Below are 224,171 nucleotides of genomic sequence, written 5' to 3'. Positions count from 1 at the left end.
CGGGGGCTCGCCCAGGAACACCGGGTGCGCCCGCGACTTCCAGTCGACGGGGTTGATGCCGGCGGCGTGCACGCGCACCAGCACCTCGGTCGGGCCCGGCGCCGGGCGGTCGGTCTCGGTCACCCGCAGCACCTCCGGGCCGCCGAACTCCCGCTGGGTCACCACGCGCATTTCGGATCTCTCCTTCCGGTTGGTTGCCCCCTATGGTGGGTGAGGTGGTCACTTTTCGCCAGAAGGCACTTTCCGGTAAAGTAGGTACCTGATGGAAACCACCTGTGACCAGCACGGACCATGGGACGTCTACCTGAAGAGCTGCCCTTGCCGCGATGTGCTCGACCTGCTAGCGAACAAGTGGACCGCGCTCGTGCTCGGCGTACTTGAGCAGGGGCCGCACCGCTTCGGCGAGCTGCGCCGCGCCGTCGGTGGCATCAGCCAGAAGATGCTCACGCAGAACCTGCGAAACCTCGAACGCGACGGTTTCGTCAGCCGCAAGGTTTTCCCGACCACGCCGCCGACGGTGGAGTACGCGCTCACGCCGATGGGCGCCGAGGTCAGCGCCCACCTGGTGGCGCTGAGCACGTGGTCGCAGTCGAACTTCGACCGGATCCGCGACGCGCGCAGCACCTACGACACGCGCTCACTCGGCCCGGTGAACTGATTCCGTGCGGTCCGGGGGTTTTCCTCCCGTACCGCACGGAACGTCCAGTTCGGACTCAGGTGAAGCGCGGCGGTGGCTTCAGCACGCTTTTCCGGTAGTCGGTCACGGCCCTGCTCTCGGCGATGCCCGGTTTGGGGTCCAGGCCCCATTTCCGGATCACCTTCAGGGCCGCGGCCGGTTTGTTGGCCGAGACCAGCTGGTCGACCTCGAACTTCAGGTCCAAAGGCATTTGGGCCCACAAAGCGCGGGCGGCGGCGTCGTCGGTCACGGGTCCAGTGTGGCCGTTCAGTCGGCCAGCCGCCAGAACGGGGACACCGGCCCCACCCCGGCGCCGAGCGGGTAGGCCTCGGCGACGCAGCGTGCGATGAACTGCTTCGCCTCGGTCACGGCCGTCGGCACGTCGGCGCCCTTGGCGAGCGACGACGTGATGGCCGAGGCCATCGTGTCGCCGCCGCCGTGGGTGTTGTCGGTGTCGATGCGCACGCCGCTGAGCTCCAGCACGTCCGTGCCGTCGGTGAGCAGGTCCACGCAGTCCTCGGCCTCGTACAGGTGCCCGCCCTTCACCAGCACCCACCGGGATCCGAACTCCAGCAACGCGTCCGCCGCCGCGCGCTGGGTTTGCGCGCCGGTGACCGTGATGCCGGTGAGCAGCCGCACCTCGTCGAGGTTCGGCGTGATCAGCGTGGCGCGCGGGAAGAGCTCCGTGCGGATGGCCTCCAGCGCCTCCTCACGCAGGAGCGCGTGACCGGTCATCGACGCGGCCACCGGGTCGACGACGAACGGGGTGTCCGTGTCGCGTCCGATGTGGACCTCGTCGAGCGTTTTCGCCACGGCCTGGATGATGTCGGCCGTGGCGAGCATGCCGGTCTTCGCCGCGTTCACGCCCATGTCGCCGGCCACGGCCTTGATCTGCGCCGTGACGACGTCGGCCGGGATCTCGGTGAAGCCCTGCACGCCGAGCGAGTTCTGCACCGTGACGGCCGTGAGCGCGACGAGCCCGTGGACGCCGTGGGCGAAGAACGTGCGCAGGTCGGCCTGCACGCCCGCACCACCGCCGGAGTCGGATCCGGCGATGGTGAGGGCGGTGCGGGGGGTTTCGGTCATGACTACTGCCTCTGATTGCTGGTGGAGCTACTGCCCGACGACCGGGAGGTAGACCTTGTTGCCCTGCTCGCCGAACTCGGCCGACTTCTCCGCCATGCCGGCCTCGATGGCCTCCACAGTGGACAGCCCGTGCTCCTCGGCGTACTTGCGCACGTCGTGGGTGATCCGCATCGAGCAAAACTTCGGGCCGCACATCGAGCAGAAGTGCGCGGTCTTCGCCGGCTCCGCGGGCAGCGTCTCGTCGTGGTACGAGCGCGCGGTGTCGGGGTCGAGTGCCAGGTTGAACTGGTCGTTCCAGCGGAACTCGAAGCGGGCCTTGGACAGCTCGTCGTCCCACTCGTGCGCGTGGGGGTGGCCCTTGGCGAGGTCGGCGGAGTGCGCGGCGATCTTGTAGGTGATCACGCCGGTCTTCACGTCGTCGCGGTTGGGCAGGCCGAGGTGCTCCTTCGGCGTGACGTAGCAGAGCATCGCGGTGCCGTACCAGCCGATCTGCGCCGCGCCGATGGCGGAGGTGATGTGGTCGTACGCCGGCGCGATGTCCGTCGCGAGTGGACCGAGGGTGTAGAACGGTGCCTCGCCGGTGAGCTGTTCCTCCAGCTCGACGTTCTCCTTGATCTTGTGCATCGGCACGTGGCCGGGGCCCTCGATCATCACCTGCACGTCGTGCTCGCGCGCGATGTGCGTGAGCTCACCGAGGGTTTCGAGCTCGGCGAACTGCGCGCGGTCGTTGGCGTCGGCGATCGAGCCGGGACGCAGGCCGTCGCCGAGGGAGAACGTGACGTCGTACTTGCGCAGGATCTCGCAGAGTTCCTCGAAGTTGGTGTAGAGGAACGATTCCTTGTGGTGCGCGAGGCACCACGCGGCCATGATCGAGCCGCCGCGGCTCACGATGCCGGTCACACGACGGGCGGTGAGCGGGATGTAGCGCAGCAGCACTCCCGCGTGGACGGTGACGTAGTCCACACCCTGTTCGCACTGCTCGATGATCGTGTCGCGGTAGACCTCCCACGACAGCTTCTCCGGCTCCCCGTTGACCTTCTCCAGTGCCTGGTAGATCGGCACGGTGCCCACGGGCACGGGGGAGTTGCGGACGATCCACTCGCGCGTCTCGTGGATGCGCTTGCCGGTGGACAGGTCCATGATCGTGTCGGCGCCCCAGCGGGTGGCCCACACCATCTTGTCGACCTCTTCCTCCACTGAGGACCAGACGGCCGAGTTGCCCATGTTGGCGTTGATCTTCACCAGGAACTTCTTGCCGATGATCATCGGCTCGCTCTCCGGGTGCTTGCGGTTGGCGGGAATCACCGCCCGCCCGCGCGCGACCTCGTCGCGCACGAACTCGGGTGAGCACCGCTCGCGCGCGGCGATGAACTCCATCTCACGCGTGATCACGCCGGCTTTGGCCCAGCCGAGCTGGGTGTTGTGCGCGCGGCCGTCGGCCCAGCCCGCGCGCAGCGGGTGAAGTCCATTGTGGACGTCGATCTTCGCGTCCGGGTTGGTGTACGGCCCGGACGTGTCGTACACGTCGAAGTGCTCACCGTTCGACAGGTCGATGCGCCGCGCCGGAACCCGCAGGCCCGACTCGGTGCGGTGGTAGACCTTGTGCGAACCGGTGATCGGCCCCGTGGTCACGGAAGGCGTGATGGCAGGCTCGTTCTCCAGCGTCGTCAACGACGTTCACTCCCTACGCCGGCATTACCCGGTCAGGTTCATGCGGTCGGCGGCACCGGGTGTCCACAGACAGACACCAGCCGCCCTCTCAGCCCGCCAAGGCGCGAGCTCCCGCGTTGGTTATGAGGTTGTCCCTCGACCATGCCACGGCGGATCACGCGAGCACAAGGCGACTTGTCGACCGGTGTGTTCTTCACCGGATCGGAGCATGCGACCGCCAGGAGTTCACGTGACGATCACCTTTGACGACTTTGGGGGTATCCCGTTGCGGAAAGGCCTGCTCACCGGGTTTGGTGGCGGTCTTGGCGATGGGCGCGGTCCCGGCCGCTTCGACGGCTCAGGGTGACGCGCCAGGTGGGCCTGGTACCCGTCCGAGCTGGCTGCCGGCGGACAAAACGGGCTTCGGCACGGCCCGCGACCGCGCCAGCGACGTGTGGTTCACGCTGCAGGGCGGGCGCATGTCGGAGGTCTGCTACCTCGATTTGTCGACTCCGAGCGTGCGGTTGCTGGACGTCGCTGACCGGGCGGCCGCTCTCGCTCTACGCCGTGGCCGACCCGGACCTGACCAACGACGGCAGTAACGATTCGGCGTCCGCTGCCGCCGCGGTGGCGTCGGCTTCCGACGGTGCCACGGCGGCCGCTCCGGCGTTTTCGCGGACGTCCTTCGGATACGCCGGCGTTTCGGATGGCTCGACGCATTTGCTGGCGTCGAAGAAACTGGTTTCGTATTCTCGTGCCGCCACCGGAAACGTCATCCTCACCGAACAGACGGCAGCCGACGGTATGCGTTCCCGGAACGTGACTTTGGCGCTGGGCATGGGTTCTTCCGCCGCTGCGGCGACGAATAATCCCCAGGATTCCGCCCGCCTCAGTTTCCGCGCGATTTCCGCCGACTACCCCCGCGGCTGGCGCGATTACCTTTCCACGGTCCGCGCCGCCCCGTCTTCATTGCCGATCACGGCGTTCCGCGATCTGTACCACTCCGGCGCGACCAACCGCGTGTGCCCCCAGTAACTCACCTCTGGAAGCCCCACCCATCCTCGGGCTCACCCGGCCACACCCCCGGCACCCCGACGGCTTCGGCCACACCACCGGCCTGGACCCACGCAGTACATCCGCCTGGCCAGGTCGGTCGCGCAGAACCACCCGGTCGAGCAGCCTGCCGCCGAAGCAGCGAGCACTTCCTGGGGCGATGAACCGCTGAAACGACGAGTCTCCCGGCCCCAACCCAGGACCGGGAGACTCATCGACAAAACGACTCAAGCCTCAGCCGGCTCGTCCTTCGGGGGCAGCCAGCTCAGGCCCGGGACGCCCCATTTGTTCTTCTTCAGCATCTTCTTCGCCGCGCGCGCGTGGCGGCCCACCAGGCGGTCGAGGTAGAGGTGCCCGTCGAGGTGGTCGGTCTCGTGCTGCAGGCAGCGGGCGAAGTAGCCGGTGCCTTCGACGGAGATGGGAGAGCCGGTCGCGTCGAAACCGGTCACGCGCGCCCACGAGGCGCGGCCGGTGGGGTAAGACTCGCCGGGGACCGAGAGGCAGCCTTCCCAGTCGTCGTCCGGGTCGGGCATGGTTTCGGGGATCTCGGAGGTCTCCAGCTGGGGGTTCACCACCAGGCCGCGGTGTTCGACGCCCTCGTCGTCGGGGCAGTCGTAGACGAACAGGCGCAGGTCGAGGCCGATCTGGTTGGCCGCGAGGCCCACGCCTTCGGCGGCGTACATCGTCTCGAACATGTCCTCGGTCAGCGTGCGCAGCTGCTCGTCGAACTCCGTGACCTCACGGGTCGGCTGGTGCAGCACGGGATCGCCGGCGATGCGGATGGGGTGGACGGTCACGAGCAGCGAGTTTAGTCGGACCCGTCTGATACACCTGGATCGGACCGTGACGCGCCGCGCCGGATGCCCATGTCGGGCGTGGGTTCCGTGGTTCAATGGCGCCCGCGGAAGGACAGCCGAAACCGATTGCGAGGACCGCATGGACGCCGCGGAGTCGATGGCTGGGGAGCAGCCGTCGCCGCCGGAGAATGTGGGCGGCCTGACCGAGCGTGAGGTGGAGATCCTCGCGTTCGAACGTCAGTGGTGGCGGCACGCCGGTGCCAAGGAGAACGCCATCCGGGAACGGTTCTCGCTGTCCTCGACCCGTTACTACCAGCTGCTGAACACACTGCTGGAAAAGCCTGAGGCCATGGCGGCCGACCCGATGCTGGTGAAGCGGCTGCGCAAGACGCGGGCCGCCCGGCAGCGCAAGCGCGGCGCCAGGCGGCTGGGGATCGAACTGTCATGAGCTTCTTCTCGGGACTGTCCCGGCCCATGCGGGCCGCGGGCGTCGCGCTCATCGGCGTCGCCGTGATCGCCGCGATCGTGGGCGGCGTGACCGCGCTGTCGGGCAACGGATCGAGCGACAACAACGCCGGGTCCACCAGCTCGAGCGGGTCGCCTTCTTCACAACAGTCGACAGCAGGCTCGTCGTCTTCGGCGACGCCGCCTTCGTCGTCGGCCCCGTCTTCGCCCGCTTCGTCGGCGCCCTCGTCGCCACCGGCCGGCCAGTCGGGACAGCCTGGGCAGCCGGGCCAGCCTGGTCAGCCCAGCGGACAGCCGGGGCAGCCCGGCCAGCCCGGTGGCCAGCCGGGACAACCGGGTCAGCCGGGCGGCGACCAGCAGGCGTCCAACAAGTGGGTGACCGTGCGGGTCTACAACAACTCCACGATCTCGCACCTCGCCGAGCAGGCCGCCCAGGACTTCCGCGCGTCGGGCTGGAACGTGCCCGAGGTCGGCAACTACCCGCAGGGCGTCATCGCGCACACCACGGCCTACTACCGCCCGGGCACCGACGAGGAGGCCGCCGCGAAGCAGCTGGCCGCCGAGTTCGGGTTCCAGGCCCAGCCGCGGTTCGACGGCATCCAGAACTCGAGCCCGGGCGTGATCGTGATCATCACCAAGGACTACCAGAGCGGCCACAAGGGCAGCTGACCAGCGAAAACGACGGGGCCCCACCGCGAAGGTGGGGCCCCGTTGTCGTCAGCGTTCCTGCTGGGCCTGCGCGTACGCCTCCAGCGTCGCCAGCTGCGCCGGGTCCAGCGACGGCCGCACGACCTCCCGCGCCTTCGCCAGGTGGGCGGCGGTCACCACGTGCGCTTCCAGTGACTCGCGCATCGCCGTGAGCGCGGCCTCGCGGATGAGCGCGGCGCAGTCGGCGGCGGAGTAACCGTCCAGGGTGGACGCGATGGCCGCCAGATCCACATCGGACGCCAGCGGCGTGTTCTTCGACGTCGCCTTGAGGATCGCGGTGCGCGACTCGGCGTCGGGCGGCGGCACGTAGATGCGCCGCTCCAGCCGGCCCGGCCGCAGCAGCGCCGGGTCCACGAGCTCGGGCCGGTTCGTGGCGCCCAGCACCACGACCTCGCGCATCGGCTCCACGCCGTCGAGCTCCGTGAGCAGCGCGGCGACCACGCGGTCGGCCACGCCGGAGTCGGAAGATTGCCCGCGCCGCGGCGCCAGTGCGTCGATCTCGTCGAGGAAGATCAGCGACGGCGCGGCGTCGGCGGCCCGCCGGAACAGGTCGCGCACGGCCCGCTCCGACTCGCCGACCCACTTGTCCAGCAGCTCGGCGCCCTTGATCGCGAACACGTTGAGCGCGCCCGTGCCCGCCAGCGCGCGCACGAGGAACGTCTTGCCGCCGCCGGGCGGGCCGTAGAGCAGCACGCCGCGTGGCGGGTCGATGCCCAGGCGGGCGAAGGAATCCGGGTAGCGCAGCGGCCACAGCACCGTCTCGGTGAGGGCCTGCTTGACGTCGACCATGTTGCCCACGTCTTCGAGCGTCAGCCCACCCGTGGCCAGGTTGTCCGAAGTGGACAGCGAGATCGGCCGGACGGTGGCGAGCGCGTCGAGCAGGTCGTGCTCCGAGATCCGCGGCTCGGCGACGTCACGCTGGCGCAGCGCGGCCCGCAGAGCCGCGTCACGGCGCAGGGCGATGAGGTCGGCGGCGACGAACCCGGGCGTCTTCTCGGCGAGCACGCCCAGGTCGGCGCCCGGTTCCACCGGCACGTCACGCAGCAGGATCCGCAGCAGCTCGATGCGCGTCTTCGCATCGGGCAGCGGCAGGCCGAGCTCGCGGTCGAGCAGGTCGGCGGTGCGCAGCCGCGGGTCCACGGACTCTGCGCGCTGCGTCGTCGCCACCACGGCCAGGCCCTCGCGGCGCATGGCCGCCCGCAGCTCCTCCAGCACGACGGTGGCCACCGGCGGCGGCTGCGTGGCCGGCAACAGCGCGTCGACGTCGTTGATCAGCAGCACCCCGGGCCCGTCGCCGTCGGCGGCGCGGGTCACGGCCTCCCGCAGGCGGGCGTGGGCCGCGTTCGGCTCCAGCACGGCGATGTTGGGCGCGACCAGCGACACCACGCGCACCTTCTCGGCCTGCGCGACCGAGCGCACCAGCGTCGCCTTGCCGACGCCCTCCGGCCCCGACAGCAGCACCCCCAGGTGCGCCGACGTGCCCAGCCGCATCAGCAGCTCCGGCCGGTGGAACGCCAGATCGAACCACTCGGCGAGCTTGCGCGCGGCCCCTTCCGCGCCCACCAGGTCGGCGACGGGTGGGATCGGTTCCGCGAGCTCCTCCGGCCTGGTCTCCTCGACGACCTCGGCCTCGAGGTAGTCCTCGGCCGCCGTCACGGCGGTGCTGCGGACGAGCGCCGTCGCGCTGCGCGTGGGCACGGTGTCGGTCGGCGTCTCGCCCGTGCGGGCGCCGTCGCGCCAGCTGACCACAGTGGACGGTCCCACCACGACCACCCCCGCGGGCTCCGTGGCGGTGACGGTGAGCAGCTCGTTGGTCCACGTCGCGCCGATCGCGCGCGAGAGCTGCCCGCGCACGGCCGCGACGTCCGAACCCGGCGCGGGCGCGAGGTCCTGGGGGAGCAGTGAAACGGCGTCGCCGCGCGTGAGCACCTTGCCGGTGAGCGCGAGCCGCAGCGTCTGCGGCGGCACGGACACGCTGGCCAGCCGCGATCCGGAGACCGTGACCGTCTTGGCCGCCGCGACGTCGGCCGGCGTCACCACGATCTCGGACCCCTCGGACACGCCGAGGTTCGACATCGTGACGTCGTCGGTCAGCACCACGCCCGGCGTGCCCTCCTCGGCCGGCGCGGCGAGCGCGGCGCTGCGGCGAGCGCCGGTGAGGTGCACGGCGTCCCAGGCTCGCAGGCCCAGCGCGTCGAGCACCTCCGGGTGCATCCGCACGACTCCGCGCCGGGAATCCAGCGCGGACGGCGTGTGCCTGACGGTCAACGTGATCTGCGGGTCGCTCACGTCGTTCACCCTAGCGACGCGGACCCCGCCCAGGCGTCGAACGACAGGATCTCGCCCACCGGTGGCCGCGCGGCGGGGGAGAACTCACGCTGGGTCGAGTGCGCCACGGCGATGAGGCCGACCTGCGTGACGTCGGCCGGGATCCCCAGCAGGCGCGCGACGTCCGGCTCGTGGCCGGCGAGGTGGTAACTGCACAGCGAGCTGGCCAGGTCGCGCGTGCGCAGCGCGAGCTGGAAGCTCCAGATCGCCGGGTAGACCGAGCCGTAGAACGACGACTGCTCAGCGGCCGACGCCGGCGGCCGGCCCGGCATGCACGGCAGCACCAGCGCCGGCACGCGGTGGAGGTGGTCCACGAGGTGGCGGGCGGAGGCGAACATGCTCGGGTCGGCCAGGTGCGCGTAGTGCTGCCACACCTCGTGCGCGGCCTTCCTGGTGATCGCCGCGATCTCGGCGCGCAGCTCGGGGTCCAGCACGGCGACCCAGCGTTGCGCCTTCAGCAGCCCACCGGCGGCGGGTGCCTGCTGGGCAATGCGCAGGCAGTCCTCGATCACCGCCGGGTCGACCGGCCGGTCGAGATCCAGCTTGCGGCGGACGGACCGGGTGGTGGTGAGCAGCGTTTCGGCGTCCATGGTGTCCCTCCAGTTCGATACTTACACCGTAAGTGTACACCGTAAGTACTTACGCCGTAAGCTAAGATTCGACGGTGGTGCGCGAAACCCTGACGCGGGAAAAAGTCCTCGACGAAGCGCTGGCCCTGGTGGACGCCGACGGCATGGGCGCGCTGTCGATGCGCAAGCTCGCGGCCCGTCTCGGCGTCGAGGCGATGTCGCTCTACAACCACGTGAAGAACAAGGGCGACCTGCTCGACGGGCTCACCGCGCGCGTCTTCGAGTCCGTGCCGCTGCCGGTGCCGTCGTGGAGCTGGGAAACCCGCGTCCGCCGGCTCGCCGAAGGCCTCTACACGGCGTTCACGCGGCACCCGGCCGTGGTGCGCGCGCTGGCGGCGGAGGAGGCGAACCCGCGCTCGCCCGGTGCGTTGCGCGTGATCGACGCCCTGCTGGGCGCGCTGCTCGACGCCGGGCTCGACGAGGCGGCCGCGGCCCGCGGCTACCGGTCGTTGATGGGACTCACGTTCGGCGCGGCGCTCGCCGACTCCGTTGCCGGGGGCGTGGCGCAGCGCGACGAGCCCGTTGGCGACTGGTTCAGCCGCATGGTCACGCCGGAGGAGCTGCCGAACCTGTACCGCGTGCTGCCGTCACTGGCCGACGTCGACTGCGTGCAGGACTTCCACGACCAGCTCGACCTGCTGCTCACGGGCCTGCGCGCGGCGGCGCGCTAGGCCGAGAACGTCAGCGGCGCCGGATCCCGATCCGCCGCCAGCTGCGGCGACGCTGGTTCGGGCCCGAAGTCGCGTTCGAGTTGCCCGTGCCCGAGTGGTCCCGGTCCCGCAACGCGCGCGTCGCCCGCACGAAGTCCGAGCCGTTGCGCGGCAGCCGCACGGCGCGCATGGCCGCGCCCGCGACCCGGCGAGACGCCGGCCGCAGCCGCAGGCGCCGCTGCGAACGCGCACGGCGGATGGCCCGGCGCTCGCGCGGCGGGACCGTCCACGCCTCGGGGTGCGCGGCGAGCCAACGGTTGCGATACACCGCGTACGGGATGTGCAGCAGGTACAGCACCAGCGCGATGGCCAGCGCCACCAGGGGGAACTGGATGATCGCGGCGGCCAGCAGGCCGACGCCCACCAGCAGTGGTGCGATGGCCCGGGCGGGCACCTTGACCGTCTTCAGCGACAGCGTCGGGATGCGGCTGATCAGCAGCGCGGCGACGGCGATCGTCCAGGCGATCACCACGTACTGCTGGGACCACCAGCCCTGGCCCCACTGCAGCGTCGCGATGAGCGGCAGCATGGCGACCAGGCCACCGGCCGGCGCGGGCACGCCGACGAAGAACTCCGCGGAGTAGGGCGGCTTGTCGGTGACGTCGAGCAGGGTGTTGAAGCGCGCGAGGCGCAGGATCATGCAGACGGCGAAGATCAGCGAAGCCACCCAGCCGATGCGGTCGCCGTGCGACTGCCACACGTACAGCACCAGCGCCGGCGCCACGCCGAACGAGATGCCGTCGGACAGCGAGTCGAGCTCGGCGCCCATCTTCGACGTCGCGTCGAGCAGGCGCGCGATGCGCCCGTCGAGGCTGTCGAGCACCGCCGCGATGCCGATGGCCGCGATGGCCATGGCGTAGTTGCCCGTGAGCGCGAACTGCACGGACGACAGCCCGGCGCACAGCGCCAGCACCGTGATGGCGTTCGGCAGCAGCCGAATGCTCGGGGTGGTCACGCGGACCATGAGATCAGCCTTCTCCCAGTGCCGGGAGTTCGGCGATCACCGTCTCGCCGCCGACCGTGCGCTGGCCCTTCGCGACGAGCACGCGGCTGCCGGGCGGCAGGTAGAGGTCGACACGGGAGCCGAACCGGATGATGCCGTAGGTGGCACCCGCGGCCACCTTGTCGCCCTCGTGGATCTCGCACAGGATGCGGCGCGCGACGAGGCCGGCGATCTGCACGACGACGAGCTCGTGGCCGTCGACGGTGCGCATGAGCACGGAGTTGCGCTCGTTGTCCTCGCTCGCCTTGTCCAGGTCCGCGGAGAGGAACTTGCCCGGCCGGTAGGCCACCTTCTCGATGACGCCGGGGGCCGGGATCCGCTGGACGTGCACGTCGAACACCGACAGGAACACGCTCACGCGCATCCGCGGCTCGGCAGGCAGCCCCAGCTCGGGCGGCGGCACGGCCTCCTCGATGAGGGACACCAGGCCGTCGGCCGAGGCCACGGCGATGTTGTCCCGCTCCGGCGCGACGCGCTTCGGCTCGCGGAAGAACGCGGCGGTGGCCGCGGTCGCGAGCGCACCGACCACACCGAGGCGCTTGGAGAACCGGCGCAGCACCAGCGTCGCCGCCAGCCCGCCGAAGACGAACGGGCGTCCGGCGGGGTGCATCGGCGGGATCGTCTCCCGCGCGAGCTGCACTGCGTGTGTGAGGGGATTGCCGGTGGGCTTGCCGCTCATGGATCGGTTCCCCGCTGTTCGTTGCGTTCGGAGGGAGAGGACGGGTTTCACGTCCGATTTGGGAATCACCACGCTACCGCCCGTCGGCGGGCGGACACGTCCAGGGCCGGTGGCGGCTCCCCCGTCAGGGTTTCCCCGGCGCGGGTGGGCGTGCCCACAAACCGGTAACGACTGATCGAATTCCTCGACAACTCTCAGTAGTACCCGCCGTTCGGGAGCCGTGTCCCGGGCCTGAGTCCGCCGAGGAAGCGATGTCCGTACCCGATCCGCTCGCCGAGCTGCTGTGTGCCTGGCGACGGGAGATCTCCGCCGCGCCCATGCCCGTGCTCGTGGACACGGCGCACGCCGTGCGCGTGGTCCGGGAGGCGATCCGGGCGGGCCGGGTGCATGCGTCCCCCGACGACGCATGCACCCGGACGCGGAACTAGCCAGTTTAGGCGGATTCCGGGGGTTACTGACGGTTCGTGTGGAAACCGTTACCGGTAGTTGTCCCGCCGGTAGTTGTCGTGCGGGTAGTCGTCACGCCGGGACCGCCTGCCGATCGAGCTGACCAGCCGCAGCACCGCCAGCAGGACGATCGCGCCCAGGATCGCGACGCCGAAGCTCGGAAAATCGAACTCGAAGCGCTGCTGCTCACCCGTCGCCAGCCGGTAGATGAAGCCGCCGAGCGCCGCCCCGAGCACCCCGACGAGCACGCTGACCAGACACCCCTGGCGGCGCCGGTCCGGCCCGCCGACGATCAGGTTCGCGAGCCAGCCGACCAGCGCGCCGAAGACGATCCAGGTGAAGAAGCCCATGGGGGCGAGGATACCTGCGCGGTGATTACACAAGAGTAGTTGTGCAATATGTGTTGTACAACTACTCTTGTCGATCGTGACCGACGACGTGCGGCAGATCCGCGACTCCCGTGTCCTGGCGGCGATGTCCCACCCGCTCCGCCTGCGCCTGCTCGACCTGCTGAAGCTCGACGGCCCCGCCACGGCTTCGGTCCTTGCCGACCGCACCGCGTCGGCCGTCGGCAACATCTCGCACCACCTGAAGGTCCTCTCGGCCGCCGGCTTGGTCGAAGAGGCCCCCGAACTCGCCCGCGACCGCCGCGAACGCTGGTGGCGCCGCCCTTCGCGCGCCCTGTCCTGGTCCACTTCGGACTTCGTCGGCGACCCGGTGGGCGACGCCGCGGAGGTCCTCTCACTCGACCGTCAGGCTTCGCTGTCCCGCTCTTGGCTCTCGGCCCTGGAGACGGAACCCGCCGAGTGGCGCGACGCCTGGTTCACGAACGAAACGTGGGCGCGGTTGTCAGCCGCTGAGGTGATGGAGCTGAGCACACGGGTCTTGGCGTTGTTCGCGGAGTACACCGACCGCCCTGCCCCTGACGACTCTGTCGAGCGGCGCCCGGTCTTTCTTTTCGCGCGGGGCTTTCCTGCGGAGCCGTGATCGGTGTTGCGCTTTTCGTTGCGGCGGCGGGCTTTCTCGTTTTGTCCACAACTCGGCTTCGCTGTGGACAACTCGGCCTTGGAGATCATTTTGTCGGTGGGGGGCGGTAGACTGGACAAGGGCCGTTCCCCCGAGGATGGGTGGGGGCTTCCTGAGGTGAGTTGCTGGGGGCAGCAGCATTTCGGCGCTGGTTTTGGGGCTGCGGGGAGTTCTTGCTCGGGCGCCTATCCCCGGCTTCCGGGGGAGCGGTGCGGGGGCCGGTTCGGTCTCGGCGGGGGTGAAATCCTTGGTTGCCAAGGGAAGTGGCGTGGGGGCCGGTTCGGTCTCGGCGGGGGTGAAATCCTTGGTTGCCAAGGGAAGTGGCGTGAGAGTGCTCCGTCATCCGCCGAGGCCTGCGCGGTGAGCCCGTGAGTGAGCCGGGCGTGACCGACAACCTGTGGCGAGACCGAAACTTCCGCCTGATCTGGACCGGCGAGACCATCAGCACCCTCGGCAGCGCGGTGGCCGGCACGTCGTTGCCGTTGGTCGCGTTGTTGGTCCTGGGTGCGTCGACGTTCGAGGTGGCGTTGCTGACCGCCGTCGCGTGGGTGCCGTGGTTGGTGGTGGGGCTGCCGGCCGGGGCGTGGGTGGACCGGTGGCGCAAGCGGCGCGTGATGGTGACCTGCAATGTGGTGTCGATGGTGGTGTTCGCGGCCGTCCCGGTGGGGTATGTGGCCGGGTGGCTCACGGTGCCGTACCTGCTTTGCGCGGCGTTGCTCGGTGGGTTCGCGAAGGTGTTCTTCTCGTTGGCCTACCGCAGTTACGTGCCGGTGATCGTGAGCCAATCGCAGCTGCTCGAGGCGAACGTGAAGCTCCAGGGCAGCGAGTCCGCCGCACAGGTGGGCGGGCCCGGGCTGGCCGGGTTGCTCGCGGCCGTCGCGGGACCGGTCACCGGGGTGCTCGCCGATGCGGTGAGTTTCGGTATTTCCGTGCTGTGCCTGCGTTTCATCCGGGCGAAGGAAATCCCGAAGCCCCGGGGCAACAGGCGGCTGCGCACCGAAATCGCCGAGGGAATCGGCTTTATCGCACAGGATCGGTACCTGCGGTACCTCATCGCGGCCGCCGCGGTGGCGAATCTCGCGCTCGACGGGTACGCCGCCATCCAGGTCGTGTTCCTCGTTCGCGACCTGGGCACCGGACCGGGCGCGGTGGGGGTGGTCCTGGCCATCGCGGAGGTCGGTGGCATCGCCGGCGCGCCGTTGGCCGCGCGGCTGGGCAAGCGCGTCGGTGCGGCGCGGGCGTTCCTGCTGTGCGAAGCGTTGGCCGCGCCAGCGATGCTGCTCGGTCCGTTCGCCGGCCCGGGAGCCGGGCTCACGGTGTTCGTGCTGTCGGGGATGGGTGTCGCCGCCGGGATTGTCGGGTCCAACGTGCTCGTCGGCACCTTCCGCCAGACCTACTGCCCACCCGAGCTCTTCGGCCGCATCACCGCGAGCTCCGCCGTCGTCAACTACGGCACCATCCCGCTCGGCGCGTTCCTCGGCGGTGTCCTCGGCGAAGCGCTGGGCGTGCGCGAGACGATGCTGATCATGGCCGGCGTCCAGCTCGCCTCGCTGGGGATCCTCCTCAAGAGCCCGCTGCGCCGCGACAGGGACTTCCCTACAGCAGCAGCACGTCCACTTCAGTCCCTTCAGCCACCTCGCCAACCCCCTCCGGCAGCACGATCAGGCAGTTCGCCTGGGTGAACGCCGCCAGCAGGTGCGAGCCCGGCCCGCCGCGGGGCCCGACCACGCCGGTCACCTCGCCCTCGGTGGGGGTGTAGAAGCCGCGCCGGAACTGGCGTCGTGAGCTGGGCGAGGTCATGGCCTCGGAAAGCCGCGCGCGCACCCGGCGGCGGTCGACGTCCGTGTGGCCCATGGCAGACAGCAGAGCCGGCCGCAGGAAGGCCTCGAACGACACCAGCACGCTCACCGGGTTGCCCGGCAGCGTCACCACGGGCACGCCGTTCCAGTGGCCGCAGCCCTGCGGCCCGCCGGGCTGGATGGCGATCTTCTGGAACTGCACGCCCTGGCCCGTCAGCGCGTCCTTGACCACCTCGTACGCGCCGGCGCTGACGCCGCCCGAAGTGATCAGCAGGTCGGCGTCCGCGAGCTTCGGCTCGATGATCTTGCGGAACTCCTCGACGTCGTCCACCACGCTGCGCACCACGGACACGCGGCAGCCCAGCTCGCGCAGCGCGGCGGCGAGCATCACGCTGTTGGACTCGTAGATCTGCCCGTGCCGCAACGGGTTCGGGGCCTCGACGAGCTCCGTGCCGGTCGACACCACGAGCACGGACAACGGCCGGTGCACCGACAGCTCGGCCAGGCCGACGGCCGCCGCGAGGCCCAGCTGCGAGTGGCCCAGCACGGTGCCGGCGCGCAGGGCCACCACACCGTGCTCCACGTCCTCGCCGGTGCGCCGCACGTGGTCGCCCGAGGACGCGGCCTTGGAGATCCGCACCGACTCGGTGCCGCGGTCGGTGTCCTCCACCATCACGATCGCGTCGGCACCCGGCGGCAGCGGCGCGCCCGTCATGATCCGGTGCGCGGTGCCCGGCTCCAGCGGCGCGACGTCCACGCGCCCGGCCGGGATGTCGTCGGCCACGGGCAGCGTCACGGGCGAGCCGGCCGCGGCGCCGGCGACGTCGGCCGCGCGCACGGCGTAGCCGTCCATCGCGGAGTTGTCGAACGGCGGCAGCGACACCCCCGCGGGCACGTCCTCGGCCAGGACGAACCCGGCGGCTTCGGCGAGGGGCAGGGTCGTCGCGGGCGTGCGGCCGAGCAGCTCGGTCACGGTCTCGCGGTAGGCGTCGACGGAGATCACGCGGACCATCCTCCCCCTCGCGCGCGGGCGTGCAACACTCTCCCGCGGCAAGAGTCGGGGATCAGGGGAGTTTCGATGCAGGTACGAGTCCGCCACCAACCGTCATTCGCGGTTGCGCGGCTGGGGCCGGCGCCGGGTGAACCCGTGCAGGTCGAGTCGGGTGCGATGACGGCGACGAGCCACGGCGTGACCGTCCGGTCGCGGGCCCGGAGCGGGATCATGAAGGGCCTCGGCCGGGCGTTTCCGGGCGACGAGTCCTTTTTCATCTCCGCCTGCACTGCGCCCCGGAACGGTGGCTGGGTCGACGTCGCGGCCGGCACGCGCGGCTCGTCGCACGGCGTGCAGCCGCAGACGCGCAACCCCTCGGCGCTGATCAGCCGGATCCCGTCGCCCGTCCCCTCCCGCTGACATGCGCGTCCACACGAGGCACACCCCCAACTTCGGCGTCGCGCGCGTGCTGCTGGCGCCCGGCGAGGCCGTGCAGTCGGCGTCGGACACGATGCTGGCCACCAGCTTCGGCGTGCGCGAAGGCGCTCCGCCGTCGGCGCGCGGTGGCGCGCGCAAGCCCGGCGTCTCCGTGTTCACCGCACCCGCCGAGGGCGGCTGGGTCGACCTCGCCCCGCTCGGGCCGGGCGACGTCTACCCGCTGGAGCTGACGGGCAACACCGGCTGGTCGGTGCACCGCGACGCCGTGCTCGCGCGGCCGTCCTCCGTGCGCCTCGACCAGACGTGGGCGCCGTTGCAGCAGCTCTTCGGCGCGGACGCCGGGTTCCTCGACCACTACAGCGGCACCGGTCCGCTCGTGCTCACCGCGCCGGGACCCGTCGACTCGTTCGAGCTGTCGGCCGGTGAACTGGTCACCGTGCGGCCGGACTACGTGCTGGCCTACCCGGACACGCTGCAGTGCCGGCTGCGCGCCGTGGACCCGAGCGGGCCGCAGTCGCTGCGCACCGGCGAAGGTCTGGTCCTCGATTTCGCCGGACCGGGCACCGTTCTCGTGCAAGCGCGGAACAGGCGGGTTTCCCGGGGCTGACGAATTTGCGAATCAACCATTGCCGAAGGGCGTAGTTCCGGTAGCGTGAACTGCACTTCCAGCCGCTACCGGACAGCGGATCTTGTCCCGAGGGAGGGCGCCGTGGCTGTCGGCACCGTCAAATGGTTCAACTCGGAAAAAGGCTACGGGTTCATCGAATCCGCCGAAGGGCCTGATGTGTTCGTCCACTATTCGGCGATCCAGGCCGAAGGATTCCGGACGCTCGACGAAGGGGACCGGGTCGAGTTCGAGGTCCAGTCCGGCCGCGACGGCCGCAGTCAGGCCGCGGACGTCCGCAAGGTCTCCTGATTCCGGGGTCGCCGACCGGTTGGGCGAACCGCCCATCGCTGCGGAATGCAGGGCGTTAAGCTGCGCAGCGTGACAGGCGATGTGTCGGGGGACCTCACCGGTCGCCGGCTGGGCAACTACCGCATCGACTCGGTGCTCGGCAAGGGCGGCATGAGCGTGACCTACCAGGCCACCGACGTGCGGCTCGGCCGGAAGGTGGCGCTGAAGGTCATCGGCGACCACCTGGGCACCGACGCCGAGTTCCGCGAACGGTTCGTGGACGAAGCCCGCAACACGTCCGCGATCGACCACGCCAACATCGTCCCGTTGTACGACTTCGGCGAGCTCGAAGGCATGCTCTACATCGCCATGCGCATGGTCGACGGCGGCGACCTCGCCGGCCTGATCTCCTCGGGCCCGATCGCGCCCGCGCGCGCCCTGGCGCTGCTCGACCAGGTCGCCGACGCGCTGGACACCCTGCACAACCGCGGCCTCGTCCACCTCGACGTGAAACCCGCCAACGTGCTGGTCACCAGCAAGGAAACTTCCCGCGAGCACGTTTACGTCGCCGATTTCGGCCTCACCCGCCGCGGCGCCACCGGCCACCGCACCCGCGGCGGCGACTTCCTGGGCTCCCCGACGTACGCCGCGCCCGAGCACCTGCGCGGCGAGCCCCTCGACGGGCGCACCGACCAGTACGCCCTCACGTGCGTGCTCTACGCGTGCCTCACCGGCACCCCGCCGTTCAAGGGCGACGTGCCGACGGTGATCAAGGGCCACCTCAACGGCGAGCCGCCCTCGGTGTCGCGCGTGGTCGCGCTGCCGGCGGCCGTCGACGACGTGATCCGCAAGGGCATGGCGAAGAACCCCGCCGACCGGTACCCGAACTGCGTGGCGATGATCGCCGCCGCCCGCGTGGCGCTGGGACCGCTCGCGACGTCGGACACACCGCCCGGGCCGCCGGGTCCGGGTGGGCTGCCGAACAGTCCGGCCGGGCTGGGCGGTCTCGCTGCTCCGGGCGCGGCGGGCGGCCAGGGTGCGCACGGTGCTCAGGGGGAGGGCGCCGGCGTGCAGCCCTTCGGACAGCAGCCGGGATACGGCCAGGGTGGGCAGCAAGGTCCCGGTGGTCCGGGCGGGAACGATCCGGCGCACAGCGCCCAGTGGTCGGGGCAAGGCGGCCAGGGCGGGCTGCAAGGTCCCGGCGGCGCGGCGAGCCCTGGCAGTCAGGGAAACGACCCGGCGCACGCCGCCCAGTGGTCGGGACCTGGTGTCCCAGGTGGACCCGGCGCTCCCGGACAAGGCGCACCCGGCCAGCCCACGCCCGGTGACGGAAACCCGTGGGCCGGCCCCGGCGGCTGGTCCGGCGCACCACAGATTCCCGGCCAGAATCCCGGCCAGCCCCACGGCGTCCCCCCGCAAGGCCCGCCCCCCGGCTACGGCTACCCCGGTATGCCGCCGCAAGGACCTCAAGCACCGCAGGGATATCCGGGCCAGCACGGGCACCCGGGACAACCGGGCCAGCAACCCGGTTACGGCACCTACCCCAACCAGCAACAGGGTTATCCCGGCATGCACCCGGGTTACGGCCCGCCCGGCGACCCGATGCGGCTGCGTCCGCCGTCACCGGCCGGTGGCGCCGGTGCGTTCCAGCAGTCGCGCGGTGGCGGTGGCCGGAAGTGGCTGTGGATCGGTCTGGGGATCGTCGTGCTGGCCGGCTTGATCGTCGGCGCGATCTTCCTCTTCGGCGGCGACAGCAGCGGCGGCACGACCACTCCCACGACGACCGCGCCGAACATCCCCGTCGGCCCGGGCGGCCCCAGTGGTTCGCAGTCCGGCTCGCCGTCGCTCAAGCCGCCGCCCGCGTCGATCCCCATCCAGCCGAGCCACTGACCCGCGATCTCACCTCCGGCAGGTGACCACCTCGGATCCCGGCCGTGTTCGACTCCCGGAACACGCCGGACGTCGAGGGGGCTCGTCATGGATTTCGGTGACCGGCAGGACTTTGAGGACGCCGCCCGCGGGTTCGTCGCGACGCTCGACCCCGTCACCATCACCGGCGCCGACGGCCGCGCGGTGTTCGACCTGCGCCCGTACGCCTACCTCGACGGCGACTGCCCGGACACGGTGAACCCCAGCCTGTGGCGGCAGGCGCAGCTGTGCCGCACCAACGGGCTGTACGAGGTGACCACCGGCATCTACCAGGTGCGCGGCTTCGACATCTCCAACATGACGCTCGTCGAGGGCGGTCGCGGCGTGATCGTGATCGACCCGCTGATCTCCGAGGAGTGCGCGGCGGCCGCGATCGCCCTCTACCGAGCCCATCGCGGTGCCCGGCCGGTCACCGCCGTCGTCTACACCCACTCGCACGCCGACCACTTCGGCGGCGTGCTCGGCGTGCTGCCCGACGGCGCGGGCGACGTCCCGATCCTCGCCCCGGCGGGCTTCCTCGAGAACGCCGTGGCGGAGAACGTGTACGCGGGCACAGCGATGAGCCGCCGGGCCACCTACATGTACGGCATCACCCTCGACGTGAGCACCACCGGCCAGGTCAGCGGTGGGCTCGGCATCGCGACGTCGACGGGCCGGCTCGGGCTGCTCGCGCCCACCGTCGACATCACCGCGACCGGGCAGGAAGAGGTGCTCGACGGCGTCCGCGTCGTCTTCCAGCTCACGCCGGGCACCGAAGCGCCGGCCGAGATGAACTTCCACTTCCCGGACCGCCGCGCCCTGTGCCTGGCCGAGAACGCCACGCACAACCTGCACAACCTCCTCACCCTGCGCGGCGCGCTCGTCCGCGACCCGCGCGCCTGGGCGCACTACCTCGACGAGGCGATCGAGCTCTTCGGCGCCGGCACCGACGTGGCGTTCGCCTCGCACCACTGGCCCACCTGGGGCACCGCCCGCGTGGCGAAGTTCCTTTCGCAGCAACGAGATCTCTACGCGTACCTGCACGACCAGACCCTGCGCCGGCTGAACCAGGGCGCCACCGGCATCGAGATCGCCGAGGACTTCACACTGCCGCCGGAGCTGGAGAACGCGTGGCACGCGCGGGGTTACTACGGCTCGGTCAGCCACAACGTCAAGGCGATCTACCAGCGTTACCTCGGCTGGTTCGACGGCCACCCCAGCTCGCTGTGGCAGCACCCGCCGCAGGCGCTGGCCACGCGCTACGTGGACGTCCTCGGCGGGGTGCCCGCCGTCCTCGACAAGGCGCAGGAGTACGCGGACGCCGGTGACCTCCGCTTCGCCGCCGAGCTGCTCAAGCACGCCGTGTTCGCCGACCCGGACAGTGCCGTCGCCAAGAACGCGCTGGCCGACGTCTACCAGCGCCTCGGCTACGGCGCCGAGAACCCGACCTGGCGCAACTTCTACCTCGTCGGCGCGCTCGAGCTCCGCAGGGGCATCACCCCGCCGCCCCTCGACATCGGCGGCGGCATGACGTCGGCCCTCACGGTCGAGCAGCTCTTCGACTCCCTCGCGATCCGTGTGGACGGTCCGCGCGCGGCCGCCGACCCGCTCACCATCGAGTGGCGCTTCACCGACCTCGCCACCACGATCCGCACCACCCTGTCCAACGGCGCGCTGATCCAGACCGCGAACCCGAAGTCCGCCGCCGACGTCGACCTGACCCTCACGTTGACCAAGGAACAGCTGCTCGGCCTCCTGTCCGGCGGCAGCCAGGACGACCTCGACCACACGGGAGACCTCGCCGTTCTCGGACGTCTGCTCGCGCTCGTGGACCCGGACGACCCGGCCTTCGCCATCGTCACACCGTGACATGCGTGGATCACTGACCTGCGGTTCTTGCACTCTCACCGTGGGAGTGCTAAACACGGCATTGGCACTCGACGCCGTTGAGTGCCAGGCGCGCGGTCACCGACTGCGCGCTTGAAGGTCGGGACGGTGAGGCTGGCCAAGGTCAGTCGTCCGTCGCGGGCACCGAGCCTGGCCGAGGACGTGTCCTGCTGCCGCCGCTGACAGTCGTACGACGAACAGTTGTTCGACGAGACAGCGCGGCGGTGGCGCCCAATACCGGAGGACCACACCGCAATGGCCAAACTGATCGCGTTCGACGAGGACGCCCGCCGCGGTCTCGAGCGCGGCCTGAACACCCTCGCCGAAGCCGTCAAGGTGACGCTCGGCCCGCGTGGCCGCAACGTCGTGCTCGAAAAGAAGTGGGGCGCGCCGACGATCACCAACGACGGTGTCTCCATCGCCAAGGAGATCGAGCTCGAGGACCCGTGGGAGAAGATCGGGGCCGAGCTCGTCAAGGAAGTTGCCAAGAAGACCGACGACGTCGCGGGTGACGGCACCACCACCGCCACCGTGCTCGCCCAGGCGCTCGTGCGCGAGGGCCTGCGCAACGTCGCCGCGGGTGCCGACCCGATCAGCCTGAAGCGCGGCATCGAGGCGGCCGTCGAGGCCATCACCGAGCAGCTGCACAAGATGGCCGTCCAGATCGAGACCAAGGAGCAGATCGCTGCTACCGCCTCGATCTCGGCCGCTGACCGCACCATCGGCGAGCTGATCGCCGAGGCGCTGGACAAGGTCGGCAAGGAAGGCGTCGTCACCGTCGAGGAGAGCAACACCTTCGGTCTCGAGCTCGAGCTCACCGAGGGCATGCGCTTCGACAAGGGCTACGTGTCGGGCTACTTCGTGACCGACCCGGAGCGCCAGGAAGCCGAGCTGGAGGACCCCTACATCCTTCTGTTCGGTTCCAAGATCTCGAACGTCAAGGACGTTCTGCCGCTGCTGGAGAAGGTCATCCAGTCCGGCAAGCCGCTGCTGATCATCGCCGAGGACGTCGAGGGCGAAGCCCTGGCCACCCTGGTCGTCAACAAGATCCGCGGCACCTTCAAGTCCGTCGCCGTCAAGGCCCCGGGCTTCGGTGACCGCCGCAAGGCCATCCTGCAGGACATCGCGATCCTGTCCGGTGGCCAGGTGATCTCGGAGGACGTCGGCCTCAAGCTGGAGAACGCGGACCTGTCGCTGCTGGGCCGCGCCCGCAAGGCCGTGATCACGCGCGACGAGACCACGATCGTCGAGGGTGCGGGCGACGCCGACCAGATCCAGGGTCGCGTCAACCAGATCCGCGCGGAGATCGAGAACTCGGACTCCGACTACGACCGTGAGAAGCTGCAGGAGCGCCTCGCGAAGCTGGCCGGCGGCGTCGCCGTCATCAAGGCCGGTGCCGCGACGGAGGTCGAGCTCAAGGAGCGCAAGCACCGCATCGAGGACGCGGTGCGCAACGCCAAGGCCGCCGTGGAAGAGGGCATCGTCGCCGGTGGTGGCGTGGCTCTGATCCAGGCCGCCGAGGCTGCCTTCGCGGGCCTGAAGCTCGAGGGCGACGAGGCCACTGGTGCCAACATCGTCAAGGTCGCCGTCGAGGCGCCGCTCAAGCAGATCGCCATCAACGCCGGCCTCGAGGGCGGCGTCGTGGCGGAGAAGGTCAAGTCCCTCCCGCAGGGCCACGGCCTCAACGCCGCCACCGGTGTCTACGAGGACCTGCTCGCCGCCGGCGTGCCGGACCCCACGAAGGTCACCCGCTCCGCGCTCCAGAACGCCGCCTCCATCGCGGCGCTGTTCCTGACCACCGAGGCCGTCGTCGCGGACAAGCCGGAGAAGGCTGCCGCCGCTCCGGCCGACCCGTCCGGCGGCATGGGCGGCATGGACTTCTGAGTTCGGCTGCTCTTTGACGCTAGATCCGGAAAAGCCCGGTCCACTTCGGTGGGCCGGGCTTTTCCCTTTGTGGGCCACGGTTTCTTGCCGTCGGGTCGGTTCGGGTCTCGGGTGCGGTGTCGCTACAGAGGCGCGGTGTCGTCGGCTGGCGCGCTCGTGGGGCGTCGGCCTCAGTCCGTGCCAGTGGTCCGTTTCGCACGCGGTTTCGACCGGTGTCGGTCGGTGCGGCGACACGGTGTGACAAGTCGGCGGCGTGCTCCCGTACGGCGGCTGCAGTTCGCGCCGGCGGTCGGGTAGTGGATGCCGTTTTGACCGGTGTTGGTGTGAACGCGGTGTGGTAGCTCGGCCGGCGTGCTTGTGTGAGCGTGGGTCGGTTTGTGCCTGTGGCCGATTCGGCGGCGCGGTGTCGTAAGTCGGCTGGCGTGCTCGTGCGGTGTGTCGGCGGGTGTGGTTTGGCCGGCGTCGCTCGGTTGTCGGCGGTGCCGATGTGCGCGCCGGCCGGCGTGATTGTGTTGCGTGCGGCGCGGGATCGACAGGCGCCGGTGGCAGCGGCGTGCAGGCGGCGAAGCGGGTCGGATCGTGCTGTCTGCTGTTGGGCCGTCGGTCCGTGGCCGCCGGATGTCCGGGTAGTCCGATGTGGACACAGCGAACGGCCCAGGCGCTCCCCACGCCCGGGCCGTTCGGTCCCCCTTGGTTGTGCCACCCCTTCTCCCAGTGCCGCGGCCCTCCCCGGCCGCGGTGGGTCAGGCGGCTTGGGTGGCTTCGGGTGTCAGCACGGCGGCGGCCACGTAAACCGGCAACATGATCCCGGCCGACAGCACCGTCGCGGCCACGACCGCGATGCGGACCATCGTCGGGTCGACGCCGAGGTAGTCGGCCCAGCCGCCGCACACGCCGGTCAGCATGCGGTCGGTGCGGCTGCGGTAGAGCTTCTTGGTTTCCGGGGTGTACACGCTGTTCGTCATGCCATGAATACTCTGCCGCGCGGCTCCTCGGCACATCGGGGAACGGCCCGGAGACCGACCCTGGACTCCGACCCTGAGGCGAGGTCAGGGAAATTCGGATGTCATCGTCGGACGCCGCCGGTACAACTTCCGGCATGAACAACGACAGCCCCGAATTCGCCACCCTCGCCGAGCGCGGCACGATCCTGCGCTGCCAGGTGGGTTCCGGGCTGCACGGCACGGCCGTCGACGGCCAGGAGGACCGCGACGAGATGGGCCTGTGCCTCGAGCCGGCCGAGTACGTCGTCGGCATGCGCCGCTTCGAGCAGTACACCTTCCGCACCCAGCGCGAAGGCGCGCGCTCGGGCCCGGGCGACCTCGACCTGATCGTCTACTCGGTGCGCAAGTGGATGCGCCTCGCGCTCGCCGGCAATCCGACGATGGTGCTGCCGCTCTTCGCCCCGGACGCGGAGATCGTGCACCTCACCGACCTGGGCCGCGAGCTGCGCGCCAACGCCCACCGCATCGTGTCCCGCCGCGCGGGCGTGCGCTTCGCCGGCTACCTCGGCGACCAGCGCCGCCGCCTGCTCGAAGCCGGCAACCGCCCGGAGCTCATCGAGAAGTACGGCTTCGACACCAAGTACGCGATGCACATGGTCCGCCTCGGCGTCCAGGGCGTCGAGCTGCTCCGCACGGGCCGGCTGACGCTCCCCATCGCCGACCCGTGGCTCACCTGGCTCCGCGACCTCCGCCGCGGCCGTCACTCGCAGGCCGAGGCGTTGGCGGCGGCCGAGGAGCTGGAGCGTGAGCTGGAGTCGTTGGTGGCCGGTGGGTCTCCGCTGCCCGAGGAGCCGGACCAGGCGTGGGCGGATGCCTGGCTGGTCCGCGCCCACCTTTCGTGGTGGCGCTGAGGTTCAGCGCAGCGTGCGCACCCGCTCCAGCCGTGCCAGCCAGGACTTTGTGACGTCGGGCGCGGCGGCGAACTCGCCGAACCGATCAGGCGCGGGCGCCTGCGGCAGGACCGGAAGGTAACCGTCTACAGGGGACAGTGAGGTGGTGCTGACGTCGCCGGTCAGCAGGGACATCGTGCCCAGGCCGCAGGCGAAGTCGAGCTGCGGAAGGGCGCCGGCGAGGGCCAGGCCGGCGGCGAGGCCCACGCTGGTCTCCACGGCGGACGACACGACGCACGGCAGCCCGCACGCCTCGGCCACCTCCAGCGCGCGCCGCACGCCGCCGAGGGGGGCGACCTTCAGCACGGCGATGTCGGCGGCCCCGGCGACGGCGACCTTCAGCGGGTCCTCGGCGCGGCGGATCGACTCGTCGGCGGCGATGCGCACCGACACGCGGCGCCGGACGGCGGCCAGCTCGTCGATGGTCCGGCACGGCTGTTCGGCGTACTCCAAGCCGCCGGCCGCCTTGTCGAGTGCGGCGAGCGCGGTGACGGCGGTGTCGACGTCCCAGGCCATGTTGGCGTCGACGCGGACGGCGCCGGCCGGGCCGAGGGCGTCGCGCACGGCTTCGAGGCGGGCGCAGTCGTCGGCGAGCGTGGAGCGCTTGTCGGCGACCTTCACCTTCGCCGTGCGGCAGCCGGACTCGCGGACCAGCGCGTGGGCGCGGTCCGGCGGCACGACGGGGACGGTCGTGTTGACCTCGACACGTTCGCGCACCGCCGCGGGCCAGCCCTGCTCGCTCGCCTCCAGGGCGCTCGCCAGCCACGGCACGCTCTCGGCGTCCGAATAGTCCGCGAACGGGCAGAATTCGCCCCACCCGGCGGGCCCTTCGAGCAGGACGCCTTCACGGACGGTGATGTCCCGGAACCGGTTGTGCAGGGGCAGCGCGTAGACCTTCATCACCGCAGATCATGCCACTGGCGAAGGCACGTGCCGATCGGGCGGCGACCGGCCAGAATGAGACGGGTGGACGGCCTCGACTTCCGGGTGCTCGGCCCGGCCGAGGTCGTGGCCGGGGGCCGCGCCGTGCCGCTCGGCGGGAGCCGCCCGCTGATCGTGCTCGCCGGGCTGCTCCTGCGCGCGAACCGCGTGGTGTCCGTGGACGAGCTCGGCGGCTGGCTGTGGGACGACGACCAGCGCCGCTCCAAGGGCGCGCTCCAGACGTACGTGCTGCGGCTTCGGCGTGCGCTGCCGGGTGTTGCGATTCGCACAGAACGTGGTGGTTATCTGCTGGAGCTTGATCCGTTGCTCACGGATCTTGGTCGTTTTCGCACACTCGCGGCACGGGGGAGGACAGCTTTCGAACAAGGCGAACATCGTCGGGCCGCGGGGTTGTTCGCGGACGCACTTGCGGAGTGGCGTGGGCCGGCGCTGCAGAACGTGGAGTCCGACGCCCTGCACCGCGACGAGGCCGGCCAGCTCGCCGAGGAACGCACCCGCGTACGCGAGCTGTGGGCAGACGCGCTGATCGCCGTCGGCGAGTTCGGCACCGTCGTGCCCGAGCTGACGCGGCTGACCCGGGAACACCCGTTGCGGGAACGGCTGCACGAGCAGCTCGTGCTCGCGTTGTTCCATTCCGGGCGGCAGGCCGAGGCGCTGGAGGTGTACCGGCGGATCAGCGCGGTGCTCGCCGAGGAGCTGGGTCTCGATCCCGGCGCCGGCCTGCAGCGCGTGCACCGGCTCGTGCTGGGTGGGGCGCCTTATCAGCCGGCGGTCGAGCCACAGGTGCCGCACCAGCTGCCGGCCGACCTCGGCACGTTCGCCGGGCGTGAAGCGGACTTGAAAGCTTTGCACGCGTTGCTTCCGGCCGAGGACAGCACGTCGACCCCCATCGCCTCCGTGGAAGGCATGGGTGGCATGGGGAAAACGACGTTGTCCGTCCACTTCGCACACGAGATCGCGGACCGGTTCCTGGGCGGACAGGTGTTCCTGAACCTGCGTGGGTACGGTCCGGGCGAGCCGGTGGAACCGTTGGCGGCGCTGGAGACGCTGCTGTCGTCGCTGGGTGTCCCTTGTGACCAGATCCCGGCCGATGCGGACGGTCGTGCCGCGACCTGGCGCACGCACACGGCCGGACGGCGGCTGCTCGTGGTGCTGGACAACGCCAACAGCACCGAGCAGGTACGGCCGCTCCTGCCGGGACCCGGCTGCCTGGTCGTGGTCACGAGCCGCTGGCAGCTGCGCGGCCTCGTCGCGACGCACGGCGCGCGCCGGATCGCGCTGGATGAACTGGACGAGGCGGGCGCCGTCGAGCTGCTGGCGTCGGCGATCGGGGTCGATCGCGTCAACGCGGATCCTGGTGCCACGGCACGCTTTGTGGAGTACTGCGGCGGCCTTCCGCTGGCGATCCGGATCCTGGCCGTTCGGGCGGCGCAGTTCCCGGACCACCCACTGGGGTCCTTTGTGGATGCGCTGGATGCGGAGCCGGACCGGCTCGGGTTGTTCGATCTCGGTGATGGCGAGGAGACGAACATCCGGTCGGTGTTTTCGTACTCGTATCGGGCGTTGCCGCCGGATGCGGCGCGATTGTTGCGGTTGCTCGGTCTGCCTTCGGGGCCGGACGTGACGCCGGCTGTCGCCGAGGTGCTGTTGGGGTCGCCGCCAGGGCCGGCTTTGGACGCTCTCGTGTCCGCGCACTTGCTCACTCAGCCGCAGCCCGGGCGGTACCAGTTCCACGATCTGATCCGGGCGTATGCGGCAGAGCTCGCGTACCATGTGGACAGTACGGAGGAGACGGCGGCGGCGCGCTCGCGGCTGTTGGATTTCTACCTTTCTTCGGCGTTCAACGCTTCGCGGGCGATGCGGCCCGAGCGGATCTACGGCTCGCTGGAGTTGCGTGTGGACGGTGGCCTCGAGTTCGCCGACTACCACGCGGGGTTGACGTGGTTCGCCGCGGAGTACGGGAATCTCGTCGCCGCCGTGCACCTGGCGTTCCGGCTGCGGGAGTACGCGCATTGCTGGAAGCTCACTTGGCTGATGTTCACGTACTTCGCCGGCCGCGCCCGCGTCGACGACTGGCGGGCGCTCAACGAGCTGGCTCTGCGCGGCACGAGGTTGTCCGGTGACCGGGGCGGTGAGGCTGGGATCCTGAACTGCCTCGGGGTGATCGAAGGCGTCGTGCGCGATTACGCATCGGCGCGGCGGTACCTCGAGCAAGCGCTGGTGCTGCAACGCGAACTCGGCTCGCGTGAGGGCGAGGCGCGGGCGCTGTACAACCTGGCGATGGCGGCCGATTCGTCGTCCGACTTCCCCGCCGCGCTCGCCCACGGCACACGGGCCCTGGAGATCGTGCGGGACCTGCGGATGACCGGCTTCGAGGCCAACGTGCTGCGTGCGCTGGGGGATTTGTGCTGCCGCGTCGGGGATTTCCCGCGTGCCTTGGCCCTGGCGGACGAGGCTTTGGCCTTGGCGCCGTCTTCGCTGGACGGCCGCTTTTCCCTGACCACCCGCGCCAAAGCTCTCCTCGGCTTGGGCCGGGCGGCTGAGGGCATCGAGTGCATGTCGGACGCCGTGGACATGTTCTTCGCGATGGACGAACACTACGAAGCCGCCGACGTCCTCGCACAGCTCGGCACAGCCCACCTGCGCCTCGGCCACCCCGCCGCCGCTCGCGACTGCTGGCTCCGCTCCGCCCGCCTGCTCACCGACCTCGCTCATCCGGATGCGGCCGACGTCCGCGCCAAGCTGGCGGCGTTGGTTTCGGGGTGAGTTGCCGGCCGCGGTCGGCTTGCCCTTCGGTGTGGGGCCATCGGTTCCCGTGCCGCCGCGCGGTGTTCATGTGAAGTTGGCCGAGACGTTTCGCCGCTCGAGGCCGGCATGCCATTCGGTTCGGCAGTAGGCCGGTCGCGGTGGCGATGTGCCGGTCAGCGGGGAATGTTGCGGCGGGGTTTGGCAAGGTGCCGGTCGACTTGGCGACTGCCACTCGTTTGGCACGCTGGGGAAGTTGCCGAGACGGCTGGCATGGTGCCGGGCGGCGTGGCGGATTGCCAGGTCGTGCTGTGGGTTGCCTATTCGGACTGAGAGTTGCCAGGCCACCGCGGGGATTGCCGTGTGGTGTGGCAAGTTGCCAGAGGCACGTGGTGCGGGTGGTCTGCGTGCCGACCCCCAGAGACAGCAGGCAGACCACCTGCACCCGTACGCCTCAGCCAACCGGATGGCGCTCACTGTGCGCTCACTGTGCCGGCGGCGGGTTGGGGTGCAGGAGGTTCGAGAGGGTGATGGCGTTGCGGGGTGCTTCGACTTTGACGTCGTTGTCGAAGTAGACGTGGACGTCGCGCTGGCCGTCGGCGTGCCAGGCGGTGATCTTGGTGGCCCAGGTGCGCAGGGCGGATTCGGTGTAGCCGCTGGTGTAGAGCTCGACGTCGCCGTGGAGGCGGACGTAGGTGAAGTCCGCGGTCTGGTCCTCGCGGTACGGCCAGCGGCCGGCGGTGTCGGCGACGACGAGGGCGACGTCGTGCTTGCGCAGCAGGTCGAGGGCTTCCGGGGTGACGAAGCTGGGGTGGCGGACTTCGAGCGCGTGCCGGAGGGGGCGGTTCTTGCCGGCTTCGAGGTGGGGCGGTGTCTTCAGCTTGTCGTCGTGCTTCGCGCCGAGGGCGGCGGCTTCGGTGGTGGTGCGGGGCAGCAGGCCGAGGAACGTCTCGACGCGGTCGGGGTCGAACTCGAGCCGCGCGGGCAGCTGCCACAGCACCGGGCCCAGTTTTTCGCCGAGCGCGAGCACGCCGGACGCGAAGAAGTTGGCGACGGCCGGCTCGACGTCACGCAGCTGCTTGAGGTGCGTGATGAAGCGCCCGCCCTTCACGGCGAACACGAAGTCGGCCGGCGTCTGGTCGGCCCAGGCCCGGTAGCGGTCGGGGGTCTGCAGTGAGTAGAACGACCCGTTGAGCTCTACGGAGTTCAACCGCCGCGACAGGTACTCCAGCTCGCGGCGCTGCGCCAGCCCCTCGGGGTAGAACTCGCGACGCCACGGCGGATACCGCCACCCCGACGTCCCGATCCGAATCCCGGCGATCTCCCTCACCCCCTTCCTCCGCGGCGTGATTCCCCTCGGCAGATTCCGGTAAACCCGCCCGCGCACCCGCCGCCCGGACACCCGCACCGAACTTCGGGACAGCCGACCCAACCGGGAGGACATCTGTCTCACGTCCTGTCTCACTCAGCGTGATGGCGATTCGGCAGACGACCTAGCCCCGCCGCCCAACGACGGCGACGGGGGTGCGCCGGCCGGACTCGGGGTCCGGGAGCCGACCGGCGCGGCTCGTGGTGGGCGGTGGATTGCCCGGGGTTGGTCGTCGGTTGGGATAGGTGTATCGGCTGGCTCGGGTCGGCAGAGCCGACGTGGGCTGGTGATGGAGCCGGCGGGCGTCGGCCGGGGTTTGGGTGCGCAGCTCGTGCTCGCGGTGTGAAAGGTCGGCTGGCGCAGCCGCGATGGGGCGGCGGATTTTCCGCGCCGATCGTCCCGTGAGGTGTGGGCGCGTCGGCCGGACTCGGGGACCGGGAGGCCAGCCAACGCGGGCAGGCGAAACCAATGGCGCCGCAGGGCGGCTCGCCCGACGGCGTTGAGTGTGCCGACTGGACTTGAGGTCCCCGAGGACAGTCGGCGGGGCGGGTGGCAGCCGGCAGGCGGCTCATCGGCTTGGGTTGAGTGCGCCGGCCAGGCTCGGGTCTGGGAGGCCGGCGCGGGTGGCGGTGGGGCGTGGATTGCCTTGAGCGGACGGGCGGCTGGGCTCGGGCCCGGGAGCTGGCCGGCCGACGCGGCTGATGGAGGGGCGCTGGATTTTCCGCGCGGGTCGGCCGCGGACAGTCGGTGCGCCGGCCGGACTCCGGGGCTCCGGCTGGCGCGGCTGGTGATGGGCAGTGGCCCGCCCCGGGCGAGTCGTCGGTTGAGCGTGGGCGCGCCGGCCGGGCTCGAGGGCTGGGAGACAGGCCAGGGGTCGGTGCGCCGGCCGGGCTGCAGGGTTCGGGAGGCCGGCCAGCGGCAGGCGCGCCGGCCGGGCTCCGGGGGAGGCCGGCCAGCGTTGGATCGGCGGCCCCGATCCAGTTCGGATGCCCGCCGGCGTGGGTGGGGGTCGTCAGGCCCACGAGAAGGTCCACAGGCGGGTCTGCACGAGGCCGCTCGCGTATTCGCGGAGGGTGCCGGGCTGGGAGAGGTACGTGGGGAGGCTGAAGGCGCGGTGCTCGGCCGCCACGGTGAGGGCGCGGGCCTGGGTGCGGGGTGGGGCGGAGACGGAGAGAGTGAGGGTGTCGAAGCCCAGGGAGAGGAGGGTGGCGCCGAAGCGGTCTTCCCAGCTGCGGAGGACGGCGGAGAGCTCCGCGACCTGGTCGGTGGACTTGATCATGCCCGTCCAGCCGAGGTGGGCGGGGATGTCGGCCGGGCGGTCGGTCTGGACGAGGCCGAGGCGGTGGGCGCTGCGGTTGGCCAGGATGGAGCCGGTGTTGCCGGCCTCGGCGAGGGGGTCGGCGCGGCGGTGGGAGCGGCGCGCGAGGCCGGGGAAGCGGGTGCCGAAGGGGCGCAGGCATGCGCCGTCGCAGCAGGAGGTGTCCCACCAGCGCGCGAGGGCGGCGGCGGGGTCCGCGGAGTCGACGCGGTGGCCGGCCGGGGCGAGGCGGCCGCGGTCGTCGAGCCAGTCCTCGCCGCGCGCGGCGAAGCGCTGGTCGTGCGGGATGAGCAAGGGCCAGAGCCCGGAGCGCTCGAACTCCGCGACGCACTCCAGGTACCGGTGCGGCCGCGCGAGCGGCTCGTCGGACACCCAGATGCGGCCGTGCCACCGCCCGGGCGGCAACGTCTGGACCGGCGGTGCCCCGAGGCCGGGGCGGAACGGTGCGATCGTCATGAGCTTCCCCTCGAACTGGTGTTCGGTCCTGCACGTCGAACAGTAGTTCGAGGGACCGACAATTTCCAGGAAAAGTTTCGCTCATCCGTTCGAGTGAATGTGGAAAACGGCAGGTCAACGACCACCGAGCGAGGCTGCTGTGACAGGTGAGGTCACTGCGACAGATGGGTGAGGCGAAGTCCACTCGTCGGCGACCGGGGAACACCGCGACCGCGAAACCGGTACTTTTCCGTCCGGTCGATGTCGGGAACCGCCGACCGGCAGCGTCCCAGGGCCGAACGAGAGACCAAGCACCGGAAAGGACCACCACCATGGCCATCGCCGAGGACATCGACCGCGCCACCGACTCGAAGTGGGACTGGGTCGCCGAGCAGACCCGCAAGTACGTGAGCTCGGGCGGCCGGGAGGGCCACGAGCAGAACGGCCTCTACACCCTCATCCTCGCCAGCACCGGCCGCAAGACCGGCGAGCCCCGCCGCACCTGCCTGATCTACGGCACCGAGGGCGACGACTTCGTCGTGGTCGCCTCCAAGGGCGGCGAAGACGACCACCCCGACTGGTTCAAGAACATCGAAGCCGAGCCCGGCGTCGGCGTGCAGGTCGGCGCCCAGCGGTTCGACGCACGCGCCCGCGTGGCGACCGACGAAGAGCGCGAGAAGCTCTGGCCGAAGATGGCCGAGATCTTCCCGCTCTACAACGAATACGCGCAGAAGACCGAGCGCGTCATCCCGATCGTCCTGCTGACCCCGAAACAGTGACTACGTGAACGAGTGACTACAGCGGCCGGCGCAGGTCCTCCGCGTCGACGATGTGGTACGCGTACCCCTGCTCCGCCAGGAACCGCTGCCGGTGCGCCGCGTACTCGGTGTCGACCGTGTCCCGCGACACGATCGAATAGAAGTGCGCCTGCCGCCCGTCGCCCTTGGGGCGCAGCAGCCGCCCGAGCCGCTGCGCCTCTTCCTGGCGGGAGCCGAACGTGCCCGAGATCTGGATGGCCACCGACGCTTCCGGCAGGTCGATGGAGAAGTTCGCCACCTTCGACACCACCAGCGTCCGCAGCTCGCCGCGGCGGAAGCGGTCGAACAGCTCCTCGCGCTCCTTGTTGCGCGTCGACCCCTGGATCACGGGCGCGTCCAGCTCCGCGCCCAGCATTTCCAGCTGGTCGAGGTACGCCCCGATCACCAGGGTGGGCTCGCCGGCGTGACGCTCCACAATGGACTTGATCACGGGCATCTTCGTCATCGCCGTCGCCGCGAGCTTGTAGCGCTCGTCCGGCTCCGAAGTCGCGTACGCGAGGCGCTCGGCGTCCGTCAGGGTCACGCGGACCTCGGTGCACTCGGCGGGCGCGATCCAGCCCTGTGCCTCGATGTCGCGCCAGGGAACGTCGTACCGCTTGGGCCCGATCAGGGAGAACACGTCACCCTCGCGGCCGTCCTCGCGCACTAGGGTCGCCGTCAGGCCCAGGCGGCGCCGGGACTGCAGATCCGCCGTCATGCGGAACACCGGCGCCGGCAGCAGGTGCACCTCGTCGTAAACGACCAGGCCCCAGTCACGCGAGTCGAACAGCTCCAGGTGCCGGTACTCGCCCTTGGTCTTGCGCGTCACGACCTGGTACGTCGCGATCGTGACCGGGCGGATCTCCTTCTTCTCGCCGGAGTACTCGCCGATCTCGTCCTCGGTCAGCGACGTGCGCGCCACCAGCTCGCGCTTCCACTGCCGGCCGGCGACGGTGTTGGTCACCAGGATCAGCGTGGTCGCCTTGGCGTGTGCCATGGCGGCGGCGCCCACCAGCGTTTTGCCCGCGCCACAAGGCAGAACGACGACGCCCGAGCCGCCGGCCCAGAACGCTTCCGCCGCCTGGCGCTGGTAGTCGCGCAGGTGCCAGTCCTGCTCGTCGAGGTCGATGGGGTGCGCTTCGCCGTCGACGTAACCCGCGAGGTCCTCCGCCGGCCAGCCGACCTTCAGCAGCGCCTGCTTGAGCCGCCCGCGTTCGGACGGGTGCACGAGCACCGTGTCCTCGTCGATGCGCGCGCCCAGCATCGGGCTGATCTTCTTGTGCCGCGACACCTCTTCCAGCACCGCGCGGTCCGTGGTCGACATCACCAGGCCGTGGGCGGGGTGGTTGGTGATCTGCAGCCGCCCGAAGCGGCCCATCACGTCGACCACGTCGATCAGCAGCGGCTGCGGCACGGGGAAGCGCGAGTACGTGGTGAGCGCGTCCACCACCTGCTCGGCGTCGTGCCCGGCGGCGCGCGCGTTCCACAACGCCAGCGGCGTGATGCGGTACGTGTGCACGTGCTCGGGCGCGCGTTCCAGCTCGGCGAACGGCGCGATCGCGATCCGCGCGTCGTCGGCCTGAGGGTTGTCGACCTCGAGCAGCACGGTCTTGTCGGACTGGACGATCAGGGGGCCATCAGTCACCCGTCCTTTATACGTTCCCCCGAGCCGTCCCCTCCCGTCGCGGCCGTCCGGGTGCCAAGATGATCGGCAGGAAAAGCTGGAGGGGACCTTTGACCACACCACCGTTCGGCGTGCCGTCGGCCGCCAACCCGTTCCAGCCGCCGGGCGCCGTGCCGCCCCGGCCGGGCGCATCCCGGCCGCTCTCGAGCACCGCGAAGGTGCTGGTAGCAGCCGGAATCGTGGTGGCGCTCGGCGTCGGCGTGCTCGCCGCGTTCGGCGTGGCCGCGATCGCCCGCTCGTCGGGCACACCGGTGGCGGGCAGCTGCCTGTACCTGTCCGACGAAAGTGTCGGCACGCAGAGTTACCACGGTGTGAGCTGCTCCGAGCAGCGCGCCACCTACCGCGTCGACGACGTCGAAAACGGCACCGCGAGCTGCCGCGGCGGCGACTACGTGCGCTTCCAGCTCTTCCGGAGCACCAGCAGCTCCAGTCGCACCAGCACGCCGCGCGAGACGCTGTGCCTGGCGCTCAACGTGTCGTCCGGCGACTGCCTGCGCGACGTCGACGACGAGGCCGCGATCAGCAAGGTCACCTGCAGCGACCCCGACGCCGAGGCCCGCGCGGTCGTCCACCAGGGCAGCAGCGACGAGAGCTCCTGCGGCGCCGCCGACACCGCCCTCGTCTACGCCGGCCCGCCCGAGCGCACGGTCTGCCTGCAGCCCGCGGGCGAGAACATCTAGTACTGCAACGACACTTCGTTATGAATCGACCGGCGTGTCGGTTAGGCTCGGGTTCGACGGTCGTGTAGTTGATCTTGTGTGCTGGAGATGGTGACGGACTGGTCGGCGCGTTTCGCTGCGTTCGCGGGGCGGTTCGCGGAGCGGTTTTCGCGGGTGGAGCCGCGGCGGCAAATGGTTTCCTACCTGCGGGGGCTGCTGGCGGAAGCCGAGCGCAAGAACGGCTGGACCCTGGCAGAGATGGCCGGTGAGACGGGTCCGCAGGGCATGCAGCGGCTGCTGAACTTCTACGCCTGGGACGCCGAGGGCATGCGTGATGATGTGCGCACTGCGGTGGTCGACGTGCTCGGGGACGCCGAACGTGGCGTGTTGATCGCCGACGAGACCGGATTCGTGAAGAAGGGCACGAAATCCGCCGGCGTGGCGCGCCAGTATTCGGGCACGGCTGGGCGGATCGAGAATTCGCAGATCGGCGTGTTCTTGGCGTACGCCTCGGATCGGGGGCGGGCTTTGATCGATCGCGAGTTGTACCTGCCGAAAGAGTGGATCGCGGATCGGGGAAGGTGCGCTGCAGCCGGTATTCCCGACGACGTCGGATTCGCGACCAAGCCCGAACTGGCACAACTGATGGTGGAACGCGCGCTCGCCGCGAGAATCCCGTTTGCATGGTTCACCGTCGATGAAGCCTATGGGCAGGTCGGGCGGCTACGGCTCTGGCTGGAAGAACACGACATCGCGCATGTGCTCGCAGTGCCCAAGTCCCAGATGGTGATTTCCATGGATCTGCGGCAGCGGCGTGTCCACGCCGTCATCGCGGACGTCGACCCGGCCACCTGGCAACGTCTGTCCTGCGGCGATGGCGCCCACGGGCAACGGATCTACGATTGGGCCGCCGTCGACATCCGCCCCCTGCGCCGACCAGAGGTCGGCCACTGGCTGCTGGCCCGCCGCTCAGTCAGCGACCCCACCGAGATCGCCTACTACATTTGCTTCGGCCCCGCCGCAACCGACCTCCAAGAACTGGTGCGCGTCGCCGGAACCCGCTGGGCAATCGAAGAAAGTTTTCAAACCGCGAAGAACGAAACAGGGCTCGACCACTACCAGGTCCGCCGATACCAAGCATGGTATCGGCACATCACCCTCTCCATGGCGGCGGCGGCATTCCTCGTCATCACCCGAGACGCCGCGAAAAAAGGGGATCCGCACCCGGTCTGATACCGCTCACGTCCAACGAAATCCGCAAACTGCTCAACCGCGTCACCGCACCGATCCGCCACACAATCCAGCATGCGATGCACTGGTCACGATGGCGACGCTCCAGCCAAGCCCGAGCACGTACTAGCCACTACCGACGACGCGGCCATCACGAAGTGTCGTTGCAGTACTAGGGCTGGTCCTCGGCCGGCAGCATCGCCTGCACGTCGAGCCGGCTCGTGATCAGGCCCGACGTGTGCATGAGGTCGGCCACGCGCTGCAGCCGGATGCCCGACAGCGTGGTCGGGTAGGTGCCCAGCGAGATCAGCGCCGCCGTGGTCGGGTCGATGTCGGAGAACGTCGGCAGCGCGTCGCGGACGATCGCCGGATCGGCGGCCGTCTGCTGCGCCTGCATGAGCACGCGGCGGAACGCGGCCAGCGTGCGCGGGTTGTCGCGCGCGAACGCGCCGGTCGTCGCGTAGCCCGAAGCGGGGAAGTCGAGGGTGGCGCCACTGGACCCGTCGGCGAGGATCTGCGCGCCGAGCTCCTTCTCCGCTCGCGTGATGTACGGCTCCACCATCAGCGCCGCGTCGGCTTCGCCGGCCTGCAACGCGTCGGGCATCCGGGCGAACGGCTTGGCCACGAAGTGGATCTTCGCCGCGTCGACGCCGGCGGTCGCGAGCACGGAACGGGCGGTCAGCGCGCCGATGTCGTCGAGGTCGTCCACCGCGATCTTCGGCGACTTCTTCGCCGTCGGCTCGGTGTAGTCGGAGTTCGGCAGCGTCACGAGGGCGATCGTGTTGTTGCCCGACGTGTACGCCTCGCCTTGAAGCTGCAACGCGGTCCCGGCGTTGGCGGCGCGGAAAAGGGACACGTCGCTGGCGAACGTCACGTCCAGCTGTCCCGAGCCGAGTTTCGCCAAGCCGTCCTCGGTCCCGAGGTCCACGAGCGTCACGTTCAGCCCGGCTTCGCGGAACTTCCCGGCCGCCGCAGCGATGCGCAGGGGGGCGGTGTCGATCGGCCCGCCGACGCCCACGCGCAGGGTGGTCCGCTCCAATGGCGCCGGCGCCGCCGCGTCACCGGAATCGAACAGCGAGCAGCCGCTGATGGCCAGCAAGACCGCCACCAGCGGCAACACCAGTGCACGCACGTTCATCCGCTCTCACCCACCGGGAGAATCTCGCCATCACGCTGGATCGTATGGGCCGCTGCCCATACGATCCCCGACAGGGCCGCGACCCCGCCAGTGCGGCTTCCCGATCCGGTCGAGCGAAGCTACTGTCGAGTAGGCTCGAACCGGACACCCCCGATGTCGTCCGCGGATGAGGTGCCGCGGTGGAAAAGGAAGCTTAGGTGAGCCGTCGCGACCAGCGTCCCCGAACGGGCGACGCGACGGATCCCGCTGCCGCCAGACAGGTCGGGGGCCGCTGGCGCCTTCGCAACTGGCACCTGCGGACCAAGCTCTTCGTCGTCCTGCTGATCCCCGCGCTCGCCGTGATCGGGCTCGTGGGCCTGCGCGTGACCACGGACCTGCGCGACGCCCAGCAGCTCGCCGAGTTCGCCGCCCGCGGCCGTGTCGACAGCACCGTGGCCGAGGTCCTGCACCAGCTGCAGCGCGAGCGCGACGTCACGGTGCGGTTCGTCGCCGGCAACCGCCACGGCGCCACCACCGACCTCACGGGCCAGCGCACGCGCGTGGACCAGGCGATCGGCACGTTCGAGAAGACGCTCGCCGACAGCAAGCCGCGCCTCGACGCCGTGGCCGCCAGCAGCCTGCAGCAGAGCGACGACCGGCTGCGGGTGCTCAGCGGCCTGCGCTACTCCGCCGAGCACTCCGCGTTCCCCGCCGACGCCGTGCTCCGCTCCTACAGCGAGCTGATCTCCGGCCTGCTCGACATCAGCGACATGGCCGCCGCCGACGTGTCCGACCCCGATCTCGCCCGGCTCCGCCTCGCCGGCAACGCCCTCGCGCGGATCAAGGACCAGATGTCGGTCAAGCGCGCGATCATGTCCGAGGCGCTCGCCGAGGGCAGCCTCAACCGCGACCGCACGCGCGCGCTGCTGGGCGCCGAGGCCGAGCTCAACGCCGCGCGCAACGACTACCGCACCTTCGCGACGCCAGACCAGCAGCGGATGTACGACGACACGGTGATCGGCCTCGTCGTCGACATCGGCAACGACATGGTCGAGTCGGCGCTGACCCGGGCGGAGAACGGCCAGTCGCTGCAAGGTCTGGACCCCAACCAGTGGGACACCGCGGCCACCTACACCGTGAACCTCGCCCACCAGGTGCAGGAAGCGCTGCTCGTGCAGCTCCAGGAGCAGACCGACTCGCTCGCCGCGCGCGCCCGCACGTCGACGATCTGGGACGGCGGCATCGTGCTCGCGGTGCTGCTCGTGGCCGGCATCCTGTCCGTGGTCATCGCGCGTTCGCTGCTGCGGCCGCTGCGCGTGCTGCGGCGCACGGCGCTGGACGTGGCCGACCACCGGCTGCCCGAAGCCGTGCAGCGGCTGCTGACCGATCCCGATCCGGCGCCGGAGAACCTGCGCCACCGCGCGGCCGTCGCGCCCGTACCGGTGTTCACGCGCGAAGAGGTGGGCCAGGTCGCGCGCGCGTTCGACGCGGTCCACGGCGAGGCCGTGCGGCTCGCGGCCGAGCAGGCGATGCTGCGCGAGAACGTCAACTCGATGTTCGTCAACCTCTCGCAGCGAAGCCAAGATCTCGTCGAACGACAGCTGTCGGTGCTCGACCGCATGGAGGCCGGCGAGCAGGACCCGGACACGCTCGCGGGCCTGTTCGAGCTCGACCACCTCGCCACGCGCATGCGCCGCAACAGCGAGAACCTGCTGGTGCTCTCGGGCACCGACCTCGTGCGCGAGGACAGCGGACCGGTGGTGGCCGACGAGATCGTGGGCGCCGCACTGTCCGAAGTGGAGGATTACCAGCGCATCGAGCTCGGCTCCGCGCCGACGCTCGCGGTGCGCGGCGAGGCCGTGAACGACCTCGTGCACGTGGTGTCCGAGCTGCTCGAGAACGCCACGCGCTACTCGTCGGAACGCACGACCGTCACCGTCGAAAGCGCCGAAACGCCCGACGGCGGCTGGCGCATCGAGATCACCGACCGCGGCGCCGGCATGCCGCAGGCCGAGATCGACCGCACCAACGCGCGCCTGGCCAACCCGCCGGACGTCGACGTCGAGGTCTCGCGCCGGATGGGCCTGTACGTGGTCGCGACGCTCGCGCAGCGCCACCACATCGACGTTTCGCTGCGGCTGGCCGAAGGCACCGGCATCACGGCGACGGTGCTCGTGCCGGCCGAACTGATCGTCGACGCGCCGCCGTTGCCCGAGCCGCCCGCGCCCGTCGCCGCCGAAGCCGAGCCGGCGCCGGAGCTGTTGCCGCCCTTGGCTCCGCTGGCCGCGGCGCCTGTGGTCGCAGAGGAAGAAGCCCCCGAGCCGCCGGCGGAGGCGGCGATCGTTCCGGTGCTCGAACCGGGCCCGCCCCGCCGCGCGCCGGTGGTGGAGAGCACGCCGCCGTGGCCGGCGCAGGAGGACCGTTCGCACCTCGACCTGGACGCGCCGACGGAACGGATGCCCGCCTACCGGGACGTGCTGTCGCGGTGGTTCGACGCGGCCGTGCCGCCGCCCGAGGGACGGGCGCCGGTGCCGCCGGAGCCGTTGCCGGTGGCGGAACCCGTGGCAGAACCGGAACCTCAGCCGGGACCCGTACCGGAACCGGTGGAGCCCGAACCGCCCTCGCGGCACGCCCGCACGGTGCCGGAACCGGACCGCGTCGAACCGGCGTTCCCGGTCGAGCAGTTCCCCACCACCGACCCCGACGAGAGCCCGGCCCCGCCGGAGTGGCCGACCTCGGACGAGCTGGAGCAGGAGGACGGCGCCGAGAACACGTGGCCGTTCCTGCGCGTGTCCGATATCGAAAACGCAGGCGAAGACGGCATGGAGGCCAGCCCCGGGCAGGTGCCCGAGCAGCGGCCGATACTCTCGCTTTCCCCCGAAGCGGTGCGCGAGCGGATGACGAGCCTTCAAGGCGGGTTCAGGCGTGGCCGGCACGCCCGGGGGGACGAGAACCCCACGACCTGATCGAACGGATGACCCATGAGCTCGAAGACCGCCCTGCTGGAAGTGATCGCGCTGGGTCCGGAAGACGCGCAGCGCGCTCAGGAAGGCGGGGCGGACCGGCTCGAACTGGTCGCGGACATGGCGCGGGACGGGCTCACGCCGTCGGAGCAGACGGTGCGCGACGTCCTCGCCGCCACCGACCTGCCGGTGCGCGTGATGCTGCGCGGCAGCGACGGTTTCGCCGCCGGTGACCTCGACGCCCTGCGCGCCGACACCGCGAAGCTCCTGGCCGCCGGCGCGCGCGAGTTCGTGTTCGGTTTCCTCACCGAGGACAACGAGATCGACGTCGACGCTTGCCGCTCGCTGCTGAAGGAGCTCGACGGTGCGCCGTGGACCTTCCACCGCGCCATCGACCGCGCGCGCGACCCGCTCGCCGCGTTCGACGTGCTCACCGAACTCGGTTGCGACACGGTGCTCGCGGCCGGCAGCCCGCACGGCGTCGGCAGCGGCCTTTCCGTGCTGCAGCGCCTCGCGCGCCGCACCGAGGGCCCTTCGCTGCTCGTCGGCGGCGGCCTGCGCGCGCAGCAGGTGCACCTCTTGCGCGCCGGGGGAGTGCGCGGCTTTCACGTGGGCAGCGCGGTGCGTCCCGGTGGCTGGGAGTCCCCTGTGGACGCTGGTGCGGTTCGGGAGTGGGCTGAACTCGTCAAAAGCTGAGTTAGGGTGTGCGGAAGTCTCCCGCCCGGGTGACTTTCCGGGCAGTACGAGCCGAAGGCACGGAGCATGGAGGCGAGTCAGGACGGCAGACGTGACGACACGCCGCTTTCCCGTGCCTGGAGCCGGGTAAAGGACGAAGCGCGCCTGCTGCACTCCGCCGTCACGGTGGCGGCCCTGTGCGACTCGGCCGTGGCGTGGCTCGGCGTTGCCGGGGCGTGTGTGCTGGTGAGCACCGGCCCGGGCAGCCAGGAGGTGCGGGTGGCCACCGACGACCTCGCCACCGTGCTCGCGGAGCTCGAGGTGATGGTGGGGGAAGGCCCGGTGCGCAGCGCGCGGGAGCTGGGTTCGCCGGTGCTGGTGGGTGACTTCGACGGCGTCGAACAGTCGCGCCGCTGGCCGCTGTACGCGCCGCTGGCCGTGCAAGCGGGAGTGCACGCGCAGTTCGTGCTGCCGCTGCGCGTGGGGCTCGTCGACGTGGGCACGGTCGTGTTCCACCGAAAGGCTCCTGTGCCGCTGGAGCCCGTGCTACTGGCCGACGCACTGGCCTACGCTGAACTGACGCTCCTTCTCCTGCTCGACGAGCAAGTCGGCGCGGCGGGTGACGAGTCCGTGGATCTGTCCCTGCGGGCGGCGCAGGTCCACCAGGCCACGGGCATGGTTGCGGCGCAGCTCGACGTCCGGCTCGACGACGCGTTCGCCGCGTTGCGGGCGCGGGCGTTCGCGGAGCAGCGCCCGCTGTCCGACCTCGCCGCCGACGTGGTGGACAGACGAGTTCGGTTCGAGCGGGAAGGGGAAACTCGGTGAAGCACGCGTTCGGTGTGGTGGGAGATGGTACGGGTGGCTGACGGGCAGCTGGTGGACACGTTCGTGGAACTGGCGGACACGCTCACCGACGACTTCGACGTGATCGACTTCCTCCACCTCCTCGCTGCCCGGAGCGTCGCACTGCTGCCGGTGGACGCCGCCGGCATCCTGCTGGCCGGCCCGAGCGGCGCGCTGCAGCTCGTGGCCAGCTCCGACGAGCACGTGCGGCTGCTGGAGCTGTTCCAGCTGCAACGCGACGAGGGCCCCTGCCTCGACGCGTTCCGCACGCGCACCCCGGTGAGCGCGCCCGACCTCGCGCTCGACGACGCCGGCTGGCCCGCCTTCGCGGCGGCCGCGCTCGACCACGGGTTCCACTCGGTGCAGGCGCTGCCGATGCGGCTGCGCTCCGAGGTGATCGGCGCGCTCAACCTGTTTTCGGCGCGCCCCGGTGAGCTTTCGGAGGGAGACCTGCGGGTCGCGCGTGCGATGGTCGACATCGCGACCATCGGCCTGCTGCAGGCGCGCACGATCGAGCAGCACGAGGTGCTCGTCGAGCAGCTGCAGACCGCGTTGAGCAGCCGGGTCGTGATCGAGCAGGCGAAGGGGTTCATCGCGGAACGGCTGAACCTGGAGATGGACCAGGCGTTCACCGTGCTGCGGCGGTTCGCGCGCGGCAACAGCCGGAAGCTGAGCGTGGTGGCGGCCGAGGTGGTGAACCGCTCGGAGACCGTGCGGGAGCTGTTCCGGAACCCACCGATGCGCTGAAACGTTTCGACCGGTCGGCGGAGTGCACAGCTGTGTTTCGGCGCTAACGTCGGTTGCTTCGCCCTGGACCTCGGCGGAATCGGTATCGGTCCGGTCCGGCAGGTGCAGGAGGCGGCGCGCCATGGGCGTGCGTATTCAGTTCGGCGTGCTCTCGAGGAATCGGCGAGGGGTTTCCTCGATCGCGGCGCACCCGTTCGTGATGGGTGTGCGGCTGATCCGAAGGCTCTCGCACCGCCGGGCCCGGAGCCCGGGTTGACGCGTCAGTCGTCTTTTTTCTTCGGCTCCGGCCCGTCCCGCATCAGGCGGCGCAGCTTGGTCAGCGCCCGGTGCTGGCTCACCCGGACGGCCACGGCGCTCGGCAACCCCAGCGCCGCGGCTGTTTCTTCGGCGGAATAGCCGAGGACGACCCGCAGCGTCAGCAGTTCACGCTGCTCCGGCGCCAGGTGTCCCAGCAGCTCCTCGATCTGCAGCCGCGAGTCGGTCTGGGCGAACTCGTCGGGTCCGGGGCGGTCCTCGTCGCCGGCGTCGGCATACGGGTCGGCGCGGTTGCGCGAGCGACGGCGGAACTCGTCGACGACCTTGTTCCTCGCGATGCCGAACACGAACGGCAGGAAGCTGTCCGTCTCGTACCGGTAGCGCGGCAGCTCCACGAGCACCGCGATCAGCACTTCCTGCGCACAGTCCTCGGCACCGCCGCTGAGGCCGAGCCGGCCACGGCAGTAGCGGAGCACGAAGGGGCGCACGAACTCCACGAGCTCGGCCACCGCGGCGCGATCGCCCGCCACGGCAGCCGCGACGAGCCGGCTGTCCGGACGCGGCGACGGCGCGCGGTCGTCGGTGGCCATCCACATCGTTTCCCAGGTCGGGCGGGCCGCCGGACCGAAGTGGCGCGGCGGCATGAGCACGCACGACAACCGGGGGCCGGGGACGCCTGGCGAGCCTCCGACAGCCTGCTCCGAGGGGCCGGGATTGTCCATCGGACAGGCCCGGCAGGGCGAGGACTCGCGTCAGTGCACCCGGCCACTGCGCGCAACGCCGCCGGCACTTTCGTGTTCGCCCGGTGGATGGCCGGCACCTTGGCGAAGAACCGCGTGTATCGCTCGGCGCCGTCTTCGCCCGCACCCGGATCCCACCGGCGGGCCAGCTCCGCGCTGAGCTCGGTGAACCCGTGTTCGATCGGGAACCACCCCAAACCATCCGTAAAGGGGTAATCCGGGAGTAAGCGCAATTTCGGGACAGCTGCGGCGAAAACCTGCCGAAATTGCTCTCGTGAAACATAAACGGACTGTGAAAAGCTCAGCCAAAAGTAGGTTCCTCGGCGGCTTATGCTCCTTCCCAGGTCGACGCACGAAGTGTTTCGGCCAGGTCCCCCACCGTTTGAGAGGAATTGCCATGCGCTTGCGCAAGCTCGTCGCCGCAGCGGTCCCGCTGCCGGCGTTGCTGTGCCTTTCCCTGGCCGGCGTGGCCCACGCCGATCCCTTGATCACCATGAGCGGCAACGCGGCGCCGCTGGCCTCGAGCGCCCGCAGTGGCGACGTCGACGCTGGTCAGCAGATCAACGCGGCGCTGTCGCTGAAGCTGCACAACCAGCAGGGCCTCCAGCAGTTCCTCTCCGACGTCCAGAACCCGGCCTCGCCGCAGTACCACCACTTCCTCACTCCGGAGCAGTTCAATGCGGCATTCGGCCCAACGCAGGCCGACGTCGCCAAGGCCGTTTCATTCCTGAAACAAAACGGTGCGCGCGGAATCGAGGTTTCCGGTAACCGGCAGGCCATCACGTTCACCGGTTCGGCCGCACAGCTCGAATCCACATTCCACACCCGCCTCGGCAATTACACCGACACGACCACCGGTCGCAAGTTCTTCGCCAACGACTCCGCCCCCGCGCTGCCCGCCTCCGTTTCGTCGGTGGTGCAGGCCGTGGTCGGCCTCGACAACCACGCCGTGAAGGAGCACTCGGCCACCACCGCCGCGCCGAAGGTGGTCAAGGCCGTCACGCCGAGCATCCTCAAGACCGCCTACTCCACCAGCGGCCTCTCGGCCACGGGCACGGGCGTGAACGTCGGCTTCGTCGAGTTCGACGGCTACCGCAAGTCGGACATCACCAGCTACGACTCGAAGTACGGCCTCTCCGGCGGCAGCGTCACCACCGTCCCGGTGAGCGGCGCCAACTACGACTCCAGCCCGGGCGACGGCGAGGTCGAGGTCGACCTGGACATCGAGGTCGTGCACGCGCTCGCGTCGAAGGTGAGCTCGTTCGTCTACGAGGCCCCGAACTCCAACGCCGGCGAGCTGGCGATGTACCAGAAGATCGCGTCGGACGCGCGCGTCAACGTCGTCTCCATCTCGTGGGGCTCGTGCGAGTCGGCTGAAGGTTCGTCGGCCGCCAGCAGCGTGAACAACGCGATCGCCTCCGGCACCGCCGAGGGCATCACGTACTTCGCCGCCGCGGGCGACGACGGCACCACCGACTGCGCCCGCCAGACCGGCAGCCTTTCGAAGGCCGTCGACTTCCCGGCGTCCAGCCCCAACGTCACCGGCGTCGGCGGCACCCAGCTCACCGTGACCTCGTCCAACGGCTACAGCAGCGAGAAGGCCTGGAACGACGGCGCCTCGGCCGGCGCCGGCGGCGGCGGCATCTCGACGCTGTTCAACGCCCCGTCCTGGCAGTCGCACCAGAGCACCACGAAGCGCAAGGTCCCGGACGTCGCCGGTGACGCCGCTTCGGGCTCCGCGTACACCATCGTCAGCGAAGGCAGCAGCGGCAACGTCTGGGGCACCTCCGGCGCCGCCCCGCTGTGGGCCGCCTTCACCGCCCTGCAGAACCAGGTCCACGGCGGCTCGCTCGGCAACCTGAACCCGACCTTCTACAGCATCGGCAACGGCTCCTCGTACTCCACGGGCTTCCACGACGTGACCACCGGCAACAACACCTTCAACGGCACCACCGGCTTCACCGCCGGCACGGGCTACGACCAGGTGACCGGCTGGGGCTCTTTCAAGGGCACGGGGCTTTCGGGCCTGATCGGCTGAGTTTTCCTTGCAGTGGGGCCCTTTCCTTCGGGGGAGGGCCCCACTTTCGTGTTTGACCACCGCCGAATCTCCTGCGATGGGCGGGATGTCCGGATCCTGACCCGGGTCGCTGGTCGTGAGCTGCTGCGCGGTCCGGTGGAGTTCACCGCGCTCGTCGGCGCCAGCGCTGTGCTGTCGTTGGCTTTCGACGAAGAGGAGAGCATGCGGTTCATCGAGAAGGTGCTCGCCGAACTGAGTGCGGAGCTACCGACCGCTGAGCAATGAGGTGCTCAGCGGTCGTTGTCCACAGCGACCCCGAGTTGTGGACAAGTCGGGGCCGCAACGGCTTGTGACCGGGTTCTGTCGGGGGTGGCCGATACGATGGACATGGGCGCGCCCCCTAGGGAGGGTGGGTTTGTGTCGGTGGCGGGCTGCCCCGGTGCAAGAGGTGGCGGGCTGCGCCCGGTGCAAAAGAATGCCTGTGAGACCCCCGAAAGACGAAGGCGGACCATGACTTCCACCCGGCAAGACGGAGACACCTGGGACCTCGCCTCCAGTGTGGGGGCGACGGCGACCATGGCCGCGGCGGCGAGGGCGATTGCGACGCGAGAAGACCAAAGCCTGTTCGCCGATCCGTTCGCCGAGCCGCTCGTGCGGGCGGTGGGCATCGATCTGCTCACGAGGCTGGCCAGTGGGGAAGAGCCGCCGGGGGACCTGGTGGGGCGGGTGGCGATCGAGGTCGCCAAGGTGCGCGGGAAGTTCTACGACGATTTCTTCCGGGAAGCAACGAAAGCCGGCATCAGGCAAGTCGTGATCCTTGCCGCGGGACTGGATTCCCGCGCCTACCGGCTGCAGTGGCCGTCGGGAACAATCGTGTACGAGGTCGACCAGCCAGAAGTCGTCGGGTTCAAGACCCGTGCCCTGGGTGAACTCCAGGCGGAGCCGACCGCGGAGCGGCGCGCCGTCGGGATTGATCTGCGTGAGGATTGGCCCGCCGCGCTGAGGGCCAACGGGTTCGACGTGACCGAGAAGACCGCGTGGAGTGCCGAAGGCCTGTTGGGTTACCTGCCGCCCGAAGCGCAGGATCGGCTGCTGGACACGATCACCGCCCTCAGCGCGCCGGGAAGCCGTGTGGCCACCGAGAGCCGGCCGAACCCGAAGCCGGGTGACGACGAGAAGACCAAGGCGGGGCTGAACCAGATCGCGCAACGCTGGCGGGAGCAGGGTTTCGACACGGACATGGCGAAGGTCCGCTACTACGGCGAGCGCAACGAAGCCGCCCCCTACCTGACCGGCCTCGGCTGGGAGCTCAGGGGCGCCACGATCGCGGAGCTGCTGTCCGCCAACGGCCTGCCCCTGGCGGACGACTCGCTGCGGCTCAGCGACGTGCGCTACGTGAGTGGCACCAATGTTCACTCGGGTGGGTGAGACAACCCGCCGGGAGCCGGGATAACCTCCGGATCATGCGCACGATTCGCGACGCCACGCGGGAGCTGCTCCGGAATCTCGGCCTGACCACGGTGTTCGGCAACCCCGGCACCACGGAGATCGCGTTCCTGACCGAGTGGCCTGACGACTTCACCTACGTCCTCGGGCTGCAGGAGTCGGCCGTCGTGGCGATGGCGGACGGGTACGCGCAGGCGACGCGCAAGCCGGTGCTCGTGAACCTGCACTCGGCCGGTGGCGTGGGCCATTCGCTGGGCCACGTGTTCACCGCGTTCCGCGACCGGGCGCCGCTGATCGTGCTGGCGGGGCAGCAGACGCGCTCACTGCTGCCGGACGAGCCGTTCCTGGGGGCCGTGGAAGCGGCGAACTTCCCGAAGCCCTACGTGAAGTGGAGCATCGAGCCGGCGCGGGCGCAGGACGTGCCGGCCGCGATCGCGCACGCGTACTACATCGCGACGCAGGCGCCGCAGGGGCCGGTGTTCGTCTCCGTGCCCGTGGACGACTGGGACGCCGAGGCGACGATGCCGCTGCCCACCGGCCGGCGGACGCAGAGCTTCGCGCCCGACCCCGAAGCCCTCCAGGAGCTGGCGAAAGCCCTGGACCACGCGGAAAACCCGGCGCTGGTCGTCGGCGCCAGTGTGGACGGCGACGGCGCGGTGCCCGACGTGGTCGCGCTCGCCGAGAAGCTCAAGGCCGGCGTCTGGGCGGCGCCGATGTCGTCGCGGTGCTCGTTCCCCGAGGACCACGAGCTGTTCCTCGGCTTCCTGCAGCCCGAGCGCAAGGCGGTGGCCGAGGCGCTGCGCGAGCACGACGTCGTGGTGGTGCTGGGCGCGCCCGCCTTCACCTACCACGTGTACCGCGGCGAGCCGGAGCAGCCGTTGCCGCCGCTGTACCTCGTGAGCGACGACGAGCAGATCCTCGCCCGCGCGGGCAACGGCACCGGCATCCGCGCCACGCCGAAGCTCGCCATCCAGGCCCTCGCCCGAGAGGTCACCGCGAAGAGCCGCGAAACCCCGGCCCCGCAAGCAAAGCCCGCCAAGCCCGCCGAAACCACGCCGATCTCGCCGGACTTCGCCTACGCCACGGTCGCGGATCTGCTGCCGGACAACGCGATCGTCGTCGAGGAGACGCCGAGCCACCGCAACTGCCTCCACGACCACCTGCCGATCACCTCCACCGACACGGGATTCCTCACCGTCGCGAGCGGGACGCTCGGCTACGGCCTCCCGGCGGCCGTCGGCGCGGCACTGGGGCGGCCCGACCGCAAGGTCGTCGCGATCCTCGGCGACGGCTCCAGCATGTACTGCGTGCAGGCACTGTGGACGGCCGCGCGCGAGAACGTGCCGGTCACCTTCGTGGTGCTGGACAACGCGCAGTACGCGGCCGTGCGGATCCTCGGCGAGTCGGCCGGTGGCAAGAAGGTGCCGGGCACCGAGCTCGGCGGCATCGACTTCGCGCAGCTCGCGCAGAGCATGGGCGTGCCCGCGCGGACCGTCGAAGAGGGCGCCGACCTGCGAGACGCGCTCGCCGAAGCCCTCGCCGAAAACGGTCCCGCCCTCGTGCACGTCAAGGTGGACCCGAATCCGCAGAAACTGTATTGATCTTCGCGATTGACCCGACCGGGTGACGCTGTTTGGATGACCGGGTGCAGCCTCTACTGACTCCCGGACAGCAGGAACTCGTCGCACAGGCCGGCAAGCTCGCCGACGTCTTCGCCGAGCGAGCCAGCCTGCACGACCGCGAGAACTCCTTCCCCCACGAGAACTACGACGACCTGCGGGAAGCGGGTTTCCTGCGCCTGTCCGTGCCGGAGGAGCTGGGCGGCTTCGGCGCGGGCCTGCCGGAGATCCTGCCGGTGCTGGAACGCCTGGCGATGGGCGACGGCGCCACCGCGCTCGCGTTCACGATGCACCTCTCGCCGCTGGGGCAGTGGGCGAGCGTCTGGCGGCGCACGCAGTCGCCGCGGCTGGCCGAGCTGCTCACGAAAGCCGCCGAGGGCAAGCTGATCTGGGCGTCGGTGACCAGCGAAACGGGCCTGCGCAACGACATGACGGACTCGAACACCGAGGCCGTCCGCGTCGAAGGCGGGTTCGAGCTCACGGGCCGCAAGAGCTTCGCCACCAACACGGCCGTCGCCACGCACTGCTCCACCACCGCGCGGTACGAGGACGCCGAAGGCGGCCCGCGCCTGATGCTGTGCCAGATCGCGCTCGACCAGCCCGGGGTGAAGATCCACCAGACCTGGGACACCATGGGCATGCGCGGCACGCAGAGCAACGACGTCGAGCTCACCAAGGTGTTCGTCGAGGACAGTGCCGTCGTCCACTCGCTGCCGGTGAAGCACCTCGACGCGCGGGTGCTGGAAACCGTGTGGTCGTGGGCGATGCCGGCGTTCTCGGCCGTCTACACGGGAGTCGCGGCCGGGGCGCTCGACTGGACCGTCCGCTCGCTGCAGAAGCGCGGCAAAACGGGCGATCCGGTGCTGCAGGACGTGATCGGCGAGTGCCAGATCCTCCTCGACAGCTCGCGGGCGCTCATCCGCAGCCACGCCGAAGACGTGATGTCGCGCCGCCTCTTCACCGGCGACGTGCAGGACGGAGTGGCCCGCTGCGCCGTCGTGAAGTACGTGGCCGCCAACAACGCCGTGCAGGTGATGCAGCGCCTCGTCGACGTGCTGGGCGGCATGTCGTACACGAAGAAGCTGCCGTTCGAGCGGATGTGGCGTGACGTGCAGGCGAGCACGTTCATGCCGATGGGCAACCTGGCCACGCGCAAGCTGGTGGGCGCCAACGTGCTCGGCGTGCGGACGCTGCCGGAGATCGGCCCCGACGAGACCGGCCCGGACTCGCGAGCCAAGGCCTGAGACGCAAGAACGGGGCACCCGCCGAGGGTGCCCCGTTCCGCAAGAACAGCTTCAGCTCTTGGCTTCGGCCTTCACCGCAGCCGCAGCCGCAGCTTCAGACTCGGACTCGGACTCCACCAGCTCACGCTCGGCCTCATCCGCGCGGGCAGCCGAAGCCGGCCCGTGCAGCAACCGCGCCACCTCGCCGCGCAGCGTCACGAACTCGGCGGACTCCCGCGTCGTGATCTGGTCCCGCTCCGCCGGCAGGTCCACAGGCAGGTCGGCGACGATCGACGCCGGCGACTTCGACAGCACGAGCACCCGGTCACCCAGGTACACGCTCTCGTCGATGTCGTGCGTCACCAGCAGCACCGTGGTGCCCTGTTCGCGCTGCACGCGCCGCAGCAGGTCCTCCAGCTCGAAGCGCGTCTGCGCGTCCACGGAGGCGAACGGTTCGTCCATGATCAGCAGCGCCGGCCGCGACGCCAGCGCCCGAGCGATGGACACGCGCTGCTGCATACCGCCCGAAAGCTGCCACGGGAACTTCGCCCCGACCCCGTCCAGCCCGACGGCCGACAGCGCCGCGGCGGCCCGCTTGCGCCGCTCGGCCTTGTCGAGTTTGGTCCAGCGCAAGGGGAACTCGACGTTCTTCGCCACCGTCAGCCACGGGAACAGCGAACGGCTGTAGTCCTGGAACACCACGGCGAGGTCGTCCGGCACGCCGGTGACCAGGTCGCCGTGCAGGCTCACGGTGCCCGACGTCGGCGGCACCAGGCCCGCGATCGCGCGCAGCAGCGTCGACTTGCCGCACCCCGAAGGGCCGACGATGCACGCCAGCTGGCCTGCCTCGACGGTGAACGTCAGGTCGTTCACGGCGACGTGCGCCTTGTCGCCCGTGCCGTAGCGGTGGCTGAGGTCGGAGACCTCGAGCATGGTCGACATTCTGACTACCTTCCGGAAAGTTCTAGTGACGGCCGGGCTGCCACTTGAGCACCCGGCGCTCGACGGCGAGCAGGGCCGCGTTGAACCCGTAACCCAGGATGCCCAGCAGCACGATCCACGCCCACATCTGGTCGAAGTCGTACGCGCGCTGGGCGGCGATCAACGCGTAGCCGATGCCGTTGAGCGAGCCGACGAGCTCCGAGATCGCCATGAGGATCAGCGAGATCGACAGCGAAAGCCGCAGACCCGCGAAGATCTTCGTCATCGCGGCCGGCAGCACGACCGTGGTGATCCAGTAGAACCGCGGCGTGCGGAACGCCCGCGCGGTCTCCGCCTTCACCTTGTCGACCGAGCGCACGCCGTCCACCGTGTTGAGCACGATCGGCCACACGGAACCGAAGATGATCGTGGCGATCTGCATGCCCGGTCCGATGTGGAACAACACGATGAACACCGGAACCAGCGCGGGCGGCGGGATCGCGCGGAAGAACGCGAACAGCGGCCCCACGTAGTCCATGCCGGTCTTCGAGCGTCCGAGCGCCGTTCCCAGTGCGACACCCAGCACCACCGAGAGCAGCCAGCCGCCCAGCACCCGCGCGAGGCTGGGCAGGACGTGGTCGAACACCGCCTGGCCGAGGAAGACATGCGAAGCCGGGCCGGAGAACCACAGCTGCACCGCCGCCGCGACGATCTTGGTGGGCGGCGGGAAGAACACGCTTTCCGTGAACTGCGTGATGACCTGCCAGATCACCACGAGCACCACGAACAGCAGCCACTTGCGTGCGAACCCGCTCAGGCCACGGCTCACGCGGCCGCGCGCGGCGCTCACCGGTTTGCCGACGACGGTCACGCGACGGTCCCTTCGTCGTTGCTGCTCCAGCGGAACAGGCGCTTGCCCAGCCGCTCGAGCCCCTCGTTGGCCAGGTATCCCAGCACCCCGGCCACGACGGTGCCCGCGAGCACCAGGTCCATCCGCCCCGAGCCGGACGACGCCTCGAGCACGAACTGCCCGATTCCCAGCTTCGCGCCCGCGAGGAACTCCGTGCTGATCACGAGGATCAGCGAGATCGCTGCCGACATCCGGATGCCGGTGAACACGAACGGCGCCGCGTGCGGCAGCGCCACCGAGGTCAGCAGCCGCGACTTCGGTGTGCCGTAGGAGCGCGCGGTCTCGATGAGCACCGGGTCGATCTCGGCCATCGCGTAGATGGTGTTGAACAGGATGGGCCACACCGCCGCGTAGACCGCGAGCAGGATCTTCGACTCGGGCCCGCCGCCGACCACGATCAGGATCAGCGGGATCCACGCCACGGACGGGATGGGCCGCAGGAACTCGACGATCGCCTTGGTCGCGTCGCGCAGCCAGCGGACGCTGCCGAGCAGCAGCCCGGCCGGCACCGCGACGGCGATGGACACGGCCATCGCGATCAGCCACGCCAGCACCGACGCGATCACGTCACGCACGAACTCGGTGTCGCCGAGCAGTTCGCCGATGCGCGCGAACACGACGGTGGGCGGCGGCACGTCGTTCTGGTCGATCAGGCCGGCCCGCACGGCGACCTCCCAGATCAGGAGGAAGCCGAGCAGGCCGACCAGGTTCCGAACGAGTCGCACGTCAGGAAGCGCTCGGCTGTGCCACGATCATCTGCGCGACGTCGATCTTGGCCGGGATCGACCCGAACTGCTGCAGCAGGTCCGGCACGCGCTGCAGACGACGGGCGTCCAGAGTGGACTGGAAGGTGAGCAGCGCGGTGAGCGAGGCGGTGGCCTCGTCGACCTTCGAGAACTGCACCATCAGCGGCTCGATCTTCGAGCGGTCCGCCGACTCCTTCGTGGCGCGCAGCATCGCGCGCTGGAACGCGGCCACCGTCTTCGGGTTCTCCGAAGTGAACTTGCCCAGCGAGCCGTAGCCCGCGGTCGGGAAGTCCTGCGTGGCACCGGTCGCGGTGTCGATGATCGGCACCGTGCCGTTGGTCTTGGCCGAGCCCGTGATGAACGGCTCGGTGAGGAAGCCCGCGTCCACGTCGCCGCGCTTCACGGCCGCGCCGATGCTCGGGAACGGCAGGGAAACCCACTTCACCTGGGAGAAGTCCACGCCGTTGTCGCGCATCACGGACTTCGTCAGGGTGTCGCAAATGGTGTTCTGCGCAGTGATGGCGATCTTCTTGCCCGCCAGGTCGCGCACGCTCTTCACCGAACCGTTGGGCATGGCCACGATCTCGGTGCTCTTCGGGCCGGCCGAGGAGGCGTCGGACACGAACTTGATGTCCGCGTTGCCCTTGCTCTTCGCGATGAAGAACGGCGTGTAGCTCGCGTAGGCGACGTCGACCTCTCCGGACAGGAGCTTCGTCACGGATGCGTCGCCGCTGGCGGCGTCGACGGACTCGACCTCGAGGCCTTCGTCCTTGAAGTAGCCGTTCTGCACCGCGAGGTGGAACGGCGCGACGTCGATCGTCGGCATGATCGAGACCTTGATCTTCGTCTTCTCGAGCCCCGACGCGCCGCTGCTGCTGCCCGAGTCGTCCGAACCTCCGAGCAGGCCGCAGCCGCTCGCGGTCAGTGCGACGCCGCTCGCCAGGGCGAGGGAGAGGAAGCCACGGCGCCCGAGTCTTGCCTGGCTGCTCCCGGCTGTTTCAAACAAGGCCACTCCTTGGAGAATGAGGTCACATGGGTGTTGACCGGTGCTGGGTTTGGTGGGTGTGGCTCATTGTCCGGAGTCACGCGGCCACTGTAGAGAAGCGACGCATCCATCACAATGGGTGTTCATCAACGGTCCGACAGTGGCGTGAATCACTCGATCAGGGGATCGAGGTGGTCGAGTTGAAGATCATCCGGCACGTCGGAGCCAACTACGAATCGGCTTGATCCGCTACCTGGGTGTTCCGGATCGGCTGTCAAGAGGGTTACAAATCACCGAGTCGTTCGCTACCCTCTGCTCCGGCAGTGTGAGGTGTGGACCACCGATGTAGTGAGAGTCAGCCTCGCTGAGAGGCACTCTGCGCAGGCCGGCACTCGTCGGCGGACTGGTGGCTTAGGCCTAATGGACCAGTGATCGACCAGTGCGGGGACCGAACGCCATGCAAGTACTGAACCGATTCCGCGTCCAGGGCGGCGCGAAACCGCACCTGGAAGTGGATCTTTTCCCCCGAAAGGGTGTAATGGCCCAGGTCGACCGGGCCGCTGAGGTGCCGGGCGGCCTGCCGGGAGCGTGCGGGTAGTGGTCGCGGGCACGGCAGGCTTCAACTCACAGGGTCCCTCGGGCCCGGACGAAGATGGTGGTGCGGCGGTGCCGAACGAAGACACCGCGGGGGTGGGAGGGGCCCCTGCGCGCGAAAGTGGGGCGAATCCCGCACGACGGGGTTCGGTCTTCGCGCTGAACAACTGGCGGCTTCGCTCGAAGCTCGCCCTCATCCTGATCATCCCGACGCTCACGGCGCTGGTGCTCGGCGCGCTGCGGGTGGCGGACGACGCGCAGCAGGCCGTGCAGCTCGGCCACACCGCGGACCAGGTCGCGTTCGCGGGCAAGGTGACCACGGTCATCCACGACCTGCAGGGCGAGCGCAGCCTTGCCGTCGCCCGGATCTCCTCCGGCGACGCGCTGCGCCAGACCGGGCTCGACGCGCAGATCGCGAAGGTCGACCACGACGTCGAGGACCTGCGCAACTCGCTGGTCAACCTGAATCCCGATGACCAGGCCACCGCTGATCGGTACGCCCGCGGAATCCAGCGCCTCGACGCGCTGCGCCCGCTGCGCGCGGCCGTGAGCTCCTCGTCCTACTCGGACATCGCGGTGCTCGACACCTACTCCTCCATCCTCAACTCGCTGATCCAGCTGGGCCGCGAGGTGACCACCGCGGTCACCGACCGGGACCTGCTGCGCCTGGGCAACAGCACGCAGGCCATCAGCGAGGCCAAGGAGTTCACGCTCCGCGGCGACACGGCACTGGAGATCGCGGCCTTCCGCAACGGCTTCCCCGGCGACCTCCTCGACGAGACGCGCGCCGCCGAGGCCAGTGGCGACGCGTCGATCGCGGCGTTCCTCGCGAACGCCACCGACGACCAGGTGCAGCTGTACTCCGACACCGTCTCGGGCCCGGAGGTCGACGACCGGCGCCGCATCCAGACGCAGGCGTTCTCCTTCGCGCAGCAAGGCGAAGCGCTCAACATCGACCCGACGCAGCTCGGGCAGGACAGCACCGTCGCCTCCGACAAGATGCGCGCGGTCGAGACGAACCTGCTCACGCAGCTGCGGACGCAAGCCGACGACCTGGCCAGCTCGGCCGTGCGCTCGGCGTGGGTCGGCGGTGTGATCGTGCTCGCGGCGCTCATCGCGGCGTTGATCCTGATGCTCGTGATCGCCCGCCTGATGCTGCGGCCGCTGCGCGTGCTGCGGACCACGGCGCTCGACGTGGCCTACACCCGGCTGCCGGAGACGGTTCAGTCCATTCTGGACGATCCGGACCCGGTCAACGCGTCCAAGAAGGCCGTCGACCCGGTGCCGGTCACCTCACGCGACGAGATCGGTGAAGTGGCGCGCTCGTTCGACGTGGTCCACGGTCAGGCCGTGAAGATGGCCGCCGAGCAGGCCCTGCTGCGCGAGAACGTCAACGGCATCTTCGTGAACCTCTCGCGGCGCTCGCAGCGGCTGGTGGAACGCCAGCTCGGCGTGATCGACCGGCTCGAGGCCGACGAGCAGGACCCGGACCACTTGGCGAGCCTGTTCGAGCTCGACCACCTCGCCACCCGGTTGCGGCGCAACGGTGAGTCGCTGCTGGTGCTCTCGGGCGCCGGCCTCGCGAAGTCCGTGCCCAAGCCGGTGCCGGCGGCCGACGTGATCGGCGCCGCGGTGTCGGAGATCGAGCAGTACGCCCGCATCGAGGTCGGCATCGTCCCCGAGGTCGCCGTGCAGGGCCTCGCGATCCACGACCTCGTGCACGTGCTCGCCGAGCTGCTCGACAACGCGACCTACTTCTCCGAGCCGGAGACGAAGGTCACAGTGCGGGCGGTCGTGACTCGCAAGAAGGCCCTGGCGATCCAGATCACCGACCACGGTGTCGGCATGACGGAGGACCGGCTCGCCGAGGTCAACCAGCGCCTGGCCGACCCACCGGACCTCGACGTCTCGGTGACGCGGCGAATGGGTCTGTACGTGGTCGCGCGCCTGGCCCAGCGCCACGGCATCGAGGTGCGGCTGCGCGAGAACGAGGACATCGAGGGCGGCGTGATCGCCCGCGTGGTGGTGCCGGCGGAGCTGCTCACGCAGCTGCGCGTGGCCAACCCCATGCCGCGCCACACGCCGCCGCCGTTGAACCGCAACGAGGTCTCGCACCCGAGCCTGCCGTCGGTCAACCGGCAGCAGTTCGACCAGTTCGACTCGCAGTTCGACTCGACGCCGCCGAGTTCCACGCCCGCTTCGGCACCGCCCCCGGCTCCGGCCGCACCGGCCGTGCCGGCGCAGTCCAACGGTGGCCTCGTGCCGCTCGACCAGCCGATCAGCCTCGACGACCTGGTGGCGGGAAACCGTGCCGCAGGGCCGTTCCTGAGCCCCGAGGCGTCGCTGCCGGAAGCGCCGGCGTGGCCCACGGCCGAGGACCTCGCCCCGCTCACCCAGCAGTCCAACGGGGATGGTGCGAGCCTGTCGGAGACCCAGTTCCCGCCGCTGGTGCTCCCGAAGCGCGAACCGAAGTACGTCGCGCCGGAGGAGCCGAAGCGGGAGGAACCGGCCGTGGACGACGGCGCGTCGGCCCTCGAGGACGACGTGCCCACGCGGCGCCTGCCGATCTACCAGTCGGTGCTCTCGCGGTGGTTCAGCGAGGGCAGCGAGGACGGCGAACCCGGTGCGTCCGACGAGGTCGGCGCCCCGGCTGCCGACGCGGCCCCGGCCGAGGCGGCTCCGGCGGAACCGGAAGCCGCCGAGGCACCCGGGGCCCCGGCGACGAACGGGTCCTCGGCCGCCGCCGAGGACCCGTCCGGGATCGACGGCGCCTTCGACAGCCGTGAGGAGGAGCCGATCGAAGCGACGCCTCTCTACCCCGGTTCCGACGACGGCTGGAGCAGCGCGTCGGACGAGGGCTGGCAGGCCGCGCAGTCGTTGCTGGAGAAGAAGGCCGAGGAGATCACGCCGGCGGGCCTGCCCAAGCGGGTGCCCAACGCGTACCTCGTGCCCGGTTCGATCGGCGGCGACTCGGCACCGGATGACCAGCACAATTCGTTCACCGACGCGACTGCCGGTCTGCCCGGAACGGGTGCTATCACCCGCTCGGCCGCCGCGGCCCGCAACAGGATGGCAAGCTTCCAGCGTGGGTACACCTCCGGACGGCACGCATTGAAGGATCGGCCGGCCGACGAAGCCCGGCTCGACGACGAAGGCGTACGGGTCACCGGGTCCGGGTATGTGAGCGACAGCAGTGAGGAGCGACAGTGACACGGGCGGGTGCAGTGCAGCCGGGGGGCGGCTCGGCGCAGCCGAACGGCAGGGCCGGCGGCGGCGTGGCGGGCAGCTTCGCGTGGCTGATCACGGACTTCGTCCACCGGGTTCCGGGCGCGGCCCACGCGGTGGTCGTTTCGGCCGACGGGCTCCTGCTCGCGGCTTCGCGAGGGCTGCCGAAGGACCGGGCCGACCAGCTGGCGGCGGTCGCCTCCGGGCTGACCAGCCTGGCGCGCGGCGCGGCGAAGGTGTTCGAAGGCGGCCCGGTCGCGCAGACCGTGGTCGAGATGGCCAACGGCTTCCTCTTCCTGATGTCGGTTTCCGACGGCTCGTGCCTCGCGGTGCTGGGCGCGCCGGACAGCGACATCGGTCTCGTCGTGTACGAGATGACGTTGCTGGTCGAACGAGTCGGCCAGCAGCTGACGCCGGAAATGCGCGCGCAACTGCAGGGCGCTGCGATCCGCCGCTAGGCGGATCGGGAACTTCAGGAGCAGACCGTGGACGACGGGCGCTTGAGGGGCGATGGCCGGCTCGGTGACGACTTCACCGGCGGCTGGGCCGAGGCCGGCGAAGGCCGGGAGGACTGGAAGTCCTTCCGGGACCGAGTGGACCGCGAGTGGCGCGCCCGGCGCGCCACGGGATCCGACGCGGACCCGGTGCGGGAGCCGCCGAACTGGCTGACGGACTCCAACGCCGGGCAGCAGCCGATCACCGGCGAGTACCGCGACCGCCTCCTGGGCGGCCCGGGTGCCGAGCTGTTCGGCGGCGCGAGCGGGCCGCTGTACGACTCCGCGGAGTTCGCGGCGTTCAGCGCGCAGCGCGACGGCTCGCCGGGACCGTCGTCCAACGAGCTGGCCGAAGCCCTGCCGCTGCAGGCGGCGGGCGAGTTCGTCGACGAACCGCCGGTGGCCGAGGTGGAGACGTCCGGGCTCGTGCGCCCGTACTTCCGCACGCGCGGCCGGACGAGGCCGACCTACGACCTCGCGATCGAGGCCCTGGTCTCGACCAGCGAACAGGGGCGCGTGCTGGACCGCGTGCGCGTGCCCGAGCACCGGTCCATCTGCGATCTGTGCATCGACACCCGCTCGGTCGCGGAGGTGGCGGCGCTGCTGCGCCTGCCGCTCGGCGTCGTGCGGGTGCTCATTGGTGACGTGGCGGGTCTCGGACTGGTGCTGGTGCACACCACCAGCAGCACTTCCTCGGGCGACCGCCCCAGTATCGAGTTCATGGAAAGGGTGCTCAGTGGGCTTCGGAGAATTTGACTCCGACGCGAACACACCGCAGGTGACGGGTCCGACCTCGTCGGCCAAGATCGTGGTCGCGGGTGGGTTCGGTTCGGGCAAGACGACGCTGGTCGGGGCGATCTCGGAGATCGACCCGCTGACCACCGAGGCCATGATGACCGAGGCGAGTGTCGGCCACGACGACACTTCGGCCACGCCGAACAAGACGACCACCACGGTCGCCATGGACTTCGGCCGGATCTCGCTCGACTCGGACCTCGTGCTGTACGTGTTCGGCACGCCGGGCCAGCACCGGTTCTGGTTCATGTGGGACGACCTCGCCGTCGGGGCGATCGGGGCCGTGGTGCTGGTGGACACGCGCCGCCTCGCCGACGCGTTCCCGTCCATCGACTTCTTCGAGAACCGGAAACTGCCGTACGTGGTCGCGATCAACTGCTTCGACCGGTTGCTGCACCACCAGATCGAAGACGTGCGGCACGCGCTGACGATCTCACCGTCGGTGCCGATCATGGCCTGCGACGCTCGCGAGCGTGACTCCGCCAAGCAGGTGCTGATCTCGGTCGTGCAGCACGCCATCGCTCACGACACGGCACTGAGGGCAGGCTAGAACCCGAGTACCCGGAACCGGGTGCGGCCGTTGGAGTGAACTCCACGTGCTTCACCCGCTTCGGGGAGTGGTGCCTCCGACCGGAGTAGGGCCCCACGCCCGCTCTTCGGTACGGTCGGGGCCGGCAAGGCCCGAACGGGCAGCCGAACGGTCGGTGACCTGCGCAGACACCCCGCTGCGCACAGTTGCCGGCGCCACCACCGAGTGACCCACGTAGGCGTGGTCCCGCTGGGCTTCGCGCGGTGTGCGTCCGTATCGGTACGCACAGTGCTCGGGTGCTCGCCCGACGCGGACTCGACAGTGTCGGGCGGGTGAATACGCTGGAACGGCGTCTTCACGCCCGCCCGGCGATCATGGCGGTGTTCGGCGGTGTTCGACCAGTTTGGAGGGACAGTGACCGTTTCCGGCCAGGAAGGCCAGGGCACGTTCAGCTGGCTGATCACGGACTTCGTGCGCCGGGTGCCCGGCGCCGCCCACGCCGTGCTGGTGTCGGCCGACGGTCTCCTGCTCGCGCCGTCGGAAGGTCTGCCGCAGGAGCGCGCCGAACAGCTCTCGGCCGTCGCGTCGGGCCTCGTGAGCCTCACTCAGGGCGCCGCGCGGTGCTTCGAGGCCGGTGGTGTGAACCAGACGGTGGTCGAGATGGAGCTCGGGTACCTGTTCCTGATGTCGGTGTCCGATGGGTCGTCGCTGGCCGTGCTGGCCGCCCCCACGTGTGACATCGGCACGGTCGCGTACGAGATGACGCTGCTCGTAGAGCGCGTCGGCCAGCAGATCACGCCGGAACTGCGCGCCCAGCTCCAGGGCGGGGTGCGTGGTTAGTACATGAGGATCTCCGGCTTCGGCGAACAAGACACGGGCGCTTGGGACGCGCTGCACAAGGGGACCGATCGTGAAGGCGTGGACTCGCCGAGCCATTTCGAGCTGAGCACGCTGAAGACGATGCTGCCGCACCGGCGGCCGGCTGCTTCCGCGGTGCCGCCGCCTGCACCTGTTCGTCCCGTTGCTCCGGTTCCGGCTGCTCCCGAGTCTTCGTCGTCTTCCGAGTACTACGACGATGACGGGTACGAGTGGGTCGAGGACGGGGAGTCGGGGTACTGGCAGGAGACGGGGACTTCCTCGGGCTACTACGACGCCGAGTCGTACCTGACGCACGAGGACCGGCAGGTGCCGGAGGACTCCGCGTACTACCAGGCTCCGGAGCGGCGGCACCTGGCCGCGGTGGAGGAGCCTGAGAGCGCGGCGGGGTATCAGCAGGATGCTGCTAACGCCTCGGGGTACCAGCGGGTTCCGGAGTCCTACGGCTATGAACCGGCTCCTTCGGACGCGGCTTACGCTTCGGGCTGCCAGCAAGCTCCTGTCGCTGACGACTACCACCGCGGGACACCGGCTCCCGACGCTTACGCCACGGGCTACGAGCAGGCTCCCGCCTCCGATGCGGCTCATGCCACGCGGTACCGCCAAGCACCGGCTTCCGATGCCTATGCCATGGAGTACCACCAGGCGCCGGGCTCCGATGCGGCCTCGGGCTACCACGAGGCGCCGGCGTCTGACATGGCCTACTTCCAGGCTCCCGCTTCCGACGCCGCTTACTCCACGGGCTACCACCGGGCTCCGGTCTCCGACGCGGCTTTTGCTTCCGGCTACCACCAGACGCCCGCTCCGGATTCCTACGCTCCGGGCTACCAGCACGCCGAGCCGTACTCCTCCGGCCACCACCAGCTGCCTGCGTCCGATGCCGGCTATCCGGTGGACTACAACCGTTCTGCCGCACCGGAGTCGCACGCCGAGCACCACCGCCCGTCCGGCGACGAGTACTCCTCGGGCTACTTCGAAGCGCCTGCCTACGAGTCGGCCGAGTCGACCGGCCGCCACGCTGTCGTAGCGCCTTCGCACCAGGACCAGCGCCGCGCCGCCGTCGACATCGCCGACCGCGACCGGCCGCACCGGCCCACGCCGGCCGACACCGGCTACCTCCCGCCGGCCGACGCCCAGCACCGCCTCGCCGAGCCCCCGGAGCGCATCACCGGTCGCCGCCGCGCGCCCGAACCCGTTGCGCCGCAGCAGGATTCGTATGCGCCGGAGCCTGCCACGCAGCAGTACGCGCCCGAACCCGTTGCGGCACACCAGGATCAGGACCCGGCCGAGCCGTACTCACCCGAGCCCGAGCAGGCCTGGTCCCGCGAAGACCGCACTCCGGCGGCGAAACCGGCCAAGTCCCGCGTCCGTCCGTACGCCCGCACCCGCGGCCGCACGCGCTCCGACCACAACCTCGCGCTCGAAGCCCTCGTCTCCACCAGTGACGACGGCCGCCGCTACCGGGGTGTGCGCTCGATCGAGCACCGCCGCATCTGCGACCTCTGCCTGGACACCCGCTCGGTCGCGGAGATCGCCGCCCACCTCCACCTGCCGCTCGGCGTGGTGAAGGTCCTGGTCGGCGACATGGCCGACATCGGCCTGGTCCTCATCCACCAGACCGAACTCGTGCTGGGCGACCGCTCCTCGCGCGACTTCATGGAGCGCGTGCTGCAGGGCCTGCGCAACCTCTGAGCCGTCAGAGGGCGCTGCCGGTGCCGGCTCCGCGCAGCAGCGTGTCGACGACGATCGTCGCGAGCGCGTCGGGGCTCTTGGCGTCCGTGTCATGCGCGGCTTCGTGGATGAGCGCGTAGTAGACGCGGCGGGTCCAGTCCAGGTCCACGTCCGCGCGCAGCACGCCGGCTTCCTGCGCGCGCCGGAACAGCCGCGCGCAAGTTTCGCGCACCTCCTCGTGCACCCGCGCGACCTCGGGGTTCGCCGAGGACGCCTGGCTCATCGCGAAGCCCCAGCCGATCTTCACGCCGAGGACGTTCGCCGTCGCCTGGTACAGCGCCACCAGCGGTGGCACGGCATCCGGGTGCGCGGCGTCCACCGCCGAGGCGAAGCGCTGCGTGGCCCACAGTGCCAGCGCGTCGACGAGAGCTTCCCTGGTCGCGAACCGCCGGTGCACGGTCGTCCGCGCGACGCCGGCGGCCTCGGCGACCTGCTCCATCGTCGCGGCCGGATCGCGGCTGAAGGTCTGCTCGGCCGCCTCGAGGATCGCGGTCATCGTCCGCTCGGCGTCCGCGCGCAGGGGTCGGGTGCTCATGGCGAGACTTTACATCACTGTACCTGTTCTCCTCTTAGTTGCGTCATTTTTGTTGCAAGTAGTAGCTTAGCTGCACGTCGATGACGCAACTGGGAGGTAATCGCCATGGAGTACACCCGCCTCGGCCGCAGTGGGCTCACGGTCTCGCGGCTCGTCCTCGGGACCATGAACTTCGGCTCACGAACGTCCGAAGAGGACAGTCACGCCCTCATGGACCGCGCGCACGAGCACGGCATCACGTTCTTCGACACCGCCAACGCGTACGGCGAGCAGCCCGGCGGCACCGAGGAGATCCTCGGCCGCTGGTTCGCCCGCGGCGGCGACCGGCGTGAGCGGACCGTGCTGGCCACGAAGCTCTTCTCGCCGACCGGCGACGGCCCGAACGACCGCGGCCTGTCCGCGCGCCACATCCGCCACGCGATCGACGCGTCCCTGCGCCGGCTGCGCACCGACCACGTCGACCTGTACCAGATGCACCACATCGACCGCGCCACGCCGTGGGACGAGATCTGGTCGGCGTTCGAAGTCCTTCACCAGCAAGGAAAAGTGCTGTACTTCGGCTCGTCCAACTTCGCCGGCTGGCACCTCGCCCAAGCGCAGGAGGCCGCGGCGTCACGGCACTTCCTCGGCCTGGTGAGCGAGCAGTCGATCTACAACCTGCTGTCGCGCTGGGCCGAGCTCGAAGTGCTCCCCGCCGCCCGGGCCTACGGCCTCGGCGTCATCCCCTGGTCCCCGCTCCACGGCGGCATCCTCAGCGGGGTGCTCCGCAAACAACGCGACGGCAGCGCCGACCGCAGCGGCACCGGCCTGTGGGCGGCCAGCCTCACCGCCCACGCCGACTCCGTCGCCGAGTACGAGAAGCTCTGCGCCGACCTCGGCGAAGACCCCGCCCACGTCGGCCTGGCCTGGCTGCTGGCCCAGGACGGCGTCACTGGTCCCGTCATCGGCCCCCGCACCGCAGCCCACCTCGACGGCTCACTGCGCGCCCTCGAGCTGAAGCTGGACGCGGACACCCTCGCCGAGCTGGACCGGATCTTCCCGGCCCCGGGTCCGAACGGCGCGAAACCGGCGCCGGAGGCCTATGCCTGGTGAAGGCCTACTCCTCCACCAACGCGGCCGAAGTGATCCGGTGCAACGGATACCGCTCGTGATCCGTTCCCTCCAGCACGCCGCCGCCCACGCGTACGGGACGCACGACGCGCTGGCTGGCCGTGCCGCGGGAGTCGACGAAGCCGATCCACACCTCGCGGCGTTCGAGGGTCGCGCGGGAGAGCAGTTCGAGCGTCGCCGTCGTGTCGGCGCCCCCGCCGGAGTGGGCGCGAACGGCGGAGCCGCGGCGGCGGGCGGTGGCCGCGTCGCCGGCGCGGAGGTTGGCGACGATGCGCGTGGCCTGGTCGTCGGTGAGCACGGCCTGCTCGCCGGGGCGTGAGCGGGCCGCTCGCGTGCGCGCGGGCAGCCGTCGGCCGGACGGGCGGATGTCGACGACGCGGCCGTCCGGGCCTTCGGCGGCGGGTGCGAAACCCGCACTGCGCAAGGCTTCCAGGACTTCGCCGAGCGGCACGGGGCTGATCAGGACCGTCGGTGCGATCATGCGCAGGTCGTAGTCCGCGGCGACGGGGTGGGCGAGCACCTCGGCCAGCAGGGCCTCGTCGTCACAACGAAGGAACGAGCCGGCGGCCCCGCCGCGCAGGCGGCCGTGGCGGCGGGCGACGTCGTCGATCAAGTACGTGAGCGCCTGCGGCACGGGGGTGGCGGACTTGGCGCGGAACAGCGCGTGGAGCTCGTCGGCCGTGCGGCCGGTGTCGAGGGCGCGGCGCACGGTCGTCTCGGTGACGCGGTAGACCGTCGCGTGCCCGGCCGACTCGATGTCGGCGACGGCGGCCATGGCGGTCGCGAGCTCGGGCTCGAGTGGTCCCGGCGCGACGACCGTGAGGTCCGCCTGCACCAGCACGTGGTCGACCGGCGTGGGCAGGGCGTCGTGCATCGCCTCGACGGCGCCGGGGCGGTCGTCCTCCAGCAGCAGCCGCGTGGCGGTGGTCAGCGCGCCCAGGCCGACCAGGCCCAGCGCCGACGCCTCGGCCATCGTCCAGCGCACGGTCTCGTCGCGCAGCCGCCCGCCTCGCCGCGGCGCGCGCCACGCGAGCACGGCCACCAGCTCGTCCACGCTCTTCACCCCGGACCCGGGTGCCAAGTCGCCCAAGGCAATGAGTACCCGACGCCGCGAAACCGGCGCCAGCGGCCGGCGCAGGTCCTCCGACAACGGCGCGATCGGCTTGTCCTTCGCGTCCCGCCCGCCGGCCAGCCCGGGCAGCCGCGGCAGCTCCAGCCACGCCTGCGCGAGCGTCATCCAGCGCTGCACGGTCGGCGACGCGAGCCACGAATCCGTGAGCGTGGTCGGCACCCACTCCGGCGTCGTCGCCTCGCTGTCGGCCACCAAGCCGGCGCCCACGGCCAGCTCCGCGACGAACGACGCGCGCGCCTCGTCGGTCTCCAGGTCCTTCGCCAGCTTCCGCAGCTCCCGCACACCCAGCCCGCCGGACTTGAGCACGGGTGGCGGCGTGACCGACCACGAACGCAGCAGCGTTTCCATCTGCCGCAACAGCTCCATCGCCTCGCCGGCCGCGGTGGAGTCCACAGTGTCCGTCTGATGTGGATGGACGGGCAGCTCCGGCTCGACCAGTGTGGCCGCCTCGAACGCCACCCCGCCGCGCAGCAGCAGACCCAGCTCGCGCGGCAACTCCACCGTCTGGTCGTCACGCCGCAGCAGCAGCGAGCGCGCCAGCAGCTTCTGCACGGGCGTGGCCGCGTCGGACAGCGAGACGTCGAAGCTCGCGTCGCGCGTGCGCCCGATCGGCGGGCCCGCGGCCAGCGCGGTCAGCACCTTCCGCTCGTCGTCGCCGACCTCGGCCAGCCGTGCGGCCAAGTCGGTCGAAGCCAGCGCCGGCGACGGCGCCCCGAGGCCGGCCGGGAACGGCCCCAGCGCATCCCGGGCCGCGGGCGGCACCCGCAGCTCGTCGTCCTCGCCCCAGACGAGCGCCCGCGCCCGCAACCGCGTCAACGGGCCCGAAATGTCCGTTCCGACCAGTGCGGCCACCTCAGCCAGCGAAACCGGTGCAGTGTCCGCCCCCGCCACGAGGAAGCCGTCGAGGACGGCCAGGGTGAACGTGTCGAGGTCCTCGCAGGCGCGCGCGACGGAGCCCGGCGTGCCGGCGCGCGTGGCCAGCACGGTGGTGTCGGAAGGTGGCGGGGTCGACAGATCGCGACGGGTGCGCAGCAGGTCGGCGAGTGCGTCGTCGGACTCCGCACGCAGCCAGTCCGCCAGAGAGGTCGCGGGCATAGACGTCCAGGATACCGGGCGGGTGAGCGGGCGCCGGGGGTGTTCGGGCAGACTGTGGGCGAACCGGCGGCACCAGTCGATGGAGGGCGTTGTGGCGAAGGGCGAGAACGGCAGGAAAAAGGGCATCGACCCCACCTGGCCGGCGGAAGACGGTGAGCACCCCGTGTCGGAGCTCGCGTCCGACCGTCAGGGGGCGCTGTCGCCGTTCGGCGACCTGACCTTCCCGCTCGACTCGGTGCCCTACGTGCACCCGGAGACGGAAATCAACCGCTGATTCCCCACTTCTGGGGAAACAACCGTAGTTACTGGTCAGTCACCCGGTTGGGGTCGGGTGGCGGCGGTCACGGGGCTAGTGTTCGAAGCGTCCTAGCCACAGGTTTCCCAGCGGGGAGTTAGTGCCATGCCGGTTCCCGGTCCCGGGTATTCGATCACCGTCCGGGTCGAGGCCCCGGCTTCCTCCACGGCCGCCGGTGACCTCACCACCGCCGTCGGCCGCGTCGGCGGGGTGCTCACGGCGTTCGACGTCGTCGAGTCGCACGCCGACACGATCGTGGTCGACATCAGCGCCAACGCGCTGTCGGAGAACCACGCCCAGGACATCACCCAGGCACTCGACTCGCTGCCCGGCGTGAAGGTCCGCAAGGTCTCCGACCGGACGTTCCTGATCCACCTCGGCGGCAAGATCGAGGTCACGCCCAAGGTTGCGCTCCGCAACCGTGACGACCTCTCCCGCGCGTACACCCCGGGTGTCGCCCGGGTGTGCCAGGCCATCGCCGCGAACCCCGAGGACGCGCGCCGCCTGACCATCAAGCGCAACACCGTGGCCGTGGTCACGGACGGCTCGGCCGTGCTCGGCCTCGGCAACATCGGCCCGGCCGCCGCGCTGCCCGTGATGGAGGGCAAGGCGGCGCTGTTCAAGAAGTTCGCGGGCGTCGACGCGTGGCCGGTGTGCCTGGACACGCAGGACACCGAGGAGATCATCAAGATCGTCAAGGCGATCGCGCCGGTCTACGCGGGCATCAACCTCGAGGACATCGCCGCGCCGCGCTGCTTCGAGATCGAGGCGCGCCTGCGTGAGCAGCTCGACATCCCGGTGTTCCACGACGACCAGCACGGCACTGCGATCGTCGTCGTCGCGGCCCTGCGCAACGCGCTGCGCGTGGTCGGCAAGGAGATCGAGGACTGCAAGATCGTGGTCAGCGGCGTCGGCGCGGCCGGCTCGGCCATCATCCGGCTGCTCCTGCGCAAGAACCCGGGTGACATCGTGGCCGCCGACATCGATGGCATCGTCCACCCGGACCGCGGCAACCTCGACGACAACCTGACCTGGATCGCGAACCACACCAACCGCGACAAGCAGGCCGGCACGCTGCACGAGGCCCTCGTGAACGCCGACGTCTTCATCGGCGTCTCGGCCCCGAACCTCTTCGGCGCCGACCAGGTGGCGACGATGAACAAGGACGCCGTGGTCTTCGCGCTGGCCAACCCGGACCCGGAGATCGACCCGCTCGAGGCGCAGCAGCACGCCGCCGTGGTCGCCACCGGTCGCAGCGACTTCCCGAACCAGATCAACAACGTGCTGGCGTTCCCCGGCGTCTTCCGCGGCCTGCTCGACGCCGCGGCGCACAACATCGACGACAACATGCTGCTCGCCGCCGCCGACGCGATCGCCGACGTGGTGGACCAGAGCCGGCTCAACGCGTCGTTCATCGTGCCGAGCGTGTTCGACAACGCGGTGGCCCCGGCCGTCGCCGAAGCCGTGAAGGCGGCCGTGCGCGCGGAGGCCACGGCCGGCTGAGTTCCTGAGACGCCGGAAGGCCCCGCCATCGCCAACCGCGGTGACGGGGCCTTTTTGTCGGCCGGGACACCGCTGGCATAGCCTCCTGGGGTGAGTGAACTCAGCCACGTCGACGAAACCGGCGCCGCGCGGATGGTCGACGTCTCCGGCAAGACGGCGACCGCGCGCACGGCGCTCGCCGGCGGCACGGTGCACACCACCGCCGAGGTGGTGGATCTGTTGTCCGCCAACGGGTTGCCGAAGGGCGACGCACTGGCGACGGCCCGGATCGCCGGCATCATGGGCGCCAAGCGCGTGCCGGAACTGATCCCGCTGTGTCACCAGATCGCGTTGTCCGGCGTGAAGGTGGAGTTCGAACTGGACTCCACCGCCGTCCACATCAGCGCGACGGCGAAGACCACCGATGTCACCGGCGTCGAGATGGAGGCCCTCACGGCCGTCGCGGTCGCGGGGCTCACGCTGCACGACATGATCAAGGCCGTGGATCCGGCCGCGACGCTCGACAACGTCCGCCTGATCCGCAAGGACGGCGGCAAGACCGGCACGTGGGAGCGGCAGTCATGAGCGAGGCACGGGTGATCGTGGCGTCCAACCGGGCCGCGAAGGGCGTCTACGAGGACAAAACCGGCCCGGTGCTCGTGGAGTGGCTCGCCGGGCGCGGTTACGCGGTGCCCGACCCGGTGGTCGTCGAAGACGGCGAACCGGTGGGAATCGCCTTGCGTGCGGCGGTTTCCGAGGGCGTCGCGGTGGTCCTGACCACCGGCGGCACGGGCATTTCGCCGACCGACCGCACTCCGGACGTCACGCGCGGAGTGCTGGACTACGAACTTCCGGGCGTCGCGGACGCGATCCGCTCCGCGGGCCTGCCGCACGTGCCGACGGCTGTCTTGTCGCGTGGCCTCGCCGGTGTCGCCGGCCGCACGCTCGTCGTCAACCTGCCGGGCTCGCGCGGCGGAGTGAAGGACGGATTGGGCGTGCTGGAGGGAATCCTGGACCACGCCGTGGACCAGCTCGCCGGTGGTGACCACCCGCGGCCCGCCGCGGAAGACCAGGCCAACGCCGACCAAGCCGCGGAGTCCACGGAGAACTCCGCCTCCGTCGCCGACGCGATCGCCGCGGACTCGCTGCCGGCGGATCCGCTCGAAGCCAAGACGCCGAGCACACCTCCGGTTCGCATCCTCCGCGCGGAGGTCAGCGACCAGCCGCTGTCCGTCGACGAGCACGCCCGTCTCGTGGAGGACGACGCGGCCGGCGCCGTCGTCACCTTCGGCGGGGTGGTGCGCGACCACGACGGTGGCAAGGGCGTGCGTGACCTCATCTACGAAGGCCACCCCACCGCGGGCGAAGTGCTCGCGCAGGTCGTCACCGAGCTCGCCGCGGGCTGGACGGGCGTTCGCGCCGTGGCCGTGAGCCACCGCGTCGGCCCGCTCGCCATCGGCGACGTGGCGCTGGCGTGCGCGGTCGCCGCCGAACACCGCGGCCAGGCTTTCGCGGCCTGCGCTGACCTCGTCGACGAGGTGAAGGCCCGGCTCCCGATCTGGAAGCACCAGCACTTCACCGACGGCTCCGACGAATGGGTCAACTCACCCTGATCCGCCGGGGCCGCCGTTCGCCAGACCCCACGAAGGGCCCCACCGCCGGGGGAATTCGCGGTGGGGCCCTTTCGTCGGATCACAGCCAACCGAACGCTGCGCCCTGAAGGGACTTTCACGACCTCACGAGGAGGTCAGGAGTCACTTGGTGGCGATCTTCTGACCGACCAGGATCAGGTCGGGGTTCGGGATGTAGGCCTTGTTCAGGGCCTGCAGCTTCTGGAAGCCACCCTGAACGTTGAGCTGCTTGGCGATCTTCGACAGGCTGTCGCCGGACACGACGGTGTAGTCACCGTTCGGGTTCGAGCTCGGCACGCTGGTGACCGGGGTGCTGGCGACCTTCTTGGGGGCGCTCGTGCTCTTCTTCGAGGTCGACTTCTTGGCGGTCGACTTCGAAGTCGACTTGGTCGACTTCGTCGACTTGTGCGCCGCGGTCGAGCCGCCGGCACCCTTGCCGTAGCAGTTCGGCCACGCGCCGCCGCCCTGGCCCGCGAGAACGCGCTCGGCCACGGCGATCTGCTGCTCACGGGAAGCGTTCGCCGCGCTGCCGGTGCCGCCGTAGGCCTTCCAGGTGCTCTGCGTGAACTGCAGGCCGCCGTAGTAGCCGTTGCCGGTGTTGGTGTTCCAGTTGCCGCTGCTTTCGCACTGCGCGACAGCGTCCCAGTTGGTCGCCGACGCGGGGGTCGCGGCGATCGCGATGGGCGCGCCGACCGCGATCCCCGCGACAGCGACGCGGGCGATGGTGCGGGTGGCGGCGGACATCTTGCGGTGCTTGCCTCGGTAAGACATGAGAACACTTCTCGGTTTTCCTGCGCCTACGAGCCCGAAGGCTGAGGGCCGGGTTGGGAGCCCGTCCGCCCGTTGCCGGGCGGCAGACGCGGACAGCGCACGACGCGCGGTCTTCGTCCCCTCGTCCCTGTCCGGAAATGCTTTCGCTCGGGGTATGGGTCCGGGGATCCGCTGGACAGGGCTAGGCGCTACGGATTCCCGGTCTTGCTCGGTCGGTCGGGGCCAACCGAAAAGCGACGGTACGTAACGAGAGCCGTGATCGGAAATTATTCGGCATGTGACCTACGTCACAGTAACAGCAAGCAACCTCTCACGATCGGCATGTTTTCGCAGGTCAGAGGGCCGTTATCTGCCCGTTTTCTGCCTGAGATATTTCACGGATCGTGAGGCTTGGATCACGTCGATAAGGCGTCAACGGTCCATTCGTGCGGCCATTGAGTCGGGCACCTTAAACCACTCAGTGCGAAGTCCGCCAGTGCACGCCGAGTGGTTCTGTAGGAGTCCTGGAATACGCCGTGAGCGAACTACTCCGGAGAGTAGGTATTGACAAGAATGGCCGCTCACGGCGCCTTGAGCGCCACTCGGGTTGGTCCGGACCAACTGGCCGGACAGGCGGGTTCGGGGGTCCAGTGAGCCGCTGAGCCGGGTCTGCCGGGGTCTCGCGAGGGTCAGCCGCCGGCGAAGGGCGGGAGCACGTCGAGTTGCGCTCCGTCACTGAGGGCGCGATTCTGATTACGGACGGCAACCTCGTTCAGCAGGAAGCTCGCCGCGTCGAGAATGCGCGGCAGCGGTCCCGGATGCAGCTCGCGCACCAGGCGAACGGCGTCCGCGACGGTCGAGCCCTCGGGAAGCTTCAGCTTCTCCTCTTCCACTCCCGCCGCCGCGCGGGCGGAGGCGAAGTAGCGGACCAGCACGGTCATCGGTTCGAGGGACTGGGGTGACATCTCATCCGCCGATCGCACTCATGGGCCGGATCGGCTGCGCGAACCCGGCTTCGTTGATCTCGTGGCCCGCGAGCTTGCCCCACATCGTGGCCCGCCACGCGTCCGCCACCTCTTCATCACGCGCGCCCGCGCGCACGAGGGCGCGCAGGTCGGTCTCGTCGTTGGAGAAGAGACAGGAGCGCACCGCGCCGTCGGCCGTGAGCCGGGTGCGCTCGCACGCGGCGCAGAACGGCCTGGTCACGGACGCGATCACGCCCACGTCGCCGGGCCCGCCGTCGACCAGCCACCGCTCGGCCGGCGCGCCGCCGCGGGCGGCCGGGAACGGCGACAGCGAGAACTCCTCGCCCAGCACCCGCAGGATCTCCTCGGCCGTGATCATCTCGCCGCGGTCCCAGCCGTGCTGCGCGTCGAGCGGCATCTGCTCGATGAACCGCAGGTGGTAGCCCTCGTCGAGGCAGAACCGCAGCAGCGGCACGGCCTCGTGCTCGTTGAGCCCGCGCATCAGCACGGAGTTGACCTTCACCGGCGCCAGCCCCGCGTCGCGCGCGGCCGCGAGGCCCGCCAGCACGTGGGAGAGCCGGTCGCGGCGGGTGATCTGCTCGAACAGGGCGCGGTCCACGGTGTCGAGCGACACGTTGATCCGGTCGAGGCCGGCCTCGACGAGGCCCTTCGCCCGTTTCGCGAGCCCGATCCCGTTGGTGGTCATGGAAACCCGCGGCCGCGGCTGCAGTGCCGTGACGCGCGCCACGATGTCCTCGAGACCCCGCCGCAGCAGTGGCTCACCACCGGTCAGGCGGATGTCGGTGACACCCAGCATCTCGACGGCGATGCGCATGAGCCGCACCAGCTCGTCGTCGCTGAGCACCTGCTCGCCGGGCATCCAGTCGAGGCCTTCGGCGGGCATGCAGTAAGTGCAGCGCAGGTTGCAGCGGTCCGTGAGCGAGACCCTCAGATCCGTGGCCACGCGGCCGAACTGGTCGAGCAAGCCCGGATGGTCGGGGCGGGGTGCCGAGGGCACGCCGGACGAACCTCGTGTACCGGGGACGCGAGGAAACCCGAGATGTACTGCCGTCATTACTCACAGCTTAACTCGTGAAGGTCGGAAAAGCCGCCTCGTCCTTATCCGGGACGCGCCGGGGAACGGACTTCCGGCGGCGTGTCGTGACCTGCCCGTGACGGCCCGCACACGGGAGCCGGCGGACGGCTCGCGCGCCGGCTGCGCGAGGACTGTCCGGAATCGACCGCACCGCCTCCGACCTCGCGGGACACCGGGCAGAACTCCTGGTGGTGACGTGGATTACGCGGCCGCCGCGACTGTCCACACCGGCTGTGACGCGGGTCATCCACGCGCCCCGCCGACGGTGAGTGTCCACGGTCTCGGACGGCTCCTGGGGCCCTCCTGACGGGCCCGGTGAAAACTTCGAGCGTTATCAGAACGCAATAATCGAAGAGTTGCGCAACGAAGTGCTCGACAATTCACGTTTCACATGGCTTTTCCTCAACTGCGGCGATAATCTTCCGGCCATGCCGCAATTTCGGTTGTCCGAGGCCGCCCGGCTCCTCGGCGTCAGTGACGACACCGTCCGGCGCTGGGTCCGCGGTGGTCAGTTGACCGCGACCGACGACGCCGCCGGTCGCAAGGTCGTCGACGGTGCCCAGCTGGCGGGGTTCGCCCGCGCGCAGGCCGCCGGTCCCGAGGACCCGTCGGCAGTCGGCCGCTCCGCCCGCAACCGCTTCGTGGGACTCGTCACCGAGGTTACCGCCGACAAGGTGATGGCCCAGGTCGAGCTGCAGTGCGGGGCGCACCGAGTGGTGTCACTGATGAGTTCAGAAGCCGTCCGCGAGCTCGGGTTGCGCCCGGGTGTGCTCGCGGTGGCCGTTGTCAAGGCGACCACCGTCGTGGTGGAGACCCCGGAAGGAAACAGATGAAGAAGCTCGCCATCGCCGTAGCGGCGGTCGCGTTGTTCGCCGGAGCTTGCAGCTCGAACGACCAGGCCAGCACCAGCCCGAACTCGGGCGGCCCGGCGGTGCCCTCGCCCGCCGGTTCGAGCGCGACGGGCACGCTGACGGTGTTCGCCGCCGCGTCGCTCACCGAGTCGTTCAACGAGCTCGGCAAGGAGTTCGAGGCCGCGCACCCGGGTGTCACCGTCAAGTTCGACTACGAGGGTTCGTCGGCGCTCGTGCAGAAACTGGACAACGGGGCCAAGGCCGACGTGTTCGCCTCCGCCGACCAGGCCAACATGGACAAGGCCGTGCAGGGCGGCGTGATCGACGGTCAGCCGACGGTGTTCGCCACCAACAAGCTGGCGATCGCCGTGGCCAAGGGCAACCCCAAGGGCATCAAGACCTTCTCCGACCTGACCAAGGCGGGCCTGACCGTCGTCGTGTGCGCGCAGCAGGTGCCGTGCGGCGCGGCGACGAAGAAGGTCGAGGACAACACCCACGTCACGCTGAAGCCGGCGAGCGAGGAGACCGACGTCAAGCAGGTGCTGGCGAAGGTGCAGTCGGGTGACGCCGACGCGGGCCTGGTCTACGTCACCGACGCGACCTCGGCCGCGGACAAGGTCGACAAGGTGGACTTCCCGGAGTCTTCCGGCGCGATCAACAGCTACCCGATCGCTGTCGTGAAGGACGCTCCGCAGGCCGCTCTGGCCAAGGAGTTCAACGACTTCGTGCTCGGTGCGCAGGGCAAGGCCGAGCTGACCAAGATCGGGTTTGGCCCGGCTCAGTAAGGGGCAGCGCGGTGCGGCGGCCGGGCAACGGCCGCCGCACTCGCGGGTTCCCCTTGTTCTCTGGATCCCCGCCGTCGTGGCGCTCGCGCTCGTGGTGCTGCCCGTCATCGGGCTGCTCGTGCGCTCGGACGTCACGCGGTTCCCGTCCCTGCTGATCACCGCGTCGTCGCTGGCCGCGTTGAAGCTGTCGTTGATCACGGCCGCGCTGTCCACGGTGGCGTGCGTGATCCTCGGCGTGCCGCTGGCCGTGGTGCTGGCCCGCTCGCGGGTGCCCGGGGTGCGCGTGCTGCGCTCGATCGTGCTGCTGCCGCTGGTGCTGCCGCCCGTGGTCGGCGGCCTGGCCCTGCTGTACCTGCTGGGGCGCAAGGGTTTTCTCGGCATCCTGGTCAACGCCCTGACCGGGCAGCAGATCCCGTTCACGACCACGGCCGTGGTGATCGCGCAGACGTTCGTGGCCATGCCGTTCCTGGTCGTGAGCCTCGAAGGCGCGCTGCGCGGCTCCGGCGACCGCTACGAGCAGGTGGCCGCCACGCTCGGCGCGCGGCCGTGGACGGTATTCCGCCGCGTGACGCTGCCGTTGCTGCTGCCGGCGCTCGGCTCCGGCGTGGTGCTCAGCTTTGCCCGCGCGCTGGGGGAGTTCGGCGCGACGATCACGTTCGCCGGCAGTCTCGAAGGCGTCACGAGGACGCTGCCGCTGGAGGTCTACACGCAGGCCGAAGTGGACGTCGACAGCGCGGTGGCGCTCGCGTTGCTGCTGATCGTGGTCGCGATCGTGGTCATCGCGGTGGCGCGGCCGCGATCGTTCGAAGGTGGTTTCCGGTGACGCTCTCGGCGCGGATCGCGCTCTCGCGCGGCACGTTCTCCCTCGACGTCGAGTTCACCGTCCCCGAGGGAACGGTGCTGGCGTTGCTCGGGCCGAACGGCTCGGGAAAGTCCACTGTGCTCGGTGGCCTGGCCGGGCTCGTGCCCGTGACGTCGGCCGACATCACGTTGTCCGGCCGCGTGCTGGCGGGGGACAAGGTGGACCTGCCACCCCACGCACGGGGGGTCGGGTTGCTGTCGCAGGACGCGCTGCTGTTCCCGCATCTGTCCGCTTTGGACAATGTCGCGTTCGCGCCGCGCTCGGCCGGCGCGGGGAAGGCGAAGTCGCGGGAAGCGGCGGAGAAGTGGCTGGCGGAGGTGGACGCGTCGGCGTTCGCGCGCCGCCGGCCCGGCCAGCTCTCGGGCGGCCAGCAGCAGCGGGTGGCGATCGCGCGGGCGCTGGCTTCGGCGCCGTCGCTGCTGCTGCTCGACGAACCGTTCGCCGCTCTCGACGTGGACGCCGCACCCGCGATCCGCGGCCTGCTGCGGCGGGTGCTGCGCGCCGGCCCGACGACGGTGCTGGTCACGCACGACCCGCTCGACGCGCTCGCGCTGGCCGACCACGTTGCCGTGATGTCGGGCGGCCGGATCGTCGAACGCGGGCCGACGCGCGAGGTGCTGGCCGCGCCGCGCACGGCGTTCACCGCCCGGATCGCGGGGCTCAACCTGGTCGCGGGCGTCGCGGAGGCCGAGGGGCTGCGGACGAAGGCGGGTGACCTCGTGTCGGGGCTGCTGTCCGAGGACGCGGTGGTGGGCGAGGCGGCGGTCGCGGTGTTCGAGCCCAGCGCGGTGGCCGTGTACCCGCACGACGGGGAGCACCACGGCAGCCCGCGCAACACTGCCGAGGCCACGGTCGCTGCGCTGGAGCCGCACGGGCCCGTGATCCGGCTGCGCGTGACCGGTGGCGGCTGGGCCGAGGGCCTGACCGCGGACCTCACGCCGGCGGCGGTCGCCGACCTGGAACTGGAGCCGGGTTCGGCCGTGACGCTCTCGGTGAAGGCCGCGACGGTGGCGGTACATCCCGCACACTCCTGACTGCGTTGTGCCCCAACGGAAACCCCCCGTTTCGGGCGCACTGTGCCGGGATGCCGTGGTACGGTGCGCCTGTTTCGATCAAGTACCGCACAACAGAGGACGGCGAGGGTGACAGAAGGCCGCTGGACGTACCTGAGCGACATGGACGGCGTCCTGGTTCGCGAGGAGCACCTCGTGCCGCGCGCGGACGAGTTCCTCGGCGAGCTGCGGGACAACGGCATCGGCTTCCTGGTGCTCACGAACAACTCCATCTACACCCCGCGCGACCTGCGGGCGCGGCTGCTGCGCACCGGGCTCGACGTCCCCGAGGAGTCGATCTGGACGTCCGCGCTGGCCACCGCGCAGTTCCTCGACTCGCAGCGCCCGGGCGGTACGGCGTTCGTGATCGGCGAGGCCGGGCTGACCACGGCGTTGCACGAGGTCGGCTACGTGCTGACCGAGCGCGACCCGGACTACGTGGTGCTGGGCGAGACCCGCACGTACAGCTTCAGTTCCATCACCAACGCGATCCGCCTGATCGAGCGCGGCGCGAAGTTCATCGCCACCAACCCGGACGCGACCGGTCCCAGCATGGAGGGTTCGCTGCCGGCCACGGGGTCCGTCGCGGCGCTGATCGAGCGCGCGACCGGGCGTTCGCCGTACTTCGTGGGCAAGCCGAACCCGCTGATGATGCGCTCGGCGTTGCGGCGCTTGGGCGCGCACTCGGAGTCGACGCTGATGATCGGCGACCGCATGGACACCGACATCCACGCGGGCCTCGAAGCGGGGCTGCAGACGGTGCTCGTGCTCAGCGGGATTTCCACTCCGGAGTCGGCCGAACGCTATCCGTACCGGCCGACGAAGGTGATCGACTCGGTCGCCGACCTGATCGGGCGAACCCTGGACCCGTTCGGCGAAGGCTGACCGGCGTGCGCGCCGGAGCAGGGCCTATCGTCGAACGATGAGCGTGTATGTGGTGGGCGACGTCCACGGGCACCGCGACGCCCTGGCCGACGCTCTGCGCGCCGAGGGACTGGTCGACAGCGACGGCAAGTGGAGCGGCGCCGAAGACCAGCTGTGGTTCCTCGGTGACTTCGTGGACCGCGGTCCCGACGGCGTCGGGGTGATCGACTTCGTGCGTTCACTGCAGGAACAGGCGCCGGAGGCGGGCGGCTCCGTGGAGATGCTGCTGGGCAACCACGAGATCCTGCTCCTGGGGATGTACCACTTCGGCGACCGCCAGGTGCCGTCGGACTTCGGGCCGCGCAGCTTCGCCCGCAGCTGGGAGATCAACGGTGGCCTGCTGTCCGATCAGGACCGCCTGACGCCGGAACACATCGAGTGGCTTTCGGCGCGTCCGCTGGTGGCGCTGGTGGACGACCACCTGCTGATGCACTCGGACACGCTGGAGTACCTCGACTGGGGCTCGGACATCGCCTCGATCAACGCGTCGGTGGGGGAAATCCTGACCGGCAGCGACATCGAGGCGTGGTGGGACGTCTGGCGCCGGATGACCACGCGCTACGCCTTCCGCGGCCCGGCGGGCGAGGAGAACGCGGACGCGTTGATGGAGGCACTGGGCGGTTCGCGGATCGTCCACGGCCACAGCGTGATCGCCGACCAGCTGGGCATTCACCCGGCGCAGATCGAGGGGCCGTACCTGTACGCCGGCGGCAAGGCCCTGGGCATCGACGGCGGCTTGTTCGTGGGCGGCCCGTGCCTCGTGGTGCCGCTGCCGTTCACGCCCGAGTCTTAGGGGGCGTCGACGATCTCCTTGCCCAGCGGCATGAGCGACACGGGGATCAGCTTGAAGTTCGCGATCCCCAACGGGATCCCGATGATCGTGATGCACAGCGCGATGCCGGTGACCACGTGGCCGATCGCCAGCCACAGCCCGGCGAAGATGAACCAGATGATGTTGCCCAGCACCGACCCGACGCCCGCGTCGCGCCGATCGACCACCGTCCGGCCGAACGGCCACAACGCGTAGTTCGCGATCCGGAACGAAGCCAGCCCGAACGGGATGGTGATGATCAGGATGCAGCACACGATGCCCGCGAGGACGTAACCCACGGCCATCCAGAATCCGCAGAGCACGAGCCAGATGATGTTCAGCAGCAGGCGCATCAGACGTGCAGCTCCCCACTCACCACGGTGACCGCCTGCCCACTGATGCGGACGCGGTCGTTGTCGAGTTCTGTTCGGACGACGCCGCCCCGTTGCGAGATCTGGTGTCCTTGCAGCTGTTTCCTGCCCAGCTTGGCAGCCCAGTACGGCGCGAGGGCGCAGTGGGCGGATCCCGTGACGGGGTCCTCGTCCACGCCGACGCCGGGTCCGAAGAACCGGCTCACGAAGTCGGTGTCGCCGCCTTGTGCGGTGATGACCATCCGGCCGGTCCAGGTGTCCTTGAGCCGCACGAGATCCGGCGCGGCCCGGGCGACCAGCTCCGGCGTCTCGAGCTCGACGAACAGGTTCTCCTTGGCCCGCCCAACGTAGAGCGGCTTCAGGTCGTCGTCGGCGAGGATGCGACTGACGTCCTCGTGGGTTTCCCGCGGCTCATCGACGGGGAAGTCCATCTCGATCCAGCCGTCGTCGTGCTTGGTGCACCGCAGCAGGCCGCTGCGGGTCTCGAAGGTCTGCGTCCCCCGAGCACCTGGGTCGCCGCGATGGTCGCGTGGCCGCACAGATCCACCTCGGTCGCCGGCGTGAACCACCTGAGCCCCGTGGCCCCGGACGTTTCCTCGACGAACGCGGTCTCCGAAAGCCCGATCTCGGCCGCCACCCGCTGCATCCACCCAGCCTCCGCGGGCCCCTCCAGCACCACCACCCCGGCCGGATTCCCGGCGAACGCCTCCCCCGTGAACGCATCCACAACGTAGAACCGCATGGGCTTGACGGTACCGGCGTCGGTGGGTGGGGGTGTCAGGGAATTACCCTGGGTTTTGTGGGGTGTCGCTTTGTCGACTTGGTTTGGCTTGGCTGTAGTGGCTCGCGTGAAATCTGGGCCTTTGTGCTGCTGTTCGGCTTGGACTCTGGCTGCTGGCTCTTTCACCCGAGCCCCGGGGGCGGCCCGCTCAAGGCTTCGCCTCTGCCTTCGCCCGGAAACGCGTGCTCGATCCCCAGTATGCGGCGCGCTCGACGCGTCGCGTCTGCCTTCGCCTAGAACCGCAACACGGCGCCACCGACCGGATGCCGCCCGCGCAACACGACGCCCCCCGGGCGGCACTGCGCAGCACGGCGCCCTCCCGGTTGGCGCCGCGCACCACGGCGTCCTCCCAGGCGGCACCGCGCGCCACGGCGCCACCCACCGGATGGCGCCGGCGCAACGCGCTGCCCCCCCCCCCGGTTGGCATTGCACAGCACGGCGCGCGCTACCGGATGGCGCCGCGCAACACGGCGCCACCCAGAAGATGGCGCCGCGCTCCGTCAGCCTCTACTCAGCCGCCGATGACCGGGGGCGTGATCTTCTCCCCGTCGGGCCCGCGCTCGGGGCGAACCTCGAACACCTCGTCGGGGTCTTCCTGGTTGGGGAGCTTGTTCTTGTGCTCCTTGTCTTCTTCCTTCTTCTTGCCGGCCCCCGCGGCGCCGGCCGCTCCGCCTGCTCCGGCCTTCCCGGCTTTGCCCGCGTTGGCCGCCGCGGTCGCCCCGCGCTCCAGCCGCTCGCCGGCACCCTTGCCCGACCCGGGGCCTTCGCCCTCGCCGGGCTTCCCCGTCGCTCCACCACCGGACACGCGGCTCCCCGCGAACCCGCCGCCGGGCCTCCCGGTCCCACCGCCAGCCCGCCCGCCGCGCAGCGTCTCCTCGCCAGCACCACCGGCGCCGCCTGGGCCGCCACCACCGAACGCCAACGCATCTGGGGCCAGCCGCCCGAAGCCACCGCCACCAGCGGGTGGCCGGAACCCACCACCCGTATTTCCGGGCCCGCCGAACGACCCAGCGCCGGTGCTGGATCCCGCACCGGGTGGTGTGTACGCGTTGCCGCTGAAGCCTGCGGGCCCACCCGCACCACCAGGAGCTCCTCCGCCGGGGACTCCGCCGCCGGGTGAGCCGAAGTTGCCGCCACCGCTGAGAGCGCCCGAGTGGCCGAGACCGGCACCGGGTCCGGCGCTGCTCGCGTGAGTGCTGTCGTCCCCGCCTCCGATCGGCGGCGGGGGTGCGAACTGGGGCTGGGTCGTGGACGTTTCGTGGTACGTGTTGTCGAGCCCCTGCATCACCTGCACTGCCTGCTGGTGCGCGGCGTCCGCCTGCTGTTGCTTGGCGCCGATGTCTCGCATCGTCTGCGCGGCGGCCGCAGGATTCGCGACACTCAGCTGCTGCGTAGCCTTGGCCATCTCGGCCTGCTGGTCGAACTTGACGGGCTCCGGCATGTTCGTCTGCGCATGCCCGGCCGCCGCGGCCTGCTGCGAATAGCGGTTGGAACTCAGTTGGGCAGCGTTGGCGGTGTTCGCCGCATACGTCGCGGTGTTCTGGAAGAAGTTGTGCGCCTGCGACGCGCCCGCGCCTTGCCACTCGATCTGGCTCGAATTGGCCGCGTCGTTGATCGAGTTGGACACATCGGCCAGCCAGTTGCCGAGCTTATTGGCGACCCGCCCGCGGGCGTCGAGCTCGCGAGGGTCCATGTTCGTGTGGACCATGTCGTAAAGCGCTTGGTGATCGTGGGCCGCGTAATTCGCGTCGGGAGTGGGGGCGTCGCTGCGAGTGGCCTGCCCCTGCAGGAGGTGATCACCCTGGGTAACCGAATAGTTCGACGCGGCCTGGCCGGTGTGCTGATCGACCGAGTCGCGGATATTCTGCTGGTCCTCGGCGCCGAAGCGTCCGGGTGCGGCCTTTCTCGACAGGTCCGAGTGAGTTTGGCTGTAGTAGTCAGCTTCGTATTCGCGGTGTTCTGCGCGCTCGCTCATCAGTCCGCCTTACCGAACCCGGAGAAGGTCTGGGCGTGCTCGCTGTCAGCCGCGTTGTAGTTGTCACGCGCGATCTTCAAGGCATCTTGGACTTGCTTGATGCTCTCCATGAGCATCTGGAGATTGGGTATCAAAGAATTTACGTCACCGGCGGCAACCTTGATGTTGAAGTCGGCAACCTTGTATGCGTAATCGCTGGCGCCCATTTTGGCGCGAGATAGGAGCTGATAAAATTCTCGTCCTATCTCCTGGTAGCCGTGCATAAAATCGTCGCACACTTTGTTGTAGGCTTGAAATCCGGCCTCGTTGACCGCGAAGCCGCCCCCTTCGGCGAGTGCTTTGAATTTCTGCGCATTTTGGCTGAGGCGATGTGCGCCTTCGGTGTCGAGGGGGTCGACCATGAGGTTTGGAACGCTGCCCTGTCCGGCCTCGGTCGACGTAGGCGGACCACCGCCGAACTTGGACGCACCTGACATCCCTATACCACCCTCCTCGACACGCTACGTGCTCCCCTGCCCACTCTAGATGCACCGTCGCGACCTGTCAGCGAGTTCCGGACAACCGCCTGGTGGCCGTCAGGTGTTCTTGGGGAGCAGCAGTTCGATCGCCTCGGCGACGTCCTCCGCCCTGGTGCACGCTGCGTCAGTCGTTCCGGGCGCCAGCGACGCCGACACAAGAGCGCGAGACTTCGGTTTGACTTCGATCCTGACGGCGCAGATACCGGTTTGTCCGGTCGGCTCCAGTTCGAGGATCGCTCGTCGATCGCGAACGTTGCCAGTCTGGGCCTTCGAAGGATTTGAGAGGTTTGCGTCGTAACTCTGCCCGTCCTGCAGGTCCAGGCCGATATCGTCCTGCTTTTGCGTGCCGCACGCATGTTCCGGATCAGCGACCGATTGAGTTGCGGGCGGGTAGCCTTGCCCGGCAAGTGCCTGGTCAAGCAGCTTGCAAGCGCTCAGGCCCGCCAGTGGGGTGTCCGACTGGGCGGCGGACGTGCTGGTCGGCGCAGACCCGGAGGTGCTTGCCGGGGTAGGACTGCCTTCTACGGAGCCGTCACAGGCAGTCAGGGCGCAGGCGAGTGCGGCGAGGCCGACGAAGGTCACGAAGCCACGGATCGGTCCGGTCACACGGTGAACACTACGGGTAGGTGATCGTCGGCGGCGAGCCTGTTGCCGAAGCGAGCATCAGGTGTTCTTGGGCAGCAGTTGTTCGACGGCCTCCGCCACGAGCCGGGCCCTGAGGCAGGCATCATCAGTGTTTCCGGAGGTGAGTGCGGCGAAGACCGTTGCCCGGGATGTTGGTTTGACGTCGATCGAGACGGCGCAACTGCCGGCTTGCTGGGTGGGCTCTGGTTCCAGGATCGCTCGTCGATCACGCACGTTACCGGTTGTGGCCTTCGCCGGGTTGGGGATGCTCGTGTCGTAGCTCTGTCCGTCTTGCAGTCCCAGGCTGAGATGGTCTTGTCCGGACTTTTGCGTGTCGCAGGCCGTGTCCTGATCGGCGATGGAAGGGCTGGCAGGTGGATAGCCCTGCCCGGCGAGTGTCTGGTCCAGCGTTTTGCACGGGCTCATCCCGGCCAGAGGGGTGTCCGTTTGCGAGGTGGGCGAGCTGCTCGGTGCGGACCCGGATGGGCTCACCGGAGTGGGGTTGCCGCCTACTGAGCCGTCGCAGGCAGTCAGGGCGCAGGCGAGTGCGGCGAGGCCGACGATGGTCATGAAGCCACGGATCGGTCCGGTCACCTGGTGAACACTACGGGTAGTTGATCACCGGCGGCGAGCCTGTTGCCGAACGCAGATGCGGTCGAGATGGCCTGACCGGAGGTTCGTGGCTGATCAGCCGGCGCGCTCACAACGGACGAGGGTGATGGTGTGGTGGACCTGTCCAGGACCAGCGAGAGATCGCCTCTGATCAGCTGTTCGGGGGAAGAAGCGCATCGACGGCTTGCGCGAGCGGCACGATCGTCTTGCACGCTTCGCCGATTGGGGATCGGTACATCCCCATCGTGAGGGTCGCCCGCGAATTCGGCTTGACCTCCATGTACACCACGCATCCCTCTGCGCCCTGGATGTCGCGTTCCAGTACGGCATTGCGGTTGCCGACTTGGCCTGTGCTGGTCTTGCTCGGGTCGTAGACCGCCTCCTTGTAGTTCCGGCCGTCTTGCAGGTCCAAGCCCGCGGTGCCGAACTGGGGCTTCGACGCCAAACATCCGTGCTGCGGGTCGGCGGCCGATGGGTGCCCGGGTGGGAACCCTTGGCCGGCCAGCGCCTTGTCGAGGGTTGCGCATGCGCTGATCCCAGCCAGCGGAGTGTCAGTCTGACCTGCGGAAGTGCTGGGCGACGTCGGTTGTGGGGGCGCCGGGTTCGGCGTGCCGCCGACGGAGCTGTCGCAGGCGGTCAGCGTGCAAGCGAGTACGGCGAGGCCGACGATGGTCATGAAGCCGCGGATCGGTCCGGTCACCTGGCGAACACTACGGGTAGCTGATCATCGATGCGATCCTGTTGCTACGTGCTCCCCCGATCGCTCGGGATGGGTGGTTGTGGGCTGTCAGCGAGTTCGGGACAACGTCTGATCAGGTGTTCGCCGGGAGCAACGGCTCCACGGCTTCTGCGACCTTGCGTGCCTCAGCGCAGGCTTCGTCAGGCCCGGCCGAGGAGAGCACCGCGAGCACGATCGCTCGCGATTTGGGCTTGATCTCGATGCTGACGGCGCATGCGCCGGACTGGTGGTTGGTCTGCAACTCGAGGATGGCGCGCCGGTGGCCGACATTGCCTGTCTTCGTCGAAATGGGATTGATGAGGTCGGAGTCGTAGCTCTGTCCGTCTTGCAGGTTGAGCCCGATGTCTCCGTAGCCGGCTTTCAGGGCGTCGCACGCGTGCTCCAGATCAGCAATCGATGGTTTCGACGCAGGGAAGCCCTGCCCGGCGATTGCTTGGTCCAGCGTCTTGCACGAGCTCATTCCAGCCAGCGGGGTGTTCGACAGCGGGGCCGTCGCACCACTCGACCCGACCGACGGCTCCGGTGACGGGTTGCCGCCGACCGAACTGTCGCAGGCGGTCAAGATGAGGGTGAGAGCGGCGAGACCGGCGAGTTGGTAAAGGCGGCGAGTCCGTCCGACCACGCCGTGAACAGCGAACACGCTCACCGAATGCCCTCATCGATCGTCTCGAACAGCCACCGGCGCAGGTGAGAGCCGTCGGACGGTACGAAACGCAGGCGGAAGCCCCCATCGGCCAGCGGTTCCGAGAAGGTGACGTACCGGCCCCCGTCCGTATCGACGAAGGTGGCCGTCGAGACAGCCCGCAACACGCCGTGGCGAGGGCGCAGCGAGAGTTCCACCGTCCCGTGGCGATGCAACGGCCACTGAGAGTAAGCGCCCAACGCGTCCCGGTCGCGGCGGGACGGGCTGGACGACGGCGAGGTGAAATCCCGATCCGAATAATCCGCATCATCTGACGGAGCAGAATGCCGAGCCGGTGGCTGCGTGATCGACACCGGCGCCACCGGCAAAGGCGGATAAGCCGGGAACATACTCAACACCGTCTCCACCAGCCGATCCGGCCGGGTCTGCTGGAAGCGGATCCCCTCGGGCGAGGACGACGAGAACACCCCCAACCCCTCACCGATGCAAGCCCGGTACAGCACCGTCCCCGACGGAAGCTCCGCCGCCCGCACGATGATCAGCACCTCAGGCCGCGTCCAGGCCTGCAAGGTGGCCAACACGTCATGGTCCAGCTTGTCCGAGACAGCCAGGCCACGGGACCGCAGCGCGTCCCAAGCCGAGTCCGACAACCGGCGATTCTCGGAGAGCGTCAGCCCCGGGCTGCGGATTTCAAAGGGGTGCCACGAAGCCGGCAGGCCGCTGCGGCGGACGGCGACGTCGACTTCGGTCCAGCTCAGGGAGAACTCCTCCGGCACGGCCCAACCCCAACCCCTCGTGAAACGAACCCGCACCGAGCGTAGCGGAAGGCGCGCGCCCGGCCGGGTGGTCGTCGGACCCCCGGGTTCCTAGACTCGCGGGTGTCGACGAAGACCCCACCGGGAGGCAACCATGCCCGACGCGCCCGCCCTGCCGAGTTACGCCTCCGGGACGTCCGACGTCCCCCTGCTGGGTGACACCATCGGGGACAACCTCGACCGCACCGTGGCCGCGTTCCCGGAGCGCGACGCGATGGTGGACCGCGCGGCCGGCACGAAGTGGTCGTACGCCGAGCTCAAGAAGGACGTGGACCAGCTCGCGCACGGGCTCGTCGCCACCGGGATCGGCAAGGGGGACCGCGTCGGCATCTGGTCGCCGAACCGGGCGGAGTGGACGCTGCTGCAGTACGCGACGGCCAAGATCGGCGCCATCCTCGTCAACATCAACCCCGCGTACCGCTCGCACGAGCTCGAGTACGTGCTGAACCAGTCCGGCGTGCGGATGCTCGTCGCGGCGGACAAGTTCAAGACGTCGGACTACGCGGCGATGGTGGAGCAGGTCCGGCCGAACTGCCCCGGGCTCGAGTTCGTGGTGCTGCTGGGCACCGACGCGTGGACCGACCTCATGGCGAAGGGCCAAGGCGGCGACCCGGCGGCCCTCGCCGCACTCCAGAAGAACCTGTCCGCCGACGACCCCATCAACATCCAGTACACCTCCGGCACCACGGGCTTCCCCAAGGGCGCCACGCTGTCGCACCACAACATCCTCAACAACGGCTACTTCGTCGGCGAGCTCTGCAACTACACCGAAGAAGACCGCGTGTGCATCCCCGTGCCCTTCTACCACTGCTTCGGCATGGTGATGGGCAACCTCGCGTGCACCAGCCACGGCGCGTGCATGGTGATCCCGGCGCCGGCGTTCGACCCGCGGGCGACGCTGGAGGCCGTGGAGGCGGAGCGGTGCACGTCGCTGTACGGCGTGCCCACGATGTTCATCGCGGAGCTGAACCACCCGGACTTCGGCGAGTTCGACCTGTCGTCGCTGCGCACCGGGATCATGGCGGGCTCGCCGTGCCCGGTCGAGGTGATGAAGCAGGTGATCGACCGGATGGGAATGACGGAAGTGTCGATCTGCTACGGCATGACGGAAACCTCGCCGGTCTCCACGCAGACGCGCGCGGACGATTCGGTGGAGCGCCGCGTGTCCACGGTCGGCCGCGTCGGGCCGCACCTCGAGTCCAAAGTGGTCGATCCCGAAACGGGCCTCACCGTGCCACGCGGAGTGCCCGGCGAGCTCTGCACGCGCGGCTACTCCGTGATGCTCGGCTACTGGGAACAGCCCGACAAGACGGCCGAGGCCATCGACGCCGCGCGCTGGATGCACACCGGCGACCTCGCCGTGATGGACGAGGCCGGCTACCTCAACATCACCGGCCGCATCAAGGACATGGTCATCCGCGGCGGCGAGAACGTGTACCCGCGCGAGATCGAGGAATTCCTCTACACGCACCCGGACGTCCTCGACGCGCAGGTCATCGGCGTCCCCGACGTCAAGTACGGCGAAGAGCTCATGGCCTGGATCCAGATGCGCGAGGGCGCGCAGCCGCTCACCGCCGAGGCCGTGCGCGAGTTCTCGCAGGGCAAGCTGGCGCACTACAAGATTCCGCGGTACGTCCACATCGTCGACGGGTTCCCGATGACCGTCACGGGCAAGGTGCGCAAGGTCGAGATGCGCGAGCAGTCCGTGACGCTGCTGGGCCTCGAAGACGCCGCTTCGGCCAAACACGCATAGGGCGGGCAACCGGACAACTCGGTCGCGCGTGTTCCCCCTCGGAGACCGACGGAGGGGGAACATCGTGAAGGTCAGTCGAAGAGCGCGCCGTGGGGGTCGCGGCGGCGGCGATCACCGTGCTCGCACCGGCGGCCAATGCGGTCGCCGGGCCGATCGAACTCGCGCCACGGCCGGGTGACACGTATAGCGGGGCCGAGGCGATCAACGACCGCGGCACCGTCGTGGGCGAGTCCTACCCGCGTGACGTGCGGATCCTGTACCACCCCATGAAGTGGTCCGCGAAGGGCTCGGTTACCGCGTTGCCGACGCTCGGGGGTGCGCTGGGCCAGGCCGTCGCGATCGACGGGGACGACGTCGTGGTCGGGTGGGCCGAGGACGCGCAGGGTGCTCAGCGCGCCGTGCGCTGGGCGGCCGACGGCACGGTCACGCGGCTGGCGGACACCGGCGTGAGCAGCAACGCGAGCGCGATCAGCGACACCGGCCGGATCGTCGGCGCTTCGTACGACGACGTGACTTCCCACGCGCTGCTGTGGGAACGCGACGGCCGCGTCCGCGAGCTGCCCGGCCTGCCCGGCGGCGGCTCGGCGTTCGCGGACAAGATCACGCCCGACGGTCGCACCATCGCCGGCGCCGCGGCCGACGCGGCCGGGCACACCCACCTCGTGCGCTGGGACGAGCGCGGCCGGATCACGGACCTCACGCCGGACGGCGAGTACGGCACCGTCGCCGGGATTTCCCGTGACGGCACGATTATCGGCTCGACGACCTTGCCCGGAGGCAACTCCGTGGCCCAGCGGTGGGACCCTTCGGGTCGCGTCGTGACGCTGGGCGGAACCGCGGCGCCGAGCTCCGGGCAGGCCATGGGGATCAGCGACAACGGCACCGTCGTCGGCCTGGTCGACCCCGACTTCGGCGGCAGCTACGCGACACGGTGGGACCGCGCGGGCCGCCCGACCTACCTGCCGAGCGACACCCGCAACGCGACAGCCCACGCCATCAACCGCTCCGGCACGATCGCCGGCCAAGCCGAGGGCGTCGGCGCGAGATGGGCGCCCGACGGCACCCGCACCCGCCTGGACCCCTTGCCAGGCCACACTTCCGCGTCGGCGCTGCTGATCAACTCCCGCGGCCTCGCCGCGGGCATGTCCTACGGCGACATCTGGCGCGGCGCCATCTGGGGCTGACGCCGACGGCCGTCCCCGGCGCGATCCGGGGACGGCCTTCGCCCGCGGCTGATTGCGCGCTGACTCTTGCTGCCCAGCCCGCGAGATCCGGCTTGGCCACGCCGCAGTCTTCGTAGCGAGTCGAGCAACTCGCCCTTGGTTACTGGTCGATCAGGTACTGCGGTTTGCACAGCACGCTGAGGGTGTCGGTGACGAGTTCTTGGCCGTCGCGCGTGATGGCGCAGCGGATCGTGCCGACGGCGCCGGGGACCAGGCTGGCCCGGAGCGCCGGACTGCTGTGGCTGCCAGGTTCGGCGTTGACCGTCACAGTCCAGGGCAGCGGGACGTTGTCGGTGCGACGCCTCAGTCGATGGTGCTCGCCTGCCCGCCTCCGAGGCCGGTTCCGGTCGCGGTCGCACGAATGCACCGGGCGGGGCCGCGGCCCCGCTGCGGCGGTGCGGCTGAATCGTCGCGGACCGCCGCGCCGTGACACGAGCTGGACGTGCCGCTTCGCTCGGACGCTGCCGGTGCCGTCATGGATCAAGACCCGTGGCGGCATCGACCACCGGCTTTGCAGGAACGCTGGACTTGGCTGGCGCGCGGCTGAACTGTGCAGCAGCGCGCCAACCGTGCGCGCTCGGAAGTTCGGAAGGTCGAGCCTTTCGCTTGCGCTTGGTCCGAGGCGGTGCGTGGAATGGCCCCGCAGCCGCAGCCGCAGCCGCAGCCGCAGCCGCAGCCGCAGCCGCAGCCGCAGCCGCAGCCGCAGCCGCAGCCGCAGCCGCAGCCGCAGCCGCAGCCGCAGGCCACGGAGCGACGGCCTTCGCCCGTCAGGAAGCCGCCGCGGCGGCTTCCGCCAGGGCCTTCTCGTCTTCCTCGCCGAAGGTTTCCTCCAGTTGCTCCGGCGAGTAGTCCAAGTCGACCTGTTCCACGGGCGTGCCGCGGGCCGATTCGATGGCGCCCAGGCGGCGTTGGGCGCGGTCGGCCGCGTACTGGAGGAGCTCTTGCGGGTCGTTGTCGAAGGGGACTTCCTCGAACTGGTCCTGAACCCACTGGATCATGTTGAGCGCGTGGGGCAGCAGTTCGCCCATGCGTTGCTGCACGGCGTCCCACAGGGAGTCGTCGGCGGCGACGTGGCGGCGGCAGGTGAAGGTGCCCCACGCCATGTGGCGGCGTTCGTCGTCGCCGATGTGGCGGACGAGGTCCTGCATGCCGGGGAGGATCTGGTTCTGGGTGCAGATGAGCTGCCACGAGTAGTAGCCCGTCAACGCGAGGCTGCCTTCGATCACGTGGTTGTACGTGACGCTCGCGCGGATCTGGTTGAGGGGACTGGGATCGTCCTCCAGGGCGCGCAGCGACTGCGGCAGCTCCTCGTAGAAAAGCTTGCGGTAGTGGGGATTCTCGGCCACGTAGGGGTGCAGGTCGTCGTCGAGGCCGACGGCGTCCATCCAGCGGCGGAAGACCTCGACGTGCTTGGCCTCCTCGAAGCAGAACTGCGTCAGGTACATCTCGTCGCCGAAGCGGCCGGTCGAGGACATCGCGCGCATGAAGGGCTGGATGTCCTCCGTCACGGCCTCCTCGCCGGCGATGAACTGCGCCACGAGGTAGGTCGTCGAGCGGCGCTGCTCCGGCGTCAGGCTTTCCCAGCCCTCACGTTCGCGGCTGAAGTCGAGGTCGGCGGGGTTCCAGAACTTCTTGTTGCCCTTCACGAACAGGCGCAACGGGAACGAGTCCCAGTTGAGCCCACCTTTGCGCAGCGACGAAAACCCGCTGCGCAGCTCGGGAAGCGTGTCCGTCATGTCCGGCCCTTTCGTGTCACTCCATTGTGGACGATTCCGTGGACGATTCGGCGAGGAAGCTCTCGATCGCCGGCGCCATGACCGCCACGACGGCATCGGCCGCCTCGGTGGCGGAGTGCGTCGGCAGCACCAGGTGGCTCAGCGACAACCGCACCGCGGTTTCCGCCAGCAGCGCGGCGGACTTCTGCGACAGGCCGGGCTCCAGCGCGCGGTACTGCTCGGTCGCGAGGTCGGCGGCGGCCGTGAGGATGGGCTCGCCCTTGGTGGTGAGCAGGGGGAGCAGGTCCTCGCCCGCCTCGGTGCCGAGCGCGGCAGCGACGAGCCGGTTCTCGCGGGCGTGCTCGATCGTGTACACGACGGCGCCGTGGATGCCGGCGATCAGCCCGTCGGCGCTCTCGAAGCGGCGGCGGATGCCGTCGAGGAACTCCGCCGCCGTGCGCAGCGCCACGGCCTGCGTGAGCGCCGCCTTGCTGCCGAACTCGTTGTAGACGGTCTGCCTGCTCACGCCGGCCCGCGCCGCGACGTCGGCCATGCGCAGCGCCTGGTGACCGCGGTCGGGGAGCAGGTCCGCGGCCGCGTCGAGCAGTGCTTCGCGCAGCGATGCCTTGGTGCGCTCGGTGAAGCTCGTCACACCGTCAGCTTGACACAGATCGAGGTTGTGTCAAGAACGTTTACTGACCACGATCGGATGTACACGCCGGTACTGTCGGTGCTCCCCGCTACCGTGGCGGACGTGGGCATCACCGTGGGCTTCGACCTGGACATGACACTGATCGACCCGCGGCCGGGCATGGTCGCGGCGATGAACGCGCTGGGCGTGGAGTCGGGCCTGCCGCTCGACGGCGAGCACTTCGCCGCCAACCTGGGCCCGCCGCTCGACGACATCCTGCGCGGCTTCGAGGCGCCCGAAGAACGGATTCCGGGCCTCGTGGATCGGTTTCGCGCGCTCTATCCCGGCCTCGTGGTGCCGAGCACGGTCGCGCTGCCCGGCGCGGCCGAAGCGCTGAAGGCCGTGCGCGCGGCGGGCGGGCGCACGCTCGTGGTCACCGGCAAGTACGGGCCCAACGCGCGGCTCCACGTCGAGGCGCTGGGACTGGAGGTCGACGAGCTCGTGGGCGAGCTGTGGTCCACGCAGAAAGCCGTGGCGCTCAAGGAGCACGACGCGCGGGCGTATGTCGGAGATCACCTCGGCGACGTGCGGGGCGCCCGAGCGGCCGGTGCGCTCGCGGTCGGCGTCGCCACCGGGCCGTGCACGAGGGAGGAACTGCTCGCTGAGGGAGCCGACGTGGTGTTCGACTCGCTCACGCAGTTCCCGGAGTGGTTCGCCCGTGCGTTCTGAGGCTCAGCCGTGTTTGCCGGCGCGCGCCTCGCGGACCAGGGCGATCAGGCCGAGCAGCAGGCCCAGCGGCGTCACCACGCCGGCGACCGCGCTGAGCCACACCGGCAGGTTCTCGAGCCCGGCGGCGAACATGATGAACACGGCCAGCACGGCGAGCAGCCCGATGGCGAACAGGCCGATCCCGATCCGCATGAGAATCGGTTTGCCCGCGGTCTGCTTTGCTGCGTTGTCCATGGCGCTGAGGGTATCGGCCGTATCCGCTTCTCCCCAGGGCATGTGGCGAGATACGCTAAGCGGACGCGCGCCCTGGGTACGCCCGGGGCGCGTTCGTCGTGAGCAGCACAGCAGAAGGACTGGTGAGGGAAGTGCCGACCGGCAAGGTCAAGTGGTACGACGCGGAGAAGGGGTTCGGGTTCGTCACGCAGGACGGCGGAGCCGACGTCTACATCCGCAAGGCCGCGCTGCCGCAGGGCGTCGAGGGGCTCAAGGCCGGGCAGCGGCTGGAGTTCGGCGTCGCCGACGGCCGTCGCGGGCCGCAGGCGCTCTCCGTCCGGCTGCTGGACCCGCCGCCGTCGGTCGCCGAAGCGCGCCGGCGCCCCGCCGAGGAGTTGCACGGCCTGATCGAGGACATGATCAAGCTCCTCGAGGTGAAGGTCCAGCCGGACCTGCGCCGCAACCGGTATCCGGATCGCAAGAACACCAAGCAGATCGCCGAGATCATGCGCGCGGTCGCCCGGGACCTCGACCCCTAAACCCGCGTCGAACGCGGAGGTGAAGGGCACCTCGGCGGGTGCCCTTCACTCGTCACGGCTTCAGGCGGGCTGGACCTGCAACGACCACAGGGCCGAGGTGATCGGCTCCGCGTCGTTGGGGTCGCCCGTGCGGCTGATCACGGTGGCCTGCGCGATCTCCACCACCACGATCTGGTCGTCCTTGGTGGGCGGCGTCGCGGTGTAGGCGTAGCGGTCGCCGCTGGTGATGATGTCCTCCTTCAACGGCTGGGGCTGGCCCTTGCCGTTGACGAACTGCACCGTCACCTTCCACGGACCTTCCGCGACCTCCTTCGGCACGGAGATCTGCACGGACTTGCCCGGGCGCAGCTTCAGCGTGCCCGCGGCGCCGGGGTTGGCGGCGCAGATGCCGGTCTTGACGTCGCAGTTGCCGATGGGCCCGACGTTGATCGTGTGCCCATCGCCGTAGAAGGTCACCTCGGCCGGCCCGGGCGCCGAGCAGCCGGCCACGGCGAGACCACCGGCCGCGAGCACGGCCACCAATCGGGAACGTCGCATGGTCCGAAGATTACCGGCGCTCCCGCGGCAGACCCTGCGCGGGGAAGCTGCCGGTCGGTTCGGGCCGCAGTGGCCGGTTTCCGCCCAGCCCCGGCAAGAGCGAGCCGCCGCGCTGCACGAGGTAGGTCTGCGTGAGGCCGACGCCGAGCAGCACCGTGACCACCAGGAACCCGATCCAGTACGTCGGCGGCAGCAGCAGGCCCACGGCGCCGCCGAAGCACCAGGCCAGCTGCAGCACCGTTTCCGAGCGCCCGAACGCGGACGCGCGCGACTGCTCGGGCAGGTCTTCCTGGATCACGGCGTCGAGGCTGATCTTCGCGAGCGCGCTCGCCGTGGAGCCGACGAGGCCGACGACCGCGGCCGTCGCGAGCCCGGGCAGGAGCGTGGCGATGAGCGTCACACCCACGCACGCGGCCACGCACCACACGATCACCTGGTCCGGCGCCCCGAACTGCAGGCGGGAGCCCAGCGCGTTGCCGACGAAGCCACCCGCTCCGGCCGCGGCGCCGATGATGCCCAGCAGGAGCAGCTGCATGAACGGGCTGTGCCCCGTGCCCTCCGTCTGCGCTTTCACCGCGAACGCGGCGAACATCATGAGGAACCCGGTGAGCACCCGCACGGATCCGTTGCCCCACAAGGCGACCACGATGTGGCGGCCCATCGGCTGGCGCTGCTTCTTCTGCTTCGGCTCCGGCCGCGCCGAAAGCGACGTGGGCACCTCGCCCTCGGTCACCTCGACCCACGACGGGATCCGCATCGACTGCACGGCCGCGGCCACGCAGATCAACGCGGTGAACCACAGCGCGCCGGCCGAACCGCTGATCGCGTTGACACCGCTGGCCAGCCCGCCGAACACGCCGGCGGCGATGAGGCCGAAGATCGTGAGCCGCGCGTTGGTCTTCGACAGCGTGATCTCCGGCGGCACCACGCGCGGCGTGATGGCGGCCTTGAGCACGGTGAACGACTTCGACAGCACCATCATCCCGAGCGCGGCGGGGTAGAGCAGCCAGTCGTCGAAGTGCAGCGCCATGACCACGGCCATGAGGCCCTGGCCGATCGACGCCACGCACATCGCGAGGCGGCGGCCGCGCTGGATCTTGTCCAGTGCCGGGCCGATCACGGGCGCGACGAGCGCGAACGGCGCGATGGTGATCAGCAGGTACAGCGCCACTTTGCCTTTGCTCTCACCGCTGGTGGCGGCGAAGAAGAGCGTGTTGGCGAGCGCGATGGCCATGGCGGCGTCGCTGGCGTAGTTGAGCATCACCGCGTACATCAGCGACGTGAGGCCCGACTTGTCCGCGCCGTCGGCCTTGGTGGCGCGCTGGAACATGCCGATGGCCTGACCGCTCAGCTGCCGGCTGCGCAACGCGGCGACGCGCGTGACGGTGATCTTCTTCGGCAGCTTCGGGATCGAGCCGGCGCCGGGGACGGCGGTGGTGCGGAGTTCTTCGTCACGGTCGGGGTCGACGCGGGGCTCGCCCGCGTAGCCGCCGGTGTCGTAGTGCTCGTACTCGCCGCTGCCGGGCCGGGCGTTCTCCGGGCGTGGCCGGACGGGTTCGGTGCGGTGGTCCTGCGGCGGGTACGGCCGGGCACCCCGTGGTGGCGGCGGCCGGTGGCCGAGGGGGACGGTGCCGGTGGGGGCCTCGTCGGCCGTCGGGGTGCGGGGCTCGTCGTAGAACGGGCTTCGGGCGCGGGGCTCGCGGCCGTCGGCGGGGATGCGTTCGGGACGGGCGCGAGGCTCGTATCGCTCTTCGTACCGCTGGGGCCGGGCGCGTGGTGGGACGTGCTGGGTCGGAGGCTCCGCCGCGACGCCCCGGGCCGGTGGTTCGACCGGGTGCGCGGCGGGGTCGACGCGGGTGGGCTGCGGCGCGTCGCGCCAGGAGCGGGCCTGGGCGGCGCTGGGCTCCGGCGTCCACTTGCGCTTGGACTTCCGGCCGCGACCCTTGCCCGACCGGCCGGAGAAGGAGCCGTCGGGTTCGGAGTGCGAACCGAAGAGTGCCACGGGTCAATCCTGCCTCATCCGGGTGCCGTTCCGCCCGATCACGTGCCGTTCTGTGTCCCGGAGGTGCCGGCCGGGACGAACTTCACCCGGTACATCGCGGGCCAGAGCTTGCCCGTGACGAGGAATTCGTCGGTGCCGGGGACGGCCGCGATGCCGTTGAGCACGTCTTCGCCCGGGTTGACGGGGGTGCGGAGCTTGCTCGCGTCGATGCGTCCGGTGATGTGTCCGGTATTGGCGTCGATGCGCAGGATGGTGCCGGTTTTCCACACGTTCGCGTACACCGTGTCACCGACGCACTCGAGTTCGTTGAGCTGATCGACGCCGACGTCGACACTCCCGGTGGCCGCAAACGTCTGCGGGTCACGGAACGTGAGTTGCGAGGTGCCGTTGCTCATCACCAGGCGGCCGCTGGGCTGGTGGCACAGGCCCCAGCCCTCGCCGTCGAAGGGCACGCGGCGCAGCTCGGCCAGAGTTTTCGAATCGCGTTCGATGGCGAAGCCGTCCTGCCAGGTCAGCTGCCACAGTTTGGGCCCGAGGATCGTGATGCCCTCCGCGAAGAGCGGCGACGGCAGCGCCACGCGCGTGGCCGGCTTCTGACCGGCGGGGCCGGCGGTGAGCGCGGACTCGCCGGAGAGACCGCGGCTCTCGTACAGCGTCGAGCCGGCGAACTCGAGGCCCTCCGTGAAGGCCGACGTGTCGTGGGGCAGCGTCTGCAGCACCTGCACGGTGAGGTCCTCGGGCGGGGGTTGGGTCGCCTGCGTGCCGGCGCAGCCGCCGAGCAGGGCCACCGCCAGCAGCGGCCAGATCAACGGGGTTCGCGTCGAGGGAGTGCGCACGGGGAACAGCCTGGCACGGGCGGCGCGGATGCGTGCGGCACAATTGGGTCCATGACGTTGCTGTTGACCCTGGACGACGGCTCTATCCAGCGGAAGCTCGCGGACGCGGAAGACTTTGCGCGCGAAGCTGTGCTGGCGGACGCCCCGGCCGAGCAGGTCGGCGAGCACGTCGGCGTGACCTCCGAGGACGCCGTGTCGGCGACCCACCTGTTCGAGGCGTCGGTGCCCGGCTACCGCGGCTGGCGCTGGGCCGTGACGGTCGCCGTCGCCGGCCTGGACGAGCCGGTGACCGTGAGCGAGCTCGCCCTGCTGCCTGGTCCGGAGTCCCTGGTCGCGCCCACGTGGGTCCCCTGGGAGCAGCGCGTGCGCGCCGGCGACCTCGGCGTGGGCGACATCTTCCCCACCGACAAGGACGACCCGCGCCTCGCGCCGGCCTACCTGCAGTCCGACGACCCGGCCGTCGAAGAGGTCGCCCACGACATCGGCCTGGGCCGCGTCCACGTCCTCTCCCGCTACGGCCGCCAGGACGCCGCCACCCGCTGGCACGGCGGCGAGTTCGGCCCGCGCTCCGACATGGCCCGGAGCGCGCCGGCCACTTGCGGGTCCTGCGGCTTCTTCGTGCCCCTCGCCGGCTCCCTGCGCGGGGCCTTCGGCGTGTGCACCAACGACATCGCACCGGCGGACGGCCACGCCGTCGACGTCGAGTACGGGTGCGGGGCGCACTCCGAGGTGGAGGTGGAGATCACCTCGTCCATCCCCGTGGCGGAACTGGTCTACGACGACTCGTTGATCGACTTCGTGTCGGATGCGGGTTCCGAGGTCTCGGTGTCGCCCGCCGATGCTGCCGCTTCTCCGGAGGTGGCTGCGGAGGCTTCGTCGGCCGCTGCCGAAGAGGCTTCGGCCGCGGCGACTGTGGAGCCGGAGGCGGCTGCCGAAGTTGCCGCGTTGGAGGTCGCGCTTGAGGAGACGGCCTCGGCTGGGGTGAGTGAGACTCCGGCCGCCGAGATTCTCTCGACGAACGCCGCTGTGGCTGCTTCTTCGGACACTGCCGCCGCCGACGCTCCGCAGCCCGCAGCGGCTGCCTCTGCCGAGCCGATCGCCGAGGTTGCGGCCGACTCGACCGCAGCCGCCGAGCCGATCGCCACTACCGAGCCGATCGCCACCACGGCCGACTCGACCGCAGGCGCCGAGCCGACTGCGGTCACCTCGGCGCCGGACACAGCTGCCGACACTGCGGCTGTGACTGCGGAGCCCGAGGCGATTGCCTCGACGGAGACGGCAGCGGCGACCTCGGCTCCGGGCGCGGCTCCCACCGCCGAGGCAACGGGGCTGACCGCGGCTGCCTCGCCTGCGGTGGAGACTGCTGAGTCGGCGGTGGAAGAAGCGCCTGCCGATTCGGTTGCTGAAGTCGCGACCTCGCAGGCGGTTCCCGCCGCCGAGTCGCTCGCGGAGGCTGCTGTCGACTCGATCGCCGAGCCCACCGTGGTCACCCCGGCGCCGGATGCAGCTGCGGACACCGCGGCTGTGACTGCGGAGCCCGAGGCGATTGCCTCGACCGAGACGACCGCGGCGACCCCGGCTCCCGCGGAAGTTCCCGCCGCCGAGTCGACGGCCGAGTCTTTGGCGAATTCGGTCGAATCGGACCTGGTTGCGCCGGATGCAGGCGCCGACACCGCGACTGCGACCTCGCAGCCCGAGGCGACTGCTTCTGCCGAGCCGGTTGCGGCGACTGCGGCCCCGGAGGCGGCCACCGCCGACGATGCGGCGGCCCCGGCCGCTCAGCCTGACGTTGAGGCTGCTGCTGAATCGGCGGTGGAAGCGGCGCCTGCCGATTCGGTCGCTGAAGTTGCGGCGCCTCAAGCGGAGCAGACGACTGAGCCGGCGGCTACCCCGGCGGCGGATGCACTCGCCGACTCTGCGGCTGCGACGTCGGAGTCCGAGGCCGCTGCCCCCGCTAAGCGGGCTGGCGTGGCGTGGGAAGCGGTGGGGCTGTGGGCGGATCACCCTGCGGAGCAGGGTTCGGAACCGGTCGGTGAGGTTCAGGCCGGTACTTCTGAGGAAGCCGCCATCGAGCCGACCGCGCAGGCTGGCGCGGGCGCGGAAACCGCTGCGGTCGCCGACAGCACCGCGCCCGAGGCACAGGTGGTTTCCGCTGGCGACAAGATCGCTGAGAGCGCGGGGCCGGAAGCGACCACGGTCGAGGAATCGGCTGCGGAGTCGTTCGAGGAAGCCGCCGGCGATTCTGCCGAAGCCACCGAAGCCACGGCCGTGACCGAAGCCGCGAATGCGGCTGGCGCCACCGAAACGCGCCAAGTTGCCGAAGCGACCGCAGCGCGCCAGGCTGTTGAAGCCAGCCTGGCCAGTGACACTGGCGCAGGAACCGAATCACGCGAGGCCGCCGGAGCCACCGACGCGACCGGACCCGCGAACACGGCCGACGTCGCCGAAGGGAGCGCAGACGCCAACGCCGGCGAAGCGGGCCAGGGTACCGAAGCTGCCGCTGTGGCCGAAACAGGCGAAGCGACCCAGGTGACTGCGGCGCTCGAGGGCGCTGGGGCCGGAGCTGCCGAAGGCACTCAGGGTGTTGCTGAAGCGGGTCAGGTCGCCGAAGCGCGCGAAGGTGCAGAGGTTGTCGCCGTGCCTGGCGCGTCCGAAGCGCCGGAAGAGACCGAAGCCGTTGAAGCGCGTCAGGTTGCCGAGGCGAGTGGAGGCACTGAAGTGGGCGAAGCCAACCACGTCACCGACGTGGAGGCCGGCGAGGGGCAGCGCGGCGCTGAGAGTGGTGACGGCCCCCGGTGAGTGAGGGCGTGGGGGCGGATCCGTTCGGGACGGGGCGGCTGCGTGAGGCGATGCTGCGCGCGTGGCGGGACTCGCCGACGCGGTTTGTGGAGGACACCAACGCCGAGCGGGATCTGAGGGTTGGGGCGTATCGCGATCGGCTCTTTGTGGAGCTGGCGCAGAACGCGGCGGATGCGGCGCAGGCGGCCGACCGGCCCGGCCGGGTGAAGGTGTCCGTTGTGGACGGTGAGCTCAGGTTTGCCAACACGGGGGCGCCGCTGGATACGCGGGGTGTGGAGTCGTTGGCGTCGTTGCGGGCGTCGGCGAAGGAGCGCCTCGGAACGGTGGGGCGGTTCGGCGTCGGGTTTGCCGCGGTGTTGACCGTGTCCGACGAGCCGCGGGTGGTGTCGACCGGCGGTGGGGTGCGGTTCTCCGCGGAGCGCACGCGAGAGGCGGCCGGGCGGGACGGGGACGTGCCCGTGCTGAGGCTGCCGTGGCCGTCTGACGAGGCGCCGCCGGAGGGGTTCGACACGGAGGTGCGGCTGCCGCTCCGGGAGCCGGAGAGCGGGAAGGCACTGCTGGACGCCCTCCAGGAAGAGATTTCCGATCTGTTGCTGGCCTTGCCGTGGTTGGGCGAGGTCGAAGTGGACGGTCGCGTTTGGACACGTGCGGGCGCGGACCAGGTGGAGATCACCGGGCCGGAGAAGGGCCAGCGGTGGCTGACGCACGAGGGCTGGGCCGTGCCCATCGACGCGGACGGGGTGCCGCAGCCGCTGGACGAAGACGTGCTGCACGCGCCGACGCCGACGGATGAGGCGTTGTCGTTGCCGGCGCGGTTGATCGCGCCCGTGCCGTTGGAGCCGTCGCGGCGGAGGGTGCTGCCGGGGGCGGCGCTGGATGAAGCGCTCGCGAACGCGGCCAGGAACTACGTTGGGCTCGTCAAGGCCGTGCCGCAGGAGCATCGGTTTGTTCTGGTGCCCCAGGCCGGGTTCCCCAGGTCCACAGTGGACTCGCACCTCCGGGATCAGGTTTTCGCCGAGCTGGCGACTCAGCCGTGGTTGTCCACCATGGACAACAAGGAAGTGTCCGGCCGGCAGGCCAAGGTGCTCGACGTCGACGTGCCGGACTTGCCGCCGTTGCTGGCCGACCTCGTGCCGGGGCTCGTCCCGGCGCCGGCGGGCGCGGCACGCACGCTGAAACCCGTGTCGGCACAGGCGATCGGCATCGAGGACGTGCTGGAGGTGCTCACCGGGATCGACCGGGAACCCGGGTGGTGGCACCGGCTCTACGCGGCGCTCGCCGTGGCCGTGGACACGCACGACGTGTCGCCGGCGCAGCTCGACGGGCTCCCGGTGCCGTTGTCCGACGGGCGGACGCTGCCCGGGGCCCGGGGTGCGCTGCTCGTCGACGGGTCCGGTGAGCTGCTCGCACTGCTGTCCGATGTGGACGTTCCCGGCCTCAGGCTGGTGCACCCCGCCGCGGCGCACCCGTTGCTGGAACGCTTGGGCGCCAAGCACGCCGACGCCCGCCAGCTGCTCGAAGCCGAGCAGGTGCAGTACGCCGTGGAACGCAGTGTGGAAGACGTCCGGTCCGGTTTGGACGGAATGAACCTCGCGGGCGCCGTGCTGCGGCTGATCGCGGAGTGCGGTGACGACGCGCCGGAATGGGCGGGTGCGCTCGCGCTCCCGTCCGAAGACGGCTGGCGCCGCGCCGACGAGCTCGTGCTGCCGACCTCGCCGCTGCTGGACGTGTTCGACCCCGAAGTGTTCGAAGAGGACGGTGCCCTTTCCGTTCTCGACGAGGAGTTCGTCGAGGACTGGCCGCAGTCGACACTCGAGGCGGTCGGCGTGCTCGACTCGTTCGCCGTCGTCCGCGACGAGGAGCCGCACGAGCCCGACCACGGCCTGCCCGACGAAGACACGTGGTGGGACTCGGCCGAGCCCACCACGGTCCTGGCGATCAGGGACCTCGACCTCGTCGCCGACGACGCGTGGCCCGCCGCGTTGCGCCTCATCGCCGCGCGCCCCGAGACGTGGCAGGCACTGCACGCGCCCGAGGGCCACGCGGGCTGGTGGCTCGCCCGCTACGCCCTGCTGGCCGGCGAAGCGCCCGGCTCCTGGCGCCTGCCCGCCGCGGCCGACCTCGGCGGCCTCTACGACGAGGTGCCCGACCTGGGCCTCACCACCGAGTTGCTGGAAGCCGCCGGCGTCCGGACCACGCTCGACCTCGCGACGGCCGAAGACGTCACCGACCTGCTCGACCGCCTCGGCGACCCCGCCCGCACGCTCAGCCCGGGCCTCGCCGCGCGCGCCCACCGTGCGCTCGTGCTCTCGCCCGTGGAGGTCGACGACCTCGACGCCCCGGTGCGCGTCCGCGCGGCCGACGCGAGCGTGGCGGACGCCGACAAGGCCGTGGTCCTCGACGTGCCCTGGCCGGCGTCCGCGCTGCCGGCGTCGAAGATCGTCGCCGCCCCCGAAGACCCCGAACGCCTCGCCGAACTGCTCGACGTGCCCCTCGCCGGCGCCCTGCCCAACGAGGTGACCAGCACCGGCGAGTACGTCGCCTGGGCCGACCTGCCCGCGATCCGCCTCGTCGCCGACCAGCTCGGCCTCACCGTGCCCGAGGGCGGTCCGCTGCTGCACGACGTGCTCACCGTGACCGTCGACGGCACCACCGCCGACGTCCCGTGGTGGTCGGACGAGGACAACCGCCTCCACGCCGCGGACACGTCAGAAGGCCTGGCTCGCGCGTTCGCCTGGGCCACCGGCAACTGGGCCGAGCGCTACCGCATCACCGCACTGCTCGACGACCCGGCGCCGCACACGTTCCTGAACTAGAGCCGCTGAACTGGCGCCGCTGGACTAGAGACGCTGCGCCGACTTCGACCCCCGCCGGGCCGCCGCACGCTGCCAGAAGATGATGCCGAAGCCGATGAACCCCAGGACGATCCCGGCGAACGCGGTCCACACCCACACGCCGTCGGCGACGAAAAAGAGCACCACCAGCGCGACCGCCCACAGCGAGGTACCTACGATCACCACCGGGGTCAGGTCGGTCAGGCGCTTGGGCAGGTCCGGCGTGTGCCGCAACGAGCCCGTTACCTCCGCGGGATTGATCGGTTCATCCACGTGGTGAAGGGTACCCCCGGGCGTTCCCGGAACGAGCACGACAGCAGCGAGCACGACAGCAGTGAGCTAGACAGCAGCGAGCAGGACAGGGGCAGGGCATGACGGATCAGCGCGAGCGGGAGACCGTGTCCACTCTGGACCGCTTCTTCAGGATCTCCGAACGCGGCTCCACGGCCGGGCGGGAGATCCGGGGCGGTGTCGTCACGTTCGTGACCATGGCCTACATCGTGGTGCTCAACCCGCTCATCATCGGCAGCTTCGCCGCGGGCACCCCCTCGGCGCACGCCGACGTGCTCGGCCACATCCTGCCGGTCCCGGCCGTGGCCGCGGTGACGGCGCTGGTCGCCGGCGTGATGACGATCCTCATGGGCCTGATCGCCAACTACCCGTTCGCCATCGCCACCGGGCTCGGCCTCAACAGCCTGCTCGCCGTCACGCTCGCACCCCAGATGACCTGGCCCGAGGCCATGGGCCTGGTGGTGATCGAGGGCGTGATCATCGTCCTGCTGGTGCTCACCGGCTTCCGCACGGCCGTGTTCCGCGCGGTGCCGCCGGCCCTCAAGTCGGCGATCGCGGTCGGCATCGGCCTGTTCATCTGCCTCATCGGCCTCGTCGACGCCGGCTTCGTGCGCCGCCTGCCCGACGACGCGCACACCACCGTCCCGGTCGGCCTCGGCATCAACGGCTCGGTCGCCTCCTGGCCGACGGCCGTGTTCGTGGTCGGTCTCCTGCTCACCGCGATCCTCGTGGCGAAGAAGGTCAAGGGCGCGATCCTCATCGGCGTGCTGGGCTCGACCGTGCTGGCCATCGTCGTCGAGGCGCTCGTGAAGGCCGGGCCGTCGAACGGCACCAATCCCAAGGGCTGGAACCTCGGCTACCCGGCGCTGCCGTCGAACGTCGTCGGCACGCCGGACCTGTCGCTGGTCGGCGACGTGTCCTTCGGCGCGTGGACGCGGCTGCCGATCATCACCGTCGTCCTGCTCGTGTTCACGCTCGTGCTCGCCGACTTCTTCGACGCCATGGGCACCATGACGGGCCTCGGCAAGGAAGCCGGCCTGATCGGCAAGGACGGCCAGCTGCCCAACGTCGGGCGCGCGCTGTTCGTCGAGGGCCTCGCCGGCGCGGCCGGCGGCTTCGGCTCGGCCAGCTCCAACACCGTCTTCGTCGAGTCCGCGTCCGGCATCGCGGAGGGCGCGCGCACGGGCCTGGCCAACGTCGTCACCGGCGTGCTCTTCCTCGCCGCCATGTTCCTGACGCCGCTCTACCAGATCGTGCCCGTCGAAGCCGCCGCACCGGCGCTGGTGGTCGTGGGCGCGCTGATGATGGGGCAGGTCCGGGAGATCGACTTCACGGACTTCTCGATCGCGCTGCCGGCCTTCCTGACGATCGTCGTCATGCCGTTCACCTACTCCATCGCCAACGGCATCGGCGCGGGCTTCGTGAGCTACGTCGTCATCCGCGCCGCCACCGGCAAGGCCCGTCAGGTCCACCCGCTGATGTGGGTGATCGCGGTGGCGTTCGTGGCGTACTTCGCGGTGGGCCCGATCCAGGCCGCCCTGAGCTGAGCATGGAACCGGTCCCGCGCTGACCGGCGCCGCAGGCGGCCGGTACTGAGCTGAGCGTGATCGCGGAGGGTGGCGGGGTTCACCCGCCGGCGCGATTTTCGTGAGGTAAGCTAACTATATGTCCGGCGACCCGCATGAGCGCTCCCTCGCGAGCCGCCTGCGTCTCGCGGTGGTCCGGCTCAACCGCCGGCTCCGGGCACAGCGCGTGGGCGACGACGTGACGTTGACGCAGACCGCGGCGCTGTCCACCTTGCACAAGTGCGGTCCGCTGACGCCTGGTCAGCTGGCCGCGAAGGAAGGCGTCCAGCCGCCCTCGATGACGAGGGTCATCGCCGCGCTCGAGGAGATGGGGTTCGTCGAGCGGCGCCCGCACCCGACGGATGGCCGGCAGGCCATCGTCGAGCTGTCCGACAGCGGCATGGCCTACGTGAAGAAGGCCATTTCCGTCCGGGAGGCGTGGCTGGATCGGCAACTGGCCGAACTCGGCGAGGAAGAGCTGGAAGTGCTCTCCCGCGCCGCTGAGATCATCGACAGGATGGCGGGGAACTAACACCGGTGGCGACCACGGGTAGCGAAGCAGAGCGTACGACGGAAACCATTGCTACCCGGGACACGGCGCCACAGCCGGCCAGCCCGCCCACGTCCGGACCACCCGGTACGAGGCAAAACCAGGTCAAGAGCCTGCCCGACGGCGCCGATCAGGTGCCGGAGGCGCCCGACAGACCCGTGGAACCCAAGCGCGGCAAGGGCATGTTCGCCTCGCTGCGCGTGCGCAACTACCGGCTGTTCTTCAGCGGCCAGGTCATCTCGAACGTCGGCACCTGGATGCAGCGCATCGCCCAGGACTGGCTGGTGTTCCAGCTCTCGGGCAACAACCCGGTGGCGCTCGGCATCGCCGTCGCGTTCCAGTTCACGCCGACGCTGCTGCTGTCGCTGTGGGCGGGCGTGCTCGCCGACCGCGTCGACAAGCGGCGGATGCTGATCCTCATCCAGAGCATCAACTGCGTGCAGGCCACGCTGCTCGGCGTGCTGAACCTGACCGGCGTCGTGCAGATCTGGCACGTGTACCTGCTGTGCATGATGCTCGGCATCACCTCCGCCATCGAGGTGCCGACGCGTCAGTCGTTCGTCGCCGAGATGGTGGGCCGCGACCAGATCGCCAACGCCGTCGCGCTCAACTCCTCGATCTTCAACCTGGCCCGCATCGTCGGCCCGGCCATCGCCGGGTTCGCGATCACCTGGGTCGGCACCGGCTGGCTGTTCATCGCCAACGCGGTGAGCACCGTCGCGGTGGTCACCGGGCTCGCGCTGATGAACCCGGCCAAGCTCTTCCGCGGGCCCGCGATCCCGCGCGCGAAGGGCCAGCTCATGGAGGGCCTGCGCTACGTGCGCCACCGCTCCGACCTGGTCACGGTGATGGTGCTGATGTTCTTCGTCAGCACGTTCGGCATCACCTACTTCACGTCGCTGCCGATCGTCGCCGCCAACGTCTTCCACACCCAGGCCGACGGTTACGGTCTGTTGTCCACACTCGTCGCGGTGGGGACGTTCGTGGGCGCGCTGTTGTCCGCGCGCCGCGGCATCAAGAGCCGGCCGCGGGTGCGGACGATGCTGATCGCCGCCACCGGGCTCGGCCTGTTCGAGTTCATCACGGCGTTCATGCCGACATACCTGGCCTTCGGCCTGGGCCTCATCCCGCTCGGCTTCGCCACCATCACGTTCCTGAACACGGCCAACGCGCTGGTGCAGACGTCCGTCACGCCCGAGATGCGCGGCCGGGTGATGGGCATCTACGTGCTGGTCCTCATCGGCGGCAACCCCATCGGCGGTCCGATGACCGGCTGGATGGCCGACGCGTTCGGCGGCCGCTCGCCGTTCTACATCGGCGGCGCGATCTCGCTCATCGCCGCCGTGGTGTGCGCGCTGGTGCTGATCCGGCGCGGCGGTGTGTCGCTGCCCGTGCGCCGGTTCGGCAACGGCCTGCGCGTGCTCAAGCGCGAACGCGTCTGACCTGCTCGTCCTGAAGGGCACCTCGGTTCGCCGAGGTGCCCTTCAGCGTTTTCAGCGGCTTTTCACGGGTCACCCGGACGAGTGAGAGGTGGGTCTCCGCAAGAGGGGACTTGCCGGAGTTGATGAGGTTAGGCTAACCTCATACATGTCCGCTTCGTGGTGGGAGCGGCAGTCAGTTCGGGAACGGACGGAGCCCCGCCCCTGGGAACCCCGGGAGCGGGGCTCCGTTCATCGGTCCCTTATGACGGGTTCATAGTCGGGTCGGCCGCGGGCTCCGTCAAGGGGTGCTCACCAGGTGGGGTCGGCAGCCGAGAGAGCGCCAGGCCGAAGTACACGCGGTACGCGGTCCGCACGGCGTCGTCGGTGGCCAGCAGGACCTCGTTGCGCACCCCGTCGACCGTTTCGATCAGCCGGTTTCCCGACATCGTCACGCGGCCCTGGGAGGTCGGCCGCGAGCACGTGAGCCGCCTGGTGAAGCCCGACAGCGGCGACGTCGACTGCCACCACGCCATCGGCACGAAGTCCGTCAGCGGCCGTGTGCGCGCCTCCAGGCGGTACACGCGCTTGCCGTCCCGGAGTACGTCCACGTCGCCGAACGGGGCGTCCAGGAAGAGGAACTCGCCCTCCTGGTCGCACTGGACCTCCACGGCCGACAGGCGCAGCGGGCCCCGGCTGAAGCGGCCGAAACCGACGTCCACCAGCCATTGCTCGTCGTCGAGGTCCACGACCACGGCCGCGTGGTCCAGCGGTGGCCCGGGCTCGCCGTCGTCGGTGAAAACCTGCGCGCTGCGCAACGCGGCTTCGAAGCCGAGCTCGCGCAACAGGGCCGCGAAGAGGCCGTTGAGCTCGTAGCAGAAGCCACCGCGCCGGCGGCGCACGATCTTGTCGAACAGCGCTTCCTCGGCCAGCTCGATGGGTTCACTGAGGTGCACGCTCAGGTTTTCGAACGGCACGCGTTCGAGGTGGCGCTCCTGCAGCTGCCGCAGGGCCGCGAGGTCGGCCTTGTCGGGCAACGCGAGGTCGAGACGGGCGAGGTAGGCGTCGACGTCCATGACCCCAGCCTCACACCTGGAGTGCACTCGAAGTCAAGCGAGAAACGAAAAACGGGGCCCTCCGTGAAGGAGAACCCCGCTTTTGTGGAGGAACAGCAGGCTCAGCCGAGCAGCAGGCCGTTGCCGCCGGCGACGGCGTTGTCGAAGCGCTTGCTGATCTCAGCCCAGTTGAAGATGTTCCACAGGGCCTTGACGTAGTCCGGCTTCACGTTCTTGTAGTCCAGGTAGAACGCGTGCTCCCACACGTCGACCAGCAGGATCGGCGTGGTCGGCAGGATCAGGTTGTTGTGGTGGTCGCGCAGCTGCTGGGTGATCAGCGTCTTGCCGATCGGGTCCCAGGAGAGCGCGCCCCAGCCGTTGCCCTGGATCGTGGTGGAGACGGCGGTGAACTGCGCCTTGAACTTGTCGAAGGAGCCGAACGCGTCGTCGATCGCCGCGGCCAGTTCGCCGGTCGGCTTGTCGCCGCCTTCCGGCGAAAGGATCTTCCACCAGACGACGTGGTTCGCGTGGCCGGCCAGGTTGAAGGCCAGCGTGGTCTCAAGGCCGACGATGTTGCCGAAGTCGCCGGCTTCGCGCGCTTCCGCGATCTTGTCGAGCGTGTCGTTGGCACCCTTGACGTAGGTCGCGTGGTGCTTGCTGTGGTGCAGCTCGTTGATCTGACCGGAGATGTGGGGCGCGAGAGCGCCGTAGTCGTAGTCGAGATCGGGCAGGTTGTACCGGGCCATTGGCCCTCCTTCAGTCTTCGACACAAGTTCCTACTACCGAACCTAGTAGCACACCGGGGTTCGCGGCGACCGGGGGCGGCCTCCGTGCCACAGGGTGGACCCACTCGTTCGGCCACTGCGTACCCGGGTGGGCACTGTGCGAAACCGAGCCTTGTACCTCCACCAAACTGGAGGTCAACTTCTTGTGATCAGCCTCATCCGCCCGGGCGTCAGGCGATCCGGTATCGGTCCAGGTCGTGCGCCAGCTCGTCGAACACGGCGACGTTGTGTTCGAAGGCGACCAGTGTCTCGTTGATCACCCGGGCGCGGGCGTCGTCGTCCCACGGCGCGGCGTCGAGCTTCGCGCGGTAGCGGTCGCGGAACGCGGGCGCGCTGCCGATCTCGTCGAAGTGGTAGAACAGCGAGCCGGCCTCGGCGAGGTCGAAGTTCTTCTCCAGCAGTCGCCGGATGATCTGGCCGCCCGCGATGTCGCCCAGGTAGCGCGTGTAGTGGTGTGCCACGTACCCGCCGGCCCACGCCGACGCCTCGGCGATGCGCGCGGCGTACGCCTCCGTGCTGGCGAGCGGGCGGATCTCGGTGCGCCAGGCCGGCCCGACGAGGCGTGCGAGATCGCGCTCGAGCGCGGGCAGCCGGCGCAGCTCGTCGAACACGAACTCGCGGCCCACGGCGTCGGCGGTCATGGTGTCGCTGACGCGCTCGATGGCCTGGTAGACGAAGTAGTACTGGATCGCGAGCTGCGTGTAGCCCTCCAGGGAGAGCTCGCCGCCGAGCAGCGCGTTCATGTACGTGGAGTGGTTGGCCCGGTCGTGCACGCCCCTGGTCGACTCCCGCAGCTGTCCGGAGAACGGCCGGGCTTCGAGCTCAGTGGTCACCGACATCGCGGCCTCCCTCTTTTCTGACACGCTGTCAGAACGAGGGTAGGCCACGATCACGACTTAGGCTACCCTAAATCGGACGCGGATCCGGAAGTTCACTCGAACCGACGGCCTGCAGCACGAACCGCACGGCCGCCTCGATCACGCCGGCCAGCCGCTCGGCGGGCACGTCGATCACCTGCCGTGTGCCGAGCGCCGCGGTGATCATGGGGGCGACCACGTCCACGTCCTGCGCGGGCCAGCTGCCCGCGTCGACGCCGGCGAGCAGCACCGCCCGCAGCTGCCCGGTGATCGGATCGGCGTGGGCGCTGATGCGCCGGTAGGCCGCGGGCGCGAGCGCCGACTCCAGCGCGCCACCGGGTGGCAGGTGGTGCTCGGCGAGCACCCGCAGCTGCAGCCGGACGAACGTCGCCAGCTGCGCGATCGGGTCCGTCTCGGCCTCCACGGCCGCGCGCAGCCGCTCGACGTAGCGCGCCGCCTCGTCCTCGACGAACGCGACGAGCAGGCTTTCCTTGTCGGGGAAGTGGTTGTACAACGCGGTGCGGCCCAGCCCGGCCTCCGCGGCGACGCCGGCGAGTGTGATCGCGTCGAAGCCGCGCTCGTACAGCTGCGCGCGCAGCACCTCGAACACCCGTGCGCGGACCTCGCGCCGGTGCGCTTCGAGCGAGCCGCCGAGTACCTTTGGCACCGTCGTTCCCCTGCCTGCCTGAGACCTGCTCCGGCCACCATAAGGCCGAACGGGGGCTCGTACTCAGTCGGTGAGCGACCAGGTGTGCACGGGTTCGCCGGCGGCCGAGAGCTCGAGGTAGCGGCCCAGCATGCGGTTGAGCGCCGTCTCGCGGTCGGCCCCGCGGTCCTGCGCGCGCTGCACGTAGTCGCGCTGCCAGGTGGCGCCGCTGCGGCGGGCCAGGCAACGCCGCTCGATCACGCCGAGGTACTTCACGCGGGCCTCGTCGGAGACACCCGAAAGGCGCAGTCCCTCGTGGGCGAGGGGCAGCAGCACGCGCAGCGCCAGCTCGTCGGGCGGGATCCAGCCGATGCCGGGCCAGTACAGCTGCGCCTCGAAACCCTTGCGCGCGCCCGCGTAGAGGTTCTCCTCCGCGGCCTGGAACGACATCTGCGTCCACACCGGGCGTTCCTGCTCGGCCAGCGCGCGCTGGGCGCCGTAGAAGAACGCGGCGTTGGCCACGATGTCGACGATCGTGGGCCCGGCCGGCAGTACGCGGTTCTCCACGCGCAGGTGCGGCAGGCCGTCGACGACGTCGTACACCGGCCGGTTCCAGCGCCAGATCGTGCCGTTGTGCATGCGCAGCTCGGTGAGCTTCGGCGCCTGGCCCGACTCCAGCATTTCGAGCGGGTCTTCCGTGTCGGTCTGCGGCAGCAGGCCGGGGAAGTACCGCACGTTCTCTTCGAACAGATCGAAGATCGAGGTGATCCACCGCTCGCCGAACCACACTCTCGGCCGCACGCCCTGGTTCTTCAGCTCTTCCGGACGCGTGTCGGTGGCCTGCTGGAACAGCGGGATCCGCGTCTCGTGCCACAACGCCTTGCCCAGCAGGAAGGGAGAGTTGGCGGCCAGCGCCGTCTGCACGCCGGCGAGGCACTGGGCGGCGTTCCAGTGCGCGGCGAATTCCTCAGGCGCCACCTGGAGGTGCAGCTGAACCGACGTGCACGCGGCTTCGGGCAGGATGGATTCCGCGAAACTGCGCAGTCTTTCCGGCTGTTCGCCCGGAAGCGCCGCGCCGTCCATGGAAAGCGCGATTCGCTCGCCGCGCGCGGCGAAGATCTGGTCGTTCAGCGACGAATACCGGGCGTTGTTGGTGAGCCATTTCTGGTCGAAGTGTTCTTGACGCAGTGTCGGCAGGATCCCGATCATCGCGAGCGTCGAACCGGAGTCGGTGGCCTTGGCGGACGCTTTGCCGAGGTATGCGCGCAGATCGTCTTCCAGCTGCAGAGCCGAATCGCCGGCGAGCGGGCGCGGCGGCACGTTCAGCTCGAGGTTGTGCTGCCCGAGTTCGGTGGTGAACGACGGGTCGTCGAGCGCTTCCAGCACCGCCGTGTTGGTCATCGACGGCCGCAGTTGGCCGTCGACGAGGTTCAGCTCCACTTCGAGCCCGATGTTCTTGCGGGGAAAGGAAAAGCTGCCGTCCGTGAGCATCCGGGCGAGCGTGTCGAGACAGCGTTGGACCTTGCGGCGGTACCGTCCTCGGTCCAGCTGGTCGAACGGTTTCGCCGAAAGATCGGTACCCATGTCTGACGCGCTCCTTGGCTGCTGTCCGCGGGTGTCCGGGCGGGGACTGCCAGGCCGCCCACCGTCGCACAGTGCGGCGCATCCGGGCTAGCGGCCAAACTGGTGCTCTCCGTCACGGGGGGTTGACCGTGCGCAAAAATGGCCCATTCGTACCAGAGTTCTCCGGTCGTTCGGACCACCTTTGTACCGGCCGGGGGTCCGGCATGCGGATGTCACACTGTGCGGTGTGGCTGAACTGATCTTCACCGAGGATCCCGAAGATCCCCGGCTCGACGATTTCCGCGACTTGTCCACTGCGGACCGGCGGCCGGACCGTCCCGGTGGGCGGGGACTCGTGATCGCGGAAGGCACCGTGGTGGTCGAGCGGATGCTCGCTTCGCGGTACCCCGTGCGGGCGTTGCTCGGCGTGGAACGGCGAGTGCGTGACCTCGACCTGTCCGGCGTCGACGCGCCCGCGTACGTGACTTCGGCGGAAACGATGGCTTCCGTGGTCGGGTTCCACCTCAACCGCGGCGTGCTGGCGGTGGCCGATCGTCCGGCGCCGCCCGCGGTTCCGGAGATCATCACCGGCGCGCAGGTGCTCGCCGTCCTCGAAGGCGTCGGCGACCACGAGAACCTCGGTTCGATCTTCCGCAACGCGTCCGCGCTCGGCGTCGACGGCGTGCTGCTGGGGCCGGGCTGCTCGGATCCGCTGTACCGGCGCAGTGTGCGCGTGTCGATGGGCCACGTGCTCCGCGTGCCCTTCGCTCCGCTGGACGGGTGGCCCGGCGGACTGAACCTCTTGCGGGAGAGCGGTTTCACCGTGGCGGCGCTCACACCGCGGCCGGGTTCCGTTCCGCTGCGCGGACTGCGCGACAAGGTGGGCGAGCGCGTGGCGCTGATGCTCGGCGCCGAAGGCCCCGGGCTCACCGACGAGGCGATCGCGGCCGCGGATCTGGCCGTGCGCATCGAGATGGTGGCGGGCGTCGACTCGCTGAACGTCGCCACCGCCGCCGCGGTCGCGTTCCACGAGGTCGCCGCCACGCGCTGAGGTGCTCACCTTTCCGGGATACCCATTCCGCGCCGATAACCACAGGCAAAAATGTCGATCGGTCAACGACCGTGGCCCGTCCGGCCCCGGCGGTGCGCCAACCGTTGGCACTGACGGGGTGGCGCGGTTATACGCTCGTGGCGGTGGAGGAACTGCTCCACGTGCGGCTCTGATTGCGGTCGCTTCCCGCGCCGGGTGCCCGTCCCGCCGAGGGGGTCGCGGGCTTACGCTGCTGCGGGCAGGTGCGGGCCGCGGCACGGTCGCGTCAGGTGGGCACCGGCAGGTGGGAAATGCCCAGCGGGAGGACGTCAGTGGAGCTGCGGATCCGGGGCGAGCGCGCGGTGCTCGCCGGCCCGGGTGGTGAGGGTGCGCGCGAAGTCGACCCGCGGCGGCTGGCGATCGGGGCGGACCTGGCGCAGGCGCTGCACGAGTGGGCGCGCGTCGCGTCGGCGGTGTCGCGGACGGGCGGCGACGCGGAGGTCGCCACTTCGGTCGTGTCGCAGCGGGGCAGGCAGCTGGCCGGGCGGCTGGCGACGGTGATGGGAACGACGGTGCGGTTCGTGGATCCGTTGTCCGGCGTCGAGACGGTGATCGAGCCGCCCGCGCGCGTGGTGGCGCGGCGGCGGGGGATGCCTGGAGCGCCGGCCGAGCCGACGCCGTGGCTGACCGGGCTGACGGTGTCGGCGTTCGCCGCGGTGCTCGTGACCGTCGCGATGCTCGCGCTGGCCGGCACGCTTGCGCGCGAGACGAGTGTGTGGCTCGCGGTGGTGGCGTCGGTCGTGGTGACCGCCGGGATCGGGCCGTCGCTGTGGCTCGGGCGGCGGCTGCCGATCGTGCGGTGGGCGGTGTACGGCGCGGGCGCGGGGATCGTCGCCGCGTGGCTGGGTGTGCTGGCGATCGTGCTCTGACCGGCCGATACTGGCCCGATGGCACCCCTCGACGAGTTGCGCAAGCTGTGCCTCGCGCTGCCCGAGGCCACCGAACGCCTCAGCCACGGCGAGCCGACGTGGTTCGTGCGCGGCAAGAAGACGTTCGTGACGTTCGCGAACCACCACCACGACGACGGCCGCCTGGCGTTCTGGTGCCCGGCGCCGCCCGGTGCGCAGGAGGACCTCGTGCGCACCGAGCCGGAACGCTTCTTCCGCCCGCCCTACGTCGGGCACCGCGGCTGGCTCGGCGTGCGCCTCGACGTGGACGTCGACTGGGCCGAGATAGACCACATCGTGCGCGACGCCTACCGGCTGGTCGCGCCGAGGTCGCTGGCCGTGCTGATCGAGAACTAGCCGCGCTGCGAACGCACGCCCAGCAGGACGTCTTCCCACGAAGGCACGATGGGGTGGTTCTTCTTGGGCTTCGTGCGCGGCTGGTCGTCGTCGGCGGCCTCGTCGTCGGACGGGACGCGCGGGATCTCCCGGGTGTCGTCGTCCTCCTCGTGCGGGTCGGCCGGCGCCTCGATGGCGAGCCGCTCGTCCTCGGCCGAGTCCAGCGTCGGCTGCACCACGGCGTCGCGCGCCGGGTCGAGCGCGCGGACCGTGCGCGGCGGGCGGTAGGAGTTGGGGTTGAGCAGGACCTCGGCGTTCTCGTCGACGGCGTGCACGGTGCCGCCGTGGGCGCCGGGCGAGAAGGACCAGTGGGCCCGGTTGTCGGAGCGCCCGGCCTTCCACTGCAGCACGACGACCCACTTGCCGTCGTCGCCGCGCCAGGAGTCCCAGCGGGCCTGGCTGTAGTCGTGGCCGCGGACGCCGAACGCGTACGCGATCACCTCACCGAGCGTCTGCACGTCGGGGCCGTCCTCGCGGACGGGGTGGGCGCTCTGGGCGAGCTCGGCCGTGCGCGAGCGCTCCAGCAGCACGGGGTAGGCGAACCGCTCCACGCGCTGCGCCGAGACACCGGCGCCGCTCGCGACCTGTTCGACGGACTCGCCGGCGCGGATTCGCGCCTGGATCTCGCGTGGCCGCATCTGGCTCTCCAACTCGATTTCGATCTGGCCCAGCCGAGCGATGTCCCCCCTCGCCGCCGCTCGCAGTGTTTCATCGGCCGGGAGCAGGAAGCGGGTACGGCTCGCCGGGTCCTCGAGCACGATGGACTTGCCGTCCTCGTGCAGCCCGACCACCCGTAGCGCCCGCATTTCTCGCCTCCCCGATCTTCACCTTTGTGGGTGCTCACGTTAGAACGGCGCGTCGGCTTGACGCGCGAGGCGCGCCGATGCATCACCCATCCGTCACCTTTTTGGAGACGGTCCGCGTCATCCTCCCGGGCCCGCTCACCGGGAACCCGTGGGACACGCCGACCACGTTCCGTCACGAATGAGTGGTGTTCCGTGTTCGTCGCCGAAACGCACGACGGGCCCCTCCCGGAGTGGGAGGGGCCCGTCGGTGAACCGAGAACTCAGCCCAGCCGCTCGACGACGTACTCGATGCTCTGCGTGAGCTTCGTGATGTCGTCCGGGTCGATGGCCGGGAACAGGCCGATGCGCAGCTGGTTGCGGCCCAGCTTGCGGTACGGCTCGGTGTCGACGATGCCGTTGGCGCGCAGCACCTTGGCCACGGCGGCGGCGTCGACCTCGTCGGAGAAGTCGACGGTGCCGACGACCTGCGAGCGCAGGTCCGGGTCCTTCACGAACGGCGTGGTGTAGGAGGTCTTCTCGGCCCACTCGTACAGCCGGTTCGACGAGTCCTGCGTGCGCGCGGTCGTCCAGGCGAGCCCGCCCTGGCCGTTCATCCACTCGATCTGGTCGGCGAGCAGGAAGAGCGTGGCCACGGCCGGGGTGTTGTACGTCTGGTCCTTGCGCGAGTTGTCCAGCGCCGTGGTGAGCGACAGGAACTCGGGAATCCAGCGGTCGCCGTTGCCCAGCTCGCCGATGCGCTCCACCGCGGCCGGCGAGGCGAGGGCGATCCACAGGCCACCGTCGGACGCGAAGGACTTCTGCGGCGCGAAGTAGTAGACGTCGAAGTCCTCGGCCTTGACGGGCAGGCCGCCGGCACCGGACGTCGCGTCGATCGCCACGAGCGCGCCCTCGCTGCCTTCGGGGCGGCGGACCGGCACCGCGACACCGGTCGAGGTTTCGTTGTGCGCCCAGCCGACGAGGTCGGCACCGGTTTCGTACGCGATGTCGGGCGCGCTGCCCGCGTCGGCCTTCACGATGATCGAGTCGGCGAGGAACGGCGCCTTGTTCGTGACGCTCGCGAACTTCGAGGAGAACTCGCCGTAGGTGAAGTGCTGCGCGCGCTCGCGCACCAGCCCGAACGCGGCGGCGTCCCAGAACGCGGTGGTGCCGCCGTTGCCGAGGATGACCTCGTAGCCCTCCGGCAGGGAGAACAGCTCGGACAGCCCCGCGCGCACGCGCCCGACCAGCGACTTCACCGGCTTCTGGCGGTGCGACGTGCCGAGGTAGGTGTGGCCGGACTCAGCCAGCTTGGCGAGCTGCTCGTCACGGACCTTGGACGGTCCGCAACCGAAGCGCCCATCGGCCGGCTTGAGGTCTTCGGGGATGCTCAACTCCGCTGCATCGGTCATGTGGGCAGTCTCTCAGGTGGGGATGCGCCTGCTCAATGCGGTGGGGCGGTGTCCGACATGTGGAACCCGACACTTTCGCCCCAATGCGGCATCGGGTGCGCTCAACGCACCGAACGCCGCATTGGGTGCCCTCAACGCAACCAACGCCGCATGGGGGTGCTCAGCGCCAGCCGGCCTCGTCGACGCCGCCCGGGATGGGCGCGGCGGGGTCGTACGGGGTGCGGGTGAAGATGAACGTCGCGAGGTCGAGGTGGTTGGCCGTGCCCGACGCGTCGCGGCCGACGGTGAGGGTTTCGCCGGTGTAGTACCCGTCGAGGCCGACCCACGTGTCCGGGCCGGTGGGCCGGAACCGCGACGCGCGCCCGGCGCCGTTGGCGGGGTCGAGCGAGATGAGGTCCGAACCGAGCACGCGCAGGTGGTACGGCGTCGGACCCCAGTGCCACAGGCCGGTGAGCGCGAGCAGCGCGGGGTCCACAGTGGACGGCACCCACTCGTCGGGCAGTGCGGGCTCCAGCTCGTCGGTCATCGTGAGCAGGTCGAGCGTGAGCTGCGTGATGCCGACGCCGGCGGTCGCGTTGGTCAGGCACAGGGCGCCGGTGCCGGTGTTCGGGTCGACGAGCGACGCGGCGAGGAAGCCCGGCATCGAGCCGGTGTGGCCCGCGAGGTGGCGGCCCTCGTAGCGCACCACCATCACGCCGAGGCCGAAGCCCGTGGTCCAGACCTCGGTGTCGTCGACGGTGTTCATCGTGCGCATCTCGGCCACGGTGTCCTCGCTCAGCACGCCACCGGTGTGCCCGCCCAGGAACGACGTCCAGCGGCCGAGGTCCTTGATCGTCGACCAGAGCTGGCCGGCCGGGGCCATCGCGCCGGCGTCGGGCGAGGGTTCGGGCAGCAGGACGTCGGCGAACGGGTGCACGGCGAAGCCCTCGGCGTGTGCGCCCGAAGGGTGCGGCGTCGTGCGGGTCATGCCCAGTGGCGTGAGGATCTCCTCGCGCACGACGTCGAACCACGGCTTGCCGCGCAGGCGGGCCACGAGCTCGCCCAGCACGCCGAAACCGACGTTGGAGTAGTGGAACTTGAAGCCCGGACGCAGTTTCGTCGCGTCCTTGTCGAGGCTCGCCACGAGCGCGGCCCAGTCGTCGCCCGGCGTGCGCTCCCACCACAGGCCCGGCGACTCCGACGTGAGGCCGGAGGTGTGCGAGAGCAGCTGCGCCACCGTCGCCGTCGCGAACGCGGTGCCGGGCAGGTGCTTCTCGATCGGGTCGGTGAGCTCGAGCCGGCCCTCGTCGCGCAGGCGCAGCACGGCCGTGGCGATCATCGTCTTGGTGATCGAGCCGAGGCGGTACTGCGTGTCGTCGTCGGGGCGCGCGGAGCCGATACGGCCGCGCGCGCCGGACCACACGAGGTTCCCGTCGCGCACCACGGCGCCGACGAGGGACGGCGTGCGGGAGGACGCCTGCTCCCGCGCGAGCCGGCGGTACAGGGCGAGTTCGGTGGAAGCGAGCATGCGGGCCATTCTGCCCCGCGCGGCTCAGCCCAGCAGCTGCCGGTCCAGCGCCGTGGTCACGGCCGCGGTGCGGTCGGACACACCGAGCTTGCCGAACACGCGCAGCAGGTGCGTTTTCACCGTCGCCTCGCCGATGTGCAGCGACCGACCGATGTCGGCGTTTGTCAGTCCCTTCGCGACGAGCCGCAGCACCTCGACTTCGCGCGCCGAAAGCGGTGACACGGGTTCCGGGTTGCGCACGCGGTTCACGAGCTTGCCCGCCACCGACGGCGCCAGCACGGTCTCGCCGCGCGCCGCCGCCCGGATCGCGCCGGCCAGCTCGGCGCGCGACGCGTCCTTGAGCAGGTACCCGGCGGCACCCGCTTCGACGGCCCGCAGGATGTCGGCGTCGGTCTCGTACGTGGTGAGCACGACGATCCGCCGCTTCGGCGTCTCCTTGAGGATGCCGCGGATCGCGCCGACGCCGTCGAGGCCCGGCATGCGCAGGTCCATCAGCACCACGTCGGGCTGCTTCACGCGGTCGAGCGCGATGGCCTCGTGGCCCGAACCCGCTTCGCCGACGACCGTCAGATCGGCCTCGGCCTCGAGCATCCCGCGCAGGCCTTCGCGCACCACGGGGTGGTCGTCGACCAGCATGATCGTGATCACGCGGGCACCTCCAGCTCCAGTTCGGTCCCGCCACCCGCGCCGCCGCGCAGGCTCAGCCGGCCACCTACCTGCTCGACCCGCGAGCGCATCCCGCGCAGGCCGAACCCCTCGGTGGGCGCGTTCGGGGAGAAGCCGCAGCCGTCGTCGCGCACGCGCAACCGTACCGTTCCGTCCACAGCGGACAGCCGCACCAGCACCGAGTCCGCACCCGAGTGCTTGCGGACGTTGGCCAGCGCCTCCTGCGCACCGCGCAGCAGCACGACCTCGGTGGCCGTGGCCAGCGGTGGCAGGGGATCGTCCACTTCGCACTCGACGCGCAGGCCGGCCTCGTCGGCGAGGCGTTCGGCCGCGCGGCGCACCGCGTCGGTGAGCGTGCCGGCCGCGAGGTCCGAAGGCGCCAGCGCCGCCACCATCGCGCGGGCCTCGGCGAGGTTCTCGCGGGCGGTGGCCGACGCCAGGGCGAGGTGCCGGCGGGCCGCGGTGACGTCGGTGTCCAGTTCGGACTCGATCGCCTGCGTGAGCGTGACGATGCTGGTGAAGCCCTGCGCCAGCGTGTCGTGGATTTCGCGGGCCAGACGTTCGCGTTCGGCCGCGGTGCCGGCTTCGCGCGAGAGCCGCGAGACCTCGGCCTGGCTGTCTTCGAGCTGCCGGATGAGCTCGGCGCGCGCTGCGCTCTGCTTGATGACGTCGGTGGTGAACTTGCCCGCCAGCACGCTGAACACCACGAGGATCGCGGTCATCGGCAGCAGGATCGGCAGGCTCGGGTTCTCCCAGCCGCCGCGGACGACGGCGGCGGCCGGTTCGAGCAGGATCAGCAGCGTCGTGAGCACGACGCCCGGGCGGATCTCCTGCAGCATGAACAACATCGGGCACGCCATGAACAGGATGAACGCGGCCGTGGTGTCGGCGAACATCGCCGTGGCCACGAGCACCACCAGCACGCCCGTGGCCACGTTGCGGGGCACCGGGTTCTCGTCGACGCGCGTGATCCGGCGGCCCGCCGCGACGTAGCCGATCAGCAACGCCGCGAGCGCGGCCTCCGCGACCACCTTCTCCGCTCGGGAAACGTCGTCGAACAGGACCAGGAGGGCGGTCGCCAGGTAGACGACCGCGAACAGCACCTCCCAGACCCAGTACGAGCGCTCCCACGCGTCGTCGAGCGAGGTCACCGGGGCTCGTTCGTCCACCGGAACGTGAGCCTCGCGAGCACGAGCCCAACCACGCACCAGGCGCCGAGCACCAGTGCCACCGTCGGAAGTTCCCATGTCCCCGCCATCTCCTGACTCGCCGCCGCCTCCGGCAGGAACACCGACCGGAAACCCTGGCAGATCCATTTCAGCGGGAAGAAGGACGCGATGTCGACCATGATCTTCGGCAGGTGCGTGATCGGCGTGACGAACACGCCCGAGATGAACTGCAGCACCAGGTACACCAGCTGCACCACGGCCACCGTGCCGTTGGCCGATCGCGTGAGCGAGCTGATCGAGATGCCGAGCAGCGTCGAGGAGATCACGCCCAGCACCATCACCCACACCAGCGTGGCCCACTTCTCGCCGTCGGCGGGCAGTTTCAGCCCGAACAGGAGCATCGCGACCGCGGCCATGATCACGGTCTGGGCGACGCTCGTGACGAGCACCATGATCATCTTGCCGATGAAGTACGACGCGGCCGGCATCGGCGTGCCGCGCAGGCGCTTGAGCGCGCCCACCTCGCGGTCGGCGGCGATCCCGATGCCGACGCTGTTGAACGACATCGACACGATCCCGGCGCCGATCATGCTCGCCGCGAGCAGCTGGCCGGACGACACTCCGGCCTGTCCGGTCGGACCGTCCAGAATGGACCCGAGCAGGATCATCAGCACGGCGGGCAGGGAGAAGGTGAAGACCACCTGCTCCTTGTTGCGGAAGAACTGCCGCAGCTCGAAGCTGCCGCGGGCGGTGCCCAGCGTGAAGGTGGCCGGCAGGGGCGGCCGGGTCGGCGATTTGACGGCGGTGGTCACAGGTTTTCCCCGATCAGGTCCAGGTAGATGTCCTCGAGGCTGGGGCGCGTCACGGTGAGGCCGGCGAGCTCCCTCGTCCCGCCGGACAGTTGCGTGACGAGTTTCGTCGGGTACGCGGTGCGTTCCTCGTGCTCCCCGGTTTCGTCGCTCCACCGCACGATCGCCTCGGCCTGGCCACGGCCCCCGAGCGTTTCGGGAGTCCCCTCCGCAACCACCGTGCCGTTCGCGATCACCACGAGCCGGTCGGCCAGCGCCTCCACCTCGTCGAGGTAGTGCGAGGTCAGCAGGATCGTGGTGCCCTCCTTCGCGAGACCTTCGATCAGGCCCCAGAACTGCCGCCGAGCCTCGGGGTCGAAACCCGTCGTGGGCTCGTCGAGGAAGAACAGCTCGGGCCGGCCGATGATGCCGAGCGCCACGTCGACGCGGCGGCGCTGCCCGCCGGAAAGCGACTTCACGCGGGCGCCGGCCTTCTCCGTGAGGCCGACCTGGTCGATCACCGCCTCCGGGTCTCGCGGGTTGGGGTAGTACTTCGCGAAGTGTCGCACGGTTTCCGTGACGGTCAGCTCGGCCGCGTCGGTCGCCGTCTGCAGCACGATGCCCAGCCGGGAGCGCCACTCGCGGCCCGCTTTGCCAGGGTCTTCGCCGAGCACGTCGGCTTCGCCCGACGTGCGCTGCCGGTGTCCTTCAAGGATCTCGACGGTCGTGGTCTTGCCCGCGCCGTTGGGCCCCAGAAGCGCGAACACCTCGCCGTGGTGGATGTCGACGTCGAGTCCACCCACGGCGACGTGGCCGGGGTACTCCTTGCGCAGTCCGCGCACCCTCACTGCTGTGGTCATGGCTCAATCCTGCGGCCACGCACCGTCGCCGCGGGACGTCCGGCCAGTGGAATCCGGTTGTCCACCGAACGGTGGACACGAGCCGGTGTTTCCCGTGGAACCAGCGAAAACGCCGTTGTGAAGCCCGAAAACCACCCACGGCACGAACGCCCGGCAGACGGCAACCGCCGCCGAGGTGAACCACTCCTATTGACAAATTGTCTAACATGACAGAATGTCTCACAAGCAGGTGACCGCCAGTGACGGTGTCCGCCTCTCGGTGCGCGTGACCGGCGCCGCGGACGGGCCCACGGTCGTGCTCGTGCACGGCTACCCGGACAACGGCTCGATGTGGGACGGTGTCGCCGCCGAGCTCGGCCGCCGCCACCGCGTCGTGGTCTACGACGTGCGCGGCGCGGGTGAGTCCGACAAACCGAAGGCGCGCAGCGCGTACCGCCTCGACCAGCTCGCCTCGGACCTCGCCGCGGTCGTCGACGCCGTGCAACCGACCGGCAAGGTCCACCTGCTCGCGCACGATTGGGGTTCGATCCAGACCTGGCACGCGGTCACCGGCGACGAGCTGCGCGGGCGGATCGCGTCGTACACCTCGATCTCCGGCCCGAGCCTCGACCACGCCGGCGCGTGGTTCCGCACGCAGCTGCGGCGGCCGTCGGGCCTGCCGAGGGCGCTGAGGCAGTTCTTCCACTCGTACTACATCCTGCTGTTCCAGCTCCCGGTCGTGCCGGAACTGTTCTGGCGCACCGGGCTGATGCGCGCGCTCATGCGCCGGCTGGAGCCCGCCGAAGCCACGCCCTCGACCGTCGACGGCTTGAACGGGCTGGAGCTCTATCGCGCGAACATCGGCTCGCGGCTTTCGCGCCCGGTGCCGCGGACCGCCGACGTGCCGGTGCAGGTGCTCGCGCCGACCGGCGACGCCTACGTGACCACTCCGCTGCAGACGGAGATCGAGCGCTGGGTGCCGGACCTGCGGGTGCGCCGGCTCGTCGGCTCGCACTGGATCACCCGCAGCGATCCCGGTGTCGTGGCCGCCGCGACCGCCGAGCTGATCGACCACGTCGAGGGCGGCGAGGAGAGCCGGGCACTGAAGCGTGCTCGCGTCGGCGGGGCCGAGCGCGGGCGGTTCCCGAACCGGCTGGTGGTCGTCACCGGGGCCGGCAGCGGCATCGGGCGGGCGACCGCGCTGGTGTTCGCCGACGAGGGTGCGGACGTGGTGGTCACCGATCTGGACCCGGCCGCGGCGACCGAAACGGCGAAGCTGGTGCGGGACAAGGGGGTCGAGGCCGGTGAGTACACAGTGGACGCCGCCGACGGCGACGCCGTGGCCCGGTTCGCCGAGCAGGTGCGCGCGGAGTTCGGTGTGCCCGACATCGTGGTGAACAACGCCGGCATCGGGATGTCCGGGCCGTTCCTCGACACGTCGCTGGCCGACTGGGAGAAGGTCGTGGACGTGAACCTGTGGGGCGTGATCCACGGGTGCCGCGCGTTCGCGCCGATGATGGTCGAGCGCGCCGAGGGCGGGCAGATCGTGAACCTCGCGTCGGCCGCCGCGTACCTGCCGTCGAAGGTCCTCACGGCGTACGGCACGACCAAGGCCGCGGTGCTCGCGTTGAGCGTCGGGCTGCGCGCGGAACTGGCGGGGGCCGGCATCGGTGTGACGGCGATCTGCCCGGGTCTGGTGAACACCAACATCACCAGCACCACGCGGTTCGTCGGCGTCGCGCCGGAGGAGGAAGCGCGGCGGCAGAAGGCGTCGACCAAGCTCTACGCGCGGCGCGGCTTCGGCCCCGAGAAGGTGGCGCGCGACATCCTGCGGGCCGTCGAGCGCGATCGCGCGATCCAGGCGTCGACGCCCGAAGCGAAGGTCGCGCTGGTCCTCTCGCGGCTGACGCCCGGCCTGCTGCGCGCGGCGGCGAAGCTGGACGTCACCCCGTGAGCCGCCCGCGCCGGATGACCCCGCAGGCCCGGCGCGACGACCTGATCGCCGCCGCGCTGGACCTGTTCGGCAGCCGCGCGCCGGAGCTGGTGACGGTGGACGACATCGTCGCGCGCGCCGAGGTGTCGCGGCCGCTGTTCTACCGCTACTTCCCGAGCCTGCGCGAGCTGCAGGTCGAGGCGCTGCGCACGGTCACCGACGGCCTCGTCGACGGCCTCGCGCACCTGGAGCAGGGGCCGCCGGAACACCGGCTGCGCACGGCCGTGCGGGGGCTGATCGACGTGGCCGATCACTATCGCGCCGGCTACGTCGCCTTGCTGCGCAGCGGTTCCGTGATCGCGACGTCGGAGACGGACGCGGCCATCGACGAGGTGCGCAACCGATCGGTGGAGCTGATCCTCGACGCGCTGGGCCTCGCTTCGCCGTCACCGCTGGTGCTGCTCACGCTGCGGTGCTGGACGGCCGTGGTCGAGGGCGCGCTGCTGTCGTGGCTGCAGGACCGCAACGTGCCCCGCGAAATCCTCGACGCCTGGCTCGTCGACCAGCTCACGGCCATGCTCGCCACGACCGCCGCCCACGACCCCGCGCTCACCCCCTGACCCGACCACCCCAATGTGGCGTTGGGTGCGCTGGGCGCACCGAACGCCACATTGGGGTGCTTCGGTCAGTGCTTGGTGACGGTTTCCCAGCCCTCGACGTCCTCGGGCTTGCGGGGCTCCGGGCCCACGTACTTCGCCGACGGGCGCACGAGGCGGCCGGTCTGCTTCTGCTCCAGGATGTGCGCCGCCCATCCGGCGGTGCGCGCGGAGGAGAACATCGCGGGCATCATGTTCGGCGGCACCTGCGCGAAGTCCAGGATCACGGCGGCCCAGAACTCCACGTTGGTCTCGATCGGGTGGTCCGGGCGGCGCTCGCGCAGCTCGGTCAGCGCGGCCTGCTCCAGCGCCGCGGCGACCTCGTAGCGCTCGGAGCCCAGCTCCTGGCAGGTGCGGCGCAGCACCCGGGCACGCGGGTCCTCCGCGCGGTAGACCCGGTGGCCGAAGCCCATCAGGCGCTCCTTGCGGTCGAGGATGCCCTTGACCAGCCCGGCGGCGTCACCGGTCCGCTCGACCTCTTCGATCATCGGCAGCACGCGCGCCGGCGCGCCACCGTGCAGCGGGCCCGACATTGCGCCGATGGCGCCCGAGAGCGCGGCGGCAACGTCGGCACCCGTCGACGCGATCACACGCGCGGTGAAGGTCGACGCGTTCAGGCCGTGCTCGGCGGCGGAGACCCAGTAGGCGTCGAGCGCCTTCACGTGGGCCGGGTCCGGCTCGCCGCGCCAGCGCACCATGAAGCGTTCGGTGATGGTCGAGGCCTCGTCGACCTTCGACTCCGGCACGGCCGGCTGCGAAATGCCGCGCGCCGACTGCGCGATGTAGGACAGCGCCATCACCGAGGCGCGCGCGAGCTGGTCGCGGGCCTGCTCGTCGGTGATGTCGAGCAGCGGTTCGTAACCCCAGATCGGCGCGAGCATCGGCAGCGCCGCCTGCACGTCCACGCGTACGTCGCCCGTGTGCACCGGAAGCGGGAACGGCTCGGCGGGCGGGAGCCCGTTGCCGAAGCGGCCGTCGACGAGCAGGCCCCACACGTCCCCGAAGCTCACCTTGCCGGCGAGGTCCTCGATGTCGACACCGCGGTACCGCAGCGCGCCGCCGTCCCGGTCGGGTTCGGCGATTTCGGTGCGGAACGCCACCACGCCTTCGAGGCCGGGGCGGAAGCCGTCGTCGGCTTGGTCGGAGTTCGGCTGCTTGATGGTGGAGGTAGTCACTTCGCGAACCTTTCGATGCGCATTTCCCCGGCTTTTGTCTGACCACTCGCGCTGACGGGATACACGCAACCTCGGCGCGCCTCATCGCACGTTTGGACAAACCTTGCTCCTCCGCCGAGCCGTGGGCAATGAAAGATGTGGTGGTTTCGGTCACGATTCCGAGAACGATTCAGTCCAGGAAGGCGTGTCGCGGCAAGTTCTTCGGCAACGGGCTGTGACCGTGCCCGGGGACGCGCGGTGTACCGGAGGTAAATCCTGTGTTTCCGAACCCGGCGACGCGGCGGGCCCGGTGATACAACCTGTCGCATGCACCTGAGCCCGCAGGAACGCGACAAGCTGCTGGTCCACGTCGCCGCCGACGTCGCGCGCCGCCGTCTCGAGCGCGGCGTGCTGCTCAACTACCCCGAGGCCGTCGCGCTGATCACCGACCACGTGCTCGAAGGCGCGCGTGACGGGCTTTCCGTGAGCGAGCTCGCAGCGAGCGGCCGCAGCGTGCTCTCGCGTGCGCAGGTGCTCTCCGGAGTGCCCGAAATGGTCGACTCCGTGCAGGTGGAGGCCACTTTCCCGGACGGGACGAAACTCGTCACCGTGCACGACCCGATCGTCTAGGAGAACCGAGTGCGGCCAGGCGAGATCATCCCCGGCGACGAGCCCGTGGAGCTGAACCCCGGGCGGGAGCGGGTGCGGTTGCGCGTGCGCAACCTCGGCGACCGGCCCGTGCAGGTCGGTTCGCACTACCACTTCGCGGCGGCGAACCCGGGTCTGGAGTTCGACCGCGAGGCCGCGCGCGGGCGCCGGCTCGATGTGCCGGCGGGGACGTCGGTGCGGTTCGAGCCGGGTGTCGAGCTTGAAGTCGATCTTGTTCCGCTGCGAGGAAACCGGCGTGTGCCGGGGTTGCGCACCGAATACGCCGGAGAGTTCTGAGAATGCCGCAGATCGATCGTGAGCGTTATGCGGAATTGTTCGGCCCCACCACCGGTGATCGGATCCGGCTGGCCGACACGGACCTGCTCATCGAGGTGACCGAAGACCGGTCGATGGGCCCGTCGGGTTCCGGCGACGAGGTGCTCTTCGGCGGCGGCAAGGTCATCCGCGAGTCGATGGGCCAGGGTATGGCCACGCGTGCGGAAGGCGCCCCCGACCTGGTCATCACCGGTGTCGTGATCCTCGACCACTGGGGTGTGGTGAAGGCCGACGTCGGCGTGCGCGACGGGCGGATCGTCGGCATCGGCAAGGCCGGCAACCCCGACACGATGGACGGCGTCGACCCGGCGCTCGTGATCGGCCCGGCCACGGAAGTCCTGGCGGGGAACGGGAAGATCCTCACCGCGGGCGGCATCGACTGCCACGTGCACTTCGTCTGCCCCCAGCTCGTGGACACCGCGCTCGCCGCGGGCCTGACCACGCTCGTCGGCGGCGGCACCGGGCCGAACGAGGGCACCAAGGCCACCACCGTCACGCCCGGCGCGTGGAACCTCGGCCGCATGCTGTCCGCAATGGACGGTTATCCGGTCAATGTTCTCCTGCTGGGCAAGGGGAACACCGTGCGGCACGAGGCCCTGCGCGAGCAGCTGGCCGCCGGCGCCGGCGGGTTCAAGCTCCACGAGGACTGGGGCACCACGCCGGCCGCCATCGACGCGTGCCTCACCGTGGCTGACGAGTCCGGCGTGCAGGTGGCCATCCACACCGACACGCTCAACGAGGCCGGCTTCCTCGAGTCCACTGTGGAGGCGATCCGCGGCCGCTCGATCAACGCGTACCACACCGAAGGCGCCGGCGGTGGCCACGCGCCGGACATCATCCAGGTCGTCGGGCTGCCGCACATCCTGCCGTCCTCGACCAACCCGACGCGTCCGCACACCGTCAACACGCTCGACGAGCACCTCGACATGCTGGTGGTCTGCCACCACCTCAACCCGTCGGTGCCCGAGGACCTCGCGTTCGCCGAGAGCCGGATCCGGCCGAGCACCATCGCCGCCGAGGACGTGCTGCACGACCTCGGCGCCATCTCGATGATGAGCTCCGACTCGCAGGCCATGGGCCGCATCGGCGAGGTGATCATCCGCACCTGGCAGACCGCGCACGTGATGAAACGCCGCCGCGGCGCCCTGTCCGGCGACGGCGCGGCCGACAACTTGCGCGCGCGTCGTTATGTCGCCAAGTACACGATCAACCCCGCCATCGCCCACGGCATGGACGCCGAGATCGGCTCGGTGGAGGTCGGCAAGCTCGCGGACCTCGTGCTGTGGGAACCGAAGTTCTTCGGCGTGCGACCGCACGTGGTGCTGAAGGGCGGCTTCCCCGCGTGGGCGGCGTTGGGGGACGCGAACGCGTCGATCCCGACTCCGCAGCCGGTGCTGGCCCGGCCGATGTTCGGCGCCGCGCCGCGGGTGGCCGCCGCGTCGAGCCTGCACTTCGTGGCTCCGGAGGCTTTCGAATCGGGGTTGGCCGAGACGTTCGGCATCAACCGGTCGCTGGTCGCCGTCGCGAACACGCGGGCGCGGACTAAGGCGGACATGGTGCTGAACGACGCGACCCCGGATGTGCGCGTGGAGCCCGACAGCTTCGCGGTGCGCGTGGACGGTGAGCTCATCGAGCCGATGCCGGTGACGGAGCTGCCGATGGCCCAGCGGTACTTCTTGTTCTGATGGACCTCGCCGCGCTGATCCTCGCCGACTCCCGCTTCCCCGGGGGTGGCCACGTGCACTCCGGTGGCCTGGAAGAGGCCGTGAGCCGCCGGCTCGTGACGACCGAGGCCGACCTGCCCGGCTTCCTGCTCAGCCGCCTGCGCACGGCCGGCGCGCTGTCGGCCGCGTTCGCCGCGGCCTCGGCTCATGCCGCCGGCCGTCGCGTCCACAGTGGACACTGGCGGCGGCTCGACGAGGAACTCGACGCGCGCACGCCCTCGCCGGCCCAACGCGTGGCGTCGCGCGCCCAAGGCCGGGGCACCGCGCGGGCCGGGGCGGTCGCGTGGCCGTCGCCGGTGCTGACCGCGCTGCTGGCCGAGACGCCGCGGCCCCACCACCCGATCGTCTGCGGCGCGCTGGTGGGCATCGCCGGCGGCGAGCCGGCCGAGGCCGCCGCGGCCGTGGCCTACCTGGCTGTGAGCGGGCCCGCGAGCGCGGCCGTGCGGCTGCTGGGGCTCGACCCGTTCGCCGTCAACGCCGTGGTGGCCCGGCTCGGCGCCGAGGTGCGCGTCGTGGCCGGGGCCGCCGCCGACGTCGCCGGGCTGGACCCGGCGGACCTGCCCGCGCCGGGCTCACCGGCGCTGGACCTGTTCGCCGAGGCCCACGCCCGGCACCACGAGGAAGAGGTGCGTCTCTTTGCCAGCTGAACACGGCCATGACCACGGCCACGGCCACGGTCACTTTCACGCGATCAGCTTCGACCCCACGGAAACCGAACCCGACCACCACGAGCCCGCCCCGAGGGCCGGGCGCGCCTACCGCATCGGCATCGGCGGTCCGGTCGGCAGTGGGAAGACGGCGCTCACCGCGGCGCTGTGCCGCGCGCTCGGCGGTGAGCTGAACCTCGCCGTGGTCACCAACGACATCTACACCACCGAAGACGCCGACTTCCTGCGCAAGGCCGGCGTGCTCGCGCCCGAGCGCATCGAGGCGGTGCAGACCGGCGCCTGCCCGCACACGGCGATCCGCGACGACATCACCGCCAACCTCGACGCCGTCGAGCAGCTCGAGGAGCGGTTCCCCGGTCTGGACCTGGTCATCATCGAAAGCGGCGGCGACAACCTCACCGCGGTGTTCAGCCGGGGCCTCGCCGACAGCCAGGTGTTCGTGGTCGACGTCGCGGGCGGCGACAAGGTGCCGCGCAAGGGCGGCCCCGGCGTGACGACGGCCGACCTGCTGGTGATCAACAAGATCGACATCGCCCACCTCGTCGGCGCGGACCTCGGCGTGATGACGTCCGACGCGCACCGCATGCGTGGCGAGCTGCCGGTCATCGCGCAGTCGCTCGTGGATACGCCGGACGCGCCTGATGTCGCGAAGTGGGTGCGGTCGGTGCTGCCGGTGCGCGCGGGGTGAAGGCCCACGCGCGGGTGGTCGCGTGCTTCGAGGACGGCCGGACGGTGCTGCGTGAGCTGCGCTCGATGGCGCCGCTGACGTTGTTCCCGCGCCGGCGCACCGGGGCCGAAGCCGTGGTGCACCTCGTCAGCTCCGCCACCGCGCCGCTGGGCGGCGACGAGCTGCTCCTCGACGTCCGCGTCGGGCCCGGTGCGGCGCTGCGGCTGTCCGGGGTGGCGGCGACGCTCGCGTTGCCGGGGCCCTCCGGTGGCGGCAGTTCGTCCACTGTGGACATCGAGGTGGCCGACTGCGGTTCGCTGGCCTACCTGCCCGAGCCGACGGTCGTCACCGCCCGCGCGGACCACGTGGCCGTGCTGCGTGCGAGGCTGGGGGAAAATTCCCGTTTCCACACCCGGGAAGTCCTGGTACTGGGTCGCGCGGGCGAACGGCCCGGCCGGCTCACCACTTCCACGCACGTGCTGCGCGGCGGAGTTCCCCTGCTGCGCCAGACACAGACGATCGGCGACCCCGCACTGGACGCCGGACTGGCCGTGCTGGCGGGCAAACGGGTGCTCGCGACGGACCTCGAAGTGGGTTTTCCCGCGCGCCCCACGGCTTCGGGCGACTGGTGGGCGCGCACCTCGCCGGCCGCCGGGGTCACGCTCACCACGGCGCTGGCCGAAGACGCCGTGGTTGCCTTGGGGTTGTTGCCTTGAACCGCTGGGGCTGCTAAAACTTCGTGCCCAGCCAGCGCACGTCGACCGGGAACGCCGAAACGGTGTTCCAGCGAGGGGAAGCCCTGCCAGTCCACGTCGGTACCGAACGCGCGGCGAGGGCCGCGCGGTGTCGCGCACGCCGGACCGCGGATCGGCGCGTGCCGCCGTGACGCATCCGGGCAGAACAGCGTTCAAGCGCGAGGTGCAGGGACGATTCCCAGGCGTGGCAACGACTTAGCGTTCGGTGATCGCCTGTGATGGGGCCTGCGCGAGCCGGTGTTCCGCTGCTCGATACCGTGATCGCCGCGGGTTCGACGGTGTGAAAGGCCATCGGACCGTGCGCGTGGGCCATGTTTGGTGAGTGCTCGACGGAGTGGCCACCGCGATTACCGGAATCAATTTTCGAGCGCTCCCGCGTCCGTTTGATCGGTAATTGGGATTTTCACAAGATGGACGCCGGTGCCGCCCTGGGCGGCGCGCGGCGGGAAGGAGGGCCGGTGGCCCGTACCTACGGTGGCGTCCCGCCGGAGCAGAGACGCGCCGAGCGCCGGGAGCGGCTGCTGACGGCTGCGCTGGAGCTGTTCACCTCGACGGGCTTCCGGCAGGCGAAGATCACCCAGTTGTGTACTCGTGCCGGGGTGTCCACCCGGAACTTCTACGAGGAGTTCGGCAGCAAGGAAGAGGTGCTGCGGACGCTGCACGACCGGATCAACTCGCTCGCGCTCACGCACGTCTCGGCCGCGCTGGAGGAGGTCAAGGACGCCGACGCGATGACGCGCATCGCGAAGCTGCTCGACGTCTTCGTCGCCACGGTGACCATCGACCCGCGCATGCCGCGGCTGAACTACGTCGAGGCCGTGGGCGTGAGCCCGGAGCTCGAGGAGCAGCACCAGGTGTGGGTGGACCGCTGGGCCACGTTCATCGAGACGGAGGCGCGCCGCGCGGCCGAAGCCGGCGTGGCGCCGGACCGCGACTACCGGCTCACCGCGATCGCGCTCGTCGGTGCCGCCACGGGCCTGCTGCGCGAATGGCAGGCGCACGAGCCGCCGTTGCCGGTGGAGGACGTCGGGGCCGAGCTGCGCGGCCTGATGCTGGCGGCGATCACCCGGTCCTGACGTCCTCGGTCACCGCGTGGTTCAGGCCGGCCTGGGAGTGGGCAGCGGCAGGTCGACCGGGCCCGCGGTGCGGCACAGGTCGTGGCAGGTGCTGTCGAGCGTGCAGCACAGCGAGCAGATCGCCCCGTCCTGCTTGGCGCAGTCGGCGATGTCGGGCAGCTCGTAGGCGTCGCCGCACACCGAGCACGTGTGCGTGGCGCGCAGGTCGGCCTCGACGCCGGGGCCGGACACGGTGTTGGGCCGCGCCAGGTAGTACTTCCCCTTCGTCGCCACGGCCAGCGTCGGCACCAGCACCACGGCGATCACCAGCGCCAGCAGCGGGCTGAAGGCCGCGAGCACCGGACCGAACGCGCCGAAGTAGGCCACGATCGACGCGGCCGAGGCGACGAGCATCGAACCGAAGCCCACGGGGTTGACCTTGTGCAGGTACGCGCGCTTGAACTCGATGTAGCGCGGCGAGAGGCCCAGCGGTTTCGCGATCACGAGGTCCGCGCACACCGCGCCGATCCACGCGATGGCGACGTTCGAGTAGAAGCCCAGGATCTTGTTGAGGAACGCGAACGCGCCGAACTCCATGAGCGCCAGCGCGATCCCGCAGTTGACCAGCACGTACCAGGCGCGGCCGGGGTGCTTGTGCAGCACGCGCGAGAAGAAGTTGGCGAACGACAGCGAGCCCGAGTAGGCGTTGGTGGTGTTGATCTTGATCTGCGACACGACCACGAACAGCGCCGCGAACGTCAGCGCCACCGGCCCGAGCGCGGGTTTCACCGCCGCCAGGTACGGCGCGATCGGCTCGAGCGCGGCCGCCTTGCCCACCGCGCCGAGCGCGAGGAACGCGAGCAGCGCGCCGCCGATCTGCTTCGCCGCGCCGAGGACGACCCAGCCGGGGCCGGCGGCGAGCACGGCGGCCCACCAGGAACGCTTGTTCTCCACCGTCTTCTCCGGCATGAACCGCAGGTAGTCGGCCTGCTCGCCGATCTGCCCGATCAACGACAGCGCCACGCCCATGCCGAAGCCGAACCCGACGGCCGAGAAACCGGCGCCCGCGCCTTCGGTGCCGCCGAAGGACGCGAAGTCGGCGAAGCGGCCCGGCTCGCGCACCAGCACCACCACGAACGGCAGCACCAGGCCCGCGATCCACAGCGGCTGCGTCCACGCCTGCATCTTCGCGACCGCGCCCATGCCGTACAGGGCGAAGGGCAGCACGATCAGCGTCGCGAGCAGGTAGCCGATCGGCAACGGGATGCCGAGCGCGAGTTCGAACGCCTGGCCCATGATCGAGCCTTCGAGCGAGAAGAAGATGACGGTGAAGCTGGCGTAGACCAGCGACGTGAGCGTCGACCCGAAGTAGCCGAAGCCCGCTCCGCGGGTGAGCAGGTCCATGTCCACGCCGTACGTCGCGCAGGCACGCGCGATCGGGACGCCCGTCACGAAGATCACGACGGCCGCCGCGAGGATCGCCAGCACACCGGACGTGAAGCCGTAGGAGAGCACGATGCTGGCGCCGATCGCGAAGTCGGCGAGGTAGGCGATGCCGCCGAGCGCGGTGGTGGCGACCACGAGCGGGGACCAGCGGCGGAACGAGTGGGCGGCGAACCGGAGCGAGTAGTCCTCGCGGTTCTCGTTGGCGGCGAGAGCGGCGTACGTCCGCTGCGGCTTCGTGGTGTCTTCGCCGGTTTCGGACAGGGTGTCGGTCAAGGGCCTGCCTCCAGACGGTGGGGAGGCCAGACGCTAGGCCGCGCCTTTATCGATCAGGGTCCGCGAGGTAACCCGGGGGTTACGGTTCGGGGTCCTGCGGTTACAGCTCGGTGAGCACCAGAGGGTGGCAGGAGTCACCGTTCGGTGGGTTTCGCCGCAGCTGGGGACCCAATACCGTCTCCGGATACCGATGAGTCGACACCCTCACCAGGGGGTACGGAGGTTGGGGCCCATGATGCCGGAGACCGACGAGGTGACCGAGGTAGCCGACGCGGTGGTCCGGCTGCCCGGGATGCGGGTGGCCTACGACGGCGCCCCGTTCGACGAGACGGCGCTCGCGGCCACCTGGACCGAGCAGCTGCAGAACTGGCTGGGCCAGGCGATCTCCGAAGGCGTCGCCGAACCCAACGCGATGGTCCTCGCCACGGCGGACCAAGAGGGTCACCCGTCGTCGCGCACGGTCCTGTGCAAGGGGCTGGACGAGCGGGGCGTGGTGTTCTACACGAACTACACCTCGGCGAAGAGCCACGACCTCACCGCCACGCGGTACGCGTCGGCGACGTTCCCCTGGTACGCCCTGCAGCGGCAGGTGACGGTGCGGGGTGAAGTGGAGAAGGTGGGCTCCGCGGAGACAGCCGCGTATTGGGCGCAGCGGCCGAGGGGGTCGCAGTTGGGGGCTTGGGCTTCGCCGCAGTCGCGGATCGTCGACGGGCGGCGGGCGTTGGAGAACGCGTTGCGGGGGATCGAGCGGCGGTTCGGGGACGTGGAGGAGATTCCGGCGCCGCCGCACTGGGGTGGGTGGCGGATCCGGCCTGATTTCGTGGAGTTCTGGCAGGGGCGGGAAGACCGGATGCATGACCGGTTGAGGTTCAAGCGGACGGATGATGGGTGGGTTGTGGAGCGGTTGGCTCCCTGATCCCTGGTCCGGTTGGGGGCGTGGCTGCTGAGTGCGTGCCGGGTGGTTGCTGTTAGCGGTTTGCTCGCCGTTTGAGCTTGGTGGTTGCGCACCCCGATCTTTGATTGTGAAGAGCGCGGGGATCGAGGCGTAGGGCGGGGGCTGGGTGCGCGGGTGAGTTGGGTGCATCGGTGGCTGTTGCGTGGTGGGAAAAAGACAAAACGGGTGATTGGGGCGGGGCGGCGATCAAAATCACCCGCGGTGAGTTAGTTAGCGCGGCTAAGGTAGTGAGTCGTGAGTTCTGATCCGGGGTCGTCGCGCCCTCGTCGGGGGGCGCGTGGAGTCCTCGGGCGCATTGTGGTCGATACGCGGCCGTTGAAGATTCCGGCGTTTCGGCGGTTGTGGGTGTCGACGGCGGTGACCGCGGTGGGGTCGCAGCTGACGGCTGTGGCGGTGCCGAAGCAGGTGTTCGACCTGACGGGGTCGTCCGGGTACGTGGGGCTGACCGGGGCCGTCGCGTTGGTGCCGCTGCTGGTGTTCGGGTTGTGGGGCGGGGCGATCGCCGATGCGGTCGACCGGCGGAAGCTGCTGCTGGTCACGAACGTCGGGGTGGCGGTCTCCTCGGCGCTGCTGTGGCTGCAGGCCTTCGCGGACTTCCACTCCGTGACTCTGGTGCTGGTGTTGCTGGCGGCCAACCAGGCGTTCTTCGCGATCAACATGCCGACGCGTGGCGCGGTCGTCGCGCGGCTGGTGCCGCCGGAGCTGCTGCCGTCGGCCAATGCGCTGAACACGACGATGTCGACGTTCGGCGCGGTGTTCGGGCCGCTGTTCGGTGGGGCGCTGATTCCCGTGATCGGGCTGTCGACGCTGTATCTCGTCGACGTGTGCGCGTTGATGATCACGCTCATCGCCGTGTGGCGGTTGCCGTCGATTCCGCCGCTGAACGGGCCGTCGCGGCGGGCGGGGTTCGGCGATGTGGTCGACGGGTTCCGCTACCTGGCCACGCAGAAGGTGCTGCTGGCGTCGTTCGTCGCGGACATCATCGCGATGGTCGCCGGTATGCCGCGCGCGCTGATTCCGGAGATGGCCGAGCGCACCTTCGGCGACCCGCCGGGCGGCGGGCCGGCGCTGGGTCTGCTCTACGCGGCGCTCCCGGCCGGCGCGATGCTGATCGGCCTGTTCTCCGGCTGGCTGCACCGCGTTTCGCGCCAGGGTGTGGCCGTCGTGGTCTCGATCTGCCTGTGGGGCGCGGCCGTCGCGGCGTTCGGGCTCGCGCACTCACTGTGGCTCGCGGTGATCTTCATGGCGCTGGCAGGCGCCGCCGACATGGTCAGCTCCGTCTACCGCCAGGCCATCCTGCAGACCGCCACCACCGACGAGATGCGCGGCCGCCTCCAGGGCGTGTTCACGGTGGTCGTCGCGGGCGGTCCGCGGCTGGCCGATCTCACGCACGGCTGGGCCGGCGCCGCGTGGGGCACCGAGGCCGCCGCGACGGGCGGCGGGCTGCTGGTGATCGTGCTGGTGCTCGCGGCGATGCTGGTGCTGCCCGCGTTCTGGCGCTACCGCGCGCCCACGGGAAAGGCCGAGCCGGAGCCGGTCGCGGCGAAGGGTGCCGAACCGGTCGCGGGAGAATAGTCCAAACGGCCTAACATGCCGGGCATGCGTGTTTACCCGGTCGCCCTGTTGCTCACCGCCGCCGCGCTCACCGCCTGCTCCTCGGGTGAGCAGCAGGCCGCCCCGCCGAAACCGTCTTCCACGAAGCCCGCGCCGCCGGGGTCGACGTGCTCGCTGCTCTCGGCCGGCGAGGTCGGCAACGCCATCAAGATCCCCGGCGTCACGTCGAAGGTCGGCCCTAACCAGGAGAACGCCAGCAACGGCGGCAAGGCCACGAGCTGCGAATACCTCGTCGGCGACAAGCAGGCCGGCGCGCTGGCCGTGACCCGCTACGAGGGCCGCCAGGCCGATCCGGCCGAGATGGTCGCGGCCATCAAGAAGGCCAAGCCGGGCGCCGTCGACGTGCCGGGCTTCCCCAACGGCGCCGTGTACTACACCGACGAGCAGAAGACCGCGACGCTCGCCACGGCCAAGATCGTCAAGGGCGTGCCCGTGCTCGTCAACTACACCGGCCCGGTGAAGATGACGCAGCAGATGATGATTCCGCTGGTCAAAACGGCTGTCACCGCCGTCTGACTTTCGCGAGGCGGCCGGACAAGGCAGACTAATCGCCCATGACGGACGTTAGGGCGGACGGTCCGCAGGTGGGTGGACCGGGTCTCCGGCGCGTGATGGGGCCGAAGCTCCTGTTGTTCTTCGTGGTCGGCGACATCATCGGTACGGGGATCTACGCGCTGACCGGCCAGGTCGCCGGCCGCGTCGGCGGGGCGCTGTGGCTGCCGTTCCTGCTGGCGTTCGTGGTCGCGTTCATGACCGCGTTCAGCTACCTGGAGCTGGTCGGCAAGTACCCGCGGGCGGCGGGCGCCGCGCTGTACACGAACAAGGCGTTCGGGGTGCCGTTCCTGACGTTCATGGTCGCGTTCGCGGTGATGTGCTCCGGGATCACGTCGGCGTCGTCGGCCGCGGTCGCGTTCGGCGCGACGTACCTGGCGGCGTTCGTGAAGCTGCCGATGGTGCTGGTCGGCATCGTGTTCGTGATCGCGCTGGGACTGATCAACTTCCGTGGCGTGGGCGAATCGGTGAAGGCCAACGCGGTGCTCACCTGCATCGAACTGTCCGGCCTGCTGATCATCATCGGCGTCGGGGTGTGGGCCGTGATCAACGGCAACGGCGAACCGTCGCGGCTGGTCGAGATCAACACGGCCGACAAGACGTGGCTGGTGGCGATCACGTCGGCCACCTCGCTGGCGTTCTTCGCCATGGTCGGCTTCGAGGACTCCGTGAACATGGCCGAGGAATGCCACGACCCGGTGCGCATCTTCCCGAAGGCCATGCTCTGGGGCATGGTCGTCGCCGCGACGATCTACGTGCTGGTGTCCATCACGTCCTCCCTGCTCGTCCCGGCCGACGACCTGGCCGCGGCCAAGAGCAGCGCACTGCTCACCGTGCTCGACGTCGGCGCCCCCGGCTTCCCGCGCGAAGTCTTCTCGGCCATCGGCCTGTTCGCGGTCATCAACTCGGCGCTGATCAACATGCTCATGGCCAGCCGCCTGCTCTACGGCCTGGCCAACGAGCGCGTCCTGCCGTCGGTCTTCGGCCGCGTCCACCCCACGCGCCGCACGCCGTGGGTGTCGATCATCTTCACCAGCGCCATCGCGATCCTCCTGGTGTCCTTTGTGGACATCAGCGCACTCGGCGGCACCACGGCGCTGCTGCTGCTCGTGGTGTTCGCCATCGTCAACGTCGCCCTGCTCGTGCTGCGCAAGGACAAGGTGGCGCACAAACACTTCCGCGCACCCACCGCGATCCCCGTGCTGGCCGCGATCTTCTGCCTCTACCTCGTGAGCCCGCTGTCGGGCCGCCCGGCGAGCGACTACACCGTGGGCGCCGTCCTGCTGGGCGTGGGTGTGGTGCTGTGGTTCGTGAACTGGCTGGTCAAGCGAGGTTTGGACCGTCGGTCCGAGCGTGTGGGGTAGGCGGGTGGTGTCACCAGTGGGTGCAGTAACCATCGCAGCGTCGTCGACGGCGCTCGTCCGCGACGCTGAGGAGGCCGACCAGAAGGCGGAACGCACTGCGCTGCTGGTCGGGCGGGTGCAGCTCGGTGAGCTTGCGTAGCTGGACCGCCATCGGTTCGGGGCTCCGTCCGGTTGAGGCGACCACAACCGCGGTGTTGCCTGGCTTTCAGCCCCACCCGAGTGGCGGCCTCCGCCACGTCGTCGGAGACCGCACGGGCTTGAACGCAGTATTCCTGCAGTCGGGTCAATGCGGCGCGGCGGCCATCCTGGTCGAGGGATTCGAACCAGGCCATGCCTTCGTCCAGCGTGCGCAAGCCCTGGGCGAGCTCGTTCAGCAATGCGGCGATCATGCCCGGGTCCGCCGGCTGAGGCGTTCGAAGTCGGTGAGGTCGTGGGCGGCGAAGATCTCCACGTCGGTCGTCTGCCGCAGTTCGCGTAGGCGGTGCTGGTTCGCGCGGCGCTGTTCGGGCAGTGTCTGCACGAAACGTTCGAACATCGCCAGGCCCGGGGGGATGGAGGCGGGTTCGTCGATCTCGGAGTGGAAGAAGTAGGCGTCGCCGGCGTTGAGGAGCCAGCCGGTGGCCGTGTGGACGGCGATGCCGGCGTGGCCGGCGGTGTGGCCGTGCAGGGGGATCAGGGCGACGTCGGGCAGGCCGTCGAGTTCGCGGACGGCGGAGAAGCCGAACCAGTTGTCGCCGGCGTCTTCGTATGGCGTCCACTGTGGACCGTGGGCGAACTGCACGCGCCGGTAACGCGGGTTGCCCGCGTGGTAGGCCGCCAGTTCGGCCGCGTAGACGTGCACGCGGGCCTGCGGGAAGTCGACGAGACCGCCCGCGTGGTCGAGGTCGAGGTGGGTCAGCACGATGTCGCGCACGTCCGCCGGGTCGAAGCCGAGGGCGCGGATCTGGGCCACGGCGGTTTCCTCGGTGCGCGACACGGGCTTCGACAGGGTGAGGAACCGGCGGCCCAGCCAGCGTTGCGGGTCGGCGACGGCGGGGGTGCCCATGCCGGTCTCGATCAGCGCCAGCCCGGTGTCGGTTTCGAGCAGCAGGCAGTGGCACACGAGCGTGGCGTGCCGGAACAGGCCGGGTCGGCCGTCGACGAGCCGGCCACCGATCGGGGTCATGGTGCCGCAGTTCAGGTGGTGCACGCGCATCAGGCGAACTCCCTCTCGACGGTGGTGTGCAGGTGGGCGGCGATGTCACGCAGGGGCGTGACGTCGCGGCGGGTCTTGGCGAACAGCAGCGCGCCCTCGATCGACGCGAGCACCACCGTCGCCAGGGAAGACGCGCGGTCCGCCGCCAGGCCGGAGCGGGTGAAGTACTCGGCCAGCCGTGAGTGCCAGCCGGCGTAACCGTCCTGGCAGGCCTCGCGGATCGGCTCGCTCTCGGCGGCGGCCTCCAGCGCGACTGTCGCAAGTGGACACCCACGGCGGAAGCCGGATTCGGTGAGCGAAGCGGCGAGGGCGTCGACCACCGCGTCGATCGCCGACGCCGGGTCCGGCGCGGCGGTGACCACGGCGGTCAGCACGTCGGCCACCCGTTCGCTCGACAGCCGCACGGCCTCGGCCGCCAGCTGTTCTTTGCCGCCGGGGAAGTGGAAGTACAGCGAGCCCTTCGGGGCGCCCCCCGCGGCGACGAGCTGCGTGAGGCCGGTGGCGTGGTAGCCCTGCGCCTGGAACAGCTCGGCGGCGGAGTCGAGCATGCGGCGGCGGGAGTCGGTGCGGCGGACCATGCGGCTCACCGTAGCCCAAACTAAGACGACCGGTCTAGTTAGTTTAACCGTGCGCAACAGAGCCTCGCCCGCCGGTAATGTCTGCGGCATGGCCAACCCCACCGGAGAGCAGTTCGAAATCACCCGCGGCAACGCGCGCGCCATCGTCACCGAGATCGGTGCCGGCCTGCGTGCGTTCGAGGTCGGCGGCGTGCCCTACGTCGAGGAGTTCGCGGCCGACGAGAAGCCGCCGAAGGGCCTCGGCCAGGTGCTGCTCCCGTGGCCGAACCGCACGAAGGGCGGCCGGTGGGAGTTCCAGGGCGAGGAGCAGCAGCTGGAGATCACGGAAGCCGCGCGCGGCAACGCGATCCACGGCCTCACCCGCCACAAGGAGTGGGAGCTGCTGGAGCACGCGGAATCGTCGATCACGCTCGCGGTCGACGTCGAGGTGCAGCCCGGCTGGCCGGTGCCGTTGCGCGCCACCATCACCTACGACCTGCAGCCGCGCGAGCTCACGATCACGCACGAGATCCGCAACGAGGGTGAGCAGCCCATCGGCGTCGGCGTGGGCACGCACCCGTACTTCCGCATCGGCGACGTCCCGACGGACGAGCTCACGCTCACGCTGCCGGCTTCGCGCGTGCGCCCGTACGTCGGCGACCAGCAGATGCCGTACGCGGACGAGCAGGATGTCGAGGGCACGGAGTACGACTTCCGTGGCGGGCGGGTGCTCGCCGGCGTCGACCTCGACACGGCGTTCGGCTCGCTTTCCCTGGCCGACGACGGCACCCACCACCACGTGCTCTCCCACGAGGACCAGCGGCTGGTGGTCTGGACCGGCCCCGACTTCCGCTGGGTGCAGGTGTTCACGCCCGACGACCTGACCGGCCGCGGCCGCGCCGTCGCGCTCGAGCCGATGACCTGCCCGGCCGACGCGCTCAACACCGGCACCGACCTGATCGAGCTGGAGCCCGCGACGTCGTGGTCGGGCAGCTGGGGCATCCGCGTCCTGTGAGCGGGCCGCCCGAGCTGCTGACCGAGGCCGACGCCGGTGAGCTGCTCACGCTGCAGCGCGCCGCGTACCTCAGTGAGGCCCGCGCCCACGACAACTTCGCGCTCCCGCCGCTGGTGGAGCCGTTGGAGAGCGTGCGCGCGGCGCTCGCCGACCCGGCGCTGCCGGTGTGGGGCGTACGCGCCGGCTCGCGGCTGATCGCGACGGTGCGGGTGCGGGTCAACGGCGATGTCGGCGAGATCGGGCGGCTGGCCGTGGCCCCGGACCGGCAGGGCGAGGGGCTCGGCACGGCGTTGCTGCTCGCGGCGGAGGAGCTGGCCCCCTCGGAGGTGACGCGGTTCCGGCTGTTCACCGGCGAACGTTCCGCCGGGCCGCTGCGGCTGTACGCGAAGCTGGGCTACCGCGAGACCCACCGCAGCCCGGAGGCGGACTACCAGCTCATCCACCTGGAGAAACCCCGCGAGCGAGCACCCGCGGCAATTCGTTAGCGTGTCAAACTATGGCTTCTAAGGCGATTGTGGGGGGCTACGTCGTCCCCGTCGGTGCGGCTCCCATCGAAGACGGCACCGTGCTCATCGAAGACGGCCGGATCGTCCAGGTCGGCGCCGCCGCCGACGTGGACGTGCCGGAGGACGCCGAGCTCGTCGACGCGTCCGGCAGCTGGGTCCTGCCGGGCTTCATCGACGCGCACGCGCACCTCGGTGTCCACGAAGACGGTGAAGGCTGGGCCGGCAACGACACCAACGAGATGACCGACCCGAACGGCGCCCGCTTCCGCGCGGTCGACGGCATCGACCCGTACGAGCCGGGCTTCGACGACGCGCTCGCCGGCGGCGTCACGAGCGTGGTGATCAAGCCGGGGTCGGGCAACCCGATCGGCGGCCAGACCATCGGCGTGAAGACGTGGGGCCGCAGCATCCTGGACATGACGTTCGCCGAGCAGGTGAGCGTGAAGAGCGCCCTGGGCGAGAACCCGAAGCGCGTGTACGGCGACAAGAAGCAGACGCCGTCGACCCGCTTGGGCGTGGCCGCGATCCTGCGCGAGGCGTTCACGAAGGCCCGCAACTACCAGGCCAAACGCGAGCACGCCCTCACCGAAGGCAAGCCGCACGAGGTCGACCTGACGAACGAGACGCTGTCGAAGGTCCTCGACGGCGAGCTGTACTGGGACCAGCACGTGCACCGCGCCGACGACATGGTCACGGCCATCCGCCTGGCCGACGAGTTCGGCTACAAGCTCGTGATCAACCACGGCACCGAGGGCCACCTCATCGCCGACCTGCTCGCCGAGCGCGGCGTGCCCGTCATCCTGGGCCCCCTGTTCACCACGAAGTCCAAGGTCGAGCTGCGCAACCGCTCCCTGCGCTCGGCCGGCATCCTGGCGCGCGCGGGCGTGAAGATCGCCATCACCACCGACCACCCCGTGGTGCCGATCAACTTCCTCGTCTACCAGGCGGCCCTCGCCGTGAAGGACGGCCTGGACCCCGAGACGGCGCTGCGCTCGCTCACCGTGCACCCGGCCGAGATGCTCGGCCTGGACGACCGCATCGGCTCCCTGGCCCCCGGCCTGGACGCCGACGTCGTCCTCTGGTCCGGCGACCCGCTGGACGTCATGAACCGCGCCCTGCGCGTCTTCGTCCGGGGCCGCGAGGTCTACCACTACGACGAGTCCACGGGCGAAGGCGTCGCGGCGGACCGCCGGTACCGCGAAACCCGCTGACCTGCGCGTGGGTGCTGCCCGCTTCGGCCGGCAGTACCCACGAAGCGCGGCCTAGGAAGCCTTCAGCGCCCTCGCGATCACCACGCGCTGGATCTGGTTCGTCCCCTCGAAGATCTGGGGGACCTTCGCCTCCCGCATGTAGCGCTCGACCGGGAAGTCGCGCGTGTAGCCGGCGCCGCCGAGGACCTGGACGGCGTCGGTGGTCACCTTCATGGCGCCGTCGGTGGCGACGAGCTTCGCGATGGACGACTGGCGCTGGAAGTCGAGGCCGCGGTCGCGGCGGCGGGCGGCGTCGAGGTAGGTCGCGCGGGCGGATTCGACGCTGGCGGCCATGTCGGCGAGCAGGAACTCCAGGCCCTGGAACTCGATGATGGGCTTGCCGAACTGGGTGCGGCCCTTCGCGTAGGCGACGGCCTCGTCCAGGGCGGCCTGGGCCAGGCCCACGGCGCAGGCGGCGATGCCGAGGCGGCCCGAGCTCAGGGACGACAGGGCGATCTTCAGGCCCGACCCCTCGTCGCCGATCAAGCGCGACGACGAAACCCGGGCGTTGTCGAAGATCATCTGGGCCGTCGGGGAGCCGGTCAGGCCCATCTTGCGTTCGCGAGGCGCCGCCGACAGGCCAGGGGTGGCGCCGTCGACGAGCAGGCACGAGATGCCGTGGCCGCCGTCGTCGCTCGTGCGGACCATGGTGGTGTAGAAGTCGGCGGCGCCCGCGTGGGTGATCCAGGCCTTGGTGCCGTTGACCACGTAGTCGTCGCCGTCGCGGCGGGCCCGGGTCGACAAAGCGGCCGCGTCGGAGCCGGCCTGGGTCTCGGACAGGGCGTACGCGCCCAGCAGCGAGCCGCCGAGCATGTCCGGCAGCCACTGTTCGCGCTGCTCGTCGGTGCCGTAGTGGGCCAGCGCGTAGCAGGACATCGTGTGCACCGACAGCCCCACGCCGACGGTCATCCACGCGGCGGCGATCTCCTCCAGCGCCTGCAGGTACACCTCGTACGGCAGGTCGGCGCCACCCCAGCGCTCCGCGTACGGCAGCCCCAGCAGCCCGGACTTGCCCAGCAGGGTGAACGCGTCGCGCGGGAACTCCTCGGCCTCCTCGGCCGCCGAAGCGCGCGGTTTCAGCTCGTCGCGCGCGATCTCCCTGACCAGCGCGAGCAGGTCCTCGGCCTCGGGCGTGGGCAGCAAACGTTCCGCCGGCATGGCTCCTCCAGTGGCAGGAGTACTGAAAACAGTACTGGGGGCCGTTTGAGAGTACCGTATAGAGGTCGGAGCTGTCCCGCACGAATAGGGGATAGTGACTGGATCACGAAAGCTGGTGGCCCAGAAATGACCGAACCCGAAGCCCGTCGTCGCCCGACGGCGCGGCAGCAGGCGCTGCTCGCCGAGCTCGAGGCACTGTTCCTCGCGGAGGGTTTCGCCGGCTTCACGCTCGACGACCTGGCCGCCCGCCTGCGCTGCTCGAAGTCGACCCTCTACGCGCTCGCCCCCAGCAAGGAGCAGCTCGCCGTCAAGGTCGTCGCCCACTTCTTCCGGGGCGCCGCGAAGCGCATCGAGACCCGCATCGAGGGCATCGACGACGCGCGCAAGCTGATCGGGGAGTACCTCGCCGGCGTCTCGGAGCACCTGAACCGCGCGTCGCCCGCGTTCATGACCGACATCGCGCAGTTCGAGCCGGCCCGCGACACCTACCAGCTCAACAGCCGCGCCGCCGCCCGCCGCATCCGCGCGTTCATCGACAAGGGCGTGGCCGACGGCGTGTTCCGCGACGTGCACGCGCGCCTCGTCGCCGAGATGACGGGCCTGATCGTCGAGGGCATCCAGACCGGCGTGCTCGGGCGCCGCACCGACGTGTCCGACGCCGAGGCGTTCACCGCCCTCGGGGAGCTGCTCCTCGGTGGGTTGAACAAGGACTGAGGACAGGATTTGTCAAGAACAGGTCCTCTACACTCGCGCTCGTGATCGTGGTGGGTGGAGAGGCGCTGGTCGACCTCGTTCCGGGTGAACCGTTGGACTCCAATGTGGACGGTGGGCTGCGCGCCCTGCTGCCCCGGCTGGGTGGCGGGCCCTACAACGTCGCGCTGGCCGCTGCGCGGCTCGGGGTGCCTTCGTCGTTCCTGTCCCGCGTGTCCACCGACCGCTTCGGCGTCGCGCTCGTCGACCGGCTCGTCGACTCCGGCGTGGACACCTCGCTGCTGCAGCGCGGCGACGAGCCGACCACGCTCGCCGTGGTGGCACTGGACCAAACGGGTGCCGCTCGTTACACCTTCTACGTCGAGGGCACAGCCGACCGGCTGGTGCGCGACCCGGGCACGCTGCCCGACGACGCCACCGCCCTTTCGCTCGGCACGCTCGGCCTGGTGCTGGAGCCCGGCGCCAGCGCCTATGAAGCGATGCTGCGCCGCGAGGCCGCACGCGGCACGCTCACCGCGCTCGACCCGAACATCCGCGAGGCGCTCATCGCCGACCCGGCCGCCTACCGCGCACGGTTCGCGTCGTGGCTTCCCGATGTCCGGTTGCTGAAGATCTCCGACGACGATGCGGCGTGGCTCACGGAAGGCGCCGATCCGGTGGCGGCCGCGAAGACCTGGGTCGAGTCCGGTGTGGACGCGGTTGTCCTGACCCGCGGCGCCGAAGGCCTGTCCGTGATCACCGCCGCAGGTGAGCTGGCCCACGTGCCTTCGCGGCGGGTACCGGTGGTCGACACGATCGGGGCAGGCGACACCGTTCAGGGTGCGTTGCTGGCGTGGTTGCACACCCGCGAGGTCCGTGACCTGGCCGCACTCGACGCCGACGCGTGGCGCGAGGCGCTCGGCTACGCCGCGAAAGCGGCCTCGATCACCGTCTCGCGCAGCGGCGCGGAGCCGCCGACGGCGCGGGAAATGGCTTCCACCGTGTGAACCTGGTCCCAAAGGGGCTATTGAGGGCAACGCAGCGGCTGCGCGCACACCCTTATTTCGACTAGCGTAGGGGGGAATTCATACCCCAGCGGGGCGGTGTGCAGCGAGGCGCGTGTTTCCTCGCGTGAACACGTGGCTACCTGTGGAACGTACAGGCGCCGCCGGCCCGTGCCAACGTGAGAGGGACCTGCATGTCCGACGCGACGAATGCGGGGCAGTCCGGCGGCGAAACCGCGACGCTGCGCCTGCCGAGTGGCGAGCACGAATTCAAGGTCGTCCAGCCGGTGGAGGGCGCACCCGGGATCGAGCTGGGGAAGCTGCTCGCGCAGACGGGGTACATCACTTACGACCCCGGGTTCGTGAACACCGGTGCCGCGTCGTCGGCCATCACCTACATCGACGGTGATGCGGGCATCCTGCGCTACCGCGGATACCCGATCGAGCAGCTCGCCGAGAAGTCCAGCTTCATCGAGGTGTCCTACCTGCTCATCTACGGTGAGCTGCCCACCGAGGCCCAGCTCGCCGACTTCACCGAGAAGATCCAGCGGCACACGCTGCTGCACGAAGACCTGAAGGCCTTCTTCTCGGGCTTCCCGCGCGACGCGCACCCGATGCCCGTGCTGTCGAGCGCGGTCTCGGCGCTGTCGACCTTCTACCAGGACTCGCTGAACCCGTTCGACGAGCCCAACGTGGAGCTGTCCACCATCCGCCTGCTCGCGAAGGTGCCGACCCTGGCTGCCTACGCGTACAAGAAGTCCGTGGGCCAGCCGCTGCTGTACCCGGACAACTCGCTGGGCCTGGTGGAGAACTTCCTGCGGATGACCTTCGGCTTCCCCGCGGAGCCGTACGAGGTGGACCCGGCCGTCGCCAAGGCGCTCGACCTGCTGTTCATCCTGCACGCCGACCACGAGCAGAACTGCTCGACGTCGACGGTGCGTCTGGTCGGCTCGTCGGAGGCGAACCTGTTCGCCAGCATCTCGGCGGGCATCAACGCCCTGTTCGGCCCGCTCCACGGCGGTGCCAACGCGGCCGTTCTCGACATGCTCGAGGGCATTCGCGACGAGGGCGGCGACGTCGCCTCGTTCGTGAACCGCGTGAAGAACAAGGAAAAGGGTGTCAAGCTCATGGGCTTCGGGCACCGGGTCTACAAGAACTACGACCCGCGCGCGAAGATCATCAAGAACACCGCCGACGAGATCCTCGGCAAGATCGCGGGCGGCGACCAGCTGCTCGACATCGCCAAGAAGCTCGAGGAGACGGCGCTTTCCGACGACTACTTCGTCGAGCGCAAGCTGTACCCGAACGTGGACTTCTACACCGGCCTGATCTACCGGGCGCTCGGGTTCCCGACGAAGTTCTTCACCGTGCTGTTCGCGCTCGGCCGGCTCCCCGGCTGGATCGCGCACTGGCGCGAGATGATCAACGACCCGCAGACCAAGATCGGGCGCCCGCGCCAGATCTACACCGGTCACGCGTCGCGCGACTACAAGTCGATCTCGGAGCGCTGAGTTCCCGCTCTGAATTGTTCTGAACGCCCCGCCGTGCAGCCGCACGGCGGGGCGTTTAGCGTTGGTGGGTATGACGAGCGTGCTGTGGTTCCGGCGAGACCTGCGGCTCGGCGACCACGCGGCGCTGCTGGCGGCCGCGGAGGCCGGCGAGCCGGTGCTGGCGATGTACGTGCTCGACGAGAAGCTGCTGAAGCCTTCGGGCGCGCCGCGGCGGGCGTTTCTGTTGGGGTGTCTGGAATCGCTGGACGCCGCACTGGACGGCCGGCTGATGGTGGTCCACGGCGATCCGGTGACCGAAGTCGTGCGGGTGGCGCGGTCGGTGGACGCGTCGGCGGTGCACGTGAGCGCCGACTTCGGGCCGTATGGCCGCCGTCGTGATGACGCCGTGGCGAAAGCCTTGGCAGAGCACGACATTTCGTGGGTCGTCACCGGGTCGCCGTACGCGGTGGCGCCGGGGCGGGTGACCAAACCGGACGGCGATCCGTACCGGGTGTTCACGCCGTTCCACCGCGCGTGGACGCGACACGGCTGGCGGCGGCCGGCGGACACGGGTGCGTCCCTTGTGGACTGGGTTTCGCCTTCCGGGTCGCGGAAGCTCCCCGCGCTTCCGGACCTCGGCGATATGGCTTTGCCTGCGCCGGGTGAAACGGCGGCACTCTCGGCTTGGCACGATTTCCTGGACTCGGGTGTGCGGTCCTACGCCACCGACCGCGACCGTCCCGACCGGGCCGGCACCACGCGAATGTCGCCGTACCTGCGCTGGGGTGCCATCCACCCGCGCACGATGCTCGCAGACTTGGCGGGTGACTCCGGCGACGGCGCCCAGGCGTTGCGCTCGGAGCTGTGCTGGCGCGAGTTCCACGCGGACGTTCTGTGGCACCGCCCGGAAACCGCCCGGGAGAACTACGACTCGCGCTTCGACCGCATGGACCACGACTCCGATTCGGCCGCGTTCGACGCGTGGTGCGCCGGCCGCACCGGCTACCCGATCGTCGACGCCGGCATGCGTCAGCTCCTCGCGGAAGGCTGGATGCACAACCGCGTCCGGATGGTCGTGGCGAGTTTCCTCGTGAAGGACCTGCACCTGCCGTGGTGGTGGGGCGCCCGGCATTTCATGCGGCACCTCGTGGACGGTGACCTCGCCTCCAACCAGCTGAACTGGCAGTGGGTCGCGGGCTCGGGCACCGATGCCGCGCCCTACTTCCGTGTCTTCAACCCGACCACGCAGGGGGAGAAGTTCGATCCGGACGGCGACTACGTGCGCCGTTATGTGCCGGAACTCCGTGACGTGGCGGGGAAAGCGGTGCACAAGCTCAAGGAGCGGCCGTCGGGTTATCCGGCGCCGTTGGTGGATCACGCGCACGAACGCCAGGTCGCGTTGCAACGATACGGAGCGATCACCGGGTCCTGAGTTGACGGCCCGAACCTCCGGGGCCGGGCCGTCCGTGGCCTCAGAGACCGCCGATGGCGAGCGCGAGCTTCTGCACGATCTCGGGCTGGCCGTCGAAGTCCTTGTCCGTGGTGTTGATCGAGTAGACCGCGCGGCGCTGCAGGTCGCGGGTGGCCCAGATGCCGTTGGTGTAGCCGTAGCGGCTACCGGTCTTGCCCCAGACGGTGACGCCGTTGACGGTCGAGGTCATCAGGCCCTGGCTGTAGATCGCGGGGTCGTCGGTGCCGAAGGTGGTCACGTTCGGCACCGTGAACATGCGCTGCAGCACCGGTTTCGGCACGAGCCGGCCCTGGAAGAGGGCGATCAGGAACTTGTCGAGATCGGCGGTCGTGGAGATCATCTCGCCCGCGGCCCACGGGATCGACTGGTTCATGCGGGTCAGGTCCACGAGCTGCCCGTTCACGACCTGGTAGCCGTGGGCGTACGGCGCGGGCAGGTTCGGGTCGTTGCCGGGCACGGACGTGTCGCGCAGGCCGAGCGGGCGCAGGACGCGGTCGCGCACCTCGTCGCCGTACGACCGGTGGGTGAGCTTCTCGATCAGCAGCCCGGCGACGAGGTAGTTGGTGTTCGTGTACTGCTGGCTCGTGCCGGGTGCGAACACCAGGTCGTGCTGGAACGCCGTGGCCAGCACCTGCTGCGGGGTGAAAACGGTGTAGCGGTGGTCGACGATCCACTGTGGATCCTCGGGCAGGTCGACGCCGGGCAGGCCGCTGGTGTGGTTGAGCAGCTGCGCGACGGTGATCCGCGGGTAGTTCGCGGGCAGCAGGCCCGGCAGGTAGCGCTGCACCGGCGCGTCGAGGTCGAGGCGGTGCTCGGCCGCGAGCTGGAGCACGACGACGGCGGTGAACGTCTTGGTGATGCTGCCGATGCGGAAGTGCGCGTTCGCCGGGACGGGTGCCCCGGTGGTCAGGTCGGCGGTCCCGGACACGCCGCTCCACGCACCGGCCGAGCCACGGACCTGCACGAGCGCGCCCGTGGCCTGGGCGTTGGGCAGGCCCGCGATGGCGCCCGCCAGCGAGGCCGGGTTCATCGGCGGCAGCGTGTTCTTCGAGGGCACAGCGGAGCCCGAGTACGACGTGGGCTCGGCGAGCGCGGCGGGGGTCACGGCGGCGGTGAGCAGGAGGGCGGCGCTCGCGGCCGCGGCGATGCGGATCAGCGGGTTTCTCTTCATGACAGCGAGTCTTTCGACTTGCGAAGGACCTGCCATCGGGGAGAAACCCGGGCTCGGCTACCTAAGGGTCAGCCCCGCAGAGCTTGGAGAAGCTTCACCCGGCTGCCGACTCGCAGCACCCCGTTGCGGTAGATCCGCGCCCCGACCCACGTCACGAGCGCGATCAGTGCCGCGGTCAGCACCAGCGACAGCACGATCTCCCACGGCGCGGCCGAACCCGTGGCGATGCGCGCCGGCATCAGCACCGGTGACAGCAGCGGGATGAGCGAGAGGATCTTGGTCGCCGCGCCGTCGGGCGACTGCGTGAGGAGGTTGATGCCCGCGACGAACCCGATGACCAGCGCGATGTTCACCGGCGCCACCACCGACTGCGTGTCCTCCAGGCGCGAGACGAGCGAGCCGGCCGCGCCGTAGATCATGGCGTAGAGCAGGAAACCGAGCAGGTACCAGACGACACCCCACACCACGGCGCCGACGGCGATGCCCGAGATCGACCCCAGCACGCCGGTGCCCAGCGCGGCGAGGAGCCCGACCACGGCGAGGATCCCGAGCTGCGCCAGCCCGACGAGCCCGAGCCCGATCACCTTGCCCAGCAACAGGTGCCACGGCCGCACAGCGGACAGCAGGATCTCCACGACCCGGCTCGACTTCTCCTCGACGACGCCCTGCGCCACGAGCATTCCGTAGGTGATGATGCTCAGGTACAGCAACACCGCCACGACGACGCCGACCACGAGCTTCTGCCCGGCCCGCGGATCGCGGTTCTCCAGCGGCAGCACGTCGACGTGGGCCGCGGACACGGCCTGGTGCACCGCGACCGGGTCGAGGTGTGCGGCCGAGAGCTGCGCGTCGAGCACTTGCTGCTGCACGATCCCGTCGAGCGTGTGCTGCAAAGTTGGGTCCACAGTGGACTTCACGGTGACTCGAAGCCGCGAGGCGCTTCCGGACACGAGCGCGTCGACGTCACCGCTGCGCACCTGCGCGAGCCCGTCCGCTTCGGACGCGACGGTGACCACCTCGATCGTCTCCCCACCGGCCTTGCCGGCGAGCTGCAGCTGCTGTGCGATCCCTTGCGCTTGACCCGTGAGCGCGACCTTCGTCGTGGTGCCGGACCCGATGAGAAACGCCTGCAGCGCCACATACCCGACAAGCAGCAGCAACAACACCGCCGTGCTGACCACGAACGCGCGGGTGCGCAGCCGGGTGTTGACCTCGCGTTTCGCCACGAGCCGCACGGCCCGCGCGGCGCTGATGCGGCTCACGCCGGGCCCCGCTGGGCGACGGCGTCGCGGAACAGCTCCGTGAGCGAACGCCGCTGCCGGCTGAACTCCGTGACCGGCCCGGTGGCCAGCGCGGCGGCGAGCACGGCCTGGTCGTCGGCGCTCGAAGCCAGCTCCAGCACCGTCGTGGCGCCGGAAGACTCGACCACGCGCGCGCCGGGCACCGTCGACGCCCAGCCGGGCCGCGCGCCCGGCGCCGTGACGACGAGCCGGCTGCCGGCCCCGCGTGTGAGGTCCTCGACCGTGCCGACGGCGACCATGCGCCCGTCGCGGATGATGCCGACGCGGTCGCACAGGCGCTCGACCAGGTCGAGCTGGTGGCTGGAGAACACCACGGGCACGCCGGTGGCCGCCTTCTCGCGCAGCACCACGCTCATCACGTCGACGGCGATCGGGTCGAGGCCGGAGAACGGCTCGTCGAGCACCAGCACGTCGGGATCGTGCACGAGCGCGGCCGCGAGCTGCACGCGCTGCTGGTTGCCGAGGCTGAGCTTCTGCACCTCGTCCTTGCGGCGCTCGCCCAGCCCCAGCCGCGCGAGCCACAGCTCGGTGGCGCGGTGGGCGTCGTTGGTGCTCAGGCCGTGGAGCTCCGCGAGGAACACGAGCTGGTCGAGCACCTTCATCTTCGGGTACAAACCGCGCTCCTCGGGCATGTACCCGATGCGCGTGCGGGTTTCGTGGGTCACCGGCTCGCCCGCGAAGCGGACCTGGCCGGAGTCGGCGGCGAGCACGCCGAGCGCGATGCGCATGGTGGTGGTCTTGCCGGCGCCGTTGCTGCCGACGAAGCCGAACAGCTCACCCGGCCGCACGTCGAACGTCACGCCGTCGAGGGCGACCTTGCGGCCGTAGCGCTTGGAGATCGCGTCGATCTCGAGTGCTCCTCCGGGCAAAACCGCCCCCTCTCCGAGCACCTGTGTGGACAGTGGTGAGTCCCGCGCCGCCAACTCTAGCGAACGGCGCGGGCCCTCTCCCGCTGTTCAGGACAGTCCGGCCAGGGCCTTCTCCACGAGCTCCGCCACGCGGGCGCGGGCGGCCTCGGCCTCGGCGGGCACGAGCGACAGGCGGGTGCGGCGTTCGAGCACGTCTTCGACGTCCAAGGCGCCTTCGTGACGGACGGCCCAGACGACCTCCGCCGCGGTGATCTGCGTGCCGTCGAAAAGCGGAGCGGCGAACGCCCGGTCGACCTCGCCCAGGGCGGCGACGCGGGGAGCTTCCGTGCCGTACTTGGCGACCAGGCGGGCCGGAGCGTCCACAAGGGACAGTCTTGCGCGCGGGGCCGCGCCGAGCAACGGCAGCCGCGCGGTGCGCGACGGACCGGCGTGCAGGCCCGAGTGCGCCAGTGCCGCGTCGACGGCGTCCTCGGCCATGCGGCGGTAGGTGGTGAGCTTGCCGCCGACCACGGTGAGCACGCCGTCGGTGCCGGTGACCACGGCGTGTTTGCGCGAGAGGTCGGCGCTGCTGCCTGCGGAACCGGCGACCAGGGGACGCAGGCCGGCGTAGGAGCCGATCACGTCGGCGCGGGTCAGCGGCCGGGCGAGCACCGAGGACGCCACGGACAGCAGGAAGTCCACATCGGACTCCGGAACCTCGGGCACCGGCGGGATCTCACCCTCGATGGGCTCGTCGGTGAGTCCCAAGTAGACGCGGCCGTCGACCTGCGGCAGCAGGAAGACGAACCGGTTGCTTTCCCCGGGCACGGCGACGTTCACCGACGTCCCGCCCACCGAGGCGGCGCCCGAGGCGAGGACCAGGTGCGAACCGCGCGACGGCCGCAGCCGCACGGCGTCGGTGAGCGTGCCCGCCCAGACGCCGGTCGCGTTGACGACCTGGCGCGCGTGGAGGTCGTACTCCGCCGAGCCTTCGCGCACGCGTACGCCGGTGCCCGAAAGCGACACGGCCTCCAGGTGCGTGAGGATCCGGGCGCCCAGCAGCGCGGCCGTGCGGGCGAGGTTCACGACCAGGCGCGCGTCGTCGACCAGGGCGCCGTCGTAGGCGAGCAGGGCACCGCGCAGGCCGGCGGGGGCGAGGCCCGGCGCCAGCGCGACGGCCTCGGCCACCGGGATCTGCCGGGGTCGCGGCAGCACCGACGACGGCGTGCGGGCGGCTCGCCGCAGCGCGTCACCCGCGCGCAGACCGGTGGCGATCACGGTCTGCTGCGCGCGGGAAGTGCTGGGGTACAAGGGGAACAGCTGCGGCATGGCGCGCGTGAGGTGCGGCGCGGTCCGCGTCATCAGGATCCCGCGCTCGACGGCGCTCTCGTGCGCGAGTCCGAACTCGCCCTTCGCGAGGTAGCGCAGGCCGCCGTGCACGAGCTTGCTCGACCAGCGGGAGGTGCCGAACGCCAGGTCGTGGGCCTCGATCAGCGCGACCGACAGCCCGCGAGCCGCCGCGTCGAGCGCGATGCCCGCGCCGGTGACGCCGCCGCCGACGACTATGACGTCGACTCGCTCACCGTTCGTGAGCCGGTCGAGCTCACGTTCGCGGCGGCGTGCGTTGAGTGAACCCGTACTCATGGCTTGAGCGCTGCGTCGACGAGGTACCGGAACTCGTCGAGCAACGCCTGCTCGTCGAGGTCCGCGGTGGCGGGCCGCAGGGAGAACGCGAAGGACTGCACGACCAGCATGATCGAGCGCGCCTGCGCGGTGACCTCGGCCTTGCGCACGGAACCGTCGCGGTGCCCGGCCTCCAGCAGCGAGCGCAGCACCTGTTCGGCGAAGATCTGCGTGGCCCCGAGCCGCTCCACGATGTAGGGCAGCACGAGCTCCGGGTCGACGTCCAGCAGCGTGCGGAACAGGGGGTCGGCCGCCAAAGCGCTGACGCCGGCCGCCGCGATGAGCACGAGGCGCTCACGAGTGCTGGTCGCGTCGTCGCCCGCGTGGCTGGCGTGTTTGAGCAGGCCGCTGAACTCGCGCGTCATCAGCGCGGCGAGCACACTGCGCACGTCGGGGAACCGGCGGTACACGGTCATGCGGCTCACGCGCGCGGTGCGCGCGATCTCGGCGAGCGTGGTGCGCCGGACGCCGACCGCGAGCACGCACTCGCGCGCGGCGTCGAGCAGCACGTCGTCGGCAACGCGCGCCGAAGTCTGCCGGCTGCGGGCCCCCGCGAGGGCCGAGGGAGTCTCCCCCGGTGGGGAGTGACGTTTGACGTCCATATGTCACACTGTAGTCGTGAGTGATCTCATAAACCACCGCATCCGGCAGTCGTGGACCGGCGACGGCGCTGGCGCCGCCTCGCTGCCCGATCGGGCGGTCCGGTGGCTCGGCCAGCGTATCGGCCCGGTGGGTGCTGATCGAGGGCGAAAGCCGGATTCCGTCCCGAACCTGACCGGTTCGGTCCTTCCCGGCCAGGCCCGCGAGGACCTCGCGGCCGTGGTCGGCGCGGAGAACGTGCTGGTCGACGCCGGCTCGCGGCTCGAGCGCGCGGGTGGTCTGTCCTATCTGGACCTGCTGCACCGTCGACTTGGCGACTCGGTGCCCGCGCCCGACGCCGTGGTGCTGCCCGCTTCGCCCGAGCAGGTGCAGACCGTGCTCGAGGTCTGTGTGCGCCACGACGTGGGGGTCGTGCCGTTCGGCGGAGGCACGTCGGTGGTCGGCGGCGTCGCGGCGCTGCGCGGCGACAAGGCGGCGGTGATCGCGCTCGACCTGGTGCGGCTCGACGCGCTGGTGTCGGTGGACGAGCAGTCGCATCTCGCCGTGCTGCAGGCCGGCGTGCGCGGGCCCGAGGCCGAGCGGCTGCTGGGTGAGCACGGGTTCACGCTGGGCCACGTGCCGCAGTCGTTCGAGCGCGCGACCATCGGCGGCTTCGCGGCGACGCGCTCGGCCGGGCAGGTGTCGGCGGGCTACGGCCGCTTCGAGGACATGGTCGCCGGCGTCCGCGTGGCGACGCCGCAGGGCGAGTGGCGGCTCGGGGTCGCGCCCGCGTCGGCGGCGGGGCCGGACCTGCGGCAGCTCGCGGTGGGCAGCGAGGGCGCACTCGGCGTGATCACCGAGGTCGCGGTGCGCGTGCGGCCGGTGCCCGACTCGCGCCGGTACGAGGGCTGGGTGGTCGACGGCTGGGAGCGTGGTTCCGAGGCCATGCGCGCCCTCGCCCAGAACCACGCGACCGCCGACGTCACGCGTCTGTCCGATGTGGACGAGACGGCGGTGTCGTTCGCGCTGAACGCCGGCCTGAAGACTTCCGCACTGCGGGCGTACCTGGCCGCTCGGGGTGTGAAGCACCCGTGTCTGCTGATCGTCGGCTGGGAACGCGACGTCCAGGCCCGCCGCCGGCGCACGGCACGGTTCCTTCGCCGCGCGGGCGCCGTGCGGATCGGCACGGCGCTCGGCGAGTCGTGGCGCCACGGCCGCTTCTCGGGCCCGCGCCAGCGCGACGCGTTGATGGACCTGGGGGTGTGTGTCGAGACCCTGGAGACCGCCGCGTACTGGTCCCGGCTCGACGACCTGCACGACGCCGTCCGCGCGGCCCTGGTCGCCTCGCTCGGCCGCGCCATCGTGATGTGCCACGTCTCGCACGTCTACGAGACCGGCGCGTCGCTCTACTTCACCGTCCTGACCTCCCGCGACGACACCGACCCGGTCGGCCAGTGGCAGCGCGCCAAGCATGCCGCCTCGGAGGCGATCGTCGGTCTCGGCACGATCACGCACCACCACGCCGTGGGCGTCGACCACGCGCCTTACCTGGAGCCGGAGATCGGCGCGCTGGGGCTGTCCGTGCTGCGCGCCGCGAAATCCGCGGTCGACCCGACGGGGATCCTGAACCCGGGAAAACTGCTCGGCTGAGCCGGCTCGACCGGCCATGGAGCTCGCGTGGCCGGCGTCGACGTGAGCCCCCGCCTGGCGGACCCGGCACGGGACGAGCGGCTTTCCCGCGAGCCGACGGGGTTCCGCACCGTCCGGGCGATCCCGACCCGCGGCTCGGCTGGAGCACAACCCCCGTTTGCCGAGAGTGAAAACAATCCCGTGCACTTCGTCGCCGAGATGCGACACCCACGCATCGTGGTATGGCCACGTGTGCATGTTCCGTGATTAGCTGCCCCGGCAAAGCAATGGTGCAGGGAAGGGTGAGCGCATGCCGTACGAGGTCCAGGGGATCGTGTCCCGCGCGAAGGGCGAGCCGGTGGCGCTCGAGACCGTGGTGGTGCCGGACCCGGGTCCGGGCGAGGCGGTCGTGTCGGTGCAGGCCTGCGGGGTCTGCCACACCGACCTGCACTACCGCGAGGGCGGGATCAACGACGACTTCCCGTTCCTGCTCGGCCACGAGGCCGCGGGCCGGGTCGACAAGGTCGGCGCCGGGGTCACGGACATCGCGCCCGGCGACTACGTGATCCTCAACTGGCGCGCCGTCTGCGGCACGTGCCGGGCGTGCAAGCGCGGCAAGCCGTGGTACTGCTTCTCCACGTTCAACGCCGAGCAGCCGATGACGCTCACCGACGGCACGAAGCTGTCGCCCGCGCTGGGCATCGGGGCGTTCCTCGAGAAGACGCTCGTCCACAGTGGACAGTGCACGAAGGTGGACGAGCGAGCCGAACCCGCGGTGGCAGGCCTGCTCGGCTGCGGCGTGATGGCGGGCCTCGGCGCGGCCATCAACACCGGCGCGGTGACGCGCGGTGACTCCGTGGCCGTGATCGGCTGCGGCGGCGTGGGCGACGCGGCCATCGCGGGCGCTCAGCTGGCCGGCGCGACCACGATCATCGCCATCGACACCGACGACCGGAAGCTCGAATGGGCCAAGGGCTTCGGCGCCACGCACACCGTGAACAGCAAGGGCCTCAGCCAGGACGCGGTGGTGGCGGCCATGCAGGACGCCACGCACTCGTTCGGCCCCGACGTGGTCATCGACGCCGTCGGCCGGCCCGAGACGTGGAAGCAGGCGTTCTACGGCCGTGACCTCGCGGGCACCGTCGTGCTGGTCGGCGTGCCGACGCCGGACATGCGCCTCAACGACCTGCCCCTCATCGACTTCTTCGGCCGCGGAGGCTCGCTGAAGTCCTCCTGGTACGGCGACTGCCTGCCCTCGCGCGACTTCCCCATGCTCGTCGACCTGTACCTGCAGGGCCGGCTGCCGCTGGACAAGTTCGTGACCGAGCGCATCGGCGTCGGCGACGTGGAGCAGGCGTTCGAGCGCATGCACCACGGCGACGTCCTCCGCAGCGTGGTGGAGTTCTGAGGCTTTTCACCGACGCCGACTACCCGGCCGTCCCCTACCCCGGGGCACGGCCGGGTACGTCGTTCGTCCACGTCGACGGCGCCGGTTATCCCCTTTCGTCCGCGCCGGCCGGCTGGCGCGACCGCCTGCCCGTCTTGGCGTACGGCTCCAACGCGTGCCCGTCGAAGATCACCTGGCTGCGTGACGAGCTCGGCCTGACCGGTCCTGTCGTGGCCGTCCGTGTGCGGTGCACCGGGCTGGCCGCGGTGTGGGCCTCCGGGCTACGCAAGGTCGACGACCAGCGCCCCGCCACCCTCACCGCACTGCCGGGCGCCGAGCACCACTTCCTGTGGTTCGTCACGCCGGAGCAACGCGCGGTCCTCGACGTCTGCGAAGGCCGCGGCACCCGCTACCACCTCGCCCACCTGGACGGCTACTCCGTCGAGACCTCCGACGGCGCGCGCGTCGAGGGTGTCCACGCCTACGTCGGCGCGTCGGCCGTCCGCTACCCGCTCCTCGTCGACGGCCACCCGGTCCGCGTCGCCGACGTCCCCCAGGCCGAGGCCGCCCTGCTCCTCGGCGAGCCCGCGGGCGAGCACGGCCTGAAGTGCACGGTGGTGGAACCGGAGCAGATCTTCAGCTGAGCAGCTTGCGCCGTTCGATCCGCCCGGGTCCCGCCGTCGGTGTCTGCGCGGCTCAGGCCGGCGTCACGATGTAGACCACTCCGCCCGGCCCACCGGCCACGCTGCCGTCCGCCGTGTAGCGCTTCGTGCGCTGCCAGATCTTCTCGAACTGGTCGCGCTTGTACACGTTGCGCACGCGGGCGTCGGTGCTGGAGGCTGGGTCGTTGACGATCACGTCGCCGGCCTGGGTGAAGCCGACGACGACCATGATGTGGCCGGACGTGCCGTAGCCGGCGCCGTCGAGCTCGTCGGAGAGGAAGGACTGCGAGGTGATCACGGGGATGCCGCGGGCGATGTAGTCCTCGAGCTCGTTGAGGTCGTGCAGGCGCGTGATGTGACCGCGCAGGCCGAGTGAAGCGGCGTACGCGGTGTTGAACGGCCAGTTGCCGGTGCCGTCGTAGGCGTAGTCGTAGGTGTTTCGCGCGGCGTAGACGACGGACGGGTCGAGGTAGTCCGACGGGATCCAGCTCATCTGCTGCGCGGTCGGCTTCTTGCCCCAGTACTCGGCGACCATTTCGGTGGACGTCGGGCTGCACCAGGCCTCGCCGCCGCCACCGTACTGCGGGAACTGTCCTTTGTGGATGTTCTGCGCGTACGCCGGCACCTTCAGCTCGATGCCCCGCGCGCGGCCCGGCTTGGTGGTCGCCACGTCGAAGCGGTCCGGGACGTTCGAGGTCACGGCGCCGAGCGTGGACACCGTCGGGGTCACCCGCGTGCCCGCCTCGCGGTAGAGGCTCACGCGCAGCTGGTACGAGCGCAGCGTGACCCCCGTCTTCGTCGCCAGCGTGTCGACGTCCACCGACGCGTTGTCGTCACTCTGGCCGTCGACGCTCCTGCGCTGGATGTCGGCGTCGCCGCTGGCCCAGCGGCCCATCACGTACCAGGTCGTCTCCACGCCCGCCGACGTGCGGCCCTTCGCCTCGACCTCCAGCCACGTCTTCGCCGGCGTCAGCGCGTTCCACGACGCGATGAGCTGCGTCGCGTCGAACCCCTGCCGGAACAGCGGCGACGTCCACGAGCCGTACTCGTAGGTCTTCGTCGTGCCCAGCCCCGGCTCGGAGTGCTCGACGGTGCCCGCGGGCCGCGTGATGCGCAGACCGTCGCGCCCCAGCCCCAGCCCGTCGAGGCGGCCCGCGGCGAACGCCCCGCCGGACCACTCGTGGTAGTTGATCGCCTCGTCGTTCGCCGGACGCACCGGCGCCGCGTCGGCGACCTGCGTCGCTCCTGCCGTCACCATGGCGATGGACAATAGCGTGATCAAGCTCCGCACCCGCATGCCGTGCTCCGTCCCCGAGACCCCAGTCGTAGCGAGAGATTTTCGCCGGTCGAGGCGGGTTCGTAAAGAGCCGACCAGAGCAAGGCGGCGAAATCGGTGGTGGTTGCCGGAACAATGAGCGCGTGCTCAACGCCTTGACCGAGCTGTGGTCACCCGCGCCGGCCACCGCCGTCGACTGGCTGCGCGAGCTTTCCGGCGAAGACGGCCTGACCGGATTCATGCCGCCCGCGATGCCGGACGCCGCCTGGGTGCTCAACGCCCTCTACGAGCACGAGCGAGGCCCGGCGGACCTCACCTACCACGAACACCACCAGGCGCAGATCGCCGAAGGCGTCGTCGAACCGCACATGATCGGCGACTTCGACCTCGACGCCGTCTCGGTGACCATGGGCGGTGGGCTGGGCCGCGCGGAGCACCCGGGGCCCGGCCGGCGGCGGCTGCGCTGGGCGGAACTCGCCGAACGTGTCGGTGATCCGATCGTGCCGGACGGGCTGCTGCCCTGTTTCCGGTGCTTCCCCTCGGCCACGAAGGACGACAGCTGGCCCCTCGACATCATTCCGCCCACCGAGGGTGCCCTGGATCGCGAGACCTGGACCCGGCTGATCGGCCTCCTCGTCGAACACAGTGGTCCCGACACCCCGTGCGTTGCCTTCTTCGGCCCGGCAACTCGGCGGTTCGAGGACTACGAAACCGTCCGGGTCCTCACCGGACGCCTCGGCGATGCCGCGGTCCTCTACGACGACCCCGAGACCTGTTTCAGCCCGTCCAACGTCTGGGCCGCGGACCACTCGTGGTGCTTTTGCACCGACTACGACCTGTGGGGCACCAAGGTCGCCGGCTCACCGGAGCTGATCGGGACACTCCTCAACGACACCGAGCTCGAAGCCGTCCGGCTCCCGTGGGCGGCCTAGAGCACCGCCTGCGTCTGGGTCACCTTCGCGACCAGTTTCCCCTCGTCGTCGTGGATTTCGGTTTCCACGACGATCACGCGGCGGCCCGCGTGCAGTGGCCGGGATGACGCGACCGCGTGCCCCGCGCGGACCCCACGCAGAAAGTTGGTCTTCGACTCCAGTGTGGTGGTGCCCGAAGCGCCCGGTGGCAGGTTGAGGAACGCGCACACCGCGCCCGTCGAGTCGGCCAGGGACATGAGGACGCCGCCGTGGAGGGAGCCGCCGAGGGTGCACAGGGCGGCGTCCCACGCGAGGCGGGCGCGGACGAGGTCCGGGGCCTGCGAGAGTGCCTCGATGCCCAGCCGCTCGGCGAACGGCATGGTCTGGAACAGCTCGGTCATGCCGAACACCTAACCGCAGCCGGGCGCACAGCGTCGATTACCCGCGAAGTAATCAGCCGAGCGGGTTGGTGAGCAGCAGCTCCGTGTTGTGGTCGCCGTCCGCGCCGACGCGGCCCAGGTCCACGTGGATGTCGTTGTACGAAAGCTCGCGGTAGAGCGAAGCCAGGGCGGAAGGCGTGCGCGCGGAGTAGTCCACGGAGTAGGGCGCGGCAGCTTCGATGAGGGTGGTGAAGATCGACAGAGTGCCGTCGCCGTTGTCGGCCAGCTCGAGGATGCGCGCGTGCTGCGGGAAGTCGACGTGGGAGGCGGTGTTGATCTCCCAGAAGCTCTGCGCGGGCGTCTTGCCGACGTGCGGGGTGATCTTGTTGAGGTGCGTGTGGCCGTTGACCCACGCCACCACGTTCGGGAAGCGGTTGAGCAGCCCCACGAACGCGTCGCCGTTCAGGCGCGGCTCCAGCAGGTGGCGCGAGTCGGGCAGGAGGTTGCCCATGGTGTCGCTCGTGTGGTGGCTGAACAGCACGAACAGCTCGTCGGTCACCGACTGCTTGACCTTGCGGCCGAAGAAGTCGTAGTACGTCGAACAGTTGCGCTTGAGCGTCGACTCCACCCAGTTGAACTGGCCGAGCCCGATCGAGCCGTCGGCGAAACCGCCCAGCGTCGTGGTGTCGAGGCTGATGCCGGTGACGCCCGGGGCGATGCGGAACGTGTAGTAGACGTCGCGCCCGTCGGCGTTGTTCTCCGAAAAGCCGTGGCCCACCGGGCCGGGGCCGGTGTTGCCGGACTCCAGGTGCGCGGTCACGAACTCCGCCGTGGTGAACGGCCGCCGGCGCGCGTCGGGCGTGACCTCGCGGATCGTGCCGGTGCCGCCGAACAGCTCGGTCAGCGGCACGCTCTTGCCGCCGTTGATGGCCGCCCCGAGCTTCTTCGCGGTGCTCTCGTCCTTGCCGATCACCTTGTACCGGCTCGTGTACCAGGCCTCGATGCCCGGGATGCCTTCCGGCAGGGTGCCGACCACGCTGTCGTCGTGGTTGCCGAACGTGCAGAACCACGGCACGTCCAGTCCCGGCGCGGTGAACGGCGCGATCCCCGCTTCGAGCAGGCCCGGCAGCTGCGGGAAGCCCTTCTTCGAGTAGTCGTCGTCGAGCGGGGTCGACGGGTTCCAGAACGCGTCGTTGCCCGACGCCTGCACCCCCTCGTACCGGCTGGGGTCACCGGAGTTCGGGGTGATCGCGCCGCCGTTGAGGCTGGTCAGGAACCAGTCGAGCTCCAGCAGCTCGTGGTTGTCGGTGTTGTCGCCGGTGGTCACGAGGAAGTCGAACGGCCGGCCGGTGAACGGTCCCTGCGCGACGCTGTTCACCCGCTGCACCAGCGCGCTCGTCGCGGCCGTGCCGAGGGCTTCCTGCGGCCGGTGCGCCGAGCTGACGTACGGGTGCAGGTACTCGAACCGCGCCGGCGACTCGGTGTCGGTGATGTGCAGGTCGGTGAACTGCACGAACGCGCCCAGCGCCGTCCGGCGGTCGTCGCGGCCGTCCTTCGGGGCGGCGAGTTCGCCGCGGACGACGAGCGGCCAGCCGGGGCCGCCGGTGAGGCGCGAGTACGTGGCCGTGCCGGGGGAGACGGCGGTGGCGACCTGCTCCAGGGTGGTGCCGGTGGTGCTGACGGTGCGCGAGGCCGTGCGCTTGAGCGCCCGGTCCAGCGCGTTGGCGGTCGGGGTGCACAGCAGCAACCCCACGCCTGCGGCACCTGCCGCGGTGAACGTCCGCCTGGTCAGCTGGGCCATCTTCGCTCCCCGGTGTCGGCTGCCCAGCACGCTGCCGGACGGTGGTGGACCTCCGGTGAACGCAATATGAATCTCGCTCACATTCACCGTGACAGTGCGGCTGACACTGTCACATCCACCGGGGTTCGGCTACCCGACGAAGGTGTGGCTTCAGCAGTAGAACGCGCACGACGTGCTCGTCGCCGCGATCGCCACGAAGAACAGCACCAGGAAGATCACCGCCGGGATCGCGGCGATGATCCCGCACACGAGCCCGGCGATCCCTATGCCCTGACCCGTGTAACCGGGCTTCTGCGCCTGCACCATGCCGGCCCACGACAGCCCGATCGCCGTGAACGCCGCCACGACGTCCCAGAACGGCACCCAGAACGTGATCAGCGCGAGGATCCCGATGATCATCCCCGCGATCGCCATACCACTCGTCCGCAGCGGCACGTAGCCGGGGAACGGCCCATACGGCATTTGCTGCGGTCCCGAGTACGGCCCTGAATACGGCGCGGGATACGGCCCCGAAACAGGCGCGGAGTACGGCACGGGCAGCGGCGCCGAGGGCTGCTGCTGGGGCTGCTGGGGCGTCGGGTAACCGTCGGCGCCGTAGAACTGGCCCTCTTGGTGGGGCTGCTGCTGGTACGGATCGGTCATCGGGCGCTCCAGGTTCCGGACGTCGGGTACAAAGAGCTTATGGGGGATGGGGTGGTCGTCGGGGGCGGAATCGGCGGATTGACCACCGCGATCGGGTTGTCCCGGATCGGGTGGCCCGACCCGGTGCTCGGCCGCGCGGCTCAGCCCTTCAGCCCCGACTCCGTGACCCCGCGCACGAGGTAACGCTGCAGGAACGCGAACAGCAGCACGATCGGCAGGATCGACACCGCCGCGGCGAGGAAGAGCAGGTTCAGCTGCGGGTTCTGCGACGTCAGCAGCCCGGAGAGCGCCACCTGGACCGTCCAGGAGTCCGGCGACTGCGCGATGATCAGCGGCCACAGGAACGCGTTCCAGCTGCCGATCACCGAGATCACGGCGATCGCGGCGAAGAAGCCGCGCGAGTTCGGCACCACGATGCGCCGGAACACACCCCAGCGCGTGAGCCCGTCTACGCGGCCGGCTTCCTCCAGCTCACGCGGGAAGTCCAGGAAGTACTGGCGGAACAGGAACACGCTGAACGCGCTGAACAACCCCGGGATCACCAGGCCCCGCAGGTCCGAGAGCCAGCCCAGCGTGGACACCACGACGAAGCTCGGCACGAACGTGACCGACGTCGGGATCATCAGCGTCGCGAGCACCGCGTAGAACACGGTTTTCGAGTGCCGGTAAGGGATCCGCGCGAACCCGTAGCCGGCGAGCGAGCAGATCACCAGCAGCCCCACCGTCTGCAGCGTCGCCACGACCGCCGAGTTCAGCAGGCTCCGCGCGAACGGCACGTCCTCCAGCGAGAACAACCGCGAGAAGTTCTCCCAGTGCACCTGCCGGGGCCACAGCGTCCAGTTCGGCGCGGTGATCTCCGCGCGTGAGGCGAGCCCGTTGCGCAGCAGCAGGTAGAACGGCAGCAGGAACAGCACCGCCGCCACGATCAGCGCGGTCCAGCGCAGCACGGCCCGCACCACAGCGCCGTTCACGAGAGGGCACCGCGATCGAAGCGGAACAGCCGACCCTGCAGCAACGTCACGAGCGCGATGAGCAACGCCAGCAGCACCGCGCCCGCGCTGCCGCGGCCCAGGTCCTGGCCGCCCGAACCCAGCGACGTGTAGTACAGGTACACCAGCGGCGGCCGCGCGAACGGCGGATAACCGCGGGAGTCGCCCATGATGTTGTAGAACTCGTCGAACGCCTGGTACGCGTTGATCAGGTTCAGCAGCAGCACGGCCACGGACGTCGCTCGCAGCTGCGGCAGTGTGATGTGGCGGAACACCTGCCAGCCCGGCTTCGCGCCGTCGAGCCACGCCGCTTCGTAGAGCTGGCCCGGAATCCGTTGCAGCGCGGCGAGGAACAGGATCAGGTAGAAGCCCAGCTGCAGCCACAGCCGCGCGGTCACCAGCACGATCCAGTACAGCGGCGGGTCGACCGTGCCCGTCCACGCCACCGGGTCGGCGCCGAACAGGCCGAGCACGGTGTTCGCGAGCCCGTAGCGCACGCCGGAGAACAGCGACGTCTTCCAGATCAGCGAAGCCACCACGTACGAGCACGCGAACGGCAGGAAGAACACCGACCGGAAGAACGCGCGCGCGAACCTCAGCTGGTGCACGCCCACGGCGAGCGCGAGCGACAGCACGAACGTGAGCGGCACGATCACGACCGCGAACACACTGAACGTGCCCAGGCTGGCCAGGAACGGCCCGTCGGTGAGCATGTGCGCGTAGTTGTCCAGCCCGACGAACACACTCGGCGTCACGGTGTTGCGCGCGTCGAAGAAGGACAGGTACACGCTCCAGCCGATCGGCAGGTACGCGAAAACGGCCAGCCCGATCAGGAACGGGCCGACGAATCCCCAGAACGCCAGCGTGTCCCGGGTCCTCCGGGACAGCTTCATCCGAACAAGCGCTTCAGCTCGGACTGCGCGACCGTCACCGCCGCCTTGGTCTGCGCCACCGGGTCGGCGCCCTCCTTGGCGATCTTCGCGACGGCGTCGGACAACGCCGTGTTCGCCTGCTGGGTCCACACGGGACCGCCGACGAGGTGGCTGTTCTCCTTCACGAACCGCGCGACGTCGGCGGCCGGGCCCGAGCGCAGCGTGTCGGCCTTGTCGATGAGGCTCTGGCGCGCGGGCACGTGGAAGCCGAAACGCGTGGCGAACTCCAGCTGGTCGGCCGTCTGGTCGATCCAGAGCCACTTCACGAATGCCTTGGCCTCGGCCACGTGCTTGCTCTTCGCGTTGACCATCGCGCCGTACGCGCCCACCGGCACCGAAGGTGCGCCGCTGTTGTCCAGCTTGGGGAAGGGCAGCACGGCGAAGTCGTCGTTGAACGCGTCGCGGATCTTCGGCATGTTCCACAGCCCGGTCCACTGCATCGCGCACAGCCCGTCGATGAAGGCGCCCGGGTCGGACCAGTCGGTGGGCGCGCCGAGCAGCAGGGAGCTGTTGGCGTTCAGCGTGCGCAGCTTGCCCAACGCGGTGGCCGCGCGCGGGTCGTCGAAGCCGACCTCGCGGCCGCCGGGCTTGAGGTAGTCGAGCCCGGCCGACCACAGCAGCGGGCCGGTGAGCGTGGCGACGCCGCCGTCGTTCCCCGCGAACAGGCCTTTCACGCCGTCGCGCGAGAGCTTGCCGGCGGCGTCCACCAGCTCGTCGACGGTCTGCGGCGGCTGCACGCCCGCGGCCTGCAGCAGGCTCGGGCGGTAGAAGAGCACCTGGGTGTCGGTGGCCTGCGGGATGCCGTAGACCTTGCCCTCCACGGTCTGCGCGGCCAGCACGGCGGGGCTGAAGTCGTTCTTCACCGGGCCGATGAGGTCGTCGAGCGCCACGACCTGGTTCTGGCGCACCCAGTCGATCTTCACCTGGGCCTCGAACACGTCGGGCACGGCGCTGTTCTGCAGCGCGGTCACGATCTTCGAGTCGTAGTCGCCCGGGTTCCACTGCACCTTGACGGTCGCGCCCGGGTACGACGCCGCGTAGCCGCGCACGGCGTCCTGCACGCCGTCTTCGCCGTACGCGTGGTACCACTGCTGCAGCGTCACCTTCGCGGGTGCTTGCGAGGGCGGTGGTCCGGCCGACATCGCCGTGGACGGCGGCGGGTCGCCCGGGCGCCCGGTGTTCGAACCGCACGCGGCCGCGGCCGCGCCCACTGCCGCCGTTCCCGCCAGGGCGAGGAACGACCTCCTGCTGCGTGACTGCATCCCCGTACTTCCTCCGACGTGCTCCGACGCCTGTCTTGAGAGCGTCAGACTCCCTCAAGACAGGCGCCGGATGATCCGCGACTCGCCGGAGAATTACCCGTTAGAGCTGTGAGATGTCGAGCTTTCCCTCTGAGTAGGACGCGCGGATCCGCTTCTTGTCGAACTTGCCGACGCTGGTCTTGGGCACTTCGTCCACGAAGGTCCAGTTCTCGGGCAGCTGCCACTTCGCGACCTTGTCGGTCAGGTAGTCGCGCAGCTCCTCCGCCGTCACCTTCTGGCCTTCCTTCACCACGACGGCCACCAGCGGGCGCTCGTCCCACTTCTCGTCGGGGATGCCGACCACGGCCGCCTCGGCGACGGCCGGGTGCCCCATGACCTGGTTCTCCAGGTCGACCGACGAGATCCACTCGCCGCCGGACTTGATCACGTCCTTGGCGCGGTCGGTGAGGGTGAGGTAGCCATCGGGGCTGATCTTGCCGACGTCACCCGTGCGCAGCCAGCCGTCGTGGAACTTCTCCGGGTCGATGGCCTCGCCGCCGTAGTAGGCACCGGCGATCCACGGGCCCTGCACCTCGAGCTCGCCCACGGCCTCGTTGTCCCACGGCAGCTCTTCGCCGTCGTCGCCGATGAGCCGCGCGGCCACCGACGCCGGGAACCGGCCCTGCGTGTAGCGGTAGGCCCAGCGCTCCTCGCCGGTCGCGCTGCCCGGCGGACGCGCGACGCTGCCCAGCGGCGAGGTCTCGGTCATGCCCCACGCGTGCAGGATCGGCACGTCGTAGCGCTCCTCGAACGCGTGCATCAGCGAAGGCGGCGCCGCCGACCCGCCGACCACGACCTCGCGCACGTGGGAGATGTCCTGCGGGTTCGCGTCGAGGTGGGCGAGCAGGCCCTGCCAGATCGTCGGCACAGCCGCCGCGAAGGTCGGCTTCTCGGCCGCCAGCATCGCCGAGATCGGCGCCGGCTGCAGGAAGCGGTCGGGCATGAGCAGCGACGCGCCGACCATCATCGCCGCGTACGGCAGGCCCCACGACATCGCGTGGAACATCGGCACGATCGCCAGCGCGGTGTCCTCCTGGGCCAGCCGCATGCTGTCGGTCATGCAGACCTGCATCGAGTGCAGCCAGATCGAGCGGTGCGAGTAAACGACGCCCTTCGGGTCGCCCGTCGTGCCGGACGTGTAGCACATCGCGGCGGCCGAGCGCTCGTCGATCTCGGGCCAGTCGAACTCGCTCGGCTGGGCGGCCAGCAGCTCGTCGTAGGAGTGCACGGTGATGCCGTCGGGCGCCTCCAGCGTCGAGGCGTCGCCATTGGCCACGATCACGTGCTTGACCGTGGTGAAGTGCGGCAGCTGCTTGGCTAGCAGCGGCACGAGGGTGCCGTCGACGATCACCACGTGGTCCTCGGCGTGGTTCGCGACGAAGGTGAGCTGCTCGGGGAACAGGCGGATGTTCAGGGTGTGCAGCACCGCGCCCATGGCCGGCACGGCGAGGTAGGCGGCCAGGTGCTCCGCGTTGTTCCACATGAACGTGCCGACGCGCTGGTCGCCCGTCACGCCGAGGCCGCGCAGCGCGTTGGCCAGGCGGGCGGCGTGCTGCCCGAGCTCGGCATAGGTCTCCCGGCGGGCTTCTGAACCGGTCCAGGTGATGACTTCGCTCCGCGCGTGGACCTTGGTGCCGTGGCGCAGCAGCTTCGCCAGCGAAAGCTGCCCGTCCTGCATCGTGCTCAACATGGGTGAACTCCCGTGGTGCTCGTTCGCCGGTGAACTGGGGTGCCGCCGACTCTAACGGCGGACCGGGCGCCGGGGCATGGTCAACTCGGGCAACCGTTCGGTCACGGCCGTCCCCGTATCGGGTGGCGGCCTCCCGTGGTCGTGATCAACTGTCTACCGGCATTTTCCTTGCAGGGCAACAAAAAATGGCGTCGTAACCGTGTTGAAATAGAGCCTCATTCGGGTGAGGGAATGGTGCCGAAAACGAGGGACGTCTGACGTTTCCGCAGGCTGCGAGGGGTCCCTTCGTGACTTGTCCACCGGGTGGTCGGAGGGTGATAAGTGCGTGTCGGTTGCGCGCTCTTCGAGGGTGTGGCGTTTACTGGGGCCGTGGTAAGAGACGGCTGGCCAGCGCTTGCGCTTGCAAGCATCGGAAAAAAGCCGTCGGCCGCGCAAGCGGAGACCTGAGAGGAAAGGACACTACGTTGGCTCTGCCCACGTTGACTCCGGAGCAGCGCGCCGAGGCCCTCGCCAAGGCGGCAGAGGCTCGTAAGGCGCGTTCGGAGCTGCTCGCGTCGATCAAGTCCGGCACCACGAGCATCGAGAAGGTGCTCAAGCAGGCCAAGGAGAACAAGACCATCGGGAAGACGAAGGTCACCCAGCTGCTCAAGGCCGTCCCCGGCCTGGGCGCGGTCAAGGTCGCCGCGCTGCTCGAGCAGGCGGGGATCGACCCCGACCGCCGGGCCGCGGGCCTCGGCGAGCGCCAGCGCGAAGCTCTGATCGACGCGCTGAAGTAGCACTCCGGGACGACCGCGGGGAAAGTGCGCCGAAGGTGTTCTTCTGGCAACACTTTCCCCGCGGAGCTCCCGGATCCTGGGACGCTGGAGCGGTGACGACCAGTACCGCACCGGCGACCCCGGTCGAGACAACCGTCCGCTACCAGCGCGGCGACTTCCTGTTCGCGACGGCCCGGCGAGCACTCCTCGCCCAGGGTTCGGTCGCCGCCGTGACCGACACGGATCCACGGCGGCTGGCCAGGACCGTGGCCGAAGAGCTGACCAGCTCGGGTGTGCCGCTCGCGGTCGGGGTGCTGCCCTTCGACACCGGCCCGGGCACGACCACGCCGGGTCACCTCGTCCTGCCACGCACGGTCCACCGGGCACAGGCCGAGGGCGAAGGCAGTGCTGTCGCCGCGTCCGAAGACCTGCCCGCCCCGGCGGTCACCCGTGAGGTGCCGTCCGAGGAGGGCCACAAGGCCAACGTGCGGGCCGCCGTGGCGGCCCTGCGCGACCGTGGCCTGCGCAAAGCCGTGCTCGCCCGCGCGCTGGAGCTCGAGTTCGCCGCGCCGGTGCCGGTCGAGAAGATCGTGCGCAACCTGGCCCGCGGCAACCCGCGCCACTTCACCTACGCCGCCGAGCTGCCCGGCGGGCGCACGCTCGTGGGCGCCACGCCCGAGTTGCTGCTCTCCCGCGCCGGCGACTCCGTGTACACGACCCCGCACGCCGGGTCCATGCCGCGCTCGGCGGACCCCGTCGCGGACCGCGCCAACGGCGAGGCCCTCCTGGCGTCCGAGAAGGACCAGGAAGAGCACGCCGTGGTGATCGACTACGTCGTGGAGGCGCTGCGGCCGTTCTGCCGCAAGCTCGACGTGCCGCCGGCCCCGGAGCTCGTGTCGACACCCGCCATCTGGCACCTGCGCACGGCCATCACCGGCGAGCTCGTCGACCGCTCCGTCACCGCCCTCGACCTCGCCGCGGCGCTGCACCCGACGCCCGCCATCTGCGGCACCCCGACCGCCGCCGCGCGTGACCTGGTCCAGGGGCTGGAGCCCTTCGACCGCGGCTACTACGCCGGCACCGTCGGCTGGGTCGACGCGGCGGGCGACGGCGAGTGGGCCGTGGCGATCCGCTGCGCGGAGGTGGCGGACACGTCGATGCGCCTGTACGCGGGCGGCGGCATCGTGCCGGCCTCGGACCCGCAGGCGGAGTTCGACGAGACGATCGCGAAGTTCCGCACCCTGCTGGGCGCGATGGGCCTCGACTAGCCGACCGCCCGCCGTCCCGCCCCGCGCCGCCTGGCGCGGGTGCGCGGGCCGTCAGGGGAGCCAGTGCTCCTCGGTGACCTCCAGCGTCTCCGTGGTGAGGGCCGCGACGGCCGCGCGGTGGCCCTCGGTCGCCTTGAGGTCCGCCAGGCGGGTGCGGGCGGGGTCCAGGGCCGGGTCGCCGGAGGAGACCAGTTCGGCCGGGGCGTCGTAGGGCGAGAACGTGATGCTCTGCAGCGGGATCTTCAGGCCCTTGCCGGTGGCCTTCATGACGGCCTCCTTGCGGGTCCAGTAGACGAAGAAGGCGGCGGATCGCTCCGTCTCCGCCAACCCGGCCACGGCCTGCTGCTCGGCCGGGCTCAACGCATACTCGATGAGCGACTTGTCGGCCCGGCGCGAAGAGGTCTCGACGTCCAGGCCCACCGGCACGCCGTCGGTGGCCGCCACGCCGATGAGCTGGCCCGAGTGCGAGATGGACAGCGTCAGGTCCGAGCCAGGCACGCGGGGTCGGCCGTGGGGCTTGCCGCAGTCCTCACAGGTGGCGTCGAAGACCACGGACTCCACGGGCACGCCCAGGCGTGCCGCGGTGAGCGTTTTCGCCAGCACGCGGCCGGTCAGGAAACGGCGCTTGTCCAGCTCCAGCCGGTAGGCCTCGAAGCGGCCGCGCTCGAGCTCGTCGAGCAGCCGCAGGAATCGGTCTTCCGCTGCCAACGGCTCCGACCACCGGACCACGATCTGCGTCACCTGGCACCCTCCTCGTCCACCCTCGATCTTCCCGGCGCCGAGGCGCGTTGTCACGGTAACCGGCCGGGTACTAGGGGGACCCCGAGACAACGCGGTACCCTCGGGTAAGCAAGCGCTTAGCCGGACGGCTTGGAAAGGGACGACCCGATGGATTTCACCCTGAGCACCGAAGAACGCGAAGTGCGCGACTGGGTGCGCACGTTCGTGCAGCGCGAGCTCGTGCCGCGTGAGCAGGAGGTGCTCCGCCGCGAGCGCGCCGGCCAGCCCGGGGTCACGGCCGAGGAGCTGACCGAGCTGCAGCTCAAGGCCAAGGAATCCGGCTTCTGGGGCGTGCTCACGCCGGAGGAGTACGGCGGCATGGGGCTGTCGGCCGTGATGGCCGCGCTGCTGGAGGCCGAGCTGGGCCGCACCTTCGTGCCGTTCCGCTTCGGCGGCGCCGCGGACAACATCCTGTTCCACGCCAACGAAGAGCAGAAGCAGACCTACCTGCTGCCGACGATCTCCGGCGAACGCAAGTCGTGCTTCGCCATCACCGAACCCGGCGCCGGCTCCGACGCGAAGGCCATCCGCACCACCGCGCGCAAGGACGGCTCCGACTGGATCATCAACGGCGAGAAGACCTTCATCACCGGCGGCAACGAAGCCGACTTCGTGATGGTCTTCGCCATCACCGACCCGGAGAAGGGCGCCAACGGCGGCGTCACCTGCTTCCTCGTCGACCGGGAGATGGGCTGGAAGTCCGAGTACATCGACACGATGGGCGAGTGGGGTCCGGCGGCACTGGTGTTCCAGGACGTGCGCGTGCCCGAAACGCAGATCCTCGGCGAAGAGGGCCGCGGCTTCGAGCTCGCGATGCAGTGGATCGGCCAGGGCCGCTACCTGCTGCCCGCCCGCGCGATCGGTTCGTGCGAGCGCCTGATCTCCATGGCCATCGAGCACGCCAACACGCGCGAGACGTTCGGGCAGAAGATCGCCGAACGCCAGGCGATCCAGTGGATGATCGCCGACTCCGGCGTGGAGCTCGAAGCGTTGCGCTGGCTCGTGCTGCACGCCGCGTGGCAGGTGGACCAGAAGATGGACTCGCGCCACGCGCAGTCGATGGCGAAGCTCTACGGCGGCCAGAAGGCCAACGAGATCGTCGACCGCGTGCTGCAGATCCACGGCGGCATGGGCTACACGCGAGAGCTGCCGGTGGAGCGCTGGTACCGCGAGCTGCGGCTGCTGCGCATCTACGAGGGCACCGACGAGATCCAGCGCCGGACCATCGCGCGCAACCTCCTCAAGGGCCACGTGAAGGTCGGCGGCGCGCTCGGCTGACGCGGTAAGAAACGATGGTGTAAGAAAACCGTGAAGGCCTCGTGGCGGGACGTGTGTCCGGCCACGAGGCCTTCAGTGGGTGAACGGTGTTCTCAGCGAATCACTTGCTGCTGTTGCGGAGGGCGATGGGGACGCCGGCCAGGTCCTCTTCGTTGCAGAGCACCTTCACGTCGTAGTAGGGAGAACCCTGGCGGTCGTCGTAGTCGAGGTGAATCGCCAGCACGTCGAGCGGTTCACCGAGCCACTCCTGAGCTTGACGCAGCCACACGGCACAGCGTTCGAGTGCGGTCGGCAGATCGTCGTCACGGAACTCGACCGGGCGATACGGCACATCCTGTACCTGGTCGCGGGGGTTTGTTGGAGCGGGCAGGCTAGGTGCGAGACCCGAGTCGTCCAGTTCCAGTTGGATCGTTTGCTCAGTCACCCTTCGAGCGTCCCCCACGTTCGCCCAATCAGCAAGGCGTAGGACGCTAAAACCCCGGCTGAACAGGCATGTCCCACACCTGGGCGACCACTTCCAGGCACTGTCGCAGATCGGGAACGGCTACGGCGACGGGGTGACCGAGGGCACCCAGCGCCAGCTCCGCGTAGTGCGTGGCCAGCTCTTCGAGTGGCAACGGCCCCAGCGGTGAGTACCAGCGCGCCACCCCGCTGCACATCTCCAGCAGTGCCAGGCGCGTCACAGCCGGGTGTGCGGTGTGGAACACGCCCGCGGCGACGCCGTCGGAGATCGCCTGCGCCCACAAGTCCTCGTATTCGTCCCGCAGAGCGACGACTCGCGTACGCGCGGCATCCGAAAGCGCGTCGACTTCGTTGTCCACCACGCGGGTTTCGGCGGGCCGCGCGGCGTGCGCGAGCACGTGCAGCGCGACGAGCGAACGCAGGCGCGCCACCGGATCGGCCGCACCGGCGGTGGCCTTGCCCGCCGCGTCGAGCAGCCGCCGTAACGCGGTGGTCATGATCTCGACGAGCAGGTCCTCCTTGGTGCCCATGTAGTGGTACAGGCTCGCTGACGACAGCTCGGCCTCGCTCGCGAGGTCGCGGATGCCCGTGCCGTGGAAACCCTTGGCGGCGAACAGTTTCACGGCCGCCGCGCGCACGCGTTCGCCGCTGCTCACAGCCACGCCCCCGTGGTCCGGTCCCACGAGCCGGCGCGCAGGTCCGCCACCTTCCGCAGCTCGCCCTTCGCGACGCGTTCGGACGGCGTGAGTGGCAGCTCGTCGGCGAAGGTCCAGAAGCGCGGCACCTTGAAGTACGCCAGCTTCCCGGCGCAGAACTCGGCGAGCTCTTCGGGCGTCACCTCGCCTTCGCGGACAACGTAGGCCTTCACCTCTTCGCCGCGCAGCTCGTCGGGCACCGCGAGCACGGCGGCCAGCCGTACGGCGGGGTGCAGCAGCAGGGCGCGTTCCACCTCGTCGGCCGAGACGTTCTCGCCGCTGCGCCGGATCATGTCCTTCGTGCGGCCCACGAAGAACACGCGGCCCTCGGCGTCCATGCGCGCGAGGTCGCCCGTGTGGAACCAGCCGCCGGCGAACGCGCGCGCGGTGGCTTCCGGGTCGTCGTGGTAGCCGTGCATCAGGCCGATGCCGCGGATGAGCAGCTCGCCGGTTTCGCCGCGCGGCAGGGGTTTCCCGTGCTCGTCGGCGATGATCACCTCGCGGTCGCGGCTGGGCCGGCCGATGCAGCCGGTGCCCACGGCGACGTCGTGGTCGGCCTCCGGCACACGGATGTCGCCGCCGGTCTCGGTCATACCGAACGCCTCGTACCACGGCGTGCCCCACCGCTGTTCCAGCTCGGCGTGCAGCTCGCGCGGGATGGCCGACGCGCAGATCGCGCGCACGCGGTGGTCGCGGTCGTCTTCGTGCGGCGGCTGGCGCAGCAGGAGCGTGGGCATGAGGCCGAGGCAGTAGAACCACGTGACGCCGTGCTCGCGCACTTTGGCCCAGAACGTGGACGGGTGGAAGCGGTCGAGCACCACGAGCGTGGCACCGCCCGCGAGTCCCAACGCGACGTTCCACTGTGGATCGATGTAGTGGAACGGCTGGGCGGTCAGGAGGACGTCTTCTTCGCCCACGGCGGGGAAATCCGTGGCGAGGCTGATCGCCAGCGTGGTCCAGTACCGGTGCGGCAGCACGCAACCCTTCGGGGCACCGGTGGTGCCGGAGGTGTACTGGATGTTCACGGGCTGCTCGGCGACAACGTCCGTGGCGGGCCTGGCTTCGGCTGCGCTCAGGTCCGCCGGCGTCAGCACCCGCTCCACGGCGGTGTCCGGCGCGATCTTCTCCAGCAGCTCCACGAACTCGTCGGCCGCCACGGCGAACCGCGCGCCGGAGTGCCTCAGCACGTGGGCACCGTCGAACTCGCGGTAGTTCGTGTTCACCGGCACCAGCGCCGCACCGAGCTTCGCCAGCGCGAGCCACAGCAGCGGGAACTCCGGCTGGTTGCGCAGCATCACGGCCACGCGGTCGCCGGGCCGCACACCCAGCTCGTGCAACGCGGTGGCGAACCGGCCGCTGCGCTCGTCGACGTCGGCGAAGGTGAACTGCTCGCCCGTCGCGTCGAAGACCCACGCCGTGCGCTCCGGCCACAGCTGCGCGGCTCGGTCGAGCAGCGCCACGAGGGTGTCGGCCTGCTGCAGGGGCTTCACGCACGGCTCCGGAATGCCTCGGTGGACTCGCGCACGGCGGCCGAGTGCTCGGTGATCAGCGCGTGGCTGACCTCCAGCTCCAGCGCGGATTCCAGCGCGTGGTCGACGCCGGAGTCGAGCGCCCGCTTGGCCATGGTGGCGGCCTCGGCGGGGTGGTGCGCGATCTTCTCGGCCCAGCCCAGCGCCAGCGTCATGAGCTCCGCGGCGGGCACGGCGGCGTTGACCAGGCCCAGGTCGTGGGCGCGCAGGCCGTCGAAGCGCTCGCCGAGCAGCAGCAGCTCCTTCGCCTTCATCGGGCCGACGAGCAACGGCAGGAGGCGCGAGGCCGCGCCCGTCACGCTCAGGCCGAGCGAGACCTCGGGGAAGCCGAACACGGCGTCGTCGGCGGCCAGCACCAGGTCACACCCGAGCGCGAACTCCGCGCCGGCGCCGAGCGCGTAGCCGTGCACGGCGGCGATCACCGGCTGCGGCAGTGCGCGCAGCCTGCGGGTCACGTCCTGCAGCCGGTCGAGCCGGGCGCGGGAGTCGCCTTCGGGTGCCGGCTCCTTGAGGTCGTGGCCGGCGCAGAAGGCGCGGCCGTTGCCGGACAGCACGACCACCCGCGCGGTGCTGCGCGCGACGTCGTCCAGCGCGGTCAGGAAGTCGTCCACCAGCACGGGCGCCACGGCGTTGAGCCGCTCGGGGCGGTTCAGCCGGATGTGCGCGATGCCGCCCTCGACGGCGAGGTCCACGGTGCTCATGGCAGCGAGCCTAGACGTTCGATCGATCGATCGATAGGGTCGCGTTCATGCGGGTCGACGCGGTGTACGAGAACGCCCGGCTGCTCACCGGGGCCAGCGCCACCGAGGACAGTGCGCTCGCCGTGCTGCACGGCCGGGTGGTGGCGCTGGGTGAAGACGCCTCGGAGCTGTCCGCGCGCCGCCGGATCGACCTCGGCGGCGCGTCCGTCGTGCCCGGGTTCCACGACGCCCACAACCACATGGCGTGGTTCGGCATGGGCCTGGACGACGTTGCGCTGAGTGACTGCCGCAGCGTCGAGGAGGTCTACGACGCCGTGGCGCGGCGGGCCGCCGAGCTGCCCGCCGGCAGCTGGGTCATCGGGAGCGGTTACGACCAGAACAAGCTGGCCGGCGGCACGCACCCCGACCGCCATGGCCTCGACCGCGCCGCGCCCGGGATGCTCGTGCGGCTCAAGCACACGTCCGGGCACATGACCGTGGTCAACTCCGCCGTCCTGCACCAGCTCGACCTCGCGCACGTCCCGGTGGGCGGCGACGTGGTGCTCGACGCCGCCGGGTCGCCGACCGGGTTGTTGCGCGAGCAGGCCCAGCTGCTGCTGCGGCCGCTGACCTACCCGACGCCGATGGAGTCCGTGGTCCGCGGCCTCGACCGCGCGAGTGAGCAGTTCCTGTCCGAGGGCATCACGAGCGTGCAGGAAGCCGGCATCGGCGGTGGGCTCGTCGGGGAGACACCGGCCGAGCTCGCGGCCTACCAGCTGGCGCGCGAACGCGGGGTGCTGCGCGTGCGGAGCACGGTGATGGTGGCCGCGAGCGTGCTCCACGACCTGCCCGACGGCGCCGGGTTCGGCCTCGACCTGGGCCTGCGCACGGGCTTCGGCGACGAGTGGCTGCGCGTCGGCCCGATGAAGCTGTTCGCCGACGGTTCGCTGGTCGGGCGCACCTGCGCGATGCACGAGCCGTTCGCGGGTGAGCCCGACAACCGCGGCTACTTCCAGGTGCCCGAGGACGAGCTGGCCCGCACCATCCGCCTCGCGCACGACGCCGGCTGGCAGATCGCGACGCACGCGATCGGCGACCGGGCCATCACCGTGGTGCTCGACGCGTACGAAGCCGCGTTGGCCGCTTCGCCGCGCGAGGACCACCGGCATCGGATCGAGCACTGCGCCGTGCTGCAGCCGGCGGAGCTGGCTCGGCTGGCTCGGCTGGGCCTGATCGCGTCGCCGCAGGGCCGGTTCGTGAACGAGCTGGGTGACGGCATGCGCGCGGCCCTCGGCGAGGCCCGGGTGCCGTGGTGCTACCGCCTGCGCAGCGTCCTCGACGCCGGCTGCGTGCTGCCCGCGAGCTCCGACCGTCCGGTCGTCGACGGTGCCCCGCTGCTCGGTCTGGCCGACATGGTGCACCGGCGCACTTCGTCGGGCGCGCCGTTCTCGCCCGAGGAAGCGCTCACCCCGCAGGAAGCGCTGCACGCGTACACCTACGGCTCGGCGTACGCGACCTTCGCCGAACACGACCTCGGCACGCTGGAGCCGGGCAAGCTGGCCGACTTCGTGGTGCTTTCGGGTGATCCACTGTCCACTGTGGATGATCTCCGCGTGCTCGCCACGGCCGTGGGCGGCGAACTGCGCTACGAGGCATCGTGACCTATCGCTCGCCGACGAACGCACACGCTTCGCGCGCCAGCGCGGGCCAGTCGAGCGACGACTCCTCGGCGAGCGCGAACCACTCCTTCATCGGCGTGCCCTTGTTCGCGTCGAACCGCACGCCGTGGCCCTCGGCGACCAGCGCGTCGACTCGGGCCTTCGGTAGCTTCACCACGAGGTGCCCGCGGACGAGCATGGCGAAGATGCGGTTGTCCACGCGCAGGGCACTCGAACCGAACCCGCTTCCGGGCCGCGGCGGCTCGACGCCTTCGGCGTCTTCGCCGCCCAGCAGCTCGTCGATCAGGTCCTCGAACCGGTCTTCGGGGCTCATGTCCGCACCGTAACCGCCACCACCGACAAGAACCGACAAGATTGGGGCTCACCGCATGCCCGTCCGCGACGCCGTCTTCGAAGACGCCGAAGAGATCTGCGCGCTCATCGAAGAGCACGCCGTGTACGAGGAGAAGCACGACCTGAAGCTCGACCGCGCCGAGATGAGCGGCTACCTGTTCGGGCCCGAGCCCAAGGCGTGGGTCGTGCTCGCGACGCCGCCGGACCGCCCGGACGTGGTCGCGGGCTTCGCGTTCTGCAGCTGGAACTTCTCCACGTGGGAAGCGCGGCCGGGGATCTGGCTCGACGACCTGTTCATCCGCCCCGAACACCGCCGGCACGGGCTGGGCCGCGAGCTGCTCGACGAGCTGCGGTCGCGCACCACCGGCCGCGTCGAGTGGGACATGCAGGCGGGCAACGAGAAGGGCGAGGCGTTCTACGCACAGCTCGGTGCGGAGCCTGTGCCGGGCTGGATCCGGTACCGCTGGCGGCCGTGATCGCCGCTGCCCGGATCATGCCGGCCCGGCCCGAGTCGTTCAGCGTTGAACCACATTCGGGCGCCCCCACGGCGTCCGGACGGTGAGGGGTGAGCCCGTATCGTATGCGGTATGGAAGATGGTTCCGTCCGGAGGTCGTCGTCGGTCGAGGACTACGTGCGCGTGATCTACGGGCTCGTCGAACGCGGTGAGTCCGTGACCAACGCGACTCTGGCGGGACGGCTGGAGGTGAGCCCTTCGTCGGCGTCGGGCATGGTCACGAAGCTTTCGCAGCTCGGGCTGGTCGCCCACGTGCCCTACCGGGGCATCGAGCTGACCGCCGAGGGGCGGCTGCTGGCACGCTCGGTGCTGCGCCGGCACCGGCTGATCGAGACCTATCTCGTCTCCGAGCTGGGCTACACCTGGGACGAGGTCCACTCGGAGGCCGACGCACTGGAGCACGCCGTGTCCGACCGGCTGGTCGAGCGCATCGCCGCGAAGCTCGGCAACCCCCTGCGCGACCCGCACGGCGACCCCATCCCGGCCCCCGACGGCAGCGTCGAAGAGGTGCCGATGCGCATCCTGGACGACCTGCCGCCCGGCGCCGTCGGCGAGATCGTGCGCGTGTGGGACACGGACCCGGAGCTGCTGCGCTACCTCACCGAACACGCCATCGGCCTGGGCGAGCGCATCGAGGTCGTGGAGCGCCAGCCGTTCGGCGGCCCGATGGTCGTGAAGGTGGGCCAGCCACCGGACGCCGCGACGCACGCGATCGGCAAGGAGATCGCGCAAGCGCTGTCTGTCGCCGTGCGCTGAGCTGTTCCGAGCCGAGCGCAGGGCCCACCCTCCCAGGGGGCCGCCCAAGATCCATTCTACCGGCGTGCACCGACAAAACCCGGTGCTCACCTGAGTTGTCCACAGGCAACTGGGATCGCCGTTTCCGCGCTGAGCGAACCTGCGCTGTGCGATCCGGCGCTGTGCGATCCGGCGCTGAGCGAACCTGCGCCGTGCGAACCTGCGCCGTGCGAACCTGCGCTGAGCGGGCCGGCGCTGAGCGAACTTACGCCGTGCGAGCCTGCGCGGCGCGGACCTGCGCCGAGCGACCTTGCGCTGATGGGCGTACGTGGCGGTGTCGCTCCTCGGCGGATGTGGGCTACGCCCGCCGGAGCCGACGATGGGCGCCATGACCACCAAACCGTTCCGCTTCGGGATCGTCGCCGGGTACGCGCCCGACCTCAAGGCCTGGACCGACCGGGCCCGCCGGGTCGAGGAGCTCGGCCTCGACACCCTGCTCGCCACCGACCCCGTCGGCGACGCCGACCCGCTCACGCTCGTGCCCGCGGCCGCCGCCGTCACCAGCCGCCTCACGCTGGGCACCTTCGTGCTCGCCGACCCGTTCCGCGACGTCCGCCAGCTCGGCTGGCAGGTGTCCACGTTGCACCGCGTGACGGGCGGCCGTTTCGAGCTCGGCCTGGGCGTCGGCCGGCCTGGGGCCGATGCGTTCGCCCGGCGCCTGGGCCGGGAGTTCGCGGCACCGGGTGAGCGCATCGCTCGCCTGGCCGACACCATCGCGTTCCTCAAGGAGACGCCCGAGCGGCCGCGCCTGCTGCTCGCCGGCGGCGGCCCGAAGATGCTCGCGCTCGCCGCGCGCGAGGCGGATGTGATCACTCTGTCGTGGGCACCCCGGACGACGGAATCCGAAGCCGACTCTATTGTGGACAACCTCCGCGAAATGGCGGGCACGCGATTCGCCGACATCGAACTTTCCGTGAACTTGATTGCCGTCGGAAATGCGCCGGCACCGCAGATCGCGAAGTACACCGGTGTGGATGTTCCCGACCTCGCCGCCGCCGGCGCAGTCACGGTTCTGCCGGAAAACCCGGCTGCAGCACAGGAAACTCTTCTCCGGTGGCGCGAACGGTGGGGGATTTCCTACGTCACCGTCAATTCGGGCTACGCGGAAACCCTTGCGGAGATCGCTCGTTCTCTCCCCGCAGGCGGGTGAGTGCCCTTCCGATCATGCGGACTCCGGCCTACGCTCCGAGGTTTCGGGAAGCGACATGGTTCGGAGCGTGTGCGATGACCGGTCAGCGAACGTCGACGATGGACAGGGCGGAAACGGCGGAACGGGATCTCGGGCGTTTGCTCGAGGCCGGCCCGTTCGCGGACGCCCTGCGGGCGGCAATCAGGGCGAGGGGGCTAGGACTGGACAGGATCAGATATCGCTTGCGTGGCAGGGGAACTTCCCTGAGTCTCGCGACATTGAGCCACTGGCAGTCGGGCAGGTGCCGCCCGGAGCGGCCCGAATCGTTGCAGGCCCTAAGGAATTTGGAAGACATCTTGGGTGTCCCGCCGAATTCCTTGCGGCGCCTTCTCGGTCCTTCGCGCTCACGCGCTCAGCACCGATAACGCGTTGTGTTGTTTGCCTCGGCTCCGCCGAGGCGTGCGAGATCGCCGTTGAGCCGGCTCCTGGATCGAACGGCCGGATCGGCCTCGCGGCCGATCGCGCCGCCCCCTCCGGAAACCGGCGCGATCTCGCGTCGGGGCTGGGTTTTGATGGCTTGGGCAGGGCGGAATCGCGCGGCTGGAGCTACCGAGCAGGGCTCGAGCGCGTAGCCGATCGGGGTTGAGCGACTTGGGCGGCGCGCGAGTGCGCGGCTTGGCCAGGTTGTTTGCCTCGGGCAGGGCGGGATAGCGCGGTCCACCTGGGTTGAGCGGCTGGGCAGTGTGTGAGTGCGTGGCCGATCCGGGTTGAGTGCCTTGAGCGGGCCGCGAGTGTGCGGGTTGGCGAGGTTGTTTGTCTCGGGCAGGGCGGGAAAAGCGTGGTCCACCTGGGTTGAGCGGCTGGGCAGGGTGCGAGTGCGTAGCCGATCCGGGGCGAGGGGCAAGCCGGAACGCTGCGAGTGTGCGGTCTGGCCAAAGTTGTCTGCCCCGGGCAGGGCGGGAAAGCGCTGCCCACCTGGGTTCGAGCAGCGTGGGCAGGGTGCGAGTTCGTAGCCGACCCGGGTCTAGTGACTTGAGCGGGCCGCGAGTGTGCGGCTTGGCCAGGTTGTTTGCCTCGGGCAGGGCGGGAAAGCGCTGCCCACCTGGGTTCGAGCAGCGTGGGCAGGGTGCGAGTTCGTAGCCGACCCGGGTCTAGTGACTTGAGCGGGCCGCGTGTGTGCGGCTTGGCCAGGTTGTTTGCCTCGGGCAGGGCGGGAAAGCGCTGCCCACCCGGGTCGAGCAGCGTGGGCAAGGCGCGAGGGTGAAGCCGACCCGGGCCGAGGGGCGAGCCGGAACGCCGTGAGTGTGTGCGGCGCCGATCTCTACGATCGGTCCCATGCGTGCCGTGGTGATCGAGGAGTTCGGGGTAGTTCCCCAGGTGGTCGAGGTGCCCGATCCGGTGGTGCCGCCCGGTGGGGTGGTGATCGCGGTGGAGGCCACGGGGGTGTGTCGCAGTGATTGGCACACGTGGCAGGGCCACGACGAGGCCGTGAAGCTGCCGCACGTGGCCGGCCATGAGCTGGCGGGGCGGATCGCGGCGGTCGGGGCGGGTGTGCGCGGCTGGGAGGTCGGCGCGCGGGTGACCGTGCCGTTCGTGTGCGCGTGCGGGCGTTGTGCGCAGTGTGCGCGCGGTGACCAGCAGATCTGCGACGACGAGTTCCAGCCGGGCGCCACCCATTGGGGGTCGTTCGCGGAGCTCGTGGCGATCGAGCACGCGCAGGCCAATCTCGTGGCGCTGCCGGACGCGATGTCGGCAGCGGAGGCCGCGGCGCTCGGCTGCCGCTTCGGCACGGCGTTCCGCGCGGTGCTGCGGCAGGGCGGCGTGCGTGCCGGCCAGTGGGTTTCGGTCTACGGCTGCGGCGGCGTCGGGATCTCCGCGGTGCTGCTGGCCGCGGCGGCGGGCGCGAAGGTCGTGGCGGTGGACGTCTCGCCGGCCGCGCGGGCGCTCGCCGAGCGGTCGGGCGCGGTGCTGAGCGTGGACGCGGGCGCGTTCGACGGGCCGGAAGCGGTCGCGGAGCACGTCCGGTCGCTGACCGGCGGCGGCACCCACGTGTCGCTCGACTGCCTGGGCTCGCCGGCCACGTGCGCCGCGTCGGTCGGCAGCCTGCGCAAACGCGGTCGCCACGTGCAGGCGGGCCTGATGCCGCCCGCGCAGGGCGTCGCGCCGATCCCGATGCACCGCGTGATCGGCGGCGAGCTGGAGATCGTGGGCATCCACGGCCTGCAGGCCCACGAGTACCCGGAGCTGCTGAGCGTGGTCGAGCGGTCGGGCATCGACCTCGCGGGCCTGATCGGCACGCGGATCGGCCTCGACGACGTGCCGGCAGCCCTGGCCGCGATGAACGACCCCGTGCCCGCGCGGGCCGGGGTCACCGTGGTCGAGATCAAGGAGGTCGAGCTCGGGTGACGCAGCGTGATGAGCCTCGGCTGTCGCGTCACGTGTCCATCTTGTAGCTGATCGACACCTGGTCTGTGACACTCGAGTGTGGGAGTGTCAAAGCGGCGGTTACGGCGAGGGGTGCCGCCGCAGGAGCGCCCGGCCAGACCCTTCGGGTGGCTCCTGCGGTCTGCCGAACCCCGCCGGTGCGGTGCGACAATCGCCTGCGATGGAACTGCTGCCACGTCCCCGTGTCGAACTCGCGCCTGGCGCGGTCCACGTCCCCGACTGGCTCGACCTCGACGAACAGCGCTCGCTCGTCGAGGCCTGCCGCGGCTGGCGCGGCTACCGCCAGACCCGCCTGCCCAGCGGCGGCGTGATGTCGGTGCGCATGGTCTGCCTCGGCTGGCACTGGCTCCCGTACCGCTACTCCCGCACCCGCGAGGACGGCTCGCCGGTGGAACCGTTCCCGGCGTGGCTCGGCGAACTCGGCCGGCGTGCGGTGGCCGAGGCGTACGGCGACGGCACCGGTTACGACCCCGACGTCGCCCTCGTGAACTACTACGACGCCACGGCCAAAATGGGCCAGCACCAGGACAAGGACGAGCGCTCCCTCGAGCCCGTCGTGTCCCTGAGCCTCGGCGACACGTGCGTCTTCCGCTTCGGCAACACCGAGAACCGCAACCGCCCGTACACGGACCTCGAGCTGCGCTCCGGCGATCTGTTCGTCTTCGGCGGCCCCTCGCGCCTGGCGTACCACGGCGTGCCGCGCACCCTGCCCGGCACGGCCGACCCGGCATTGGGCCTGACCGGGCGGCTCAACCTGACGTTGCGGGTGTCGGGCTTGTGACGTCCAGCGCGAACCGCACCCGCTGACCGGGCCGCAGCTGCGCGGCCACGTCGAGGTCGGGTTCGCACACCACGGCGGGCACGGGATAACCGCCGGTCACGGGGTGGTCGGCGAGGAACAGGATCGGCACCCCCGACGGCGGCACCTGCAGCGCGCCCGGCACGGCGGCTTCCGGAGGGAGCTCGCCCGAACGCGCGCGATCGAGCGGCGGCCCGTCGAGCCGGACGCCGACGCGGTCGAGGTCGGCGGTCACCGTGTATGCGGAAGTGACCAAAGTGGACAGTGCGGTCCGCGTGAACCAGTCGAGCCGCGGGCCCGGGGTGACGCGCAGGACCGGCTCTTCCGGAAGCCGGGCCAGCGGAGCCAGGTCGACGACCGGCTGCCCGGCGACGACATCGCCCACCGGCAGCGTCATCCCCGGCGCGAGCGGCGGCGGCCCGAGCCCACCCATGGTGTCCGTGGCCCGCGCCCCGAGCACCGGCCGCACGTCGAACCCGCCGCGGATGGCGACGTAGCACCGCAGGCCCCGCGTGGCCGTGCCCAGCACGAGCTCGTCGCCGGCCCGCAGCGCGAGGGGTCCGTTCGGCGCGGCCGCCCGCTGCCCCGCCCGCACGTCCACCTCGGCTCCGGTCACAGCGACCAAAGCGGCTTCGGAGACCCGCAGCCGCAGCCCGCCGAGCGTCACCTCCAGCGCCGCGTGCGTCTCGGGATTGCCGACCAGCCGGTTCGCCAGCCGCAGCGACGAACGGTCCGCCGCCCCGGACCGCCCGACACCGACGGCGGCGAGCCGGGCCGGCCCAGGTCCTGAACGCTCGCGAACGGACCGGTCGCGAGCACTTCCACCTTCCCGGTCATCACACCGCCTCGAACCGCACGCGCGTGCCCGGCGTGAGCCGGTTGGGCGGGTCGAGCTCGACCTCCCACATCGACAACGATGTCGTCCCGACCAGGTGCCAGCCGCCGGGGGACGGGCGCGGATAAACGGCCGAGTACTCGCCCGCGATGGCGACCGAACCGGCGGGCACGCGGGTGCGCGGCACCGAACGCCGCGGCAGGTGCAACGCGGGATCCAGGCCCGTCAAGTAGGCGAAACCCGGCGCGAAGCCACAGAACGACACCACGTACGAAGCCGAGCTGTGCAACGACACGACCTCGCGCACCGACAACCCGGAAGCCTCCGCGACGTCCGCGAGATCCGCCCCGTCGTACCGCACCGGCACGGTAACCGAGTCCGAAGCGCCGCCGACAACATCCACAGTGGACATCGAAGACAACAACCGCGTCAACGAACCCACCTCCACCACCGCGGGATCGAACCGCACCAACAGCGTCCGAGCTGCTGGTACCAGCTCCACCACCCCGGTCGGCAGGTCCGCAGCCAACGCGGCCTGCAACCCGAGCACGTCCTGAGACTCGACGAGAACCGCGGACCCGCCGTAGGGCAACACGGCCATCACACGAACGACTCCACCGTGATCCCCGCCTCGGTCAGTGAAGCCCGGATCTGCCGCGCGAGGTCGACGGCCCCAGGCGTATCACCGTGCACGCACAGGGAAACGGCCCGCAGGTCGAGCTTCCCGCCGTCCACGTCGATCACCGAGCCCGTCGTCGCCATGGCCGTGGCGCGCGCGGCGACCTCGTCGGCGTCGTGGAGCACCGCGCCCGGCAGCTTGCGTGACACGAGCCGGCCCTCCGGGGTGTACGCCCGGTCCGCGAACGCCTCCGCATACCCCGTGACCCCGGCCGCCGAAGCCGCGCGCAGCATCTCCGAGTCCGGCGGGCACAACAGCGCCAGCCCGGTCCCGAACTGCCGCACGCCCTCCACGAGCGCCGCCGCCTGCGCCGGATCCACCGCCGCCGTGTTGTACAGCGCCCCGTGCGCCTTCACGTACTTCACCGAAGATCCCGCCGCCCGGGCGAACGCGTCCAACGCGCCGATTTGGTACAGCACGTCGTCCGTGAGATCCGCCGGTGAGATGTCGAGGGCCCGCCGGCCGAAGCCGGCGAGGTCGCGGTAGCCCACGTGCGCCCCGATCGTCACACCGCGCTCGGCCGCGCGGGCGCACACCCGCCGCATCACGCCGGGGTCGCCCGCGTGGAAGCCGCACGCGATGTTCGCGCTGGTCACGATGTCGAGCATCGCCTCGTCGTCGCCCATCCGCCACGCGCCGAAGCCTTCGCCGAGGTCGCTGTTCAGATCCATGTCACTCCCGTCTCGCGCTGGTCCGTCAAGAACATGTACCCCGGCGCGTGCGTGATGGCGAACGGCGGCCGCGAAGCCATCACCGCCGCCTGCGGGGTGACGCCGCAGGCCCAGAACACCGGCACGTCGCCGGGTTCCAGGTCCACGGCGTCGCCGAAGTCGGGCCGCGCCAGGTCCGTGATGCCCAGCGCCGCCGGGTCGCCGACGTGCACCGGGGCGCCGGGCAGCGAGGGCGACGCCGACGTGATCCGCACGGCGTCGTCGAGCAGCTCGGCCGGGACCGGCCGCATCGTCACCACCAGCGACCCGTGCAGCCGCCCGGCGGGCGTGCACGGCCGGTCGGTCACGTACATTGCCACTCCGCGCCCCTGCGTCAGGTTCCGCAGGGGCACCCCGCCCGCGACCAGCGGCGCCTCGAACGAATAGGTGCAGCCGATCGAGAACGCCACCATGTCGCTGCGCCACAGGCCGGTCGCGTCGGTGACCTCGCCGGTCAGCACCCCGTTGTGCCACACGCGGTAGCGGGGCAGATCGGTGCGCAGGTCGGCGCCGGGCGCGAGCCGCGAGCTCGGGTCGCCGGGCCGGCTGACGTCGAGCACCGGGCACGCGCGCGGGTTGCGCGCGCAGAACAGCAGCACGTCGTCGGCCCAGTCCTGCGGCACGGCGACCAGGTTGGCCTGCGCGTAGCCGGCCGCCCAGCCCTCGGTGCGCCGCTCGGTGCCCGCGCGGAAGAGCGCGCGGGCCTCGGCGGGCGTCAGCGTGGCGGGGTCGCGGAAGGTGGTCACGACCCGATCCCGGTCAATTCCCGGCCACGGGTTTCGGGCAGGCCCAGCAACGCGAGCGCGGCGATGGCGTACCCGACGGCACCGAGCGCGATCGCGCCGCCCGCGCCCATGAACCCGACCACCGCGGGGAACGCGGCACCCACCGCACGCCCGAAGTTGTACGTGAAGCCCTGGCCCGTCGCCCGCACCTCGGTCGGGTACAGCTCCGCGAGGTACGCGCCGAAGCCGCTGAAGATCGCCGAGGTCGAGAAGCCCAGTGGGAAGCTGATCAGCAGCATGAGCCCGTTGGCGCCGTAGGGCAGCTGCACGAACAGCACGATCAGCACCGCCGACAGCACGGAGAACAGCAGGAAGGTTCGCTTGCGCCCCAACAGATCCGTGAGGTATCCGCCGCAGACGTAGCCGATGAACGCGCCGGGGATCAGCAGCGCGAAGTACGCACCGGTGCCGACTACGGACAGGCCGCGGGCAGTCTTGAGGTACTGGGGCATCCAGGTGAACAGCGTGTAGTACCCGCCCTGCACACCGGTCGCGAGCAGCGCCGCGAAGAGCGTGGTGCGCAGCAGACCGGGGCGGAAGATGCCCGCGAGCGAACCCTTCGACTTGGTCTTCAATGTCTTCAGGCGCCGGTCGGTCACGTGCTCGGCGTCGGCCACCCGGCGGCGCACCCACAGCACGAGCAGCGCCGGCAGCACGCCGACCCAGAACAGCACGCGCCACGCGACGGCGTCGTCGAGCACGCTGAACAGCACCGTGTAGACGATCACCAGCAGGCCCCAGCCCACGGCCCACGCGCTCTGCACGAACGCGACGGTCCGGCCGCGGTAGCGCGCGGAGCAGTACTCGGCGACCAGCGCCGCGCCGACGGCCCACTCGCCGCCGAAACCGCGGCCCTGCAGGCCGCGGAACACCAGCAGCGTCTCGAAGTTCGGTGCGAAACCGCAGAGCACCGTGAAGACCGTGTACAGCGCGATGGTCAGCTGCAGCGTGCGGACGCGGCCGATGCGGTCGGCCAGCACGCCGGCGCCGATGCCGCCGATCGCGGAGACGACCAGCGTGGTCGTGCTGAGCAGGCCGGCCTCGCCGGACGAGATGCCGAAGTAGGCCGTGATCGCGGCCAGGCCGAACGGCAGGGTCTGGTAGTCGAAGGAGTCGAGCCCGTAACCGCCGAAGGCGGCGAAGAAGCCGCGCTTGCCCTTCGGCCCGAGGGAGCGGAACCACTCGAACGGCCGGGCCGCACTCGTGGTGCCTGCTGTCACGTTCGTGTTCATGGGTACCTCGCAGGGAGAGTTCTCATAGTGGCACGAGTCACATGGCCGTCACCGTACGGATCGTTCAACAATTCCACAAGTCTCTCATTTTATTGTTCTCAACCCTACGGCTACGCTGGGCGACGTGGTCACCGACGAGAGCCCGCTGGGCCTGGAAGCCGACCGCGGCCTGCTGAGCCGCACGAGCACCGCGGAACGCGTTGCCGGAGTGCTGCGCACGCGCATCTCCGAGGGCTTCTTCCTGCCCGGCGGCCGGCTGTCGGAGCAGGACATCGGCAACGCGCTGGGCGTCTCGCGCAACACGCTGCGCGAGTCGTTCCGCCTGCTCACGCACGAGCGGCTGCTCACCCACGAGCTCAACCGCGGCGTCTTCGTGCGTGTGCCGACGGTCGACGACGTGCGTGACATCTACCGCGTCCGCAAGCTCGTCGAGTGCGCCGCCGTCCGCGCGATCACCGAACGGCCGGCGTCCTACGACAAGATCGCGACCACGGTCGCCGAGGGTCACCAAGCGGCCGAAACCGGCCGTTGGCAGGACCTCGGCACGGCGAACATCCGGTTCCACAGCGAGCTTGTCGCGCTGACCGGCAGCGAGCGCGTGGTCGAGCTGATGCAGGGCCTCACCGCCGAACTGCGGCTGGTGTTCCACGTGATGGCCGACCCGCGGCGATTCCACGAGCGGTACCTGCCGCGCAACCGCGAACTGCTCGGGCCGCTCGGAGAAGGCGACGGCCGGCGCGCGGAAAAGCTGCTCGCGGCCTACCTTTCCGACGCGGAGGCGCAGCTCGTCGAGGCGTACTCGGAACGTTCGGTGGGCGGCGTGGGTTTGTAGGCCGCGGCAGTGGTCCAAACCGGACCGCCTGCGGTTTCGCGACGGGGCGGGATCCGTGTCAGGGACCCGAAAATCGCCGTGACCCGACGGGAAAGTGTGTGCTGCGCCATGGAAAACGTTTGTCACGAGTTGCGTGTCCGCGACGCAGGAACGGCACTACTTCCGTCGCAAAAGGGATGAAGCACTTGCTTACATAGCGTGCTTCCGCGCGGATGGGCATCCGATTGTGGCCGTTCGGGCCGTCCGCAGTCTGGGTGGTGTCAAGATCGCGGACACCTGATTACCGTCTTCATCAGGCCGCGTGAAGCGAATGGCATCCCTGCCCCGGAACCCCCAGACGGGGCCAGGCGCCTACGCGAAGATCGAATCGGGATGGTCGCCCCCAGTGCCCGATCCGGCGTGCGTGGCCAGGAGATGGTGGAGATGGTGGAGCAACGGCGAACCGTGGTCCCCGGGGGGAGATCACGGTTCGCCGCTGCGTACTGCGCCGATCGGCCGGACCCGTACCTGCGGGTCAGTCCACTTCGGATCCTCAGCCCGCGTACCGGGCGAACACCTTGGTGTAGTCCCACGGCTGCTGCGAGACCTTCGAGCAGCTGTCGTCCGGACCACCCGTGCACGGCCGGTCGCGGTTGGCCGACCAGAACGTGAGCCGTGCCAGGTGGTGCTGGTTCGCGTAACCCAGGATGGTGGTGAAGTCCGCCACCGTCACCGTCTCGTTCTGGTCGGTGATGCCGTTCATGGACGAGATGCCCATGTGCCGGTAGGCGTTGTCGTCGGTGTAGCCGAAGGCGTTCTTGACGACGTTCTTCAGCCCCTCGGCCGCACGCGTGGTGAGCGTGCCCATGTTCTGCCCGGCGCCGCCGAAGTCGAACGGCATGATGACCCAGCCGTCGGCGGCGAAGCCGGACTGCGCGGCGCGGTTGACCAGGCTCGAGTCCGGACCGCTGGTGCCGGTGCCGAACGTGACGTAGATCTTGATGCCCGGGTTGTTGGCACGCACGGTCTTCAGCGCGTCGACGGTACGCTGCTGCACCGTCGGGTTGCTGTAGGCGTCGGCCTCGATGTCGATGTCGATCGCCTTGAGGCCGTAGGCGTTGATCACCTTCTGGTACGCCGACGCGAGCTCGCCCGCGCTGCCGCACGAGGACTCCAGCTTGTTGCCACTGTAGCCGCCGAACGACGGGATCACGTCGCCGCCCGCACCGCGCACGGTGTTGATCGTGCCATGGTCCACGCCGCCGGTGAGCGCCCGTGCGCCGTCCCACTGCGGGTTGCAGTACCCGTTTGACAGCACGAACGCCAGCGTGAACCACTTGACGCCGGTCGCGTTCATGATCGTCGTCGGGTTCGGCGGCGCACCCCAGCCGTTGTAGATGTACGGGGCCACGGCCATCGCGCCGGCCGAGGGCGGCGGGGTCGTGTCGCCGCCGCCGGAAGGCGCGGTCCACTTCTGGTTGGCGGTGCCGGTGCACGTCCAGATCTGCAGCCGGGTGCCGTCGGCCGAGCTCTGGCCGGTGGCGTCGAGGCACTTGTTCGCGGCGGTGTTGACGATGTCGTGGGCGGCGGTGACCGTCCACTGCTGTGCGCCGGTGCCGTTGCAGTCGTACAGCTGCACCTTGGCTCCGTCGGTGGTGGCCGCGGACGCCACGTCGAGGCACTTGCCGAGCGCCCGGATCGTGCCGTCGGAGCCGACGTTCCACTGCTGTGCCGTGGTTCCGTTGCAGCCGTAGAGCTGCACGGCGGAACCGTTGGCGCTGTTCGCGCCGGCGACGTCGACGCACTTGCCGCCGAGGCCGGTGATCTGCCCGGTCGCGGCCTGCGCGTTGGCCGGGATCAGGGTGACGGCGGAGGCGGCGAGCAGGCCGCCGAGCGCCGCGAGGACTCTTCTTCTCATCGGGGACTCCTGGGGAGGGTCAGGGTGCGGTCCACTTCTGGTTGGCCGCGCCGGTGCACGTCCAGATCTGCGTGCGCGTGCCGTTGGCGGAGGTGTTGCCGGTGACGTCGAGGCACTTGTTCGCGGCGGTGTTCACGATGTCGCGGGACGAGTTCGCCGTCCATTGCTGCGCGCCGGTGCCGTTGCAGTCGTACAGCTGGACTTTCGCACCGTCCGTTGTGGACGCAGCGCTGACGTCGAGGCACTTGCCCAGTGCGCGGATCGTGCCGTCGGAGCCGATGGTCCACTGCTGCGCGCCCGTGCCGTTGCAGTCGTAGAGATCGACCGCGGTGCCGTTGGCGCTGTTGGCGCCGGCGACGTCGAGGCACTTGCCGGCCAGCCCGGTGATCTGGCCGGTGCGGCCGGTCGGCGGCGTGGTGCCCCCGCCCGCCTGCGTGCCGTTCCACGTGAACGTGGCCGACGTGTGGCCCGGCAGCGTGTAGGTGAACGACTGCCCGCCCCAGTTCACGCGCACGCTCTGGTTGCCCGTGGTGGAGTTGTACGCGATGAGCGCCTTGGACCCGTCGGGGTTCTTCCAGGCGACGTTGCGCACGGCCGAGGTGTCGTTCGAGTCGATCCGCACCGCGCCCGGCTTCACGAACTTGGTGAGGTGGCCCATCGTGTAGTACTCGACGGTGTAGTCGACCTGGCCGTTGCGGCCGTCTCCATTGTGGACGGTGATGAGCCCGGTGCAGGTGCCACAGCCGCCGTTGTGCGGGTTGTGCGCCTGGTCGACCGCGAGGCTCCACTTCACGACCGAGCGGCTCCAGTTGCGCGTGTAGTCCACGATGTTGTTCATGTCCTCGGCCTGCTGGTTCCCGATCCAGGTGCCGCCGGAGTGCTCGGTCGAATAGGAGTTCACGTTCGGGTACTTCGCGTGCACCGTCGACTGCTCGGAGACGTTGCCCTCGTACCCGTGCCAGGCGATGCCGCCGAAGTTCGGGTCGTTGCGCACGGCCGCGTCGTCCACCGTCGGCGCCGCGAACTCGTCGTATTTGTCGGGGTTCCAGTCCAGGGCCAGTACCTTGCTGGACAGCCCGGCCGAGTGCAGCGCCGGCAGCAGGCTGTTCTTGGTGAAGAACGCCAGCCCCGAGCCGTTCCACTGCGCGGACGGGTAGCCCGGGCAGCAGGTCGGCTCGTTCTGCACCGACAGGTAGTCGATCGGCACGCCGGCGTTCTGGTAGGCCTGCACGTACTTCACGAAATACTGGGCGTAGGCGTTGTAGTACTGCGACTCGAGCCAGCCCTGGCTGTAGGAGTCGTTGTCCTTCATCCACGGCGGCGGGCTCCACGGCGAAGCCATCACCTTCAGCTGCGGGTTGAGCTGCTTGGCCTGCTTCGTCAGCGGCAGCACGTCCACCTGGTCGTGGGCGATGGAGAAGTGCTGCAGGTTCGGGTCGGTCTGCCCGGCGGGCATGTCGTCGTAGGTGTAGCTGGAGCGCGCCAGGTCCGAGGCGCCCATGGGGTTGCGCAGGAAGTCGATGCCGATGCCGGCGTTCGGGTCGAACAGCTTCTGCATGACCTGGCTGCGGGTGCTCGCCGACAGCAGGTTGCTGGAGTTCATCAGGTAGGCCGCGCTGTCGGTGAACGACGCGCCCCCGCCCTCGAACTGCTGGTAGGTGGTGTTCTCGTTGACGTTGATCGTCTGCTGGCCGCTGCCGGTGCCGGCCGAGAACGTGATGGGCGTCTGCTGCTGCAGGCCGCGCGTCACGTTCACGCCCTTGGCGTCGTCGGTCGTGGTCAGCCAGATGTTCACGGTCTCGTTCGCCGCTTGCGCGACCGGGACGGCCATTGTGGACAGTGCCAGGGCCGCCGCGCCGAGCAGCGGGAGCAGGTGGCGTTTGCGCATGCCTACGACACCGTCCACTTCTGGTTGGCGGTGGCCGCGCAGGTCCAGATCTGCAGGCGGGTGCCGTTGGCGGAGCTGTTGTCCGTGGCGTCGAGGCACTTGCCGGAGGCGGCGTTCACGAGGTTGCCGGTCGAGTTCCTGCTCCAGCGCTGGACCGCACCGCCGGTGCAGTCCCAGATCTGGGCCTTGGTGCCGTTGGCGGTGCCGGCGGCGTCGAGGCACTTGCCGAGTGCACGGATCGTGCCGTCCGAGCCGATGGTCCACTGCTGCGCGGTCGTGCCGTTGCAGTCGTAGAGCTGCACGGCGGTGCCGTTGGCGCTGTTGGCCGCCGCGACGTCCACGCACTTGCCGCCGAGGCCGGTGATCTGGCCGGCGCCACCCGTCGGCGGGTCCGTCTGGCCACCGCCGACCCAGCTGCTCGCCGACGACTCGCCGACGCTCACCGCGGTGTTGTGGTTCTCGATCGGGTTCACGTGCGTGTTCGGGAACACGACGTAGGTGACCGGTCCCTCGGTGCCGCCGGTGCTCGGGTCGGGGTCGATGCCCAGGCTCACGGCCGTGGCGTAGGAGGCCTCGCCGATGATGCTCGTCGGGCCGGTGTCACCCACAACCGCGTAGGTGACCTTGTTGTTGTAGATGACGGCGACCACCGAGCCCCCGTCGATCCCGTACTGGCGATAGTCCCAAGTGGACGTTGGCTGCGGCAGCACGATGTAAGGCAGCTGCGCCGCGTTCAACGGCTGGTCGGTGGACGTGTGGAACGCCGTGTCGGGGTAGAAGCAGCAGTCGGTGCTCTCGTTGCACTGCGTCGTGCGCTGGCCGTCGCAGTCGATGTCCATGTCGGCCTTGAAGAACACGGCGCCACTGGCCTGACAGACGGGCACGGTGGCCGCGCCGCCTTCGTCGTAGCTGTACTTGCCGTTGGAGATCTGCTGGCACGAGTTGGTCTTGGCGAGCAACTGCGCCGCGGTGGGCGCGGCGGCGGGTGCCGCGGGGGTTGTGGGTGCCGCGTTGGCTGAGGTTGCGGACAGGAAGGAAAGCGTCAGCAGGAAACAACCTGCCAACGCGACGAGGAATCGCCGCACGGTGGGGTTCTCCTTGGGGGGAGGGGAGATTGCGGTTGTCCACAGGCGAGGTGAGTCGTGGATAACTTGACCCTCCGTGGCCGCTCGGGCACTTTTGGTCATACCTCGCCGGTAGAATGGGATGGGGACGCCCCCCTTGGGAGGGCGGGGGCTGTGTGTCGGGCGGGGGCTGTGTGTCGGGCGGGGGCTGTGTGTCGGGCGGGGGCTGTGTGTCGGGCGGGGGCTGTGTGTCGGGCGGGGGCTGTGTGTCGGGCGGTTGGGGGAGTGGAGAAAAGCCCGGTGAGGACCAAGCCGGTGGGAAAGGGAGAGCCCGGTGGGGCCGAGCTCGCGTGGTGAGGTGCCCGGGTTGGCGGGCCGGTGTGGGGCGGATTGCTCGGCTGGCGACCGAGGCGGTGGTGCGGGGTTCTCGGTACGGAAAGGGAAAGCGTCGGTGGGATCGGGCTCGGTGGAGAAGGGGATGGCGGGGACCAGGTCCATAGGGAGCGGAGCTTTTGCTCGGCCGAAGCCAAGCCCGGTGAGGACCAAGCCGGTAGGGAGGGGAGAGCCCGGTGGGGACCAGGCGGATCGAGCGCGTTCGCGGACGCCCCGGCGGGTGCCTCGCGGGTGGAGGCGGGCCGGTGGGGATCCGGGGCGCCGGGGGTGCGATCCGGTCGGGATCGTGTCGCCCGGGCGAACGGGGGGAGCCGGTGGGGACCGGAGTGGAACACCGCGCGGGGCTGCCGGAGGAGGGAGAGGAGGCGAACAGCCCCGCGCGGCGGCTTTCAGGGGACCGCGAACCCGTTGTGGCGCAACGGGTGTCGCCGGGGTCAGTGGATCAGGGGGCGGTCCACTTCTGGTTGGCCGTGCCCGTGCAGGTCCAGATCTGCAGGCGGGTGCCGTTGGCCGAGCTGTTGCCCGTGGCGTCGAGGCACTTGTTCGCGGCCGGGTTCACGATGTCGTGTGCGGCGGTGACGACCCATTGCTGCGCGCCGGAACCGTTGCAGTCGTAGAGCTGCACGGGAGTGCCGTCCGCCGTGCCCGCGGAGGTGACGTCCATACACTTGCCGAGTGCCCGCAGGGTGCCGTCGCTGCCGACGGTCCAGTTCTGCGCCGCGTTGCCGTTGCAGTCGGTGATCTGGATGGGCGTGCCGTTGGCGCTGTTGGCGCCCGCGACGTCCACGCACTTGCCGGCGATGCCGGTGATGCGGCCCGTGCTCCCGCTCGGCGGGGTGGTGCCGCCGCCGGTGCTGGTGGTCACGTGCACGTAGTCGACGACCAGCTGCTGCGGGAACTGCGTGCTGCCGTTGGGGTCGCCGGGCCAGTAGCCGCCCACGGCGAGGTTCATGATGATGAAGAAGTTGTGGTCGTAGACCCAGCGGTTGCCGTTGAGGTCGGCCGGGGTGCGGGTCTGGTAGACGTTGCCGTCGACCGACCAGACGATCTTGTTCGGCGACCAGTCGACGGCGTAGGTGTGGAAGTCGTCGGAGAAGTTCGGGCCGCTGTAGCCGGCGCCGATGCCGCCCGAGCCCGAGTAGCCGGGCCCGTGGATGGTGCCGTGCACGGTGTTGGGCTCGAAACCGACGTTTTCCATCACGTCGATCTCGCCGTCGGTCGGCCAGTTGCCGCCGCCGAGCATCCAGAACGCGGGCCACATGCCCTGGCCGCGCGGGAGCTTCATGCTGGTCTCGAAGTGGCCGTAGGCCTGGCTGAACTTGCCGGAGGTGTTGAGGCGCGCGGACGTGTACTCGCAGCGGCCGTACCAGCAGTTGTAGTTGCCGGGGTTCTCGCGCTTGGCCGTGATCACCAGGTGACCCTGGCCGTCGAGCGCGGCGTTGTTCGTGCCCGACGTGTAGTACTGGCGCTCGTGGTTGTTGACGTTGTCGCCGGTTTCGTAGTTCCACTTCGAACCGTCGGCCGGGCTGCCTGCGGGCCCGTTGAAGTCGTCGGTGAAGCTGGCCGCCGCCGCGGCTTCCGTGGGCGCGAAGACGGCGGGCGTCGCCTGCACGCCGACGGCGAGCAGCGAAGCGGCCGCGAAGAGCCCGGCCCAGCGGGAACGTCTCAGGGAACGTGAGATGGACATCGTTGTCACCTCTTCTTGCGGAGGGGACCGCGCTTTCACGCGCAGCACGAAAATGCGGTGGGGCGGAGGAGAGCACGGCGGGGGGACCGTGCGGTTCTCGGCCGAGCGCTTCGTGTCCACTCCGGAGGTGGACCGCAGGCGGGCGGCAGGGGTCGGACTAATCGGACTACTTTGTTGTGCCTGGCAACAAAGTAAAAGCAGTATGCATGGTCCGTACCACTGCGGCAATGGCGGATGTGAGAATTTTTTCAACCGCCTTACTGATCCAACCAAAAGTAGGCCGACCCCCCACGCGGCACGTAACTGTTGTTACGAAGCCATTCGGCCGCGACTGTGGTCGGGTTGGCAACGATCGGCACAGTAGGGCCGCCGGTGGCCGCCCAGGTGATGGACGGGAGCGCCGACGATGATCACCGGCGCGTTTCGCCCGGTCACCTGGGGTTCTCGTCGATGTTCGCCGGGTGAGGACGGAAGGTCAGGCGGCGCCCACGCCCGAGCGGATCGCGGGGGCCGGCTTGACCAGAAGTCGCGGATCGGCGCCCTGTTCCAGCAGGTCGGCGACGGGCAGGGTGGCGGCGCCCGTCGCGACGGCGTCGAGACCGAGGTACCCGAGCTGGATCGTGGTCTCGCCGAACGGGTGGCTCAGTGCGTGGGCCGACGCGGTGGAGCGGATCAGCGGCAGCAGGCGCTCGCCCAGCGCGAGACCGGCCCAGCCGCCGACGACGATGCGCTCGGGGTTGAACAGGTTGATCAGGTTCGCGATGCCGGCGCCGAGGTAGCCGGCCGTCTCCTCCAGGACCTTCTGCGCCGACTTCGAACGGTCGGCCGAGGCGAGGAGGGCGGCGAACTGGTCCTGCTCGGTCTCGCCGGGCACGGGCTTGCCGCGGGCCCGGCGGTAACGCGCGAGCACGGCCTCGGCGCCGATGTAGGCCTCGAGGCAGCCGTGCGAACCGCAGCGGCACGCCTGCCCGCCGTAGACGATCGTGGTGTGACCCCACTCGCCGGCGCTGCTGGTGGAGCCGCGGTAGGTGGCGCCGTCGGCGATCACGGCCGCGCCGACGCCCGAGCCGATGAGCACGATCACCGCGTGGCGCGCGCCGCGGCCGGCGCCGAACCACATCTCGGCCTGGCCCTGGGTTTTGGCGCCGTTGTCGACGAACACGGGCAGTTCGATGCCGGCCGCGTGCAGGTCGTCGGCCAGCGCGACGGAGTCCCAGCCGATGGTGGGCGCGTGCACCAGCACGCGTTCTCCCTGCTCGACCGTGCCGGGCACGCCGACGCCCACGCCGATCACGGCCGACTCCTCGGCCCCGGCGGACGCGATCACCTCGCGCAGCCCGGAGACGACGGCCGCGACGACCGTGGCCGGCTCGGTGCGCGCCGGTGACAGCTCGTGTTCGACCGTGGCCAGCCGCTGCATCGCGAGGTCGAACAGCTCCACACGCACGCCCGTCTCGCCGATGTCGACACCCGCCACGTAGCCGTACGCCGGGTCCACGCGCAGCAGCACCCGCGGCCGTCCGCCGTCGGATTCGACCAGGCCGGCCTCGGTGATGAGCCGTTCCTCGCCGAGTTCGGCGGTCACGTTGCTGACCGTCGCCGCCGAAAGGCCGGTGAGCTGGCTCAGTTCGTGCCGCGACAGCGGGCCGTCGAAGTACAGTTTCGACAGCAGCAGGGAACGGTTGTGCCGCCGCAGATCGCGGACGGTCGTGCGCTTGGTCGCCATGTGACACCCATCTGGCCTCGAACTCTCCCGGCACCAGGATGCCTGATCACCGTAAGTTGTGGCCATGTATTAACTAGTGAACTAAGTCCCGAACATATGGTCGTCTGGCAGAATCCCCCAGGTGACGAGGGTGCTCCGGCAGACAACCCGTGACCTGAGGCGGCACAACCGAGCGGCGCTCCTGTCGTCGCTCTACCTTCGAGGGCCGGTCAGCCGGCTCGAACTCGTCGCCGAGTCCGGGCTCAGTCCCGCGACCGTGACGAACGTGGTCGCGGAGCTCATCGGCGACGGTGTGGTGGTCGAGGCCGGTTCCGTCGAGTCCGATGGTGGCAGGCCGCGCACGCTGCTGCGCGTCCGGCCCGAGTACGGGCAGGTCGTGGGCGTCGACGTCGGCGAGACCCATGTGCGGGCCGGGCTCTTCGACTGCGCGCTCGGGACGCTCGCGACGGTGCAGCACCCGCTCGCGGGCAGCAACCCTGACCCGGCGGAGGTCGTCGAGCTCGCGCGGGCCGGCGTCGCCGAGGTGCTGGCGGCGGGCGGCGCGTCCCGGGTTCTCGGCGTGGGCGTCGGCGTGCCGGGCGCGGTGCGCGACGGCGGCATCGTGCACGCCCCCACGCTCGGCTGGGCCGGCGTCGCCTTCGCCGACCTGCTGCGCGCTCACGCACAGTTCGCCGAAGCGCCCCTGCACCTCGACAACCGCGCCCGCACGCTCGGCCAGGCCGAGATGTGGCTCGGCGCGGGCCGCGGAGCCGACCGCGCCGTGATCGCCCTGCTCGGCGTGGGCGTCGGCGCCGCCTTCGTCACGGACGGTGGGTCTTTTCCCGGCATCACGACCAGCGAGTGGGGTCACACCGTCGTGCAAGCCGCGGGCGCGCCGTGCCGCTGCGGTTCGCGCGGCTGCCTGGAGGCCTACGTCGGTACCGAGGCCGTAGTGCGGCGGTACGCCGAGACCCCGGGCACCCAGCCCCTGCGCGGCTCGGACAGCGAGAGCCGGCTCGCCGAGCTCGTCGCCCTGGCCGAAGCCGAGGCAGCTGCCGCTCGGGGACACGGCACCGGCGCACCTGGCGCGGATCTCGCTCCGGCGCCCGGGCGCTCCGGCGCCGCACTCGGCTTCGCTGCCGGTGGCCACGCCGGGGCGGCCACGTCGGCATCGGGCACGCCTGCTCGTGGCCGCGGCTCGGCCGGTTCCGGACCCGCCGAAAGGTCTGGTCCACCTGCCGAAACACTCGCCGGCCCGGCGGCTCCCGGCCGCGGTGCGGCCGACCCGGGTGCCCTGGCCGAAAGGTCTGGTCCAGCTGCCGAAGCACTCGCCGCGACGGGTGAATACCTCGGCATCGGCATCGCGAATCTGATCAACCTCCTGGCGCCCGACCGGGTCGTGCTGGCAGGCTCGGCGGGAGCGATCATGGGCCCGGCGATCCTGCCGCACGTCCGTGACGCCGCTGCGCGGCACGCGCTCGGCTACCTCGCCGAGGCGACCGTGGTCGAGCTCGGGGAGCTGGGCCCGGAGGCCGTCGCGCTGGGTGCGGCGACGTTGCCGATCGCGGCGCTGCTGGCGTCGGGCGGGCGTTCAGCCGACTGAATCTCCTTGCCCCGCAAGGAGATCGACAGTCGGGCACCGAGCGTGAGCCTTTCTTTCAGTACTTAAACTTAGGCACAAAATGTTACCGCCGTGTTATTGACGTGACCCGAGTCACCCGGGTTGACTCCTCCTGTCGCGCGGCCGGACCGAGCTCTGAAGAGCGCGGGCGGAATCCGTAGCACCAGGACCTAGGAGGACGAATGCGAGTGAAGCGCTCCGTCGTCGCAGCGCTCGTCGCCGTGGTGGCAGCCGCGGTGCTCGCCGCTTGCGGCGGCGGCTCGAGCAGCGCGGGTGGCGGCGGCAACGCCGCGGCCGTGCTGAACGTCGGCATGCCGAACGGCCCGCAGGCCGAGAACAACAACCCGTTCCTGGAGACCTCGGCGGCAGCGTCGCTCGGGTACCGCTACGTGATCTACGAGCCCCTCGTGATGCTCAACCGCGTGAAGCCGCAGGAAGCCGGCAAGCCGTGGCTGGCCACGAAGTGGGACTGGTCGGACAACTACAAGAAGCTGGTCCTGACCATCCGCGACGGAGTGAAGTTCTCGGACGGCACGCCGATGACCGGCGACGACGTGGCCTACACGTTCCAGCTGCTGCGCGACAACAAGGCCCTGAACATCGACTCGGTGCCCTACAAGGACATCTCCGCGAGCGGGAACCAGGTCACCCTGGGCTTCGACACCTCGCAGTTCGTGAACCAGGTCAAGATCCTGCAGACGATCGTGGTGCCCAAGCACATCTGGTCGCAGATCAAGGACCCGTCCACCGACCTCGTGAAGAACCCGGTGGGCACCGGTCCGTTCACGCTGAAGTCGTTCACCCCGCAGACGATCACCGTGAGCCAGCGCACCGGCTACTGGCAGCAGGCGCCGGCGGTCAAGGAGATCCGCTACACCTCCTACAACGACAACAACGCGCAGGTCGCCGCCCTCACCAGCGGTGCGGCCGAGTGGAGCTTCGTCTTCATCCCGAACTACAAGTCCGTCTACGTGAACAAGGACCCGCAGCACTACAAGCTGTGGTTCCCGGCCCAGCTCGCCGTGCACGGCCTGTGGTTCAACACGGAGAAGGCGCCGTGGAACAACGCGAAGCTGCGTCAGGCGGTCAACAAGGTCATCAACCGCGACGACATCTTCAACCAGGGTGAGGCCGGCTACTTCTACCCGAAGAACGACCAGGTCACCGGGATCCCGACGCCGGCGGGCGACTCGTTCATCGCCTCGCAGTACAAGGGCCAGACCGTGAAGGTCGACGTGCCGGGCGCCAAGTCGCTGCTCACCGGTGCGGGCTTCAAGTACAACGGCAACCAGCTCGTGGACCCGGGCGGCAAGCCGGTGACCCTCAAGCTCACGGTGCCCTCGGGCTGGTCGGACTACATCACCGACCTCGAGATCATCAAGGACAACCTGTCGCAGATCGGCATCACCGCCACCGTCGAGAAGATGAACCAGGACGCGTGGACGAAGTCCGTCGACACCGGTGACTTCGAGGGTCTGCTGCACTGGACCAACGACGGTGCCACGCCGTACGACATGTACCGCGACGTGATGGACGGCAACCGCTACAAGCCGACCGGCCAGGGCGGCATCAACGGCAACTACGGCCGCTTCAAGAACGACCAGGCGACGCAGGCGCTCGAGACCTACGCCAACGCCGCCGACGACGCGAGCCGCGCCACCGCGATGAACACGTTGCAGCAGATCATGATCGACCAGCAGCCGATGGTTCCGCTCATGGCGGCCAACTCCGGCGGCGAGTACAGCACGAAGAACTGGACGGGCTGGCCCGACGAAGCCAACCCGTACGGCCCCGCGCAGCCGACCCTGCGCAACGCGCTGGACATCGTCATGCACCTGAAGCCCGCGGCCTGATCCATGCCCGAGGACAACGCAGTGGCCACCCGGGAAGCCACCTCCGCCTCGCTCGAGGCGGGGGTGGCCTCCCCGGCCGGCGAGATCGAAACCGGGGCCTCGGACACGATCGTGCTCGAGGCCTCCGGGCTGACCAAGCACTTCCCCGTGCGCAAGCGCGGGCGCGAGGTGCTCACGAAGGGGCGCCGCAGTGTCCAGGCCGTCGACGACGTCGACCTGGTGCTGCGGCGCGGCCGCGTGACCGCGCTGGTGGGCGAGTCCGGCTCGGGCAAGTCGACTGTGGCGCGGCTGCTCGCCCAGCTCTACCCGCGCACGAGCGGCGACATCCGCCTGCACGGCAAGTCGACGACCGTGAAGGGCAGCAAGGCTTTCCGGGCCTACTGCCGCCAGGTCCAGATGATCTTCCAGGACCCGTTCGCGTCGCTGAACCCCGTGCACACCGTGCGCTACCACCTCACGCGGGCGTTGAAGATCCACGACCGCGCGGGTGCCGACCTGGAGCAGGCGCTGCACGAGCTGCTCACGCGGGTGCAGCTGACCCCGCCGGAGCGCTACGTCGACAAGTTCCCCCACGAGCTGTCCGGCGGCCAGCGCCAGCGCGTCGCAATCGCGCGGGCGCTGGGCGCGGACCCCGAGGCGCTGCTGGCCGACGAGCCGGTGTCCATGTTGGACGTCTCCATCCGCCTCGGCGTGCTGAACCTGTTGCGGGACATGAAGGAACGCCTGCACCTCGCGATCCTCTACATCACCCACGACATCGCGTCGGCGCGTTACTTCGCCAACGAGACGCTGGTGATGTATGCCGGGCGCATGGTCGAGGGCGGCGACTCCGAGACCGTGACGCAGCAGCCAGCGCACCCGTACACCCGGCTGCTGATCGAATCGGCACCGGACCCCGACCGGCTCGACCCGGGCACGGAAGCCGCACCCGGCGAGGCGCCGAAGGAAAAGGGTTCCGGCGAACCGCCGAGCCTGATCGCGCCACCGTCGGGCTGCCGGTTCCACCCGCGGTGTCCCGTGGCGATGGAACGCTGCAAAACCGACCTGCCGCCGCGGTTCGAGGTGGATGACGCTCCGGGCCACTGGGCCGCGTGCTGGCTGTACGACTCGGCGGTGCGCCCGTGAGGTACCTGCTCCAACGGCTCGGCTTCTACGTCTTCACCGCGTGGGCCGCCGTCACCATCAACTTCTTCATCCCGCGGCTGATCCCGGGCGACCCGGTGCAGTCGCTCATCACGAAGAACCAGGGCACGCTGTCCGCGGACGCGATCCAGTCGCTGTACGTCCTGTTCGGACTCGACAAGAACGAAAGCCTGATCACCCAGTACTTCCACTACTGGGCGCAGCTCTTCCGCGGCGACCTCGGGCTGTCGTTCACCTTCTTCCCCTCGCCCGTGTCGCAGGTGATCGGCGACAGTCTGCCGTGGACGATCATCCTCGTCGGGTTCACCACGGTGGTGGGCTTCCTGATCGGCACCGGCCTCGGCGTCGTCGCCGGGTGGCGGCGCGGGTCCTGGGTGGACGGTCTGCTGCCGGTGACGACGTTCCTGTCGTCCATCCCGTACTTCTGGCTCGGCCTGATCGCGATCACGCTGCTGGCCGGCCCGGGCAGCTTCTTCCCGGCGTCCGGCGGCTACGACCCGGGCCTGGTGCCCGGGTGGGGCGGCGACTTCATCGGCAGCGCGATCCAGCACAGCCTGCTGCCGGCGATCACGATCCTGATCAGCTCGATGGGCAGCTGGATCCTCGGCATGCGCAACATGATGGTCACCGTCGCATCGGAGGACTACATCACCGTCGCGCACGCCAAGGGTCTCAAGGAACGCCGCGTGATGGTGAGCTACGCGGCTCGCAACGCGCTGCTGCCGAGCGTGTCCGGTTTCGCGCTGGCGCTGGGCTTCATCGTGGGCGGCACGCTGCTGGTGGAGATCGTGTTCTCCTACCCCGGCGTCGGCTACGAGCTGTTCCAGGCCGTCGGTTCGCAGGACTACCCGTTGATGCAGGGCATCTTCCTCATCATCACGCTCTCGGTGCTCGTGGCGAACCTGCTCGCCGACGTCGCCTACCTCGTGCTCGACCCGCGCACCCGGAAGGAGGGCTGAGCCGTGGCACTTCCCGCAGCCGATCTCAAGGCGGTCGCGCCGCTGCCGGCCGAGGCCGTCGCCGGGCCCGCCGCGAAACGCCGGCGCTTCCGGTTCCTGACCGGTGGCAAGACGGTCACCGGGCTCGTGGTGCTGGCCTTCTTCGTGGTCATCGCGATCATCGGGCCGTGGATCGCGCCGTTCGACCCGTCCGCGCGCAGCAACGACCTGCTCGAATCGCCTTCGGGCAAGCACTGGTTCGGCACCACGCACCTCGGCCAGGACATCTTCAGCCAGGTCATCGTGGGCACGCGCAGCGTGATGCTCGTGGGGCTCACCGCCGGCATCGTGGCGACGATCCTCGCCGTGATCGTCGGCGTCACCTCCGGATATCTAGGCGGGACGCCGGGCGAGGGCCTGTCGGCCCTGTCCAATGTGTTCCTGGTGATCCCGGCGCTGCCGCTGATCATCATCATCGGCACGGCGCTGCCCAGCGGTGGCGACTACCTGGTGGCCGTGATCATCGGCTTCACCTCGTGGGCCTGGGGTGCGCGGATCCTGCGCGCGCAGACACTCTCGTTGCGCCGGCGGGAGTATGTCGAGGCGTCGCGCGCGAGCGGCGAGTCGACGTGGCGGATCATCTTCTTCGAGATCATGCCGAACCTCACCGCGGTGATCGCGTCGAGCTTCGTGGGCACGGTGGTGTTCGCGGTGATGTCGGAGATCACGCTGGCGTTCGTCGGCGTCTCCAGCTTCTCGGAGTGGAACTGGGGCACGATCCTGTTCTGGGCGCAGAGCCAGCAGGCCCTGGCACAGGGCGCGTGGTGGTGGTTCGTGCCGGCGGGGCTTGCGATCGCGATCCTCGGCACCGCGTTGTCGCTGCTGAACTTCGGCATCGACGAGTTCGTGAGCCCGCGGCTGCGCTCGAGCGGCAAGACCAAGGCGAAGAACGCCGAGGGCAAGACGGTGCGCCTGCGCGTCGGCTTCACGCCCGTGCTCGGCCGGGAGAAGGAATGAACGAACCCGTACTCGAGATCAAGGGCCTGGACGTCGACTACGGCCTCGGCGCCGACGCCGTGCACGCGGTGCAGGACGTGACGTTGACGTTGCACCGCGGCGAGGTGCTCGGCCTGGCCGGCGAAAGCGGTAGCGGAAAGTCCACTTTGGCCTACGGCCTGACCCGCCTGCTCCCGCCGCCCGGCGTGATCCGCGGTGGCAGCGTGGTTTACCACCCCGGCGACGGCGAGCCGTACGACGTGCTGAAGCTGACTCCCAAGCAGCTGCGCGACTTCCGCTGGGCCGAGACGTCCATCGTGTTCCAGGGCGCGATGAACTCGCTCAACCCGGTGCACAAGGTGTCGGTGCAGCTGATGGACGTGATCAAAGCCCACGATCCGCGCAGCACCAAGGTGGCCCGGCTCGCCCGCGCGCGCGAGCTGCTGCGCCTGGTGGGCATCGCGGCCGACCGGCTCGACGCGTACCCGCACCAGCTTTCCGGCGGCATGCGCCAGCGCGTGATGATCGCGATGGCGCTGGCGCTGGAACCGCGTGTGGTGATCATGGACGAGCCCACCACGGCGCTCGACGTGGTGATGCAGCGCCAGATCCTGGCGCAGCTCGTGGAACTGCGCGAGCGGCTGGGTTTTTCGGTCCTGTTCATCACCCACGACCTGTCGCTGCTGGTGGAGTTCTCCGACCGCATCGCGATCATGTACGGCGGCCGGATCGTGGAGCAGGCCCGCGGCGTGGACCTCTACCGCGATTCGCTGCACCCGTACAGCGACGGCCTGCTGCACTCGTTCCCCGCGCTGCGCGGGCCGCGGCGCGAGCTCACCGGTATTCCCGGTTCGCCGCCCGACCCGCGGTCGCTGCCGGTCGGGTGCGCGTTCTCGCCGCGGTGCCCGTACGCGTTCGACCGCTGCACCACCGAGGTGCCGGTGCTCGGCGTGCCCGCCGACCGTGACGATTCCGCGCGCACCGTGGCGTGCTGGCTGCACCCGGCCGACCCCGTCGCCGCCGTCAAGTCGTAGATAAGGAGACCCCTTGACCGAGACCACCGACGCTGCGACCCGCGAGCAGCAGGCGCTGATCGACTCGCTGCCGCCGGACTTCCGGTGGGGCGTGGCGACGGCCGCGTACCAGATCGAGGGCGCGGTGGCCGAAGACGGGCGCACACCGTCCATTTGGGACACTTTCTGCCGGGTCCCGTGGGCGATCGACAACAACGACAACGGCGACGTCGCGTGCGACCACTACCACCGCATGCCCGAGGACGTGGGACTCGTCAAGGAGCTCGGCGCCGACACCTACCGCTTCTCCGTCGCGTGGCCGCGGGTGCAGCCGCACGGCAAGGGCCCGGTGAACGAGGCCGGGATCGGGTTCTACGACCGGCTCGTGGACGAGCTGCTGGCCAAGGACCTCGCGCCGTGGCTCACGCTGTACCACTGGGATCTGCCGCAGGAGCTTGAAGACGCGGGCGGCTGGCCGGCGCGTGACACGGCCTACCGGTTCGCCGACTACTCGATGCTGGTGTTCGACCGGCTTTCCGACCGGGTGCGGCACTGGACCACGCTGAACGAGCCGTGGTGCTCCGCGATGCACGGTTACGTGCACGGCGTGATGGCCCCGGGCCGTCGCGACTTCGCGGCCGGCATGAAGGCCATCCACCACCTGCTGCTCGGCCACGGCCTGGCCACCCAGCGCATGCGCGAGGCCGCGCCCGAGGGCACGCAGTTCGGCATCACGCTCAACATGGGCACGTCCGACGCGGCGTCGGACAGCGAGCTCGACCGCGAGGCCGCGCGCAACGCCGACGGCATGGGCGTGCGCGTCTACCTCGACCCGCTGGTGCGTGGCTCTTACCCCGCGGATGTTGTCGAGGACATGGCCGTCCGTGGTGCCGCACTGCCGATTGAGGACGGTGACCTGGCGATCATCTCGACCCCGCTGGACTTCCTGGGCGTGAACTACTACTTCGGCCAGCAGTACTCCGGCGTCGACGAGCAGGGCCGCAGCGTCGGCGAGGACGGCTTCCCGGTGCAGCGCGCCGTGCCGTTCGGCGAGCCGACCACGGCGATGGGCTGGGAGATCCTGCCGGGCAAGTTCACCGAGCTGCTCACCCGCCTCGGCCGCGACTACCCCGGTTTGCCCATGTACATCACCGAAAACGGCTCCGCCTTCGACGACGCGCCCGACGCGTCCGGCTTCGTGCGCGACGAGGGCCGCACGGCGTACCTCGCTTCGCACCTGGCCGCGGTGGCCGCCGCGAGGTTGGAGGGGGTGGACATCCGGGGCTACTTCGCGTGGTCGCTGTTGGACAACTTCGAGTGGGCCTACGGCTACGCCAAGCGCTTCGGCCTGGTGCGCGTCGACTACGAGACGCAGGCACGCACGATCAAGCAGAGCGGGCTGTTCTACCGCGACACCGTTCGGCGGGTCCGCGGTTCCTGACTCACCCCGGGGGGTGACAAGAAGGGCGTCCGCGTTCGCGCGGGCGCCCTTCGGCTTTGCGCGAACTTCCTGTCGCGCGGCCGGGTTCCGGTGCCACGATGGCAGCGTTTCGCGTTAAGGAGCCGCACCGTGGACCAGACCCTGCTCGACGCCGAACACCGGCTCCAGGCCGCGCAGCTGGCCGGTGACGTCGCCGCTCTCGACGTACTGCTCGACGACCGGCTGACCTTCACGTTCGGTGAGGTGGTCGCCTCGAAGGCCGACGATCTGGCCGGTCACCGCGGTGGCAGCCAGGTCCTGTCCGAGCTCGTCGAGGAAGATCTGCGGGTGTTCTCCGAGGGAACGACCGGCGTCACGTGGTTCCTCGGCCGGCTGACGGGCTCGCTCGGCGGCGAGCCGTTCACCGCGCGGATGCGCTACACCCGCACCTGGCTGCGCACGGCGGACGGCTGGCGGGTGATCGCCGCGCACGCGAGTTACGCGTGACTCAGGAACTTCGCGGCGAATGCGGACAGCTCGTCCAGCCACTCCTGTGGATCGGCGCCGGCAGCGGAGACGACGACGCGAGTCACGCCTTCGGTGGCCAGCGCGTCGACCGCCTCCGGAGTCAGGTCCGTTGAGCCCCACCGCGTGTAGTCCGGCGCGGGGCGGCCCGACGCGGCCGCGGTCTCCCGGACGAGGTCGAACAGGGCGACGCGGTCCTCCGCGGTGAGTGACCCGCCGGGGAACCACCCGTCACCCCGGAGACCCGCCCGCCGCGCGGCCGCCCGGCTGGACCCGCCCACCCGAATCGGGATCGTCCCGACCGGCTTCGGGTAGCTGCACAACTCGTCGAATTCGACGAACTCTCCGTGATGGCTGACGCCTTCCGGACCGCCTGTCCACAGTAGACGGAGGACGTCGAGGGCCTCGTCCGCCCGACGGCCCCGCGTCCGGTAGTCCACCCCGGCCGCGGAAGCCTCGTGTGGCAACGCGCCGACGCCCACGGTGACCAGCCGCAGCCGGCCACCGGACAGGACGTCGAGCGTGGCCAGGCGCTTCGCCAACGTGACCGGCTGGTGGTACGGCAGCAACAGCACCCCGGTCCCGAGCAACAGCCGATCGGTGACCGCGGCGACGTGCGCGAGGCATTCGAGCGGGTCGGCGTACGGCAGCGTCGGCGGGATCTCCCACCCGCCGAGCTCGGCGCCCGGGCGCGACGCGAGGTGCTCGGGCAGGAGGAGGCCTTCGAAGCCGCACGCCTCCGCGTGGCGAGCGAAGGCGACGAGGCCCTCCAGCCCGTGGAACGCCGGGTTGTAGCTGACCGCGAACCGCATTCGTGCCTCCGCTCGAGTGGATGGCGGAGACGCTAAACGTTGCCGTGCGCGGCAAGGCAAGCCCGAAGATCACCCGGGCGAGGGTAAGGCTGTCCCCACCCCGCCGACGCCAGCGCACACCATGGTCGCGGCACCCCCGCCGGACCTACGTTCGGAGAGCATCAGGCGACGAGCGAGGGAGAGTGGCCATGACGGCGGGGACGGATCTGCGACCACCGCGGGTGCCGGCGCAGCAGCCGCGTACGACGAAGAAGCGCCGCCCGTGGATCGGGGTGCTGGGGCTGGTCGTGGTGGCCTTCCTGGCGTACTCGCTGCCGCCGTACCTCGCGCTCGACCCGGCGCAGTCGCGGGTCCCGGCGCCGGCCGGCTTCGGCGCGCACTACTGGTTCCTCGTGGGCCACGTGGTGTTCGGCTCGATCGCCATGATCTGCGCGGTCGTCCAGATCTGGCCGTGGATCCGCCGCCGCTTCCCGGTGCTGCACCGCTACGCCGGCCGCGCCTACGTCTTCGGCGGCGTGCTGCCTTCCGGCGCGATGGCCCTGACGATCGGCGCCGCCAGCCCCTTCGGCCCCGCCACGCGAGCCAGCGACGTCATGCTGGCGGTCATCTGGATCGGCTGCACCTGGTCCGGCTACCGCGCCGCCCGCGACCGCCGCTTCGGCGACCACCGGCGCTGGATGATCCGCAGCTTCGCGCTGACCATGTCGATCATCCTCAACCGCCTCATCTCACCGATCGCGATCGTCATCCTGGAACCCCAGCTGCCCACCACCTTCGGCGGCAGCGAGACCGCGCTCATGCAGTCCGTCGCGGCCATCGCCGCGTGGGTCAGCTGGACAGTCGCCCTGGTCGGCGCCCAGCTGTGGCTGGAACGCAAACCGAAGAAGGCCGTCGCCGCCTAGGCTCGGCCCGCTCCACCCGTCCAGGAACGCCGGCGAGGACGACTTTCTCGGCCTCGCCGGCCGGCTCCGTCCCACACTCGACCTGGTCGTCCACTACTTCCCTTCGCCGTCCGATGTGGACGGGGCCGAGGTCGTCCACCGCGTCGACGCCTCCGCTGGCTCCGGTGGCGAGCTCACCGCGCGGCCGGCCGAGCGGATCGTCGACCTCGTCGCCCGGGCGGCGCATCCGTCGGCGCAGGACGTGTTCCGGCCGGAGACCGCCTTGCACGCCATCCGCCTCACGGCCGACCTTGAACGGGCCGCCGGGTGCGCCGTCCTCACCGCGACGCAGGTCACGCTGTGGGCCGCCGCCCGCCTCGTCGGGTGGGGCCCGCTGCCGAGGGCGCCGGCCCACTTTTCCGTCCCTCGCCGGCGACCTCCGCCTAACGCGGCAGGTTCTCCGCGAACAGCCCCGCCAACGCGTCCCAGTGGCGCTCGGCGGCCGCGCTGTCGTAGGTGTCGTTGTCCGGCACCGCGAAGCCGTGCTTGGCGGGGTACGTCTCCAGCGTGTGCCGGACACCCGCGCTGACGAACGCCCCGCGCAGCCGGTCGAACTGCTCGGGCGGGAACGCGCTGTCGTTCTCCGCCGCTGCGACCAGCACGGACGCGCGCATCCGGCCGGCCAGCAGGTGCGGGCTGTCGGGGTCGTCGGCGGCGAGGTTGCCGCCGTGGAACGACGCGGCGGCCGCCACCCGCGTCGGGTGATGAGCTGCGGCCCACAGCGAGAACCGGCCACCCATGCAGTACCCGGTCGTCCCCACCGGCGAGCCCGCGACCTCACCGCGCCCCGCGAGGAAGTCGAGGTACGCGCCCGTGTCGCGCACCGCCATCTCCGCCGTCACGCTCCGCGCGAGCCGCGTGAGGCGTTCGCGCTCCTCGGGGACGGTGAACACCGTGGTGACATCGAACGGCGCGTACGGCGTGCGGTAGTAGCCGTCCGGCAGGAGGACGACGTACCCGAGCGCGCAGAGCCGGTCGGCCATCTCGGCGAAGGTCTCGCGGACCCCGGCCGCGTCGGCATACAGGATCACCGCGGGCCCTGCGCTCAGCGGCGTGTGCAGCGTGGCCGTGCAGAGGCCGTCCGGCGTGGTGATGGTGACCGCGATCCTCGACATGTCGCCGAAACTACCGGTCACGCGGGCGTCGCGGAGCCGGTATCGCGCTGAGCGGAAACTTCAGGACCGCAGCGACCTCGCGATGATCGTCCGCTGGATCTCCGACGCGCCCTCGTAGATGCGCGGCGCGCGGACCTCCCGGTACAGGTGCTCCAGCAGGTGCCCGCGACGCAGCGCCCGAGCGCCGTGCAGCTGCACCGCCGAGTCGACGACGTACTGCGCCGACTCCGTCGCGAACAGCTTCGCCATCGCCGCCCGGCCGGCCAGGCCCGTCTCGCCCGCGTCGTAGGCCGAAGCCGCGGCGTAGACCAGCAGCCGCGCCGCTTCGGTCCGTGTCGCCATTTCCGCCAGCGTGTGCGCGACGGTCTGCTGCTTCGCCAGCGGCCCGCCGAACGCGATGCGCTCGCCCGTGTACGCCACGGTCGCGTCGAGAGCGGCCTGCGCCATCCCCACCGCGAACGCCCCGACGCTCGGGCGGAACAGGTCCAGCGTCCGCATCGCGACGGCGAAACCGCGGTTCTCGTCGCCCAGTAGCTCGTCGCGGTGCACGCGTACGCCGTCGAACTCCAGAGTGCCGATCGGGTGCGGGCTCACCAGGTCGAGGTGCTCGCCGGTCAGGCCCGCGCGGTCGCCCGGCACGACGAACGCGCTCACGCCCCGCGAGCCGGCGTCCGGTGTGGTGCGGGCGAAAACCGTGTAGAAGTCGGCCTCGGGAGCGTTGGAGATCCACATCTTCTGCCCCGTGAGCCGCCAGCCGTCGCCGTCGGCCTCGGCCGCCAGCTGCAGCGCGGCGGCGTCGGAACCGGCGTCGGGCTCGGTCAGCGCGAACGCGGCCACTGCGTCACCCGCTGCCACAGCCGGCAGCCAGCGCGCGACCTGTTCGTCCTTTCCGGACTGCAGCACCGGGTAACTTCCCAAGCCCTGCAACGCGAGCGCCGTCTCGGCCTCGGTGTTCACGGACGCCAGCGCTTCGCGCAGCAGGCACAGGTCGAACGCCGCGGCCTGGCGCGTCGGGTTTCCCGCCGAGACGCCGGGGAACAGCCGCGCCAGCAGGCCGTGCGAGCCCATCGCCTTGAGCAGCGGCCGGTTCACCGCGCCTTCCTCGCCGGCCTCGGCGAGCGGCCGCAGCTGCTCCGCGGCGATCGTGCGGACCGAGGCGGTGAAGGCCTGCTGTTCGGGCGTCAGTGCGAAGGCGTTCATCAGTCCCTTTCCGGTCGCCAGCGGGCGTGCGCGGTCTGGTGCCCGCCGGTGCGTACGAGTTCCAGCCGCGGCTCGGGCCCGTCGGTGCGGCCCGTCTGCGGCCGGCGCTTCCCGGCCGCCCACGGCTTCGGCCACGGCATCACGTAGTCCTGCTCCGCCGCCGCGTGCAACGTCCACTGTGGATCGTAGAGGTGCGTCCGCCCCAACGCGCACAGGTCGGCGCGGCCGGCGAGGATGAGCGCGTTCATGTCGTCGTACGAGGAGATCGCGCCGACGGCGATCACGGCGATGCCGTACTTGCGCCCCACCTCGTTGCGGATCCGGTCGGCGTAGGGCGTCTGGTAGCTGCGCCCGAACTTCGGCTTCTCCTCGCTCACGACCTGCCCGGTCGACACGTCGACCGCGGCGGCGCCGTGCTCGGCGAACGCGGCGGCGATGGCGACGGCGTCGTCGGCCTCGATCCCGCCGGCGGACCAGTCGTCGGCCGAGATGCGGACCGTCATCGGCCGCTCGGCCGGCCACACCGCGCGCACCGCGTCGAACACTTCCAGCGGGAACCGCAGCCGGTTCTTCAGCGAGCCGCCGTACTGGTCCGTCCGCTGGTTCGTGAGCGGCGAGATGAACGACGACAGCAGGTACCCGTGCGCGCAGTGCAGTTCCAGCAGGTCGAACCCGGCGCGAGCCGCCGAGCGCGCCGAAGCCACGAACTGCTCGCGGATCTCGGCCAGCTCCTCGACACTCAGCTCACGCGGCGTCTGGCTGTCTGGCCGGTACGGCAACGGCGACGGCCCGCAGACCTCCCAGTTGCCCTCCGGCAACGGGTCGTCCATGCCTTCCCACATCAGCTTCGTCGAGCCCTTGCGCCCGGAATGGCCCAGCTGCAGTCCGATCTTCGCCGGCGTGCTGCCGTGCACGAAGTCGACGATGCGCTTCCAGGCCTGCTCCTGCTCGTCGTTGTACAGCCCGGGGCAGCCCGGCGTGATCCGCGCCTCGGGCGACACGCAGATCATCTCCGTCATCACCAGGCCGGCACCACCGAGCGCCTTGCCGCCCAGGTGCACCAGGTGGAAGTCGCCGGGCACGCCGTCGACGGCCACGTACATGTCCATCGGCGACACGATCACGCGGTTGGGCAGCTCGAGCTCACCGATCTTCACGGGCTGGAACATCGGCGGCGCGGGTGCCGTGCCCAGCGAGCGCGCGAACCACTCGTCGAGCTCCGTGGCGAACTCCGGGTCACGCAGCTTCAGGTTGTCGTAGGTGACGCGGCGGCTGCGGGTGAGCAGGTTGAACGCGAACTGCTCCGGCTCCTGGTGCGTGTACTGCGCGAGGTTCTCGAACCACTCCAGGCTCGCCTGCGCCGCGCGCTGCGTCGACTCGACGACCGGCTTGCGCTCGGCCTCGTACGCCGCCAGCGCCTTGGGCACGGTGTCCTGCTCGTGCAGGCACGCGACCAGCGCCAGCGCGTCCTCCATCGCCAGCTTCGTGCCGGAGCCGATGGAGAAGTGGGCGGTGTGCGCGGCGTCGCCGAGCAGCACCACGTTGTCGTGCACCCAGCTTTCGCAGCGCACGGTGCCGAAGGTGTTCCACTTCGAGTTGTTGGCCAGCACGTGGTGGTCGCCGAGGACGTCGGCGCACAGCTCGCGGATCAGCTCGATGGACTTCTCGTCGTTCTCGCCCGGCCCGAGGTCGGTGGCGGCGAGGGGCGCGAACGCCTGCTGCCACACGTCCTCGTGCAGCTCGAGGATGAACGTGCTGCCGTCGCGGCCGTAGGGGTAGCCGTGGATCTGCATGATCCCGTGGGGCGTTTCGAGCACGTGGAACTTGAAGGCGTCGAAGACCAGGTCGGTGCCGAGCCAGATGTAGCGGCAGCGGCGCGCCTCGACCGTCGGGCGGAACGAGTCGGCGAAGCGCCGGCGGACGCCCGAGTTGACGCCGTCGGAGGCGATCACGAGGTCGTAGTCGCGCGAGAGCTGCTCCGGGTCGGGGGCCTCGGTGCGGAAGCGCAGGTCGACGCCCAGCTCGCGGCATCGTTCCTGCAGGATCGCGAGCAGGCGTTTGCGGCTCATCGCGGCGAAGCCGTGGCCGCCGGACGTGTGGACCTCGCCGCGGTAGTGCACGTCGATGTCGTCCCAGCGCGCGAACTCGCGGCTCATGGCCTCGTGAACCTGCGCGTCGGCGTGCTCGATGCCGCCGAGTGTCTCGTCGGAGAACACCACGCCGAACCCGAAGGTGTCGTCCGGCGCGTTGCGTTCCCACACCGTGATCTCGTGGCCGGGCCCGAGCTGCTTTGCGAGGGCGGCGAAGTACAGGCCCGCCGGGCCGCCGCCGAGAACCGATATCCGCACGAGAGCCAGGATATGTCGTCTGACATACGATCGTCAAGAATGCGATACATGAGCTAGGCTTCCGCGCCATGGAGCGCATCAACCCGCCCGAGCTGGGCCGCCCGTCCGGTTTCTCCCACGCGGTGTCCGCAACCGGACAGCTCGTGTTCCTCGCCGGACAGACCGCTCTCGACACCGAGGGCAAGATCGTCGGCGACGGTGTGGTCGAGCAGTTCTCCCAGGCGCTGGGCAACCTGCTCACGGCCCTGCGCGCGGCCGGTGGCGAGCCCGCGGACCTGTGCAGCGTGACGATCTACATCGTCGACATGGACGACTACAAGGCCCACGCGCGCGAGATAGGCAAGGTCTGGAAGAGCCTCGCCGGCACCGAGTACCCCGCGATGGCCGGCATCGGCGTGAGCCGGCTGTGGGACGTCGAAGCGCTGGTGGAGGTGCAGGGGTTCGCGGTGCTCAGCCGCTGAGGACCTGCAGCAGGTACTCGCGGGCCGGGGCTTCGAGGCGTTCGTGGAGCGCGAAGAACACCTCGGCCGCGCGGATGCCGGACCAGTCGGCGGGCAGCAGCTCGGCGGGCAGGCCCGGGTCGAGGTACGGCATGCGCCGCCACCCGGTGAGCACGCGCACGTAGTCGGCGAAGGCCTCGTTGCCGGGCACGGTGCGCCGGCGCTTCCAACGGTCGAGCACGGGGGCGTGCTCGTCGAGGAACGCCGTGTACAGCTCGTCGAGCTGGTCGAGGTCCCACCACTCGCGCACCTTGTCCTGTGCGTTTCCGAACGCCAGGTGTTCGGCTCGGAACAGGTCGGCGTAACTCGCGAGACCGAGCCGGGTCAGCGCCTCGGCCGTCACCTGGTGCAGGTGCGCCGGCGCGATCCACACACCCGACGACGCCGTGCCGAACCCGAGCCGGGCCAGCTGCGTGCGCAGGACGTGGCGCTTGTGGCGCTCGGTCTCGGGCACGGAGAACACGGCGAGCAGCCAGCCGTCGGCCAGCGTCGCGCGGTCTCGGCGGAAGATGCGTTCGTCGCCTTCGCGCAGGATCGCCAGGGCGGTGTCCGACAGCTCGTAGCCGGCGGTCCCGTCGCGCCGCACGGCGTCGAGGATGCTCCGGCGTTTGAGGCGCGAGATCGACGAGCGCACCGCCGGCTCGTCGACGCCGAGCGCCGCGAGCAGGTCGATGAGCGACGCCACGGACAGCCAGCCACCCTCGACGCGGTGGTAGAAGCCGTATACGGACACGATCAGCTGCCGAGGCTGGGCGGCACGCCCGGCGTCGAGCTCGGTTGACTCCGGTACGGCCGTCACCCGGTCACCATAACAACCGCGGGCCGTGACTGCGGGTACCATTTCTCCCGCGATGGTGAACCTGGGTGAAGCACCGCTGTTCGGCCGGTTGACCCGCCGAGGCCGGCTCATGGCGAAACGCACCTGCGACCGCAGGGGCCACGCGTTCGCCCTCGGCCGGTTCCTCTTCCGCACCCCCACCGCCTGGGAATACGCCGCCGCCGTGGCCTCCGGCAGCGACCCGGCCGCCCAGCGCTGGCTCGGCTGGCTCGCGGATTCGGTCATCGCCGAGCCCTTGCGCTCCGAAGCCCTCCGCGTGACACCCGGCACCGGCCCGGCCTGGACCTACCCGGATCCGCAGTCCGTCGACATCGTTGCCATCGACCTCCGGGAGAACCGCTGCGCCGGGCTGGTCAGCGTCCACGCAGGGGAGAACGGCGGCCCCGAGACGGGCGGCTACCTCGCGCCGGCCTACCGCGGCCGCGGCCTGGGGCGGGATCTGTTCACGGCGGGGCTGCTGCTGGCGCACTCGCACCTCGGGCTGCCACGGGTCCGGGCCGGCGCCGAGGTGGGCAACGTGGCGAGCGGGCGGTCGCTGGAGGCGGCGGGGATGCGCCGGGCGGCCGGGCCGCCTCGGTACACGCTGCCGAACGGGCGGGTGAGTGAGGCCTGGTGGTACCAGCACGATGTGCCACGGCCGCATCGGTGTGAGGGACCGCAGGCGGAGTGGTTGTCGGTTTGAGGTGACGGCCAGGGCCCGGCGGCTGGGAAACTTCGGCCCGCACCGACGTTTCGCGGCCCTACCGTCCCAGTCATGGATTCCCGCGAGCTCCTCACCGATGCCCCCGTGCCGCCCGTCGAAGTGAACATGGCCTGGCTGCGCGCGATGGTCGCGAGGTTCAGTAGTGGCGAGGACCACACCAGGCGGCGAAAGCTGGTCATCGAGGAACTCGCCAACGCAGAGCCGGAAACCCTGCGCCAGGCGGCAGCAGCGAAGCCCCACCAAGGGCCGGTGGCAACACTCGCCGAGGTGCTCGGATTCGACGTCGACCCGGCAGACGTCGACAAAGTGGCAAAGGCCTACCAGCCCCACTTCCCCCAGACCGCCGAGGCGGACAAAGCCGTGGCAAGGCTGGTCGAAGCCCTGGGCCGGCCCGACGAACGAACCGCCGCCAAAGTCGGCCTGCTGGTCCAAGCCGCCGCCACCGAGAGCCTGATCGAGAACCCCCAAGGCCCGCCCGTCCCCACCACTCGACGCTGGGTCGACGGCGCCGAAGTGATCGTCGACCTGAAAGACTTCCCCTTCGGCATCGGCCCCCACGCCTGCCCGGGAGAAGCCCACGCCAAGGCCCTCGCCGAAGGAGCCCTCAGCAGCACTCGCCAGTGAACCCCTGCGAGTAGGTCTTCAAAGTGTCGATCACCAGCGCCCGCTCGCCGGGCGACAGTGGCGCCAGCGCGCGTTCCCAAGCGCGGGCGCCCGGGGCCAGCCAGGCGTCGACGGCGGCGCGCTGGGAGGGGCTGATGCTGACGATCGTGCGGCGGCGGTCGGTGGGGTCTTCGGTGCGGGCGAGCACGCCCTGGCGGGAGAGGTCGCCGATCATGAGGCTGGCGGTGGTGGGGGCGATCTCGAGGCGGCCGGCGAGCTCGGTGACGGTCATGGGGCCGTCGAACAGCAGAATGGACAGCAGGCACAGGTGGCGCGGCGCCAACGTCAGGTCCGCGAGCTCGGGGGGCACCGGGGCGCGCTTGCCGCGGCCGGCCAGGCGGGGCATGAGCAGCAGCAGCTCGCGCACGCCGTCCTCGAGGCTCGGTCCGGTGGTCATCCCGCTCCTTCGACCAGAACCACGCAAACACCTTGTCGCGCAAGAGGATACCTCGCGTTGACATCAGTTTTGCAAACAAAGTAAGTTTGGTCGCAAAACCAAACTGGAGGGACCCACCCCATGTCGGACTGGAACCAGCAGATCATCGACGAGTTCCGCGCCAACGAGGGCAAGGTGGGCGGGATGTTCGAGGGCGCGAACATGATCCTGGTGACCCACACCGGCGCGAAGAGCGGCACGCAGCGCGTCGCGCCCCTGGTCTACACCACCGACGGCGACGGCCGGTACGTCATCGCCGCGTCCAAGGGCGGCGCGGACACCAACCCGGACTGGTACCACAACCTCGTGGCCAACCCGAAGGTCACGCTGGAGATCGGCACCGAGAAGTTCGACGCCACCGCCAAGCTGATCGAGGACCGCGCCGAGCGCGACCGCCTCTTCGCCGGCATGGTCAAGCACATGCCCGGGTTCGCCGACTACGAGAAGAAGACCACCCGCCTGATCCCGGTCTTCGTGCTCGAGCGCTGAGCAAACAGCTCAGACGCCGGCCGGCACCGGCTTCGCGTCGGCAGGAACCGCGGCCCGTGCGGCTTTGCGGGCCTGCCGGCGCGTGAGCAGCCGTTTGCCGGTCGCGATCATCGGCTGCTCGACCCAGCGGTGGATCAGGTCGGCGATCGCGAGGTCGACCAGGAACACCGTCACGGCCGTGACCAGCCGGTTGTGACCCAGCGCCGGCACGGCCTGCACCACCACGAAGTGCACCGGGCCCTGCAGCAGGTACAGCGAGTACGACCGCTCGCCGACGAACCGCATCGGCGCCGTCGACAGCAGCCAGCGCGCCGGGCCCGGTGACAGCAGCACGATCAGCAGCAGCATGGTGACCAGCGCGTACGCGAGCAGCACCAGCAGGTTCTGCCGCGTCGCGACCCACAGCGGGTCGAGGTTCGCGTGCAGCACGAGGAACCCCGCGACGATCGGGATCGCGGCCAGCGGGTGCGTGAACGGCCGCAGCACGGCGAAGCTGCGCCGGTAGTGCAGCAGGATCGCGAGCAGGCAGCCGCCGAGCAGGATGGCGTAGTGGATGCTGGAGCGGTAGACGGCGGTCGGCGAGAAGTCGAGCAGCCAGCCGCCCTCGGTGGTCAGCGGCACGAGCGCGAGCAGCACGGCCATCGCCGCCAGCACCAGCGCGAGCTTGCGCCGCGCGGCGCCGATGCCGATCGCGACCAGCAGGAACGGCCACACCAGGTAGAACTTCTCCTCGATGCCCAGCGTCCACGAGCCGGAGAAGAAGTTGTCCGAGCCGTTGCCGTGCGAGCCGGGGAAGAACTCGTTGAGGAACGTCAGATAGTACTTCAGCGCGTGCGGGAAGTCGCGCGCGAGGAACTCGCCGCGCAGCAGCACGAACGCGATGATCCCGCCGAGGATCACCAGGTACGGCGGCAGGATCCGGAACACGCGCCGCACGTAGAACCCGCTCAGCGAGATGCGTCCGGTGCGGTCCTGCTCGCGCAGCAGCAGCGTCGTGATCAGGAACCCCGACAGCACGAAGAAGATGTAGACGCCCACCCAGCCCGACGGCCACACGAACTCCGGCCCGGCGAAGTGGAAGAACACGACGATCGTCGCGGCGATGGCGCGCAGGCCGTCGAGGCCGGGGAACCTGCGCATGCCGAGGTACTCGTCATGGCTCATCGTTCGCAAGAAATCGACCCCAATCGCCTGGCTGCGGTGGGAGTATAGGTGGACGATCATGGGCACCCGCGCGGCGGGCCCACGCCCGTGACCTGCGATTACTCTGGGTGGTGGGTGCTGTGGCGCTGCTGGTGATCCTGGTCGGGGCTGTGCTCGTGGTGATCGGCGTCGCCGCCGCACTCGACCTCCGGGCCCGCCGCCGCGGCCGGCGCGCCGCCGAAGACGGCTGGGACGCGCTCAAGGAGACGCGCCGCGATTTCCACGCCGCCGAGGTCGCGCGCTACCAGAGCAGCGACCTCACTTGGCTCGACCGCGTCCGCCGGAACAAACGCTGACGGCCGGCGGACCCGAGCGGGATCCACCGGCCGTCTGCGAGAGAACTAGCAGCCCTCGCCGATCCGGCCGGCGTAGCGCTGCTTCCACGTCGAGTCGCCCTCGACCGTGATGACCACGTCGTAGTAGCCGTTCTCGGTCGGCCAGTTCACGATCGCCGGCAGCACGCCGAGCACCGTGAAGGTCTTCGTCCCGCCGCTGAAGTCGTTCGCCGTCAGCTTGTAGTACATCGGCTTGAGCAGGTTGTCGTTGTGCAGCGTGAAGCGCACGTGCTGCTCCCGCACCAGCAGCGTCGGCTGCAGCAGGTCGGCGTCCACGCGCGGGTCGTGCCCGGACGAGGTGACCTTGCCCGCGAACGAGCGCACGAAACCGTCGTTGGAGTAGATCGAGAACGCGTACTCGCCGCCGGTGGCGGAGGTGTCCCAGGTGTAGGACTGCGACTTGCGTTCGGTGACCGTGAACGGCGTGCTGGTGAACGGCTTGAGCTTGTCCGGGAAGACCTGGAAGCTCACGGCCTTGCCCTTGTCGCCGCCGGCCAGCGTCAGCTTCGCCGTGACGTGGCCCTTGTGGTCCTGCGTGACCGTGGCGTGCGGGTGGAAGTTCAGCGGCCGCGGCTTCATGTGGCCGGCCGCGACCTTCACCGGCTGCTCGGCCGTCGGGTCCGCGAACGTCGCCGGCCCCGTCTGCGGGTGGGCGAAGTCGAGCGCGCTCGTCAGGTCACCCGCGATCGAGCGGCGCCAGTCGCTGATGTTGGGGCAGGTGAACGGCTTGCCGAGGTGCGCCGCCCACTTCTCCAGGAACTTGATCGTCGAGGTGTGGTCGAAGACCTCCGAAGCGACGTAGCCACCGCGCGACCACGGCGAGACCAGCAGCATCGGCACGCGCGGGCCGAAGCCGAGCGGGTACGAGCCGGTGTACTCGCCTTCGGTGCCGGCCTCGGGCCACGGCGGGAGCACGTGGTCGAACTTCCCGTCGTTCTCGTCGTAGTTGAGGATGAACAGCGTGTGGTTCCAGATGTCCGGGTTGCTCTGCAGGATCGAGAGCACCTCCTGGACGTAGCGCTCGCCGTGCAGCGTGTCGGCGTCCGGGTGCTCGGACCAGCCGTAGGGCGCGACGATCCACGAGACGGCCGGCAGCGGGTGCTCGGCGCCCGGCTGGCAGGCGTCGCGGAAGTCCTTGAGGACGGCGTGCAGGTTGGCGTCGGAGTCGTCGTTCGGGGTGGTCTTGCCGGCGTAGTAGGTGGCGTTGCCGCGCCAGATCAGGCCGGTGCCGGGCTGCAGCTTCGGGTCCAGCGGGCTGAGGCCGTTGGGCTCGAAGCCCTTGAAGTACTTGAGTTCGTTGTCGCCGTAGTCGCCGATCCACGAGCTGAGGTAGCCCTGGCGGCCGTTGCCGCTGTTGTCGGAGTAGAGGCGCCAGTCGATGCCGGCCTGCTGCAGCTGCTCGGGCACGGTGATCCACGGGCGGCTGTAGTTCGACTCGTCGGTGTTGCCGGTCTCGGTGTTCGACGTGCCGCTCCACAGGTATTTGCGGTTCGGGTCGGTCGGGCCGAACTCGGAGCAGAAGTTCTGGTCGGCGATCGTGTACTGGGCCGCCACCGAGTGGTAGAAGCTCATGTAGCCGTCGCTGTGGTAGTTCATGCAGCTGGCGCCGTTGTGCTGCACCCACTGGTCCCAGCTGCGGTGCGCGACGTCGCCCCAGGCACCGTGGTCGTTGCCCCACATGCCGTCGTCGACCTTCGGCGTCACGATGGCGCCGGTCTTGTCCTTCTGCTGGAAGACGGTGGTGCCGTCCTGGAACTTCAGCGCCTGCTTGTCGTTGAAGCCGCGCACGCCGGGGAACGTGCCGAAGTAGTGGTCGAGCGAACGGTTCTCCTGCATCAGGATCACGACGTGCTTCAGGTCGGACATGTCGCCTCTGAACCCTCTGGGCAAGCCGTTCTTGCCCAGGGTCGCGGCGCTCGCGGGGCCGGCGTCGGCGATCCCGCCGAACATCAGGGCTCCGGCGGCGACGCCCGCGCCCTGCAGGAACCGGCGGCGGGTGGGGCCGGCTTCGGGCTCGGGGGTGGGGGTGGTGGGGTCGGCGGACAAGGTACAACTCCTCACGCGGGGGTGGTGTCGACCGTCGATCCAATCCAGCCGACACCAACGCCGCGTGAACACCTGCGAAGCGATCACTGGCAGGCGGCCGACGGTTGAGGGCACACGGTCCCACGAGCCCGCGCCGAGTGTCCGAAACCGCACAAAACGCCCAGTTTTGGTCAGGCGTTTTCGGGTGTGCGGATCGAGTGGAGAACGGGCAACCGCCGCGATGAGAAGAACCGGCCGGCGAACTCACCGGGGAAATGAATTCGCCGGCCGCGGTTTCAGGAAATCAGTTGTACCAGTCGAGCAGTGTCGGCAACAGGGAAACGCTCTTCACGCGCACCTGCGGTTCGCCGAGCACATTTCCCCACGGCACGGTCATGTGCCCGGAAACGCCGCAGCCGATGTCGAACCAGCCGCCCTTCGGGTGTGCCGAGTCGAATCCCCAGCCCTGCACGCAGGCGGTCTGGTTGTTCGTCACGGTGAAGCTGTAACCCTGCTTGCGGCCCGGCGAGCCGAACACGCTGCAGCCCGAGTGCGACGCCTTGCTCCAGACCTGCGGCGCGCCGCCCGCCTGGTGGGCGCCCGAACACGCATTGGCCGACTGCGGTGCCGCCTCGGCTGTGGCGCCGGTGAGCAGCACGCCCCCGGCGACTGCGGCCGCGGCGACGACCGCGCCGAGCCGGGAAAAACGGCGCGAAGAATCCTGAATACCCATTCGCGGTGAACCTTCCCAGTAGTGCCAGCCCCCAGAATTCGACTGGCCTGGCGCAAATCTACTCAGAGCGCGAGCGGCGTCGAGGGCTCCGGTGAAAACTTAAGATCGACTTAGGAGAACGGCTGGCCGTACACGAAACTGCGCAGCCGGCCTGTTGCGGTGAGCGGGACGAACAGTTTGTCGTGAGCCGCGCGCACGGGGTCCGGGCCAGATTCGTCCAAAACGGACAGGGCGCGGATCGTGTAACGCGATTCGGGCGTGAAGTCCGGGGCCGTCGACCGGGTGTAGGCGCCGCCGAGGAGGTCGATGATCAGCACGGTCGGCACGGGCGCGCCGGGGCCGGCGTGCTCCAGGATCGCGTCGATCGTGGGGTCGGGCAGCTGCGCGACCACGCGGTTGTCGCCGAGGTACGCGTGGGGGTGCGGCGGCTCGGCGGCGATGGAGCCGGAGTCGGTGAACAGCATGGTGTCGAGCGTGTCCACGAGCGGTCCCAGCGCGCGCAGGGGAGCGACGAGCCGCGGGCCGTCGTCGCCGAGGTAGGCGACGCGGACGTGGGCGATGTGCTTGCCGCGCAACGGTTCCGGCACCATCGGCAGGTCCGGGTAGGGGATCAGGGCGAGCGACGTGGTGAGCGTGTCGGGCTGGTCGGCGGTCCAGTCTCGCCAGGTGCGCAGGACGTCGGCCGGCTTCGGGGTGTCGAAGTAGAGGCCGCCGCCGTACAGGCCGGTCACGGGGACGAGCCCGAACTCCAGCGCGGTGATCACGCCGGCGCCGAGGTCGGTGGTGCGTTCGAGCGTGCCGTCGGCGGTCACGACGTCCGCGGAGCGCACCTGGTCGGAGGCGAGGCCGTAGCGGCGCCCGAGCAGGCTGAAGCCGCCGCCGAGCGTGTAGCCGACCACGCCGACGCCGGGCGCCGAACCGCTGAGCGGCGCGAGCCCGTGCTCGGCGGCGGCTTCGAGCACCTTGCCCCAGGTCGTGCCGGCCTCGACCCGGGCGACGGCGTCGACCGGGTCGATCTCGACGCCGGTCATGCGCCGCGTCGAGATCAGCACGCCGTCGGCCGGGGCGCGGAGGCCGTGACCGGTCGCCTGGACCGCCACGGGCAGGTCGCGGGCCGCGGCGTGGCGCACGGCCTCGGCGACGTCGTCGGCCGTGGTGGCGGCGACGACCAGCTTCGGCGTCGACTCGATGCCGGTCTGGAAACCGGCGATTTCCTCGCGGTAGCCGTCCTGGCCAGGGGTGAAGGTTTGCATGACCCCAGCGTGGCTCGGGGCGTTCGAGAAGTCCAAGAGATAGTGGTTCCGCTGGCTAGAATCAGCGCTTATGGAACTGCATCAGCTCGAGTACTTCGTGGCCGTCGCCGAGGAAGCCAACTTCACGCGCGCCGCCGCCCGGATGCACGTCGCGCAGCCCGGCGTCAGTGCGCAGATCCGGCGCCTGGAACGCGAGCTGGGGCAGCCGTTGTTCGACCGGTCGGGACGCGCGGTGCGGCTCACCGACGTCGGCGCCGCCGCGTTGCCCCACGCCCGCGCCGCGCTCGCCGCGGTGGCCGCTGTGCGCGAGACGGTCGCCGAGCACGAAGGTCTGGTCCGCGGGCAGGTGGCGATGGGGATCGTGACGTCGGCGGGACCGGTCGCGTTGCCCGATTTCCTGGCCGGCTTCGCCGAGCGGTACCCGGGTGTCGAGATCACCCTGGGCGAGGCCAATTCCGACGTGATGGTCGAAGCGCTGCGCGAAGGCCGCCTCGACGTCGCCGTGATCGGCCTCGCCGACGGCGTGCCCGCGGGCCTCGCCGCGCAGGTCGTGCTCGACGAGGCGGTCGTCGCCGTCACCGCGCCCGGCGACCCGCTGGCCTCACGCGACGAAGTGGCGTACTCCGACCTGGCCGGCCGCGGCCTGATCTGCCTGCCCAAGGGCACGGGCGTGCGCGGCGTCCTCGACCGCGCCTTCGCGACGGCGGGGGTCCACCCGCGCGTGACGATCGAGGCCAGCGACCCGAACGTGCTGGCCCAGCTGGCGATGCGCGGCCTCGGCGTGGCGATCGTGCCGGAGTCCCTCGCGCGGTACCACGCCACCGAGCTGCACACGCTGCAGCTGCGGCCTCGGCTGCGCGGTCAGCTCGCGCTGGCGTGGCGGGCCGACGGTCCGAGCGGTCCCGCCGCGCGCACGTTGATCGAGTTCGCGCGTTCGGTGCTCTAGCCGCCTCCCTCGGGTCCGGCTTCAGTGTCGGTCTGCTGACAGGTTCAGTCCGTACCGGTCCGGTCGGCAACGTCGAGGTGGCCGATCGGGCGATACCGCCGCACAGTGCTGCCGACAAGGCCCGGAAACGCCTGCGCGACCTGGAACTTCGGTGACGAACCCACGAACCCCGTCTCGCCGAGTGCGTCGAGGTGCGCTGCCTCGCTCACCCACTCCGCGTAGTTCGCGACGCGCGTGCCGTCGGCGCTGAGGTGGAAGTGGGCCGAGATCCCGCCGGGGTGGGGACGGGAGTCGGCGAGGGCCTCGAAGATCGTGTCGACCCACGCCTTCAGCCGCGCTTCGTCGGGGCTGTCGAACGCCACGGAGACGAGCACGACGCAGCCCGCCGGTGGCGCATCGGGCCGCCGGGCGCTGCGGTAGAGGTGGAATTCGCTCCCGTCCGGTTCGGGTTCGCGCGCCCACTGTTCGTAGGTGAACCACCCTTCGTCGCCGGTGAACACCGTGTGACTCAATCGTCCTGCCGCTGGAGCCGGCGCGCTGAGCTCAGGCGAACCGTCGCCCTGGCGGATGCGCACGGCCGCGACGCCCGCGCGGCCCGGGTCGGGAAAGGTCATGGTTGCCTCCTGGTGAAGTTCCCGTCTGGGAGATCCCTGTCTTGGAGATCCCCGTCTTGGCGAACACTGTGGAACTTCAAGGCGTCTTGAAGTCAAGCCGCTCTTGACTCCGGGTAAACAGTCGCGTTTCCTTGATCCACGAGGAGGCGCGATGGGTGACGCACTCGAGAAAGCCATGGTCGGCATCGGGCTGATGGCTGGCAGCGCCAACGTGATCATGCAGCTCGGGCGGGCGCCGGTGGGGTACGGGGTGATGGAGAGCCGCGTCGAGAGCGGGAACCTGTTCCGGCACCCGGTCAAACGGGCGCGCACCACGGGGACCTACCTGGCGGTCGCGGCGTTCGGGACCGACGAGGAGCGTAAGGCCTACCGCAAGGCGGTCAACGGATCCCACCGTCAGGTGCGGTCCACGAAGGACAGTCCGGTCGCTTACAACGCCTTCGACCCCGAGCTGCAGCTGTGGGTCGCCGCGTGTCTGTACAAGGGGCTCGAGGATGTGCACGCGGCGTTCTTCGGTGGGGCCGCGCCCGAGGAGCTGTACGCCGACGCCGTGGTGCTCGGCACGACGCTGCAGGTGCGGCCGGAGATGTGGCCCGAGGACCGCGAGGCGTTCGCGAAGTACTGGGCCGACGGGCTCGACCGGGTGACCATCGACGACCGGACCCGCGCGTACCTCACCGACCTCGTCGACCTGCGGTTCCTGCCGCAGCCGTTCCCACTGGTGTTCGGGCGGTTCCACCGGTTCGTGACGACCGGGTTCCTGCCGGCGTGTTTCCGGGAGCACATGCGGTTGTCGTGGACCGAACACGATCAGCGAACATTCGAACGTCTCACGCGCGGGATCGGACACGTCGTGCGGCACCTCCCGCGCAGCGTGCAGCGGTTCCCGTACAACGCGTACCTGCGTGATCTCCGCAAGCGCCGCCGCGAGGGCCGTCCGCTCGTGTGAAGCGGTTGACCGACGCCCGCGCGGTGGGCGAAGGTAGGCCGATGAGCAGCGACGACGTACGCGATGGTGTCAAACTGACCAATCTCGACCAGCCGCTGTTCGCCGACGCCGGCGCGACCAAACGCGACCTGCTCGACTACCTCGACGGCGTCTCGCAGCGGCTCCTGCCGGTGCTGCACGACCGGCCGCTGTCGGTGGTGCGCGTGCTGCGCGGGCAGGACGCGTTCATGCAGAAGAACCTGCCGAAGTACACGCCCGAGTTCGTGCCGCGCGTGAAGCTGTGGGCCGAGAGTTCGAAGCGGGAAGTCTCCTACGCGTTGTGCAACGATCGCCCCACACTCCTGTGGTTCGGCAACCAACGCGCGATCGAATACCACCCCACGTTGACGCTTTTCGACCACACCCAGGGCCCGACCCACCTGATCATGGACCTCGACCCGCCCGAGGGCGCGCCGTTCGGCGTCGCCGTCGCGGGCGCGCGCCTGGTCCGCCAGGCACTCGCCGACGCGGGGCTGGCCGGTGCGCTGAAAACGAGCGGCTCCAAGGGTGTCCACGTCTTCGTGCCGCTCCAGCCCGGCCAGGCCCACGAGGACGTCGCCGCCGCGACCCGCGCGGTCGCGGCCCGCGCCGAGCGCCTCGACCCGGACCTCGCCACCACCGCGTTCATCCGCGAAGACCGCCACGGCAAGGTGTTCCTCGACTCCACCCGCGCCGGCGGCGCCACCGTGGTCGCCGCCTACAGCCCACGCGTGCGGCCCGGCCTCACCGTGTCGTTCCCGATCCCGTGGTCCGCGGCCGACGACGTGACCCCGCGCGACTTCACCGTCCACACGGCACTCGGCCTCCTCGGCGACACCGACCCGTGGGCGTCGGAAATGCCCGCACCGCAGGCACTTCCGGACGACCTCGTCGCCGAAGGCCACACCATCCCGATCGCCCGGGTCGCCGCGATGCACGAGGGCAAACGGCGAGCCAAGGCCCGGCGGGAAGCCGACAGCTAAGGCGGCTAAGACTGCGGAGGCAGAGCCAGCAAGTCCTCGTGCTCCACAACCGCCGACTCGAGCTCCCGCCGATATCCCGCCAACTCCAACGCCGGATTCTCCTCCTCGGCCGCGGAAACCCAGCCCGAGAACCACGTCTCCATCAACGCCGCGTCCTGAGCCCCGAGCCGCCACGGCGTCGCCACCCGCCGCACCGCGAACCCCCGCGCGGCGAACTCCGCCGCCGCGAACGCCACCGCGTCCGGCCCCAGCCGGCCTTCCCGGCGCTGGTGCGCGTTGAACGCCGCCCCCACCGCCTCGTCGCGCGGATCCGGCGGCGTCAGCGCGACCCGCCCGACCACCGACAACGTCAGCAACGCCGGCACCCGCGCCCCCGCACAAGCGTCGACCAGCCGCCGGATCTCCTCCGGCGTGAACAGGTCCAGCAACGCCGACGCGGTCACCAGCGAGGTTCCCGAAAGATCCGCCGCCGTCAGCCGTGTGACATCTCGAACCTCGCCTGTCGCATTCTCAACACCCGCGACCGCCAGCCGCACCAGTCCCGGATCCTGGTCGTGCAAGATCCACCGCTGCGGCCGCGGCAACCGGCCCGTGAGCCAGCGGCTCATGGAACCGGCGCCACAGCCCAGGTCGCGGACCACGACCGGCGTGGCCGGCTCGAGCGAGTCCACAAGGGACGCGGCGCGCGCGACGGAATCCGCGCCTTCCCGCAGCCGCAACCACTCCGGCGCGTAGCCGGAGGGATCCACCTCGGTCAAAGCGAACGCTCGTACCCGGCCGAAGCGACGTGCGACTCGTGCAGCGTCACCGAAATCCCCGACAGCCCGTGGGCACCTTCGCCGAGCTCCCCGGCGTGCACGGCGTCGGCCAGCCGGTCGGCGATCACCTTCGCCAGGAACTCCGTGGACGTGTTGATGCCCTCGAACGCCGGGTCGTCGTCGAGGTTGCGGTAGTTGAGGTCGGCCAGGACGGAGCCGAGCTTCTGAGTCGCGAGGCCGATGTCGACCACGATGTTGTCGGAGTCGAGGTCGGTGCGGCGGAACGTGGCGTCGACGACGAAAGTGGCGCCGTGCAGCTTCTGCGCCGGACCGAAGACCTCACCGCGGAAGCTGTGGGCGACCATGATGTGGTCGCGGACGGTGACGCTGAACAAGATTTTCTCCTTACGTACCCAGTGGATAAACGATCCGGTGCGCGAGCCCCGGCAGGTCCCCGCCGGCGAGGCGGGAGATGAGGTCCGGCAGGTCCGCGAACGCGGTCTCGCCGGTGACGAGCACGTCGAACGCCGGGTCGGCCAGCAGCCGCAGAGCCGTGGCCATGCGGTCACCGTAGGTGCGCCGCGCCGAACGGGCGGGGGAGACCGTGCCCACCTGGCTGCTGCGGATCGTGAGCCGGCGCGAGTGGAAGTTCTCGCCGAGCGGCACGCTCACGCGCCGGTCGCCGTACCAGCTCAGGTCCACCACCGTCGCCTCGCGGCCCAGCAGCTCCAGCGACCGCGCGAGCCCCGCGTCGGTCGCGCTGGCGTGCACCACGAGGTCGAGGTCGCCCTCGGCGTCCTCCGGCCGCACGTAGCGGATGCCGAACGCCGCCGCGACCTTCTCCCGGGCCGGGTCGGTGTCCACGAGCTGGACGTCCGCTCCCGGGAAGCGGGAGAGCAGCCCGGCGACGCTACTGCCGACCATCCCGGCCCCGACCACGGCGATCCGGTCGCCGACCAGGGGCGCGGCGTCCCACAGCGCGTTCACGGCCGTCTCCACGGTGCCCGCGAGGATGGCCCGCGCGGCCGGCACGTCGTCCGGCACCACCGTGACCGCCGAGGCCGGCACCACGAACTCGGTCTGGTGCGGGTACAGGCTGAACACCGTCCGCCCCACCAGCTCGGACGGCCCGGCCTCGACGCGCCCGACGTTGAGGTAGCCGTACTTCACCGGGAACGGGAAGTCGCCCTCCTGGAACGGCGCGCGCATCACCTCGCGCTGGCTCTCGGGCACGCCGCCGCGCAGCACCAGACTTTCCGTGCCGCGGCTCATGCCGGAAAACAGCGTCCTGACCAGCACTTCGTCCAGCCCCGGCGCCGGCACCTCCGCCGCCCGGATCTCGCCGGTTCCGGCGGATTTGAACCAGAAGGCCTGTCCCGTACGTGTCATGGTCGTCCTCCTCTGCCGCGAGATCGAGGCGATATGGCTGTCACCACCACTACACGATCACGTTCCACCGTGGGTTCACTCGTTCGGCAGCAGGCCGCGGGTGCCGGAGCCCAGGTGGCGCTGCTGGGCGTGCTCGCCCTGACCGTCGGCCTCGGCGCCGCCGGCTGGGCCGCGGGCCTGGCGTACGCCGTCGGCCTGTGGGCCCTGCTCGCGGGCGCCGCGCGCAAGGCCGGTGCCCGGTCCCTGGGCCCCGCCGACCACGTCACGCTCGCCCGCGCCATCCTCATCGGCGGCGTCACCGCGCTGGTCGCGAACCACCTGAACGGGGGAGCGCCGCTCGCCGTGCTCGTGCCGCTGGCTTCGGTCGCGCTGGCGCTCGACGCCGTCGACGGGCAGGTCGCGCGCCGCACCGGCACATCCTCGGCGCTCGGCGCTCGGTTCGACATGGAGTCCGACGCGTTCCTCATCCTGGTGCTCAGCGTGCTGGCCGCGGAGACGTTCGGCTACTGGGTCCTCGTCATCGGCCTGATGCGCTACGCGTTCGTCGCGGCGTCCTGGGCCCTGCCCTGGCTCAACGGCACACTGCCGCCCAGCCGGGCGCGCAAGGTCGTCGCCGCGCTGCAGGGCGTGCTGCTCGTGGCCGCGGCTTCGGGCCTGCTGCCGCACCTCGCCGGCCTGGCCGTCACGGTGGCCGCCCTGGCCACCCTCGTGTGGTCCTTCGGCCGCGACGTCCTGTGGCTGCACAGCGCCCACCGAGCCCACCGCACCGCCGCACTCCCGGAACCCCGCGCCGGCCACGCGACGTGCGTCGTCCGGCGCCGTTCGACCCTGCGTCGCCACCACCACCTGGCGACCCGCAACCCGTAGCCGGAAGAGACGGGGATCACGCGCCCGGGTTGCCCGGTTTTCCCTCGCCACGGGGTCTCGAGGGTAGCTGCGGACACCCTCGCGTCACCCTTCGGCTGACGCGAGCTTCGCCGCCATCCTCTCGGCGTCACCCGTGCGGCCGTGGGACTGGAACAGCTCGCGCGCCCGCGCCCACACCTCGCGCGCGGCGGCCGGGTTGCCGAGGGCGGCGTGGGTGTCGCCGAGGTTGGCGAGGATCACGGGCTCGTCGTAGGCGTCTTCGG

213 protein-coding genes, 6 pseudogenes and 1 riboswitch (2 of these 220 cut by a window edge) are annotated in these 224,171 nt (G+C 70.3%); of the genes and pseudogenes, 112 read left to right on the top strand and 107 right to left on the bottom strand.

The window, feature by feature from the left end; all coding sequences use genetic code 11:
• Positions 1 to 171: the 5' portion of an NADP-dependent oxidoreductase gene (locus ACQPXB_RS45655; protein WP_432848217.1), read on the bottom strand. The gene continues 753 nt to the left of window position 1, outside the view; 171 of the gene's 924 nt are visible here — the first part of the coding sequence; its start codon is at positions 169 to 171; its stop codon lies beyond the left edge, outside the window.
• A gap of 91 nt (positions 172 to 262) precedes the next feature.
• On the opposite strand from ACQPXB_RS45655, the gene ACQPXB_RS45650 reads away from it, so the two are divergent.
• Complete coding sequence (locus tag ACQPXB_RS45650; RefSeq protein WP_432848215.1) at positions 263 to 658, top strand: winged helix-turn-helix transcriptional regulator; 396 nt, start codon at positions 263 to 265, stop codon at positions 656 to 658.
• Between the two features lie 55 nt (positions 659 to 713).
• On the opposite strand, the gene ACQPXB_RS45645 is transcribed toward ACQPXB_RS45650, so the two are convergent.
• From ACQPXB_RS45645 to thiC, 3 genes are all read right to left on the bottom strand, one after another.
• A complete protein-coding gene (locus tag ACQPXB_RS45645) occupies positions 714 to 926 on the bottom strand; it encodes a hypothetical protein (protein WP_432848214.1) in 213 nt (70 codons plus the stop codon).
• A 17-nt stretch (positions 927 to 943) separates the two neighbouring features.
• Positions 944 to 1,762: a bifunctional hydroxymethylpyrimidine kinase/phosphomethylpyrimidine kinase gene (gene thiD, locus ACQPXB_RS45640; RefSeq protein WP_366582448.1), complete on the bottom strand. Its 819-nt coding sequence runs from the start codon at positions 1,760 to 1,762 to the stop codon at positions 944 to 946.
• 27 nt (positions 1,763 to 1,789) lie between these two features.
• Positions 1,790 to 3,433 carry a phosphomethylpyrimidine synthase ThiC gene (thiC, locus tag ACQPXB_RS45635; protein ID WP_432848212.1) on the bottom strand — a complete coding sequence of 548 codons (1,644 nt, stop codon included), beginning with the start codon at positions 3,431 to 3,433 and terminating at the stop codon, positions 1,790 to 1,792.
• Positions 3,427 to 3,558, bottom strand: a riboswitch (TPP riboswitch). It overlaps the preceding gene by 7 nt.
• A gap of 183 nt (positions 3,559 to 3,741) precedes the next feature.
• Between thiC and ACQPXB_RS45630 the strand changes: the two genes are divergently transcribed.
• On the top strand, positions 3,742 to 4,014 hold the full coding sequence (locus tag ACQPXB_RS45630) for a hypothetical protein (RefSeq protein WP_432848210.1): 273 nt from the start codon (positions 3,742 to 3,744) through the stop codon (positions 4,012 to 4,014).
• Positions 3,980 to 4,447: a hypothetical protein gene (locus tag ACQPXB_RS45625; RefSeq protein ID WP_432848208.1), complete on the top strand. Its 468-nt coding sequence runs from the start codon at positions 3,980 to 3,982 to the stop codon at positions 4,445 to 4,447. The genes ACQPXB_RS45630 and ACQPXB_RS45625 overlap by 35 nt, the downstream gene beginning before the upstream one ends.
• A 245-nt stretch (positions 4,448 to 4,692) precedes the next feature.
• Here ACQPXB_RS45625 and ACQPXB_RS45620 read toward each other — a convergent pair whose 3' ends face one another.
• Positions 4,693 to 5,262, bottom strand: coding sequence for a peptide deformylase (locus ACQPXB_RS45620; protein WP_432848206.1), 570 nt, complete (start codon positions 5,260 to 5,262; stop codon positions 4,693 to 4,695).
• A 139-nt stretch (positions 5,263 to 5,401) separates the two neighbouring features.
• Between ACQPXB_RS45620 and ACQPXB_RS45615 the strand changes: the two genes are divergently transcribed.
• Together ACQPXB_RS45615 and ACQPXB_RS45610 are read left to right on the top strand one after the other, a co-directional pair.
• A complete protein-coding gene (locus ACQPXB_RS45615) occupies positions 5,402 to 5,710 on the top strand; it encodes a DUF3263 domain-containing protein (protein ID WP_364190498.1) in 309 nt (102 codons plus the stop codon).
• A complete protein-coding gene (locus tag ACQPXB_RS45610; RefSeq protein ID WP_432848204.1) occupies positions 5,707 to 6,396 on the top strand; it encodes a LytR C-terminal domain-containing protein in 690 nt (229 codons plus the stop codon). The genes ACQPXB_RS45615 and ACQPXB_RS45610 overlap by 4 nt, the downstream gene beginning before the upstream one ends.
• A 48-nt stretch (positions 6,397 to 6,444) precedes the next feature.
• On the opposite strand, the gene ACQPXB_RS45605 is transcribed toward ACQPXB_RS45610, so the two are convergent.
• Both ACQPXB_RS45605 and ACQPXB_RS45600 read right to left on the bottom strand, forming a co-directional pair.
• Positions 6,445 to 8,724, bottom strand: a complete 2,280-nt coding sequence (locus ACQPXB_RS45605; RefSeq protein WP_432848202.1) for an AAA family ATPase — start codon at positions 8,722 to 8,724, stop codon at positions 6,445 to 6,447.
• A 5-nt stretch (positions 8,725 to 8,729) separates the two neighbouring features.
• Positions 8,730 to 9,353, bottom strand: coding sequence for a nitroreductase family protein (locus tag ACQPXB_RS45600; protein WP_366582453.1), 624 nt, complete (start codon positions 9,351 to 9,353; stop codon positions 8,730 to 8,732).
• A gap of 74 nt (positions 9,354 to 9,427) precedes the next feature.
• On the opposite strand from ACQPXB_RS45600, the gene ACQPXB_RS45595 reads away from it, so the two are divergent.
• Positions 9,428 to 10,063, top strand: coding sequence for a TetR/AcrR family transcriptional regulator C-terminal domain-containing protein (locus ACQPXB_RS45595; RefSeq protein ID WP_386950725.1), 636 nt, complete (start codon positions 9,428 to 9,430; stop codon positions 10,061 to 10,063).
• Between the two features lie 10 nt (positions 10,064 to 10,073).
• Here the strand turns inward: ACQPXB_RS45595 and pssA are convergent, their stop codons facing one another.
• Together pssA and ACQPXB_RS45585 are read right to left on the bottom strand one after the other, a co-directional pair.
• A complete protein-coding gene (pssA, locus tag ACQPXB_RS45590; RefSeq protein WP_366582455.1) occupies positions 10,074 to 11,066 on the bottom strand; it encodes a CDP-diacylglycerol--serine O-phosphatidyltransferase in 993 nt (330 codons plus the stop codon).
• A gap of 4 nt (positions 11,067 to 11,070) precedes the next feature.
• Positions 11,071 to 11,784 (bottom strand): phosphatidylserine decarboxylase, encoded by a 714-nt coding sequence (locus tag ACQPXB_RS45585; RefSeq protein WP_366582456.1) that lies wholly within the window; start codon positions 11,782 to 11,784, stop codon positions 11,071 to 11,073.
• Between the two features lie 251 nt (positions 11,785 to 12,035).
• On the opposite strand from ACQPXB_RS45585, the gene ACQPXB_RS45580 reads away from it, so the two are divergent.
• A complete protein-coding gene (locus ACQPXB_RS45580; protein ID WP_366582457.1) occupies positions 12,036 to 12,212 on the top strand; it encodes a hypothetical protein in 177 nt (58 codons plus the stop codon).
• Positions 12,213 to 12,260: 48 nt separating this feature from the next.
• Here ACQPXB_RS45580 and ACQPXB_RS45575 read toward each other — a convergent pair whose 3' ends face one another.
• Positions 12,261 to 12,581, bottom strand: a complete 321-nt coding sequence (locus ACQPXB_RS45575; protein ID WP_432848199.1) for a GlsB/YeaQ/YmgE family stress response membrane protein — start codon at positions 12,579 to 12,581, stop codon at positions 12,261 to 12,263.
• Positions 12,582 to 12,657: 76 nt separating this feature from the next.
• On the opposite strand from ACQPXB_RS45575, the gene ACQPXB_RS45570 reads away from it, so the two are divergent.
• Together ACQPXB_RS45570 and ACQPXB_RS45565 are read left to right on the top strand one after the other, a co-directional pair.
• Positions 12,658 to 13,218, top strand: coding sequence for an ArsR/SmtB family transcription factor (locus ACQPXB_RS45570; protein WP_386950731.1), 561 nt, complete (start codon positions 12,658 to 12,660; stop codon positions 13,216 to 13,218).
• A 407-nt stretch (positions 13,219 to 13,625) separates the two neighbouring features.
• Entirely contained in the window at positions 13,626 to 14,939 is a 1,314-nt protein-coding gene (locus ACQPXB_RS45565; protein WP_366582459.1) for an MFS transporter, read from the top strand.
• On the opposite strand, the gene moeA is transcribed toward ACQPXB_RS45565, so the two are convergent.
• Complete coding sequence (moeA, locus tag ACQPXB_RS45560; RefSeq protein WP_366582460.1) at positions 14,854 to 16,059, bottom strand: molybdopterin molybdotransferase MoeA; 1,206 nt, start codon at positions 16,057 to 16,059, stop codon at positions 14,854 to 14,856. The genes ACQPXB_RS45565 and moeA overlap by 86 nt on opposite strands.
• Positions 16,060 to 16,134: 75 nt before the next feature.
• On the opposite strand from moeA, the pseudogene ACQPXB_RS45555 reads away from it, so the two are divergent.
• From ACQPXB_RS45555 to groL, 6 genes and pseudogenes are all read left to right on the top strand, one after another.
• A pseudogene (locus ACQPXB_RS45555) lies at positions 16,135 to 16,416 on the top strand (AIM24 family protein); the annotation flags it as partial.
• 52 nt (positions 16,417 to 16,468) lie between these two features.
• Positions 16,469 to 17,092: an AIM24 family protein gene (locus tag ACQPXB_RS45550; protein ID WP_366582461.1), complete on the top strand. Its 624-nt coding sequence runs from the start codon at positions 16,469 to 16,471 to the stop codon at positions 17,090 to 17,092.
• 102 nt (positions 17,093 to 17,194) lie between these two features.
• A complete protein-coding gene (locus ACQPXB_RS45545) occupies positions 17,195 to 17,401 on the top strand; it encodes a cold-shock protein (RefSeq protein WP_204093028.1) in 207 nt (68 codons plus the stop codon).
• Between the two features lie 69 nt (positions 17,402 to 17,470).
• Entirely contained in the window at positions 17,471 to 19,270 is a 1,800-nt protein-coding gene (locus ACQPXB_RS45540; protein WP_432848195.1) for a protein kinase domain-containing protein, read from the top strand.
• A gap of 87 nt (positions 19,271 to 19,357) precedes the next feature.
• Complete coding sequence (locus tag ACQPXB_RS45535; RefSeq protein WP_432848193.1) at positions 19,358 to 21,157, top strand: alkyl/aryl-sulfatase; 1,800 nt, start codon at positions 19,358 to 19,360, stop codon at positions 21,155 to 21,157.
• Between the two features lie 273 nt (positions 21,158 to 21,430).
• Positions 21,431 to 23,059 (top strand): chaperonin GroEL, encoded by a 1,629-nt coding sequence (gene groL / locus ACQPXB_RS45530; protein WP_360593512.1) that lies wholly within the window; start codon positions 21,431 to 21,433, stop codon positions 23,057 to 23,059.
• Between the two features lie 743 nt (positions 23,060 to 23,802).
• On the opposite strand, the gene ACQPXB_RS45525 is transcribed toward groL, so the two are convergent.
• Positions 23,803 to 24,024 (bottom strand): PspC domain-containing protein, encoded by a 222-nt coding sequence (locus tag ACQPXB_RS45525; RefSeq protein WP_366582464.1) that lies wholly within the window; start codon positions 24,022 to 24,024, stop codon positions 23,803 to 23,805.
• A gap of 134 nt (positions 24,025 to 24,158) precedes the next feature.
• On the opposite strand from ACQPXB_RS45525, the gene ACQPXB_RS45520 reads away from it, so the two are divergent.
• Positions 24,159 to 24,914 (top strand): DNA polymerase beta superfamily protein, encoded by a 756-nt coding sequence (locus ACQPXB_RS45520; RefSeq protein ID WP_432848190.1) that lies wholly within the window; start codon positions 24,159 to 24,161, stop codon positions 24,912 to 24,914.
• A 3-nt stretch (positions 24,915 to 24,917) separates the two neighbouring features.
• Here the strand turns inward: ACQPXB_RS45520 and ACQPXB_RS45515 are convergent, their stop codons facing one another.
• A complete protein-coding gene (locus ACQPXB_RS45515) occupies positions 24,918 to 25,853 on the bottom strand; it encodes an o-succinylbenzoate synthase (protein ID WP_432848188.1) in 936 nt (311 codons plus the stop codon).
• Positions 25,854 to 25,910: 57 nt separating this feature from the next.
• On the opposite strand from ACQPXB_RS45515, the gene ACQPXB_RS45510 reads away from it, so the two are divergent.
• Complete coding sequence (locus ACQPXB_RS45510; protein ID WP_432848186.1) at positions 25,911 to 28,661, top strand: BTAD domain-containing putative transcriptional regulator; 2,751 nt, start codon at positions 25,911 to 25,913, stop codon at positions 28,659 to 28,661.
• A 463-nt stretch (positions 28,662 to 29,124) separates the two neighbouring features.
• Here ACQPXB_RS45510 and ACQPXB_RS45505 read toward each other — a convergent pair whose 3' ends face one another.
• Positions 29,125 to 29,970, bottom strand: a complete 846-nt coding sequence (locus ACQPXB_RS45505) for a DUF72 domain-containing protein (protein WP_366582468.1) — start codon at positions 29,968 to 29,970, stop codon at positions 29,125 to 29,127.
• A 1,051-nt stretch (positions 29,971 to 31,021) separates the two neighbouring features.
• Positions 31,022 to 31,783 (bottom strand): DUF4253 domain-containing protein, encoded by a 762-nt coding sequence (locus ACQPXB_RS45500; protein WP_432848184.1) that lies wholly within the window; start codon positions 31,781 to 31,783, stop codon positions 31,022 to 31,024.
• 311 nt (positions 31,784 to 32,094) lie between these two features.
• Between ACQPXB_RS45500 and ACQPXB_RS45495 the strand changes: the two genes are divergently transcribed.
• Positions 32,095 to 32,541 (top strand): nitroreductase family deazaflavin-dependent oxidoreductase, encoded by a 447-nt coding sequence (locus ACQPXB_RS45495; RefSeq protein ID WP_432848182.1) that lies wholly within the window; start codon positions 32,095 to 32,097, stop codon positions 32,539 to 32,541.
• A gap of 16 nt (positions 32,542 to 32,557) precedes the next feature.
• Here the strand turns inward: ACQPXB_RS45495 and ACQPXB_RS45490 are convergent, their stop codons facing one another.
• Complete coding sequence (locus tag ACQPXB_RS45490) at positions 32,558 to 34,204, bottom strand: DNA repair helicase XPB (RefSeq protein WP_386950801.1); 1,647 nt, start codon at positions 34,202 to 34,204, stop codon at positions 32,558 to 32,560.
• Between the two features lie 89 nt (positions 34,205 to 34,293).
• On the opposite strand from ACQPXB_RS45490, the gene ACQPXB_RS45485 reads away from it, so the two are divergent.
• Positions 34,294 to 34,923 (top strand): LppU/SCO3897 family protein, encoded by a 630-nt coding sequence (locus ACQPXB_RS45485; protein ID WP_366582472.1) that lies wholly within the window; start codon positions 34,294 to 34,296, stop codon positions 34,921 to 34,923.
• An 87-nt stretch (positions 34,924 to 35,010) separates the two neighbouring features.
• Positions 35,011 to 36,135: an IS701 family transposase gene (locus ACQPXB_RS45480; RefSeq protein ID WP_432857039.1), complete on the top strand. Its 1,125-nt coding sequence runs from the start codon at positions 35,011 to 35,013 to the stop codon at positions 36,133 to 36,135.
• 169 nt (positions 36,136 to 36,304) lie between these two features.
• Here the strand turns inward: ACQPXB_RS45480 and ACQPXB_RS45475 are convergent, their stop codons facing one another.
• Positions 36,305 to 37,270: an ABC transporter substrate-binding protein gene (locus tag ACQPXB_RS45475; RefSeq protein WP_432848179.1), complete on the bottom strand. Its 966-nt coding sequence runs from the start codon at positions 37,268 to 37,270 to the stop codon at positions 36,305 to 36,307.
• Positions 37,271 to 37,467: 197 nt separating this feature from the next.
• Between ACQPXB_RS45475 and ACQPXB_RS45470 the strand changes: the two genes are divergently transcribed.
• The 4 genes from ACQPXB_RS45470 (at position 37,468) to ACQPXB_RS45455 (ending at position 42,477) form a co-directional block, all read left to right on the top strand.
• A complete protein-coding gene (locus ACQPXB_RS45470; protein WP_432848177.1) occupies positions 37,468 to 40,215 on the top strand; it encodes a sensor histidine kinase in 2,748 nt (915 codons plus the stop codon).
• Between the two features lie 15 nt (positions 40,216 to 40,230).
• Complete coding sequence (locus tag ACQPXB_RS45465) at positions 40,231 to 40,908, top strand: copper homeostasis protein CutC (RefSeq protein WP_366582475.1); 678 nt, start codon at positions 40,231 to 40,233, stop codon at positions 40,906 to 40,908.
• 66 nt (positions 40,909 to 40,974) lie between these two features.
• Positions 40,975 to 41,712 carry a hypothetical protein gene (locus tag ACQPXB_RS45460; RefSeq protein ID WP_432848176.1) on the top strand — a complete coding sequence of 246 codons (738 nt, stop codon included), beginning with the start codon at positions 40,975 to 40,977 and terminating at the stop codon, positions 41,710 to 41,712.
• 24 nt (positions 41,713 to 41,736) lie between these two features.
• Positions 41,737 to 42,477 carry an ANTAR domain-containing protein gene (locus ACQPXB_RS45455; RefSeq protein ID WP_432848174.1) on the top strand — a complete coding sequence of 247 codons (741 nt, stop codon included), beginning with the start codon at positions 41,737 to 41,739 and terminating at the stop codon, positions 42,475 to 42,477.
• A 260-nt stretch (positions 42,478 to 42,737) separates the two neighbouring features.
• Here ACQPXB_RS45455 and ACQPXB_RS45450 read toward each other — a convergent pair whose 3' ends face one another.
• Complete coding sequence (locus ACQPXB_RS45450) at positions 42,738 to 43,322, bottom strand: sigma-70 family RNA polymerase sigma factor (RefSeq protein ID WP_366582478.1); 585 nt, start codon at positions 43,320 to 43,322, stop codon at positions 42,738 to 42,740.
• 547 nt (positions 43,323 to 43,869) lie between these two features.
• On the opposite strand from ACQPXB_RS45450, the gene ACQPXB_RS45445 reads away from it, so the two are divergent.
• The 5 genes from ACQPXB_RS45445 (at position 43,870) to ACQPXB_RS45425 (ending at position 49,798) form a co-directional block, all read left to right on the top strand.
• Entirely contained in the window at positions 43,870 to 45,510 is a 1,641-nt protein-coding gene (locus tag ACQPXB_RS45445; protein ID WP_432848172.1) for a S53 family peptidase, read from the top strand.
• Between the two features lie 48 nt (positions 45,511 to 45,558).
• On the top strand, positions 45,559 to 45,774 hold the full coding sequence (locus ACQPXB_RS45440) for a hypothetical protein (protein WP_432848171.1): 216 nt from the start codon (positions 45,559 to 45,561) through the stop codon (positions 45,772 to 45,774).
• Between the two features lie 291 nt (positions 45,775 to 46,065).
• The gene (locus tag ACQPXB_RS45435) at positions 46,066 to 46,917 is read left to right on the top strand and encodes an SAM-dependent methyltransferase (protein WP_432848169.1); all 852 of its coding nucleotides are present in this window, start codon (positions 46,066 to 46,068) and stop codon (positions 46,915 to 46,917) included.
• Positions 46,918 to 46,952: 35 nt separating this feature from the next.
• Positions 46,953 to 48,536 (top strand): benzoylformate decarboxylase, encoded by a 1,584-nt coding sequence (gene mdlC / locus ACQPXB_RS45430; protein ID WP_386950828.1) that lies wholly within the window; start codon positions 46,953 to 46,955, stop codon positions 48,534 to 48,536.
• A 44-nt stretch (positions 48,537 to 48,580) separates the two neighbouring features.
• Entirely contained in the window at positions 48,581 to 49,798 is a 1,218-nt protein-coding gene (locus tag ACQPXB_RS45425; protein WP_366582483.1) for an acyl-CoA dehydrogenase family protein, read from the top strand.
• A gap of 51 nt (positions 49,799 to 49,849) precedes the next feature.
• Here ACQPXB_RS45425 and ACQPXB_RS45420 read toward each other — a convergent pair whose 3' ends face one another.
• From ACQPXB_RS45420 to ACQPXB_RS45405, 4 genes are read right to left on the bottom strand one after another with little or no spacing between them, the layout of a single operon-like run.
• Positions 49,850 to 50,719, bottom strand: coding sequence for an ABC transporter ATP-binding protein (locus ACQPXB_RS45420; RefSeq protein ID WP_432848167.1), 870 nt, complete (start codon positions 50,717 to 50,719; stop codon positions 49,850 to 49,852).
• Between the two features lie 22 nt (positions 50,720 to 50,741).
• Complete coding sequence (locus ACQPXB_RS45415; RefSeq protein ID WP_432848165.1) at positions 50,742 to 51,569, bottom strand: ABC transporter permease; 828 nt, start codon at positions 51,567 to 51,569, stop codon at positions 50,742 to 50,744.
• The gene (locus ACQPXB_RS45410; protein WP_366582486.1) at positions 51,566 to 52,333 is read right to left on the bottom strand and encodes an ABC transporter permease; all 768 of its coding nucleotides are present in this window, start codon (positions 52,331 to 52,333) and stop codon (positions 51,566 to 51,568) included. Before ACQPXB_RS45410 ends, ACQPXB_RS45415 begins: the two co-directional genes overlap by 4 nt.
• Position 52,334: 1 nt before the next feature.
• Complete coding sequence (locus tag ACQPXB_RS45405; RefSeq protein ID WP_366582545.1) at positions 52,335 to 53,297, bottom strand: ABC transporter substrate-binding protein; 963 nt, start codon at positions 53,295 to 53,297, stop codon at positions 52,335 to 52,337.
• Positions 53,298 to 54,005: 708 nt separating this feature from the next.
• Here ACQPXB_RS45405 and ACQPXB_RS45400 point away from each other — a divergent pair.
• From ACQPXB_RS45400 to ACQPXB_RS45375, 6 genes are all read left to right on the top strand, one after another.
• Positions 54,006 to 57,143, top strand: a complete 3,138-nt coding sequence (locus ACQPXB_RS45400) for a sensor histidine kinase (RefSeq protein WP_432848163.1) — start codon at positions 54,006 to 54,008, stop codon at positions 57,141 to 57,143.
• Complete coding sequence (locus ACQPXB_RS45395; RefSeq protein WP_370643691.1) at positions 57,140 to 57,616, top strand: roadblock/LC7 domain-containing protein; 477 nt, start codon at positions 57,140 to 57,142, stop codon at positions 57,614 to 57,616. Before ACQPXB_RS45400 ends, ACQPXB_RS45395 begins: the two co-directional genes overlap by 4 nt.
• A 27-nt stretch (positions 57,617 to 57,643) precedes the next feature.
• Positions 57,644 to 58,408 (top strand): DUF742 domain-containing protein, encoded by a 765-nt coding sequence (locus ACQPXB_RS45390; protein WP_366582488.1) that lies wholly within the window; start codon positions 57,644 to 57,646, stop codon positions 58,406 to 58,408.
• Entirely contained in the window at positions 58,389 to 58,997 is a 609-nt protein-coding gene (locus ACQPXB_RS45385) for a GTP-binding protein (protein ID WP_285972089.1), read from the top strand. The genes ACQPXB_RS45390 and ACQPXB_RS45385 overlap by 20 nt, the downstream gene beginning before the upstream one ends.
• A gap of 393 nt (positions 58,998 to 59,390) precedes the next feature.
• Positions 59,391 to 59,816: a roadblock/LC7 domain-containing protein gene (locus ACQPXB_RS45380; protein WP_285972090.1), complete on the top strand. Its 426-nt coding sequence runs from the start codon at positions 59,391 to 59,393 to the stop codon at positions 59,814 to 59,816.
• Positions 59,817 to 59,819: 3 nt separating this feature from the next.
• The gene (locus tag ACQPXB_RS45375; RefSeq protein WP_432848159.1) at positions 59,820 to 61,544 is read left to right on the top strand and encodes a DUF742 domain-containing protein; all 1,725 of its coding nucleotides are present in this window, start codon (positions 59,820 to 59,822) and stop codon (positions 61,542 to 61,544) included.
• A 4-nt stretch (positions 61,545 to 61,548) separates the two neighbouring features.
• Here ACQPXB_RS45375 and ACQPXB_RS45370 read toward each other — a convergent pair whose 3' ends face one another.
• Positions 61,549 to 62,118 (bottom strand): TetR/AcrR family transcriptional regulator, encoded by a 570-nt coding sequence (locus ACQPXB_RS45370; RefSeq protein ID WP_432848157.1) that lies wholly within the window; start codon positions 62,116 to 62,118, stop codon positions 61,549 to 61,551.
• A gap of 105 nt (positions 62,119 to 62,223) precedes the next feature.
• Between ACQPXB_RS45370 and ACQPXB_RS45365 the strand changes: the two genes are divergently transcribed.
• Entirely contained in the window at positions 62,224 to 63,210 is a 987-nt protein-coding gene (locus ACQPXB_RS45365; RefSeq protein WP_386950844.1) for an aldo/keto reductase, read from the top strand.
• A gap of 4 nt (positions 63,211 to 63,214) precedes the next feature.
• Here ACQPXB_RS45365 and ACQPXB_RS45360 read toward each other — a convergent pair whose 3' ends face one another.
• Entirely contained in the window at positions 63,215 to 65,455 is a 2,241-nt protein-coding gene (locus ACQPXB_RS45360; protein ID WP_432848155.1) for a helicase-associated domain-containing protein, read from the bottom strand.
• A gap of 91 nt (positions 65,456 to 65,546) precedes the next feature.
• Between ACQPXB_RS45360 and ACQPXB_RS45355 the strand changes: the two genes are divergently transcribed.
• The 4 genes from ACQPXB_RS45355 (at position 65,547) to ACQPXB_RS45340 (ending at position 68,845) form a co-directional block, all read left to right on the top strand.
• A complete protein-coding gene (locus ACQPXB_RS45355) occupies positions 65,547 to 65,729 on the top strand; it encodes a hypothetical protein (protein ID WP_220244626.1) in 183 nt (60 codons plus the stop codon).
• Between the two features lie 126 nt (positions 65,730 to 65,855).
• Positions 65,856 to 67,253 (top strand): NAD-dependent malic enzyme, encoded by a 1,398-nt coding sequence (locus ACQPXB_RS45350; protein ID WP_285972095.1) that lies wholly within the window; start codon positions 65,856 to 65,858, stop codon positions 67,251 to 67,253.
• 90 nt (positions 67,254 to 67,343) lie between these two features.
• On the top strand, positions 67,344 to 67,817 hold the full coding sequence (moaC, locus tag ACQPXB_RS45345) for a cyclic pyranopterin monophosphate synthase MoaC (RefSeq protein ID WP_366582493.1): 474 nt from the start codon (positions 67,344 to 67,346) through the stop codon (positions 67,815 to 67,817).
• Complete coding sequence (locus ACQPXB_RS45340; protein ID WP_366582494.1) at positions 67,814 to 68,845, top strand: molybdenum cofactor biosynthesis protein MoaE; 1,032 nt, start codon at positions 67,814 to 67,816, stop codon at positions 68,843 to 68,845. The genes moaC and ACQPXB_RS45340 overlap by 4 nt, the downstream gene beginning before the upstream one ends.
• A gap of 141 nt (positions 68,846 to 68,986) precedes the next feature.
• On the opposite strand, the gene ACQPXB_RS45335 is transcribed toward ACQPXB_RS45340, so the two are convergent.
• The 3 genes from ACQPXB_RS45335 to moaA form a co-directional block, all read right to left on the bottom strand.
• Positions 68,987 to 69,634, bottom strand: a complete 648-nt coding sequence (locus ACQPXB_RS45335; RefSeq protein ID WP_366582495.1) for a transglycosylase family protein — start codon at positions 69,632 to 69,634, stop codon at positions 68,987 to 68,989.
• Positions 69,635 to 70,302: 668 nt separating this feature from the next.
• Positions 70,303 to 70,554 (bottom strand): MoaD/ThiS family protein, encoded by a 252-nt coding sequence (locus tag ACQPXB_RS45330; RefSeq protein ID WP_220244621.1) that lies wholly within the window; start codon positions 70,552 to 70,554, stop codon positions 70,303 to 70,305.
• 25 nt (positions 70,555 to 70,579) lie between these two features.
• Positions 70,580 to 71,653 carry a GTP 3',8-cyclase MoaA gene (gene moaA, locus ACQPXB_RS45325; RefSeq protein ID WP_366582496.1) on the bottom strand — a complete coding sequence of 358 codons (1,074 nt, stop codon included), beginning with the start codon at positions 71,651 to 71,653 and terminating at the stop codon, positions 70,580 to 70,582.
• A gap of 449 nt (positions 71,654 to 72,102) precedes the next feature.
• On the opposite strand from moaA, the gene ACQPXB_RS45320 reads away from it, so the two are divergent.
• The 6 genes from ACQPXB_RS45320 to ACQPXB_RS45295 all read left to right on the top strand — a co-directional run bounded on the left by ACQPXB_RS45320 (position 72,103) and on the right by ACQPXB_RS45295 (position 76,941).
• Positions 72,103 to 72,507, top strand: a complete 405-nt coding sequence (locus ACQPXB_RS45320) for a TOBE domain-containing protein (protein ID WP_220244619.1) — start codon at positions 72,103 to 72,105, stop codon at positions 72,505 to 72,507.
• On the top strand, positions 72,504 to 73,310 hold the full coding sequence (gene modA / locus ACQPXB_RS45315; protein ID WP_432848151.1) for a molybdate ABC transporter substrate-binding protein: 807 nt from the start codon (positions 72,504 to 72,506) through the stop codon (positions 73,308 to 73,310). Before ACQPXB_RS45320 ends, modA begins: the two co-directional genes overlap by 4 nt.
• Before the next feature lie 64 nt (positions 73,311 to 73,374).
• Positions 73,375 to 74,133, top strand: a complete 759-nt coding sequence (locus ACQPXB_RS45310) for an ABC transporter permease (protein WP_432857104.1) — start codon at positions 73,375 to 73,377, stop codon at positions 74,131 to 74,133.
• Entirely contained in the window at positions 74,130 to 75,206 is a 1,077-nt protein-coding gene (locus ACQPXB_RS45305) for a sulfate/molybdate ABC transporter ATP-binding protein (RefSeq protein ID WP_366582498.1), read from the top strand. Before ACQPXB_RS45310 ends, ACQPXB_RS45305 begins: the two co-directional genes overlap by 4 nt.
• A 108-nt stretch (positions 75,207 to 75,314) precedes the next feature.
• Complete coding sequence (locus ACQPXB_RS45300) at positions 75,315 to 76,109, top strand: HAD-IIA family hydrolase (protein ID WP_366582499.1); 795 nt, start codon at positions 75,315 to 75,317, stop codon at positions 76,107 to 76,109.
• A 37-nt stretch (positions 76,110 to 76,146) separates the two neighbouring features.
• Positions 76,147 to 76,941 (top strand): metallophosphoesterase family protein, encoded by a 795-nt coding sequence (locus ACQPXB_RS45295; RefSeq protein ID WP_366582500.1) that lies wholly within the window; start codon positions 76,147 to 76,149, stop codon positions 76,939 to 76,941.
• Here ACQPXB_RS45295 and ACQPXB_RS45290 read toward each other — a convergent pair.
• From ACQPXB_RS45290 to ACQPXB_RS45250, 9 genes and pseudogenes are all read right to left on the bottom strand, one after another.
• Positions 76,938 to 77,312, bottom strand: a complete 375-nt coding sequence (locus ACQPXB_RS45290; protein ID WP_364049602.1) for a YccF domain-containing protein — start codon at positions 77,310 to 77,312, stop codon at positions 76,938 to 76,940. The two genes, ACQPXB_RS45295 and ACQPXB_RS45290, sit on opposite strands and share 4 nt — an antisense overlap.
• Positions 77,312 to 78,072: pseudogene (locus ACQPXB_RS45285) on the bottom strand (PhzF family phenazine biosynthesis protein). Before ACQPXB_RS45285 ends, ACQPXB_RS45290 begins: the two are co-directional and overlap by 1 nt.
• Positions 78,073 to 78,622: 550 nt before the next feature.
• Complete coding sequence (locus ACQPXB_RS45280) at positions 78,623 to 80,086, bottom strand: hypothetical protein (RefSeq protein ID WP_432848148.1); 1,464 nt, start codon at positions 80,084 to 80,086, stop codon at positions 78,623 to 78,625.
• Complete coding sequence (locus tag ACQPXB_RS45275; protein WP_432848146.1) at positions 80,086 to 80,562, bottom strand: hypothetical protein; 477 nt, start codon at positions 80,560 to 80,562, stop codon at positions 80,086 to 80,088. The genes ACQPXB_RS45280 and ACQPXB_RS45275 overlap by 1 nt, the downstream gene beginning before the upstream one ends.
• Positions 80,563 to 80,661: 99 nt before the next feature.
• Positions 80,662 to 81,210 (bottom strand): hypothetical protein, encoded by a 549-nt coding sequence (locus tag ACQPXB_RS45270; protein ID WP_432848145.1) that lies wholly within the window; start codon positions 81,208 to 81,210, stop codon positions 80,662 to 80,664.
• A gap of 57 nt (positions 81,211 to 81,267) precedes the next feature.
• Positions 81,268 to 81,822, bottom strand: a complete 555-nt coding sequence (locus tag ACQPXB_RS45265; RefSeq protein ID WP_432848143.1) for a hypothetical protein — start codon at positions 81,820 to 81,822, stop codon at positions 81,268 to 81,270.
• Between the two features lie 169 nt (positions 81,823 to 81,991).
• Entirely contained in the window at positions 81,992 to 82,540 is a 549-nt protein-coding gene (locus ACQPXB_RS45260; RefSeq protein ID WP_432848141.1) for a hypothetical protein, read from the bottom strand.
• A 112-nt stretch (positions 82,541 to 82,652) separates the two neighbouring features.
• Complete coding sequence (locus ACQPXB_RS45255; RefSeq protein ID WP_432848140.1) at positions 82,653 to 83,225, bottom strand: hypothetical protein; 573 nt, start codon at positions 83,223 to 83,225, stop codon at positions 82,653 to 82,655.
• Positions 83,222 to 83,998, bottom strand: a complete 777-nt coding sequence (locus ACQPXB_RS45250) for an ESX secretion-associated protein EspG (protein ID WP_432848138.1) — start codon at positions 83,996 to 83,998, stop codon at positions 83,222 to 83,224. The genes ACQPXB_RS45255 and ACQPXB_RS45250 overlap by 4 nt, the downstream gene beginning before the upstream one ends.
• Before the next feature lie 133 nt (positions 83,999 to 84,131).
• Between ACQPXB_RS45250 and ACQPXB_RS45245 the strand changes: the two genes are divergently transcribed.
• Together ACQPXB_RS45245 and ACQPXB_RS45240 are read left to right on the top strand one after the other, a co-directional pair.
• Positions 84,132 to 85,790 carry an AMP-binding protein gene (locus tag ACQPXB_RS45245; RefSeq protein WP_366582511.1) on the top strand — a complete coding sequence of 553 codons (1,659 nt, stop codon included), beginning with the start codon at positions 84,132 to 84,134 and terminating at the stop codon, positions 85,788 to 85,790.
• Positions 85,791 to 85,879: 89 nt separating this feature from the next.
• Positions 85,880 to 86,974 carry a hypothetical protein gene (locus ACQPXB_RS45240; protein ID WP_432848137.1) on the top strand — a complete coding sequence of 365 codons (1,095 nt, stop codon included), beginning with the start codon at positions 85,880 to 85,882 and terminating at the stop codon, positions 86,972 to 86,974.
• Between the two features lie 139 nt (positions 86,975 to 87,113).
• On the opposite strand, the gene ACQPXB_RS45235 is transcribed toward ACQPXB_RS45240, so the two are convergent.
• The 3 genes from ACQPXB_RS45235 to ACQPXB_RS45225 all read right to left on the bottom strand — a co-directional run bounded on the left by ACQPXB_RS45235 (position 87,114) and on the right by ACQPXB_RS45225 (position 89,380).
• A complete protein-coding gene (locus tag ACQPXB_RS45235) occupies positions 87,114 to 87,281 on the bottom strand; it encodes a hypothetical protein (protein WP_366582513.1) in 168 nt (55 codons plus the stop codon).
• Between the two features lie 499 nt (positions 87,282 to 87,780).
• Complete coding sequence (locus ACQPXB_RS45230) at positions 87,781 to 88,749, bottom strand: R2-like ligand-binding oxidase (RefSeq protein ID WP_432848135.1); 969 nt, start codon at positions 88,747 to 88,749, stop codon at positions 87,781 to 87,783.
• 16 nt (positions 88,750 to 88,765) lie between these two features.
• Positions 88,766 to 89,380, bottom strand: coding sequence for a TetR/AcrR family transcriptional regulator (locus ACQPXB_RS45225; RefSeq protein WP_366582515.1), 615 nt, complete (start codon positions 89,378 to 89,380; stop codon positions 88,766 to 88,768).
• Between the two features lie 102 nt (positions 89,381 to 89,482).
• On the opposite strand from ACQPXB_RS45225, the gene ACQPXB_RS45220 reads away from it, so the two are divergent.
• A complete protein-coding gene (locus tag ACQPXB_RS45220; protein ID WP_432848133.1) occupies positions 89,483 to 90,088 on the top strand; it encodes an HAD family hydrolase in 606 nt (201 codons plus the stop codon).
• 3 nt (positions 90,089 to 90,091) lie between these two features.
• Here the strand turns inward: ACQPXB_RS45220 and ACQPXB_RS45215 are convergent, their stop codons facing one another.
• Positions 90,092 to 90,322 (bottom strand): hypothetical protein, encoded by a 231-nt coding sequence (locus ACQPXB_RS45215; protein WP_285972115.1) that lies wholly within the window; start codon positions 90,320 to 90,322, stop codon positions 90,092 to 90,094.
• Between the two features lie 131 nt (positions 90,323 to 90,453).
• Here ACQPXB_RS45215 and ACQPXB_RS45210 point away from each other — a divergent pair, with 131 nt between their 5' ends.
• A complete protein-coding gene (locus ACQPXB_RS45210; protein WP_366582547.1) occupies positions 90,454 to 90,840 on the top strand; it encodes a cold-shock protein in 387 nt (128 codons plus the stop codon).
• A 60-nt stretch (positions 90,841 to 90,900) separates the two neighbouring features.
• Here the strand turns inward: ACQPXB_RS45210 and ACQPXB_RS45205 are convergent, their stop codons facing one another.
• Genes ACQPXB_RS45205 through ACQPXB_RS45195 form a run of 3 tightly spaced genes read right to left on the bottom strand, consistent with a single transcriptional unit; the run spans position 90,901 to position 94,215 of the window.
• A complete protein-coding gene (locus ACQPXB_RS45205) occupies positions 90,901 to 91,377 on the bottom strand; it encodes a DUF2771 family protein (RefSeq protein ID WP_366582517.1) in 477 nt (158 codons plus the stop codon).
• Positions 91,378 to 91,387: 10 nt separating this feature from the next.
• Positions 91,388 to 93,379 (bottom strand): MFS transporter, encoded by a 1,992-nt coding sequence (locus tag ACQPXB_RS45200; RefSeq protein WP_366582518.1) that lies wholly within the window; start codon positions 93,377 to 93,379, stop codon positions 91,388 to 91,390.
• A gap of 38 nt (positions 93,380 to 93,417) precedes the next feature.
• The gene (locus tag ACQPXB_RS45195; protein WP_366582519.1) at positions 93,418 to 94,215 is read right to left on the bottom strand and encodes a glutaminyl-peptide cyclotransferase; all 798 of its coding nucleotides are present in this window, start codon (positions 94,213 to 94,215) and stop codon (positions 93,418 to 93,420) included.
• A 51-nt stretch (positions 94,216 to 94,266) separates the two neighbouring features.
• Between ACQPXB_RS45195 and ACQPXB_RS45190 the strand changes: the two genes are divergently transcribed.
• Both ACQPXB_RS45190 and ACQPXB_RS45185 read left to right on the top strand, forming a co-directional pair.
• A complete protein-coding gene (locus ACQPXB_RS45190; RefSeq protein WP_432848130.1) occupies positions 94,267 to 97,014 on the top strand; it encodes a DUF3027 domain-containing protein in 2,748 nt (915 codons plus the stop codon).
• 50 nt (positions 97,015 to 97,064) lie between these two features.
• Positions 97,065 to 99,830 (top strand): sacsin N-terminal ATP-binding-like domain-containing protein, encoded by a 2,766-nt coding sequence (locus ACQPXB_RS45185; RefSeq protein WP_432857100.1) that lies wholly within the window; start codon positions 97,065 to 97,067, stop codon positions 99,828 to 99,830.
• 24 nt (positions 99,831 to 99,854) lie between these two features.
• Here ACQPXB_RS45185 and ACQPXB_RS45180 read toward each other — a convergent pair whose 3' ends face one another.
• Entirely contained in the window at positions 99,855 to 100,082 is a 228-nt protein-coding gene (locus tag ACQPXB_RS45180) for a DUF2530 domain-containing protein (RefSeq protein WP_220247183.1), read from the bottom strand.
• Between the two features lie 137 nt (positions 100,083 to 100,219).
• Here ACQPXB_RS45180 and ACQPXB_RS45175 point away from each other — a divergent pair, with 137 nt between their 5' ends.
• From ACQPXB_RS45175 to ACQPXB_RS45165, 3 genes are all read left to right on the top strand, one after another.
• On the top strand, positions 100,220 to 101,686 hold the full coding sequence (locus tag ACQPXB_RS45175) for an NCS2 family permease (RefSeq protein WP_432848128.1): 1,467 nt from the start codon (positions 100,220 to 100,222) through the stop codon (positions 101,684 to 101,686).
• 118 nt (positions 101,687 to 101,804) lie between these two features.
• The gene (locus ACQPXB_RS45170) at positions 101,805 to 102,236 is read left to right on the top strand and encodes a MarR family winged helix-turn-helix transcriptional regulator (protein WP_366582522.1); all 432 of its coding nucleotides are present in this window, start codon (positions 101,805 to 101,807) and stop codon (positions 102,234 to 102,236) included.
• A gap of 200 nt (positions 102,237 to 102,436) precedes the next feature.
• Positions 102,437 to 103,696: an MFS transporter gene (locus tag ACQPXB_RS45165; RefSeq protein ID WP_366582549.1), complete on the top strand. Its 1,260-nt coding sequence runs from the start codon at positions 102,437 to 102,439 to the stop codon at positions 103,694 to 103,696.
• 239 nt (positions 103,697 to 103,935) lie between these two features.
• On the opposite strand, the gene ACQPXB_RS45160 is transcribed toward ACQPXB_RS45165, so the two are convergent.
• The 5 genes from ACQPXB_RS45160 to ACQPXB_RS45140 all read right to left on the bottom strand — a co-directional run bounded on the left by ACQPXB_RS45160 (position 103,936) and on the right by ACQPXB_RS45140 (position 108,599).
• The gene (locus tag ACQPXB_RS45160; RefSeq protein WP_432848126.1) at positions 103,936 to 104,748 is read right to left on the bottom strand and encodes an arylamine N-acetyltransferase family protein; all 813 of its coding nucleotides are present in this window, start codon (positions 104,746 to 104,748) and stop codon (positions 103,936 to 103,938) included.
• Between the two features lie 101 nt (positions 104,749 to 104,849).
• Positions 104,850 to 105,473 carry a superoxide dismutase gene (locus ACQPXB_RS45155; RefSeq protein ID WP_366582524.1) on the bottom strand — a complete coding sequence of 208 codons (624 nt, stop codon included), beginning with the start codon at positions 105,471 to 105,473 and terminating at the stop codon, positions 104,850 to 104,852.
• Between the two features lie 209 nt (positions 105,474 to 105,682).
• Positions 105,683 to 106,351, bottom strand: coding sequence for a heme oxygenase (biliverdin-producing) (locus tag ACQPXB_RS45150; RefSeq protein WP_366582525.1), 669 nt, complete (start codon positions 106,349 to 106,351; stop codon positions 105,683 to 105,685).
• Positions 106,352 to 106,418: 67 nt separating this feature from the next.
• Positions 106,419 to 107,036 (bottom strand): TetR/AcrR family transcriptional regulator, encoded by a 618-nt coding sequence (locus tag ACQPXB_RS45145; protein ID WP_432848123.1) that lies wholly within the window; start codon positions 107,034 to 107,036, stop codon positions 106,419 to 106,421.
• Between the two features lie 63 nt (positions 107,037 to 107,099).
• Positions 107,100 to 108,599 (bottom strand): glutamate-cysteine ligase family protein, encoded by a 1,500-nt coding sequence (locus ACQPXB_RS45140; protein WP_432848121.1) that lies wholly within the window; start codon positions 108,597 to 108,599, stop codon positions 107,100 to 107,102.
• A 226-nt stretch (positions 108,600 to 108,825) separates the two neighbouring features.
• Here ACQPXB_RS45140 and ACQPXB_RS45135 point away from each other — a divergent pair, with 226 nt between their 5' ends.
• The 3 genes from ACQPXB_RS45135 to ACQPXB_RS45125 all read left to right on the top strand — a co-directional run bounded on the left by ACQPXB_RS45135 (position 108,826) and on the right by ACQPXB_RS45125 (position 110,912).
• The gene (locus tag ACQPXB_RS45135; RefSeq protein WP_366582527.1) at positions 108,826 to 109,629 is read left to right on the top strand and encodes a TrmH family RNA methyltransferase; all 804 of its coding nucleotides are present in this window, start codon (positions 108,826 to 108,828) and stop codon (positions 109,627 to 109,629) included.
• A gap of 311 nt (positions 109,630 to 109,940) precedes the next feature.
• On the top strand, positions 109,941 to 110,537 hold the full coding sequence (locus ACQPXB_RS45130) for a DUF2537 domain-containing protein (protein ID WP_432857096.1): 597 nt from the start codon (positions 109,941 to 109,943) through the stop codon (positions 110,535 to 110,537).
• 18 nt (positions 110,538 to 110,555) lie between these two features.
• Positions 110,556 to 110,912 carry an MmcQ/YjbR family DNA-binding protein gene (locus ACQPXB_RS45125; protein ID WP_432848119.1) on the top strand — a complete coding sequence of 119 codons (357 nt, stop codon included), beginning with the start codon at positions 110,556 to 110,558 and terminating at the stop codon, positions 110,910 to 110,912.
• Here ACQPXB_RS45125 and sepH read toward each other — a convergent pair.
• From sepH to ACQPXB_RS45090, 7 genes are all read right to left on the bottom strand, one after another.
• A complete protein-coding gene (sepH, locus tag ACQPXB_RS45120) occupies positions 110,909 to 111,757 on the bottom strand; it encodes a septation protein SepH (protein ID WP_432848117.1) in 849 nt (282 codons plus the stop codon). The genes ACQPXB_RS45125 and sepH overlap by 4 nt on opposite strands.
• A 260-nt stretch (positions 111,758 to 112,017) precedes the next feature.
• Complete coding sequence (gene serC, locus ACQPXB_RS45115; RefSeq protein WP_432848115.1) at positions 112,018 to 113,145, bottom strand: phosphoserine transaminase; 1,128 nt, start codon at positions 113,143 to 113,145, stop codon at positions 112,018 to 112,020.
• 160 nt (positions 113,146 to 113,305) lie between these two features.
• A complete protein-coding gene (locus ACQPXB_RS45110) occupies positions 113,306 to 114,652 on the bottom strand; it encodes a serine hydrolase domain-containing protein (RefSeq protein ID WP_432848114.1) in 1,347 nt (448 codons plus the stop codon).
• Between the two features lie 24 nt (positions 114,653 to 114,676).
• Positions 114,677 to 115,300, bottom strand: coding sequence for a response regulator (locus ACQPXB_RS45105; RefSeq protein WP_432848113.1), 624 nt, complete (start codon positions 115,298 to 115,300; stop codon positions 114,677 to 114,679).
• Positions 115,297 to 116,469, bottom strand: a complete 1,173-nt coding sequence (locus ACQPXB_RS45100) for a sensor histidine kinase (protein ID WP_386950909.1) — start codon at positions 116,467 to 116,469, stop codon at positions 115,297 to 115,299. The genes ACQPXB_RS45105 and ACQPXB_RS45100 overlap by 4 nt, the downstream gene beginning before the upstream one ends.
• Positions 116,466 to 117,299 (bottom strand): ABC transporter permease, encoded by an 834-nt coding sequence (locus ACQPXB_RS45095; RefSeq protein WP_432848111.1) that lies wholly within the window; start codon positions 117,297 to 117,299, stop codon positions 116,466 to 116,468. The genes ACQPXB_RS45100 and ACQPXB_RS45095 overlap by 4 nt, the downstream gene beginning before the upstream one ends.
• On the bottom strand, positions 117,296 to 118,135 hold the full coding sequence (locus ACQPXB_RS45090; RefSeq protein WP_432848109.1) for an ABC transporter ATP-binding protein: 840 nt from the start codon (positions 118,133 to 118,135) through the stop codon (positions 117,296 to 117,298). Before ACQPXB_RS45090 ends, ACQPXB_RS45095 begins: the two co-directional genes overlap by 4 nt.
• 229 nt (positions 118,136 to 118,364) lie before the next feature.
• Here ACQPXB_RS45090 and ACQPXB_RS45085 point away from each other — a divergent pair, with 229 nt between their 5' ends.
• Positions 118,365 to 120,068 carry an SDR family oxidoreductase gene (locus ACQPXB_RS45085; protein WP_432857093.1) on the top strand — a complete coding sequence of 568 codons (1,704 nt, stop codon included), beginning with the start codon at positions 118,365 to 118,367 and terminating at the stop codon, positions 120,066 to 120,068.
• Positions 120,069 to 120,082: 14 nt separating this feature from the next.
• Positions 120,083 to 120,667 carry a TetR/AcrR family transcriptional regulator gene (locus ACQPXB_RS45080; RefSeq protein ID WP_432857090.1) on the top strand — a complete coding sequence of 195 codons (585 nt, stop codon included), beginning with the start codon at positions 120,083 to 120,085 and terminating at the stop codon, positions 120,665 to 120,667.
• A 65-nt stretch (positions 120,668 to 120,732) separates the two neighbouring features.
• On the opposite strand, the gene ACQPXB_RS45075 is transcribed toward ACQPXB_RS45080, so the two are convergent.
• Positions 120,733 to 121,878, bottom strand: a complete 1,146-nt coding sequence (locus ACQPXB_RS45075) for a citrate synthase 2 (RefSeq protein WP_366584226.1) — start codon at positions 121,876 to 121,878, stop codon at positions 120,733 to 120,735.
• 306 nt (positions 121,879 to 122,184) lie between these two features.
• Here ACQPXB_RS45075 and ACQPXB_RS45070 point away from each other — a divergent pair, with 306 nt between their 5' ends.
• From ACQPXB_RS45070 to ACQPXB_RS45040, 7 genes are all read left to right on the top strand, one after another.
• Entirely contained in the window at positions 122,185 to 122,487 is a 303-nt protein-coding gene (locus tag ACQPXB_RS45070) for an urease subunit gamma (protein ID WP_360593630.1), read from the top strand.
• A 9-nt stretch (positions 122,488 to 122,496) separates the two neighbouring features.
• Positions 122,497 to 122,802: an urease subunit beta gene (locus ACQPXB_RS45065; RefSeq protein ID WP_432848107.1), complete on the top strand. Its 306-nt coding sequence runs from the start codon at positions 122,497 to 122,499 to the stop codon at positions 122,800 to 122,802.
• 2 nt (positions 122,803 to 122,804) lie between these two features.
• Positions 122,805 to 124,526, top strand: coding sequence for an urease subunit alpha (locus ACQPXB_RS45060; RefSeq protein WP_432848105.1), 1,722 nt, complete (start codon positions 122,805 to 122,807; stop codon positions 124,524 to 124,526).
• Entirely contained in the window at positions 124,526 to 125,212 is a 687-nt protein-coding gene (locus tag ACQPXB_RS45055; RefSeq protein ID WP_366584229.1) for an urease accessory protein UreF, read from the top strand. The genes ACQPXB_RS45060 and ACQPXB_RS45055 overlap by 1 nt, the downstream gene beginning before the upstream one ends.
• The gene (ureG, locus tag ACQPXB_RS45050; protein WP_432848103.1) at positions 125,202 to 125,921 is read left to right on the top strand and encodes an urease accessory protein UreG; all 720 of its coding nucleotides are present in this window, start codon (positions 125,202 to 125,204) and stop codon (positions 125,919 to 125,921) included. The genes ACQPXB_RS45055 and ureG overlap by 11 nt, the downstream gene beginning before the upstream one ends.
• Complete coding sequence (locus ACQPXB_RS45045; RefSeq protein WP_432857087.1) at positions 125,918 to 126,616, top strand: urease accessory protein UreD; 699 nt, start codon at positions 125,918 to 125,920, stop codon at positions 126,614 to 126,616. Before ureG ends, ACQPXB_RS45045 begins: the two co-directional genes overlap by 4 nt.
• A gap of 497 nt (positions 126,617 to 127,113) precedes the next feature.
• Positions 127,114 to 127,731: a TetR/AcrR family transcriptional regulator gene (locus tag ACQPXB_RS45040; RefSeq protein ID WP_366584231.1), complete on the top strand. Its 618-nt coding sequence runs from the start codon at positions 127,114 to 127,116 to the stop codon at positions 127,729 to 127,731.
• A 21-nt stretch (positions 127,732 to 127,752) separates the two neighbouring features.
• Here ACQPXB_RS45040 and ACQPXB_RS45035 read toward each other — a convergent pair whose 3' ends face one another.
• Positions 127,753 to 129,429 (bottom strand): purine-cytosine permease family protein, encoded by a 1,677-nt coding sequence (locus ACQPXB_RS45035; RefSeq protein ID WP_432848101.1) that lies wholly within the window; start codon positions 129,427 to 129,429, stop codon positions 127,753 to 127,755.
• A gap of 232 nt (positions 129,430 to 129,661) precedes the next feature.
• Between ACQPXB_RS45035 and pdxH the strand changes: the two genes are divergently transcribed.
• The 4 genes from pdxH (at position 129,662) to ACQPXB_RS45015 (ending at position 133,914) form a co-directional block, all read left to right on the top strand.
• Complete coding sequence (gene pdxH / locus ACQPXB_RS45030; protein ID WP_366584233.1) at positions 129,662 to 130,345, top strand: pyridoxamine 5'-phosphate oxidase; 684 nt, start codon at positions 129,662 to 129,664, stop codon at positions 130,343 to 130,345.
• Positions 130,346 to 130,618: 273 nt separating this feature from the next.
• Entirely contained in the window at positions 130,619 to 131,959 is a 1,341-nt protein-coding gene (locus ACQPXB_RS45025) for an MFS transporter (protein ID WP_432848099.1), read from the top strand.
• Between the two features lie 24 nt (positions 131,960 to 131,983).
• Positions 131,984 to 132,514, top strand: coding sequence for a hypothetical protein (locus ACQPXB_RS45020; RefSeq protein WP_432848097.1), 531 nt, complete (start codon positions 131,984 to 131,986; stop codon positions 132,512 to 132,514).
• Between the two features lie 38 nt (positions 132,515 to 132,552).
• A complete protein-coding gene (locus ACQPXB_RS45015; protein ID WP_366584236.1) occupies positions 132,553 to 133,914 on the top strand; it encodes an APC family permease in 1,362 nt (453 codons plus the stop codon).
• A gap of 10 nt (positions 133,915 to 133,924) precedes the next feature.
• On the opposite strand, the pseudogene ACQPXB_RS45010 reads toward ACQPXB_RS45015, so the two are convergent.
• The 4 genes and pseudogenes from ACQPXB_RS45010 to ACQPXB_RS44995 all read right to left on the bottom strand — a co-directional run.
• A pseudogene (locus ACQPXB_RS45010) lies at positions 133,925 to 134,101 on the bottom strand (DUF5958 family protein); the annotation flags it as partial.
• Between the two features lie 25 nt (positions 134,102 to 134,126).
• Positions 134,127 to 134,303 (bottom strand): annotated as a pseudogene (locus ACQPXB_RS45005) (DUF5958 family protein); the annotation flags it as partial.
• Complete coding sequence (locus ACQPXB_RS45000; RefSeq protein ID WP_366584238.1) at positions 134,300 to 135,109, bottom strand: MBL fold metallo-hydrolase; 810 nt, start codon at positions 135,107 to 135,109, stop codon at positions 134,300 to 134,302. The gene ACQPXB_RS45000 and the pseudogene ACQPXB_RS45005, both read right to left, overlap by 4 nt.
• Positions 135,109 to 135,687, bottom strand: coding sequence for a TetR/AcrR family transcriptional regulator (locus ACQPXB_RS44995; protein WP_366584239.1), 579 nt, complete (start codon positions 135,685 to 135,687; stop codon positions 135,109 to 135,111). Before ACQPXB_RS44995 ends, ACQPXB_RS45000 begins: the two co-directional genes overlap by 1 nt.
• 88 nt (positions 135,688 to 135,775) lie before the next feature.
• On the opposite strand from ACQPXB_RS44995, the gene ACQPXB_RS44990 reads away from it, so the two are divergent.
• From ACQPXB_RS44990 to ACQPXB_RS44980, 3 genes are read left to right on the top strand one after another with little or no spacing between them, the layout of a single operon-like run.
• Complete coding sequence (locus tag ACQPXB_RS44990) at positions 135,776 to 136,681, top strand: aldose 1-epimerase family protein (protein ID WP_366584240.1); 906 nt, start codon at positions 135,776 to 135,778, stop codon at positions 136,679 to 136,681.
• Positions 136,648 to 137,166, top strand: a complete 519-nt coding sequence (locus ACQPXB_RS44985) for a GNAT family N-acetyltransferase (protein WP_432848094.1) — start codon at positions 136,648 to 136,650, stop codon at positions 137,164 to 137,166. Before ACQPXB_RS44990 ends, ACQPXB_RS44985 begins: the two co-directional genes overlap by 34 nt.
• Positions 137,167 to 137,177: 11 nt before the next feature.
• Complete coding sequence (locus ACQPXB_RS44980; RefSeq protein WP_366584242.1) at positions 137,178 to 138,398, top strand: amidohydrolase; 1,221 nt, start codon at positions 137,178 to 137,180, stop codon at positions 138,396 to 138,398.
• Positions 138,399 to 138,449: 51 nt separating this feature from the next.
• Here ACQPXB_RS44980 and ACQPXB_RS44975 read toward each other — a convergent pair whose 3' ends face one another.
• Positions 138,450 to 139,595 carry an acyl-CoA dehydrogenase family protein gene (locus ACQPXB_RS44975; RefSeq protein ID WP_366584243.1) on the bottom strand — a complete coding sequence of 382 codons (1,146 nt, stop codon included), beginning with the start codon at positions 139,593 to 139,595 and terminating at the stop codon, positions 138,450 to 138,452.
• A 126-nt stretch (positions 139,596 to 139,721) separates the two neighbouring features.
• On the opposite strand from ACQPXB_RS44975, the gene ACQPXB_RS44970 reads away from it, so the two are divergent.
• The 4 genes from ACQPXB_RS44970 to ACQPXB_RS44955 all read left to right on the top strand — a co-directional run bounded on the left by ACQPXB_RS44970 (position 139,722) and on the right by ACQPXB_RS44955 (position 144,211).
• Positions 139,722 to 140,309: a TetR/AcrR family transcriptional regulator gene (locus ACQPXB_RS44970; protein WP_366584244.1), complete on the top strand. Its 588-nt coding sequence runs from the start codon at positions 139,722 to 139,724 to the stop codon at positions 140,307 to 140,309.
• Between the two features lie 41 nt (positions 140,310 to 140,350).
• Entirely contained in the window at positions 140,351 to 141,292 is a 942-nt protein-coding gene (locus ACQPXB_RS44965; protein ID WP_366584245.1) for a carbohydrate kinase family protein, read from the top strand.
• Between the two features lie 191 nt (positions 141,293 to 141,483).
• Positions 141,484 to 142,800, top strand: coding sequence for a citrate synthase (locus ACQPXB_RS44960; RefSeq protein ID WP_364180397.1), 1,317 nt, complete (start codon positions 141,484 to 141,486; stop codon positions 142,798 to 142,800).
• Positions 142,801 to 142,870: 70 nt separating this feature from the next.
• Positions 142,871 to 144,211: a cryptochrome/photolyase family protein gene (locus ACQPXB_RS44955; protein WP_432848090.1), complete on the top strand. Its 1,341-nt coding sequence runs from the start codon at positions 142,871 to 142,873 to the stop codon at positions 144,209 to 144,211.
• A 40-nt stretch (positions 144,212 to 144,251) separates the two neighbouring features.
• On the opposite strand, the gene ACQPXB_RS44950 is transcribed toward ACQPXB_RS44955, so the two are convergent.
• The 5 genes from ACQPXB_RS44950 to ACQPXB_RS44930 all read right to left on the bottom strand — a co-directional run bounded on the left by ACQPXB_RS44950 (position 144,252) and on the right by ACQPXB_RS44930 (position 149,855).
• The gene (locus ACQPXB_RS44950; RefSeq protein WP_432848089.1) at positions 144,252 to 145,421 is read right to left on the bottom strand and encodes a serine hydrolase domain-containing protein; all 1,170 of its coding nucleotides are present in this window, start codon (positions 145,419 to 145,421) and stop codon (positions 144,252 to 144,254) included.
• A gap of 68 nt (positions 145,422 to 145,489) precedes the next feature.
• The gene (locus ACQPXB_RS44945; protein WP_432848088.1) at positions 145,490 to 146,683 is read right to left on the bottom strand and encodes an ABC transporter permease; all 1,194 of its coding nucleotides are present in this window, start codon (positions 146,681 to 146,683) and stop codon (positions 145,490 to 145,492) included.
• The gene (locus tag ACQPXB_RS44940) at positions 146,680 to 147,591 is read right to left on the bottom strand and encodes an ABC transporter ATP-binding protein (RefSeq protein ID WP_432848086.1); all 912 of its coding nucleotides are present in this window, start codon (positions 147,589 to 147,591) and stop codon (positions 146,680 to 146,682) included. Before ACQPXB_RS44940 ends, ACQPXB_RS44945 begins: the two co-directional genes overlap by 4 nt.
• Positions 147,592 to 147,678: 87 nt before the next feature.
• Positions 147,679 to 149,214, bottom strand: coding sequence for a glycerol-3-phosphate dehydrogenase/oxidase (locus tag ACQPXB_RS44935; protein ID WP_432848084.1), 1,536 nt, complete (start codon positions 149,212 to 149,214; stop codon positions 147,679 to 147,681).
• Positions 149,211 to 149,855 carry a TetR/AcrR family transcriptional regulator gene (locus ACQPXB_RS44930; protein ID WP_432848082.1) on the bottom strand — a complete coding sequence of 215 codons (645 nt, stop codon included), beginning with the start codon at positions 149,853 to 149,855 and terminating at the stop codon, positions 149,211 to 149,213. The genes ACQPXB_RS44935 and ACQPXB_RS44930 overlap by 4 nt, the downstream gene beginning before the upstream one ends.
• Before the next feature lie 16 nt (positions 149,856 to 149,871).
• Here ACQPXB_RS44930 and ACQPXB_RS44925 point away from each other — a divergent pair, with 16 nt between their 5' ends.
• From ACQPXB_RS44925 to ACQPXB_RS44915, 3 genes are all read left to right on the top strand, one after another.
• Positions 149,872 to 151,482 carry an FAD-binding oxidoreductase gene (locus tag ACQPXB_RS44925; protein ID WP_432848080.1) on the top strand — a complete coding sequence of 537 codons (1,611 nt, stop codon included), beginning with the start codon at positions 149,872 to 149,874 and terminating at the stop codon, positions 151,480 to 151,482.
• A 289-nt stretch (positions 151,483 to 151,771) separates the two neighbouring features.
• Complete coding sequence (locus ACQPXB_RS44920) at positions 151,772 to 152,869, top strand: S-(hydroxymethyl)mycothiol dehydrogenase (protein ID WP_285972164.1); 1,098 nt, start codon at positions 151,772 to 151,774, stop codon at positions 152,867 to 152,869.
• Complete coding sequence (locus tag ACQPXB_RS44915; RefSeq protein WP_432857084.1) at positions 152,866 to 153,492, top strand: gamma-glutamylcyclotransferase; 627 nt, start codon at positions 152,866 to 152,868, stop codon at positions 153,490 to 153,492. Before ACQPXB_RS44920 ends, ACQPXB_RS44915 begins: the two co-directional genes overlap by 4 nt.
• 52 nt (positions 153,493 to 153,544) lie before the next feature.
• Here the strand turns inward: ACQPXB_RS44915 and ACQPXB_RS44910 are convergent, their stop codons facing one another.
• Complete coding sequence (locus ACQPXB_RS44910; protein WP_432848077.1) at positions 153,545 to 154,807, bottom strand: peptidase C39 family protein; 1,263 nt, start codon at positions 154,805 to 154,807, stop codon at positions 153,545 to 153,547.
• Between the two features lie 122 nt (positions 154,808 to 154,929).
• Here ACQPXB_RS44910 and ACQPXB_RS44905 point away from each other — a divergent pair, with 122 nt between their 5' ends.
• Positions 154,930 to 155,718 (top strand): hypothetical protein, encoded by a 789-nt coding sequence (locus ACQPXB_RS44905; RefSeq protein ID WP_432848075.1) that lies wholly within the window; start codon positions 154,930 to 154,932, stop codon positions 155,716 to 155,718.
• Here ACQPXB_RS44905 and ACQPXB_RS44900 read toward each other — a convergent pair.
• The 7 genes from ACQPXB_RS44900 to ACQPXB_RS44870 all read right to left on the bottom strand — a co-directional run bounded on the left by ACQPXB_RS44900 (position 155,715) and on the right by ACQPXB_RS44870 (position 163,432).
• Complete coding sequence (locus tag ACQPXB_RS44900; RefSeq protein WP_432848074.1) at positions 155,715 to 156,098, bottom strand: PaaI family thioesterase; 384 nt, start codon at positions 156,096 to 156,098, stop codon at positions 155,715 to 155,717. The two genes, ACQPXB_RS44905 and ACQPXB_RS44900, sit on opposite strands and share 4 nt — an antisense overlap.
• Positions 156,099 to 156,150: 52 nt before the next feature.
• Positions 156,151 to 157,878, bottom strand: a complete 1,728-nt coding sequence (locus ACQPXB_RS44895; protein ID WP_432848073.1) for a TIGR03767 family metallophosphoesterase — start codon at positions 157,876 to 157,878, stop codon at positions 156,151 to 156,153.
• Positions 157,879 to 158,028: 150 nt separating this feature from the next.
• The gene (locus ACQPXB_RS44890; RefSeq protein WP_432848071.1) at positions 158,029 to 158,520 is read right to left on the bottom strand and encodes a DUF4190 domain-containing protein; all 492 of its coding nucleotides are present in this window, start codon (positions 158,518 to 158,520) and stop codon (positions 158,029 to 158,031) included.
• Between the two features lie 140 nt (positions 158,521 to 158,660).
• The gene (locus ACQPXB_RS44885; protein WP_366584353.1) at positions 158,661 to 159,443 is read right to left on the bottom strand and encodes a carbohydrate ABC transporter permease; all 783 of its coding nucleotides are present in this window, start codon (positions 159,441 to 159,443) and stop codon (positions 158,661 to 158,663) included.
• A gap of 44 nt (positions 159,444 to 159,487) precedes the next feature.
• Positions 159,488 to 160,402, bottom strand: a complete 915-nt coding sequence (locus ACQPXB_RS44880; protein WP_366584258.1) for a carbohydrate ABC transporter permease — start codon at positions 160,400 to 160,402, stop codon at positions 159,488 to 159,490.
• Positions 160,399 to 161,703 carry an ABC transporter substrate-binding protein gene (locus ACQPXB_RS44875; protein ID WP_432848069.1) on the bottom strand — a complete coding sequence of 435 codons (1,305 nt, stop codon included), beginning with the start codon at positions 161,701 to 161,703 and terminating at the stop codon, positions 160,399 to 160,401. The genes ACQPXB_RS44880 and ACQPXB_RS44875 overlap by 4 nt, the downstream gene beginning before the upstream one ends.
• 100 nt (positions 161,704 to 161,803) lie before the next feature.
• Complete coding sequence (locus ACQPXB_RS44870; RefSeq protein WP_432848067.1) at positions 161,804 to 163,432, bottom strand: long-chain fatty acid--CoA ligase; 1,629 nt, start codon at positions 163,430 to 163,432, stop codon at positions 161,804 to 161,806.
• Between the two features lie 464 nt (positions 163,433 to 163,896).
• Here ACQPXB_RS44870 and mihF point away from each other — a divergent pair, with 464 nt between their 5' ends.
• Together mihF and ACQPXB_RS44860 are read left to right on the top strand one after the other, a co-directional pair.
• On the top strand, positions 163,897 to 164,208 hold the full coding sequence (gene mihF / locus ACQPXB_RS44865; protein ID WP_204093133.1) for an integration host factor, actinobacterial type: 312 nt from the start codon (positions 163,897 to 163,899) through the stop codon (positions 164,206 to 164,208).
• A gap of 92 nt (positions 164,209 to 164,300) precedes the next feature.
• On the top strand, positions 164,301 to 165,455 hold the full coding sequence (locus tag ACQPXB_RS44860; RefSeq protein ID WP_432848066.1) for an isochorismate synthase: 1,155 nt from the start codon (positions 164,301 to 164,303) through the stop codon (positions 165,453 to 165,455).
• A 51-nt stretch (positions 165,456 to 165,506) separates the two neighbouring features.
• Here the strand turns inward: ACQPXB_RS44860 and ACQPXB_RS44855 are convergent, their stop codons facing one another.
• The gene (locus tag ACQPXB_RS44855; protein ID WP_366584262.1) at positions 165,507 to 166,196 is read right to left on the bottom strand and encodes a 4'-phosphopantetheinyl transferase family protein; all 690 of its coding nucleotides are present in this window, start codon (positions 166,194 to 166,196) and stop codon (positions 165,507 to 165,509) included.
• Positions 166,197 to 166,343: 147 nt separating this feature from the next.
• On the opposite strand from ACQPXB_RS44855, the gene ACQPXB_RS44850 reads away from it, so the two are divergent.
• Positions 166,344 to 167,513: an acyl-CoA dehydrogenase family protein gene (locus tag ACQPXB_RS44850; RefSeq protein WP_366584263.1), complete on the top strand. Its 1,170-nt coding sequence runs from the start codon at positions 166,344 to 166,346 to the stop codon at positions 167,511 to 167,513.
• Positions 167,514 to 167,613: 100 nt separating this feature from the next.
• Here ACQPXB_RS44850 and ACQPXB_RS44845 read toward each other — a convergent pair whose 3' ends face one another.
• The 4 genes from ACQPXB_RS44845 to ACQPXB_RS44830 are packed head-to-tail and all read right to left on the bottom strand — an operon-like array spanning position 167,614 to position 170,900.
• A complete protein-coding gene (locus ACQPXB_RS44845) occupies positions 167,614 to 167,937 on the bottom strand; it encodes a hypothetical protein (RefSeq protein ID WP_220244539.1) in 324 nt (107 codons plus the stop codon).
• A 46-nt stretch (positions 167,938 to 167,983) separates the two neighbouring features.
• Complete coding sequence (locus ACQPXB_RS44840) at positions 167,984 to 168,631, bottom strand: TetR/AcrR family transcriptional regulator (protein WP_366584354.1); 648 nt, start codon at positions 168,629 to 168,631, stop codon at positions 167,984 to 167,986.
• Positions 168,628 to 170,160, bottom strand: coding sequence for an ATP-dependent acyl-CoA ligase (locus ACQPXB_RS44835; protein WP_432848063.1), 1,533 nt, complete (start codon positions 170,158 to 170,160; stop codon positions 168,628 to 168,630). The genes ACQPXB_RS44840 and ACQPXB_RS44835 overlap by 4 nt, the downstream gene beginning before the upstream one ends.
• Positions 170,157 to 170,900, bottom strand: a complete 744-nt coding sequence (locus ACQPXB_RS44830) for an enoyl-CoA hydratase/isomerase family protein (RefSeq protein WP_432848061.1) — start codon at positions 170,898 to 170,900, stop codon at positions 170,157 to 170,159. Before ACQPXB_RS44830 ends, ACQPXB_RS44835 begins: the two co-directional genes overlap by 4 nt.
• A gap of 47 nt (positions 170,901 to 170,947) precedes the next feature.
• Here ACQPXB_RS44830 and ACQPXB_RS44825 point away from each other — a divergent pair, with 47 nt between their 5' ends.
• Complete coding sequence (locus ACQPXB_RS44825) at positions 170,948 to 172,540, top strand: amidohydrolase (RefSeq protein WP_432848059.1); 1,593 nt, start codon at positions 170,948 to 170,950, stop codon at positions 172,538 to 172,540.
• A gap of 1 nt (position 172,541) precedes the next feature.
• Here ACQPXB_RS44825 and ACQPXB_RS44820 read toward each other — a convergent pair whose 3' ends face one another.
• Positions 172,542 to 172,871 carry a hypothetical protein gene (locus ACQPXB_RS44820; protein ID WP_432848057.1) on the bottom strand — a complete coding sequence of 110 codons (330 nt, stop codon included), beginning with the start codon at positions 172,869 to 172,871 and terminating at the stop codon, positions 172,542 to 172,544.
• A gap of 55 nt (positions 172,872 to 172,926) precedes the next feature.
• On the opposite strand from ACQPXB_RS44820, the gene ACQPXB_RS44815 reads away from it, so the two are divergent.
• The 7 genes and pseudogenes from ACQPXB_RS44815 to ACQPXB_RS44785 all read left to right on the top strand — a co-directional run bounded on the left by ACQPXB_RS44815 (position 172,927) and on the right by ACQPXB_RS44785 (position 178,556).
• The gene (locus tag ACQPXB_RS44815) at positions 172,927 to 173,367 is read left to right on the top strand and encodes a GNAT family N-acetyltransferase (RefSeq protein ID WP_386950966.1); all 441 of its coding nucleotides are present in this window, start codon (positions 172,927 to 172,929) and stop codon (positions 173,365 to 173,367) included.
• Between the two features lie 111 nt (positions 173,368 to 173,478).
• A complete protein-coding gene (locus ACQPXB_RS44810) occupies positions 173,479 to 174,162 on the top strand; it encodes a metal-dependent transcriptional regulator (RefSeq protein WP_366584269.1) in 684 nt (227 codons plus the stop codon).
• A gap of 184 nt (positions 174,163 to 174,346) precedes the next feature.
• Positions 174,347 to 174,460 (top strand): annotated as a pseudogene (locus ACQPXB_RS44805) (pentapeptide repeat-containing protein).
• A 69-nt stretch (positions 174,461 to 174,529) separates the two neighbouring features.
• Positions 174,530 to 175,351 (top strand): LLM class flavin-dependent oxidoreductase, encoded by an 822-nt coding sequence (locus tag ACQPXB_RS44800; protein WP_432848055.1) that lies wholly within the window; start codon positions 174,530 to 174,532, stop codon positions 175,349 to 175,351.
• A gap of 74 nt (positions 175,352 to 175,425) precedes the next feature.
• Complete coding sequence (locus ACQPXB_RS44795) at positions 175,426 to 175,755, top strand: transcriptional regulator (protein WP_354874815.1); 330 nt, start codon at positions 175,426 to 175,428, stop codon at positions 175,753 to 175,755.
• A 910-nt stretch (positions 175,756 to 176,665) separates the two neighbouring features.
• Positions 176,666 to 177,736 (top strand): alcohol dehydrogenase catalytic domain-containing protein, encoded by a 1,071-nt coding sequence (locus tag ACQPXB_RS44790; protein ID WP_432848053.1) that lies wholly within the window; start codon positions 176,666 to 176,668, stop codon positions 177,734 to 177,736.
• A gap of 199 nt (positions 177,737 to 177,935) precedes the next feature.
• A complete protein-coding gene (locus tag ACQPXB_RS44785; RefSeq protein WP_432848051.1) occupies positions 177,936 to 178,556 on the top strand; it encodes an alpha-ketoglutarate-dependent dioxygenase AlkB family protein in 621 nt (206 codons plus the stop codon).
• Here ACQPXB_RS44785 and ACQPXB_RS44780 read toward each other — a convergent pair.
• The 5 genes and pseudogenes from ACQPXB_RS44780 to ACQPXB_RS44760 form a co-directional block, all read right to left on the bottom strand.
• Positions 178,525 to 179,411 (bottom strand): annotated as a pseudogene (locus tag ACQPXB_RS44780) (biotin-dependent carboxyltransferase family protein). The gene ACQPXB_RS44785 and the pseudogene ACQPXB_RS44780 sit on opposite strands and share 32 nt — an antisense overlap.
• Positions 179,411 to 180,010 (bottom strand): 5-oxoprolinase subunit PxpB, encoded by a 600-nt coding sequence (pxpB, locus tag ACQPXB_RS44775; RefSeq protein ID WP_432848050.1) that lies wholly within the window; start codon positions 180,008 to 180,010, stop codon positions 179,411 to 179,413. Before pxpB ends, ACQPXB_RS44780 begins: the two are co-directional and overlap by 1 nt.
• Entirely contained in the window at positions 180,010 to 180,759 is a 750-nt protein-coding gene (locus tag ACQPXB_RS44770) for a LamB/YcsF family protein (protein WP_432848049.1), read from the bottom strand. The genes pxpB and ACQPXB_RS44770 overlap by 1 nt, the downstream gene beginning before the upstream one ends.
• On the bottom strand, positions 180,750 to 181,517 hold the full coding sequence (locus tag ACQPXB_RS44765) for a putative hydro-lyase (RefSeq protein WP_432857080.1): 768 nt from the start codon (positions 181,515 to 181,517) through the stop codon (positions 180,750 to 180,752). Before ACQPXB_RS44765 ends, ACQPXB_RS44770 begins: the two co-directional genes overlap by 10 nt.
• Before the next feature lie 23 nt (positions 181,518 to 181,540).
• The gene (locus ACQPXB_RS44760; protein ID WP_432848047.1) at positions 181,541 to 182,815 is read right to left on the bottom strand and encodes an MFS transporter; all 1,275 of its coding nucleotides are present in this window, start codon (positions 182,813 to 182,815) and stop codon (positions 181,541 to 181,543) included.
• Positions 182,816 to 182,939: 124 nt separating this feature from the next.
• Here ACQPXB_RS44760 and ACQPXB_RS44755 point away from each other — a divergent pair, with 124 nt between their 5' ends.
• Positions 182,940 to 183,647 carry a GntR family transcriptional regulator gene (locus ACQPXB_RS44755; RefSeq protein WP_432848045.1) on the top strand — a complete coding sequence of 236 codons (708 nt, stop codon included), beginning with the start codon at positions 182,940 to 182,942 and terminating at the stop codon, positions 183,645 to 183,647.
• 532 nt (positions 183,648 to 184,179) lie between these two features.
• Here the strand turns inward: ACQPXB_RS44755 and ACQPXB_RS44750 are convergent.
• From ACQPXB_RS44750 to ACQPXB_RS44730, 5 genes are all read right to left on the bottom strand, one after another.
• Complete coding sequence (locus ACQPXB_RS44750; protein ID WP_432848044.1) at positions 184,180 to 185,544, bottom strand: ricin-type beta-trefoil lectin domain protein; 1,365 nt, start codon at positions 185,542 to 185,544, stop codon at positions 184,180 to 184,182.
• Between the two features lie 19 nt (positions 185,545 to 185,563).
• A complete protein-coding gene (locus tag ACQPXB_RS44745) occupies positions 185,564 to 187,432 on the bottom strand; it encodes a ricin-type beta-trefoil lectin domain protein (RefSeq protein ID WP_432848043.1) in 1,869 nt (622 codons plus the stop codon).
• A 2-nt stretch (positions 187,433 to 187,434) separates the two neighbouring features.
• A complete protein-coding gene (locus ACQPXB_RS44740) occupies positions 187,435 to 188,517 on the bottom strand; it encodes a ricin-type beta-trefoil lectin domain protein (protein WP_432848041.1) in 1,083 nt (360 codons plus the stop codon).
• 814 nt (positions 188,518 to 189,331) lie between these two features.
• Positions 189,332 to 190,576, bottom strand: a complete 1,245-nt coding sequence (locus tag ACQPXB_RS44735) for a ricin-type beta-trefoil lectin domain protein (protein WP_432848039.1) — start codon at positions 190,574 to 190,576, stop codon at positions 189,332 to 189,334.
• Between the two features lie 475 nt (positions 190,577 to 191,051).
• Positions 191,052 to 192,302 carry an ROK family transcriptional regulator gene (locus ACQPXB_RS44730; protein WP_432848038.1) on the bottom strand — a complete coding sequence of 417 codons (1,251 nt, stop codon included), beginning with the start codon at positions 192,300 to 192,302 and terminating at the stop codon, positions 191,052 to 191,054.
• A gap of 121 nt (positions 192,303 to 192,423) precedes the next feature.
• Here ACQPXB_RS44730 and ACQPXB_RS44725 point away from each other — a divergent pair, with 121 nt between their 5' ends.
• From ACQPXB_RS44725 to ACQPXB_RS44690, 8 genes are all read left to right on the top strand, one after another.
• A complete protein-coding gene (locus ACQPXB_RS44725; protein ID WP_432848036.1) occupies positions 192,424 to 193,884 on the top strand; it encodes an ROK family protein in 1,461 nt (486 codons plus the stop codon).
• 200 nt (positions 193,885 to 194,084) lie between these two features.
• Complete coding sequence (locus tag ACQPXB_RS44720; RefSeq protein WP_432848034.1) at positions 194,085 to 195,755, top strand: ABC transporter substrate-binding protein; 1,671 nt, start codon at positions 194,085 to 194,087, stop codon at positions 195,753 to 195,755.
• A gap of 108 nt (positions 195,756 to 195,863) precedes the next feature.
• Positions 195,864 to 196,880 carry an ABC transporter ATP-binding protein gene (locus ACQPXB_RS44715; protein WP_432857077.1) on the top strand — a complete coding sequence of 339 codons (1,017 nt, stop codon included), beginning with the start codon at positions 195,864 to 195,866 and terminating at the stop codon, positions 196,878 to 196,880.
• Positions 196,877 to 197,857, top strand: coding sequence for an ABC transporter permease (locus tag ACQPXB_RS44710; RefSeq protein WP_364049408.1), 981 nt, complete (start codon positions 196,877 to 196,879; stop codon positions 197,855 to 197,857). The genes ACQPXB_RS44715 and ACQPXB_RS44710 overlap by 4 nt, the downstream gene beginning before the upstream one ends.
• Before the next feature lie 3 nt (positions 197,858 to 197,860).
• A complete protein-coding gene (locus ACQPXB_RS44705; protein WP_366584286.1) occupies positions 197,861 to 198,853 on the top strand; it encodes an ABC transporter permease in 993 nt (330 codons plus the stop codon).
• Positions 198,850 to 199,866, top strand: coding sequence for an ABC transporter ATP-binding protein (locus tag ACQPXB_RS44700; protein WP_432848031.1), 1,017 nt, complete (start codon positions 198,850 to 198,852; stop codon positions 199,864 to 199,866). The genes ACQPXB_RS44705 and ACQPXB_RS44700 overlap by 4 nt, the downstream gene beginning before the upstream one ends.
• Positions 199,867 to 199,879: 13 nt before the next feature.
• The gene (locus tag ACQPXB_RS44695; RefSeq protein WP_432848029.1) at positions 199,880 to 201,286 is read left to right on the top strand and encodes a GH1 family beta-glucosidase; all 1,407 of its coding nucleotides are present in this window, start codon (positions 199,880 to 199,882) and stop codon (positions 201,284 to 201,286) included.
• Between the two features lie 129 nt (positions 201,287 to 201,415).
• Positions 201,416 to 201,772, top strand: coding sequence for a nuclear transport factor 2 family protein (locus ACQPXB_RS44690; protein ID WP_432848027.1), 357 nt, complete (start codon positions 201,416 to 201,418; stop codon positions 201,770 to 201,772).
• Here the strand turns inward: ACQPXB_RS44690 and ACQPXB_RS44685 are convergent.
• Positions 201,763 to 202,602 (bottom strand): TIGR03619 family F420-dependent LLM class oxidoreductase, encoded by an 840-nt coding sequence (locus ACQPXB_RS44685; protein WP_432848025.1) that lies wholly within the window; start codon positions 202,600 to 202,602, stop codon positions 201,763 to 201,765. The genes ACQPXB_RS44690 and ACQPXB_RS44685 overlap by 10 nt on opposite strands.
• A gap of 188 nt (positions 202,603 to 202,790) precedes the next feature.
• On the opposite strand from ACQPXB_RS44685, the gene ACQPXB_RS44680 reads away from it, so the two are divergent.
• Positions 202,791 to 203,504 carry a DUF2306 domain-containing protein gene (locus ACQPXB_RS44680; RefSeq protein WP_432848023.1) on the top strand — a complete coding sequence of 238 codons (714 nt, stop codon included), beginning with the start codon at positions 202,791 to 202,793 and terminating at the stop codon, positions 203,502 to 203,504.
• Positions 203,505 to 203,926: 422 nt separating this feature from the next.
• On the opposite strand, the gene ACQPXB_RS44675 is transcribed toward ACQPXB_RS44680, so the two are convergent.
• From ACQPXB_RS44675 to ACQPXB_RS44665, 3 genes are read right to left on the bottom strand one after another with little or no spacing between them, the layout of a single operon-like run.
• Positions 203,927 to 204,658 carry a dienelactone hydrolase family protein gene (locus ACQPXB_RS44675; RefSeq protein ID WP_432848021.1) on the bottom strand — a complete coding sequence of 244 codons (732 nt, stop codon included), beginning with the start codon at positions 204,656 to 204,658 and terminating at the stop codon, positions 203,927 to 203,929.
• A 60-nt stretch (positions 204,659 to 204,718) separates the two neighbouring features.
• Positions 204,719 to 205,858, bottom strand: coding sequence for an acyl-CoA dehydrogenase family protein (locus ACQPXB_RS44670; RefSeq protein WP_432848019.1), 1,140 nt, complete (start codon positions 205,856 to 205,858; stop codon positions 204,719 to 204,721).
• The gene (locus ACQPXB_RS44665) at positions 205,858 to 208,206 is read right to left on the bottom strand and encodes a bifunctional salicylyl-CoA 5-hydroxylase/oxidoreductase (RefSeq protein WP_432848017.1); all 2,349 of its coding nucleotides are present in this window, start codon (positions 208,204 to 208,206) and stop codon (positions 205,858 to 205,860) included. Before ACQPXB_RS44665 ends, ACQPXB_RS44670 begins: the two co-directional genes overlap by 1 nt.
• Positions 208,207 to 208,274: 68 nt before the next feature.
• Here ACQPXB_RS44665 and ACQPXB_RS44660 point away from each other — a divergent pair, with 68 nt between their 5' ends.
• Entirely contained in the window at positions 208,275 to 208,667 is a 393-nt protein-coding gene (locus tag ACQPXB_RS44660) for a RidA family protein (RefSeq protein WP_386951023.1), read from the top strand.
• On the opposite strand, the gene ACQPXB_RS44655 is transcribed toward ACQPXB_RS44660, so the two are convergent.
• Positions 208,657 to 209,505, bottom strand: a complete 849-nt coding sequence (locus ACQPXB_RS44655) for a PaaX family transcriptional regulator (protein ID WP_432848015.1) — start codon at positions 209,503 to 209,505, stop codon at positions 208,657 to 208,659. The two genes, ACQPXB_RS44660 and ACQPXB_RS44655, sit on opposite strands and share 11 nt — an antisense overlap.
• A gap of 52 nt (positions 209,506 to 209,557) precedes the next feature.
• Between ACQPXB_RS44655 and ACQPXB_RS44650 the strand changes: the two genes are divergently transcribed.
• Both ACQPXB_RS44650 and ACQPXB_RS44645 read left to right on the top strand, forming a co-directional pair.
• Positions 209,558 to 210,226: a GNAT family N-acetyltransferase gene (locus ACQPXB_RS44650; RefSeq protein ID WP_366584297.1), complete on the top strand. Its 669-nt coding sequence runs from the start codon at positions 209,558 to 209,560 to the stop codon at positions 210,224 to 210,226.
• 72 nt (positions 210,227 to 210,298) lie between these two features.
• Complete coding sequence (locus tag ACQPXB_RS44645) at positions 210,299 to 210,871, top strand: oxidoreductase (RefSeq protein WP_432848013.1); 573 nt, start codon at positions 210,299 to 210,301, stop codon at positions 210,869 to 210,871.
• Here the strand turns inward: ACQPXB_RS44645 and ACQPXB_RS44640 are convergent.
• Positions 210,852 to 211,307 carry a MarR family winged helix-turn-helix transcriptional regulator gene (locus ACQPXB_RS44640; protein WP_366584299.1) on the bottom strand — a complete coding sequence of 152 codons (456 nt, stop codon included), beginning with the start codon at positions 211,305 to 211,307 and terminating at the stop codon, positions 210,852 to 210,854. The two genes, ACQPXB_RS44645 and ACQPXB_RS44640, sit on opposite strands and share 20 nt — an antisense overlap.
• A gap of 120 nt (positions 211,308 to 211,427) precedes the next feature.
• Here ACQPXB_RS44640 and ACQPXB_RS44635 point away from each other — a divergent pair, with 120 nt between their 5' ends.
• On the top strand, positions 211,428 to 211,835 hold the full coding sequence (locus ACQPXB_RS44635; RefSeq protein WP_366584300.1) for a nitroreductase family deazaflavin-dependent oxidoreductase: 408 nt from the start codon (positions 211,428 to 211,430) through the stop codon (positions 211,833 to 211,835).
• A 9-nt stretch (positions 211,836 to 211,844) separates the two neighbouring features.
• Here the strand turns inward: ACQPXB_RS44635 and ACQPXB_RS44630 are convergent, their stop codons facing one another.
• Positions 211,845 to 212,999 (bottom strand): acyltransferase family protein, encoded by a 1,155-nt coding sequence (locus ACQPXB_RS44630; protein ID WP_366584301.1) that lies wholly within the window; start codon positions 212,997 to 212,999, stop codon positions 211,845 to 211,847.
• A 119-nt stretch (positions 213,000 to 213,118) separates the two neighbouring features.
• Between ACQPXB_RS44630 and ACQPXB_RS44625 the strand changes: the two genes are divergently transcribed.
• Positions 213,119 to 213,334 carry a hypothetical protein gene (locus ACQPXB_RS44625; RefSeq protein ID WP_366584302.1) on the top strand — a complete coding sequence of 72 codons (216 nt, stop codon included), beginning with the start codon at positions 213,119 to 213,121 and terminating at the stop codon, positions 213,332 to 213,334.
• 45 nt (positions 213,335 to 213,379) lie between these two features.
• Here the strand turns inward: ACQPXB_RS44625 and ACQPXB_RS44620 are convergent, their stop codons facing one another.
• The 3 genes from ACQPXB_RS44620 to ACQPXB_RS44610 form a co-directional block, all read right to left on the bottom strand.
• Positions 213,380 to 215,419 carry an alkaline phosphatase family protein gene (locus tag ACQPXB_RS44620; RefSeq protein WP_432848010.1) on the bottom strand — a complete coding sequence of 680 codons (2,040 nt, stop codon included), beginning with the start codon at positions 215,417 to 215,419 and terminating at the stop codon, positions 213,380 to 213,382.
• A 283-nt stretch (positions 215,420 to 215,702) separates the two neighbouring features.
• Positions 215,703 to 216,131 (bottom strand): hypothetical protein, encoded by a 429-nt coding sequence (locus ACQPXB_RS44615; RefSeq protein ID WP_366584304.1) that lies wholly within the window; start codon positions 216,129 to 216,131, stop codon positions 215,703 to 215,705.
• Positions 216,132 to 216,241: 110 nt separating this feature from the next.
• Positions 216,242 to 217,384 carry an FAD-binding oxidoreductase gene (locus ACQPXB_RS44610; RefSeq protein WP_432848008.1) on the bottom strand — a complete coding sequence of 381 codons (1,143 nt, stop codon included), beginning with the start codon at positions 217,382 to 217,384 and terminating at the stop codon, positions 216,242 to 216,244.
• Between the two features lie 70 nt (positions 217,385 to 217,454).
• Between ACQPXB_RS44610 and ACQPXB_RS44605 the strand changes: the two genes are divergently transcribed.
• Positions 217,455 to 218,330, top strand: coding sequence for a LysR family transcriptional regulator (locus tag ACQPXB_RS44605; RefSeq protein ID WP_432848006.1), 876 nt, complete (start codon positions 217,455 to 217,457; stop codon positions 218,328 to 218,330).
• 44 nt (positions 218,331 to 218,374) lie between these two features.
• On the opposite strand, the gene ACQPXB_RS44600 is transcribed toward ACQPXB_RS44605, so the two are convergent.
• A complete protein-coding gene (locus ACQPXB_RS44600) occupies positions 218,375 to 218,944 on the bottom strand; it encodes an antibiotic biosynthesis monooxygenase (RefSeq protein WP_432848004.1) in 570 nt (189 codons plus the stop codon).
• 151 nt (positions 218,945 to 219,095) lie between these two features.
• Here ACQPXB_RS44600 and ACQPXB_RS44595 point away from each other — a divergent pair, with 151 nt between their 5' ends.
• Together ACQPXB_RS44595 and ACQPXB_RS44590 are read left to right on the top strand one after the other, a co-directional pair.
• The gene (locus tag ACQPXB_RS44595) at positions 219,096 to 219,893 is read left to right on the top strand and encodes an oxygenase MpaB family protein (RefSeq protein ID WP_432848002.1); all 798 of its coding nucleotides are present in this window, start codon (positions 219,096 to 219,098) and stop codon (positions 219,891 to 219,893) included.
• A 41-nt stretch (positions 219,894 to 219,934) separates the two neighbouring features.
• Positions 219,935 to 220,894 carry a DNA polymerase domain-containing protein gene (locus ACQPXB_RS44590; protein WP_432848000.1) on the top strand — a complete coding sequence of 320 codons (960 nt, stop codon included), beginning with the start codon at positions 219,935 to 219,937 and terminating at the stop codon, positions 220,892 to 220,894.
• A 5-nt stretch (positions 220,895 to 220,899) separates the two neighbouring features.
• Here ACQPXB_RS44590 and ACQPXB_RS44585 read toward each other — a convergent pair whose 3' ends face one another.
• The 3 genes from ACQPXB_RS44585 to ACQPXB_RS44575 are packed head-to-tail and all read right to left on the bottom strand — an operon-like array spanning position 220,900 to position 223,041.
• Positions 220,900 to 221,643: an SAM-dependent methyltransferase gene (locus ACQPXB_RS44585; protein WP_432857074.1), complete on the bottom strand. Its 744-nt coding sequence runs from the start codon at positions 221,641 to 221,643 to the stop codon at positions 220,900 to 220,902.
• Positions 221,644 to 221,648: 5 nt separating this feature from the next.
• The gene (locus tag ACQPXB_RS44580; RefSeq protein WP_366584310.1) at positions 221,649 to 222,047 is read right to left on the bottom strand and encodes a 6-pyruvoyl trahydropterin synthase family protein; all 399 of its coding nucleotides are present in this window, start codon (positions 222,045 to 222,047) and stop codon (positions 221,649 to 221,651) included.
• Positions 222,048 to 222,057: 10 nt separating this feature from the next.
• The gene (locus ACQPXB_RS44575) at positions 222,058 to 223,041 is read right to left on the bottom strand and encodes a zinc-dependent alcohol dehydrogenase (RefSeq protein WP_432847997.1); all 984 of its coding nucleotides are present in this window, start codon (positions 223,039 to 223,041) and stop codon (positions 222,058 to 222,060) included.
• A gap of 69 nt (positions 223,042 to 223,110) precedes the next feature.
• On the opposite strand from ACQPXB_RS44575, the gene ACQPXB_RS44570 reads away from it, so the two are divergent.
• A complete protein-coding gene (locus ACQPXB_RS44570) occupies positions 223,111 to 223,908 on the top strand; it encodes a CDP-alcohol phosphatidyltransferase family protein (RefSeq protein ID WP_432847995.1) in 798 nt (265 codons plus the stop codon).
• Between the two features lie 84 nt (positions 223,909 to 223,992).
• Here ACQPXB_RS44570 and ACQPXB_RS44565 read toward each other — a convergent pair whose 3' ends face one another.
• On the bottom strand, positions 223,993 to 224,171 hold the 3' end of the coding sequence (locus tag ACQPXB_RS44565; RefSeq protein ID WP_432847993.1) for a BTAD domain-containing putative transcriptional regulator. It continues 2,536 nt past the right edge of the window; 179 of the gene's 2,715 nt are visible here — the last part of the coding sequence; its start codon lies off the right edge, out of view — the gene reads right to left on this strand; it ends in the stop codon at positions 223,993 to 223,995.

The sequence above is a fragment of the Amycolatopsis sp. CA-161197 genome (assembly GCF_050942255.1).
GTDB lineage: Bacteria > Actinomycetota > Actinomycetes > Mycobacteriales > Pseudonocardiaceae > Amycolatopsis.
This window is presented reverse-complemented; position numbering and strand designations above follow the sequence as displayed.

Coding starts and splice junctions, on each gene's coding strand:
- ACQPXB_RS45055 (WP_366584229.1), top strand. CDS start 124,526: ATGGACCTCGCCGCGCTGATCCTCGCCGACTCCCGCTTCCCCGGGGGT.
- ACQPXB_RS45445 (WP_432848172.1), top strand. CDS start 43,870: ATGCGCTTGCGCAAGCTCGTCGCCGCAGCGGTCCCGCTGCCGGCGTTG.
- ACQPXB_RS44795 (WP_354874815.1), top strand. CDS start 175,426: ATGACCGGTCAGCGAACGTCGACGATGGACAGGGCGGAAACGGCGGAA.
- ACQPXB_RS44770 (WP_432848049.1), bottom strand. CDS start 180,759: ATGGATCTGAACAGCGACCTCGGCGAAGGCTTCGGCGCGTGGCGGATG.
- ACQPXB_RS44955 (WP_432848090.1), top strand. CDS start 142,871: ATGACGAGCGTGCTGTGGTTCCGGCGAGACCTGCGGCTCGGCGACCAC.
- ACQPXB_RS44750 (WP_432848044.1), bottom strand. CDS start 185,544: ATGAGAAGAAGAGTCCTCGCGGCGCTCGGCGGCCTGCTCGCCGCCTCC.
- ACQPXB_RS45295 (WP_366582500.1), top strand. CDS start 76,147: ATGAGCGTGTATGTGGTGGGCGACGTCCACGGGCACCGCGACGCCCTG.
- ACQPXB_RS45320 (WP_220244619.1), top strand. CDS start 72,103: ATGCCGCAATTTCGGTTGTCCGAGGCCGCCCGGCTCCTCGGCGTCAGT.
- ACQPXB_RS44605 (WP_432848006.1), top strand. CDS start 217,455: ATGGAACTGCATCAGCTCGAGTACTTCGTGGCCGTCGCCGAGGAAGCC.
- ACQPXB_RS44720 (WP_432848034.1), top strand. CDS start 194,085: ATGCGAGTGAAGCGCTCCGTCGTCGCAGCGCTCGTCGCCGTGGTGGCA.
- ACQPXB_RS44850 (WP_366584263.1), top strand. CDS start 166,344: ATGGATTTCACCCTGAGCACCGAAGAACGCGAAGTGCGCGACTGGGTG.
- ACQPXB_RS44590 (WP_432848000.1), top strand. CDS start 219,935: ATGAGCAGCGACGACGTACGCGATGGTGTCAAACTGACCAATCTCGAC.
- ACQPXB_RS45060 (WP_432848105.1), top strand. CDS start 122,805: ATGCCGCAGATCGATCGTGAGCGTTATGCGGAATTGTTCGGCCCCACC.
- modA (WP_432848151.1), top strand. CDS start 72,504: ATGAAGAAGCTCGCCATCGCCGTAGCGGCGGTCGCGTTGTTCGCCGGA.
- ACQPXB_RS45510 (WP_432848186.1), top strand. CDS start 25,911: ATGAGACGGGTGGACGGCCTCGACTTCCGGGTGCTCGGCCCGGCCGAG.
- ACQPXB_RS45465 (WP_366582475.1), top strand. CDS start 40,231: ATGAGCTCGAAGACCGCCCTGCTGGAAGTGATCGCGCTGGGTCCGGAA.
- ACQPXB_RS44825 (WP_432848059.1), top strand. CDS start 170,948: ATGCGGGTCGACGCGGTGTACGAGAACGCCCGGCTGCTCACCGGGGCC.
- ACQPXB_RS45090 (WP_432848109.1), bottom strand. CDS start 118,135: ATGACCACAGCAGTGAGGGTGCGCGGACTGCGCAAGGAGTACCCCGGC.
- ACQPXB_RS45535 (WP_432848193.1), top strand. CDS start 19,358: ATGGATTTCGGTGACCGGCAGGACTTTGAGGACGCCGCCCGCGGGTTC.
- ACQPXB_RS44660 (WP_386951023.1), top strand. CDS start 208,275: ATGGAGCGCATCAACCCGCCCGAGCTGGGCCGCCCGTCCGGTTTCTCC.
- ACQPXB_RS45480 (WP_432857039.1), top strand. CDS start 35,011: ATGGTGACGGACTGGTCGGCGCGTTTCGCTGCGTTCGCGGGGCGGTTC.
- ACQPXB_RS45455 (WP_432848174.1), top strand. CDS start 41,737: ATGGTACGGGTGGCTGACGGGCAGCTGGTGGACACGTTCGTGGAACTG.
- ACQPXB_RS45335 (WP_366582495.1), bottom strand. CDS start 69,634: ATGTCTTACCGAGGCAAGCACCGCAAGATGTCCGCCGCCACCCGCACC.
- ACQPXB_RS45170 (WP_366582522.1), top strand. CDS start 101,805: ATGTCCGGCGACCCGCATGAGCGCTCCCTCGCGAGCCGCCTGCGTCTC.
- ACQPXB_RS44935 (WP_432848084.1), bottom strand. CDS start 149,214: ATGAGTACGGGTTCACTCAACGCACGCCGCCGCGAACGTGAGCTCGAC.
- ACQPXB_RS44600 (WP_432848004.1), bottom strand. CDS start 218,944: ATGACCTTTCCCGACCCGGGCCGCGCGGGCGTCGCGGCCGTGCGCATC.
- ACQPXB_RS45525 (WP_366582464.1), bottom strand. CDS start 24,024: ATGACGAACAGCGTGTACACCCCGGAAACCAAGAAGCTCTACCGCAGC.
- ACQPXB_RS44830 (WP_432848061.1), bottom strand. CDS start 170,900: ATGAGCACCGTGGACCTCGCCGTCGAGGGCGGCATCGCGCACATCCGG.
- ACQPXB_RS44810 (WP_366584269.1), top strand. CDS start 173,479: ATGGAAGATGGTTCCGTCCGGAGGTCGTCGTCGGTCGAGGACTACGTG.
- ACQPXB_RS44995 (WP_366584239.1), bottom strand. CDS start 135,687: ATGGTCCGCCGCACCGACTCCCGCCGCCGCATGCTCGACTCCGCCGCC.
- ACQPXB_RS44820 (WP_432848057.1), bottom strand. CDS start 172,871: ATGAGCCCCGAAGACCGGTTCGAGGACCTGATCGACGAGCTGCTGGGC.
- ACQPXB_RS44815 (WP_386950966.1), top strand. CDS start 172,927: ATGCCCGTCCGCGACGCCGTCTTCGAAGACGCCGAAGAGATCTGCGCG.
- ACQPXB_RS45460 (WP_432848176.1), top strand. CDS start 40,975: ATGGAGGCGAGTCAGGACGGCAGACGTGACGACACGCCGCTTTCCCGT.
- ACQPXB_RS45575 (WP_432848199.1), bottom strand. CDS start 12,581: ATGGGCTTCTTCACCTGGATCGTCTTCGGCGCGCTGGTCGGCTGGCTC.
- ACQPXB_RS44640 (WP_366584299.1), bottom strand. CDS start 211,307: ATGACCACCGGACCGAGCCTCGAGGACGGCGTGCGCGAGCTGCTGCTG.
- ACQPXB_RS45360 (WP_432848155.1), bottom strand. CDS start 65,455: ATGCCCGCGACCTCTCTGGCGGACTGGCTGCGTGCGGAGTCCGACGAC.
- ACQPXB_RS44645 (WP_432848013.1), top strand. CDS start 210,299: ATGGATTCCCGCGAGCTCCTCACCGATGCCCCCGTGCCGCCCGTCGAA.
- ACQPXB_RS44700 (WP_432848031.1), top strand. CDS start 198,850: ATGAACGAACCCGTACTCGAGATCAAGGGCCTGGACGTCGACTACGGC.
- ACQPXB_RS45435 (WP_432848169.1), top strand. CDS start 46,066: ATGGCCGCGGCGGCGAGGGCGATTGCGACGCGAGAAGACCAAAGCCTG.
- ACQPXB_RS44675 (WP_432848021.1), bottom strand. CDS start 204,658: ATGTCGAGGATCGCGGTCACCATCACCACGCCGGACGGCCTCTGCACG.
- ACQPXB_RS45185 (WP_432857100.1), top strand. CDS start 97,065: ATGCTGCGCGCGTGGCGGGACTCGCCGACGCGGTTTGTGGAGGACACC.
- ACQPXB_RS44920 (WP_285972164.1), top strand. CDS start 151,772: ATGCCGTACGAGGTCCAGGGGATCGTGTCCCGCGCGAAGGGCGAGCCG.
- ACQPXB_RS44670 (WP_432848019.1), bottom strand. CDS start 205,858: ATGAACGCCTTCGCACTGACGCCCGAACAGCAGGCCTTCACCGCCTCG.
- ACQPXB_RS45215 (WP_285972115.1), bottom strand. CDS start 90,322: ATGGACAACGCAGCAAAGCAGACCGCGGGCAAACCGATTCTCATGCGG.
- ACQPXB_RS45020 (WP_432848097.1), top strand. CDS start 131,984: ATGCGTGTTTACCCGGTCGCCCTGTTGCTCACCGCCGCCGCGCTCACC.
- ACQPXB_RS45550 (WP_366582461.1), top strand. CDS start 16,469: ATGCGCGTCCACACGAGGCACACCCCCAACTTCGGCGTCGCGCGCGTG.
- ACQPXB_RS45475 (WP_432848179.1), bottom strand. CDS start 37,270: ATGAACGTGCGTGCACTGGTGTTGCCGCTGGTGGCGGTCTTGCTGGCC.
- ACQPXB_RS45230 (WP_432848135.1), bottom strand. CDS start 88,749: ATGACGGACACGCTTCCCGAGCTGCGCAGCGGGTTTTCGTCGCTGCGC.
- ACQPXB_RS45495 (WP_432848182.1), top strand. CDS start 32,095: ATGGCCATCGCCGAGGACATCGACCGCGCCACCGACTCGAAGTGGGAC.
- ACQPXB_RS45350 (WP_285972095.1), top strand. CDS start 65,856: ATGCCGGTTCCCGGTCCCGGGTATTCGATCACCGTCCGGGTCGAGGCC.
- ACQPXB_RS44760 (WP_432848047.1), bottom strand. CDS start 182,815: ATGAACACGAACGTGACAGCAGGCACCACGAGTGCGGCCCGGCCGTTC.
- ACQPXB_RS44975 (WP_366584243.1), bottom strand. CDS start 139,595: ATGCCGGCGGAACGTTTGCTGCCCACGCCCGAGGCCGAGGACCTGCTC.
- ACQPXB_RS44900 (WP_432848074.1), bottom strand. CDS start 156,098: ATGACCGAGCTGTTCCAGACCATGCCGTTCGCCGAGCGGCTGGGCATC.
- ACQPXB_RS44630 (WP_366584301.1), bottom strand. CDS start 212,999: ATGAGCCATGACGAGTACCTCGGCATGCGCAGGTTCCCCGGCCTCGAC.
- ACQPXB_RS45245 (WP_366582511.1), top strand. CDS start 84,132: ATGCCCGACGCGCCCGCCCTGCCGAGTTACGCCTCCGGGACGTCCGAC.
- ACQPXB_RS44650 (WP_366584297.1), top strand. CDS start 209,558: ATGGTGAACCTGGGTGAAGCACCGCTGTTCGGCCGGTTGACCCGCCGA.
- ACQPXB_RS45125 (WP_432848119.1), top strand. CDS start 110,556: ATGGCACCCCTCGACGAGTTGCGCAAGCTGTGCCTCGCGCTGCCCGAG.
- ACQPXB_RS44950 (WP_432848089.1), bottom strand. CDS start 145,421: ATGAAGAGAAACCCGCTGATCCGCATCGCCGCGGCCGCGAGCGCCGCC.
- groL (WP_360593512.1), top strand. CDS start 21,431: ATGGCCAAACTGATCGCGTTCGACGAGGACGCCCGCCGCGGTCTCGAG.
- ACQPXB_RS44990 (WP_366584240.1), top strand. CDS start 135,776: ATGGCCAACCCCACCGGAGAGCAGTTCGAAATCACCCGCGGCAACGCG.
- ACQPXB_RS45080 (WP_432857090.1), top strand. CDS start 120,083: ATGACCCCGCAGGCCCGGCGCGACGACCTGATCGCCGCCGCGCTGGAC.
- ACQPXB_RS44980 (WP_366584242.1), top strand. CDS start 137,178: ATGGCTTCTAAGGCGATTGTGGGGGGCTACGTCGTCCCCGTCGGTGCG.
- ACQPXB_RS45290 (WP_364049602.1), bottom strand. CDS start 77,312: ATGCGCCTGCTGCTGAACATCATCTGGCTCGTGCTCTGCGGATTCTGG.
- ACQPXB_RS45015 (WP_366584236.1), top strand. CDS start 132,553: ATGACGGACGTTAGGGCGGACGGTCCGCAGGTGGGTGGACCGGGTCTC.
- ACQPXB_RS44595 (WP_432848002.1), top strand. CDS start 219,096: ATGGGTGACGCACTCGAGAAAGCCATGGTCGGCATCGGGCTGATGGCT.
- ACQPXB_RS44610 (WP_432848008.1), bottom strand. CDS start 217,384: ATGCAAACCTTCACCCCTGGCCAGGACGGCTACCGCGAGGAAATCGCC.
- ACQPXB_RS44680 (WP_432848023.1), top strand. CDS start 202,791: ATGACGGCGGGGACGGATCTGCGACCACCGCGGGTGCCGGCGCAGCAG.
- ACQPXB_RS45140 (WP_432848121.1), bottom strand. CDS start 108,599: ATGGGTACCGATCTTTCGGCGAAACCGTTCGACCAGCTGGACCGAGGA.
- ACQPXB_RS45420 (WP_432848167.1), bottom strand. CDS start 50,719: ATGTCGACCATGCTCGAGGTCTCCGACCTCAGCCACCGCTACGGCACG.
- ACQPXB_RS45110 (WP_432848114.1), bottom strand. CDS start 114,652: ATGCTCGCTTCCACCGAACTCGCCCTGTACCGCCGGCTCGCGCGGGAG.
- ACQPXB_RS45585 (WP_366582456.1), bottom strand. CDS start 11,784: ATGAGCGGCAAGCCCACCGGCAATCCCCTCACACACGCAGTGCAGCTC.
- ACQPXB_RS44880 (WP_366584258.1), bottom strand. CDS start 160,402: ATGAAGCTGTCCCGGAGGACCCGGGACACGCTGGCGTTCTGGGGATTC.
- ACQPXB_RS44785 (WP_432848051.1), top strand. CDS start 177,936: ATGGAACTGCTGCCACGTCCCCGTGTCGAACTCGCGCCTGGCGCGGTC.
- ACQPXB_RS45340 (WP_366582494.1), top strand. CDS start 67,814: ATGAGCGAGGCACGGGTGATCGTGGCGTCCAACCGGGCCGCGAAGGGC.
- ACQPXB_RS44930 (WP_432848082.1), bottom strand. CDS start 149,855: ATGGACGTCAAACGTCACTCCCCACCGGGGGAGACTCCCTCGGCCCTC.
- ACQPXB_RS45580 (WP_366582457.1), top strand. CDS start 12,036: ATGTCCGTACCCGATCCGCTCGCCGAGCTGCTGTGTGCCTGGCGACGG.
- pdxH (WP_366584233.1), top strand. CDS start 129,662: ATGATGCCGGAGACCGACGAGGTGACCGAGGTAGCCGACGCGGTGGTC.
- moaA (WP_366582496.1), bottom strand. CDS start 71,653: ATGACGGCAGTACATCTCGGGTTTCCTCGCGTCCCCGGTACACGAGGT.
- ACQPXB_RS45615 (WP_364190498.1), top strand. CDS start 5,402: ATGGACGCCGCGGAGTCGATGGCTGGGGAGCAGCCGTCGCCGCCGGAG.
- ACQPXB_RS44745 (WP_432848043.1), bottom strand. CDS start 187,432: ATGCGCAAACGCCACCTGCTCCCGCTGCTCGGCGCGGCGGCCCTGGCA.
- ACQPXB_RS45370 (WP_432848157.1), bottom strand. CDS start 62,118: ATGAGCACCCGACCCCTGCGCGCGGACGCCGAGCGGACGATGACCGCG.
- ACQPXB_RS44575 (WP_432847997.1), bottom strand. CDS start 223,041: ATGACACGTACGGGACAGGCCTTCTGGTTCAAATCCGCCGGAACCGGC.
- ACQPXB_RS45280 (WP_432848148.1), bottom strand. CDS start 80,086: ATGAGCGAGCGCGCAGAACACCGCGAATACGAAGCTGACTACTACAGC.
- ACQPXB_RS45600 (WP_366582453.1), bottom strand. CDS start 9,353: ATGGACGCCGAAACGCTGCTCACCACCACCCGGTCCGTCCGCCGCAAG.
- ACQPXB_RS45070 (WP_360593630.1), top strand. CDS start 122,185: ATGCACCTGAGCCCGCAGGAACGCGACAAGCTGCTGGTCCACGTCGCC.
- ACQPXB_RS45155 (WP_366582524.1), bottom strand. CDS start 105,473: ATGGCCCGGTACAACCTGCCCGATCTCGACTACGACTACGGCGCTCTC.
- ACQPXB_RS45365 (WP_386950844.1), top strand. CDS start 62,224: ATGGAGTACACCCGCCTCGGCCGCAGTGGGCTCACGGTCTCGCGGCTC.
- ACQPXB_RS44635 (WP_366584300.1), top strand. CDS start 211,428: ATGTCGGACTGGAACCAGCAGATCATCGACGAGTTCCGCGCCAACGAG.
- ACQPXB_RS44615 (WP_366584304.1), bottom strand. CDS start 216,131: ATGGGTATTCAGGATTCTTCGCGCCGTTTTTCCCGGCTCGGCGCGGTC.
- serC (WP_432848115.1), bottom strand. CDS start 113,145: ATGACCGATGCAGCGGAGTTGAGCATCCCCGAAGACCTCAAGCCGGCC.
- ACQPXB_RS44730 (WP_432848038.1), bottom strand. CDS start 192,302: ATGGCGACCAAGCGCACGACCGTCCGCGATCTGCGGCGGCACAACCGT.
- ACQPXB_RS45175 (WP_432848128.1), top strand. CDS start 100,220: ATGACGGATCAGCGCGAGCGGGAGACCGTGTCCACTCTGGACCGCTTC.
- pxpB (WP_432848050.1), bottom strand. CDS start 180,010: ATGGCCGTGTTGCCCTACGGCGGGTCCGCGGTTCTCGTCGAGTCTCAG.
- ACQPXB_RS45515 (WP_432848188.1), bottom strand. CDS start 25,853: ATGAAGGTCTACGCGCTGCCCCTGCACAACCGGTTCCGGGACATCACC.
- ACQPXB_RS44960 (WP_364180397.1), top strand. CDS start 141,484: ATGTCCGACGCGACGAATGCGGGGCAGTCCGGCGGCGAAACCGCGACG.
- ACQPXB_RS44970 (WP_366584244.1), top strand. CDS start 139,722: ATGACCGAACCCGAAGCCCGTCGTCGCCCGACGGCGCGGCAGCAGGCG.
- ACQPXB_RS45190 (WP_432848130.1), top strand. CDS start 94,267: ATGACGTTGCTGTTGACCCTGGACGACGGCTCTATCCAGCGGAAGCTC.
- ACQPXB_RS44800 (WP_432848055.1), top strand. CDS start 174,530: ATGACCACCAAACCGTTCCGCTTCGGGATCGTCGCCGGGTACGCGCCC.
- ACQPXB_RS44875 (WP_432848069.1), bottom strand. CDS start 161,703: ATGCAGTCACGCAGCAGGAGGTCGTTCCTCGCCCTGGCGGGAACGGCG.
- ACQPXB_RS44870 (WP_432848067.1), bottom strand. CDS start 163,432: ATGTTGAGCACGATGCAGGACGGGCAGCTTTCGCTGGCGAAGCTGCTG.
- ACQPXB_RS45630 (WP_432848210.1), top strand. CDS start 3,742: ATGGGCGCGGTCCCGGCCGCTTCGACGGCTCAGGGTGACGCGCCAGGT.
- ACQPXB_RS45205 (WP_366582517.1), bottom strand. CDS start 91,377: ATGCGACGTTCCCGATTGGTGGCCGTGCTCGCGGCCGGTGGTCTCGCC.
- thiD (WP_366582448.1), bottom strand. CDS start 1,762: ATGACCGAAACCCCCCGCACCGCCCTCACCATCGCCGGATCCGACTCC.
- ACQPXB_RS44685 (WP_432848025.1), bottom strand. CDS start 202,602: ATGCGGTTCGCGGTCAGCTACAACCCGGCGTTCCACGGGCTGGAGGGC.
- ACQPXB_RS45150 (WP_366582525.1), bottom strand. CDS start 106,351: ATGTCGGTGACCACTGAGCTCGAAGCCCGGCCGTTCTCCGGACAGCTG.
- ACQPXB_RS45160 (WP_432848126.1), bottom strand. CDS start 104,748: ATGGACGTCGACGCCTACCTCGCCCGTCTCGACCTCGCGTTGCCCGAC.
- ACQPXB_RS45500 (WP_432848184.1), bottom strand. CDS start 31,783: ATGACGATCGCACCGTTCCGCCCCGGCCTCGGGGCACCGCCGGTCCAG.
- ACQPXB_RS45000 (WP_366584238.1), bottom strand. CDS start 135,109: ATGCGCGTGCACCACCTGAACTGCGGCACCATGACCCCGATCGGTGGC.
- pssA (WP_366582455.1), bottom strand. CDS start 11,066: ATGGTCCGCGTGACCACCCCGAGCATTCGGCTGCTGCCGAACGCCATC.
- ACQPXB_RS45275 (WP_432848146.1), bottom strand. CDS start 80,562: ATGTCAGGTGCGTCCAAGTTCGGCGGTGGTCCGCCTACGTCGACCGAG.
- ACQPXB_RS44910 (WP_432848077.1), bottom strand. CDS start 154,807: ATGCGGGTGCGGAGCTTGATCACGCTATTGTCCATCGCCATGGTGACG.
- ACQPXB_RS44890 (WP_432848071.1), bottom strand. CDS start 158,520: ATGACCGATCCGTACCAGCAGCAGCCCCACCAAGAGGGCCAGTTCTAC.
- ACQPXB_RS45330 (WP_220244621.1), bottom strand. CDS start 70,554: ATGACCGTGCTGGTCCGCTACTTCGCCTCCGCCCGCGCGGCGGCGGGA.
- sepH (WP_432848117.1), bottom strand. CDS start 111,757: ATGCGGGCGCTACGGGTGGTCGGGCTGCACGAGGACGGCAAGTCCATC.
- ACQPXB_RS45520 (WP_432848190.1), top strand. CDS start 24,159: ATGAACAACGACAGCCCCGAATTCGCCACCCTCGCCGAGCGCGGCACG.
- ACQPXB_RS44895 (WP_432848073.1), bottom strand. CDS start 157,878: ATGGCCCAGCTGACCAGGCGGACGTTCACCGCGGCAGGTGCCGCAGGC.
- ACQPXB_RS45450 (WP_366582478.1), bottom strand. CDS start 43,322: ATGGCCACCGACGACCGCGCGCCGTCGCCGCGTCCGGACAGCCGGCTC.
- mdlC (WP_386950828.1), top strand. CDS start 46,953: ATGCGCACGATTCGCGACGCCACGCGGGAGCTGCTCCGGAATCTCGGC.
- ACQPXB_RS44790 (WP_432848053.1), top strand. CDS start 176,666: ATGCGTGCCGTGGTGATCGAGGAGTTCGGGGTAGTTCCCCAGGTGGTC.
- ACQPXB_RS45165 (WP_366582549.1), top strand. CDS start 102,437: ATGTTCGCCTCGCTGCGCGTGCGCAACTACCGGCTGTTCTTCAGCGGC.
- ACQPXB_RS45650 (WP_432848215.1), top strand. CDS start 263: ATGGAAACCACCTGTGACCAGCACGGACCATGGGACGTCTACCTGAAG.
- ACQPXB_RS44735 (WP_432848039.1), bottom strand. CDS start 190,576: ATGTCCATCTCACGTTCCCTGAGACGTTCCCGCTGGGCCGGGCTCTTC.
- ACQPXB_RS45375 (WP_432848159.1), top strand. CDS start 59,820: ATGAGGATCTCCGGCTTCGGCGAACAAGACACGGGCGCTTGGGACGCG.
- ACQPXB_RS45610 (WP_432848204.1), top strand. CDS start 5,707: ATGAGCTTCTTCTCGGGACTGTCCCGGCCCATGCGGGCCGCGGGCGTC.